The sequence below is a fragment of the Fulvimarina fulva genome (assembly GCF_039652615.1).
Classification (GTDB): domain Bacteria; phylum Pseudomonadota; class Alphaproteobacteria; order Rhizobiales; family Rhizobiaceae; genus Fulvimarina.
The window spans coordinates 1-229414 of sequence record NZ_JBDJAC010000007.1 but is presented as its reverse complement, the minus strand read 5'-3'; the positions used below and the strand labels follow the sequence as shown (position 1 = coordinate 229414).

At 60.9% G+C, this 229414-nt stretch carries 215 protein-coding genes, 6 tRNA genes, 2 pseudogenes, 1 riboswitch and 1 other annotated feature (1 of these 225 cut by a window edge); of the genes and pseudogenes, 92 read left to right on the top strand and 131 right to left on the bottom strand.

Annotated features, from left to right (window positions below; all coding sequences use genetic code 11):
* The 5 genes from ABDX79_RS12045 to ABDX79_RS12025 all read left to right on the top strand — a co-directional run.
* Positions 1–776, top strand: partial view of a TolC family protein gene (locus tag ABDX79_RS12045; protein ID WP_346220531.1) — the 3' portion only. The gene continues 682 nt to the left of window position 1, outside the view; only the last 776 of its 1458 coding nucleotides appear in the window; its start codon lies off the left edge, out of view; the stop codon is at positions 774–776.
* Positions 777–792: 16 nt separating this feature from the next.
* A complete protein-coding gene (locus ABDX79_RS12040) occupies positions 793–2187 on the top strand; it encodes a multicopper oxidase family protein (RefSeq protein WP_346220530.1) in 1395 nt (464 codons plus the stop codon).
* Between the two features lie 49 nt (positions 2188–2236).
* Positions 2237–2716: a cupredoxin domain-containing protein gene (locus ABDX79_RS12035; protein WP_463671161.1), complete on the top strand. Its 480-nt coding sequence runs from the start codon at positions 2237–2239 to the stop codon at positions 2714–2716.
* 24 nt (positions 2717–2740) lie between these two features.
* Complete coding sequence (locus ABDX79_RS12030) at positions 2741–3025, top strand: copper-binding protein (protein WP_346220528.1); 285 nt, start codon at positions 2741–2743, stop codon at positions 3023–3025.
* A gap of 123 nt (positions 3026–3148) precedes the next feature.
* The gene (locus ABDX79_RS12025; RefSeq protein ID WP_346220527.1) at positions 3149–3613 is read left to right on the top strand and encodes a DUF411 domain-containing protein; all 465 of its coding nucleotides are present in this window, start codon (positions 3149–3151) and stop codon (positions 3611–3613) included.
* Between the two features lie 13 nt (positions 3614–3626).
* Here ABDX79_RS12025 and ABDX79_RS12020 read toward each other — a convergent pair whose 3' ends face one another.
* From ABDX79_RS12020 to ABDX79_RS12010, 3 genes are read right to left on the bottom strand one after another with little or no spacing between them, the layout of a single operon-like run.
* The gene (locus ABDX79_RS12020) at positions 3627–3752 is read right to left on the bottom strand and encodes a hypothetical protein (RefSeq protein WP_346220526.1); all 126 of its coding nucleotides are present in this window, start codon (positions 3750–3752) and stop codon (positions 3627–3629) included.
* Positions 3749–4138, bottom strand: coding sequence for a rhodanese-like domain-containing protein (locus ABDX79_RS12015; RefSeq protein ID WP_346220525.1), 390 nt, complete (start codon positions 4136–4138; stop codon positions 3749–3751). Before ABDX79_RS12015 ends, ABDX79_RS12020 begins: the two co-directional genes overlap by 4 nt.
* Positions 4139–4149: 11 nt before the next feature.
* A complete protein-coding gene (locus tag ABDX79_RS12010) occupies positions 4150–5043 on the bottom strand; it encodes an MBL fold metallo-hydrolase (protein WP_346220524.1) in 894 nt (297 codons plus the stop codon).
* 107 nt (positions 5044–5150) lie between these two features.
* On the opposite strand from ABDX79_RS12010, the gene ABDX79_RS12005 reads away from it, so the two are divergent.
* Together ABDX79_RS12005 and ABDX79_RS12000 are read left to right on the top strand one after the other, a co-directional pair.
* Entirely contained in the window at positions 5151–5438 is a 288-nt protein-coding gene (locus ABDX79_RS12005; protein ID WP_463671159.1) for an ArsR/SmtB family transcription factor, read from the top strand.
* The gene (locus ABDX79_RS12000; RefSeq protein WP_346220522.1) at positions 5435–5650 is read left to right on the top strand and encodes a hypothetical protein; all 216 of its coding nucleotides are present in this window, start codon (positions 5435–5437) and stop codon (positions 5648–5650) included. Before ABDX79_RS12005 ends, ABDX79_RS12000 begins: the two co-directional genes overlap by 4 nt.
* On the opposite strand, the gene ABDX79_RS19720 is transcribed toward ABDX79_RS12000, so the two are convergent.
* From ABDX79_RS19720 to ABDX79_RS11945, 11 genes are all read right to left on the bottom strand, one after another.
* A complete protein-coding gene (locus ABDX79_RS19720) occupies positions 5571–5933 on the bottom strand; it encodes a contractile injection system protein, VgrG/Pvc8 family (RefSeq protein ID WP_463671158.1) in 363 nt (120 codons plus the stop codon). The two genes, ABDX79_RS12000 and ABDX79_RS19720, sit on opposite strands and share 80 nt — an antisense overlap.
* Positions 5934–5993: 60 nt before the next feature.
* Complete coding sequence (locus tag ABDX79_RS11990) at positions 5994–6293, bottom strand: PAAR domain-containing protein (protein ID WP_346220520.1); 300 nt, start codon at positions 6291–6293, stop codon at positions 5994–5996.
* 149 nt (positions 6294–6442) lie between these two features.
* Complete coding sequence (locus ABDX79_RS11985; protein WP_346220519.1) at positions 6443–7033, bottom strand: hypothetical protein; 591 nt, start codon at positions 7031–7033, stop codon at positions 6443–6445.
* A gap of 76 nt (positions 7034–7109) precedes the next feature.
* Complete coding sequence (locus ABDX79_RS11980) at positions 7110–8330, bottom strand: hypothetical protein (RefSeq protein ID WP_346220518.1); 1221 nt, start codon at positions 8328–8330, stop codon at positions 7110–7112.
* A gap of 7 nt (positions 8331–8337) precedes the next feature.
* The gene (locus ABDX79_RS11975) at positions 8338–10323 is read right to left on the bottom strand and encodes a type VI secretion system Vgr family protein (protein ID WP_346220555.1); all 1986 of its coding nucleotides are present in this window, start codon (positions 10321–10323) and stop codon (positions 8338–8340) included.
* A gap of 836 nt (positions 10324–11159) precedes the next feature.
* Positions 11160–11768: a thiamine phosphate synthase gene (locus ABDX79_RS11970; protein WP_346220517.1), complete on the bottom strand. Its 609-nt coding sequence runs from the start codon at positions 11766–11768 to the stop codon at positions 11160–11162.
* Positions 11768–12538 carry a thiazole synthase gene (locus ABDX79_RS11965; protein WP_346220516.1) on the bottom strand — a complete coding sequence of 257 codons (771 nt, stop codon included), beginning with the start codon at positions 12536–12538 and terminating at the stop codon, positions 11768–11770. Before ABDX79_RS11965 ends, ABDX79_RS11970 begins: the two co-directional genes overlap by 1 nt.
* Positions 12539–12542: 4 nt before the next feature.
* A complete protein-coding gene (thiS, locus tag ABDX79_RS11960; RefSeq protein ID WP_346220515.1) occupies positions 12543–12740 on the bottom strand; it encodes a sulfur carrier protein ThiS in 198 nt (65 codons plus the stop codon).
* Positions 12737–13717 carry an FAD-dependent oxidoreductase gene (locus ABDX79_RS11955; RefSeq protein WP_346220514.1) on the bottom strand — a complete coding sequence of 327 codons (981 nt, stop codon included), beginning with the start codon at positions 13715–13717 and terminating at the stop codon, positions 12737–12739. Before ABDX79_RS11955 ends, thiS begins: the two co-directional genes overlap by 4 nt.
* A gap of 4 nt (positions 13718–13721) precedes the next feature.
* A complete protein-coding gene (gene thiC / locus ABDX79_RS11950) occupies positions 13722–15545 on the bottom strand; it encodes a phosphomethylpyrimidine synthase ThiC (RefSeq protein ID WP_346220513.1) in 1824 nt (607 codons plus the stop codon).
* Between the two features lie 100 nt (positions 15546–15645).
* Positions 15646–15760: riboswitch (TPP riboswitch) on the bottom strand.
* Positions 15761–15829: 69 nt separating this feature from the next.
* A complete protein-coding gene (locus ABDX79_RS11945; RefSeq protein WP_346220512.1) occupies positions 15830–16285 on the bottom strand; it encodes an Lrp/AsnC family transcriptional regulator in 456 nt (151 codons plus the stop codon).
* Between the two features lie 101 nt (positions 16286–16386).
* Between ABDX79_RS11945 and ABDX79_RS11940 the strand changes: the two genes are divergently transcribed.
* From ABDX79_RS11940 to ABDX79_RS11930, 3 genes are all read left to right on the top strand, one after another.
* Positions 16387–16986, top strand: a complete 600-nt coding sequence (locus ABDX79_RS11940; protein ID WP_346220554.1) for a LysE family translocator — start codon at positions 16387–16389, stop codon at positions 16984–16986.
* Between the two features lie 148 nt (positions 16987–17134).
* Positions 17135–17605 (top strand): MaoC family dehydratase, encoded by a 471-nt coding sequence (locus ABDX79_RS11935; protein WP_346220511.1) that lies wholly within the window; start codon positions 17135–17137, stop codon positions 17603–17605.
* The gene (locus tag ABDX79_RS11930) at positions 17602–18075 is read left to right on the top strand and encodes a MaoC family dehydratase (RefSeq protein ID WP_346220510.1); all 474 of its coding nucleotides are present in this window, start codon (positions 17602–17604) and stop codon (positions 18073–18075) included. Before ABDX79_RS11935 ends, ABDX79_RS11930 begins: the two co-directional genes overlap by 4 nt.
* A 66-nt stretch (positions 18076–18141) precedes the next feature.
* Here the strand turns inward: ABDX79_RS11930 and bluB are convergent, their stop codons facing one another.
* The 10 genes from bluB to ABDX79_RS11880 all read right to left on the bottom strand — a co-directional run bounded on the left by bluB (position 18142) and on the right by ABDX79_RS11880 (position 25112).
* Positions 18142–18783 carry a 5,6-dimethylbenzimidazole synthase gene (gene bluB / locus ABDX79_RS11925; protein ID WP_346220509.1) on the bottom strand — a complete coding sequence of 214 codons (642 nt, stop codon included), beginning with the start codon at positions 18781–18783 and terminating at the stop codon, positions 18142–18144.
* Positions 18784–18791: 8 nt separating this feature from the next.
* Positions 18792–19322 (bottom strand): adenine phosphoribosyltransferase, encoded by a 531-nt coding sequence (locus ABDX79_RS11920; protein ID WP_346220508.1) that lies wholly within the window; start codon positions 19320–19322, stop codon positions 18792–18794.
* A gap of 58 nt (positions 19323–19380) precedes the next feature.
* Complete coding sequence (locus tag ABDX79_RS11915) at positions 19381–19701, bottom strand: antibiotic biosynthesis monooxygenase family protein (RefSeq protein WP_346220507.1); 321 nt, start codon at positions 19699–19701, stop codon at positions 19381–19383.
* Between the two features lie 96 nt (positions 19702–19797).
* Positions 19798–20730 (bottom strand): cytochrome c1, encoded by a 933-nt coding sequence (locus ABDX79_RS11910; RefSeq protein ID WP_346220506.1) that lies wholly within the window; start codon positions 20728–20730, stop codon positions 19798–19800.
* 24 nt (positions 20731–20754) lie between these two features.
* Positions 20755–22059, bottom strand: a complete 1305-nt coding sequence (locus tag ABDX79_RS11905) for a cytochrome b (RefSeq protein ID WP_346220505.1) — start codon at positions 22057–22059, stop codon at positions 20755–20757.
* A gap of 26 nt (positions 22060–22085) precedes the next feature.
* Positions 22086–22646 (bottom strand): ubiquinol-cytochrome c reductase iron-sulfur subunit, encoded by a 561-nt coding sequence (gene petA / locus ABDX79_RS11900; RefSeq protein WP_346220504.1) that lies wholly within the window; start codon positions 22644–22646, stop codon positions 22086–22088.
* Between the two features lie 516 nt (positions 22647–23162).
* The gene (locus ABDX79_RS11895; protein ID WP_346220503.1) at positions 23163–23456 is read right to left on the bottom strand and encodes an AzlD family protein; all 294 of its coding nucleotides are present in this window, start codon (positions 23454–23456) and stop codon (positions 23163–23165) included.
* Positions 23453–24196, bottom strand: a complete 744-nt coding sequence (locus ABDX79_RS11890; RefSeq protein WP_346220502.1) for an AzlC family ABC transporter permease — start codon at positions 24194–24196, stop codon at positions 23453–23455. The genes ABDX79_RS11895 and ABDX79_RS11890 overlap by 4 nt, the downstream gene beginning before the upstream one ends.
* A gap of 33 nt (positions 24197–24229) precedes the next feature.
* Positions 24230–24778, bottom strand: coding sequence for a YbjN domain-containing protein (locus ABDX79_RS11885; protein ID WP_346220501.1), 549 nt, complete (start codon positions 24776–24778; stop codon positions 24230–24232).
* Between the two features lie 258 nt (positions 24779–25036).
* A tRNA-Phe gene (locus ABDX79_RS11880) sits at positions 25037–25112 on the bottom strand.
* 318 nt (positions 25113–25430) lie between these two features.
* Here ABDX79_RS11880 and ABDX79_RS11875 point away from each other — a divergent pair.
* Positions 25431–25985 carry a fasciclin domain-containing protein gene (locus ABDX79_RS11875; protein ID WP_346220500.1) on the top strand — a complete coding sequence of 185 codons (555 nt, stop codon included), beginning with the start codon at positions 25431–25433 and terminating at the stop codon, positions 25983–25985.
* 210 nt (positions 25986–26195) lie between these two features.
* Here ABDX79_RS11875 and gyrB read toward each other — a convergent pair whose 3' ends face one another.
* Positions 26196–28634, bottom strand: a complete 2439-nt coding sequence (gene gyrB, locus ABDX79_RS11870; RefSeq protein WP_346220499.1) for a DNA topoisomerase (ATP-hydrolyzing) subunit B — start codon at positions 28632–28634, stop codon at positions 26196–26198.
* A 452-nt stretch (positions 28635–29086) separates the two neighbouring features.
* Here gyrB and ABDX79_RS11865 point away from each other — a divergent pair, with 452 nt between their 5' ends.
* The 4 genes from ABDX79_RS11865 (at position 29087) to rpsU (ending at position 31778) form a co-directional block, all read left to right on the top strand.
* The gene (locus ABDX79_RS11865; RefSeq protein WP_346220498.1) at positions 29087–30490 is read left to right on the top strand and encodes a cytochrome P450; all 1404 of its coding nucleotides are present in this window, start codon (positions 29087–29089) and stop codon (positions 30488–30490) included.
* Positions 30491–30813: 323 nt separating this feature from the next.
* A complete protein-coding gene (locus ABDX79_RS11860; RefSeq protein ID WP_346220497.1) occupies positions 30814–31026 on the top strand; it encodes a cold-shock protein in 213 nt (70 codons plus the stop codon).
* Between the two features lie 132 nt (positions 31027–31158).
* Complete coding sequence (locus ABDX79_RS11855) at positions 31159–31455, top strand: hypothetical protein (protein ID WP_346220496.1); 297 nt, start codon at positions 31159–31161, stop codon at positions 31453–31455.
* A gap of 95 nt (positions 31456–31550) precedes the next feature.
* The gene (rpsU, locus tag ABDX79_RS11850) at positions 31551–31778 is read left to right on the top strand and encodes a 30S ribosomal protein S21 (RefSeq protein ID WP_346220495.1); all 228 of its coding nucleotides are present in this window, start codon (positions 31551–31553) and stop codon (positions 31776–31778) included.
* A gap of 261 nt (positions 31779–32039) precedes the next feature.
* Here rpsU and glmS read toward each other — a convergent pair whose 3' ends face one another.
* The 3 genes from glmS to ABDX79_RS11835 form a co-directional block, all read right to left on the bottom strand.
* The gene (gene glmS / locus ABDX79_RS11845; protein ID WP_346220494.1) at positions 32040–33866 is read right to left on the bottom strand and encodes a glutamine--fructose-6-phosphate transaminase (isomerizing); all 1827 of its coding nucleotides are present in this window, start codon (positions 33864–33866) and stop codon (positions 32040–32042) included.
* Between the two features lie 160 nt (positions 33867–34026).
* On the bottom strand, positions 34027–35388 hold the full coding sequence (gene glmU / locus ABDX79_RS11840) for a bifunctional UDP-N-acetylglucosamine diphosphorylase/glucosamine-1-phosphate N-acetyltransferase GlmU (RefSeq protein ID WP_346220493.1): 1362 nt from the start codon (positions 35386–35388) through the stop codon (positions 34027–34029).
* A 95-nt stretch (positions 35389–35483) separates the two neighbouring features.
* Complete coding sequence (locus tag ABDX79_RS11835; protein WP_346220553.1) at positions 35484–36224, bottom strand: cytochrome c biogenesis CcdA family protein; 741 nt, start codon at positions 36222–36224, stop codon at positions 35484–35486.
* 258 nt (positions 36225–36482) lie between these two features.
* Here ABDX79_RS11835 and ABDX79_RS11830 point away from each other — a divergent pair.
* From ABDX79_RS11830 to ABDX79_RS11820, 3 genes are all read left to right on the top strand, one after another.
* A tRNA-Lys gene (locus ABDX79_RS11830) sits at positions 36483–36558 on the top strand.
* Positions 36559–37503: 945 nt separating this feature from the next.
* Entirely contained in the window at positions 37504–38559 is a 1056-nt protein-coding gene (locus ABDX79_RS11825; protein ID WP_346220492.1) for a hypothetical protein, read from the top strand.
* A 253-nt stretch (positions 38560–38812) separates the two neighbouring features.
* Positions 38813–39196, top strand: coding sequence for a tyrosine-type recombinase/integrase (locus tag ABDX79_RS11820; RefSeq protein WP_346220491.1), 384 nt, complete (start codon positions 38813–38815; stop codon positions 39194–39196).
* Between the two features lie 152 nt (positions 39197–39348).
* Here the strand turns inward: ABDX79_RS11820 and ABDX79_RS11815 are convergent, their stop codons facing one another.
* The 15 genes from ABDX79_RS11815 to ABDX79_RS11745 all read right to left on the bottom strand — a co-directional run bounded on the left by ABDX79_RS11815 (position 39349) and on the right by ABDX79_RS11745 (position 50074).
* Positions 39349–39696 carry a hypothetical protein gene (locus ABDX79_RS11815; RefSeq protein ID WP_346220490.1) on the bottom strand — a complete coding sequence of 116 codons (348 nt, stop codon included), beginning with the start codon at positions 39694–39696 and terminating at the stop codon, positions 39349–39351.
* Between the two features lie 542 nt (positions 39697–40238).
* A complete protein-coding gene (locus tag ABDX79_RS11810) occupies positions 40239–40910 on the bottom strand; it encodes a hypothetical protein (protein ID WP_346220489.1) in 672 nt (223 codons plus the stop codon).
* Between the two features lie 49 nt (positions 40911–40959).
* The gene (locus ABDX79_RS11805; RefSeq protein WP_346220488.1) at positions 40960–41694 is read right to left on the bottom strand and encodes a hypothetical protein; all 735 of its coding nucleotides are present in this window, start codon (positions 41692–41694) and stop codon (positions 40960–40962) included.
* Positions 41691–42455: a hypothetical protein gene (locus ABDX79_RS11800; protein WP_346220487.1), complete on the bottom strand. Its 765-nt coding sequence runs from the start codon at positions 42453–42455 to the stop codon at positions 41691–41693. Before ABDX79_RS11800 ends, ABDX79_RS11805 begins: the two co-directional genes overlap by 4 nt.
* Before the next feature lie 296 nt (positions 42456–42751).
* The gene (locus ABDX79_RS11795) at positions 42752–43456 is read right to left on the bottom strand and encodes a hypothetical protein (RefSeq protein ID WP_346220486.1); all 705 of its coding nucleotides are present in this window, start codon (positions 43454–43456) and stop codon (positions 42752–42754) included.
* Entirely contained in the window at positions 43456–43743 is a 288-nt protein-coding gene (locus ABDX79_RS11790) for a hypothetical protein (protein ID WP_346220485.1), read from the bottom strand. The genes ABDX79_RS11795 and ABDX79_RS11790 overlap by 1 nt, the downstream gene beginning before the upstream one ends.
* Position 43744: 1 nt before the next feature.
* The gene (locus ABDX79_RS11785; protein ID WP_346220484.1) at positions 43745–45319 is read right to left on the bottom strand and encodes a hypothetical protein; all 1575 of its coding nucleotides are present in this window, start codon (positions 45317–45319) and stop codon (positions 43745–43747) included.
* Entirely contained in the window at positions 45316–45711 is a 396-nt protein-coding gene (locus ABDX79_RS11780; protein ID WP_346220483.1) for a hypothetical protein, read from the bottom strand. Before ABDX79_RS11780 ends, ABDX79_RS11785 begins: the two co-directional genes overlap by 4 nt.
* Before the next feature lie 509 nt (positions 45712–46220).
* Positions 46221–46838 carry a hypothetical protein gene (locus ABDX79_RS11775; protein WP_346220482.1) on the bottom strand — a complete coding sequence of 206 codons (618 nt, stop codon included), beginning with the start codon at positions 46836–46838 and terminating at the stop codon, positions 46221–46223.
* Between the two features lie 302 nt (positions 46839–47140).
* Positions 47141–47323 carry a hypothetical protein gene (locus ABDX79_RS11770; protein WP_346220481.1) on the bottom strand — a complete coding sequence of 61 codons (183 nt, stop codon included), beginning with the start codon at positions 47321–47323 and terminating at the stop codon, positions 47141–47143.
* Positions 47320–47628: a DUF6074 family protein gene (locus tag ABDX79_RS11765; protein ID WP_346220480.1), complete on the bottom strand. Its 309-nt coding sequence runs from the start codon at positions 47626–47628 to the stop codon at positions 47320–47322. Before ABDX79_RS11765 ends, ABDX79_RS11770 begins: the two co-directional genes overlap by 4 nt.
* Positions 47629–48612: 984 nt before the next feature.
* Entirely contained in the window at positions 48613–48816 is a 204-nt protein-coding gene (locus tag ABDX79_RS11760) for a hypothetical protein (RefSeq protein ID WP_346220479.1), read from the bottom strand.
* A 109-nt stretch (positions 48817–48925) separates the two neighbouring features.
* Positions 48926–49192 (bottom strand): hypothetical protein, encoded by a 267-nt coding sequence (locus ABDX79_RS11755; RefSeq protein WP_346220478.1) that lies wholly within the window; start codon positions 49190–49192, stop codon positions 48926–48928.
* Positions 49189–49569 carry a hypothetical protein gene (locus ABDX79_RS11750; protein WP_346220477.1) on the bottom strand — a complete coding sequence of 127 codons (381 nt, stop codon included), beginning with the start codon at positions 49567–49569 and terminating at the stop codon, positions 49189–49191. The genes ABDX79_RS11755 and ABDX79_RS11750 overlap by 4 nt, the downstream gene beginning before the upstream one ends.
* A 253-nt stretch (positions 49570–49822) precedes the next feature.
* On the bottom strand, positions 49823–50074 hold the full coding sequence (locus ABDX79_RS11745; protein WP_346220476.1) for a DNA-binding protein: 252 nt from the start codon (positions 50072–50074) through the stop codon (positions 49823–49825).
* A gap of 39 nt (positions 50075–50113) precedes the next feature.
* Between ABDX79_RS11745 and ABDX79_RS11740 the strand changes: the two genes are divergently transcribed.
* The 3 genes from ABDX79_RS11740 (at position 50114) to ABDX79_RS11730 (ending at position 52363) form a co-directional block, all read left to right on the top strand.
* Positions 50114–50476, top strand: coding sequence for an Arc family DNA-binding protein (locus ABDX79_RS11740; protein WP_346220475.1), 363 nt, complete (start codon positions 50114–50116; stop codon positions 50474–50476).
* Positions 50473–51645, top strand: coding sequence for a tyrosine-type recombinase/integrase (locus ABDX79_RS11735; RefSeq protein WP_346220474.1), 1173 nt, complete (start codon positions 50473–50475; stop codon positions 51643–51645). Before ABDX79_RS11740 ends, ABDX79_RS11735 begins: the two co-directional genes overlap by 4 nt.
* 505 nt (positions 51646–52150) lie before the next feature.
* Positions 52151–52363 carry a hypothetical protein gene (locus ABDX79_RS11730; RefSeq protein ID WP_346220473.1) on the top strand — a complete coding sequence of 71 codons (213 nt, stop codon included), beginning with the start codon at positions 52151–52153 and terminating at the stop codon, positions 52361–52363.
* Between the two features lie 200 nt (positions 52364–52563).
* Here ABDX79_RS11730 and ABDX79_RS11725 read toward each other — a convergent pair whose 3' ends face one another.
* Positions 52564–54153 carry a GMC family oxidoreductase gene (locus ABDX79_RS11725; protein WP_346220472.1) on the bottom strand — a complete coding sequence of 530 codons (1590 nt, stop codon included), beginning with the start codon at positions 54151–54153 and terminating at the stop codon, positions 52564–52566.
* A 150-nt stretch (positions 54154–54303) separates the two neighbouring features.
* Here ABDX79_RS11725 and ABDX79_RS11720 point away from each other — a divergent pair.
* Positions 54304–54380 (top strand) — tRNA-Pro (locus ABDX79_RS11720).
* Positions 54381–54413: 33 nt separating this feature from the next.
* Here ABDX79_RS11720 and ABDX79_RS11715 read toward each other — a convergent pair.
* Both ABDX79_RS11715 and ABDX79_RS11710 read right to left on the bottom strand, forming a co-directional pair.
* The gene (locus tag ABDX79_RS11715; RefSeq protein ID WP_346220471.1) at positions 54414–54830 is read right to left on the bottom strand and encodes a GlcG/HbpS family heme-binding protein; all 417 of its coding nucleotides are present in this window, start codon (positions 54828–54830) and stop codon (positions 54414–54416) included.
* 147 nt (positions 54831–54977) lie between these two features.
* Complete coding sequence (locus ABDX79_RS11710) at positions 54978–55571, bottom strand: hypothetical protein (RefSeq protein ID WP_346220470.1); 594 nt, start codon at positions 55569–55571, stop codon at positions 54978–54980.
* 181 nt (positions 55572–55752) lie between these two features.
* On the opposite strand from ABDX79_RS11710, the gene ABDX79_RS11705 reads away from it, so the two are divergent.
* Genes ABDX79_RS11705 through ABDX79_RS11695 form a run of 3 tightly spaced genes read left to right on the top strand, consistent with a single transcriptional unit; the run spans position 55753 to position 59602 of the window.
* Positions 55753–56697 carry an ABC transporter permease gene (locus ABDX79_RS11705; RefSeq protein WP_346220469.1) on the top strand — a complete coding sequence of 315 codons (945 nt, stop codon included), beginning with the start codon at positions 55753–55755 and terminating at the stop codon, positions 56695–56697.
* Positions 56694–58640: a dipeptide/oligopeptide/nickel ABC transporter permease/ATP-binding protein gene (locus tag ABDX79_RS11700; protein WP_346220468.1), complete on the top strand. Its 1947-nt coding sequence runs from the start codon at positions 56694–56696 to the stop codon at positions 58638–58640. The genes ABDX79_RS11705 and ABDX79_RS11700 overlap by 4 nt, the downstream gene beginning before the upstream one ends.
* Positions 58637–59602 carry an ABC transporter ATP-binding protein gene (locus tag ABDX79_RS11695; protein ID WP_346220467.1) on the top strand — a complete coding sequence of 322 codons (966 nt, stop codon included), beginning with the start codon at positions 58637–58639 and terminating at the stop codon, positions 59600–59602. Before ABDX79_RS11700 ends, ABDX79_RS11695 begins: the two co-directional genes overlap by 4 nt.
* A gap of 274 nt (positions 59603–59876) precedes the next feature.
* Here the strand turns inward: ABDX79_RS11695 and ABDX79_RS11690 are convergent, their stop codons facing one another.
* Positions 59877–61298, bottom strand: coding sequence for a methyl-accepting chemotaxis protein (locus ABDX79_RS11690; RefSeq protein WP_346220466.1), 1422 nt, complete (start codon positions 61296–61298; stop codon positions 59877–59879).
* A gap of 220 nt (positions 61299–61518) precedes the next feature.
* Positions 61519–63303 carry a single-stranded-DNA-specific exonuclease RecJ gene (recJ, locus tag ABDX79_RS11685; protein ID WP_346220465.1) on the bottom strand — a complete coding sequence of 595 codons (1785 nt, stop codon included), beginning with the start codon at positions 63301–63303 and terminating at the stop codon, positions 61519–61521.
* Between the two features lie 172 nt (positions 63304–63475).
* On the opposite strand from recJ, the gene ABDX79_RS11680 reads away from it, so the two are divergent.
* From ABDX79_RS11680 to ABDX79_RS11655, 6 genes are all read left to right on the top strand, one after another.
* A complete protein-coding gene (locus tag ABDX79_RS11680; protein ID WP_346220464.1) occupies positions 63476–63892 on the top strand; it encodes a DUF1761 domain-containing protein in 417 nt (138 codons plus the stop codon).
* Between the two features lie 101 nt (positions 63893–63993).
* The gene (gene purL, locus ABDX79_RS11675; RefSeq protein ID WP_346220463.1) at positions 63994–66216 is read left to right on the top strand and encodes a phosphoribosylformylglycinamidine synthase subunit PurL; all 2223 of its coding nucleotides are present in this window, start codon (positions 63994–63996) and stop codon (positions 66214–66216) included.
* Between the two features lie 85 nt (positions 66217–66301).
* On the top strand, positions 66302–66538 hold the full coding sequence (locus ABDX79_RS11670; protein ID WP_346220462.1) for a BolA family transcriptional regulator: 237 nt from the start codon (positions 66302–66304) through the stop codon (positions 66536–66538).
* Positions 66539–66639: 101 nt separating this feature from the next.
* The gene (grxD, locus tag ABDX79_RS11665) at positions 66640–66987 is read left to right on the top strand and encodes a Grx4 family monothiol glutaredoxin (RefSeq protein WP_346220461.1); all 348 of its coding nucleotides are present in this window, start codon (positions 66640–66642) and stop codon (positions 66985–66987) included.
* A 175-nt stretch (positions 66988–67162) separates the two neighbouring features.
* Positions 67163–68425, top strand: coding sequence for a multidrug effflux MFS transporter (locus ABDX79_RS11660; RefSeq protein WP_346220460.1), 1263 nt, complete (start codon positions 67163–67165; stop codon positions 68423–68425).
* Positions 68426–68679: 254 nt separating this feature from the next.
* Positions 68680–69372, top strand: coding sequence for a L,D-transpeptidase (locus ABDX79_RS11655; RefSeq protein WP_346220459.1), 693 nt, complete (start codon positions 68680–68682; stop codon positions 69370–69372).
* Between the two features lie 83 nt (positions 69373–69455).
* On the opposite strand, the gene msrB is transcribed toward ABDX79_RS11655, so the two are convergent.
* On the bottom strand, positions 69456–69872 hold the full coding sequence (msrB, locus tag ABDX79_RS11650) for a peptide-methionine (R)-S-oxide reductase MsrB (protein WP_346220458.1): 417 nt from the start codon (positions 69870–69872) through the stop codon (positions 69456–69458).
* Between the two features lie 216 nt (positions 69873–70088).
* Here msrB and ABDX79_RS11645 point away from each other — a divergent pair, with 216 nt between their 5' ends.
* Positions 70089–70331, top strand: a complete 243-nt coding sequence (locus ABDX79_RS11645; RefSeq protein WP_346220457.1) for a hypothetical protein — start codon at positions 70089–70091, stop codon at positions 70329–70331.
* A 98-nt stretch (positions 70332–70429) separates the two neighbouring features.
* Here the strand turns inward: ABDX79_RS11645 and pncA are convergent, their stop codons facing one another.
* A complete protein-coding gene (gene pncA / locus ABDX79_RS11640) occupies positions 70430–71083 on the bottom strand; it encodes a bifunctional nicotinamidase/pyrazinamidase (protein ID WP_346220456.1) in 654 nt (217 codons plus the stop codon).
* Positions 71084–71229: 146 nt separating this feature from the next.
* On the opposite strand from pncA, the gene ABDX79_RS11635 reads away from it, so the two are divergent.
* Positions 71230–71763, top strand: coding sequence for a hypothetical protein (locus tag ABDX79_RS11635; RefSeq protein WP_346220455.1), 534 nt, complete (start codon positions 71230–71232; stop codon positions 71761–71763).
* Between the two features lie 303 nt (positions 71764–72066).
* The gene (locus ABDX79_RS11630; RefSeq protein ID WP_346220454.1) at positions 72067–72588 is read left to right on the top strand and encodes a hypothetical protein; all 522 of its coding nucleotides are present in this window, start codon (positions 72067–72069) and stop codon (positions 72586–72588) included.
* Positions 72589–72877: 289 nt separating this feature from the next.
* On the opposite strand, the gene ABDX79_RS11625 is transcribed toward ABDX79_RS11630, so the two are convergent.
* The 7 genes from ABDX79_RS11625 to ABDX79_RS11595 all read right to left on the bottom strand — a co-directional run bounded on the left by ABDX79_RS11625 (position 72878) and on the right by ABDX79_RS11595 (position 79896).
* On the bottom strand, positions 72878–73486 hold the full coding sequence (locus ABDX79_RS11625) for a hypothetical protein (RefSeq protein ID WP_346220453.1): 609 nt from the start codon (positions 73484–73486) through the stop codon (positions 72878–72880).
* A 265-nt stretch (positions 73487–73751) separates the two neighbouring features.
* Positions 73752–75602 carry a succinate dehydrogenase flavoprotein subunit gene (sdhA, locus tag ABDX79_RS11620; RefSeq protein ID WP_346220452.1) on the bottom strand — a complete coding sequence of 617 codons (1851 nt, stop codon included), beginning with the start codon at positions 75600–75602 and terminating at the stop codon, positions 73752–73754.
* Positions 75603–75605: 3 nt separating this feature from the next.
* Positions 75606–75986, bottom strand: a complete 381-nt coding sequence (sdhD, locus tag ABDX79_RS11615; RefSeq protein ID WP_346220451.1) for a succinate dehydrogenase, hydrophobic membrane anchor protein — start codon at positions 75984–75986, stop codon at positions 75606–75608.
* A 16-nt stretch (positions 75987–76002) separates the two neighbouring features.
* Positions 76003–76392 carry a succinate dehydrogenase, cytochrome b556 subunit gene (gene sdhC / locus ABDX79_RS11610; RefSeq protein ID WP_346220450.1) on the bottom strand — a complete coding sequence of 130 codons (390 nt, stop codon included), beginning with the start codon at positions 76390–76392 and terminating at the stop codon, positions 76003–76005.
* A gap of 341 nt (positions 76393–76733) precedes the next feature.
* The gene (locus ABDX79_RS11605) at positions 76734–77228 is read right to left on the bottom strand and encodes a GNAT family N-acetyltransferase (RefSeq protein ID WP_346220449.1); all 495 of its coding nucleotides are present in this window, start codon (positions 77226–77228) and stop codon (positions 76734–76736) included.
* Between the two features lie 456 nt (positions 77229–77684).
* The gene (gene rplS, locus ABDX79_RS11600; RefSeq protein WP_346220448.1) at positions 77685–78146 is read right to left on the bottom strand and encodes a 50S ribosomal protein L19; all 462 of its coding nucleotides are present in this window, start codon (positions 78144–78146) and stop codon (positions 77685–77687) included.
* Between the two features lie 244 nt (positions 78147–78390).
* Positions 78391–79896 (bottom strand): L,D-transpeptidase family protein, encoded by a 1506-nt coding sequence (locus tag ABDX79_RS11595; RefSeq protein ID WP_346220447.1) that lies wholly within the window; start codon positions 79894–79896, stop codon positions 78391–78393.
* 355 nt (positions 79897–80251) lie between these two features.
* Here ABDX79_RS11595 and ABDX79_RS11590 point away from each other — a divergent pair, with 355 nt between their 5' ends.
* Positions 80252–80512: a DUF3297 family protein gene (locus tag ABDX79_RS11590; RefSeq protein WP_346220446.1), complete on the top strand. Its 261-nt coding sequence runs from the start codon at positions 80252–80254 to the stop codon at positions 80510–80512.
* Positions 80513–80837: 325 nt separating this feature from the next.
* On the opposite strand, the gene ABDX79_RS11585 is transcribed toward ABDX79_RS11590, so the two are convergent.
* The 7 genes from ABDX79_RS11585 to ABDX79_RS11555 all read right to left on the bottom strand — a co-directional run bounded on the left by ABDX79_RS11585 (position 80838) and on the right by ABDX79_RS11555 (position 90612).
* The gene (locus ABDX79_RS11585) at positions 80838–81113 is read right to left on the bottom strand and encodes an HU family DNA-binding protein (RefSeq protein WP_346220445.1); all 276 of its coding nucleotides are present in this window, start codon (positions 81111–81113) and stop codon (positions 80838–80840) included.
* 170 nt (positions 81114–81283) lie between these two features.
* Positions 81284–83707, bottom strand: coding sequence for an endopeptidase La (gene lon, locus ABDX79_RS11580; protein WP_346220444.1), 2424 nt, complete (start codon positions 83705–83707; stop codon positions 81284–81286).
* A gap of 543 nt (positions 83708–84250) precedes the next feature.
* A complete protein-coding gene (gene clpX / locus ABDX79_RS11575) occupies positions 84251–85519 on the bottom strand; it encodes an ATP-dependent Clp protease ATP-binding subunit ClpX (RefSeq protein WP_346220443.1) in 1269 nt (422 codons plus the stop codon).
* Positions 85520–85731: 212 nt separating this feature from the next.
* On the bottom strand, positions 85732–86367 hold the full coding sequence (locus ABDX79_RS11570) for an ATP-dependent Clp protease proteolytic subunit (protein WP_346220442.1): 636 nt from the start codon (positions 86365–86367) through the stop codon (positions 85732–85734).
* Between the two features lie 151 nt (positions 86368–86518).
* On the bottom strand, positions 86519–88894 hold the full coding sequence (locus ABDX79_RS11565; RefSeq protein WP_346220441.1) for a mechanosensitive ion channel domain-containing protein: 2376 nt from the start codon (positions 88892–88894) through the stop codon (positions 86519–86521).
* 197 nt (positions 88895–89091) lie between these two features.
* Positions 89092–90456: a trigger factor gene (gene tig / locus ABDX79_RS11560; RefSeq protein WP_346220440.1), complete on the bottom strand. Its 1365-nt coding sequence runs from the start codon at positions 90454–90456 to the stop codon at positions 89092–89094.
* A gap of 71 nt (positions 90457–90527) precedes the next feature.
* Positions 90528–90612, bottom strand: a tRNA-Leu gene (locus tag ABDX79_RS11555).
* Between the two features lie 469 nt (positions 90613–91081).
* On the opposite strand from ABDX79_RS11555, the gene ABDX79_RS11550 reads away from it, so the two are divergent.
* The 3 genes from ABDX79_RS11550 (at position 91082) to trmFO (ending at position 94361) form a co-directional block, all read left to right on the top strand.
* Positions 91082–91225 (top strand): DUF1127 domain-containing protein, encoded by a 144-nt coding sequence (locus ABDX79_RS11550; RefSeq protein ID WP_007066149.1) that lies wholly within the window; start codon positions 91082–91084, stop codon positions 91223–91225.
* A gap of 397 nt (positions 91226–91622) precedes the next feature.
* Entirely contained in the window at positions 91623–92825 is a 1203-nt protein-coding gene (locus ABDX79_RS11545; protein WP_346220439.1) for a YbfB/YjiJ family MFS transporter, read from the top strand.
* Between the two features lie 111 nt (positions 92826–92936).
* A complete protein-coding gene (trmFO, locus tag ABDX79_RS11540) occupies positions 92937–94361 on the top strand; it encodes a methylenetetrahydrofolate--tRNA-(uracil(54)-C(5))-methyltransferase (FADH(2)-oxidizing) TrmFO (protein ID WP_346220438.1) in 1425 nt (474 codons plus the stop codon).
* An 88-nt stretch (positions 94362–94449) separates the two neighbouring features.
* Here trmFO and ABDX79_RS11535 read toward each other — a convergent pair whose 3' ends face one another.
* The 5 genes from ABDX79_RS11535 to yajC all read right to left on the bottom strand — a co-directional run bounded on the left by ABDX79_RS11535 (position 94450) and on the right by yajC (position 100617).
* Positions 94450–96198 carry a DUF4153 domain-containing protein gene (locus ABDX79_RS11535; RefSeq protein WP_346220437.1) on the bottom strand — a complete coding sequence of 583 codons (1749 nt, stop codon included), beginning with the start codon at positions 96196–96198 and terminating at the stop codon, positions 94450–94452.
* Positions 96199–96321: 123 nt separating this feature from the next.
* On the bottom strand, positions 96322–97176 hold the full coding sequence (locus ABDX79_RS11530; RefSeq protein WP_346220436.1) for a phytoene/squalene synthase family protein: 855 nt from the start codon (positions 97174–97176) through the stop codon (positions 96322–96324).
* 9 nt (positions 97177–97185) lie between these two features.
* Positions 97186–97575 (bottom strand): Mth938-like domain-containing protein, encoded by a 390-nt coding sequence (locus tag ABDX79_RS11525; RefSeq protein WP_346220435.1) that lies wholly within the window; start codon positions 97573–97575, stop codon positions 97186–97188.
* Positions 97576–97578: 3 nt separating this feature from the next.
* The gene (gene secD / locus ABDX79_RS11520; protein ID WP_346220434.1) at positions 97579–100149 is read right to left on the bottom strand and encodes a protein translocase subunit SecD; all 2571 of its coding nucleotides are present in this window, start codon (positions 100147–100149) and stop codon (positions 97579–97581) included.
* A gap of 126 nt (positions 100150–100275) precedes the next feature.
* Positions 100276–100617 carry a preprotein translocase subunit YajC gene (yajC, locus tag ABDX79_RS11515; protein ID WP_346220433.1) on the bottom strand — a complete coding sequence of 114 codons (342 nt, stop codon included), beginning with the start codon at positions 100615–100617 and terminating at the stop codon, positions 100276–100278.
* 139 nt (positions 100618–100756) lie between these two features.
* Here yajC and ABDX79_RS11510 point away from each other — a divergent pair, with 139 nt between their 5' ends.
* Positions 100757–101629 (top strand): ATP-binding protein, encoded by an 873-nt coding sequence (locus ABDX79_RS11510; RefSeq protein WP_346220432.1) that lies wholly within the window; start codon positions 100757–100759, stop codon positions 101627–101629.
* 9 nt (positions 101630–101638) lie between these two features.
* Here ABDX79_RS11510 and ABDX79_RS11505 read toward each other — a convergent pair whose 3' ends face one another.
* The 13 genes and pseudogenes from ABDX79_RS11505 to ABDX79_RS11445 form a co-directional block, all read right to left on the bottom strand.
* On the bottom strand, positions 101639–102970 hold the full coding sequence (locus ABDX79_RS11505) for a M23 family metallopeptidase (protein WP_346220431.1): 1332 nt from the start codon (positions 102968–102970) through the stop codon (positions 101639–101641).
* A 78-nt stretch (positions 102971–103048) separates the two neighbouring features.
* Complete coding sequence (locus ABDX79_RS11500) at positions 103049–103693, bottom strand: methyltransferase domain-containing protein (RefSeq protein ID WP_346220430.1); 645 nt, start codon at positions 103691–103693, stop codon at positions 103049–103051.
* On the bottom strand, positions 103690–104451 hold the full coding sequence (surE, locus tag ABDX79_RS11495) for a 5'/3'-nucleotidase SurE (RefSeq protein ID WP_346220429.1): 762 nt from the start codon (positions 104449–104451) through the stop codon (positions 103690–103692). The genes ABDX79_RS11500 and surE overlap by 4 nt, the downstream gene beginning before the upstream one ends.
* Positions 104448–105059, bottom strand: a pseudogene (gene serS / locus ABDX79_RS11490) (serine--tRNA ligase); the annotation flags it as partial. The gene surE and the pseudogene serS, both read right to left, overlap by 4 nt.
* 150 nt (positions 105060–105209) lie before the next feature.
* Positions 105210–105869: pseudogene (locus ABDX79_RS11485) on the bottom strand (serine--tRNA ligase); the annotation flags it as partial.
* Positions 105870–105962: 93 nt separating this feature from the next.
* The gene (tatC, locus tag ABDX79_RS11480; RefSeq protein ID WP_346220428.1) at positions 105963–106766 is read right to left on the bottom strand and encodes a twin-arginine translocase subunit TatC; all 804 of its coding nucleotides are present in this window, start codon (positions 106764–106766) and stop codon (positions 105963–105965) included.
* Entirely contained in the window at positions 106763–107236 is a 474-nt protein-coding gene (gene tatB / locus ABDX79_RS11475) for a Sec-independent protein translocase protein TatB (RefSeq protein WP_346220427.1), read from the bottom strand. The genes tatC and tatB overlap by 4 nt, the downstream gene beginning before the upstream one ends.
* Positions 107237–107306: 70 nt before the next feature.
* Positions 107307–107540: a twin-arginine translocase TatA/TatE family subunit gene (locus ABDX79_RS11470; protein ID WP_346220426.1), complete on the bottom strand. Its 234-nt coding sequence runs from the start codon at positions 107538–107540 to the stop codon at positions 107307–107309.
* Between the two features lie 60 nt (positions 107541–107600).
* The gene (locus ABDX79_RS11465; RefSeq protein ID WP_346220425.1) at positions 107601–108719 is read right to left on the bottom strand and encodes an ABC transporter ATP-binding protein; all 1119 of its coding nucleotides are present in this window, start codon (positions 108717–108719) and stop codon (positions 107601–107603) included.
* 205 nt (positions 108720–108924) lie between these two features.
* Positions 108925–109947 (bottom strand): beta-N-acetylhexosaminidase, encoded by a 1023-nt coding sequence (gene nagZ / locus ABDX79_RS11460; RefSeq protein ID WP_346220424.1) that lies wholly within the window; start codon positions 109945–109947, stop codon positions 108925–108927.
* 113 nt (positions 109948–110060) lie between these two features.
* Positions 110061–112253, bottom strand: coding sequence for an SPOR domain-containing protein (locus ABDX79_RS11455; protein WP_346220423.1), 2193 nt, complete (start codon positions 112251–112253; stop codon positions 110061–110063).
* Positions 112254–112336: 83 nt separating this feature from the next.
* Positions 112337–114085, bottom strand: coding sequence for an arginine--tRNA ligase (gene argS / locus ABDX79_RS11450; RefSeq protein ID WP_346220552.1), 1749 nt, complete (start codon positions 114083–114085; stop codon positions 112337–112339).
* Between the two features lie 80 nt (positions 114086–114165).
* Positions 114166–115344, bottom strand: a complete 1179-nt coding sequence (locus ABDX79_RS11445; RefSeq protein WP_463671157.1) for a deoxyguanosinetriphosphate triphosphohydrolase — start codon at positions 115342–115344, stop codon at positions 114166–114168.
* Positions 115345–115489: 145 nt separating this feature from the next.
* Between ABDX79_RS11445 and erpA the strand changes: the two genes are divergently transcribed.
* Genes erpA through xth form a run of 3 tightly spaced genes read left to right on the top strand, consistent with a single transcriptional unit; the run spans position 115490 to position 117099 of the window.
* Positions 115490–115831 (top strand): iron-sulfur cluster insertion protein ErpA, encoded by a 342-nt coding sequence (gene erpA / locus ABDX79_RS11440; RefSeq protein WP_346220421.1) that lies wholly within the window; start codon positions 115490–115492, stop codon positions 115829–115831.
* A gap of 7 nt (positions 115832–115838) precedes the next feature.
* Positions 115839–116312 carry a hypothetical protein gene (locus tag ABDX79_RS11435; RefSeq protein ID WP_346220420.1) on the top strand — a complete coding sequence of 158 codons (474 nt, stop codon included), beginning with the start codon at positions 115839–115841 and terminating at the stop codon, positions 116310–116312.
* Positions 116313–116316: 4 nt separating this feature from the next.
* Entirely contained in the window at positions 116317–117099 is a 783-nt protein-coding gene (xth, locus tag ABDX79_RS11430) for an exodeoxyribonuclease III (protein WP_346220419.1), read from the top strand.
* A gap of 99 nt (positions 117100–117198) precedes the next feature.
* Here xth and ABDX79_RS11425 read toward each other — a convergent pair whose 3' ends face one another.
* The 7 genes from ABDX79_RS11425 to ABDX79_RS11395 form a co-directional block, all read right to left on the bottom strand.
* Positions 117199–118029: a tetratricopeptide repeat protein gene (locus ABDX79_RS11425; protein WP_346220418.1), complete on the bottom strand. Its 831-nt coding sequence runs from the start codon at positions 118027–118029 to the stop codon at positions 117199–117201.
* Positions 118016–119740 carry a dihydroxy-acid dehydratase gene (gene ilvD / locus ABDX79_RS11420; RefSeq protein WP_346220417.1) on the bottom strand — a complete coding sequence of 575 codons (1725 nt, stop codon included), beginning with the start codon at positions 119738–119740 and terminating at the stop codon, positions 118016–118018. The genes ABDX79_RS11425 and ilvD overlap by 14 nt, the downstream gene beginning before the upstream one ends.
* 244 nt (positions 119741–119984) lie before the next feature.
* Positions 119985–121412 carry a long-chain fatty acid transporter gene (locus ABDX79_RS11415; protein WP_346220416.1) on the bottom strand — a complete coding sequence of 476 codons (1428 nt, stop codon included), beginning with the start codon at positions 121410–121412 and terminating at the stop codon, positions 119985–119987.
* 278 nt (positions 121413–121690) lie between these two features.
* The gene (locus ABDX79_RS11410; protein ID WP_346220415.1) at positions 121691–124588 is read right to left on the bottom strand and encodes a valine--tRNA ligase; all 2898 of its coding nucleotides are present in this window, start codon (positions 124586–124588) and stop codon (positions 121691–121693) included.
* A gap of 138 nt (positions 124589–124726) precedes the next feature.
* On the bottom strand, positions 124727–125992 hold the full coding sequence (locus ABDX79_RS11405; RefSeq protein WP_346220414.1) for a PopZ family protein: 1266 nt from the start codon (positions 125990–125992) through the stop codon (positions 124727–124729).
* 199 nt (positions 125993–126191) lie between these two features.
* Positions 126192–127736 carry a TolC family outer membrane protein gene (locus ABDX79_RS11400; protein ID WP_463671156.1) on the bottom strand — a complete coding sequence of 515 codons (1545 nt, stop codon included), beginning with the start codon at positions 127734–127736 and terminating at the stop codon, positions 126192–126194.
* A 190-nt stretch (positions 127737–127926) separates the two neighbouring features.
* A complete protein-coding gene (locus tag ABDX79_RS11395; protein WP_346220551.1) occupies positions 127927–128580 on the bottom strand; it encodes a protein-L-isoaspartate O-methyltransferase family protein in 654 nt (217 codons plus the stop codon).
* Positions 128581–128802: 222 nt separating this feature from the next.
* Between ABDX79_RS11395 and ABDX79_RS11390 the strand changes: the two genes are divergently transcribed.
* Positions 128803–128876 (top strand) — tRNA-Cys (locus ABDX79_RS11390).
* A gap of 372 nt (positions 128877–129248) precedes the next feature.
* On the opposite strand, the gene ABDX79_RS11385 is transcribed toward ABDX79_RS11390, so the two are convergent.
* The 3 genes from ABDX79_RS11385 to ABDX79_RS11375 all read right to left on the bottom strand — a co-directional run bounded on the left by ABDX79_RS11385 (position 129249) and on the right by ABDX79_RS11375 (position 130682).
* The gene (locus ABDX79_RS11385) at positions 129249–129389 is read right to left on the bottom strand and encodes a hypothetical protein (RefSeq protein ID WP_346220412.1); all 141 of its coding nucleotides are present in this window, start codon (positions 129387–129389) and stop codon (positions 129249–129251) included.
* 274 nt (positions 129390–129663) lie between these two features.
* Positions 129664–130089 carry a hypothetical protein gene (locus ABDX79_RS11380; protein WP_346220411.1) on the bottom strand — a complete coding sequence of 142 codons (426 nt, stop codon included), beginning with the start codon at positions 130087–130089 and terminating at the stop codon, positions 129664–129666.
* On the bottom strand, positions 130086–130682 hold the full coding sequence (locus ABDX79_RS11375; RefSeq protein WP_346220410.1) for a transposase: 597 nt from the start codon (positions 130680–130682) through the stop codon (positions 130086–130088). The genes ABDX79_RS11380 and ABDX79_RS11375 overlap by 4 nt, the downstream gene beginning before the upstream one ends.
* A 704-nt stretch (positions 130683–131386) precedes the next feature.
* Between ABDX79_RS11375 and ABDX79_RS11370 the strand changes: the two genes are divergently transcribed.
* The 3 genes from ABDX79_RS11370 to ABDX79_RS11360 all read left to right on the top strand — a co-directional run bounded on the left by ABDX79_RS11370 (position 131387) and on the right by ABDX79_RS11360 (position 132224).
* Positions 131387–131569, top strand: coding sequence for a hypothetical protein (locus ABDX79_RS11370; protein ID WP_346220409.1), 183 nt, complete (start codon positions 131387–131389; stop codon positions 131567–131569).
* Positions 131570–131736: 167 nt separating this feature from the next.
* A complete protein-coding gene (locus ABDX79_RS11365) occupies positions 131737–131994 on the top strand; it encodes a hypothetical protein (RefSeq protein ID WP_346220408.1) in 258 nt (85 codons plus the stop codon).
* Positions 131995–132035: 41 nt separating this feature from the next.
* The gene (locus ABDX79_RS11360; protein ID WP_346220407.1) at positions 132036–132224 is read left to right on the top strand and encodes a hypothetical protein; all 189 of its coding nucleotides are present in this window, start codon (positions 132036–132038) and stop codon (positions 132222–132224) included.
* Between the two features lie 209 nt (positions 132225–132433).
* On the opposite strand, the gene ABDX79_RS11355 is transcribed toward ABDX79_RS11360, so the two are convergent.
* Both ABDX79_RS11355 and ABDX79_RS11350 read right to left on the bottom strand, forming a co-directional pair.
* Positions 132434–133072, bottom strand: a complete 639-nt coding sequence (locus tag ABDX79_RS11355) for a MarC family protein (RefSeq protein WP_346220406.1) — start codon at positions 133070–133072, stop codon at positions 132434–132436.
* Positions 133073–133320: 248 nt separating this feature from the next.
* Positions 133321–133569 (bottom strand): hypothetical protein, encoded by a 249-nt coding sequence (locus tag ABDX79_RS11350; protein ID WP_346220405.1) that lies wholly within the window; start codon positions 133567–133569, stop codon positions 133321–133323.
* A gap of 291 nt (positions 133570–133860) precedes the next feature.
* Here ABDX79_RS11350 and ABDX79_RS11345 point away from each other — a divergent pair.
* The 3 genes from ABDX79_RS11345 (at position 133861) to ABDX79_RS11335 (ending at position 136183) form a co-directional block, all read left to right on the top strand.
* Positions 133861–133935, top strand: a tRNA-Asn gene (locus ABDX79_RS11345).
* A 256-nt stretch (positions 133936–134191) separates the two neighbouring features.
* Positions 134192–134407: a hypothetical protein gene (locus ABDX79_RS11340; protein ID WP_346220404.1), complete on the top strand. Its 216-nt coding sequence runs from the start codon at positions 134192–134194 to the stop codon at positions 134405–134407.
* A 276-nt stretch (positions 134408–134683) separates the two neighbouring features.
* Positions 134684–136183, top strand: coding sequence for an NCS1 family nucleobase:cation symporter-1 (locus ABDX79_RS11335; RefSeq protein ID WP_346220403.1), 1500 nt, complete (start codon positions 134684–134686; stop codon positions 136181–136183).
* A 188-nt stretch (positions 136184–136371) separates the two neighbouring features.
* Here ABDX79_RS11335 and ABDX79_RS11330 read toward each other — a convergent pair whose 3' ends face one another.
* Positions 136372–137151 carry a D-alanyl-D-alanine carboxypeptidase family protein gene (locus ABDX79_RS11330; RefSeq protein WP_463671155.1) on the bottom strand — a complete coding sequence of 260 codons (780 nt, stop codon included), beginning with the start codon at positions 137149–137151 and terminating at the stop codon, positions 136372–136374.
* 461 nt (positions 137152–137612) lie between these two features.
* On the bottom strand, positions 137613–138479 hold the full coding sequence (locus ABDX79_RS11325; protein WP_346220401.1) for a hypothetical protein: 867 nt from the start codon (positions 138477–138479) through the stop codon (positions 137613–137615).
* 247 nt (positions 138480–138726) lie between these two features.
* Here ABDX79_RS11325 and ABDX79_RS11320 point away from each other — a divergent pair, with 247 nt between their 5' ends.
* The 13 genes from ABDX79_RS11320 (at position 138727) to ABDX79_RS11260 (ending at position 155774) form a co-directional block, all read left to right on the top strand.
* Entirely contained in the window at positions 138727–139461 is a 735-nt protein-coding gene (locus ABDX79_RS11320) for a response regulator transcription factor (RefSeq protein ID WP_346220400.1), read from the top strand.
* Positions 139461–140705, top strand: coding sequence for an ATP-binding protein (locus tag ABDX79_RS11315; RefSeq protein ID WP_346220399.1), 1245 nt, complete (start codon positions 139461–139463; stop codon positions 140703–140705). The genes ABDX79_RS11320 and ABDX79_RS11315 overlap by 1 nt, the downstream gene beginning before the upstream one ends.
* Before the next feature lie 127 nt (positions 140706–140832).
* The gene (locus ABDX79_RS11310; protein WP_346220398.1) at positions 140833–141864 is read left to right on the top strand and encodes a GlxA family transcriptional regulator; all 1032 of its coding nucleotides are present in this window, start codon (positions 140833–140835) and stop codon (positions 141862–141864) included.
* A gap of 204 nt (positions 141865–142068) precedes the next feature.
* Positions 142069–143322: a sarcosine oxidase subunit beta family protein gene (locus ABDX79_RS11305; protein WP_346220397.1), complete on the top strand. Its 1254-nt coding sequence runs from the start codon at positions 142069–142071 to the stop codon at positions 143320–143322.
* A 27-nt stretch (positions 143323–143349) separates the two neighbouring features.
* Positions 143350–143655: a sarcosine oxidase subunit delta gene (locus ABDX79_RS11300; protein WP_346220396.1), complete on the top strand. Its 306-nt coding sequence runs from the start codon at positions 143350–143352 to the stop codon at positions 143653–143655.
* A gap of 14 nt (positions 143656–143669) precedes the next feature.
* On the top strand, positions 143670–146654 hold the full coding sequence (locus ABDX79_RS11295; RefSeq protein ID WP_346220395.1) for a sarcosine oxidase subunit alpha family protein: 2985 nt from the start codon (positions 143670–143672) through the stop codon (positions 146652–146654).
* Complete coding sequence (locus ABDX79_RS11290) at positions 146647–147213, top strand: sarcosine oxidase subunit gamma (RefSeq protein ID WP_346220394.1); 567 nt, start codon at positions 146647–146649, stop codon at positions 147211–147213. The genes ABDX79_RS11295 and ABDX79_RS11290 overlap by 8 nt, the downstream gene beginning before the upstream one ends.
* A 96-nt stretch (positions 147214–147309) precedes the next feature.
* Positions 147310–148569, top strand: a complete 1260-nt coding sequence (locus tag ABDX79_RS11285) for an aromatic ring-hydroxylating oxygenase subunit alpha (protein ID WP_346220393.1) — start codon at positions 147310–147312, stop codon at positions 148567–148569.
* 22 nt (positions 148570–148591) lie between these two features.
* Positions 148592–149704: an FAD-binding oxidoreductase gene (locus ABDX79_RS11280; RefSeq protein WP_346220392.1), complete on the top strand. Its 1113-nt coding sequence runs from the start codon at positions 148592–148594 to the stop codon at positions 149702–149704.
* 127 nt (positions 149705–149831) lie between these two features.
* Positions 149832–151886, top strand: a complete 2055-nt coding sequence (locus tag ABDX79_RS11275; RefSeq protein WP_346220391.1) for an NADH:flavin oxidoreductase — start codon at positions 149832–149834, stop codon at positions 151884–151886.
* A gap of 2 nt (positions 151887–151888) precedes the next feature.
* Positions 151889–153841 carry a DUF3483 domain-containing protein gene (locus ABDX79_RS11270; RefSeq protein WP_346220390.1) on the top strand — a complete coding sequence of 651 codons (1953 nt, stop codon included), beginning with the start codon at positions 151889–151891 and terminating at the stop codon, positions 153839–153841.
* The gene (locus ABDX79_RS11265; RefSeq protein ID WP_346220389.1) at positions 153838–155052 is read left to right on the top strand and encodes an electron transfer flavoprotein subunit alpha/FixB family protein; all 1215 of its coding nucleotides are present in this window, start codon (positions 153838–153840) and stop codon (positions 155050–155052) included. Before ABDX79_RS11270 ends, ABDX79_RS11265 begins: the two co-directional genes overlap by 4 nt.
* On the top strand, positions 155049–155774 hold the full coding sequence (locus ABDX79_RS11260) for an adenine nucleotide alpha hydrolase family protein (RefSeq protein ID WP_346220388.1): 726 nt from the start codon (positions 155049–155051) through the stop codon (positions 155772–155774). The genes ABDX79_RS11265 and ABDX79_RS11260 overlap by 4 nt, the downstream gene beginning before the upstream one ends.
* Positions 155775–155828: 54 nt before the next feature.
* On the opposite strand, the gene murJ is transcribed toward ABDX79_RS11260, so the two are convergent.
* The 7 genes from murJ to ABDX79_RS11225 form a co-directional block, all read right to left on the bottom strand.
* Entirely contained in the window at positions 155829–157436 is a 1608-nt protein-coding gene (murJ, locus tag ABDX79_RS11255; protein ID WP_346220387.1) for a murein biosynthesis integral membrane protein MurJ, read from the bottom strand.
* Complete coding sequence (locus ABDX79_RS11250) at positions 157433–160327, bottom strand: [protein-PII] uridylyltransferase (RefSeq protein ID WP_346220386.1); 2895 nt, start codon at positions 160325–160327, stop codon at positions 157433–157435. Before ABDX79_RS11250 ends, murJ begins: the two co-directional genes overlap by 4 nt.
* Before the next feature lie 119 nt (positions 160328–160446).
* Positions 160447–161148: a GGDEF domain-containing protein gene (locus ABDX79_RS11245; protein WP_346220385.1), complete on the bottom strand. Its 702-nt coding sequence runs from the start codon at positions 161146–161148 to the stop codon at positions 160447–160449.
* A 302-nt stretch (positions 161149–161450) separates the two neighbouring features.
* Positions 161451–161921, bottom strand: a complete 471-nt coding sequence (locus tag ABDX79_RS11240) for a GNAT family N-acetyltransferase (RefSeq protein WP_346220384.1) — start codon at positions 161919–161921, stop codon at positions 161451–161453.
* 363 nt (positions 161922–162284) lie between these two features.
* The gene (locus tag ABDX79_RS11235) at positions 162285–163238 is read right to left on the bottom strand and encodes an outer membrane beta-barrel protein (RefSeq protein WP_346220383.1); all 954 of its coding nucleotides are present in this window, start codon (positions 163236–163238) and stop codon (positions 162285–162287) included.
* 213 nt (positions 163239–163451) lie between these two features.
* The gene (locus ABDX79_RS11230) at positions 163452–164114 is read right to left on the bottom strand and encodes an outer-membrane lipoprotein carrier protein LolA (RefSeq protein WP_463671160.1); all 663 of its coding nucleotides are present in this window, start codon (positions 164112–164114) and stop codon (positions 163452–163454) included.
* A gap of 204 nt (positions 164115–164318) precedes the next feature.
* Entirely contained in the window at positions 164319–164492 is a 174-nt protein-coding gene (locus tag ABDX79_RS11225) for a DUF3309 family protein (RefSeq protein ID WP_346220382.1), read from the bottom strand.
* 159 nt (positions 164493–164651) lie between these two features.
* Between ABDX79_RS11225 and ispG the strand changes: the two genes are divergently transcribed.
* From ispG to ABDX79_RS11210, 3 genes are all read left to right on the top strand, one after another.
* Positions 164652–165920: a flavodoxin-dependent (E)-4-hydroxy-3-methylbut-2-enyl-diphosphate synthase gene (ispG, locus tag ABDX79_RS11220; protein WP_346220381.1), complete on the top strand. Its 1269-nt coding sequence runs from the start codon at positions 164652–164654 to the stop codon at positions 165918–165920.
* A gap of 22 nt (positions 165921–165942) precedes the next feature.
* Positions 165943–166419 carry a hemerythrin domain-containing protein gene (locus ABDX79_RS11215; RefSeq protein ID WP_346220380.1) on the top strand — a complete coding sequence of 159 codons (477 nt, stop codon included), beginning with the start codon at positions 165943–165945 and terminating at the stop codon, positions 166417–166419.
* A gap of 139 nt (positions 166420–166558) precedes the next feature.
* Entirely contained in the window at positions 166559–167587 is a 1029-nt protein-coding gene (locus ABDX79_RS11210) for a lytic transglycosylase domain-containing protein (protein ID WP_346220379.1), read from the top strand.
* A 14-nt stretch (positions 167588–167601) separates the two neighbouring features.
* On the opposite strand, the gene ABDX79_RS11205 is transcribed toward ABDX79_RS11210, so the two are convergent.
* The 3 genes from ABDX79_RS11205 to ABDX79_RS11195 form a co-directional block, all read right to left on the bottom strand.
* On the bottom strand, positions 167602–168510 hold the full coding sequence (locus ABDX79_RS11205; protein ID WP_346220378.1) for a universal stress protein: 909 nt from the start codon (positions 168508–168510) through the stop codon (positions 167602–167604).
* A gap of 115 nt (positions 168511–168625) precedes the next feature.
* A complete protein-coding gene (locus ABDX79_RS11200; RefSeq protein WP_346220549.1) occupies positions 168626–169594 on the bottom strand; it encodes a bile acid:sodium symporter family protein in 969 nt (322 codons plus the stop codon).
* Positions 169595–169699: 105 nt separating this feature from the next.
* A complete protein-coding gene (locus ABDX79_RS11195) occupies positions 169700–170590 on the bottom strand; it encodes a polyprenyl synthetase family protein (RefSeq protein ID WP_346220377.1) in 891 nt (296 codons plus the stop codon).
* Positions 170591–170778: 188 nt separating this feature from the next.
* Between ABDX79_RS11195 and ABDX79_RS11190 the strand changes: the two genes are divergently transcribed.
* The 3 genes from ABDX79_RS11190 to ABDX79_RS11180 all read left to right on the top strand — a co-directional run bounded on the left by ABDX79_RS11190 (position 170779) and on the right by ABDX79_RS11180 (position 173168).
* Positions 170779–171462, top strand: a complete 684-nt coding sequence (locus ABDX79_RS11190) for a biosynthetic peptidoglycan transglycosylase (RefSeq protein WP_346220376.1) — start codon at positions 170779–170781, stop codon at positions 171460–171462.
* Between the two features lie 265 nt (positions 171463–171727).
* Positions 171728–171907, top strand: a complete 180-nt coding sequence (rpmF, locus tag ABDX79_RS11185) for a 50S ribosomal protein L32 (RefSeq protein ID WP_346220375.1) — start codon at positions 171728–171730, stop codon at positions 171905–171907.
* A 187-nt stretch (positions 171908–172094) separates the two neighbouring features.
* Complete coding sequence (locus ABDX79_RS11180) at positions 172095–173168, top strand: NAD(P)H-dependent flavin oxidoreductase (protein ID WP_346220374.1); 1074 nt, start codon at positions 172095–172097, stop codon at positions 173166–173168.
* A 73-nt stretch (positions 173169–173241) separates the two neighbouring features.
* Here the strand turns inward: ABDX79_RS11180 and phaR are convergent, their stop codons facing one another.
* On the bottom strand, positions 173242–173820 hold the full coding sequence (phaR, locus tag ABDX79_RS11175) for a polyhydroxyalkanoate synthesis repressor PhaR (protein ID WP_346220373.1): 579 nt from the start codon (positions 173818–173820) through the stop codon (positions 173242–173244).
* Positions 173821–174122: 302 nt separating this feature from the next.
* Between phaR and ABDX79_RS11170 the strand changes: the two genes are divergently transcribed.
* Positions 174123–175307: an acetyl-CoA C-acetyltransferase gene (locus ABDX79_RS11170; protein WP_346220372.1), complete on the top strand. Its 1185-nt coding sequence runs from the start codon at positions 174123–174125 to the stop codon at positions 175305–175307.
* A 176-nt stretch (positions 175308–175483) separates the two neighbouring features.
* Positions 175484–176383 (top strand): patatin-like phospholipase family protein, encoded by a 900-nt coding sequence (locus tag ABDX79_RS11165; protein WP_346220371.1) that lies wholly within the window; start codon positions 175484–175486, stop codon positions 176381–176383.
* 66 nt (positions 176384–176449) lie between these two features.
* On the opposite strand, the gene pdeM is transcribed toward ABDX79_RS11165, so the two are convergent.
* Positions 176450–177163, bottom strand: a complete 714-nt coding sequence (gene pdeM / locus ABDX79_RS11160; RefSeq protein ID WP_346220370.1) for a ligase-associated DNA damage response endonuclease PdeM — start codon at positions 177161–177163, stop codon at positions 176450–176452.
* A gap of 152 nt (positions 177164–177315) precedes the next feature.
* Positions 177316–177371, top strand: a sequence feature (sul1 is cis-regulatory element that is thought to sense ions involved in sulfur or methionine metabolism; They are found in Alphaproteobacteria).
* 104 nt (positions 177372–177475) lie between these two features.
* Here pdeM and ABDX79_RS11155 point away from each other — a divergent pair.
* The 4 genes from ABDX79_RS11155 to ABDX79_RS11140 all read left to right on the top strand — a co-directional run bounded on the left by ABDX79_RS11155 (position 177476) and on the right by ABDX79_RS11140 (position 181553).
* The gene (locus tag ABDX79_RS11155; RefSeq protein ID WP_346220369.1) at positions 177476–178960 is read left to right on the top strand and encodes a SulP family inorganic anion transporter; all 1485 of its coding nucleotides are present in this window, start codon (positions 177476–177478) and stop codon (positions 178958–178960) included.
* 78 nt (positions 178961–179038) lie between these two features.
* Positions 179039–179890 carry a universal stress protein gene (locus tag ABDX79_RS11150; protein WP_346220368.1) on the top strand — a complete coding sequence of 284 codons (852 nt, stop codon included), beginning with the start codon at positions 179039–179041 and terminating at the stop codon, positions 179888–179890.
* Positions 179891–179998: 108 nt separating this feature from the next.
* Positions 179999–180976, top strand: a complete 978-nt coding sequence (locus ABDX79_RS11145; protein WP_346220367.1) for a glycosyltransferase family 2 protein — start codon at positions 179999–180001, stop codon at positions 180974–180976.
* 112 nt (positions 180977–181088) lie between these two features.
* Positions 181089–181553, top strand: coding sequence for a DUF2948 family protein (locus tag ABDX79_RS11140; protein ID WP_346220366.1), 465 nt, complete (start codon positions 181089–181091; stop codon positions 181551–181553).
* A 173-nt stretch (positions 181554–181726) separates the two neighbouring features.
* Here ABDX79_RS11140 and ABDX79_RS11135 read toward each other — a convergent pair whose 3' ends face one another.
* The 10 genes from ABDX79_RS11135 to mdh all read right to left on the bottom strand — a co-directional run bounded on the left by ABDX79_RS11135 (position 181727) and on the right by mdh (position 194609).
* Positions 181727–182476 (bottom strand): 5'-nucleotidase, lipoprotein e(P4) family, encoded by a 750-nt coding sequence (locus ABDX79_RS11135; RefSeq protein ID WP_346220365.1) that lies wholly within the window; start codon positions 182474–182476, stop codon positions 181727–181729.
* A gap of 172 nt (positions 182477–182648) precedes the next feature.
* Positions 182649–184058, bottom strand: a complete 1410-nt coding sequence (gene lpdA, locus ABDX79_RS11130; protein WP_346220364.1) for a dihydrolipoyl dehydrogenase — start codon at positions 184056–184058, stop codon at positions 182649–182651.
* The gene (locus ABDX79_RS11125) at positions 184055–185167 is read right to left on the bottom strand and encodes a DUF4241 domain-containing protein (protein ID WP_346220363.1); all 1113 of its coding nucleotides are present in this window, start codon (positions 185165–185167) and stop codon (positions 184055–184057) included. The genes lpdA and ABDX79_RS11125 overlap by 4 nt, the downstream gene beginning before the upstream one ends.
* 74 nt (positions 185168–185241) lie before the next feature.
* Entirely contained in the window at positions 185242–185802 is a 561-nt protein-coding gene (locus tag ABDX79_RS11120) for a hypothetical protein (RefSeq protein WP_346220362.1), read from the bottom strand.
* 587 nt (positions 185803–186389) lie between these two features.
* On the bottom strand, positions 186390–187973 hold the full coding sequence (odhB, locus tag ABDX79_RS11115; RefSeq protein ID WP_346220361.1) for a 2-oxoglutarate dehydrogenase complex dihydrolipoyllysine-residue succinyltransferase: 1584 nt from the start codon (positions 187971–187973) through the stop codon (positions 186390–186392).
* A 54-nt stretch (positions 187974–188027) separates the two neighbouring features.
* The gene (locus ABDX79_RS11110; RefSeq protein WP_346220360.1) at positions 188028–191015 is read right to left on the bottom strand and encodes a 2-oxoglutarate dehydrogenase E1 component; all 2988 of its coding nucleotides are present in this window, start codon (positions 191013–191015) and stop codon (positions 188028–188030) included.
* A gap of 237 nt (positions 191016–191252) precedes the next feature.
* A complete protein-coding gene (gene sucD, locus ABDX79_RS11105; protein ID WP_346220359.1) occupies positions 191253–192173 on the bottom strand; it encodes a succinate--CoA ligase subunit alpha in 921 nt (306 codons plus the stop codon).
* A complete protein-coding gene (locus tag ABDX79_RS11100) occupies positions 192173–192370 on the bottom strand; it encodes a hypothetical protein (protein ID WP_346220358.1) in 198 nt (65 codons plus the stop codon). The genes sucD and ABDX79_RS11100 overlap by 1 nt, the downstream gene beginning before the upstream one ends.
* A gap of 5 nt (positions 192371–192375) precedes the next feature.
* Positions 192376–193566 (bottom strand): ADP-forming succinate--CoA ligase subunit beta, encoded by a 1191-nt coding sequence (sucC, locus tag ABDX79_RS11095; protein ID WP_346220357.1) that lies wholly within the window; start codon positions 193564–193566, stop codon positions 192376–192378.
* Positions 193567–193646: 80 nt separating this feature from the next.
* A complete protein-coding gene (mdh, locus tag ABDX79_RS11090; protein ID WP_346220356.1) occupies positions 193647–194609 on the bottom strand; it encodes a malate dehydrogenase in 963 nt (320 codons plus the stop codon).
* Between the two features lie 647 nt (positions 194610–195256).
* Between mdh and ABDX79_RS11085 the strand changes: the two genes are divergently transcribed.
* Positions 195257–195559 carry a hypothetical protein gene (locus ABDX79_RS11085; RefSeq protein WP_346220355.1) on the top strand — a complete coding sequence of 101 codons (303 nt, stop codon included), beginning with the start codon at positions 195257–195259 and terminating at the stop codon, positions 195557–195559.
* A gap of 15 nt (positions 195560–195574) precedes the next feature.
* Positions 195575–196441 (top strand): GGDEF domain-containing protein, encoded by an 867-nt coding sequence (locus ABDX79_RS11080; protein ID WP_346220354.1) that lies wholly within the window; start codon positions 195575–195577, stop codon positions 196439–196441.
* On the opposite strand, the gene zapE is transcribed toward ABDX79_RS11080, so the two are convergent.
* On the bottom strand, positions 196423–197607 hold the full coding sequence (gene zapE / locus ABDX79_RS11075; protein ID WP_463671154.1) for a cell division protein ZapE: 1185 nt from the start codon (positions 197605–197607) through the stop codon (positions 196423–196425). The two genes, ABDX79_RS11080 and zapE, sit on opposite strands and share 19 nt — an antisense overlap.
* 160 nt (positions 197608–197767) lie before the next feature.
* Between zapE and hisB the strand changes: the two genes are divergently transcribed.
* The 4 genes from hisB (at position 197768) to hisA (ending at position 200434) form a co-directional block, all read left to right on the top strand.
* Entirely contained in the window at positions 197768–198376 is a 609-nt protein-coding gene (hisB, locus tag ABDX79_RS11070; protein WP_346220353.1) for an imidazoleglycerol-phosphate dehydratase HisB, read from the top strand.
* A gap of 37 nt (positions 198377–198413) precedes the next feature.
* On the top strand, positions 198414–198872 hold the full coding sequence (locus ABDX79_RS11065) for a DUF2628 domain-containing protein (RefSeq protein WP_346220352.1): 459 nt from the start codon (positions 198414–198416) through the stop codon (positions 198870–198872).
* A 44-nt stretch (positions 198873–198916) separates the two neighbouring features.
* Positions 198917–199570 (top strand): imidazole glycerol phosphate synthase subunit HisH, encoded by a 654-nt coding sequence (hisH, locus tag ABDX79_RS11060; protein ID WP_346220547.1) that lies wholly within the window; start codon positions 198917–198919, stop codon positions 199568–199570.
* A 120-nt stretch (positions 199571–199690) separates the two neighbouring features.
* On the top strand, positions 199691–200434 hold the full coding sequence (gene hisA, locus ABDX79_RS11055; RefSeq protein ID WP_346220351.1) for a 1-(5-phosphoribosyl)-5-[(5-phosphoribosylamino)methylideneamino]imidazole-4-carboxamide isomerase: 744 nt from the start codon (positions 199691–199693) through the stop codon (positions 200432–200434).
* 12 nt (positions 200435–200446) lie between these two features.
* Here hisA and ABDX79_RS11050 read toward each other — a convergent pair whose 3' ends face one another.
* Both ABDX79_RS11050 and ABDX79_RS11045 read right to left on the bottom strand, forming a co-directional pair.
* Positions 200447–201289 (bottom strand): alpha/beta fold hydrolase, encoded by an 843-nt coding sequence (locus tag ABDX79_RS11050; RefSeq protein WP_346220350.1) that lies wholly within the window; start codon positions 201287–201289, stop codon positions 200447–200449.
* 17 nt (positions 201290–201306) lie between these two features.
* Positions 201307–201450 (bottom strand): hypothetical protein, encoded by a 144-nt coding sequence (locus ABDX79_RS11045; protein WP_346220349.1) that lies wholly within the window; start codon positions 201448–201450, stop codon positions 201307–201309.
* 15 nt (positions 201451–201465) lie between these two features.
* Between ABDX79_RS11045 and ABDX79_RS11040 the strand changes: the two genes are divergently transcribed.
* The 6 genes from ABDX79_RS11040 (at position 201466) to sbmA (ending at position 206372) form a co-directional block, all read left to right on the top strand.
* On the top strand, positions 201466–201660 hold the full coding sequence (locus tag ABDX79_RS11040) for a hypothetical protein (RefSeq protein ID WP_346220348.1): 195 nt from the start codon (positions 201466–201468) through the stop codon (positions 201658–201660).
* A gap of 38 nt (positions 201661–201698) precedes the next feature.
* Positions 201699–202502, top strand: coding sequence for an imidazole glycerol phosphate synthase subunit HisF (gene hisF / locus ABDX79_RS11035; RefSeq protein WP_346220347.1), 804 nt, complete (start codon positions 201699–201701; stop codon positions 202500–202502).
* Positions 202503–202529: 27 nt separating this feature from the next.
* Positions 202530–202868 (top strand): phosphoribosyl-ATP diphosphatase, encoded by a 339-nt coding sequence (locus ABDX79_RS11030; RefSeq protein ID WP_346220346.1) that lies wholly within the window; start codon positions 202530–202532, stop codon positions 202866–202868.
* On the top strand, positions 202865–203836 hold the full coding sequence (gene coaA, locus ABDX79_RS11025) for a type I pantothenate kinase (RefSeq protein WP_346220345.1): 972 nt from the start codon (positions 202865–202867) through the stop codon (positions 203834–203836). Before ABDX79_RS11030 ends, coaA begins: the two co-directional genes overlap by 4 nt.
* Before the next feature lie 123 nt (positions 203837–203959).
* The gene (locus ABDX79_RS11020; protein WP_346220344.1) at positions 203960–204997 is read left to right on the top strand and encodes a sensor histidine kinase; all 1038 of its coding nucleotides are present in this window, start codon (positions 203960–203962) and stop codon (positions 204995–204997) included.
* Positions 204998–205118: 121 nt separating this feature from the next.
* Positions 205119–206372: a peptide antibiotic transporter SbmA gene (sbmA, locus tag ABDX79_RS11015; RefSeq protein WP_346220343.1), complete on the top strand. Its 1254-nt coding sequence runs from the start codon at positions 205119–205121 to the stop codon at positions 206370–206372.
* Between the two features lie 49 nt (positions 206373–206421).
* Here the strand turns inward: sbmA and treY are convergent, their stop codons facing one another.
* The 4 genes from treY to ABDX79_RS10995 form a co-directional block, all read right to left on the bottom strand.
* Positions 206422–209124: a malto-oligosyltrehalose synthase gene (treY, locus tag ABDX79_RS11010; protein ID WP_346220342.1), complete on the bottom strand. Its 2703-nt coding sequence runs from the start codon at positions 209122–209124 to the stop codon at positions 206422–206424.
* Entirely contained in the window at positions 209121–210977 is a 1857-nt protein-coding gene (malQ, locus tag ABDX79_RS11005) for a 4-alpha-glucanotransferase (protein ID WP_346220341.1), read from the bottom strand. Before malQ ends, treY begins: the two co-directional genes overlap by 4 nt.
* On the bottom strand, positions 210974–212860 hold the full coding sequence (treZ, locus tag ABDX79_RS11000) for a malto-oligosyltrehalose trehalohydrolase (RefSeq protein ID WP_346220340.1): 1887 nt from the start codon (positions 212858–212860) through the stop codon (positions 210974–210976). Before treZ ends, malQ begins: the two co-directional genes overlap by 4 nt.
* A gap of 397 nt (positions 212861–213257) precedes the next feature.
* A complete protein-coding gene (locus tag ABDX79_RS10995) occupies positions 213258–214355 on the bottom strand; it encodes a zinc-binding metallopeptidase family protein (protein ID WP_346220339.1) in 1098 nt (365 codons plus the stop codon).
* A gap of 209 nt (positions 214356–214564) precedes the next feature.
* Between ABDX79_RS10995 and ABDX79_RS10990 the strand changes: the two genes are divergently transcribed.
* Complete coding sequence (locus ABDX79_RS10990) at positions 214565–217969, top strand: transglutaminase family protein (protein WP_346220338.1); 3405 nt, start codon at positions 214565–214567, stop codon at positions 217967–217969.
* Between the two features lie 83 nt (positions 217970–218052).
* Complete coding sequence (locus ABDX79_RS10985) at positions 218053–218631, top strand: YqaA family protein (RefSeq protein WP_346220337.1); 579 nt, start codon at positions 218053–218055, stop codon at positions 218629–218631.
* Positions 218632–218790: 159 nt separating this feature from the next.
* Here the strand turns inward: ABDX79_RS10985 and ABDX79_RS10980 are convergent, their stop codons facing one another.
* The 3 genes from ABDX79_RS10980 to ABDX79_RS10970 form a co-directional block, all read right to left on the bottom strand.
* Complete coding sequence (locus tag ABDX79_RS10980; protein WP_346220336.1) at positions 218791–218964, bottom strand: hypothetical protein; 174 nt, start codon at positions 218962–218964, stop codon at positions 218791–218793.
* Positions 218965–219072: 108 nt separating this feature from the next.
* Positions 219073–219981 (bottom strand): AEC family transporter, encoded by a 909-nt coding sequence (locus ABDX79_RS10975; RefSeq protein WP_346220335.1) that lies wholly within the window; start codon positions 219979–219981, stop codon positions 219073–219075.
* A gap of 40 nt (positions 219982–220021) precedes the next feature.
* On the bottom strand, positions 220022–220816 hold the full coding sequence (locus tag ABDX79_RS10970) for an ion transporter (RefSeq protein WP_346220334.1): 795 nt from the start codon (positions 220814–220816) through the stop codon (positions 220022–220024).
* Between the two features lie 74 nt (positions 220817–220890).
* Here ABDX79_RS10970 and ABDX79_RS10965 point away from each other — a divergent pair, with 74 nt between their 5' ends.
* Together ABDX79_RS10965 and ABDX79_RS10960 are read left to right on the top strand one after the other, a co-directional pair.
* Positions 220891–223329, top strand: a complete 2439-nt coding sequence (locus ABDX79_RS10965) for a circularly permuted type 2 ATP-grasp protein (protein WP_346220333.1) — start codon at positions 220891–220893, stop codon at positions 223327–223329.
* The gene (locus ABDX79_RS10960; RefSeq protein ID WP_346220332.1) at positions 223326–224243 is read left to right on the top strand and encodes a transglutaminase family protein; all 918 of its coding nucleotides are present in this window, start codon (positions 223326–223328) and stop codon (positions 224241–224243) included. Before ABDX79_RS10965 ends, ABDX79_RS10960 begins: the two co-directional genes overlap by 4 nt.
* Positions 224244–224259: 16 nt before the next feature.
* Here ABDX79_RS10960 and murI read toward each other — a convergent pair whose 3' ends face one another.
* From murI to ABDX79_RS10945, 3 genes are all read right to left on the bottom strand, one after another.
* Complete coding sequence (murI, locus tag ABDX79_RS10955) at positions 224260–225048, bottom strand: glutamate racemase (protein WP_346220331.1); 789 nt, start codon at positions 225046–225048, stop codon at positions 224260–224262.
* Entirely contained in the window at positions 225045–225797 is a 753-nt protein-coding gene (locus ABDX79_RS10950; protein ID WP_346220546.1) for an RNA methyltransferase, read from the bottom strand. The genes murI and ABDX79_RS10950 overlap by 4 nt, the downstream gene beginning before the upstream one ends.
* 123 nt (positions 225798–225920) lie before the next feature.
* Entirely contained in the window at positions 225921–227435 is a 1515-nt protein-coding gene (locus tag ABDX79_RS10945; RefSeq protein WP_346220330.1) for a carboxylesterase/lipase family protein, read from the bottom strand.
* A 147-nt stretch (positions 227436–227582) separates the two neighbouring features.
* On the opposite strand from ABDX79_RS10945, the gene ABDX79_RS10940 reads away from it, so the two are divergent.
* Positions 227583–228800, top strand: a complete 1218-nt coding sequence (locus ABDX79_RS10940) for an NADP-dependent isocitrate dehydrogenase (RefSeq protein WP_346220329.1) — start codon at positions 227583–227585, stop codon at positions 228798–228800.
* A gap of 246 nt (positions 228801–229046) precedes the next feature.
* Positions 229047–229414 (top strand): PRC-barrel domain-containing protein (locus ABDX79_RS10935; RefSeq protein ID WP_346220328.1); only part of this gene is annotated, 368 nt, incomplete at its 3' end.

The window sequence follows — 229414 nt, the reverse complement described above, 5'->3', positions numbered from 1 at the left end:
AGACCGCCGAAGCGCGGCTTGCGGCCAACCTCGCCAAGGAGCGGCTCTACCGTGTGATGGGCGTTTGGGGGAAGGATCTCGATTTCGAAGTCCCGAACGCTCTGCCGAGCCTCCCAGGGAGCTTGAAGAGCTATGGCGCGGTGGAAGCGGAAGCTTTGAAGAACAGGGTCGACTTGCAGGTCGCGCGGCTCGAACTGGAAGCGCTCGCACGCTCCTACGGCCTGACGAAAGCGACCCGCTACGTCTCGGATCTCGATCTTGCCGCAGGTGTCGAAGTGGAGAAGGAAGTCGAGGAGACCGAAGACGGCGGCGAAGAGAGTGAGAACGTCGTCTCCGCCGCGATCGAGGCCGGGATCGAGATCCCCATCTTCGATTCAGGCCAAGCGCGCCTGCGCAAAGCCGAATTCCAGTATCTCAAGGCCGCGAACCTTCTTGCGGCAAAGGCGGTCGACGTCCGGGCGGAGGCGCGGGCCGCCTACAAGGCCTATCGCGGACGCCATGAGATCGCGCGGCACTACCGCTCCAGCGTCGTACCGCTCCGGGTCACGGTCGAGAAGGAGTCCCTTCTCACCTACAACGGCATGATCACCAACACGTTCGATCTTCTCGCCGATACGCGGGCAAAGCTCGGCGCGATCCTGACCGCCGAGCAGGCGAAGCGAGACTTCTACCTTGCCGACGCCGACCTCGTCGCGGCCGTTTACGGCGGTCTCGGAAGCGCTCCAAGCGCCGAAGCCGCAACCGCCGTCGCCGATAGCGGCGGCGCGGAACACTGATTTTGGGAAAACTGCAATGGTTACACGACGCAATCTTCTGGGTGCCGGTGTCGCTCTCGCAGGCGCGGCGGCCTGGTCTCGCACGTCGGCTCAGGGTCTGCCCGAGGCGCCGGTCATGGAAAGCGCTGCGACCCAGCCGCCTTTGCCGCCGGAGACAGGGGCGCCCTACAACCCGGTGGTCACGCTCAACGGTTGGTCGTTGCCCTTCCGGATGAACGGCAACGTCAAGGAGTTCCACCTCGTCGCCGAGCCTGTGGAGCGCGAGATGGCCGAGGGCATGACCGCCTATCTCTGGGGCTATAACGGCCAGTCGCCGGGACCGACGATCGAGTGCGTCGAGGGCGACCGGGTCCGTATCTTCGTCTCCAACAAGTTGCCTGAGCACACGACGATCCACTGGCACGGCATGATCCTGCCCTGCGGCATGGACGGCGTGGGCGGGCTGACGCAGCCCACGATCCCGCCGGGAAAGACCTTCGTCTACGAGTTCGACGCCGTGAAGAGCGGCACCTTCATGTACCATCCGCATGCCGACGAGATGGTTCAGATGGCGATGGGGATGATGGGCTTCTTCGTCATCCACCCGCGCGACCCGAGCTTCATGGCCGTCGACCGGGACTTCGTGTTCCTCCTGTCGTCCTACGACATCGAGCCGGGCTCCTACATCCCGAAGGTCATGGAGATGACCGACTTCAACATGTGGACGATCAACAGCCGCATCTTTCCCGATGTCGCGCCTCTGGTCGCTTCCACGGGGGATCGTGTTCGGGTCAGGGTCGGCAACCTGACGATGACCAACCATCCGATCCACATGCACGGCTACGACTTCGAGGTGACCTGCACCGACGGCGGCTGGGTGAGACCGGAAGCGCGTTGGCCGGAGGTGACGATCGATATTCCGGTTGGCGCCATGCGGGCCTACGAGTTCGACGCCGTCCATCCCGGCGACTGGGCGCTTCACTGCCACAAGTCGCACCATACGATGAACGCCATGGGCCACGACGTGCCGACCTTCATCGGTGCCGACAAGTCGGCGGTCGCGCGCAAGATCAAACTGCTTCAGCCGGACTACATGCCGATGGGAACCGACGGCATGGCGGACATGGCCGAGATGTCGATGCCGCTCCCCGACAACACCGTGCCGATGATGACCGGCTGGGGCCAGTTCGGCTCGCTGGAGATGGGCGGCATGTTCACGGTGATGAAGGTGCGCGACGGTCTGGAAGCGGGCGACTACGAGGATCCCGGCGACTACGAGCATCCGCCCGGCACCGTCGCGTGGGAATGGACCGGCGATACCCCGGACGCGGCAAGTGCGCCGGACGGTTCGCAAGAGGGTTCGTCCCTCCCGAAGGTCAAGCCGGCAAGCGCGCCGATCGACCATTCGTCGATGGATCATTCCGGGCACTGACGCCCGGACGATGCGAGGGACTGCAATGAAGGAGAGAGAAATGCAGACCGTGAAATCACTGATTGGCGCAGCGGCGATCGCGATGTTGCCGTTCGCCGCGGAGGCTGCCGGAAACCATGCCGGCGGCCATCACGACGAGATGGCGATCGGCGCGCCCGGCAAGGCCGCGGAGGCAAGCCGCACCATCGCGGTGTCCATGCGCGAGACCGATGACGGCGCGATGATCTTCGAGCCGTCGCGCATCGAGGTCGGCGCCGGCGAGACAGTCCGGCTCGCGATTACCAATGACGGCGAGACCGAGCACGAATTCGTCATGGATGGCATGGACGAGATCCAGGAGCATAAAGCGCTCATGGAGAAGTTCCCGGAGATGGAACACGACGATCCCAACGCGGTCCGACTTCAGCCGGGCGAAAGCGGCGAGATCGTCTGGACCTTCGGGGAAGCGGGCGATTTCGAATTCGCCTGCCTGATCCCCGGCCACTACGAGAGCGGCATGCACGGCCCGCTCGTCGTCTCAAAGAACTGAAATCGATCAATTGAGGACAAGACAATGACACCGATCATCCGCATCGCGCTCACCACTGCTCTCTCGCTCGGAGCCCTTTCCACGGTTTCCGCGGCCGAGTTCACCAAAGGCGTCGTCCAGAAGGTGGACGCCAAGGGCAAGAAGCTGACCATCAAGCACGAGGAACTGACCAATCTGGACATGCCGGCGATGACGATGGTCTTCTCCGTCGCCGATCCGGCGATGCTCGAGGAGGCCAAGGAAGGCCAGACGATCGAGTTCGTCGCCGAGCGCCTACGCGGCAAGCTGACCGTCACCGAAATGAAGTGACGCCTCGGCTCCGACCCGGTGCGACAAGGCGTCGGGTCTCGCCGACTTGATCTGGCAGCATCCGTTCCCCCACATCAGGAAACGGAACCCATGCCGGAAAACCCATTTGAAGGATACCCGAACATGACAGCCAAGAAGAAGACGACCCTCGGCGCGGTTCTCGGCGCCGGCGCTCTCGCACTGTTCTCGACGACGTTCCTCGCCGAAGCCGGCGAGGCGATGAAAGTCTATTCTTCACCGACCTGCGGCTGCTGCGCGGCCTGGGTCCGGCATGTCGAGGACGCCGGCTACGACGTAACCGTCGAGCATCTCGCCTCGGCCGATCTCTACGCGAAGAAGCAAGAGGCCGGTTTCTCACCGCAGCATGCTTCCTGTCACACTGGCCTCATCGACGGCTATGCCATCGAAGGGCACGTCCCGGCGGCCGAGATCGAACGGCTCCTGACCGAGAGACCGGACGCCATCGGCCTGTCGGTCCCCGGAATGCCGGCGGATGCACCGGGCATGGGGTCAGGCGACACGCCCTACGACGTGTTTTTGGTCAAGGCCGACGGTTCGACCGAGGTGTTTGCGAGCTACCCTCGCTGATGCTCGGAAGCGATCAGCGGCGCAGGACTTTCACCAGCGCCGCGATCGCCAGCACGACGAGAACGATCCATAGGATGCCCCAGAGGCCCATGCCGAGGGGCATCCAGGCACCCATGCCGCTCATCCGTTCGTCCATCATGTCGAACCTGCCCTTCCGCCCTCGACGGGCCGTCCCGCTTCGCGCCAGCCCTTGAGCCCGCCTTCGATCGGCTGTGCGGCATAGCCCATCTCGACGAGCGTCGCGGCCGCGAGGCTCGCCCGTGCGCCGGACGCACAAAGGACGTGGACCGGTCGCCCGCTGGAATGGGCGGCATGGAGCGCCTTCTCGCCGCTTTCATTTGTGAGGTCGGCCTTTGCTTCCAGGAAGCCTCTCGGAACGTAAACGGAATCCGGCACGCGACCGTCCTCGTCGAGTTCGTGAGCCTCGCGAACGTCGAGCACGAGACCGTCTGCCTGGGCAGCTTCGAGCGACCCGCCGGTTTTCTGCCGCGCCTCGGCAACAAATTCCTTCATAGTCTTCGGCATACCTAACTCCTTCAAAAACGGTTGACGGGTATCTTCAGATAGATGTTGCCATCGGCTTCCTTCGGCGGCAGCGTTCCGGCCCTCAGATTGATCTGCATTGCATGCAGCATGCGGTCGGGAAGCGAGAGCGTATCGTCGCGCTCGTTCCGGGTGCGGACGAATTCGTCTTTCGTGATCCCGTCGCGCACATGCTTGTTGTCTCGCTTGTGCTCGGCGACCGTCGCTTCCCAGCAGATTTCATCGCGCTCGTCGGTTCCATAGTCATGGCCGACGAACAGGCGCGTCTCGGGCGGGAGCGACAAGATCGTTTGGATCGAATCCCAGAGCATTCCCGCGTCACCGCCGGGAAAGTCCGCCCGGCTTGAACCCATGTCCGGATACATCGGCGTATCATGGACGAAGGCCGCATCGCCGACGACGTAGGTGATCGACCCGAGCGTGTGTCCGGGTGAGAGGATCACGCGTGCCTGAAGATCGCCGATCTCGAAGCTTGCGCCGTCCACGAAGAGATCGTCGAAGTCGCGGGCCGGGTCGAAGGCACCGGGAAGGTGATAGAGGTCCCGCCATAGATCGGTGATCTCCAGCACCTTCCTGCCGATCGCGTTCGGGACGTTCAGCCTTTCTTTCAGATAAGCCGAGGCCATCAGGTGATCGGCATGGGGATGGGTATCGAGCACGCGCACGATCTCGACCTTCTCCCGTTCGGCGAACTCCAAAATCTCATCGGCGCTCTCGCAACTCGTCCGCGCCTCCGCCGGATCGAAGTTCTGGACGACGTCGATCAGAACCCCCTTTCTCGTTTGCGGGTCGGCCACGAGATACTGGATCGAACCGGTGTCTTCCTCGTAGAAACCCCATATGTCGGGCGAACCCGAGCCGGTCGAGGGACTGTATCGGGTCAGCATGACTGCCTCCGCGGATGCATTGTCAATCAGTCGATATGCGCGATATATGATGTATGTCTAAATTAGCAAGTCCTGATATTGAGAAGCTCGAAAGGCGTTCCGAGCAAGTGGCGGCAATCCTCGCACTAATCGCCAATCCGGCGAGGCTGCGCATTCTCTGCCATCTGGCCAGAGAAGAGATGCAGGTCGGACGTCTCGCCGAAGCGGTCGGCCTCAGCCAGTCGGCCCTGTCGCAGCATCTTGCCAAGCTGCGCGCGGGAGGTGCCGTCGAAACACGGCGCGACCGACAGGCCATCCACTACCGTCTTGCCGACGGCGAGGTTCGCGCCATCATGGACAGCCTCTATGACATCTTCTGCAAGCCAGACGAAGGCGGAGAAACGGATTCACTATGACGTTCGTCGCGCTCGCCACAGAACTGCTCTTCGTTCTCGGTCTCGGCCTCATTCATCATATCGGTGTCCTGAAGATCATCCGGATCACGCCCCACGCGGGAGGTTGCGGGCACGCGGTCGTGCTGGTCACCTTCACCGGCCTCCTGCTTCTGTATTCGCTCGAGATCGTCGCGGCCGCCCTGGCATTGGCGGCGCCTCGGCAGGCAACATGACGAACTCGCCGTCGTAACCGCGCTCTTCGTCGTCGTTCCCGCCCGTCCCATAGGCCTGCGACTTGAAGCGATGAACCGCCTTCTGGCAGATATAGCGCTCTCCGGTGATCTCCGGGATCGGATCGCCGATGAGGTCGACCAGCGTGCCCGCGCCGAGGCCGGCCACATCGCCCCTGGCACGATGGCGGGGGGCCTGACCACGCTCCTGATCGAGCCGTCGCGCGACGACGCCGGAACCCTCTCCGCGGTCGAGATAGTCTCCCGGCCAGTCGAAGCTCTCCATCCGGATGTCGTCCTTGATGGTGGGGCTTGACCGATCGACCTCCTGGGCGGCGTGGGAACTTCACCCGCCTGCGAAAACGTCGCCCGACCCGGAAGCGGCGCTGCCGCCGCAATCGATCGCATCACCAATCCGCCCTATCGGCCTGCCGTTGACGAAAACCGTCGACGAGCCTTCCGCCAAGGCACGGGGATGGGGCGGCTGCGGACAAGGCGCGCAGGCATGCGGCGCGTAGCTATCACCCACTCTCATGACCGCGAGCTTGTTCACGAACACATCTGGACTGCCTCCCGTCGCATTCGACGGCGGGAAGTGGCATGCGTGGCCAGAGCCGGTGTCAGATTTGCGGTGGACTGGGGGCATTTATCCGGTGCCTCTCATATTTAGTATGCGCGCGATCATAGCCTGAAACTCTCTTTGCGTCGGCTGTGTCCACCGCATACTATGAGTGAAGCGGGGGCGCGTCATTACACGTCGAAGCTACGACCTAGGGCTCGCTGGACACCTGTGTATCAATGTCGCTCTTCCATCGTAGCGAACTGCCGCGCGAGAATTTCGGTGTTTGCCTTTCGCCAGTCGTTCACCTCGCGGCCGAGCGCGTCAATCGAGGCTTTTTCGTTCTTTGTAAGTATACCTTGGTATCGTGGCTCAATCAGTGCAGGAAGAGCATCGAAAATAACAACCGTCTTTCCGTCAATGTTTTTTAACCCAATATTCCAATAAGACCATACCGATGGATCTGCTTTTTGCCCTAACTGAGTTCTTAGGAAACCAAGATCAAAAGGACTTGCAGTAGCTTCTGATTTTATCGGCGTCACTGAAACCTTATGGCCAGCTTCCCCATCGGTTATGATGAGTTTCGCAAGATATTCCCGAAAGCGTCCGAAGCTCTCTTCCTTGATCGGATCGTGATAAATCAGAACTCCAGCAAACGCGATTCTAAGATCTGAGTCCGCATCGACAAAAATGAAAAACTTTCCGCATTTTTCATCGCTTTCAATAGAATTAACGCCAGCGTAGCCAGGCTCAATCAGTTCTAGGTTAACGTCATCACACACCTTCGAAATACGGCCTCGTTCGGAAATTTGGATTTGATCGGTCACCCTACCCTCTTCTGCCAAACTAGCCGTGCAAAGACACCAGAACGCTATTAGAATAAATAAAGATCTATTGCTTGCTTCAATCACGGTTGAAATGCCCCGCTTCAATACTACCCCCTCCGGAAAGACCGAGACCTGCCGCAATCTTAGCTTTGCCGGATGCTTTAAAATGACCGTTCTTGCGCTCAAGACCGCCTTCAGCTTTGCCGCCAACGCCAATGTTGCCGCCAGCCGCACCACCTAACACAACTCCATAGTCGTACTCATCAGTTGCAACAACTTCGCATAATTCTTTTGACCAATCCCAACTTCCCAGCCACGTATGATCGCAGGCGGAGTCCACCAACCTCGTCGGAATAACTGTTACTTTACCATTGGTCTCGATTTCCACGAGCGTTACTTCGGCCCCAAGCTCGCCTTTCAATGTCGCTTCGCCTTCCGCGAAATTAACCGTCGCTTCTCCGCCCGCCTTGGCTTCGGCCTTGACGACAGCGACATCAAGGCCTGCCTCTGCGGGAACAATACCGTCACCTTTTAATTTGTTTTTCCATGTCAAGAAGCTTGCATTGGCTGATGCACCCCCCTTCGCACCGTACATTGTCCTGCCATCCTCAGTGAAGCGACCCGCCCCACCAGATATATCAACATCCGCGCCGAAAGCACGGATGTGGTTTTGATAGGCACCTTCTTCATCTTTTTTTTCGGAAAGCTGCCAGCGCTTTTTGAGTGCCGAATAGCTCACCGCAGCTTCGCGCGATCTCTTCCGGGACGTCTCCGTCTGACCAGTAGCCAGATCTGCCTTGTTTGTAGCGGTTTGCTTGTCGCCGGCCTTGAATGAAAAAGCCTCATCCTTTTTGTCACTGCTATCCCCCTCGTCCGGGGGCAGAAGAAGAGCATTTGCCTCAAGGCCGCTCGCGTAATCGATGAGCGCGCGTATCTCTTTGCCCTCATCGCCGGTTGAGACAGGAGGAGAGTCACCCCAGAGTGGTCGCCATTGCTGGCTGGCCTCCTGAGCCCCCGCCGGTTTTTCCCACAGATTTTGCCGCGTGCTTGGAACACCCAGTAGTGCGACGTCGGAGCGATGTAGCGTTTTCAAATACGCCTCTTCGCGCATCGTTCGCATCTCTTCCGGCGGCAATGCTCCTCTGTCGCTCGGTTTCCGTTCTGGCAGGTTTGGAACGCCTATAGATCGAAGAAGGCCGCCGCCTGATGACTTCATCCCCGCGACCGGAGTTTTCGAAATCGGCAGAGAGAGAATGTCGTTCTGGTGACCGGACGATGACGAGTTGACGGAGGACATCAGAGTATCAATTCAAGTTAATCGTACCAGCTTCGAGCTTGATTGCTGTTCCCTTGATCGAGACTGTGCCGTCTTTCTTCATTCGAATTTCAGTCGTTTCGCCGACCTGAATCAACAGCTCTTCTCCAACTCTGATTTTTCGAACCTTTCCGATATCCTCATCGTAGCGGCCCCGAACGATAAGGCTTTTCTGACGTCCAACTGTCGTCTGCTGAACATTGCCGACCACTGTCGATTTAGCGACACCGACAATCTCCGACGAGCCGCCATGAACGATTTCCGACTTATTTTTTTCAATGAAAAGCTGGAAGTTTCCTTTCGCAAAGTTAAATGGATCCGGAATGTGAATCTTTTCCATCAAGCCCCCCATACTTTTAAAAAGATTATTTGTTCTCGATAAAAGATATTCCGATAATTTGTTTCGTCCGACCGCGATGGATAGATTTCCTGCGATGACCTCTTCATGGTCTCCACCAACCTGAATTGTCTTGTTGCGTCCAACAAATTCATGCTGGTCGCTTTCAATCCGACTAGAGCGATCATTCAAGACATGTGTGTTCATATCTTTTTGAGCATGGAAATAAATTTCCTCACTACCGCGCTCGTCTTCCATATAAATTTCGTTATGACCGGCACCTTGGTGCGTATCTGTTTTAAACACAGAGCGAGTTTTGTTTGCAGGCAACTCATACGGCGGCATATTCGCGCCGTTGTAGACGCAGCCGGTGACGATCGGCTTGTCGGGGTCGCCTTCGAGGTGCTCGACGATCACCTCCATGCCGATGCGCGGGATCACCATGCCGCCCCAGCCTTTGGACGCCCAATTCTGGCTGACCCGGCAGCGCATGGAATAGGCGCCTTTCAGGTCCCAGTGATAGCGCACGAGGATGCGGCCATATTCGTCGCAATCGATCTCGCCCTCGCCCACGACCTTGGCCGTCTGCGGGCCCTTGATGAACGGGCGCGGCGTGCGCCGCTCGGGCCGGAACGGCTCCTCGGCAGGTAAGAGTACGAACTCGCCGTCGTAACCGCGCTCTTCGTCGTCGCTCTCGCCCGTCCCATAGGCCTGCGACTTGAAGCGATGAACCGCCTTCAGGCAGATATAGCGCTCTCCGGTGATCTCCGGGATCGGATCGCCGATGAGGTCGACCAGCGTGCCCGCGCCGAGGCCGGCCACATCGCCCTTGGCACGATGGCGCGGGGCCTGACCACGCTCCTGATCAAGCCGTCGCGCGACGACGCCGGAACCCTCTCCGCGATCGAGATAGTCGCCCGGCCAGTAGAAGCTCTCCATCCGAATGTCGTCCTTGATGGTAGGGCTTGACCGATCGACCTCCTGGGCGGCGTGGGGCGTCTTGAAATTATATTCGGTGAGCCGAACCGCGCCGGTGGTGACGCGCGTGCCGCCATGCCATTCGCGAAAATGCTCTTCCTCGCCCACATGCCAGCGCTCCACCCCGAGATAGGGCCGCGCTTCGCCCGCGATCGCCTCGTGCGCATCCGCATGGTCGGTGAGGCGCAGGATATGGACACCGTCCTCATGGATATAGGACCAGCTGATGCCGAAGCGCTCCAACAGCCGCCGGCAGAAATCGGCATCGCTCTCGCCATATTGCACGGTGTATTCGAGAATCGGATAGTCTTCCGTGAGCTTCACTTCGAAATGCGGCGAGCCGACGTGATCGGCATAAGGCTGCAGCACCTCTTCGACGATCTGGACGACCGTCTTGTCGTGGAAGATCCGCTGATTGCGCCGGAGCGTGGCAAGGTGAAGCCACGGCCGCAGCACGAGATCGTAGCGGATGCCGTTCTCCGTGCGGCCAACCTGCGCAGCCTCGCAGACGATGCCGTCGAAATAGCGCGGCAGGAATTGGGTCTGCACTTCGACGGTCGCGTGGGTGCCAAGAAGCTCGTTGAGATCGATGCCGACATCCTGGGATAGGCCCTCGACACGCCATTCGAAATCGCCCGAAAGCTCTTCCTCGCCGTCCATCCGCAATAGCACGATCGCATCAGGGCCGAGCGCCGTGGTCAGCCGGCCTCGTCGTGCGGTCTGCGAAAGAAGTGCGACCATGAAACACCTTCGGATCGTTCGGTTTCGTCGTTCTAACGCAGGATCACATTGATCGCCAGAATGAAATATCGCTTATCGCAGATCGTCGGTCGCATCGAAAAAAAGCGGCTTGGACGTTGCAATCCCGCAAATCTTATCCCCATCCCATTCCACACCTCCATACTCCCGAAACCATTCGCCTAAAGGGCACGGGTGATCGCCGGGATCGCTTTCGGACGGATGGTGCGGGTCTGCGGCGTGGTCTCTTCCGGAGGGCTCGCGGCCCCGTTGGCTCTTCCTCCACTCTGAAACGCATGTGGATTGGCCCGCTTAATCTCTCTATCCGAGATTGCTGAACGCCAATTCTGGCACGAGGTGGGAGACCGCGATGACCAAACAGAGGAGGCAAGCGCAAGCACGAGAAGGCCCGCATTGCTTGGCAGGCCGATATAGCGTTGTTCAGATTGCCAAAGGTGCCCGAGGACACATCAGTATCGCCGAGAGATCGAACGGCGTCGGCATGGCGGACGGTCGCTCCCTGAATGAGGTGAGATCGGTCTTGGTCCGCACTTCCTGACGACGCCAACGCCGACGACCTTATCCCGGTTCGCGGGTTCGTCCGTATCATTTATGAATCTGTGAATGGCCAGGCGAAGTGCAAACTGCACATTAAGTCTCAATCGCGGCATATCATGAGACGTGAGGGGAGAAGGCATCGGCCGCGATTTCGAGCGACAGTCCTAAAAAACCGCTTCTCTACAACCTATGCGGGCGTTTTATAAAGCGCTTGCCCGCGTCGCCTCTATCCATTCGAGGGTCCGTGCTTCGGGGTCCGTGTTTCGCGTGATGTCCGTGACGACCGCCGCGATATCGGCTCCGTTCGCGAAGACCGACGGCAGACGTTCGACCGTCACACCGCCGATGGCAACAAGCGGAATGTCTCCGATCTTTGCACGCCAGATGTTGAGCTTTTCGGGCGTCTGCGGTGCCCACTTCATGGATTTGAGGATCGTCGGCCAGATCGGACCGAGCGCAACATAATCGGGATCGACGGCGAGCGCCGCCGAAAGTTCGGTCTCGTCGTGGGTCGACACGCCGAGCTTGAGACCCGCCTGCCGGATGGCTGCAACATCCGCCTCGGCAAGGTCCTCCTGCCCGAGATGGATGAAGTCGCAGCCTTCCTCGATCGCGAGTTCCCAATAGTCGTTGACGATCAGCTGGCATCCATGCGCCTCGCAGGTCACCCTGGAGCGCCGGATATGATCGCGCAGGACAGCGTCCGACTGGTCCTTCATACGCAGTTGCACCAGTCTGACGCCCAGCGGAACCAGCCGGTCAATCCAGTCTGCGCTGTCGACGATGAGATAGAATGGATCAAGGCGCATCAGGCAAAACTCGCAAGACCGAGAACGGGTGTCGATGGTTCGGCCATATCCCTCGGCTGAAGGGGATCGGCCTCGAAGGCAAGACGTCCCGCCTCGACCGAGAGACGGAACGCGCGAGCCATGGCGACCGGATCGCCCGCCAGCGCGACGGCCGAGGACAGCAGCACGCCGTCATAGCCAAGCTCCATCGCCTGAGCCGCATGGGAGGGGACGCCGATCCCCGCATCGACGAGAAGCGTCACCTCGGGGAACCGCGCCCGCATGGCACGAAGGCCGTAGACGTTATTGAGCCCCCGTGCCGTGCCGATGGGCGAGCCCCAGGGCATCAGCACCCGGCAGCCGGCTTCGACCAGACGATCGGCGGCGACCAGATCCTCCGTCGTATAGGCGAGAACCTGAAAGCCATCTTCGCTCAGGATGCGCGTCGCTTCCACGAGACCGAAGAGATCGGGCTGAAGCGTATCGGCATCGCCGATGACTTCGAGCTTGATCCAGTTCGTGCCAAAGACTTCGCGCGCCATCTGCGCCGTCGTCACCGCTTCGCGCACCGAATGACATCCTGCCGTGTTGGGAAGAACGCGCATTCCGGTTTCCCGAATCAGATCCCAGAACGCCTGCCCTGCCCGCTCGCTCGCAGATTCCCGCCGAAGCGAAACCGTGACGATCTCGGCGCCCGAGGCTATAATCGACCGCTTCAGGATTTCCGGCGAGGGATAGCGCGCCGTGCCGAGCATCAGCCGGCTGGAAAAGGTCTCTCCGTAGATGTCCATGCTGTCAGCCTCCCTTCATGGGAGCGATGATCTCGATGCGATCATCCTCCGAGATCGGGGTTTCGGCGCGCATCGGCGCGGGTACGAATTCGTTGTTGATTGCCGTTGCCACCACCGCATTTTCATAACCAAGCTCTTCGAGTGCCCGGTCGAGCGTTTCGGCATGGATCTCGACCGGTTCGCCGTTGAGAACAATTTTCATGCTGCGTTCTTCTTCCGATCAAAAGCACCGAAGATAATGTCCGCAGCCTTCCCAGCGCAGTCCGGCGCGAGCAGAAAGCCGTGGCGATGAAGGCCGTTGATCGAGACGATGCGGCCAGATCGCGTGACCCGAGGCAGGTTGTCAGGAAATGACGGCCGCAGTCCGGCACCCATCTCCTCGACTTCCGCCTCGGCGAAGGCCGGATGGATCGCATAGGCGGCGTTCATCAGCTCCACCGCCGAGCGCAGCGTCACGCCCCCCGTGGAGCCGCTTTCGATCATCGTGGCGCCGACCATGAAACGGCCAACCCCGCGCGGAACGACATAGACCGGCATGCGCGGGTGAAGCAGGCGAACAGGACGCGAGAGCGTGACTTCGCCCGTGCGCAGGATGAGCATCTCGCCGCGAACCGGGCGAAGTTCTCTGTTCTCGGATGCGATGCCGCGACAGTCGACGACCATATCGCTATCGATATCCGCCGGGTCGGCTTTGGAGCCGAAGCGGATCACCCCGCCAAGGTCTCGCAGACGCTCCAGAAGAGATTGAAGCGCCGCGCGCGGATTAAGAAAGGCCTCTTCCTCATAGTGAAGCCCCTTGCGGAACCGACCCGCAAGAACCGGCTCCAGCACTTCTATCTCTTCAGCAATCACCGATTTTCCATGATCGCCGATCCGGCGCGCGAAGCGGGCCAACTCGCCCGCATCACGAGCGGGCGCAACGACCAGAGTGCCGGTCCGCCGGACATCCGGCACACGCTCGGACCACCAGTCGGTTGCGGCAAGGCCCGGCTCCAAGATGGCGCGGTCGGCACTCTCCGTCTCGCACCAAGGCGCAAGCATGCCGCCCGCAAGCCAGGACGCAGCCTGCGCCCCGAGACCCTCGGCCTGTTCATGGAGGGTCACCGAGGCGCCTCTTTCGGCAAGGGTCACGGCGGCGGTGAGCCCCGCGACGCCGGCTCCGATGACAGAGATCTGCATGAGTCTACTCCGCAGGTTCCGCGTTGGCCGCCACTTCGTCAGCCGGCATATAAAGGTCGCCGCCCGCGCGATATTTCTGCGCCATCTTCTCCATCCCCTCCTTCTGGGCCTCGGAGCGGATGTCGTGGGAAATTCGCATGGAGCAGAATTTAGGGCCGCACATGGAGCAGAAATGCGCCGTCTTGTGCGCTTCCTTCGGCAGCGTCTCGTCGTGATAGAGCCGCGCCGTATCCGGATCGAGCGACAGGTTGAACTGGTCTTCCCAGCGGAACTCGAAACGGGCCCGCGAGAGCGCGTCGTCTCGCACCTGCGCAGCCGGATGGCCTTTCGCAAGATCCGAGGCATGGGCCGCGATCTTGTAGGTGATGACGCCGGTCTTCACGTCATCGCGGTCGGGCAGGCCGAGATGCTCCTTCGGCGTGACGTAGCAGAGCATCGCCGTACCGAACCAGCCGATCATCGCCGCGCCGATGCCCGATGTAATGTGGTCGTAGCCCGGCGCGATATCCGTGACGAGGGGCCCAAGCGTGTAGAACGGCGCATCGCCGCACAGCTTCTGCTGCTTCTCGACGTTCACCTTGATCTTGTGCATCGGCACATGGCCGGGTCCCTCGATCATCACCTGGCATTCTTTTGCTCTCGCGATCTTGGTCAGTTCGCCAAGGGTTTCGAGTTCCGCGAACTGGGCGCGATCGTTGGCGTCCGCAATGGAGCCGGGGCGCAATCCATCCCCGAGCGAGAACGAGACGTCGTAGGCCCGGCAAATATCGCAGATCTCGTCGAAATGTTCGTAGAGGAACGATTCGCGGTGATGATGCAGGCACCACTTCGCCATGATCGAGCCACCGCGCGAGACGATGCCCGTGACGCGGTCGACGGTGAGCGGAATATGGTGCAGCCGCACACCCGCATGGATGGTGAAGTAGTCGACGCCCTGCTCTGCCTGTTCTATCAGCGTGTCGCGATAAACCTCCCAGGTGAGATTTTCGGCAATGCCCTCAACCTTTTCCAGAGCCTGATAGATCGGCACGGTTCCGATCGGGACAGGCGCATTGCGGATGATCCAGTCGCGGATGTTGTGGATGTTCCGGCCCGTCGACAGGTCCATCACGGTGTCGGCGCCCCAGCGGATCGCCCACACCATCTTCTCCACCTCTTCGGCCATCGAGGAGGTGACGGCCGAGTTGCCGATATTGGCATTGATCTTGGTGAGGAAGTTCCGGCCGATCGCCATCGGCTCCAGTTCCGGATGGTTGATGTTCGCCGGAATGATCGCCCGACCGGACGCAACTTCCTCCCTCACCCACTCGGCGGTGATGAAATCCGGGATCTCAGCCTCGAACGGCTCACCATCGCGTTCGAGTGCCTCTTTCATCGAGGCCCGTCCAAGGTTTTCGCGGATCGCAACGAATTCCATCTCAGGCGTCACGATGCCGGCGCGGGCATAGGCGAGCTGGGTGACCGTCTTGCCGTCCTTTGCTCGCAGCGGTTTGTGGGCAATCGGAAAAGCCGGGGTTATCTTGTCTTCGGGCAGATTGCCGTTGTCTTCCGGCTTTAACGCCCTGCCCTCGTATTCCTCCACATCGCCGCGCGCTTTCGCCCAGTTGGTGCGATTGCGCGGCAAGCCCTTGGCGATGTCGATCTCGACATCGGGATCGGTATAGGGGCCGGAGGAATCATAGACCGTGACGGGCGGCTCGCCGGCTGTCGGATGAACGGAAATCTCGCGAAGCGGAACGGCGATCTCGGGATAGGCGGTGCCGGCCAGATAGATCTTTCGCGATGCCTGAAGCGGGCCCGCGGTCACGGTCGGTGTAATGGCATTCATCAATTGGCTCTCCTTCGTCGAAGCGTTGGAGATCCAGTGCTGTCATCGGTGATCGAAAAGCTGCCGGGACGTGCCTCGGTTTTCGAGACATGGATATGGACCCGCGGCTGTCTTCCATCCCTACGCCAGTACGAACTGGATCAGGTTCTACGGGTCGCCGCGCTCATCAATAGCGGCCTCTCAGTTCCTTGATCGGAACTCCCCTTGGACGTTTCGAGAGATATCAGCAGGTTGGCCTGGTTTCAAGCGCGCGAAATCAGGCAGTGAGCAAACCGGCATCACATTCAGGTGGCCCGCTCGTCCTTGGGCGAACCCATGACCACGTAGGAGGTGATGCTGTTCACATTGGCCTGTGTACCCAAGATTTCCGTGTGGAAGCGCTTGTAGCTCGCAAGGTCTGCGCTCTCGACGCGAAGCAGATATTCAAATGCACCGGCAACGTTGTGGCACTCCACGACATCCCGGGCTCCGGCCATGGCCCGTTCGAATCCCTCTTGTGCGGCTTTCGTATGAAGAGACAGCCCGACCGTGACATAGGCAACGAAGCCGCGCCCCATGCGCTCCGGATCGAGAACCGCGCGATAGCCCCGGATCACGCCCTGGCGCTCGAGCTCCTGCACCCGCCGCAGGCATGCCGAGGGTGAGAGGCCGACACGCTGGGCAAGATGCACGTTGCTCAGCCGGCCATCCCGTCCAAGCTCGCGCAATATTCGTTCGCTTGTGGCGTCAAGAGCCGACATTGATTGCACTCTTCGGCAGAGAGCGACCTATTATGGCGCCCAATTGCAGGTTCACGGAGCTAGAATTGCGCATCACCTTGCGAGGAGGCAAGCCGAAGATGATGACCATTTCAGTCCTTTTGGCCCTTCTCGGCTTCACGTTCGTCGCAACGGTCACGCCGGGACCGAACAATCTCATGCTGATGGCTTCAGGCGCGAATTTCGGTTTTCAGCGGACGTTGCCGCATATGATGGGTATCCTCATCGGGTTTTCGGCGATGATCTTTCTTGTCGGAATGGGGCTCATGGCGCTGTTCGATGCTGTGCCTGTCCTCCATACAGTGCTGAAGGTCGCTTCGGTCGCCTATCTTCTGTGGCTCGCCTGGAAGGTCGCCACCGCACCGCCACCGCAGAAGGCGGATGTCGAGGGTCGCCCTTTGACCTTTCTGCAGGCTGCGGCCTTTCAATGGGTCAATCCCAAAGCATGGGCCATGGGTCTGTCTGCCATCACCCTTTATGCGCCGGACCGCTCGCTTCTCTCGGTCGCGATCGTGACGGCGGCCTTCGCCATCGTCTGTTTTCCCGCGATCTCTTTATGGACATGGGTTGGCACGGTGGTCCGGCGGTGGCTGTCCAACGCGCGGCGATTGCGCGTGTTCAACGTGACGATGGCACTCTTTCTCGTCGCATCGCTCTATCCGGTGCTCGGCATCGGCGCGTGACCGGTCAACTGACGAACGCAGTGCTCAGGACGATTGACGGCCTTGCGGTATTCGGGAACTTCGAACGGGGAACCGAGCGGTTGGAGGGTCGCTTTCGCTCAGGCGTTCGCTTACAAGACCGTCGCTGACGGGATGAAACGGAAAGCCGATGTCGAAATACGTTCTGGAAGATTTTACCGATGGCCGGGTCTTCGACCTCGACCCCTATGAGGTGACGAAAGAGGAAATCATCGAATTCGCGAGCGAGTGGGACCCGCAGCCGTTCCATCTCGATGAAGAGGCCGGAAAGGCTTCGATGCTGGGTGGCCTCTCCTCTTCGGGCTGGCACCTTTGCGGAATGATGATGCGCATGATCTGCGACAGCTATCTGCTCGATTCCACCTCTCAGGGCTCCGGCGGTGTGGACTATATCGACTGGAAGACGCCGATCCGTCCGGGTGACACGCTGACCGGCACCTCCACGGTGCTTTCATCACGCCCATCGTCCAAGAAACCGCATCTCGGTCTCGTCACGATCAGGACGGAAGTCTCGAACCAGCGCGGAGAACAGGCCGCAGTCTGCGAACATGTGCTCCTGTGCCTTACGCGCAAGGGCTACGAAGAGGGAGCGGCAGCATGAGCTTCTGGGATACGATCGAAGAAGGTGCCAGCTACGAGCTCGGAAGCCATCACTTCTCGGCCCGCGAAATTCTGGATTTCGCGTCGAAATACGATCCGCAGCGATTTCACCTCGACCCCGACCTTGCGAAGAAAACCTTGTTCGGCGGGCATTGCGCCTCGGGCTGGCATACGACCGCCGCCTACATGAAGCTGAACGTCGCATGGCGCAAAGAAATGCTGACGGCCTGGCTTGCGGATGGCAACCCGATGCCGAATTTCGGCCCTTCGCCCGGCGTCAAGAACATCCGCTGGACGCGTCCCGTCTACGCCGGAGACACGATTGCCTATCTGCACCGGATCACCGAAAAACGCGTATCCAAGTCCAAGCCCGGCTGGGGCATCATCGCCTTCGGTGTCGAGGCGACGAACCAGGATGGCGTCTCCGTCATGACCTTCGATGGGGCAGCTTTCATCGCGACCAGCGAGTGATTCTTAGCGCCTGATCTTCGCTGGCCATCGAATCGGGAACCGCCCGCCGCTTTTCGGTCCGATGGGTCAGCGGCGCAGGAGCAAGCGCTCCTCGCGCCGTGCCTGCCAGCCGGCACGCTGGAGTTCCGGCACGTCGTCTTCCGTTTCCGGATAGCCGATGCACAGATAGGCAATGAGGCGCCAATCGGCCGGGACGTCGAGCGCCTCGGTCACGGCATCCGGCTCCATAATAGAAACCCAGCCGACCCCAATGCCATGCGCTCGCGCGGCGATCGCAAAGAGGGCGACGGCACCGGCCACGGAATAGTCCGGCGTCTCACGCATCGTCTGCCGACCAAGGCCGTGGCCCTGTTCCGGCTCGCGGTCGCAGAACACCGCCAAATGGATCGGCGCTTCCTCAAGCCCCTGGAGCTTCAGCCGCGCATAAAGAGCCACCCTATCCGCTTCGGTCGCGTCAAGAGCCGCCGCATTGCACCGCGCGAAGCTTTCGCGAACGCAAGCGCGCGCCTTCTCGCTCTCTACAAGAACGAGCCGCCAGGGCTGGCTGTTTCCGACCGAAGGCGCGAGATCGAAGGCACGAAGCGCGGCGTCGAAAGCATCCTCGTCCACCCGTTCGCTTCGGAAGCGCCGCACGTCTCGGCGCCAGACGAGGAGCTGTTCGAGCCTTTCGCGGAATGCGTCGTCGAATTCGGGCGGCTGGTCAGGCACCCCTTTGCTCAGTCGCCTTCGAATTCGCAGAGACAGCGCACGTCGACGCCCATCTCACGCAGCTTCTTCGATCCACCAAGATCCGGAAGATCGACGAGGAAGCACGCGCCGACGATTTCTGCACCAAGATCGCGAAGAAGTTTGACGCCGCCGACCGCCGTGCCGCCGGTCGCGATCAGATCGTCCGTCAGGAGAATACGCTCGCCCAGACGAATCGCATCGCGATGGAGTTCCATCTCGTCCTGTCCGTATTCCAGCTCGTAGGTGACCGAGATCGTTTCGCGCGGCAGCTTGCCTTTCTTGCGAATCGGAATGAAACCTGCAGTGAGCTGATGGGCAAGAGCCCCACCCAGAATGAACCCACGTGCCTCGATACCGACGACGTGACGGATCCGGCTGTCGGCATAGGGCGCGACGAGAGCGTCGACGGAGGCCCGAAACGCAGCCGGGTCGCTCAGCAGCGTGGTGATGTCGCGGAACTGGATTCCCGGTTTCGGATAGTCCGGGATCGTTCGGATCGCGGCTTTGAAGTCAATCACGCATCGGCCTCCGTCATGCGTTGTTCGCCAACGCGGTCTGTTTGCAAACGAGCATCGATCAGTCTTGCTGGCCGATGGTCTGTATCACCTCAAAACCCTCAAATTCCGGATGCCCCTGATAAAGCGGCTTGGTCGAGCCCGCACCACCATGGGACTTTCGGAAGGCTTCCGACTTCGTCCAGGCTTCGAAGGAGGAATAGTCCTTCCACACCGTATGAGACGAGTAGAGCTGATGGTCCTCACGCTTCGGCCCGCGAAGCATATGAAACTCAACGAAACCCGGAACGGACTGAAGCTGCGATTCCCGGTTGAGCCAGAGCTCCTCGAAGTCCTTTTCCGCGTTCGGCAGCACCTTGAAGCGATTCATCGCAATATACATCGGCAGGTCTCTCCCATTCTGGCGTGATAGTCTGTTCCAAATAAAAAGGGAGCCGAAGCCCCCTTTTCAAATTGCGTAGGATGATCCGATCATCGATCAGTGCGGCGTGCCTGCCCAGACACGGCGTTTCACGAGGAACATCAATACCGCGAACACGATGAGGAAGATCATCGTGACGAAACCGGTCGCCTTGCGTTCGGCAAGGTGCGGCTCGGCAGCCCACATCAGGAACGCACTCACGTCACGTGAATATTGCTCGACGGTCTGCGGCGCGCCATCGGGGTATTCGACCTGATCTTCATAGATCGGCTGGGGCATTGCCAGTGCCGGCCCCGAGATGAAGTACGGGTTGTAGTAGGTCCCGCTCATGATGTTGAGATCTGCCGGCGGCTCTTGATCGTAGCCGGTCAGAAGCGCGTGGATATAGTCCGGCCCCGCTTCACTGTACTGCGTGAAGATATCGAAAATGAAGGTCGGAAAACCACGTTCGACAGCGCGCGCCTTGGCAATCAACGAAAGATCGGGCGGAGCGGCACCGTTGTTCGCGGCGGCCGCAGCCTGCGGGTTGGGATACGGCGCCGGGAAGTAGTCCGAACCCGTCGCGGGACGTTCGAACATGTCGCCCAGATCGTCCGGTCCGTCCTCCACAGTGAATTCGGCGGCGAGCGTCGAGACCTGCTCCGCGCTATAGCCAAGGGCTTCGAGATTGCGGAACGCCACGAAGTTCATCGAATGGCAGGCCGCGCAGACCTCGCGATACACCTTGTAGCCGCGTTGGAGCTGGCCGAGATCCCAGTTGCCGAACGGACCCGCAAACGACCAGTTCATCTCTTCCGGTCGCTTCAGGGGGTAGTGCGGCGTTTCCGCATGGCCCTCTTCTGCTTCCTCGGCCGGTGCGTCGGCATTTTCAGCCGCCGCCTGCTGTTCCTCGGCAGAGTTCTCGTTCGGCCCCTGGCCGTCCTGCGCAAAGGATGCGAGCGGCGCGAACGTGATGCCGGCTGCGAGAATAACGGATAGCGTCTTTTTCATCAGTCTTTTCTCCGAAGCTTTCCGTCAGCCTTTGGTTTCCGGCGAAGCCGTCGCGCCGGCAGGCGATCCAGCTCCACCCTCGCTCTTTTGTTTGCCGAGCACCGCTTCGGTAATCGAATTCGGCAACTTCTTAGGCGTCTCGATCAAGCCGAGGACCGGCAGGATGATGAGGAAGTGCGCGAAGTAGTAGATGGTCCCGACCAGCGAAAGCCAGGTGTAAGGCGCTTCCGCAGGCTTGGCGCCGAGCCAGCCGAGCAAGAGGGCATTGGCGACGAAGATCCAGAAGAAGATCTTGTAGATCGGACGGAACGCCGTCGACTTCACGCGGCTGGTGTCGAGCCAGGGCAGGAAGAAGAGGACGATGATCGAACCGAACATCACCAGAACGCCGCCGAGCTTGGAGTCGATCGGACCGATATTGAAGGTAATCGCACGCAGCATCGCGTAGAACGGCAGGAAGTACCATTCCGGAACGATATGCGACGGCGTCTTCAGAGGGTTCGCCTCGATATAGTTATCGGGATGTCCGAGGAAATTCGGCAGGTAGAAGACGAAATACGCAAACACCGCGAGAAACACCACCATGGCCAGACCGTCCTTGACGGTCGCATGGGGCGTGAACGGGACTGTGTCCTTCGACGACTTCACTTCGACGCCGGTGGGGTTTGTCTGCCCGGTGACGTGGAGCGCCCAGACGTGGAGAACAACCACGCCGGCAATCATGAACGGCAGCAGGTAGTGCAGCGAGAAGAACCGGTTCAGGGTCGGATTTTCAACCGAGAAGCCGCCAAGAAGAAGCGTCTGGATCGGCTCGCCGATCAATGGGAACGCCGTGAAGAAGCCGGTGATGACGGTCGCACCCCAGAATGACATCTGACCCCAGGGCAGCACGTAGCCCATGAAGGCGGTTGCCATCATCAGAAGGAAGATCACGACACCGAGGATCCACAACACCTCTCGCGGGGCCTTGTAGGAACCGTAGTAAAGACCGCGAGCGATGTGCAGGTAGACCGCGACGAAGAAGAACGACGCGCCGTTGGCGTGCATGTAGCGCAACAGCCAACCCCAGTTGACGTCGCGCATGATCTTCTCGACCGATTCGAAGGCGAGAGACGACGCGGCGGCATAATGCATCGCGAGCACGATCCCGGTCAGGATCTGGATGGCGAGGAAGATCGCGAGGATTCCGCCGAACGTATAGGCGTAATTCAGATTACGCGGGACCGGATATGCCACGAACGAATCGTACATCATCCGAGGAAGCGGCAAACGGGCGTCGAGCCAGCGCATGATGCCGTTCGACGGGACGTAGGATGAATGACCACTCATTTCTTGCGCTTTTCCTTGCGTTCCGATCAGCCGATGGTGATGGTCGTGTCGTCTGAGAAAGAGAATGGCGGAATCGCCATGTTCTGGGGCGCCGGGCCGCTGCGGATACGGCCTGCCGTATCGTAGTGCGAACCGTGGCATGGACAGAAATAGCCGTCATAATTGCCTGACTGCCCAAGCGGAATGCAGCCGAGATGGGTGCACACGCCGACCATCACGAGCCAGGCTTCCTTGTCCAAAGCCGCGCGATTCTCGTCTGTAGCGGGAGCGTCGCCTGGAAGGTTCGCGTTACGCGCTATCGGATCCTTGAGCTCGGAAAGGGCCGTCGCTTTCGCTTCCTCGACTTCCTGAGCCGTGCGCTGACGGATGAAGATGGGCTTTCCGCGCCATTTTGCCGTAATCGACTGGCCTTCGGCGACCTGGCTGACATCGACGTTGATCGAAGCCAGGGCGAGCGTCGCCGCATCTGGATTCATTTGATCGATGAAGGGCCACACGACGGCAGCAGCGCCAACAGCGCCAACAGCGCCCGTTGCAATGTAGAGAAAGTCGCGGCGGTTTGGTTCGGCGCTCTCGTTTACGCTCACGGCGTGGCCTTTCCTGTCACTTTTCTACCCGGATGGAACGGGTTTCTGCGGAATTTTCACGATTGCGGCAAGAGGACGAACTGTCGCCAGCAGTCGCACTTGGCCCGACGAACCGATATCTTTGGAGGGCTTCTAAGCCAATCGAGCCCGGAATGTCCAGTTCGACAAACGGCGCAGAGGCGGTGAAATCCATGACTTCACCGCCGCTTTCCGCAGCGTGGTGATGCAGATTTGTCGCACGGCGAACATCGCAAGTCCGGGAGAATTATTTCCGCAACACTTGAGGGCACCAGCGCGTCCGGCGAACGTGGGTTTTCCTCTTCTCTGCCGGTCCTGCCTGATCTCGAAGCGACGATCGTCACATTTGTACGTTCGAAAGGAGAGACTGCCTTATTGTGAGCACGTCGGCGGCGGCCTTCCTCTGAGCGGCGTCCGGTTCTGAGCGTGGCTTTTCGCACCGAAAGGCAGGTGCGTGTCGTAATGCCGCTCTGCTCCTGATCGTGCCAGACCAGCCCCTTAGAGAAACGCTCTCATCAGGGCGACGAACCCCGCCCCGATCGCAACGACTGCGATCAGCGGAACGCGCAGCGCGAGAACTCCGCACAGGCCAAGCGCAATTCTCTCGGGCCAGTCGCCGCTGATCATGACGGGAGCGAAGATCGTGGTGAGGACAGCGGCAGGCACCGCGTCGAGAGCCGCTTCGAGACGCGGCGGCAGCGTGCCGATCACCTTGATCAGCAGGTGCCCTCCGATTCGGGTCAGATAGGTAAGAAGCCCCGCAAGGAGGATGATTAGCCAGATCTCGCTCACGGCGCTTTCTCCGCGCCCGGCTCACTCTCCTCAGGGGCGGCGTCTGACCGTTTTCTCACGGGCATCAGCGCAGCAAGTCCAACGCCGCTCAGCGCGCCCAGCGTCACATGCCATGGAGGTCCGAGCAGTGCATAGATGACGATCGAGGCCACCGCGCTCGCGCTCGCCACCGCCCAGAAGTTGCTACGATGGCGAAAGGTCATGACCAGAGCGAGAAAGTAGGCCGGCAAGACGAAATCGATTCCATAGACGGCCGGATCTTCGATGAACGAGCCGAAAATCGCACCGAGCCCGGAAGCCATGAGCCAGAAGAGATAGAGCAGCAGCGCGTAGACGAAATAATAGCGTTCGCTCAGTTCCCCGCGTGCAGCTTTCGCCTCGGCGGCGCCAAATGTCGGGTCGACGAGAAGGAAGAAGGCAAGCGCCTTGGCAGGCTTCGAAAAATGCCGGAAATGACGCCCCACGGAGGCCGAATACAGAATATGCCGAAAGTTCAGGGCAAAGACGGTGAGCAGCACCGACCAGACAGGCGCTCCGATCCCAACGAGCTGCAAGGCAGCCAACTGAGAGGCGCCGGCATAGACCGAGGCGGAAAAGCCCAGGGTCTCGAGGAGGGTCAGCCCCTCGCCTGCCGCGACGGTGCCATAGACCATGCCGAACGGCATGACCGCCGCTATAATTGGCAGGACATCTCGAAGAGCCGACGAGGCGGGCAAGTTGCCCTTGGTGACGGAAGCCATGATGGATCTCGATTACCCAAGGCGGCGACGCGCTCAGGGCGCTTCAGCAATCACGTCGCGGGAGAAGGCCGCGAGGGCGATGGTCCACTGGCCAAAAATATAATCAAGCTGCTCGCGCACGAAGCCGCCCTCTGCCGGCAGGTTCATTTCGATGACAGGCAGATTCTCTTCGGTCAGATAGGCCTTGTTGAATGGCGCCGATCGATTCCAGATGTTGAGCGCACCGATCGAGACGGTCGGCACGTCCCAGATCGCATAGAAATTCAGAGCGCCGCAGTTCTTGCCGTCCTGGCATTCGAGGAAAAACAGCTGATACGCCGTTCCGTTGATATTCCCGATGATCGCCGGGTCACCGTTGTCCAAAGCGACGACGCGCGCCTCTCCATAGCCTTCGGCCAGCTCTTGTATCGCATCAACTTCATCGGCTGAGACGACAACGGGCACCGGCGGCTTGTCATCGCCCGTCTCGCCAACTGCCTGCGCCATCGGCGCGCCGAGGCTCAGGAAAAAAGTCGAGAGAACAAGGAATTGGCTGAATGGTGACATAACGCGCCTCTCACAGGTGTTATGGCTATTTGTCAAACGACCGCTGCCACACGCAAGCTGCGAAATGCCGGTTACGGGGATGTGAAGATTGGAGGCCGAACCGCCCCCATGGCTCGGGCTACGCGCGCACGGCCAGAGCCCACCGGACCCGCCACCGGCACGTCTGAGAATCTCTGACCGGACAACGTGGCAAGGCTTCGCAAAGCGCAACGGCCATATGTTGAGCACAAGATCGCCACACATCGAAGAGCGGCTTTCTGTTACCCACGTGTTTGGATCTGACATTGAATAAAGTGGTGCCCGAGGGCGGATTCGAACCACCGACACAGCGATTTTCAGTCGCTTGCTCTACCAACTGAGCTACTCGGGCATCTCGCGAAGAAGGCCTGCAGGTCTCGAAAAACCTGACTGAAAGCCTTGCGAATGCCGGCCTTATAGAGAAGGGAATTTGCCCTGTCCAGCACTTGTCGCAGAGCTTTTTTGCATAATGAGGTTCGCCCTCACGCGACGGGGCGAATGGGGCCAACATACGGTGCGGGAAAGCCTTCAGGCTTCATGTTTCCGACATCTAAAACGTCAAAGAGCGAGCGCGATCCGCACGTCGGTGCATCTTCCAACTGGAGGCTGCCGTAGCTCTTTGCGAAGCGTGGCAAAAACGCCGCGTCACCCGAAACAGGTGAGGACCCCCATGAAAATTTTACTGAAGACCGCTCTGATCGCCACCTCTCTCGCGCTTGCTTCCGCGCCAGCTGCGTTCGCACAGAACCCGACGGTCGGCGGAGCGGCGATGCCCTCGAATCAGAACATCGTCCAGAACGCGTCCAACTCGCCGATCCACAAAACGCTGGTCGCTGCGGTGAAGCAGGCGGGTCTCGTCGACACGCTCGCGTCTCCGGGACCGTTCACGGTCTTCGCCCCGACAGACACCGCGTTCAAGAAGGTGCCGGCAAGCACGGTCTCCATGTTGATGGACCCGGCAAACAAGGCCCAGCTCACCAAGGTCCTGACGGCGCATGTCGTCGCGGGTGACCTGTCAGCGGGCCAGATCCTGGCGCGCGCCAAGGCCAATGGCGGAAAATATGCCATGAAGACCGTCTCCGGCGACACCATCACGGCGATGCCGGAAGGTCAGGGTCTCGCGATTGTGGATGAAAATGGCGGCAAGGCGATCATCACGATCGCGGATGTCGATCAGTCGAACGGCGTGATCCACGTCATCAACAACGTGCTCGTTCCAAAGTGACGGCGAATCTCTTGCGCGCTATCTGAATGATTGGGCCCGGAAGATGTTTGCTTCCGGGCCATTTTATTGGCTCAAAGCCGGCCAAAATTGTTCGCCAGAGCGGGTCCTGCAACGCAATCGCCAAATTCTCGAAATCCTGCCCGTCGATCTGAGGCGTGACCGCGCGGAGAGCCGCTCGGCTCGACCCGCGCGCGCGGTCAAGACATGTCCTCAAATGTCGAGATTCGCCACCGTCAGCGCATTGTCCTGGATGAACTCGCGGCGCGGGGCGACTTCGTCGCCCATGAGCTGAGCGAACAGGTTGTCGGCATCCGTTGCGTCCTGAACCTTCACGCGAACAAGGGTGCGCGCATCGGGATCGAGCGTCGTTTCCCAAAGCTGATCGGAGTTCATCTCGCCAAGGCCTTTGTAGCGTTGGGTCGTGATGCCTTTGCGTCCAACTTCGAAAACGGTGATGAGAAGCTGCAGCGGGCCGGCGATGTCGCGAACCGTATCCTTGCGGGCAAGTGTCGGAACACCGTTGTCGTAGACATCCCTGAGGCGCGGCGCATAGCGCATGAGCGCCAGGGCATCGCCGGACTGGAGCAGGGCCGCGTCGAGGTTCTGCACTTCGGTGACGCCGCGAACGGTGCGCTTGAAGCGATAGCCTCCGTCGATCGCCTCCCCCGTCCAGCCGCGCTCGGTTTCCTCTGCGATGAGATCGAGGCGCTCGGCAATCCGCTGCGCGGTTGCTGGACCATCCTGCGGATGATCGGCGACTTCGGGTGCAAGAGCCCCAAGGATCGCAGCCTGCTCCACCACCGAGCGGTCGTAGCGCGAATGGAGACCGCTCAAAATGCTGCGGATGGCGAGCGCGTCGTCGACTACCACACGCAGGTCGCGCCCCGTTCTCACCTCGCCCGAGGGAAGCGTCAGCGAAGCGTCGTAAAGGCCGCCCTCGATAAGATAATTCTCGAGCGCCTTCTCATCTTTCAGGTACTGGCTCTGTTTACCGCGCGTCACCTTGTAGAGGGGCGGCTGCGCGATGAAGATATGGCCACGCTCGATGAGTTCGGGCATCTGCCTAAAGAAGAATGTCAGCAGCAGCGTACGGATATGGGCGCCGTCGACGTCGGCATCCGTCATGATGATGATCTTGTGGTAGCGCAGCTTGTCGGCGTTGAATTCATCCTTGCCGATCGAGGTGCCCAGCGCCGTGATGAGCGTCCCGATCTGATCGGAGCCCAGCATGCGGTCGAAGCGTGCCCGCTCGACGTTGAGGATCTTGCCGCGCAGGGGCAGGATCGCCTGGTTCTGGCGCGAACGCCCACCCTTCGCCGATCCACCAGCCGAGTCACCCTCGACGATGAAGATTTCGGACTTCGCCGGATCGCGTTCCTGACAGTCGGCGAGCTTGCCCGGCAGGGACGTGATGTCGAGGGCACCCTTGCGGCGGGTCAGCTCGCGGGCGCGCCGCGCCGCATCGCGAGCAGCGGCAGCTTCCGTCACCTTGGAGATGATGATTTTCGCTTCCTGCGGGTTCTCCTCGAACCACTCGGAAAGACCCTGATTGACGAGGTTTTCCACGACGGGCCGGACTTCGGACGAGACCAGCTTGTCCTTGGTCTGGGAGGAAAACTTCGGGTCGGGCACCTTCACCGAGAGGATGCAGGACAAACCTTCGCGGCAATCGTCGCCAGTCAGCGTGACCTTCTCTTTCTTGAGATGGCCGGACGCCTCCGCATAGCCGGTAACCTGCCGTGTCAGCGCACCGCGGAAGCCAGCGAGGTGGGTGCCGCCGTCGCGCTGCGGGATGTTGTTGGTGAAGCAGAGGACGTTCTCGTTATAGGCGTCGTTCCACCACATGGCGACTTCGACGGTGATGCCGTCTTTCTCGCCGTTCAGAACGATCGGTGCAGAGATGACCGGCTTCTTGGCGCGGTCGACATAGCGCACAAAGGCCTCGAGCCCGCCCTCGTAGAAGAGTTCGATCTTTCTTTCGTCCGCAGGTCTCTTGTCAGTCAGGATGATGCGGACACCGGAATTGAGAAAGGCGAGCTCGCGCAGCCTGTGCTCCAGCGTCGCATAGTCGAAGCTGGTGACCCCCCGAAACGTGTCGTGGGAGGGCATGAAGGTAATTTCGGTGCCGGTCGCATCACCTGCATCGCCGACGATGGCGAGCGGGCCGTCCGCGACGCCATGCGTGAAGGCCATCTCGAAGACGCTGCCTTTCTGCTTGATCCGAAGTTTCAGCCAGACCGAAAGAGCGTTGACGACGGAAACACCCACGCCGTGGAGACCGCCGGAAACCTTGTAGGAATTCTGGTCGAACTTACCGCCCGCGTGCAGCTGGGTCATGATGACCTCGGCTGCTGATACCCCCTCGCCCGTGTGAATGCCCGTCGGGATGCCGCGCCCATTGTCAGACACCGAGCAGGAGCCATCGGCGTTCAGGGTCACCGTCACGTAGTCGGCGTGGCCGGCGAGCGCTTCGTCGATCGCGTTGTCGACCACTTCGTAGACCATATGATGCAGGCCAGAGCCGTCGTCGGTATCGCCGATATACATGCCGGGGCGCTTGCGCACGGCATCGAGGCCTTTGAGCACCTTGATGGAGTCAGCACCGTATTCGGCCGAGAGACCGGCGGACAGATCGTTGGCAGCGGACATGGTTTTCCTTGCATGCTTCTGAAGGGCGCGCGTGAAGCGCCACCCGCGACGACGAATCGCCGCGATAGACCTTCAGTATATAAAGATTAAGGGCATGGTATGAAAGCCGCCTGGCCACAGGGCCTCAAGCCTTGCACCACTCCGTGAAATCGATGCCGTGGCTTCCAGAATCCAGGACGTGAAAAACAGCCTTTCCGATCGCCGGTCCGCGTTTCGGTTTGCGGGTCGCGGAGCCGGACAAATCGGCGGGTTCCGATTCGATGAGAATCTCTACGGTGATGTTGGCGCGGCCTGCCACGAAAGGTAGCGCTTTTGAGTCTACGGCCCTATTCAAACAAGTGCTTGCGTCGATTTGAGCCAGCGCCACGCCGCGGCCGAGCGGTCGACGTCCGGTCGCAGGATGCCCATGTTGAGTGCACAATCTGCATTATAACAGATGGGCGAACTTCTCGATGAGTCATTCCACGGCAAGACTGGACGCTGTCAGGCTTTCCACCGGGCAGTCATTGCCCTTTCGTGCGCCAGCGCCGGTTCCCCATTCTGAGCCGCTCGGATTTTTCGGCTTTCTGAAGACCGCCTCTCGCAATCCGATCGAGATCTGGGGCACGCGTGCCTTCAAGGAGCCGTTCATCGAAGGCAAATGGCTCGGCGTCCCCAATATCGTGGTCAACGATCCAAAGGCGGTTCGTCACCTGCTCGTCGAAAATGCCAAGAACTATGTGATGCAGCCGCTGCGCCAGCGCCTCCTGCGCCCGCTTCTGCGCGACGGCCTCCTGACCGCCGAAGGCCAACTCTGGCGGCGAACGCGAAAAGCGATCGCGCCGATCTTCACGCCGCGCCACATCGCGGGCTTCACCGAGCCGATGGCGACCCGGTCTCGGAACGCTCGCGATCGCCTCGCCGGAATGGCCGGACAGACGGTCGACGTTAGCCACGAAACGACTTTGCTGACCTTCGATATTCTCCAGGCGACGCTCTTTTCGGACGATATCGCGTCCGAGCCCGGCGAGTTCGCCCAATCGACCAGTAATTTCCTCGGGTCGATGGGGCGTGTCGATCCGCTCGATCTCCTCGGCGCGCCGGAATTCCTGCCGCGTATCAGGCGACTGCGCGGACGAAAGTCGATGCTCTATTTTCGCCAACTGATCGGCGATACGATCGAGAAGCGCAAAGCTCAACTCGCCCGAGATCCGGATGGCGCGCCTGAGGACCTTTTGACGTTGCTCCTCAAGGCTGAAGGGCTTTCTCGCGACGAGATCGAGGATAACATCATCACCTTCATTGGTGCCGGCCACGAAACGACCGCGCGGTCCCTCGCTTGGACACTTTATCTGCTGAGCCAGGCTCCTGAGGAGCGAAAGAAGGTTGAGGACGAAATCGACAACATCGTCCCGACGCTGGATCATCCGAGCCAATATCTCGATTCGCTTCCCCGCACGCGCGCCGTCTTCGAAGAATCGATGCGCCTTTATCCGCCTGCGCCGTCCTTGAACCGGACGGCACTTCAACCCGACCAGGTTGGCGACCTGAAGATCCCGGCCGGGTCCACCGTGCTTGTCATGCCCTGGCTGATCCATCGACACGAAATGCTCTGGGACCGGCCCGATCACTTCATTCCCGATCGCTTCATGCCGGAAAACCGGGAATCGATCGACCGGTACCAGTATCTGCCGTTCGGCGTGGGACCGCGTGTTTGCATTGGAGCGAGCTTCGCCCTTCAGGAAGCGGTCATCGCCCTTGCAATCCTGATGCAGTCACTGCGCTTCGACTATGCTGGCAGCAAGCAACCTTCCGTCGTCCAGCGGATCACCGTCCAGCCGGAAAATGGCTTGCCTATGCGCGTATCGAGGCGGTGAGCAGACAGACAAGCCGGATCGACCGGTAGCGGTTTGATCCGGATCTCCCAAAGCCACCTTGCCTTTTCGGCGGCGGAGGCCCATATTGCATTCATCGGGATTTATGAGCCCGGGGTCTGGCTGCCGTTCCTTTCGCTCCTTTGAGCGATTCTGCCGTGACATAACAGTCGCAGCCGTTTGAACCATTCCTTTCACCCATTCTTGTGAAAAACCGAGCGAATGATGTCGCGCGTCGCGATATCAAATAACCTATCGCGCATCACCCAATGCGTGTGTGCGAGCCGTATCGACGATTCGGCGAAACTCTTCAGAAAGGGCTCCCTATGAGCCAGACCGGTACGATCAAATTCTTCAACGAAAGCAAGGGCTTCGGCTTCGTGACGCCGGATGGCGGCTCGAAGGATGTCTTCCTGCACATCTCCGCGCTCGAGCGCGCTGGCATCTCCTCGGTACAGGAAGGTGACAAAATCACGTTCGAAACCGAGCCGGATCCGCGTGGCAAGGGCCCGAAGGCGGTCAACATCCAGCTCGCCTAACAGCTGGGACCGCGAGCCGTCCGAACGGACGGTTCGCATTCTTTCGAGAGCGGCGGCTCTTCAGCACGCGTCGCGCGGGACTGCTTTTGCGTTCCGTCAGCCGGAACGATTTTGACATAAGGACCTTTGGCCATGGACAATTCTCGCATAGCACGCGAAAATGCCGAGGTCGCTCAGACGGGCACGTCTGCACCGCATCGCTCTGAAAAAGGAACTGCTGGTATTATTATCGCGGCTGAAAACACCGCGAGGCAGGAAAAAACGGAACGTCTGAAGGCTGCGCGGCTCGCTCGTGTCGAGAGCGAAGTTGCGGAAGCGCCGAAGGCTGCCAGCAAGGCCAAGCGCCGTGCGACTGCCAGCAAAACGGCGAAGGCCAAGACAGTGAAGAAGTCCGCTTCTCCTGTACGGAAGAAAAAAGCTGCCGTTTGAACCTTTTGATGTCGGTAGCCGTTTTGTCGGATCGACGCCGCATTGCGTCTCGCGATTGCGGTGACAAAAGCGAAACTTGAGATGAAGGAGACGTTTTGAAAGTCGACGTTAGAGACAACAATGTAGATCAGGCCCTGCGCGCGCTGAAAAAGAAGCTGCAGCGCGAGGGTGTTTTCCGTGAAATGAAAGCACGCCGTTCTTACGAGAAGCCCTCGGAAGAGCGCGCTCGTCGCAAGCAGGAAGCGATACGCCGTTCCCGCAAGCTCGCTCGTAAGCAGGCTCAGCGCGAGGGACTTCTGCCGAAGACCGGCCGCGCACGCTAAGACCTGCCGGTTCCAAGACCGATCAATTCGTTGCGGGCGGAAAACCGCCCCATTCCGACGGCGCCCTTCGTGGCGCCGTTCTTCGTTTTGGCTCGCTTATTCCGTATCCGGCTGAGAAAGCCGGGGACGAAGCCGAAGCCCCAAGCGGCGAACACACGTTTTCAAATCCGCCCTGCCAGCGATAAGGCGGCCCGGCTCAATCAGGCGAAGGGCCTGCAAGATAGCCGTGGCGTGGCGCGTTCCAAGCCCGCCAGCAAAACGTCATTCCACCGTGACCGACTTTGCCAGATTTCGCGGCTGGTCCACGTCGGTCCCCATCTGCACGGCTGTGTGATAGGCGAGAAGCTGGAGCGGGATCGAGTAGACGATTGGCGTCAGGATCTCAGGCATGTCGGGAAGGACGATTGTTTGAGCGTTATCGACGACCTTCGCCTCCGCCCCTTTCCGGTCGGTTAGAAGGATGATGTCTCCACCGCGCGCAGCCACTTCCTGAACGTTTGAAGCGGTCTTTTCGAAACTCCGATCGTGCGGCGCAATCACGACGACCGGCATCGTCTCGTCGATCAGTGCGATCGGCCCATGTTTTAGTTCACCCGCTGCATAACCTTCTGCGTGGATGTAGCTGATTTCCTTCAGCTTTAAGGCACCCTCAAGGGCCAAAGGATAAGAGAAGCCACGTCCCAGGAACAGAGCGTGCGTATTGCCCGACATCTTGCGCGCCAGCTGGGCGATCTGGTTCTCCAGATGCAGCGCGTCGTTGACGAGACGTGGCGCTTCCTGAAGCGTCTTCGTGAATTCCAGCTCCTGTGCCTCCGAGATCCGGCCCTTCGCAACGCCAGCGCGAATCGCAAGCGCTGCCAGCGCCATCAGCTGGCAGGTGAAGGCTTTTGTCGAGGCGACGCCGATTTCCGGCCCTGCCAGGGTCGGAAGAACGTGATCGGATTCGCGGGCTATGGTCGACTCGTCCACATTCACGATCGAGGCCGTCAAAAGCCCTTCGGCCTTGGCGTGTCGAAGAGAGGCCAGAGTATCGGCGGTCTCGCCGGACTGAGAAATGAAGAGCGCCAGATCGACGTCGTCGAGCGGACTTTCCCGGTATCGGAATTCCGAAGCGACATCGAGATCGCAGGCGATGCGCGCATAACGCTCGAAATAATATCGGCCGACTAGAGCGGCATAGAAGCCCGTGCCGCAGGCCGACAAGGCCATCCGTTTGACAGTCGTGAAATCGATCGAAGCGCTCGCGGGAAGTCTCGTCCTGCCGGTCGTCAGATCCACGAAGGAGCCCAGGGTATGGCCGATGACTTCCGGCTGCTCGTAGATTTCCTTCAGCATGAAATGTCGATAATTGCCCTTATCGACATAGAAGCTCTTCCCGGTGGAGCGCTTGACCGGGCGATCGACGGGATTGCCCAATTCGTCGTAGACCTCGATATGGTCTTTGGTCAGAACGACGAGATCGCCTTCTTCCAGATAGCGGATGCGATCGGTGAAGGGTGACAGCGCGATCGCGTCCGAGCCGAGGAAGCTCTCGCCATCGCCGTCACCAACGACCAGCGGAGAGCCGCGCCTTGCGCCGATCAGCTGGTTCTCGTTGCCGTCGAAGAGGAATGCCAGGGAAAACGCACCTTCGAGGCGCGCCAGTGCATTCTGAACTGCATCCTTCGGCGTAAGGCCGCGCTCTATTTCCCGTGTCACCAGATGCGCGACGGCCTCTGTATCCGTCTGGCTACTGAAAACCGCACCATCGGCTTGCAGTTCTTCGCGAAGCTCGCGGTAATTCTCGATGATACCGTTGTGAACGACCGACAGCAGTTTCGTCTGATGCGGGTGGGCATTCGTCTCGCTTGGCCCGCCATGGGTCGCCCAGCGTGTATGACCGATCCCGATCGTCCCGGACTTCGGGTTTTCGGCAAGTTTGTTCACCAGATTGACGAGCTTTCCCTCGGCCCGCAGCCTCGAGAGTTTGCCGTCCTCGATCGTCGCGATACCGGCCGAGTCATATCCGCGATATTCCAGACGCTTCAGACTGTCGATCAGACGGTCCGCGACGGGTTGATCGCTGATTATCCCGATGATGCCGCACATGAAGACCAACCATGGTTCGTGTTTTCGATCGAAAAATGCACCATCCGGGCGCACTTCGCTTTTTGGCATTCAATAGCGCAAAGCCTGAAATCCGCACGTCACAAAGAATGACCTCGCATTACAGGGTTAAGTTTGGCGTCCCGATAAGGCACATTGGAATTCAGCTCTGGCTTTTCCTCGCCGCTTTCGCCGCCTGATTGCGCTCTGCGATGCGCTTTCCGAGCCCCGGCTTGTTCACCTGCCGGCCGCGAGCAAGGCCCAGCGCATCGTCTTCGACGTTGTCGGTGATGACGCTGCCCGAGCCGATATACGCGCCGGAGCCAATCTTGACCGGTGCGACGAGAGCGGAATTCGAGCCGATGAAGGCGTTGGCACCGATCTCCGTCAGGTGTTTCCGGGCACCGTCGTAATTGCAGGTGATCGTGCCTGCGCCGATATTTGCGTTCGAGCCAACCTTCGCGTCGCCTATATAGCTGAGATGATTGACCTTCGCGCCGGCAGCGATCTCGGCCTGCTTCACCTCGCAGAAATTGCCGACCTTCGAGCTTTCTCCAAGATCCGCGCCGGGCCGCAGTCGGGCAAAAGGCCCGATCGAGGCGCCTCGCCCGATCCGGGCTCCCTCGATATGGGAGAAGCCGTGAATCACCGCGTTTGCTTCTATTCTGACGCCAGGACCGAAGATCACGTTCGGCTCGATCGTCACGTCTTCGCCGATTTCGGTATCAAAGGCGAAGTGAACGCTGTCCGGATCGTAGAGGGTCACGCCGCCAATCATGGCGCGCTCGCGGGCAACGGCCTGCCAGAGCGCTTCGACCTTTGCGAGCTCAGAGCGGTTGTTGACACCGATCGTCTCGGCGACGGGCGCTTCGATTGCCGTCACGCGGTGATCGCGGGACCGGGCGATCTCAACGAGATCAGTCAGGTAATATTCGCCCTTGGCATTCTCATTGCCGATGGCATCGAGCAGGGATAGCGCATCTGCGCCAGCAAAAGCCATGATCCCGGCATTGCAGAAGCCGATTTCCCGCTCCGCTTCGCTGGCATCCTTGTGCTCGCGGATGGCGACGAGTTCGCCATTCTCCTCAATCAAACGGCCGTAACCGGTCGGGTCTGCCGCCCTGAACCCAATCACGCAGACGCCGGCCCCTGCGGCGAGCTCGGCGCGAGCCCGTATCAGCGTTTCGTCGGTCAAAAGCGGCGTATCGCCAAAAAGGACGACGATATCGTCGAAGCCCTCGGCAATGGCGTCACGCGCGGCAAGAACCGCATGGCCGGTTCCGAGACGCTCGACCTGTTCATAGGACTGAGCGCCCGGCGCGTCCTTTCGCACGGAAGCCGCTACAGCGTCTCCATCGCGCCCGATGACAACTGCGAGACGCTCCGAGCCTGCCGCGATCGCTGCTCGGGCAACATGGCGGACGAGCGGCAGGTGTCCGACCTCGTGAAGAACTTTCGAGCGAGCCGAGCGCATACGCGTTCCCTCGCCAGCGGCGAGAATGATCGTGAGACAGGTGCGAGACATGAAGGTTCCGGGCCGAGACGTTTGAGGGCGCCACCACATGGGTACCGCCACAGGCTTCTCTCACGAAGCGGACGGTGTTGTGAAGATGAGCGGCGTCAGCCGATGGCTTGAAGACCGGGAAATGTCTCGAGCAGCCAGAACGACATCCACTGGATGCCGCCGGTCAGGAAAAGAAAACCCGTTACGACCAGTAGTCCCCCCATGGTTCGCTCGACCGCTTTCAGATGGCGACGGAAACCGCCCAGCCAATTGAGAAACGCACCGGAAAACGCAGCAGCTAGAATGAACGGAACCCCGAGACCGGCCGAGTAGACCCCCAGCATCAAAGCGCCTTCGCCGACCGTATCGCGCGCGCCGGCAAGGCCGAGGATCGCGCCAAGAACGGGGCCGATGCAGGGAGTCCAACCGAAGGCGAAGGCGAGGCCCATGAGATAGGCGCCGACGACACCGGCGGGGCTGTCGGGCCCGCGAAACCGCTTTTCGCGTGCGAGAAAGCCCAGACGGAAGACGCCCAGGAAATTGAGCCCCATCACGATGATAACGATGCCGGCAACGATACCGAGCCAGTTCAGATTCTGCCTCAGTAGGCCACCGATCGTACTTGCGCCTGCACCGAGAGCGACGAAGACCGTCGAGAATCCCAGGACGAACACGACGCTTGCAAGAAGGAGACGTCCCTGGTGCGCCGTCTCACCCTTCGAGCCCGCTCTGAGATCGTCCGCCGAAACGCCCGCCATATAGCAAAGATAAGGCGGCACGAGCGGAAGGACGCAGGGGGACAGAAAAGACAGCGCGCCTGCCAGCAAAGCGGTCGGATAGGAGAGTTCGCTCAACACGTCACGCAACCTTTATTCTTCGCATGCTCGCAGTTCGTCGTTCGCGCAGCCCTTTAATGACAAGCCACGAGGAGGCCTGCGGAGCGACGCCGCATCGCCGTTAAGTCACGGACGATCCTTCAGCGCTCGCCGGTCATAGACCATCGCTTTGCGAGGCACCAAACGGTAAAAGCGTCGCGCAGGTCAGATTGCCGGTTGACCTATTCAAGCGGCGTTTTTATGAAGCGCCCCAGAAGGCTGGGTTTTGTCCGGCCCTTCGGGCGCGTAGCTCAGTTGGTAGAGCAACGGACTTTTAATCTGTAGGTCCAGGGTTCGAGTCCCTGCGCGCCCACCAACGATTTCAGGCACTTAGCGGCACTTTCCTTCGAAAACATGTCGCATCCATGTTGCAGCGACTTCCCTTGATTTACAGGAGTTTCCCGGTAGGCTCGGCTACTCCACGCGACATGGGATGCAACATGGCCGATTGGCAAACGACACCGCCACTAACTGATCGAGAAATTGAGTTCGAAGACGAGCGCGGCCAAGTTCATCGTGGCGAGCTCGATATGCCTGTGCCAATGGCGTCAGAGCCGAAAGGCGAGTTTCGGCCGATCTACGTTATGAGAGGGCAAAACGAGACTTTCGAAGTGAAGCGGTGGCGAGAAATCGAATAGCGCCACGTCCTATGGCGCTAAATCAAACAGTGCCAGACGTGAGCCAAAATCCCACGGTTCGTGGATACTATGTAAGGATCGGAAACGGTTGAGCGATCGAGATGACGGAAGTACACGTCCAGTTTGCACGTATCGCTGACACCCTCGAAAGGCTTACACGAGAGACAGAGCGCCTTCGGCGTGACGTTGCGCGTCTCCATGCTCGTATCGAGCCATTTGAGGGCGAAACTCCAATACCGGAGCCCACTATCAAATGGCGCAAAATGCGCAACATGAGAGATGCATTCGACAGCCTGGACGAAGCGAGCCGAAGCATCGTCGGCTGTGAAGGACGCTTAAGTCATATGGAATCAATGCTAAAAGAAATTCGCGACGACGTAATTTCTCGAGCAGAGATGAAGCCTTGGCTGAAAGAACGCTAGGCGGGTCCGTCGAGTTTTCTACTGACCCATCAAGGTATGGTCGTAATGGCCCTACCCTGTCGCCGTAATGGCAATGCCTAGCGCGCCGCTTTATCGGACTCGGCGACGATGCAGTCCTATTCAGGGCTGGACGCTTGCGCGCGACATTTCCAAAGCTAAAGCTGTCTGTTTTAGAACCACGATTTAGTCAGGCAGGTGCAAATGACAGACCACACCATTTCGCCCGGCCTGCAGGAGTTTGCTCAGAATCTCGTTCTAACGGATCCGAATGTATTTGTCTTACGTAAGGGTCTCCAAGAACAGTATCCGAGCCTTACACAAGCTTTGGAAAGCAGCTTTATCGGAAGAAAGATCAGAAAGACGCTATTTTTGCCAAACCTTGCCGCGTACGGCAACGAGGGCGTGGGAATTTTCAGCGACTACGGCGGCGAAAGTACAGGAAAGTTCAATTCCTATTCATTTCTTGTCTGCGCAATGGGTTCTATCAGCTACTTCGAAGAAAGAATGAGGGAAGTTCGTGATGAGTTCGGCCTGGGCGACAAAGAATATTCATATAAGGATTTAAGAGATGATCGGATGCGTCAATCTATTCCAAAGTACCTCCGTGCACTCGATGAGGGAATAAACGGCCTCCTCTGCAGCGTGCTTGTCGAGAAGAAGATACCAACTTTGTTCGGCCGACAAAGAAAAGCTGCACGGCAAGAACTAGTTGCAGAACTAAGCAAGTACGGATTCGGCAAATGGAAACCGAAGCCCGCTGAAAAGCTTGCAAGGGTGGTGCATATTGCTGCCTATCTAACGGGGCTTCTGGCAGCCGAAAAGCAAAATGTGTTTTGGATGTCAGACCACGATGACATTTGCCCTAATCCAGAAAAGCACAAAAACGCTTTAAACTTATTCGGCACTGTTGTGCGTAACTACAAGCGTGAAGGCTTCCAGTTTGGGCAAATTGGTGGGGCCACCCCTTTTAAAGAGCGATCTGTTTTAATGCTGGATTTGCTTAGTGCCGCTGATTTAGCGGCAGGCTCTGTCGAACAATACTTCTCTCTCAAGGAAGAATCAGGAAACGTTAATTTCGGCGTGAAGGGCGGCTCAGATGACGTCTTACGGTGGTTTGCACATGACGGGGTAGGATTGAAGAAAGCGACTATTCTGATACGCCAATCGTCAGAAGGCTTCGTCACAGACGATACGGTCGAGTTTCGCCTTCGCGAACCTCCCAGAGAGGCCCCACTGGTGTTGTCAGTAAGAGTTTGACCTATTCACTGCCTAGCCATCCCCGCTATCTCGCAATCGATTGCGTGCACCTCCACAGCGATAGACGACAGCGCGCCGGACGCTCCACTAAGCCGCTTGTCTGACGCACAGCGCGGCCTCCAGGCGCGCGAAGATCGCCCGCAGCTCGGCCGCGCGAGCGAGTTTTGACCGATGAGGAGCTTCGGAGGTTCTGGCAGGCCTGCGAGCGGCCGCAGGCGGTCAAAGGGCTGAACATCACGAGGACGATGGGCCTTTGCCCCTTCAGCTCGCGGCGGTGACGCTCCAGCGGCGTTCGGAGATCGCTGGCATGCGATGGTCAGAGAATCGACCGGACGCGCTACCTATGGACAATCCCAGCCGCCAGGATGAAAGCAAGCGGATCCATCTCCTGCCGCTCTCTGATCTCGTAATGTCGTTCCTCGATCAATGCGAGGGACAAGGCGAGTTCGTTTTCATGTCACCGAGGAAAGGCGATGACGAGCCGATCTATCTCGATCCCGGCGCGATCTCGCGGGCCATGAACCGGATGCTGGAAGGGCTTGAGATGGAGCGAGAAACGCCGCACGATCTCCGCAGAACCGGGGCGACAAATCTGACGAGCGAGCGCCTTGGATTCCCTCGCTTCATCGTATCCTAGGTGATCGCTCATGCCGGCGATACCGCAGGGGCGGCGGCTGTCATTGGACGGCACTATGATCTAAACGACTACCTTGTCGAAAAGCGGAAGGCCCTTGCTGGATGGGCAATCCTGATCTCTTCGATTGTGCGTGCGCACTAGCTCATGGCGGACTAATTGCTTGGCTTGTTGTTCGCCCCAAGCACATATCCGCTGATGGTTCCCAGAACGCCTAACCCTGTTGAGAAGACGTCTTTCAAACCCTCGCTGGCAATAAACGCGAAAATGATGAGAACCAGCGTGATCAGAAGCGCGAGAAAGCCTGCAACAAGGTGTTTTGGGTCGTGGCCATCCCCAAAAAACCAACCTGAGACACCCCGAGCGCTCTTCTCACGTTGAAGTTTCTGCTTTTCCAGCTCGGCGCGACCTTCCCAGTCTCTCGTATTGATTCTCGTTATGAGACGAGGAACATCGAGCCCTGGAGCGCTTGAACCCTGTTCATTACCTTCAGGGCTTGCCATCTATCAAAGAGAACCCAACCGATCGCTCAGAGCGACAGCTAGCGCCGCAGCAATCGGCTCCGGAAATTCGCTAGATAAAATTCTTCTCGCACGATTTTCGGCGTCTCTGCCGCCAATTAGCAACTCACGAGCGGCATACTCAAGAGCCTGCCCTTGGTCTTTCGTGCCGCCGGATCCAATTACGTCGTATCGAAGCCCCTCGACCACGCGAGACGCTGTTCGACTGCGATTTGTATCCACTCTGTCCAGCACGTCCATAGAGTCATCCCACTGCTCAGCGGCGAAACCCATAAGAACCTACCTTTCATTTCGTTTACACGAGCTTAATCCCAAGGCTGTGTCCACAGCCAAGTTCTCGCTTGAGAGGACGCTCACGCGTCGTCCGATCTGCCATTACCGTTGAAGACGTACTCGGCGGCACTCCGTTCCCGGTATCTTTACCAAATTCTCACTCAGCTTCAAGGCTGGTGGACCGGTATCTCTTGCGCGTAGCTGCAAGGCCTAGCACGTCTTTGCATTTCCAAATCGGTATATTGGGCTTTTCAGGAGGATTTGGAGTGGCAAGGAGATAATATGTCGCCCTGCACCGTGGCTCGTGACGGCAACGCGGACTTGCCCCGCCGTGGGGCGAGCCGCACTTTCCTACGGAGCCGAACGACCGTCACCGAAATCGTGATGGTTGGGTGTGCGCCGTTCGCGGAAACGTCCTCCATTGGAGAAAGTTGGCAAGGATCGCCTATACCGCCGCCCTGGCCTCCAGAGCCGCCGCCAGGCGCACATAGATCATCCCGCGCAGCCGTATGCCGCACCGGCCATGGACGGCAGCGTACAACGGCTTCTCGCAAGCTGACGAGCGGGATTGCATCGAAAGCGTCGAGAAGATCGCCGCCGGCATCGCGCCAGTCCGGCCGCATCGCCAGAACGTCGGAGATCGCAAGGAGGGTTTCGGACCAGAGCTCTTGTCGATTCCCGCCGGTCTCCCGGATGCACCGAACCACTGTGACAAGGTGTCCCTCGCCATGCTCGGCGATGATCGCCTTGAGCGCGCCGCGGGCATGGGTCTGGTTTGAGCCCCGACGGCGATAGGTCGGGATGATCTTGAAGCCCAGACGATCGGCAAGAGCGTCAAGCCGGCCCTTCGGCTTTGGCCTCGACAAAGGAAGCTCGATCGGCAAATCCATTCCAGAAATCCTGATCTTATAGGAATTTTCCATCAATCTATCCCTTGGTGAACCGCCATCCAACAATTGGATTCTGGAAAGCCTACCTGAGAGAAGCCGTTTTCAGCATTGAGTCGGCCCTCGGATCGATCCACTCGCCGATCTTGTCGGGCCATGTCTGGATGATCCGCTGCGAAACGCCTTCGGCCGTCACGACGGTTTCGAGGACATGCCCGCCAACGGCATAGACCCCTTCATATCCGAGCGCGGCGTCTCCCGGCGTCTTCCGCATCGTATCGAACAGAGCGAGCCCGTAGGCGCGGGGATGGACTTCGGAGGCCGATGACGCACCGCCGAGCCGCATTGCCAGCCTGCGGCCCGCCTTGGCCGATATGGCCGGCGCCGAGAACTGTTCGCCGATCTTGAAGAGGATGCCGTCCTCTTCCGGCCAGGTGGTTCTCAGAACGACGAGCGGTGCGACCAGCCGTTCCGACCATCCGATGACGACGAGATCGCTTGCCTGCCTGCGTTGCGGGTCGATCATCGCGCCGGCTTCCTCGAGGCTCGCGATATAGCCCGCGTGTTCGTCGAGAAAGCGGCCGGTGATTGCTTCGCCTTCGGTGGCGAGGGCGTCGATCGTCAGGTCCTCGCTCGCCAGCAACTCCGCAAAGAGGATCGGCAGTGCCGTCCCGCCGCGGCCGGTGACCACAAGCGGCTTGCCGGCGACCGGATGCGCCTTTCGACTGACTTGGACGAGTCGGGTGTCGGCGTCGTAGATCGCGCCGTCCGTCCAGAGGTAGCCCGCATCTGGTCGGCAAAGGGTGGCGTATGCACTCACGCCGCCACCTTTCTGGCCTGACGAGCGAGCGCCCGGCGTTGCTGGCGCGACATGCCCTCAGTCACGGGCAGGGCGAACGGCTCCGGTCGGATCGGACAGCCGACAGTATCAGGCCAGGAATGGACCGTTGCTTGCTCGATCGCAACTTCCGTCACGGTCGTGAGCAAAACGTCGCCGCCGACACAGTGGAATTTCGCCGATCCAGGCAAGGTCGGATTTTTCAGCTTCATGCGCCGCTGGCCTTCGATGAGTGGAATGCCATGCGCGATCGGATCGAAGGTCTCGGCGTCATAGTCCTCGCCCGGCTCCGCGCGAAGCATGCGCAGCCGTGACATCTCGGTGGCGTCCGGCATGGGAGCGACGGCGCCCTCCTCGCTCCGATCATCGAAGGTCCATTCGGTGCCATCGTAGAGAAGGGAGACAGCTACCGGCCCGCCCTTGTGCGCAGACCATCCGACGAAAAGCATCTGAGCCGATGCGTCCACGGCCCCGGCCGCCTGGATCGTCCGTTCGTAGAGCCCGCGCAGACTGTGCGCCTCCTCCTCGATCAGGTCATCGATGCTGTCATAAAGATCGTCGCAGGCTTCAGCGATGGCAGGTGCGAGCCGATAGTCGCCGCGGGTCGCGACCGCCAACCGTGCGCCCTGCGCCACGACGCACTTGCGCCCGAACTCGACGACTTCGCCGGACGGCCGGTAGAACGCGGAGTCCGTCAGAACGAACGCCTTCGTTGTCGCCACGATGATATTGATCGCCGTCATCGGCTTTGACCTTTCGCTTCTTGAAGAGAGAGCCGACCGGGCCGGCGATGCCGCCGACAACGGCCATGCCGACCGGGCCTCCGATCGCGCCGAGGAACGATGCACCGGCTGCGGTGCTTCCGAGCGAACTGGCCACGCCGATGCCGCCGAGCGCACCGTTCACACCTCCAGAGACAGGAGAGCCGCTTTGATAGCCGCCTGCGAAGGCAGCGTATCGATGCCCGCCGTCTTCGTTCGCCGGGTCGTATTTCGGCGTGATCGCGGATTGTAAAGCGAGCGCGTTCATCGTTGAGCTCCTACGCGGACCGCGGAAGGCGAACGGCGGTATCAGTCGAACCCGGACGCTTTCCGAGGACGGTCCCTTCCTGCTCGATAAACCGAATGACGCCATCCAGTGCCCGTTCGCTGTATGTCGCGGCCTTCTTTACGGCCTGGACCTTGGCGAACCGTTCGGGGTGGTCTGCCTCGGAGACGATGTCACGCACCTGAGTGAGCAAGTCATGATCGACTCCTGTGAGGTAGGACGGAGCGGTGAGAACCGCGCGAAGTGCGGTGCGATCACCGGCACGGGCAAGTTCGACGACCTTCATCGTGCGCTGGTTCTCAGGCATGGTCCGAAGCCATGACCGAACCTCTTGCAGCATCGCGATATCCTGCGGTTCCTCCGCAGGGGCCGTGAACGCTGCCGTCATGGACTTGCCGGCGTTCTCGATCGTTTCGGCCGCTGAAGACCGGATCCTCGCGAGCTTCTCACGCAGTGCCGGAAGATGCTTCTCCGCCCAGTCGTGAGCCGCCTGACGCCTGCCGATATCGGTCAGGCCAGGATTATTCGCAGCTTCCGCCGAGGCTTTCTGGAAGGCTTCATATACAGCCTGCGCCTCGCCGGCGGCCGCGTTATACGGCTGGATATAATGCTCGCTCGCATCTGCCTCGACCGGCCATCCGAGCGGGTTGAGCCGGACCTCGAGCGCGCTTCGGGTGATTGGTTCCGTGGTTTCCATCAGATCGCGTCCCCCGCAACGAGGAGGTGCCAGGAGGTGCCGTCAGAGATAGCGAGCTTGGTGACACCAGCATCGGCGAAGCGCGCCAGACGGCCGATAGCTCGCGCCGGATCGGGAAATCCGCTGGCGCCGATCTCCATGATCGAAGCACGGGTTTCACCAGGGGCGAAATGTGTCGTTCGCAGATGCTCGGCGATCCCCGCAGGGGAACCGGCAATGATCGAAGTCGGAACGAAGTCAGACCCGCGACCAACGCTGGTCGGCGGGGAAGTGGTTTCAGCACCCATGTCAGGGCCTCCTAAACGAGATTGAAGGATAGGGAATCTGCGGGACAGCCGGCGCAGGATGATCGTGCGGGCCGATCGTGATGGGCTGAGGCGCCGGACGTCGCTCCCAGGCACGTTGCCGCTTGTCATCGGCGAAATGGACTTGGCCGCCGTAACCGTATGTCGCCATGCGCGTCGTCCCCGGCTTCGCTGTGCTGAAGGTCCGATCGAAGATGAGGACAAGGACGCCCGCAGCCGCGTTCGCGACGTCGTCATGACCGCGTGGCGGATGATCGATGGTGTCACGGCCACCGCGGCTCGTCCGGCGCTCGAGGCTGACGAGCTGCGAGGCGAGACGAGGCATATCGAGGAGTTCGACCTCGCCCGAGTTCACCCGGGGGATGAGATCCCGATAGAGATCGACCTTCGGCTTCGACGTTGCGACGTACTCGATCCCGAGCTTTCGGAACGGCTCGCGTGCCCACTCGCCGGCATACCGATCGCCCTCGATCCTTCGGACACCGTATCGCTTGAAGTCGGCGGAGAAGTCAGCGACGACCGCCTCCGGGCTGAAGGGAGGCTTAACCTCGCGAATGACGTCGAGGATCGCCTTCGATCCTTCCTTGTGCCCGATCGCCATCGTCATCGAGTCCGCCGAGCCGCCGGACGGATCGACAAAGCCGAAATAGGTCACGTCGCCGATGCGCCCGCGCTCGCGAGCACCGGACCGGGTCACCGCCTCGACGGCTTCGATCGTCAGGCACGCCTCAACGTCGGTTCGGAACTGCGCTCCCCATTCGGCCATGGCGGCGGCCGGGTCGCGCTCCATAGCGCGGTCAATGACCTTCTGGGACAGGGACGGGTTAAGGACACGGGACGGGGCCTGCGCAACGAGGATGAGCGGGTCGCCGCTCGCCCCGTAGTGCCGTTTCCACGTCGTGTAGAGCTCGCCCCGCCTCGCGTACGGGCTCGAAATGATGATCAAAGGGCCGCCCGTCGTCGCCAGCGAGGGCCGAAGAGCGTTGAGGATTTCCGTGTCGGGATTGGCGCTGGTATCGTCACGCCAGAACGCTGCCTCGTCGCCGATGACGGCTGCGCTGGTGTCGCCTCGATTGCCTCGCCAGGACGCCGGTTGAATTTCGAGATCCACCCGCGTCGAGAGCGCGATCGTCTCCGCAGTCCGGTTCGTGATCAGCCCTCGCAGCATCGGCGTCGATTCGAGGATGCCGGCCGCATAGCCGAACGCCTTCCGGGCCTGTTTCGTCGTCGTCGCGATAAAGGGCAGGACTGCACGCTCGCCGATCGCCAGCTTGTCGGAATAGTCGACCAAGGCAGCGAGATAGACCGCGACCACCGCCGCCGCCCTCGTCTTGCCGCCGCGCCGGCCAACCACGGCCCATAGCTCCTCGACACACTCGCCCGGCTCATGGTCCCGGCCGGTCAGGGTGCGGAATAGCTCTCGCTCGTCTGCGGTCAATTCCTCGCCCATGGCAGCGATGAGGAGGGCGCGCCATCCGGCCCAGCTATCCCCCGGCATCACGTCACCGAGAAGGGCGGGATCGCTCAATGCTTCCCGCATGGTGACGAGCGCGGTCACGCGGCGTTCCTCGATTTCAGGTAGGCGTTGAGATCGGCGCCCGGCTCTTTCTGCTTCCCGGTCCCCTTCACGCCGAGGTCGCGCATCAAGCGAGCGAGAACGTTGGAGACGCGCACAAGCTGTTCGTGGTCGACGTCCTCGCCCCTGACGATGGCGGCCTGTAGCGCCTCGCTTTCGAGCACTACGGCAGCGGCGTGACGGACCAAGGCGCGTTGCGGTGCTGTGAGGGCATCCTCGCCCCCAAGCTCGCCTGCGAAGTCCCTTGCCAGGTCACGGAACCGGCGGGCCGAAGCGCTCCGGCCATCGATGCCGGTAAGCAGGCGCGAACCGTTCGAAACCGCCGAGCGAGCGACGGGCGAAGATGTACCAATGGGGGAGCGAGTGAGCGACATGATAGGAAAATGCCGCCCGATTGCCCTTCATTCAATAGGTTTTTCCTATCGAGCGAGACATCGAGCCACTTGCCGAATTGCCGCGAGTTCTCTTGGCTTCTCCTCGCTTCCCGCTGCTCTCCTACAGTTCGCCGAGAAAGCCTGTGGATAACTCGAAAGTGAAGATCACCAGGGCGGGAAGGTGCCGAACTCTTCCGCTCGCGATGCTCACAATCGAACCATTCGGAGCAGATATCTGCTCATATGCTCAAAACCGTTCGGTCGACAGATGCGGGCATGTTCGTTTAGTGCGGAGGCGTTTGTGAGCAGGCGGCAGGGCGGATCGACAGTCAGAACAAGCGCCAGCCGGTCGGTCGGATTGCCGGTCGAATTTCAGGGCCGCGAGAGAGCGAGGAGCCAGTCTTGTTGGATTGATGCCTGAACGGAGCTAACGCGCGCTGGACGGACTCTCTGAGGAGCGGCGGGGCAGTCAGAAAATATTGGGGATTTGGTGGGTGCGTGCGAGAGGGTCACTTCAATGGGTTTGTAATCAAATCCAGCAATGGAAATCGGGGTAGGAGGCCATTCGTGTGATCGAAATCCGGACCATGGTAATCCACAGACCCTCGGAAATACGAAATTCCAGATGGTGATTGGCTTTGGAGCCCCATGCCGAACGGCTGGAAATTTTTTTCCTTGAATTCCCCGAACTGAAGGTTGCCGCCGACGTCCGCGATGCTCGGATCGTCGATAACATTCTTCAGAGTTTGAAGGATATCGCGCTGCGTCCTTAACGTTCCTAATTGGGTCCTTGCACTTCGAGCCCCAGAACCCAGAAATTCGATGTCTCCAGTCTGGGTCAGAACCTCGGAGAGCGTCGCAACGTTTTGCTGGTTGGCCTCCATACGAAACGCGCGCAAGCGGTGATTAGTTGTGCAATAGCCGGCGAATATGATTTCGGTGGCGGAAGCCTGAAAGATAGCCTGACCAATATTTCCCGCGATAACCTTGAACGTTCGAAAAACGACGTCCGAGACACCATCCATTCCAGTGTCCATGTAACCGGGAACGCCTTGAAGGTTTCGAACGATCTCGGACAGAGTCTCTTTGACCATCAGGGCTACAGAGGAGGATCCGGCAAATCCCATTCCCAGATCTCCCGTGGCAACAAGTGGATCTGGTTGATCAGGTTCTCCAACTGAGTACACATTGTAGGGTATCCGGCTAACTTTGATGGCCGCATCGCATCGATTGGGCCCGAAAGACAGTCTGGAGTCAGATGCGAAGCAGATGTTGTCCTGCGTGCGCCAAACTATGCAAAGTGTCATGTGAGGGTGTTCTCTTCTGCGGATAGAGGAATTGGTCGTAACGTGTCAGCGACGATCTCCATCGATTTCGTCTAAGGATCAAGATGGGGCTCCGCCCTAAACCCCGCCGTCGCGCTTATCCTTCATTCACCATGCACCCGCTTATTCCAAGACCATTCCGACGTGTCCTCGCTGCGATTGATGGGGTCGCCGTCGTGGCGATCAATCCAGGGCCAGGCGGCCGCCATCGTGATGAAGCCGGTCTCAATCACCTTGTGACCGCTGACGACTGCGAAGGTTCCATCCGGCGAGCGGGTGACGGTCATGCTGCGTCACCCCCTGGCTGATTCCACGCGGCGGGTTCATGAAGCTCGCGAAGTTCTCGTTGGACAGCCAAGGCGAACCGGTCGACCTCATCACGGATCAATGCTTCCGGCACTCCGGCGACCTGAAGCCATGCCGCCATGCGGTTGCATTCTGTTCGCCAGTAGCCTTCCGCCTTCTTTCCTTGCCGATGATCAAGGGCAAGCGCTACCTGCCGAACCTTGCCGGTCATGCGGTCGGTGGGGAAGACGTGGATGGTCGCGGTGGGACGTTCCCAGGACAGGAGATCCATCTGTTCACCTTTCATGCTGCCTCTCCCGAAATCTTGTCGCCAATCCCATGAGGCTCCGCCTCCCGGGCCCTCCGTCGGGGGTGGGACCCCCGAACCCCTTTCCGTTCGGCTTCGCCGTCCGGACTGTCCGTACGGTGAGATCGTGCAGGGGCTTTTGAGGATGGTGAGACAAGTGTGTCGCCACTAGTATTTATATCTACTCGCGACGGACCTGTCTCACGGCGCCGATACCATGTGGCACGCGAGACGCCGGCCTCCTCCCAAGGCTTCGTTCGCTCGGCAGACTGGCCCTCATAGGACTCGCGACTGACTGTGCCGGTCGACCTTCGAAGATCCCGCTTCGCCTCCCGATCGCGAAGGCGCTTTCGATCCTTCGCCATCTTCAGGCGAGCGGCTTTCGGCAAGTCGCACGCGCCTATCGTGTTGAGGTGCAGGCGGGTCCGCTCCTCGTTCGTGACGCGAAGCATTCCGGCGATACCGTCCGCTTTGACCATATGGCGCCGTTTCGACGCGAGCGCTTCGATCTCGACGATCTCGCCAAGACGAACCCAGGGCGCCCAACGTTGGCACCACGATGTCATGTCTTGGCGCGCGAGGGCGAGCGCTGCCGCTCTCACATAGCCAAGGCAGAACTCGCGATCATCTGTGTCCTCTGGGTCCGGTATCGTGATACCGTGGCGATGACGGATGACGTCCTCGATCTCTCGCAGCCGCATTATCGAAAGCGAGAATTTCGCATCGGTACGATCACGCTTCGGTTTCTCCGCAAGGATGCACCGGCCGATCTTCAGGAGAGCTTTTCCCGTCATCACTCGCCCCGCAGTTCTGCCGCGTTGGCGTGCGTGATCGCTTCGGAAGCCTGTTCGCGGGTGAGAGCAAACCGTTCGACTATCTCCGCAACGGCGCTGTTGGGTGAGGTGGGTATGGCATCGCGACGTCGAGCATACCAACGCGCGGCTTCGAAGATCGCTTTCTCGACTGATCCCATACCGAAAACGCTCACAGCGTCCTCCTTCGGATGGCATCAGCCTCGCGCAACGCCTGACAGGCTTCGATCGGGGTGAGGCCGAACCGCTTGCGCAGCGCTGGAACGATTGGATGCGGCGGCGGGGTTTCCCCCGCCAGCCAGTTTGCAGCCTCGTCGATCGAGGCGCTGGTTTCGTGGTCGAGGCCGGTGCTGCCGCCGATGGGGACTTCTGTCATTACGCCCTCCGAAGCTCAGGCGTGACGATCTCGGCGACGTCAACGATCCGGCGGGCGATCCAGATCAGGAACCCGGAGAGCCAATAGCGTGCAATGTTGAGGCCGCGCTTCATGAAGGATCCTCCGTGCGACACTCCGCGTTGTGCGCGGCGGTCCACTGGTCAATGACGATAGTCGCCTGTTCCCGGCATTCGGCCGCGACAAAGCTCATCAGTTCGCCCACCCGTTCGCAGACCCTGTAGTACCGACCGCGGCGGTCCTCGCTGATCTTGCTGATCTCCTCCACGTGCATGTGATCGATCAGCTCGGCGAGACGCTGCATTCGGTAGAGCGGCATCTCGAGATCTTCGAAAGCCTTTTCGTATCTCTCCTTCATGCTGTGGCCCTCCCGCTTACTCGCTGGTGAGCCACGTTCCACCGCTCGCGAACCGCCTTGATGGCGAGATCCGCTTCCGATGCGAGATGCAGGATTGTCTCGGCCTCGTCCTCCGTCAGGCGATAGCCCTTGTTCGTGAGCGTGTGGTCGAGAATGACGTCGAGAGCGAGCGAACAGACCTGTGCATGGTTGATCGTGCCATCAAGCTCGAAGAGCTCACTCTGGGCGAGTCCGTCCGCATCTGGCATCGCAGGCCGCGCGGTGTTATCTACTGCCGTAGTCATTCCGTTTTCCTTGGTAGGGTTCTCGGGTGATTTCGGGTCGGTGGAGGCTGCAACCTCGCCGACCCTTTCGTTTTTCGGGGTGCTGTCCGTCACGCGGCGTCCTCCTCGTAATCCGCTTCCTGGGACGCGTTTTTCATCCGTCCGCTTGTGTAGGGGTGCTTCCCACTCCGAAAGGGCCAGAGCGCACAATTCACGCTCTCACACTGCCGAATTTCGGAATGCTGCCCAACACAGCAATCAAGGCACTTCGCCCGGATCGCCTTCATCGGACTGACAGGCTCATGACCGGCTTGCGCCGCGACATCAGCCGTCGGCGGCCAGACCGCCGAGAGATCGGTTCGGGAGGTCATGCTGCCGTCTCCTTGAAAAAGTTGATGAGGGTGGTGCGATCCGCGACCCATCGCCCACCGATCTTCTTCGCGGGGATCTCACCCTTCTCAAGCAAATTGAACGTCACCCGTTCAGACCTCTTGATGACCTTCGAGATCGAGCCGGCGCCCCATACCGGGTCAAACGCCCCGTCTGTGCTTTCTGCCATTCCGTTTACCTTTCGTTCATTGATGGCTGCTAGCCATAACTGAACATGGCTGACAGCCATTGCTTGTGTCAATTGAAAAATTATGGCTGGTAGCCACTTATGAGTAAAAAGCCCACACAGCCGCAGGATAAGTACGTTCTTCGCCTTCCTGACGGGATGCGGGATCGCATCAAGGCGGCTGCAGACGCGAACAACCGATCGATGAACGCCGAAATTGTCGCGCTACTCGATCAATTCTATCCGGAGCCGCAGCCGGAAATGTCCGCCCCGATGAGGGAGATTGAGGACATCCTGCTTCGGCGTCGGATGGGCCGAAGCTTCCCGGGTGAGTTTGAAGCCTTGCCGAGAACATTACAGGAGCTTGTGCTTCGAGATGAACTCGCCGAACGAATGGGCGGCGCAAGACCGATGAACCATAGCGAATTGCTGAAGGATCTGGGGATCGACGAGGACGACGAGTGAGCGTCCGCCGCCGCACATGGACGACGAACGGCGTCGAGAAGTCCGCATGGGTCTGCGACTATGTCGACGGAAGCGGCAAGCGCCGGCTGAAGAGCTTCGCCCGGAAGAAAGAGGCGGACGCCTTCGCCGCGACGGCCAGCGTTGAGGTCCGGGACGGGACGCATGTCGCGGACAGTGCCAGCGCCACCATCGAAAACGCTGCGAACCTATGGCTGAAGTCGTGCGAGCGCCGTGTCGAGCATGGAACGCTCGTTCAGTATAGGCAGCATGTCCGGCTTCATATCGTCCCGATGATCGGACATACGCTTCTCTCGCGTCTCACGGTGCCATCCGTTCGCCAGTTCGAAGAAGACATGATCGCGGCCGGGCGCTCGTCATCGATGCTGCGCAAGGTCATGGTAACGCTCGGGTCGATCATCTCCGATGCGCAGGAACGCGGCCTGGTTGTGAGGAACGCTGTTCGGGACAAAGGCCGGGCTCGACAAAAGGGGCGCGACAGGCGCGCTGAGAAGCGCCAGAGAGGGCGCCTGAAGGTCGGCGTCGACATTCCGACCCGTGACGAGGTGAAGGCGCTTATCGGCGTTCTGGAAGGCCGCTGGCGCCCTGCGATGTTGACCTTCATCTTCGCCGGCTTGCGAGCCTCCGAACTGCGCGGCCTGCGATGGGAAGACGTCGACCTCGATCGGGGCTTGATCCACGTTCGCCAGCGCGCGGACTTCCTCAACACGATCGGAGCGCCGAAGTCGGAAGCGGGCGAGCGGACGGTCCCGGTCCTGCCTATGGTCGTCAACGCTCTCCGGGAATGGAAGCTCGCTTGCCCGATCGGGGATCTCGGTCTTGCCTTCCCGAACGGTGCCGGGAACGTCGAGAGCCATACGAACATTGTGAAGCGCGGCCTGCATCCGGCATGGATCAACGCGGGTGTGATCGTCGAGGGCGATGATGGGCCGCTGCCGAAATACACCGGCCTCCATTCGCTTCGCCATTTCTTCGCGTCGTGGTGCATCAACCGGAAAGAGGATGGCGGTCTCGGCCTGCCTCCAAAGAGCGTTCAGGAACGGCTTGGACATGCCACGATCGCTCTGACGATGGACACCTATTCGCACCTGTTTCCGTCGAACGATGACGCCGCCGAACTGGCTCTCGCTGAGGCTGCATTCCTTGGTTGATGCGACAAGAACGCGACATGGAGCCCGCAAACCTATGTGGCGCAAGCTCTCAAAAGAGACTTTTAATCTGTAGGTCCAGGGTTCGAGTCCCTGCGCGCCCACCAACGCTCTCAGGCACGTCGCAATGCGCCGACTTCCCTTGATCTAAGGGGCCGTCCTTTACCCTCTGCGACTCCATGCGTCAAAAGATGCAATATGAAACTTGCTTCCGAACAGCTGAAACACTCCTATCGAGAACGATAGCTTCCAGAGTTGAACCGTCAAATCGTGCTCGCGATGCGATTCGAGCACTTGCCTGCGGCATATCGAACGCAGGTCTCCATTTAGCCATTCAGCGACATATTTCGTGCCGAGGCAAAACGGGAAGGGACGCCCACTTTGGATAGACGATTTAGATTCGTTCTATGGAACTGCTTGGCCGTAGGGATCGTGATCGCGTTGTCAGTCGCAGGATGTCAGGCGCTATCTCCATAGAGTTATAAGAGCGAGGGCACGGGGAGCTAAGATGGATCCTGAACAGCAATACCCGGGCCGCAGGAAATCAAACGGCAGTGCGTTCTTCATCGTACTCGTCGCTGCGGCGTTTATCGCTGTGCTCACATTTATTCTCATAGACCTTCGAGGCTCTGATCAATATGGACCATTCCAGATCGGGACCGAAAACGACGACGGGAACGCTCCTGTCCTGGACTCGCCGATTATCAATGAGGCTGAGTGAGTGTCCCGCTTGATCACGGAGTGTTTTCCGATGGTTGCGGGCGACAGTGCGAGCTTTGTCCGTTGGCCATTGTAAGATCTTAGAGTCGCAGCGTGCTCTTTTTTAGGAACGCTCCCACGACGCCTGACCGAGCGGCAGCCGCCACTGGAATTCGGCCGGCCTGAGACGAGTTGCTCTTAAACGGCGGCGAACCTTTTTCGTTACAATCTTTCGGCGATACGGTCAGCGACGCGCAGGGCGTTAGCGATGATGGTGAGGGTGGGGTTCACGGCGCCGATCGATGGGAAAAAGCTCGCATCGGTGACGTAGAGATTTTCGATGCCATGGGCGCGGCAATCGAGGTCGAGAACGCTTTGTTTCGGGTCTTCGCCAAAGCGCAGGGTGCCGGCCTGGTGTGCGGTTCCGCCGATCGGCGTGTTCTTGCCGAGATAGAGCTTCTGATCGAGGAGGTGGGGGTGAATTTCTGCCTTGTCACAGATCTGGCGAAGTGTCTCACGCAAGATCCCATGCGCTTCCATATTGGTGGGCTCAAGATCGAGATGAACCTGACCGTTGCGGTAGTAGATGCGGTTATCCGGGATCGGCAGGTCTTCCGAGGTCAGCCAGAAATCGATGGAATGGCGCGCGATCCAGTCGAAAGGCTGTTTAGGCAGCCAGTGGAGCATCTCCGGCAAGCCCTCGGCCTCGATCTGGATGCCGTCCGACTTGCCGACCATCTGGATATGGCCCAGCGGGAATTCGTGCGGATTGGCCGGCGACTTGTCATGGGCGTGATAGTAGTCGTTGAGTCCGAGCGTCTTCTGGAATTCGGTCGGGTTCGGCGTGCGCGAGATGGCGAGAACCGTCGCGTTGTTGTGGCGTACGTAATTTCGACCGACCTGCCCCGATCGATTGGCAAGACCGTTCGGATGGGCATCATTGGCTGAACGCAGAAAGAGAAGCGCCGAGGACAGCGCCCCGCAGGCGACCACCACGATGTCACCGCGAATGGTATGGCGCTTGCCTTCGATCACGGTCTCGAGCCCCGTGATCTCCCGGCCGGCCGGATCGGTCAGCAGTTTGTCCACATAGACATTCTTGAGCAGCGTCAGGTTCGGATGGGCCTCAAGCGCCGGATCGACGCAGATGATCTGGGAATCCGACTTGCCGTTGGTGAGGCTCGGATAGCCGTCGAAGGGATCGCAGCGCAGGAGCTTGGAGTGGGGCGTCGTGGCTCCGGTCTCGTCCTGATCCATCAGCCCGCCCATGGGAAGGTGAAACGGGTGAAGACCTTCCCTCTTCCAGGATTCGGCAAGCGCCGCAATCCGGGGCTCGTGGGCGATCGGCTTGTGCTTGTATGGCTTGGGCGAGCGAGGCTCTGTCGGATCCTCGCCGCGTTGCCCGCGCACCTCGAACAGCTCTTCGGCCGCCTGATAATAGGGTTCGAAGACATCATATTTGACCGGCCATTCCGGGGAAAGCCCGCCGGAATGGCGTATCTCACCGAAGTCCTCTTCCCGCAGGCGGAATAGGACCGCGCCATAGACCTTGGAATTGCCGCCGACGAAATAATGAAGGCCCGGCTTGAACGTCTCGCCGGACTCCGAGGTCCAGGTCTCGTCCACCTGATAGCGACCATCCACGAACACCGCTTTGGTATCCCAATTCTCGCGTTCGCGCTTCAGATAATCTCCGCGCTCAACGAGAAGGACGCGCTTGCCGGTCTGCGCGAGCTTCCAGGCCATGGTCCCGCCGCCCGGGCCCGAACCCACGATCACCACATCGTAGCGCTCTTCGATTTCAGCAGTCATGGAAGCCTCGTCATTCTATCGGGTGGCCGGATGCGATCAGATAGGATCGCAATCGACCTCGCCCATTCCGTAGATCGATCGACAGGAATAAGGCCGATTGGCCAATCCGTGCTTGCGTCGCGGCGCGTGCCGGATTATCTGTCCCCACGGCGGAGCGTAGCGCAGTCTGGTAGCGCACTTGGATGGGGTCCAAGGGGTCGGAGGTTCGAATCCTCTCGCTCCGACCATTTTCTTGAAAAATCGAGAACGACTCGGCAGCGTCAGAACGCGTCTGCGCCAACTGCTGCAAGCCCTGCCCGGCCGCATTCGAGATCCTGATCGCCCGTTCCCGAGCCCACACCGATGCCACCGACGACCTCGCCGTCGAAGGCGATCGGCAGGCCGCCGGGAAGGCCGGTCACGCTCAGTTGGGTCGCAAGCTCGATATGCGGGCGCATATGGTCGGGCACACTGCCCGAAGGAGTGCGATTGGACGCGGCGGTGCGCGCCTTGGTGAGCGCGCTCTTGCGGCTGAGAAACTTTGCGCCGGTCATCCGCACCTCGGCGATCGTTTCGCCCGAGGCATCGACCACCACGATGCATTGCGGCTGGCCGATCTCGCTTGCCTTGTCGATCGCCGCCGAAATCATGGCAAGCGCGCCCTCATGGGTGAGAACCTTGGTGTCTTTGGTGTTCATCGGTTCATTTCCTCCAACCGGTTGTCTTGGTCTACCGGACAAACCTGTCGCTTCCCGCGGCAAGTCAATATTTCGCTGACCAAAAGCGATGACCTCGACCGGATCTGCGCCCTGATGTTCTCGCGCGAACCAGGTCAAAGCACGAGCCTAGTTGGGGGTTTCGCTTGTCACCGGAATAGTGGTCGTCAGCCCGCGTTCGACCCGACCTTCCAGATCGATGGTCTTGCCGACATAAGGCACGATCCGTCCCTCGATCGTGCAGTCGTTGCCGACGAGTTCGCCGTTCTCGCCAAACGCGCCGGCACAGAAAGCCTGACCCGGCAAGCGCAGCTTTTCGGCGGTCAGGCCGATGAAATTGAGGAGCGTGCCGTTGGACGAAGGCTGGCAGCCGATATTAATGACGGCTTCGAAAGACCCTTCGTTTGCGGCGAAACTCTCCACCGTGTGGGCGTTCTGGTCCCAGCGAAGGGTCGGATCGATCGGCAGGTAGCTCGGGATCGCGACACCGAAAAGACTGGTGATATCATTGATGTTCAGCGTCAAAGGCGTGCAGATCTCGGACGCGTTGAGCCGCTCGGTCAGAATGTCGGGCGTCAGCAATGGTGCTTGTGTCTGCGCCTCTGTCGGCGCGGCCGCGGCGGGTGTGTCGGGTGCCGCATCGGACGGCGTCTGCGCAAGCGCCTGCGCGCTGAGACCAAGGCTGCAGGCAAGAATGCCAGCGATTGTGAGAATCGGTTTCAAAGTCGTAACATCCTTTAAAGATCAGGGATTCGGCCGACTGGGCTCGAGGTGTCGAGCACTGAAATAGGAATTGGCGAGGATATCGAAACCGGCTGAAACCGTGACTTGCACGCATTCCGGGCCAAGTGAATGGAGCGTGACTATCGAGACCGCCGATTAACGAAGATTATGGGACCGCCCCTTGAGTGCCATCATCGCCAAGCGCCTTCTCGCTGCAATCCCTGTGCTGTTTGGCCTGTCGATCATCGTCTTCCTGATGATCGCGCTGATTCCCGGCGATCCGGCGACCGCCATTCTTGGCTCATATGCGACGCCGGAGAATGTACGGGAGCTGAACGCCGATCTCGGGCTCGATAAGTCCCTGCCGCAGCAGTATTTCACCTGGCTTTCGGGTGTCCTCCAGGGCGATTTCGGCCGCTCCTACGCGCTCAACCGCCCGGTTATCGACGAGGTGCTGGAGCGCTTTCAGGCGACGCTGATCCTCGCCGGGGCATCTCTGTTTCTCGCCTCGCTCTTCGGGCTTTTGGCAGGGATCGTTTCGGCGGTTCGCCAGTTCGGGTTTGCCGACAAGGCGATCACGATCGCGGTGCTGATCGGCATTTCGGTGCCATCCTTCTGGCTGGGTCTCATCCTCATCCTGTTTTTCGCGGTGAAGATCAGGCTGTTTCCGGCGAGCGGCATGGAGGCGGTCTATGGCGGCGGCGGGCCGCTCGACATCCTCCACCATCTGGTTCTTCCGTCCGTGACCCTCGCTGTCGTCGCGACCGGCGTAATTGCACGGCTCACCCGCACGGCGATGCTGGAGGTTCTGCGGCAGGATTATATCCGCACGGCCCGGGCAAAGGGGCTTTCCGAGAGGCGGGTGATCTATGTCCACGCGTTCAAGGTGGCGCTTGTCTCGGTCATCCCGGTGATTGGCATCCAGGCCGGCTTCGTGCTCGGCGGCGCGGTTTATATCGAGACCGTGTTCCAGTGGCCCGGCATCGGCGCGATGCTCGTGAATGCGATTTCCCAGCGCGACATCCTGCTCGTTCAAGGCGGCGTTCTGGTGGTCGCCGCCTCCTATGTGCTGTTCAATCTTCTCGCCGACATCCTTCAGGTCGCGCTTGATCCGAGGCTGAAATGAGCGCGGTTGCTGCAAATGATCCCGAAGCGACGGCTGGCTCAGGTCGTCCATCGTCGCTCTCGCTTCTCCTCAACAACAAGCTCGCGACCTTCGGGCTCGCGGTGCTCGTGCTCGTGGTTCTCACGGCGCTCCTCGCGCCGATCCTTCCGCTTGCAGATCCGAACGCCACCGATCCGGCGAACCGCCTGATCCCCCCGTTTTCGGCCGGTCATCTCCTCGGCACGGATGCGCTCGGCCGCGACATGCTCTCCCGGCTGATCTGGGGAACGCGGGTGTCGCTTGCCGTGGGGCTCTCGGCCTCGCTGATCGCGGCCCTCGCAGGCTCTGCCATCGGCCTCGTCGCCGGCTATGCCGGCGGACGGACGGATCAGGCCCTGATGCGCTTCATCGATCTGATGATGGCCTTTCCCTATATCCTGCTCGCACTGGCGATCGTCGCCATACTCGGCCCCGGCCTCATCAACGCGCTCTATGCGATCGCGATCGTCAACGTGCCATTCTTCGCGCGCAATATTCGCGGCATCACCGTTGGGCTTGCGCGGCGAGAATTCGTCGATGCGGCGAGGCTCTCCGGCAAATCGAACCTCATGATCATCGTGACCGAGGTCCTGCCGAACGTCCTGCCGACCATCGTCATCACGCTGTCGACCACGATCGGATGGATGATACTCGAAACGGCTGGTCTCTCCTTTCTTGGTCTCGGTGCGCAGCCACCGCAGGCCGATCTGGGATCGATGCTGGGCGAAGGGCGTAAGGTGCTCTTCACCTCGCCCTTCGTATCGCTGGTCCCCGGCCTGATGATCTTCCTCATCGTCCTGTCGATCAATCTTCTTGGCGATGGCATTCGCGATGTGCTCGATCCGCGCCTTCGCTCCGGCGCACTTGCCCGCCCTTCCGCCCGCACGGCCATTGCTGGCGAAAGAGCGAAAGACGCAAGGCTGGAACAGAGCGACCGCGTTCTCGATGTGCGCGATCTCAAAACTGAATTCCGGATTGGCCGCAGCATTCACAAGGCGGTCGGCGGCGTCGACTTGGCCATTCGGCCGGGCGAATGTCTCGGGCTTCTGGGGGAATCGGGCTCGGGCAAATCGGTCACTGCGATGAGCCTCACAGGGCTCGTGCCCTCCCCGCCCGGGACGATCGCCGGAGGTCAGGTCGGATTTCTGAGTGAAGATCTACTCGATGTATCGGACAAACGCTTGCGCGATCTGCGTGGCGGCGACATCGCCTATGTCTTTCAGGACCCGCTGGCGACGCTTCATCCGCTTTTTACCGCCGGCGAACAGCTGATCGAGGCGATCCAGGCGCATCAGAGCTTCAGCCAGTCGCAGGCGCGCGACAAGGCGCTGACCTTGATGCGGCAGGTCCGTATTCCGAACGCCGAAGCGCGGATGAATGCCTATCCGCACGAGCTATCCGGCGGGCTACGCCAGCGCGTGTCCATCGCCATGGCGCTCGCAAACGATCCGAAACTGATCATCGCCGACGAACCGACGACCGCGCTCGACGTTACGGTGCAGGCACAGGTGCTGAAACTGCTCGACATTCTGCGAAAGGAACGCGGCACGGCCGTATTGTTCATTACCCACGATTTCGGCGTCGTCTCGGAAATCGCCGACCGCGTGGCCGTGATGTATGCCGGCCGTATCGTAGAGACCGGTCCGACAGACGAGGTGATGACAAACCCCGCGCATCCCTATACCCGGATGCTCGTCGATTGCGTGCCGGTGATGGGCGAACCGGACCGAAGGCTTTCCGCGATCAAGGGGCGCCCGCCTGCCGTCGACAGGCTGCCTGAGGGCTGCGCCTTCGCGCCGCGCTGCCCGCGCGCTGCTGCCGATTGCAGGACGGGCACCATTCCGATGGAACGGAAACGCGGCCACATCGAAGCGCGATGCATTCATCCACTTGCGGCCGGTGAAACGCTGGAGGCCAACGCGTGAGCCCCCTTCTGGACGTCACCAACCTGACACGCCGGTTCGGCGGCGGTCGGACGATCTTCGGACGCGCCAAACCCGAGCTGACCGCTGTTCGCGGCGTCGATTTTGCGATCGAACGAGGCGATACGCTCGGCATTGTCGGCGAGTCGGGCTGCGGGAAATCCACCCTCGCGCGCATGCTGGTGGGTCTCGATGCGCCGAGCGAGGGCATCATCCGGCTGAATGGCAAAGACTTGACGGACGGAGGCGCGAAAGCGCTCGCGCAGAAAGTGCAGTATGTGTTTCAGGACCCGGTTTCATCGCTCAATCCGCGCCACCGGATTCGGGCGATCCTCGAAGCGCCGATGAAGCATCTGCGGGGATTAAATGCGCGGGATCGGAAAATCCGACTTGAAGAGCTCTGCGAAGCCGTCAATCTCGATCCGGCGTTTCTCGAACGCTATCCGCATGAATTTTCCGGCGGTCAGGCCCAACGCATCGGTATCGCGCGAGCGCTCGCGGCCGATCCGGAGATCATCGTTCTCGACGAACCCGTTTCGGCGCTCGACGTTTCCGTTCAGGCGCAGGTCCTGAACCTCCTTGGCCGCCTGAAACGCGAGCGTGACCTGACTTATATCTTCATCAGCCACGATCTGGCAGTGGTGGAGAGCGTCGCAACGAGGCTCGCCGTGATGTATTTTGGACGGATCGTGGAAGAGGCACCAGATCACAGTGCCTTCGGTTCACCGCTTCACCCCTACACGGATCTTCTCTTGCGTTCTGCTCCGGTTCCCGGCCAGAAACGCATGTCCGAAGGCGGCGATACCGGCGAACTGCCGAACCCTTACGATCCGCCGAAAGGCTGCGCTTTCGCCGAGCGATGCCCGAAGGCAGAGAGCGATTGCCGAAAGACAGATCCAGCGCTCGAAGCGAAGATGGCAGGCTCGGATCGGCGGGCTGCCTGCCATCATCCGGTCACCGTTTGATACCGCCGGACAAATGAATTGACCGACAGGTCAATTCTGGTCCGACGAGTGGCTCGGGCGCCGCTCGGGCTCCCGAGGGCCGTATGAAACCATTGGTTTCAAAGGCCCGTGGGTATGACAAGCTTCCGGCGCTGACTTGAAGAGTGTGATGCCACGGTCATCGACTGTCGCAGGACGCAAAAATCTCGCGCCCGATCAGGTCGCACGCGAGATGTTTGTCGAGTCTTCACCATACCGGCCGCGATGCGCGTCGGTTGGGCTCCGGAGAAATGCCTCAGGCCGCCGCTTTTCGATGCGAACGCGATCCACCGGATGAAGAGCTGCTCGAATGGCCGGCGGCATCATCGAACTGGAAGCGTCGCGCGATGCTGTCGAGCTTCCGCGCTTCAGCCGCGAGCGACCTTGCGGAGGCTGTCGCCTCTTCGACGACGGCTGCGTTCTGCTGAGTGACCTTGTCCATATTGTCGGCGGCGCCGCTCAGCTCGCGAAGGCCTGTTGCCTGTGAGGTCGCGGCGGTCGCGATCTCGTTGATGACATCCGACATCGTCTTCACTTCGTGGACGATCTCGTCGAGGCTCTTGCCGGACGCTGTCACGAGCTCGACGCCGAGCGATACCTGTTCGGAGGAGGTGGAGATCAACCCCTTGATCTCCTTGGCAGCTTGTGCGGAGCGCTGGGCAAGCGCACGCACTTCCTGCGCCACCACGGCAAATCCGCGACCTGCCTCTCCGGCGCGCGCCGCCTCTACGCCAGCGTTGAGCGCGAGAAGGTTGGTCTGAAAGGCAATTTCATCGATCACGGAGATGATCTGATTGATCCGGTTTGACGACTCTTCGATCTGGGTCATCGCTCCGATCGCTTTGGTGACGACGGCGCCGCCGCTTTCAGCCTTGGAGCGCGCACTCTGCGCGACTTTCTTCGCTTCGCCGGTATTCTTTGCGGTCTCATCGACGGCCCGCGAGATCTCGTTCAGCGCAGCGACTGTCTGTTCGAGCGTTGCAGCTTGGTGCTCGGTCCGCCGGGAGAGATCGTCCGACGTACTCGCGATTTCTTCCGATGTGGATGAGACGGAGCGGACCGATGTCGCGACCTCCGACAAGGCGAGCGAGAGTGCGACGACCGCCGAATCGAAGTCGTTTCCGATCTTGTCGAAACCGTCCGGCATGTCCTTGGAAGCACGAACGCAGAGGTTGCCTGATGCGATCTTCGAAAGACCGTTCGCAAGCACGTCGAAAGCCCGCTTCTGCTTCGCTGTAGCGGCTTCTTCCGCCTTTTTCTGCTCTTCCTGCAAGTTTCTCAAATCGACCATGATGGTCATGTCGACGAGGAAGCAGGAGAGCGCCGGCCGCTCATCGACTTCGGTCGCAACAAACGTGACAAAACCGGGAAACTGCGAGCCATCAAGGCGCTTGATGCGCCACTCGAAACGGGTAATGCCGTCGCGAACCGCGTTTTTCATATGCGCGGTGAGACCGTCGGCGCTTTTACTACCGTCCGGCTGCAATTCGGGCGAAATTTGAACGGGTTTCAGTCCGGTAATCTGCTCTTTCGGGCCTTTCAGAAATATCTCGGTTGCAGCGTTGCAGTCCGAAATGACGCCGTCCTGAATGATGAACAAAGCGTCCGGGGAAGTCCTGAAGAGCGCTTCAGCCACCTGCTCGCCGTAGCTGAGTTTTTGACGTTTTTTCTTGAACAAGTCTAAGTTCCCTCGATCCAGCACCCGTGAATGCCCGTCCCATCATGAAGGAAATTCATCAACGAAACGTTAGAGACCGGCTATTTTAATGAAATCTTCATCGATATACCGGCGGTCCGGCGGTCCCTCGAATACAGTCTGACTGGCGTCACGTCCGACGGAGGTTTCGGCCTGCAGGTGCAGGAGATTTGTAGGCCCAGCGGCTTGCGCAGGTCTTGAATCAGTCTGGCGCGTCCGCGACATCGACGACGCGCAGACGAACTTGCTCCTGCCCTCGAAAACGGTCGAGCGAGAGAGAGCCGGCAATATGGATCGGGCGATCCGACCGGTTCAGCAGCCGCTCGCCGATCGGCGTTTCGGCCTGCTTGAAGGCGATGATATCCGCCCGCCCACCAGACGGCCCGCCGACATTCGCGCGAACATGAGCGTGGCCGACGATGGAGGCGTTGAGGACACGCAGGTTTCCAAGAGCGAAGACCGGCGTCGAATGCCCCTGCCCGAATGGCCCAGCCGCCTCGACGGCACGGTAGAGATCCGGCGAAAGGCCGGATGCGCCGAGAGCCCCGTCGATGCTCAGGCTTTCGCTCGCCCGGGTGCGGTTTACGGCCTCCAGCGCACGCTCCTCGACGAAGGCGCGAAAGTCGGACATGCGCTCTCGCTGGATGGTGATGCCAGCCGCCATTGCGTGGCCGCCGCCCTTATCGAGAATCCCCTCGGCCACCGCATCGCGCACGAGCCGGCCGAGATCGACACCGCTGATCGAACGGCCGGAACCGCTTCCCTTTCCGTTCGCATCGAATGCTACGGCGAAGGCCGGTCTGCGAAAGCGCTCCTTGAGCCTTGCCGCCAAAAGGCCGACGATTCCCGGATGCCAGTCGCTTGAGGAGGTCACGAGAACGGGAGGCCCCTCCCCGGTTCCGATCTCGCGCAGAACCGCCTCTTCGGCATCGCGGAGCATGACCTGCTCCATGGCCTGACGCTCCCGGTTGAAACCGTCGAGCCTTACCGCGAGCGCTTCGGCCTCAGCCGCATCGCTGAGGCAGAGGAGACGGCTTCCGAGCGCCGCATCGCCGATCCGTCCCCCGGCATTGATTCGGGGACCAAGCAGGAAGCCCAAATGATGAGGCTCGATCGGACCGGAAAGCCGCGCGATCCGTGTCAGTGCGGAGAGCCCGACATTTTCCATCGTCCGCATCACCTTTAGGCCCTGAACGACGAAGGCGCGGTTGAGCCCGGTCAGCGGAACCACGTCGCAGACCGTCGCGAGCGCGACAATATCGAGCCAGGCTAGAATATCGGGCAGTTCCGTCGTGCCCCGTTTGCGCAGGGCACGGTTGACGGCGACCAGCGCCATGAAGATAACGCCGGCAGCACAAAGATAGCCGAGACCGGCGACATCATCCTGCCGGTTCGGATTAACGAGGGCCGTGGCCGCCGGAATGTCCGGTCCCGTCTGGTGATGATCGAGAACGACGACATCGGCCCCGGCAGCCTTTGCGGCCTCGATTGGATCGAAGCTGGCGGTGCCGCAATCGACCGTGACGACAAGGCTCGCCTCAGAGGCGAGTTCACCCATGGCGGCAACGCTCGGCCCGTACCCTTCCGTCACGCGGTCGGGGATGTAGATGCGGGCATCGATCCCGAAATGGTTCAGATATCGCCACATAAGCGCGGCCGAGGATGCCCCGTCCACATCGTAGTCACCGAAGATCGCGACACGTTCACGCTTTTCGATGGCCGAGGCGATCCGATCGGCCGCCGCGTCCATATCGGTGAGAGCGGACGGGTCCGGCATTAGGTCACGCAGGCGCGGCGCGAGGAAGACGTGGGCCTCATCGCCCGTCACGCCGCGGGCAGCGAGCACGCGCGCGACGATCTCGTCGATCCCCTGCTTTTGGCTCATCGCGAGCGCCAGCGCTTCGCCGCGCTCGTCGAGCGCCGCGCGCCACTTGCGTCCGCTGAGCGACTGCTCCACTCCCAGAAATGCTTGTCCGTTCCGCGCCATGACGCCCTCATAGACGATGCGGCGGCCGAGCGGGAGGGCAAGCGGACGCAGTGGTCCAAACCTTTCGTCGACAGCCGGCCGGCGCCTGCGGCCCAGATGCCGCAGCGCCTTGATTCACCTCTGCCGAGCGATACCCTTACCTCGACAGAACGATTGAAATGGCGGGCCAGCCTTGATCTATATTTTTCTGAACATCGTTCCCATCCTCGCAGCGACGATCGCCAGCCTTGCGTTCGGAGCCGCCCTTGCGGCGGTCGTGCCGTCCTCAGGTGCCGGCAATCGGCGGTCCATTGGCTTTATCGCGATCGTCTTCCTTGCCGAATTCTGGCTCTGCTCGATCCTTGCCGGCGCGCTGATTCTCGCTCCGCCGGAAGCCGGCGAATGGACGATGGCCCTCGGGAGTGCCGTCGTCATCTGGATCGGCTTCGTCGTCCCCGCGCTCGTGGTATCCCTCGGCTACCGCAACGTATCGGTGGGGCGGACCGCGCTTCATTGTGCCCATTGGTTCGGCGCGATGTTCATCATGGCTCTGGTTCTGAAGACGATCGGTCTCGTTCCGCCGCCAGGTGCGCCGGGTGCTTCCGGCTGACGAACCCAAGAGTTGCGCCAAGCGCGCGCCCTGCCCCTTTGTCGCTGCGATGCGTTGATGCTAAAGCGCCGATAAGACTCTACCTTGTCATGAAAGACGTCATGGACAACGATATCGCCATCACGCCGGACCTCATCGCGGCGCACGGCCTGAAGCCGGACGAATACGAGCGCGCGCGCGGGCTGATCGGCCGCGATCCGACGATCACCGAGCTTGGCATCTTCTCGGCCATGTGGAACGAGCACTGTTCCTACAAATCGTCCAAGAAGTGGCTGCGAACCCTCCCGACGAAGGGCGAGCGCGTGATCCAGGGACCGGGCGAAAATGCCGGTGTCGTTGATATCGGCGATGGGCTCTGCGTGGTCTTCAAGATGGAGAGCCACAACCACCCGTCCTTCATTGAGCCCTATCAGGGTGCGGCGACAGGCGTTGGCGGTATCCTCCGCGATGTCTTCACCATGGGCGCACGACCGATCGCGGCGATGAACGCTCTGCGCTTCGGCGAGCCAAGCCATCCCAAAACACGCCATCTGGTTGCGGGCGTCGTCGCGGGCGTCGGCGGATACGGCAATTCCTTTGGCGTTCCGACCGTCGGCGGCGAGGTGAATTTTCACGCGCGCTACAACGGAAACTGCCTCGTCAATGCCTTTGCCGCCGGTCTCGCGAAAACCGACGCCATCTTCTATTCGAAGGCCGAGGGTGTTGGACTTCCCGTCGTCTATCTCGGCGCAAAGACCGGACGCGACGGGGTTGGCGGCGCGACCATGGCATCGGCAGAATTCGACGAGACCATCGAAGAGAAGCGCCCGACCGTTCAGGTGGGCGACCCCTTTACCGAAAAGTGCCTGCTGGAAGCCTGCCTTGAACTGATGCAGACGGGCGCCGTCATCGCGATCCAAGACATGGGCGCGGCGGGGCTCACCTGCTCGGCGGTCGAGATGGGCGCGAAGGGCGATCTCGGCATCGAGCTCGACCTCAATGCCGTGCCGGTTCGCGAAACATCCATGACGCCCTACGAGATGATGTTGTCGGAGAGCCAGGAGCGCATGCTCATGGTGCTGCGGCCAGACAAGCGCGAGGTCGCAGAAGCGATCTTCAAGAAGTGGGATCTCGACTTCGCCATCGTTGGCAAGACCACCGACGACAAGCGATTCCGCATCATGTTCGACGGCAAAGAGGTTGCCGATCTTCCGATCAAGGAACTGGGCGACGAAGCGCCGGAATATGATCGTCCGTGGGTAGAATCGAAGCCACGTGCGGAGATTGCGGCAGCCGATCTCGCCGAGCCCGCCGATTACGGCGCGGTGCTTCTGAAGCTTCTCGGCTCGCCGGACCTCTGCTCGCGCCGTTGGGTCTATGAACAATACGATACGCTGATCCAGGGCAACACGCTGCAGCGACCGGGCGGCGACGCAGGTGTCGTGCGCGTCGACGAGCATCCGACGAAGGCGCTCGCCTTCTCGTCCGATGTCACGCCTCGCTACTGCGATGCCGATCCCTATCGTGGCGGGGCCCAAGCCGTCGCAGAATGCTGGCGCAACCTGACGGCCGTCGGCGCGACGCCACTGGCAGCGACCGACAACCTCAATTTCGGCAATCCGGAAAAGCCGGAGCTGATGGGCGTGTTCGTCAAGGCCGTCGAAGGCATTGGCGCGGCCTGCGAGGCCCTGTCCTTCCCGATCGTTTCAGGCAATGTCTCGCTATACAACGAGACCTACGGGCAGGCGATCCTGCCGACCCCGACGATCGGCGGTGTCGGCTTGATCGAGGACCGCACGAAGACCGCCACGATCGGCGCGATGGAAGACGGCGATATTCTCTTCCTCGTCGGCGCGGATGGGACCCATCTCGGCGCCTCAATCTATCTGCGCGAGATCGAAGGTCGTGAAGAAGGCAGCCCGCCGCCGGTCGACTTCGATGCCGAGCACCGCCATGGCGATTTCGTTCGCAAGCTGATCACCGGCGGGATCGCCAAGGCCTGCCATGACCTTTCCGACGGCGGCCTTGCGGTCGCACTTGCCGAGATGTGCATCACTTCGGGGCGCGGCATGCGGATCGATGCCGGGCAGGGCTTCGGCCACGCTCTCCTCTTCGGCGAGGATCAGGCTCGTTACGTGATCGCGGTCAAGCCGGAAGAAGCGGAGCGGATTGCGAAGGAAGCCGAAATCGCGGGCGTCCCGGTTCGCCGCTTGGGCGTTGCCGGCGGTACCCGCCTGACAATCGACAATCGTCTGGACCTCGATGTCGGCAACATCACGGTCGCACACGAAGGCTGGTTCCCGGACTTCATGTCTGGCGAGATCGTCGAACCGGCAGCGGCCTGAACGATAACGGGGCGAAGCGATTGCAGGGCGGGCGCTTCGCGCTTACCTTCGCAGAAGAAAGCCGAAACAAGCGAGGAAACCGCCGATGCCGATGAATGCCGGTGATATCGAACGCATGATCAAGGAAGCGATTCCCGACGCGTCCGTCACGATCCGTGATCTTGCAGGCGATGGCGATCACTATGCGGCCGAGATCGTTTCGGAAAGCTTCCGGGGCAAATCGCGCGTTCAGCAGCATCAGGCGGTCAACCGCGCGCTGAAGGGCAAATTGGGTGACGAACTTCATGCACTCGCATTGCAGACAAGCGCCCCGAAGGATTAGTCGGTCGGACACGCAAACTGGAAACGGCCTGCCTTTCTGATTGCCGAACACCAAAATTCCCACCTCGGGCTTTCAACCCGAAGACGACAGGAAGACGAAAAATGAGCAGCATCAACGACTGGATCTCGAACGAAGTGAAGTCGAACGACGTCGTCGTTTTCATGAAGGGCACGCCGTCCTTCCCGCAGTGCGGGTTCTCCGGCCAGGTGGTCCAGATCATGGACTATATGGGCGTCGAGTATAAGGGCGTGAACGTTCTCACATCGGACGAGCTCCGCCAGGGCATCAAGGAATACAGCGACTGGCCGACGATCCCGCAGCTTTATGTAAAGGGCGAGTTCGTGGGCGGTTGCGACATCGTGCGCGAGATGTTCCAGGCCGGAGAGCTCAAGCAGCACTTCGAAGACAACGGCATTGCCACCACAGCTCCCCAGCCGGCTGCGGGCTGACACCTACCGTACAGCGAAATGCAGTCTCGAGGGCCCGCCGACAGGCGGGCTCTTGTCGTTTGTGGATACGCCGCGGCGATCAATGCGATTTGTGAAACGTACTGTTTCGTAGGCTTGCCGATATTTCTGCACCGCACAAATAACAAGCGTTACGAATAATCTGAAAGCATCATTCATGCCCGTCGCGCCGAACTCTGAAACGCGAGGCCTTCCCTATTGGGAACTCGTCACCCTGATTGCGTGTCTGATGGCGCTCAATTCGGCCGCGATCGACATTTTCATTCCCGCTCTTCAGGACATAGGCTCCGCTCTGGGTGTTGGCGCGGAAAATCAGCGGCAGCTGGTCATTACGGCCTATCTTCTCGGCTTCGGCGCGGCGCAGCTGATCTTCGGCCCACTCTCCGACCGCTTCGGGCGACGGCCGGTTCTCCTCGCCGGTCTCGGGATCTATATCGCCGCCTCGCTGGTGGCGATCGCGACCCCGACCTTCGAGGTTCTTCTCGCGCTGCGCGCCGTTCAGGGCATCGGCGCGGCGGCGACCCGCGTCATTGCGATTTCAGTGGTCCGCGACTGCTTCGGCGGCCGCAAGATGGCGAGCGTCATGTCGCTGGTCATGATGGTGTTCATGGCGATCCCGGTCGTCGCGCCGAATATCGGCCAAGGCATCATGCTGTTCGGGTCCTGGCGTGAAATCTTCGTCGCCATCGCTCTCTTCGCCTGCGCCATCGGCATCTGGGCCTTTACCCGTCTGCCGGAAACGCTCGCTCCGGAAAACAGACGGGAGCTGACCGGCAAACGCGTTTTCGAAGCGTTCCGGATCGTCGTCACGAACCGTGTCGCCTTCGGCTACACGATGGCGACATCGCTGATTTTCGGAGTTCTGTTCGGCTTCATCAATCAGGTGGAGCAGATCTTCACGCAAACCTATGAACTCGGCCCCTCCTTCACCCTGATCTTCTCGATCACCGCCGTCTTCATGTCGCTCGCGTCCTTCCTGAACTCAAGGCTCGTCGAGCGGTTCGGCATGCGCCGTCTCTCGCACGGGGCGCTGTTCGGCTTTCTGGGGCTCGCTCTCTTCCATGCCTTCGTCGCCTACGAGTTTGGCGGCGCGACGCCGATCTGGTTCTTCGTTCCTATCATCACCCTGAATTTCTGCCTGTTCGGTTTCATCGGCACGAATTTCAACTCGCTCGCCATGGACCCGCTTGGCCATGTCGCGGGAACGGCGTCCTCCGTGCTCGGCTTCATGCAGACATTCGGCGGCGGCATCTTCGGCGCGATCATCGGCTCCTATTACGACGGCAGCATCGTGCCGTTGCTGGTGGGTTTTTGCGTTCTCGGAACGGGCGCGCTCATCTGTGCGCTCGTGGCCGATGGCGGTCTTTTCAAGCGAAAGAATCGACGTCCGCGCGATCCCGAAGAACAACCGGCCGAGTAAGGCTTGCAATGATCGCACCCGCAGGACACGCGTTCCGCACGGCAAAATGTTGCCGTTCCGTGACATCCGCTAGCCGAACGGTGCACAGCCGGGGCTTGCCCGACGCTTTTGCTTGCCTAGTGCAGATCGCTTTCGCACACTTGGGATGAAGGGCCGTGACGCAGTCACGACGTTGAGCGTGATAACGCTTTGGAAACCATGTTTCCTGCAGACTCGCGCGGAACCCAGCCGAAGATATCCGTGTGGTGAGCCCCATGATCAATACCCGTCGCGGCGTCTTCGCCGCTATCGCCCTGTCGTCGGGGCTTCTTATGTCCGGCTGTTCAAGCATGCCCGGTCCTTCGAGCCGCGTCCTCGGCTACGCCTTCAATGGCGGCCTGTCCGGCATGTACGGTTCTTTTGAGGACGGTGGGCGCGTCGTTCCGGCCATTCCGGCCTCGGTTCTCAAGGATCGTAATGTTCGCCGCGAGGTCGTCTGGACCGGCAAGGAAAAGCCGGGCACGATCGTCGTCGATCCGGAAAACCACTATCTGTTCCTGGTTGAGGAAGGCGGCACGGCAAGGCGCTATGGAATTGGCGTCGGCAAGCAGGGCTTTGCCTTCTCGGGCACGACAACCGTCAAGAGGAAGGCCGACTGGCCGGGCTGGACGCCCACGAACAACATGATCAATCGCGATCCGGACCGCTACAAGCAATATGCCGGCGGCGTTCCGGGCGGCCTCAACAATCCGCTGGGCGCGCGGGCGATGTATCTTTATCGCGGTGGTCGCGACACGCATTTCAGAATTCACGGCACGAACGAGCCCCACACGATCGGCCGGTCGATGTCCTCGGGCTGCATTCGCATGATGAACCAGGATGTGATCGATCTCGAACAGCGGGTTCCGATCGGGACCAAGGTCATCGTTCGCCGGGGCGCCTATCAGGATGGTGCCGCCACCGTCTGATCAGGAACGACGGCAAGAGATGAAGAGCCGGCGCGACGAGGCGATCGCGCCGGCTTTTCTGTTTTCAAGCGAGTTTTTGAGCTTCAGCCGTTCGCAGGCTCGAAGTTCAGCGCCACGCCGTTGATGCAATAGCGCTGGCCACTGGGCGGCGGTCCGTCCGGAAACACATGGCCGAGATGACTGCCGCATTGGCTGCAATGGCATTCCGTCCGCACCATGCCGTGGCTGGTGTCACGGCTTTCCTCGACGGCTCCGTCGACGGGCGTATCGAAACTCGGCCAGCCTGTTCCGCTCTCGAACTTCGTCTTTGAGATGAACAGCGGTTGCCCGCAGCCTGCGCATGTGAAGGTGCCAGGGCGCTTCTCCGCAAGAAGTCCGCAGCTGCCCGGCCTCTCGGTGCCATGCTTGCGCATCACCTGATACTGTTCCGGCGTCAGCAGTTGGCGCCATTCCTCGTCGGTGCGGGTAACGGGAAAATGCTGCTCGCTTTGTGCGTCCATGATGATGGCTCCTCGAAATCTCTTCTCTCCAATGTGGTGAGTTGAGCCCGGCGAGCAAGATGGACCCTACCTCTTGTTCAGATTGTCGCGCCCTCCGGTTTTCGCAATCGCGGCGGAACGGGAGTCCACTCACATGACTTTTAATGCAGGAAGCGACGTCCCGATTTGAGGGCGAAGCGATAAATCAAAGCAGATCCGGTAAGGAGCGTATCAAGAGTGACCAAGGGACCGACGAAATTCGACAATCAACAGAACCAACCGGACGTGCAGGACCGCGATCAGGACCTTGGTTTCCGCAAGCAGGCACCCAAAGCCAGACCGTCACAGGACAACGACTTCGATCGGCCGGGCAGCCCCGATGAGCTCGGCGGCGAGTTGGAAAGACGCCCATCCCGCGCGGTGGAAGTGGATGAAGACACCGACGACCTGAAAAAAGGTCCCCGCGACCTCGAGGAATAGGCTGCGTTCTGACAGATCGATCGGGCCGGCCTATGCAGCCGGCCCCACAACTGGTTCCACGACGGGACCAACGGTCGGGGGTCGCGGGTCGCGCGTCCTCACTCGATATCCGAGGAAGCGACGAACGCGCAGCCCTCCTCTCCCATCGCTTTTCGGGCCGCCTCTTTCGAACCATTCATATCGATCGCCCGGCAGGCATCCTCGATCACGAAAACCTCTAAGCCGGCCCGGCGGCCATCCTGCGCCGTCCAGCTGACGCAGAAATCATAGGCAAGGCCGCACACGAAGATGCGGGTGACGCCTCTTTCCCGCAGATAGCCGGCAAGGCCGGTATCGGTCGTTCGATCGGCTTCCCGAAACGCGGAGTAGCTGTCGACCTTCGGATGAAAGCCCTTGCGGACGATCATCTGCACCTGCGGAACATTGAGCTGCGGATGAAACTGAGCGCCGCCGGACCCCATGATGCAGTGATCGGGCCACAAGACTTGCGTGCCGTAGGACAGCTCAATCGTCTCGAACGATTGCATGCCATGGCTGCTCGCAAAGGACGCGTGGCCCGGCGTGTGCCAGTCCTGGGTCTGGGCAACGATATCGAATCGCTTCACCAGCGCATTGATGATCGGCACGACGGCATCGCCGTCAGGAACCGCGAGCGCACCGCCCATGCAAAAATCATTCTGCACATCGACGATGATCAGGGCGTCCGTCTCGTTCGGCTTGATCGTCACCATATCGCGGCGTCTCCTGTTCATGATCCTTTCTCGCTATCTCGTTCGCGGAAGCGATCCTGCAATATGGTCAAAGACACGTGCTTTTTGACGGCCATCCCTTGGCGAAACGCGACATTGCGCCAACATGGTGCCTCAACTAAGTCTCTTGTCTTGCGAAGGTCTCGTCCATGAACCGTTCCCGGCTCATTCTTGCAGCCTCATTCCTCGCCGTCGGTTTTTCCGCAAATCCTGTGTTTGCACAGACGGCCGAGTCGGGGACGCCGCTTCCCGAACAGACCCTAAGCGATCCAGCGCAGTCGCTGACCGGGCAGGATGATCCCATCATCTCGAATCTGGTCGATGTGTCCCTTGGAGACTGGGACGTTCGCACGGAAATCTCAAAACAGCTGGATATCGCGATCTCGGACGTTCCCCTGACGATCGTGGTGGAACCCGAACTTGCAAGCGAGATCTGTCCGGTTCGCGATTCCGATCTGAAGCAGCAGCAGGACGTAAGCGCCGTGCGCACATGCGCCGCAAAATCCGTGAATGACGACCTTCTCAAAGCCGTCCGCTCGAGCGTCGAGCAGCCCGAGTCCGAAGGGATCGATCTCGGAACGGCCTCCGATGGCCAAACCGGCTCACAGGCAGACAGCGATGCTGGCGGATCTCAATCCCAGAACTCATCTGGTGGCGGCTCTGCTTCGTCCTCTGGCAACTGACGACACAGCTCGTATGCAGAATTGCGGTGGCGCCTGTTCACCGCGCTGACAATCACCAGGTCTCCGTGCTGCGCTCGGGACATGACAAACACGTCAGCTCGACCTTTTCGCAACAGCATCCTTCAAGATGCGCAACCGAAGAAACCTTTCCAAAACCTGTCATAGCTTTGCCGGATTTTGGGACTTTGGCTTCAGGAACGGCACGTGATGCCAGAGCGGCGGCGAGCCGCGATCCGGAGCCTATGGAGGCTACCGAAGACGTGGCTCTGCCCAATTCGAAGATGAGTGGAAAGCGACAAGTCGATGCGTGTATTTGGAACGCTGGTCTCGGTCATGGCGATCGGTTTCCTCTCGGGCTGCGTGAGCGATTCGGGAGAAGCGATCGACAATGTCTTCGACCCGGTCGCCTATCAGGAAGACGCTCACTGCAAGAGCCTTCTCTTGAAGCCGGGCGAACTGGTTTATGCGCAGTGCCGCCTCGCCATGTCGCAGACCTATCTCAAGAACTACAACGCGCGGAAGCGTACGATCGAAGCGGAAATGGGCACGTCGATTTCCCAGCCGTTCGAACAGGCCCTGCGCGCCGATGCATTCTGCAATTACGACGAGGCCATGAAGGTGGCGCCGAACGCCTTCGACGAGAGCGTTGCCGCCAATCTTGCTTATGCCAACTGCGATTCGACCCGCGCCGCCGTCGAGCAGGAGGTTGCTGCTCTCGGCCGCGATCCGGCCACGTTCACCATGGCGGAACAGCCAACCGTCCTGAAGCACAATGTGCAGACGATCCGCGACACGAAGGCGGTCATCAATGGGCCTGGCGCCTGATACCGCCGGACGAAGGAATTGCCCCGTTGGGTCAATTCATTCGTCCGGCAAACGGCTCAAACGCCGCTCGGGCTGCCGACGACCCATGAAACCGATGGTTTCAAAGGTCCGCCGGTATGATACGCCGGCAGCGAGCGACAATCAGCGGACGGCAATTTCCCCGATCGGGCGGATACACAGCTGAACGACGGTGAAGAAATAAGACAAAACAGAAAGGCCGGACACATCATGTCCGGCCTTTCTGATTCTGAGCCTGCGCAATTTGTTGTCGGCTTTTGCCGACAAAGCGTCAGTTCGCTGCGCCGCTGCCGCTCCCGGCACCGTCAGCCGAGGACGAGCCCGGCGTTGCATCGGACCCGGAACTCCCGGCATCGGCAGGAGCTTCGTTTGCCCCGTCCGCGAACTTCGCCTTGCAGGATTGGGATGTGGTCTGAAGGAAGCTGAAGATGTCCTTCTGATCCGCCTCGCTCACGCGGCCATCGCTGATCATGCGATCGGATACGGGCGGGGCGATGACGGACGCGATCAGATAGTCACGCTGCGGGTCGGACAACCCGTCGATCGAGGCCTCGGCAAGACATCCGCAGGCGGGCTTGCTCATGTCCTTCATCTGGATGCCGCAGAGACCTGTGATCAGTTCGATCTGGTTGCCTTCAGAATAGCGCGGCAGCTCGAACTTTTCGCCAACCTGATTGCTCGGCATCTCGCCCTGAATAGCCGGAGAATCAGAGCTGTTGTCGTCGCTTTCCGAAGAGCCGCTCTCCATGGTGGCCGACGGCTCGTCCGCGGCGGACTGGTCTGAAGCGCCATCTTGCGCAAAACCTGCCGTCGAAAGGCCAAGGACCAGAACAGCCGCGATTGCGAAAGCGCTCGATTGTCTCTTGAGGACGTGGTGCATGTTTTCTCCCGATCTTTTCTTGGGCCGCTTCGTAAAACGAATCAGCATTTTTTGGTGCCTATCCAAGGTCGAAGGCCAGACGCCGAGCCGCGTGATTCTGCAGCTGAGTGCGCCGGGACAGATGCGACACCATCCGCCGTCATAACGGCGGAATGGGAGGCAGGACTATTAAATCTTGGAAAGGACTGACACCGATCGACAGAACACAGCGCCCGGTCCCAGGCCGGAACGTCAGGACCGGCACGGGACCAGGCGGTTTCGATGATCAGTAAACGCGCTTCTTCGGCGCCATCTTTTCTTCCGGCATGCCCTCGGCGATGAAGTCGACGTGGACGGGTCGGTAGGAGAGATCGACCTTGCCGCTATCGGAGACTGTCGCCAGCGTGTGGTGACGCCAGTTCTGGTCGTCGCGCTCGGTGAAGTCCTCGCGGGCATGGGCGCCGCGGCTCTCCTTGCGGGCCTCGGCCGAGTAGACCGTGGCGATGGCATTCGCCATGAGGTTCTCGAGCTCGAGCGTTTCAACGAGATCCGAATTCCAGATCATCGACCGGTCGTTGACCCGTAGATCCGAGAGTTCGCCCCAGATCTGCGAGATACGCTGGCAGCCATTTTCGAGGGTTTCCTGCGTACGGAAGACGGCAGCATCTTCCTGCATCGCCTTCTGCATGCGCTCGCGGACGGCAGCCGTCGGATTCGAGCCGCTTGCATGACGGATCTTGTCGAAGCGCGACATGATCTTGTCGCAGGCCGCTTCGTTGATCTGCGGGGTCGGCGCATTGCGATCCACAACCTGACCGGCCTTGATCGCCGCCGCGCGTCCGAAGACGACAAGATCGATCAGCGAGTTCGAACCGAGGCGGTTGGCACCGTGAACCGAGGCGCATCCTGCTTCGCCGACGGCCATCAAGCCGGGCACGATCGCGTCCGGATTGTCGGCGGTCGGGTTAAGCACCTCGCCGTGATAGTTCGTCGGGATGCCGCCCATATTGTAGTGGACGGTCGGCAGGACCGGAATCGGCTCGCGGGTCACATCAACGCCGGCAAAGATCTTCGCGCTTTCGGAAATGCCCGGCAAGCGTTCGTGGAGGATCTTCGGGTCGAGATGGTCGAGGTGAAGGTAGATGTGATCCTTCTCCTTGCCGACGCCCCTGCCCTCGCGGATTTCCATGGTCATGCAGCGCGAGACGACGTCGCGTGAGGCGAGATCCTTCGCGGATGGCGCATAACGCTCCATGAAACGCTCGCCCTCGGAATTGACGAGATAACCGCCCTCGCCGCGCACACCTTCAGTAATGAGGCAGCCGGCACCATAGATACCCGTCGGGTGGAACTGCACGAACTCCATGTCCTGCAGGGGCAGGCCTGCGCGGGCGACCATGCCGCCACCGTCGCCGGTGCAGGTATGGGCGGAGGTCGCCGAGAAATAGGCGCGACCATAGCCGCCCGTCGCCAGCACCACCATCTTGGCCGAGAAGCGATGGATCGTTCCGTCGTCGAGATCCCACGCCACGACGCCAGTGCAGCGGCCATCGTCGGACATGATGAGATCGAGTGCGAAATACTCGATGAAGAACTGCGCGTGGTTCTTGAGCGACTGGCCATAGAGCGTGTGAAGGATCGCATGTCCGGTCCGGTCCGCGGCCGCGCAGGTGCGCTGCACCGGGGGACCCTCGCCGAAGTTCTGCATGTGACCACCGAACGGACGCTGATAGATCAGGCCGTCTTCGGTGCGCGAGAACGGAACGCCGTAGTGCTCAAGCTCATAGACCGCCTTGGGCGCTTCCATGGCCAGATACTGCATGGCATCGACATCGCCGAGCCAGTCCGAACCCTTCAGCGTATCGTAAAGATGCCACTGCCAGGAATCGGGCGTCATGTTCTTCAGCGACGCCGCGATGCCGCCTTGAGCTGCGACCGTATGCGAACGCGTCGGGAAAACCTTCGTTATGCAGGCCGTGCGCAGCCCCTGCTCGGCCATGCCGAGCGTGGCGCGCAGTCCGGACCCGCCGGCGCCGACGACGACCACGTCGAACTCGTGGTCGACATAGGTGTAGGCCTTGCCATTCTGCTTTGCCGATTGGCGATGCGGCTGGCCGTTCGCTTCGTTATCCGCCATGATTTAGACTCCGAAACTCATTTTCACGATCGCATAGAGGCCAAGGGCCGCGATCAAACAGGCGAAGAAGGTGTTGGCGATCGCCAGCGGCCACTTCATCGGCCCATGAACGTAATCCTCCAGGATCGTCTGCATGCCAAGCCGCATATGGACGCAGGCCGATACGATCATCAGCGCCGCGAGGGTGCCGATGATGGGATTGCCGAAGGTCTCACGCACCTCGGTCATATCGTCGCCGATCGACGCCAAAACGACGATCAGGAAGGTCGTGAACAGCACGAGATTGGCGATCGCCGTCAGGCGCTGCTGCCAGAAATGCTCCGTGCCGCCGCTCGAGGCGCCCATTCCGCGAACGCGGTTGAGGGGTGTCCGCATGTCAGCCATCGAAAGGTCCTTCCTCTTAAAAAATCCAGATGCCAAGCCAAAGGATCACGGTCAGGCCCAGCGATCCGATCAGCGTCATCTGCGCGAACTTCGTCGAGGTCTCCTTGGAGAGCCCGTGACCGGTATCCCAGATGAAATGCCGGATACCGCCAAGCGCGTGATGAAAGAGCGCCCAGCTGTAGCCCATCAGGATCAGGATGCCGAAGAACGAGCCGAAGAACCAGGATGCGGTCTCGAAGGCCTCTTCACCGCTGGCCGCCGCGGCAAGCCACCAGACGATGAGGATCGTGCCGAAATAGAGCGCGCCGCCGGTGATGCGATGAACGATCGACATCGCCATGGTTGGGCGAAATTTGTAGATCGTCAGATGGGGCGAAAGTGGTCGGTTCGACTTCACGTCGGACATCTCGGTCCTTTCCGTCTTCCAATGCGAGCAGCCTGGCAGCTCTTGATGCGGCGCACCATAAACCGATGCGCCGGCTTTGTTCTAGATCGTCTCTAAAAGCAGCAACAGCCGTGCGAAAGCAAGGTGCGTGAGGCTTCTGTGAAGTGTTCAATGCGCGATGCTGACATTCAATCGATTGGATCGCCCCGGTGGGAACCTCGCGCGTCCGCATGAGTGAATTCGTCGCTCCTCCACGAATCATACGAAATCCGTTGGCCCGCTTCGCGAAAACGGATTTGGAAACATTCCTGCGTCGCTTGGGGCTTCGATACGGTCCCCGCCTCAACCAGCCGGATACGGTATCAATGGGGCGGAAGACTCCGGTCGGAAAAGCGGATGACGAAGCTTTTCCAGTCCGCAGGCGCGGCAACCCGTTCGTAGAGCTGGCGACCGGCTTCCGGATTGCGCGGCGAGTGAAGCACAAGTTTCGACCAACCGCGCGGGTCCGCCTCCTCCGCCAGAAGGTCGATCATCGCCTTCGCTATGCCTTTGCGCCGATGCCTCTCATCCACATAGATGTGGTCGGCAAGGCCGGACCGCATGCCGGTCCACAGATCGGGAAGGTCGTAGAATACAATGAAACCGACCAGCTTCCCGTCGAGCCGCGCACCCAAAACCTCCGCCGTGCGATCCTGCAGGAGCTTTTCGGCATAGGAGACGTCCGGCTTTCCCGGAGCCTGGGAAAACAGTGAGCGATTATAAGCCGCAAGCAGCGGCGCAAGCTCCGCAGCTTCTCCCAGACGCAGGATGCGAATTTCGATATCTGGCGCGGGAGTTTGTTCTCGGAGGTCGTTCATGGGTGCAAGATTCAGCGGACAGCTCGGAACGTCAAGCGTTTCGCGGGCGAATTCAAAGTGAAGACCATTTGCCGCCGCGAGCGATACGACGCCGGCTCCTTCAAGCGCGCTTCATTTCGGAGACCGCCGATGCATACGAAACCGGTCGAACCCGTGACTATCACGAATTTCACGGAATGCTCACACGCTGAGCAGGCTTTAAATACGGTGTCCGACTGAATCATACCGCCGGACAAATGAATTGCCCCTCAGATCAATTCTCGTCCGACGATTGACTCAGGCGCCGCGCGGGCTCCCGGCGGCCTTATGAAACGTTGGTTTCAAAGGCCCCTAGGTATCAGCCGGACTCCGAATCCGACCGCGCCGATTGTTCCGCGCTTTCGCAGGCCCTTGAACGCAAAAAGGCGGCTCTTTCGAACCGCCTTTCGGTCTTCTGCGAACCTTTCGGCTCGATGATTATTCAGCTGCGCCGGACTTGGCGGCTTCCTTCTCGGCCTTCGCCTTCTCGCGCTGCTCGGCAGCGATCTGGCGTGCGTCGTCGTTCAGCCGGCGAGCGCGGACATTGGTCGCCTCGACGATACGGGCGGACTTACCGCGACGATTGCGCAGGTAGTAAAGCTTGGCGCGGCGAACCTTACCGCGACGCACGACCTCGACCGAGTCGAGCTGGGGCGAGCAAATGGGGAATACGCGCTCGACGCCTTCGCCGTAGGAGATCTTGCGGACCGTGAAGTTTTCCTGCACCCCTTGGCCCGAGCGGGCAATGCAGACGCCTTCATAGGCCTGCACGCGGGTACGGGTACCTTCCGTGACGCGCACGTTGACGCGCACGGTGTCGCCGGCGGAAAATTCCGGGATCTTGCGGATGGCCGAAATACGCTCGGCTTCGCTGGCTTCGAGTTCCTGGATGATATTCATGGCATAGCCTCAATTCGTTGCATTCCGGAGCGGATAAGACCCCGACATGGCCGATCAAACGGCTCTGTTATTCTGAGGAAATCGTGCGCGTCGTTACACCAAGCCCGGCGCTTTGTCACGGGGGCATAGCGACAATTCGGCAAAATCATTCGTTTGCCCAGCAAAGAACAACGAATGAACCGGCCTTAGGGGCCTTGAGCGATGGGAGGGGCGAAGCTGCCTGCTCCGCCCCCTGCACAAAAGCCTAGTCGATGAATTCGACGGTTACCCCGGGCCGAACCATCTTGGCGAGTTCGTATGCATCCCAATTGGTCAGTCGCACGCAGCCGTGGCTATTGGTCTTGCCGATCTTCGAGGGCTCGGGCGTGCCGTGAATTCCGTAGGTCGGCTTCGAAAGCGCGATCCAGATCGAACCGACCGGACCATTCGGCCCGGGAGGAATCGTCAGCACCTTGTCGTTCTCTCCCTGCTTGAAGTTGATCTTCGGATTATAGGTGTAGTTCGGATCGAAGGCGATGCGATTGACCTGAACCGTCCCCGACGGAGACGGCGTCGAGGACGAACCAATTGTGGAGGGATAGGCCGCGATCAGCTCGTCGAGGGCATTATAGACGCGTACCTGCTCCCGGCCCTTGTCGGCGACGATTCGCGCGACCTTGCCGTCGACGTTCTTGCCGACACTCATCACCTTGATGCGTGTGCCCGGACGCGAGAAATCCGCGCCGGGATTGATCTCCTTGAGATAGTCCTCGTCCATATGGAATTTTTCGGCAAGCTTCTCGGTGGGGCGCTCGAAACTCATCTCCGGAAGTTTGGCCTTCTCGGCATAGTCGGTCGGGATCGAAGCCACATACGGACCGCTCACATCCTCAGCCGTCAGCTCATAGGTGACGACGGCCGGGCCGCCCGTCTCATCGAGCATGTCCGCGAGAGCACGGCTGTCCCCAGTCGGAAGCTTGCGTTTGAACTTTTCCTCGTAAGCCGCGACCGCCTTGTTGACGTTCGAGCCCATGCGCCCATCGATCACGCCGGGGCTCATGCCCGCCCGGTCGAGAATCACCTGAAGGGCTGCAACGGCGGCTTTCTTGTCGCTCCCCTGCGGCGTTGCGACCTGCGGAGCCGGATCGGTCTCCTCGATCGTTTGCTCCCGGAACGGCTCATTCAGGGGATTGGCGCTCTCGTTCGGCCCATCGGTCACGATCGGAGCATCTGGAGCCGGGAGATCTGCCCCCGGTGACATGGGCTGGTCGGACCGTGGAAGCTCGGCTGCCTGGGTTTCAGGCTCGAAGCCCGGTTGCGGCTGTCCCGACGGCGCGGGCAGCGGCGAGGCCTCGATCGGAGCGTCGCCGGGCTGTGGGCCTTCGTCGAACGGATCGATCGAGCTCGGACGTTCGCCTTCGAAACCTTGGGGATCCTCGGCGACCCAATTGTCGCCCGGAGCCACGAAAGCCGGCCCCTCGAGCATCACGCCGGGCGGGGGCGGACGGTCAAACACCTGACCGCGCCGCTCCTGAAAGCTCTCCCGACGCTGCTGAAACGGGTCCTGACGCTGGGGTTGGACGACTGCGACGACGCGTCCGTTTATATCGAGAAAGATCTCGCGGCCGTACTGGTCCACGTAGGACTCCACGGCTTCGGGCGGAACGAACCCTTGCGCCTCTGCGCGCGGCGCACTCATGGCAAGGCAGGCCAGCACAGTGCTCATGGCGAGCAGGCCGCGCGATGTCGTTCCACGACCATTCCAATTCATCCGTCATCCCCTCAATTGAACTCGAAACCAACCCTCAGGCACGAGACGCAACCTTCGCTCGGCTTTTCCTGTCCGGTTCGTATCGTTCTATCTGTCCATGATGGTGCATGAACGAGACCTGAAAAAGGCCAACGCAGGCCGTGGCTGGCACAGGGCTTGCCAAAGAACGGCTTGTGCCAACCCTCTTCGTGCGGAATATCGCTGAAATCGGATAGGAAATTCGCTCCATCGCGCTGCGATAGCGGATTTCGAGGTCGCGTCTGAACTGCGCGAGCTTCGATTCGACCCGTTCCCAATCAGCCGGACGGCGCCTGAACCGCCCCGACCGGATGCGAACTTCAAGGAGACCTCAATAATGGCCGATACACCACCAGACCGCCTTTCGATCGATTCCGCCAGCCCGCACTACGATGGCGATGCCCTCGCCCGCGGCGTCGGCATTATCTTCAACGGCTCCCGGAAGACGAATGTCGAGGAATATTGCGTGTCGGAAGGATGGATAAAGGTCCAGGCCGGAAAGGCCCGCGATCGAAAGGGAAATCCGCTTCAGATGAAGCTGAAGGGAACGGTCGAACCCTTTTTCGAAGACGATGCCGGCGAAGCGGCAGCGGACTAAATCCGCGAGTCGATCCGCTGCTCATGGCCTTTGAGACCAGCGGCGACTTGCGCCGTTCGTCGGTTGAGAATGGCCCGGCAGGTCGTCTGATGTGTCCGACACCGAGATCCAATCGGCCCCGATCGCGCCGCGACGGGGCAGCTTCGAGATGTCCGCCCGCATCGAGCGAGGTTGATCCGCGACAGGGCTGAGCCAGCCCGATACCGAATCGCGTGAAAGCCGGCTCGCCCGAATGCCCTCACAAAAAAGGGCATCTCCACACCGAGGCGAAGATGCCCTTCAAACCTTGGGCCGGTCACGCAAGGCGCGTCCGGCCCAGAAGTACTTATTTGTTGACGGAGTCCTTCAGGCCCTTGCCCGGAGTGAACTTCGGAACGTTGCGAGCGGGAATATCGACTTCCGCGCCCGTCGACGGGTTACGCCCCTTGGACGCACTCCGGTGAGAAACGGCAAAAGTGCCGAACCCGACGAGCCGAATATCACCGCCGTCAGCGAGCGTTTCCTCGATCGTGCCGAACACGGCATCCACGGCAGCGGTCGCCTGCTGCTTGGAAAGATCGGCTTTCTCGGAAACCGCACTGACTAGCTCGTTCTTGTTCATGGATTGTTACCCTCCAGGCTTTCGAATCTCTGCGCATCCCAGCGCGATTGGTGACAGAATAGTGGCGCAGAAGAGGCCTGACGGCAACGGCTTAGGGCCCTTCCTTCGCCTGACTCATAACAAAATCACGCGGCGAAGGAAGGAATTTGTTTGAATTTGATACGGTGCGCTTAGTGTGCAACAGCCGTCGCACCCTCATCCTCGATGGATGAACGCGCCTTAAGCGGCTCCTCGCTCTCCGACCATTCAACGGGTTCCGGCTGGCGCAACAGCGCGTGCTCCAGAACTTCACCCATCCGTGAGACGGGTACGATCTCTAGATTGTTCTTCACGTTATCGGGGATGTCAGCCAGATCTTTGGCGTTTTCCTCCGGAATGAGAACCTTCTTGATACCGCCCCGCAGTGCCGCCAGAAGCTTTTCCTTCAAGCCGCCGATGGGCAATACGCGGCCGCGCAAAGTGATCTCGCCGGTCATCGCGATATCCCGGCGAACCGGAATGCCCGTGAGAACCGAAATGATCGCCGTTGCCATGGCCGTGCCGGCGGACGGACCGTCCTTCGGCGTCGCGCCCTCGGGAACGTGGACGTGGATGTCCCGCTTCTCGAAGAGCGGCGGCTTCACGCCGTAGTCTAGAGCTCGCGCGCGGACGTAGGATGCAGCAGCCGAAATCGACTCCTTCATCACGTCCTTGAGGTTGCCGGTGACTGTCATCTTGCCCTTGCCGGGCATCATGATGCCTTCGATCGTCAGGAGTTCGCCGCCGACCTCGGTCCAGGCAAGCCCCGTGACGACACCGACCTGATCCTCACTTTCGGCCTCGCCGAATCGGAACTTCTGCACGCCGAGATAATCGGAGATGTTCTCGGCCGTGACATGCACCGTTTCGGTCTCGCCCTTGAGAATCGACGTGACGGCCTTCCGGGCGAGCGTCATCAGTTCACGCTCGAAGTTGCGGACGCCAGCCTCACGCGTGTATCGACGCGCGATCTCGTAGAGCGCACTGTCGTCGATCGAGAACTCGTTCTCCTTCAGAGCATGGTCACGCATCGCCTTCTGCAGAAGATGGCGCTTGGCGATCTCGACCTTTTCGTCCTCCGTGTAGCCGGCAATACGAATAACCTCCATGCGGTCCATCAAAGGACCCGGGATGTTCAGCGTATTGGCCGTCGTGACGAACATGACGGGAGACAGATCGTATTCGACCTCGAGATAGTGATCCATGAACGTGGAATTCTGTTCGGGATCAAGCACTTCGAGAAGCGCGGACGACGGATCGCCCCTGAAATCCTGGCCCATCTTGTCGATCTCATCCAGCAGGAAGAGCGGATTGGACTTCTTGGCCTTCTTCATCGACTGGATGACCTTGCCGGGCATCGAGCCGATATAGGTCCGCCGGTGACCACGGATCTCCGCCTCGTCACGAACACCCCCGAGAGCCATGCGAACATATTCGCGGCCCGTCGCCTTGGCGATCGACTTGGCAAGCGAGGTCTTGCCAACGCCCGGAGGGCCGACGAGGCACAGGATCGGCCCCTTCAGCTTGTTTTGCCGGCTCTGCACCGCGAGATACTCGACGATACGCTCCTTGACCTTCTCCAGACCGTAATGATCCCCGTCGAGGATGTCCTCGGCTTTCTTAAGATCGATCTTGACGCGCGAGCGCGAGCCCCAGGGCAGACCCAGAAGCCAATCGAGATAGTTGCGGACAACAGTCGATTCGGCAGACATCGGCGACATCTGCTTCAGCTTCTTCATCTCCGCATTGGCCTTTTCGAGGGCCTCCTTGGAGAGCTTGGTCTTCTTGATGCGCTCTTCCAGCTCGGCCATCTCATCACGGCCGTCCTCGCCGTCGCCGAGTTCCTTCTGGATCGCCTTCATCTGCTCGTTGAGATAGTATTCGCGCTGGGTCTTCTCCATCTGGCGCTTGACGCGCGAGCGGATGCGCTTCTCCACCTGAAGCACCGATATCTCGGATTCCATGAAGCCGAGCGCCTTTTCGAGCCGATCCTTGACCGAGACGAGCGTCAGCATTTCCTGCTTCTCAGGCAGCTTGATCGCCAGATGGGAAGCGATCGTGTCCGCGAGCTTGGAATAGTCGTCGATCTGATTGGCAGCGCCAACCACTTCCGGCGAGATCTTCTTGTTCAGCTTGACGTAGTTCTCGAACTCCGAGACCACCGAACGGGCCAGCGCCTCGAGTTCGACCGGATCGTCCTCGGCATCGTCGACGATCGCGGCAGAGGCTTCGTACCATTCGGTGCGATCGGAAAAGCCTTCGATCTCGGCCCGCGCCATGCCTTCGACAAGCACCTTCACCGTGCCGTCGGGCAGCTTGAGAAGCTGCAGGACGTTGGCCACCGTTCCGATGTCATAGATCGCGTCGGCGGTCGGATCTTCGTCGCTCGCATTCTTCTGAGTCGCGAGCAGAATCTGCTTATCCGCTCCCATGACCTCTTCGAGAGCCTTGATCGACTTCTCGCGGCCGACGAAAAGCGGCACGATCATGTGCGGAAAGACGACGATGTCGCGCAGAGGGAGGACCGGGTAGAGCACAGCCTTGTTCCGGTTTCGACTTTCCGGCGAATTGGACATGATGATTCCTTTCTACGGCTAAACGCCGTTTATCGAGCGCTTCGAGCCGACCCTACTAAAGAGCAGTCATGCCGAAGCCTCTCACGACTGGGAATGTGGGGCGCAAAATCCCGTATTGCAAGCTTTTGCAGCGTCACCAGACTGTCGCGCGACAGGCTTGCGAGAAACCGGATTACCTGTCTGCCGGGACCGCCCATGCAGGCGCACTTTCAGATATCGCGGACCTACGCGGCGTCCGCTCGTTCATTTCGCAACGGCGAAATTCATTGACGCTTCCGGGTCGTACAGGCTTCGGTAAGCAGCCCGCGCTGCGCACGGGAGGCTTCGATACCCGACAGGGCCAAGCGAGCAGACGAATTCCATATCCTGCGATTTCAACCAAAACGCCGTGAAATTCGCACACCGATCGCCCGAGAAATGTGCTGTGGAAAAGCACTTGCCCAGTTCAACCGGGCGAAAGGCGTCGCCCCGAAACGCAAGAACCCGCCGGCTCACAAGAGCCAGCGGGTTCTCGATCAGTTTCCAAGCGGGGCCGTCGGCGCGTCAGGCGCTCACGTTTTCCTTCTCCTCGGTCCGCTCCGAATAGATGTAGAGCGGTCGCGCATTGCCCGCGATCACATCGTCGGAAACGACGACTTCCTGAACGCCTTCGAGCGTCGGCAGATCGAACATGGTGTCGAGCAGCATCGCTTCCATGATCGAGCGAAGACCGCGAGCGCCGGTCTTGCGATCGATGGCCTTGCGCGCAATCGCGCCAAGCGCCTCTTCCTGGAAGGTGAGCTGCACGTTCTCCATGTCGAACAGCCGCTGATACTGCTTGACCAGCGCGTTCTTCGGCTCGCGGAGAATCTGGACCAGGGCTGCCTCATCGAGATCCTCGAGCGTTGCCAGAACGGGCAGACGACCGACGAACTCCGGAATCAGTCCAAACTTCAGAAGGTCCTCAGGCTCAACCTGACGGAAGAGCTCACCTGACCTGCGCTCGTCCGGCGCCTCGACATTCGCGGCAAAGCCAATCGAGGTCTTCCGGCCGCGGTCGGAGATGATCCGATCAAGGCCCGCAAATGCGCCGCCACAGATGAAGAGGATGTTCGCCGTATCGACCTGGAGGAATTCCTGCTGGGGATGCTTGCGTCCGCCCTGCGGCGGAACGGAAGCAACTGTCCCTTCCATGATCTTCAGAAGCGCCTGCTGCACGCCCTCACCGGAGACATCCCGCGTGATCGACGGGTTGTCGGACTTGCGGCTGATCTTGTCGATCTCGTCGATGTAGACGATGCCGCGCTGCGCACGCTCGACATTGTAGTCGGCCGACTGGAGCAGCTTGAGAATGATGTTCTCGACATCCTCACCCACATAGCCGGCTTCCGTCAGCGTCGTCGCATCCGCCATGGTGAACGGCACGTCGATGATGCGGGCGAGCGTCTGCGCGAGCAGGGTCTTGCCGCAACCGGTCGGACCGATCAGCAGGATATTCGACTTCGCCAGCTCGACGTCGTTGTTCTTCGACGCATGGGCCAGGCGCTTGTAGTGATTGTGGACCGCGACGGACAGCACCTTCTTGGCGTGGAACTGACCGATCACATAGTCGTCGAGAACACCGATGATCTCCTGGGGAGACGGCACGCCGTCCCGCGACTTCACCATCGAGGATTTATTCTCCTCGCGGATGATGTCCATGCAGAGTTCGACACACTCGTCGCAGATGAAGACCGTCGGCCCGGCGATAAGCTTACGGACTTCGTGCTGGCTCTTTCCGCAGAAAGAGCAATAGAGCGTGTTCTTAGAGTCGCCGCCGCTCGTTTTGCTCATTCGTTCTTCCTTCCGGTTCGGGCTACCCGCGAAGAGAGCCCGGCTCACGTTCAGCCCAACTTAGTCGCTGTTTTGCACCTTAGCAAAGCCGGTGGCGATTTTGCGACGTCATTTGCCCATTTCTCCAATTGGGGACCATGATCCCCTATCGATCTTGAGCAGCGCTTAACGCGAGAGCTTCTTTTGTAGGCGTTCGTTCGGCATCCACGATCTTAAGACGCGTTATCGGTGCCTTCCTGCTCGGCCCGCGACGAATAGACCTTGTCGATCAGGCCGAATTCCTTGGATTCGTCGGCCGTCATGAAATGGTCACGGTCCAGCGTGCGCTCGATCGTCTCATAATCCTGACCGGTATGCTTCACGTAAGTTTCGTTCAGGCGGCGCTTCAGTTTGATGATGTCCTGCGCATGACGTTCGATATCGGAGGCCTGCCCCTGGAAGCCGCCGCTCGGCTGATGGACCATGATACGGGCGTTCGGCGTTGCAAAGCGCATGTCCTTTGCGCCTGCGCACAGAAGCAGGGAACCCATCGAGGCCGCCTGGCCGATGCAAAGGGTCGTCACGGCCGGACGAATGAACTGCATCGTGTCGTAGATCGCCATGCCGCTCGTCACCACGCCGCCCGGCGAATTGATGTAGAGCGCGATTTCCTTCTTCGGATTTTCCGCTTCCAGAAACAGAAGCTGCGCGCAGACGAGCGTCGCCATGGAATCCTCGATCGGGCCGGTGATGAAGATCACACGCTCTTTCAGAAGACGCGAGAAAATATCGTATGCCCGTTCGCCGCGATTGGTCTGCTCAACGACCATGGGCACGAGATTCATGGCGGTTTCAATCGGATGCTTCATTTTAAAGGGGTCTCGCTGGTCGCTTTTCGCCCCGGCCCTTCAGAACCGAAGCGAATCAAATCAGAATTTCAACTCTCGCGTAGATAGGACCGAGCCTAGGGATGATGCAAGGCGGGACCCGAACGGAAACCGCGCCCGATCAGCTCACCCCCTAGCCACGCCCGTCTCCGGCAGCATCGACATCGCTTTCGCCGGGCGGAATTGTTTTTCCGGTCGCATCCGATGTCCCGTAATTTCTCGTGGACGACGCGGCCTGTGCTGCACCGTGATCGTGCTCGACATGCCCGGCTTCGATCTGGCGCGAGGCCTTGGCCGCGTTTTTGTCCGCGACCCTGATCGGCGGCGCGCTGCCCTGACGATCCTCGCCGAACCAGACGGTCATGTGCGGGAACGGAATCTCGATGCCGCGCTCGTCGGCCATCCGCTTGATGATGCCGCGATAGGCCCGTCCGATGCCCCACTGGGTTCCTGGCTTGGTCATCACGCGTCCGCGCATGACAACGGCCGAATCACCAAGCTCCTGAACGCCCCACATTTCCATCTCCCCGATAAGATTCTCGGCGACAGAGGTCGTTTTCAGCTCCTGGAAGGCATCGACCATCATGTCTTCGACGTCGTCCGTATTCTCGCGATAGGCAACGCCGATGTCGGCCACGTAGTAGGCGAAGTCCTTCGAGTAGTTGGCGACTTGATCGACCGACGAGAACGGTATGAGGCACCACGTACCATCGACTGTCCGCAGGCCGACCGAGCGAACGGTGAGCTGTTCGACCGTTCCCGTCACCCCGTTCACCTCGACGATGTCGCCTTCGTTCATGGCGTTCTGTATCTGGATGAAGGCGCCAGTGATGATGTCCTGAACGAACTTCTGCGCGCCGAAACCGATGGCGAGACCGACGACACCGGCACCAGCGAGAAGTGGCGCAATGTCGATGCCGATCTGGCTGAGAACCAGCATCGTCACGATGACCACCATCGCGATGGTGAAAGCGTTGCGGAACAGCGAGAGCAATGTGCGCTCACGGGCGGTCGGGATCGTCCCGTAATTGGGATTCAGCCGGTATTCGATCCAGGACGAGACCGCGATGTAGATCGCGACGCCGATGCACAGAATGATGCCACCGCCGACAAGTCCGCCGACGAATGCCTGCACCGTGCTGGTGGCCAGCCAGTTCGAATAGCTGACGATCGACCAGGCTTCGAGAACGTAGGCGAGAACTGCGACAACCACGAAGACACGGACGACCGTCAGCGCATTCGGGATAAAACTGTTCACACGCCTTTCCAGCAACGGAAGCTTGTCCTTGACCGTTTCCGGGATCGGAATGCCGCTGGCGATCCAGCGACTCAGGACCGAAACGATCAGTCCCCCGACCGCCATGGCGCCGATGGTCTTCAGCGTTCCGAGCGTCAGGAAACGCAGGCCCTCTTCAGGACTTCTGAGCCAGACGATGAAGGCGGCGAGAATGAAGCCGATGGCAACGATCCACCAGATCTGACCGATGAAGGCGTTTATATGGGCACCGACACTGCTGTCGCCATTCTTTTTCGCGCGCTTGAGCCGCTCGCGGACAGTTCCACGGTTCTTGAGAATTAGGAACAAGCCGACGAGGACACAGGCGATGACGACGATGAAGCGCGTCGCATCGGCAGCCTGCACGGTGGATGCGGAGCGGATGACGGGCGCGACAAACAGGAAGGTGTAGCCGAGCACTGAAATGAACCGCGACAACCAGAAATACCAGTAACTGGCCTGTCGGTTCGAAAATGGCGTCAGTCGCAGGGCCGGATAGTTCGGCGAGACGAAAAGTGCCAGAACCACCTTGATCATCTCGATGACGAGAAACGCGTTGAGGAAGAGCTGCTGGTTGAAACCAGGCTGACCGTTGGCAAAGACCGAAGCTGCGACAATGCCGCCGGCCCAGCTCAAAATGATCGAGAGCGCATCAATCAGGCCGGAAAGAATAAGCAGGAGAAGCTTGTTGATGGGGCTTGCATGGGCGCTCGTTTCTGCGAGGCGCCGGAAAATGGGGGCTTTGACGATGCGCCCAAGCCCCAGAACGAGAAAGACGACGATCGCGACAAGCCCTACGGGGAGCACCGCCGTCAGAATTGCCGGTATGTCGAGCGAGCCGGCACCGGACAGGACCGTTCCGGATGAACGCAGGCTTTGTAAAATATCCGACCCGGCGCTGGAGGCGCTGCCGACGAAGGTTCGCACGCCCTCGGCTATACGAGCGGGCAGCGTCTGGTCTGGATTCGGCGCTTTGACGATACCCTCGTCCTCGCTCTCGTTCGCGGGCGCCTGATACGCGGCTGCCTTGAGCGACTCCAGAAGCTTGCCTCGGGTCTTCTCATTTTCGAGAATCGAGATGAGATCGTCGAGACTTGGTTCCTTCGTCGTCTCGGACGAGGCTGCACTTGCCGCGCTCGACGAACTGATTGGCGACTGCGCATGACCGGGTGTGATCTGTGCGAAGAAGATTGCAGCCGCGATCATCAAGACGGCTGTCGAAAAGCGACGCATGCGAAATCCTGCTTCTAATATGTGTTCAGGTCCTGGAATTCGTTCGCAGCGGCTGAACCAGACCAAGTGGCGAAAAAGCACCCCATTCGTCAGCCGACACGGGCGGAGATAGCCAAGAACGTGACGACGGTTTGTCTGCGGACGAAAAAGGCCGGCGCTAGGCCGGCCTTCAGAATCACTAACGCGTGAACTATTCGTCAGGAGGCCATGCTCAGAGCATCGTCTTCTGAGTCTTCCGCAAGAAGCTCGTCCTTGGTCACCACCTTGTCGGTGACGTCCGCTTCCGCGAGGAGCTTGTCGATGACCTTGTCCTCGTAGATCGGGGCGCGAAGGCTTGCGAGGGCATCCGGATTCTTCTGATAGAATTCGTAGACCTGCTGTTCCTGGCCCGGATAACGGCGAAGCTGGTCGAACATCGCGCGCTGCAGTTCTTCGTCGCTGACCTGAATACCAGCCTTCTCGCCGATCTCCGACAGGACAAGGCCCAGACGAACGCGACGCTCTGCGAGCGTGCGATACTCTTCCTTGGCCTTTTCCTCGGTGGTGTTTTCGTCTTCGAAGGTCTTGCCGGAGCGCGAGAGTTCGGCCTGCACCTGATTCCAGATGTTGTTGAACTCGGCCTCGACCAGCTTCTCCGGAAGCTCGAACGAATAGGTATCGTCAAGCGCATCGAGAATCTGGCGCTTCACCTTCTGGCGCGTCGCCTGGCCGTATTGGCTCTCGATCTGCTCGCGAACGACCGTGCGCAAACGCTCCTCGGACTCAAGGCCCAGCTTCTTGGCGAGATCGTCGTTGATCTCGATATCGGCCGGCGCCGCGACGGATTTGACCACCGTGTCGAACGTCGCTTCCTTGCCGGCGAGATCGGGCGCGCCGTAATCGTCCGGGAAGGACACCACGACCTGCTTTTCGTCACCTGCCGAAACGCCGATCAGCTGCTCTTCGAAACCCGGAATGAACTGGTTCGAGCCGAGCACGAGGTTCGAGTCGGTAGCGGAACCGCCCTGGAACGCCTCACCATCGATCTTGCCGACGAAATCGAGCGTCACGCGATCGCCGTTTTCGGCCGCACCGTCCTTCGGCGTATATTCGCGGGCGTTCTCGGCAATCAGCTTGACCTGCTCCTCGACTTCTTCGTCGGGAACTTCGACGATCGGCCGTTCGATCTTCATGCCGTCCGTGCTGGCGAGCTCGAAGGTCGGAAGCTTCTCGTAGGAGACCGTGAACTTGAAGTCGGACTTACCGTCCAGAACCTTCTCGGCTTCCGCCTCGTCCTCGGTCATGTCGATTTCGGGCTGCATGGCCGAACGCTCGTTGCGCTCGGCAATGATGTTGCGCGGCGTATCCTTGAGGATCTCGTTCACGATCTCGGCCATGAACGATTTGCCGTACATCTTGCGCAAATGAGCCACAGGCACCTTGCCGGGCCGGAAGCCCTTGAGCTGCACCCTGCCCTTTGCCTCGTGCAGCCGGGTCTGAAGCCGTGCCTCCAGGTCCGAGGCTGGTACGACCACCTCGATCTCCCGCTTGAGGCCCTCGGCCTTCGTTTCCGTCACCTGCATGCTTTATACCTTCTTTATCCTGACGGCCTCGAGCCATCGTAACAGCCGTCGATCCCGTTCTTATCGTGAACTGGTGCGGGTGGAGGGACTTGAACCCCCATGCCTCTCGGCGCTTGGACCTAAACCAAGTGCGTCTGCCAATTCCGCCACACCCGCGAATGGGCACGCCGGGCTATAAGAAACCAGCGTGAATCGCGGGCCTCTATATCACCGCCATATAGGCGGCGAAAGGGCCGAAACCGCCCCTTTTCGACCTGAAATCCAAGCTTTCGTATCGAAGGCGAACGATTTGATCACGCCCCTTGCCCCGCGCCCGGTTCATTTCGTGGCTGCGTTATGGCTGGACACTCCCCTGTCCGTCAGCGGCAATCTTCGCCTCGCGAACCTCGACAGCTTCCGAAGCGAACGCCGAATATTCGGGAGATGCGTGACAGGGAGACAGAAAGCGCCTCGGCGCAGCAGCATTTGTTGCACTGCACAAAATGCATGGCTCCTATGCGGTAGAGCGACTAGCCGGGCTCGCATCGGCTGACTAGTTTGTGGATCAACGGACGGCGGAAAGCAAAAATGCAACGCCGCACCAAAGAATGTGGCCAAGCACTTGGTCAGGACAGGACAAGTTAAGATGGATATCGTAAGATCGTATAAGAACTGGCGCCGTTACCGTGACACCGTCAAGGAACTGGACCGTCTCTCGCAGCGTGAGCTCAACGATCTTGGCATCTCACGCTACGACATCCCGTCGATTGCGCGGCGCACAGTCGGCTAACAGAATTTGCAGTTTTGCGGCAACCCACCTCCTCCCAAAGGGTTTCCGCGAATGACGGGTTCACCTTCCTCCTCCCTGGGTGAACCTCTGGTAAGTCGTCCGCCGGGTCCTCCCCCCGGCGGACGCCTACACCAAACCAAAGTTTCAGAGTTTCGCTTCGTACTCACCTCCTCCCGAGTTTCGAAGCGGATTAAGGGGCCTACACTCCTCCTCCCAACGTAGGCTCCGTACATACGACACCCGCCGGTCCTCCCCCGGCGGGTGTTGTTGTTTCTGCTCCTGAAAAATTCGCAAAACCCGTCACCGGACCACTCTCGCCATAGCTAGAATCCATCGAATCTTGTCGAAGCACACTCGGCGCTGATATGTCGCGCTGCACAAGGGGAGGTGTTCGCGGATGAAGAACGGGCCTACGACCTCGCGGCGTGAGAGCCTGCCGCCCTGGGTTCAGGTCGTCGGGCTTGCGGCTGCGGCAGCCGTCGGGCTTGGTCTATCTCGCTTCGCCTATGCGCTGATTCTACCGGACATGCGCGCCGATCTCGGCTGGTCCTATTCGACTGCGGGCTGGCTCAACACGACCAACGCGCTCGGCTATCTGGCCGGCGCCCTTCTCGCAGCGCGTGTCAACCGACGCGTCGGCGCCTTCAATGCGATGCAGATCGGATTGTGGATGTGCGTTGCGTCCCTCGCCTTGTGCGTGGTGCTGCGCGATCCGATTTCGCTCAATCTTGCGCGGGTTCTTGCCGGCATCGGCGCAGGGTTGGCGTTTGTCGGCGGAGGCTTTCTGGCCGCTCGTCTCGCCTCGGAAAACGAGGGCAATCCATTTCTGCTGGGTCTCTTTTATGCCGGTCCCGGCTTCGGAATAGCGCTATCCGGCGTGACTGTGCCCATCGCCTTGAGTGAAGGCGGAATGGAAAGCTGGCCGATGGCCTGGGGTCTGCTGGCGATCCTGTCGGCGATCCTCGGCGTCGTGCTTCTGCTCGGACGCCCATCCGGAACTCGGCGGAGCGCGACAGCTGCAAGCTCGGATGTCCGTATCCGCAGGATGTCCGGCATCCTCGTCGGTTACGCCTTTTTCGGTGCCGGCTATATCGGCTATCTGACATTCGTCATCGCGTGGGTGCGGGCCAATGGGGCGAGCGTATCCCTACAGGCCGGTCTCTGGACCGTCATCGGTCTTGCCGCGATGGCCTCGCCCTGGATCTGGGGCCGTTTCCTGAAACGCCGTGTCAACGGATCGGCCTTCGCAATCCTTTCACTGGTACTTGCAGCCGCATCTTCCCTCGTCGCACTCACCGAGTCACCGGTCGTGCTCTTCATGTCGGCCGGAATGGTAGGGGGCACGTTCCTTGCCGTCGTCGCCTCCACGACGGCCTTCGTGCGCCGGAACTATGCCGAAAAACACTGGTCGGCGGGAATATCGGCAATGACGATCGCCTTTGGAATCGGACAAATCCTCGGTCCGGTCGGGATCGGTTTTCTCAGTGACATCACCGACGGGGTCTCGGCGGGCCAGTGGATATCGACGGCGCTGCTCGTCGCCGGCGCGGCGATCGCTGCCCTGCAGCGCGACTTCGGCGAAAACGAAAGACCCGCTTGAAGCGCCGGACGTAAAAAGGGAACGCCTGTTTTTGCTCATCCAGCTCGTCATCAAGCAACATTCAAGGCGCCCCACCTTTCGGAGGGCTGTCAGCGTTGCTAGATTTCGGCCATGACCCAAACACCCATTCATATCGTCGGCGGCGGCCTTGCCGGTTCCGAAGCAGCCTGGCAGATCGCATCGCGCGGCGTGCCGGTCATTCTTCACGAGATGCGGCCCGTTCGCGGAACGGAGGCCCATAAGACCGATGGCCTCGCTGAACTCGTCTGCTCGAACTCATTCCGCTCGGACGATGCGCAGGCCAACGCGGTTGGCGTGATCCATGCCGAGATGCGGCTGGCGGGCTCGCTCATCATGCGGTCGGCCGATGCCAACCAAGTACCTGCCGGCGGGGCTCTGGCCGTCGATCGCGAAGGTTTTTCCGCAGCTGTGACGAAAGCGCTCGAAGACCATCCGCTGATCACGATCGAGCGGGGCGAAATCGAAGGCCTGCCGCCGGAGGACTGGGGCGATACCATCGTCGCGACCGGCCCGTTGACGGCACCGGCGCTTGCGGAAGGCATTCGAAGCGCGACGGGACAGGACGCCCTCGCCTTTTACGACGCCATCGCCCCGATCGTCCACTTCGACACGATCGACATGGACAAGGCGTGGTTCCAGTCCCGCTACGACAAGGTGGGCCCGGGCGGCACGGGCAAGGACTATATCAACTGCCCGCTCGACAAGGAGACCTATGAGCGCTTTGTCGCAGCGCTCGTCGAGGGCGATCGAACCCAGTTCAAGGAGTGGGAGGGAACGCCCTATTTCGACGGCTGCCTGCCGATCGAGGTGATGGCGGAACGGGGTCCGGAAACCCTGCGTCACGGCCCCATGAAGCCAATGGGCCTCACCAACGCGCATAATCCGGAGGTGAAAGCCTATGCCGTCGTGCAGCTCCGCCAGGACAACGCACTCGGCACGCTCTACAACATGGTCGGCTTCCAGACGAAGCTGAAATATGGCGAACAGGCCGCGATCTTCCGGATGATTCCGGGGCTGGAAAATGCCGAGTTCGCCCGGCTCGGTGGGCTTCACCGAAACACCTATCTCGATTCCCCGCGCCTGCTCGACGTCACACTGAAGCTGAAGAAGCTCCCGCGACTTCGGTTCGCCGGTCAGATCACGGGATGCGAAGGCTATGTGGAATCGGCCGCCGTCGGCCTGATGGCGGGCCGCTTCGCGGCCGCGGAACGTCTTGGCGAAACCGTCTCGACGCCGCCCGAGACGACGGCAATGGGTGCTCTCCTGGGGCACATCACCGGCGGGCACCTCGCGCACGAGGAAGAGGGCGGCAAACGCTCGTTCCAGCCCATGAACATCAATTTCGGCCTGTTCCCGCCGCTTGAGCCCGGCACGATCCAGAAACCCGAAGGCGTGAAGCGGTTTAGGGGCAAGGACAAGTCGATCGCAAAGAAGAAAGCGCTGTCCGCGCGCGCTTTGAACGACTTCAGGCGCTGGCTCGACAGCGAGACAATCGTGGCGGCCGCTGCTGAATAGCGGCCACGAACACGTGCGCAGGACGCGACAAGGCGATGCGGTCACTCAAGTGAACAGCGATAAAGCGGGAGGCGCGTGACTGCGGCTCTCAACGCCATTCCCGTGCAGTATACAGAAGATGGCCGCTGATCGAGACGATGGCGCCGTCTGCCTTGCGCATCGCCCGGACCGGGACCAGACCAAGGGTCCGTCCGCCCTCACCCCGTAAGGTCATGGGCGCTGCGGGCTTATTGGAGCTCTGTTTTCGCCAATTATCGAGATTCGTCAGTGTCAGCGCAAAGCGGTCTCTCATCCCGGCAATGTCGACGACAAGATTGTCCCCGTCGAGCCAGATCGACGGCTCGCCGTTACCGGTGGGTGCTTCGCTCTCACCGCGGCCACCCTTGGTTTCAGCCGTCAATGACAGGGCGAACCGGTCATAACCCGCCGTATCGATCAGCGTGTACCGACGCAGGTCTTCTGAGATCAGGGCCTGACTGTCGGCAAATGCCTGCAGGCCAAGAGCCTCTATGACAAGAGAGGCGTCGGTGGCCTCACCATTCGCGACAGCCCGTCCCGCGCTGGCAATCGATGCCAGCCGATCCAGTTGATCGACATTATCGAGCGCGTAGATGCGTGAGCGCGCTTGCCGCCTTTCGGCGTCGCTCAGCTGACCGGTGGTCTCAGGCTTGAGATCGCCCTTGAACAGTGCTTGGAGCCGGTCTGTCTGACTGCGCCCGACCGATTGGGCGACACCTTGCGGTCCAAAGCTGGACATCAGGCACAAGGCGGCCGGAATTGCGACCAGCCAGCGAATATCGAGCCGACGCCCCGAGATGAGGCCGACAAGCGCGATCATCCCCGCTGAGATGCCGCCGAGCGCGAGATAATAGCGCGAGACGGTCAGGCCTTCGGCATCGATCCGAAGCCAAACGGCATAGGCGAGAAGGCCAAGGGGCAGAACTAATGTCCACGGCCAGATTCGGCAGAACAACCGTAAGGCCGCACCGCCGCTCGCCTCGATCGGCTCGGCCGCAATCCGCAGGGAAACAGTGAGCAGCGCAAAGACGGAGACGATCCAGCCGATTTCGCCCTTGGGCACGTCGCCTGTGACGATGATCTTCGCGCCGTATAGATAAAGCACGAGGGCTGCGACGAGGGCGAGCGGCGCGGAAACCCAGCCCGCCAACAAGGCGATGGCGCGAACGGAATGATCCTCGTCCGTGACGACGATCCGATCGTCGAATGCCTTCGGGATCTGGCCCAGCACGAACCACGGTCCGACAAGCGTCAGTGCCGTGATGAAGATATGCGTGTCGATCGACCCCTCGATTTCGAATTCGAAGAGGAAGCCGATCATATAGATGATCGCGAGAACACCGGTGACGAAGATGATCACCGCGGCAAAGGCGAAGGCCCCGCCCACGATCATTTTCGCCGCGAATGTCCAGAACGTCAGACCGTCCCCGCGCCGAAGATAAGGGGCAAGAGGAATGGCAAGGAGAATGCCCCCGATCAGGGCCGGCGCGAAGATGCCCCATCGAAGGCCATACCAGACACCAGCCGCGACCAGGATCGCAGCAAGCGACTGGACGATAAGATCGATCCCACGCCTTGCATGATACGCTTCCGAGGCAAGAGTCGCGGCGATGGCCGCTGCGGCAGCCGAAAAGAGCGCCGACTCGAGCCGAAGCAGCGCGTCTGACGTCATAGGAAGGGCGTCAGCAATCTCCGCATTCGCGGCGAGCGATGCACAGAAGATCGCAAGAACAGCGACGGGAAACCGCGTGGCAGCGGTCTGAGTTCGCGCACGAACCGACCGGGCGATTTGGGTGAAACGGCCTTTGAATCTCCGCATCCGCTGATCCCTCCGAGCCGAAATCAGCCCTTACCTTTTCTCCGATGTGGCGGGCGCTGTTTCGCCGCCGTCAGAGGACGACCGGATTTCAACCCCGTTTTGGCGATTGCGTGCCCGCCGCGTCTAACCGCGCATCGTGCGCCAGTAACGCCAGCTTTTCGTCAGCGGGCTATTTTCCGCAGCACCCGAATGCATGCGATCCGGCGACTTGTCCGCGGCATCGAATGTAAGTCCGCAAAGGGACGCTGGCAGGAGTGCCACACGAGCGGGCTTCGGCACGGTCTTCAACAGACCCCGCCATCGCGTGTCGTGATCACGGCCATAAGCGCAGAATGCCATGATCGCCCGACGTCTCGCCTCCGGCTTGCCGGACAGGAACTCGTCGGTCGTACAGCCAGCAGCCGTAAGGATATCGACGGGAATGCGAACCTGACCCCGGGCCCGGCTGAGCGGGAGTTGCCGCAATACGGCGGCGCAACAGAGCGCGACACCGGCATGTCCGGCCACATCGCTGATCCGCTCCGCGCTCCCCTTGGAAAGCACCATAGCGGCGAGCATGATCAAGGTTGAACGGGTTTCGCCGGCATAGGTCTCGAAGTCTTCCGTCGTCGGAAACGGATCATCGTAGAGATCGAATATGCGGGCTTCGAGAAACCGCTCGAACGCCGAGCGCGGCAACTCGTATCGCTCGATCACTTCCAGAAGCTCGTCGGCGATCGGATGACCTGTCCCGCCTTTCGCCCCCGACGAGATCAGGTCGCGCCACCATTGGAGACGAATCTCTCCGGGCAGCGGCTGACTGACCATGTCGCGAACACGCGCGGTTTCGATATCGAAGGCATAGAGCGCCGAAAGCGCGCCGCGCTTTTCCGGCGGCGCAAACAGCATAGAGAGCCTGCGATCGCGGTCATGCTCCTCGACCAGAGCGAAACTCGTCCCTGCCTCAATCACGGTGCTGTTTTGTCGATCTTCAGCCACGTGGCAAGCCTATTCGACAGCGATGAGAGCGGCCGCGACAGGGCGGTTCTCCGCCAGCATCACATTGTAGGTTCTGACGGCAGCGCCGGTCGACATCGGATCGCAGGACAACCCCAGACGCCGAAACCGCTCCTTGAGCGCCGGCGGCAGGAACTGGATGGTAGGGCCTGTTCCAAAGAGCAGAAACTTGTAGCTCTCCGCCTCCTTGAACATCAGGTCCAGCCGCTCGCCGGAAAACGGCTGTTCAGGGCTGCCGCTCCAGCCGTAAATTCCGGACGGCAGGCACAGGATCGAACCTCGATGGGACATGTCCGCGAAGCGAAAGCCCCCATTGCCGTAAGCCTCGATTGGCGCCCGGCCCGGAAAGTGCGCTTCGCGGATTTCAATTCCCTTCGCCAAGCCTCAAGCCCTGTTCGCGCCGGAGGCGTCGATGCTGGCCTCGTCCGTCTTGTCGGCCTCGAACTCGGACGGGCGCAGGTTGAAGAAGTAGAGAACCGGCGCAGCGACGAAGATCGAGGAGAACGTGCCGATCATGACACCGAAGATCATGGGTGCGACGAAGTTCTGGATCACCTCACCGCCGAAGACGTAGAGCGCAGCAAGCGCCAGAAGCGTCGTCAGTGATGTGGTCAATGTTCGCGACAGCATTTCGTTGTCCGACAGATCGAGAAGATCGCCCAGATTCTTGGACTTGTAGCGTCTCAGATTCTCGCGGACGCGGTCGTAGATGACCACCGTGTCATTCAGCGAGTAGCCGACGATCGTCAGGATTGCTGCCACGGTCGCGAGATTGAACTCGATCTGTGTCAGCACCATGAAGCCCAGTGTCAGGAACACGTCGTTGATGGTCGCGACAATGGCACCGATGGCGAACTGCCATTCGAAACGGATCCAGATATAGACGAGAATGCCGAGCAACGAGGCGAGCACGCCGATGATCGCGGCCCAGGCAAGTTCTCCCGAAACCGTTGGCCCGACGACCTCCGTTCGGCGGATGTCATAGGTATTTTCGAGCGTGGACTGAGCGGTCTCGATCGTCGCCTGCTGAGCTCCGTCGGGAGCGTCTGGCGCGTTGCCGATCCGGATGAGCGCTTCCTGCGGCGATCCGAAGGACTGTACCTGAACGTCCGGAATACCGGCCTGATCGAGGGTCGTGCGGATGCCGCCAATATCGGCCGGCCCTTCCTTCGCGCGGACCTCGATCACGGAACCACCTGTGAAATCGATGCCGAAGTTCAATCCGACCAGCGGCAGCGCAACCACCGAGGCGATAACAAGCGCAATCGACAGGTAGAACGCCTTCAGCCTGAACAGCATGAACTTGATGAAGGTCGATTCCGGCACGAGCCTGATGAATCCGCGCGGAAGCTCCTTCGGCCTCCGGGTCTTGACCCAATAGGCGACCAGCCAGCGGGTCAGCGTGTAGGCGGTGAAGATCGTGGTGAGGATACCGACCGCGAGCGTTACGGCAAAACCGCGCACAGGACCGGTTCCGAGCCAGAACAGAATGCCGGCTGCGATCAAGGTGGTGATGTTGGCATCGAGAATGGTCGCGAGTGCCTTCTGGAAGCCGATATCGATCGACTGGACGATAGACCGATTGTTCTTACTCCGCTCCTCACGGATGCGCTCGTAGATGAGCACGTTCGAATCGACGGCCATGCCGACCGTCAGAACGATACCGGCGATACCCGGCAAGGTCAGCGTCGCGCCGATCACGGTGAGAATCGCGAACAACAGGATCACGTTGATTGCCAGCGCGCCGGTCGCGACGACGCCCAGGAAACCATAGGCCGCGACCATGAAGACAACGACGAGCACGGCGCCGATGACGCCGGCAATCTCGCCAGCGGCGATCGAGTCAGCACCAAGGCCGGGACCGACCGTTCGCTCTTCCAGAATATCGAGATTGGCGGGCAAAGCGCCGGCGCGGAGCAGAACCGCGAGATCGTTCGCCGACTGAACCGTGAAGTTGCCGCTGATTTGCGCCTGTCCTCCAAGGATGGGCTCACGGATATTCGGCGCCGAGAGGACCTTGTTGTCGAGGACCATCGCGAAAGGCTTGCCAACGTTTGCCTGCGTCACGCGCGCGAACTGGGTGGCACCGCGATTATCGAAGCGAATGTTGACGACCGGCTGGTTGGTCTGGGGATCGAAGCCGGGCTGAGCGTCCACGAGGTTTTCGCCGGACACCATCACCTGACGATCGACCAGAATCGGCTCCGACGGCTGGTCGGTTGTATAGAGCAGTTCGGAACCTGCCGGCGCACGGGCCTGGCCATCTGCCACCGCGACCGGATTGGCCGACAGATTGACCATCCGGAAATTCAGCTGCGCCGTCTGGTTCAGAAGGTTCTTCAGCCGTTCCGGATCGCCGAGCCCCGGCACCTGAACGATGATGCGGTTCGTACCCTGACGCTGGATAATCGGCTCGGTGGTGCCAAGTTCGTCGACGCGGCGACGCACGACCTCGATCGACTGCTCGACCGCGCTGGAGGTGCGATATTCGATCCCCTCGGGCGTCAGCGAAAGATCGATCACACCCGCCTGCGGGCTCGAAAGCGCAGCCTCCCTGATCGTGCCACCCGTCAGAAGACCGGAGGAAATCGGGGCCGTCAGCTCGGAAAGCGCTTCACGCGCGGCGTCCGCCTGGCTTGGATCACGCAAGCGGATGGTGACCGTCTGGTCCTTCGTGGTGATGGCCGAATAGCCGATGCGGGCGGAACGCAGAGCCGATCGAGCAGAATCGCTCAAGGACTGAACCCGCTTTGCGATCAGGTCGGCTTCATCAACCTGCAAGAGGATGTATGAACCACCCTGCAGATCGAGACCCAGCGTTATCTGCTTGTTGGGCAGAAAGTCAGGGAAGCTGTCGAGCGTGGAGCGCGGAAGCACATTGGGCAGTGCGTAGACGACACCAAGGGCGACCACGAGCCAAATGAGAATTGACTTCCAGCGCGAAAAATACAGCATTCAATGATCCGGTCGGGTTTCAGACGGCGCGCTTCTCAGCATCAGCCGTTTTCTTGACGTCTCTGCCACCTTAATATCGAAAAAGCGGCGAGCCGATGGGCTGCGCCGCTTAAACTTTGGCAAGACTTATTTTTGATTGGCTGCCGCCGGCTCGCCCTTGACGCGAACATCGCTGATCATGGAACGAAGCAGCCTCACGCGGGTCTGCTCGGAGATCTGAACCTCGAGTTCGCCGTTGTCGAGGACTTTCGTCACCTTGCCCAGAATGCCGCCGCCGGTCACGACCTGATCGCCGCGGCGAATGTTTTCCAGCATCTGATTGCGCTTCTTCATCTGCTGGCGCTGCGGCCGGATGATGAGAAAGTACATGATCGCGAACACCGCGACGAATGGGAGGATGCTGAGAAGCAGCTCGCTTCCCCCGCCCGTGACACCACCTGTTTGGGCGAAGGCTTGCGTGACGAACATAGAGTTGACCTTTCATACGAAAAAGCGCGGGAGTTTTCGCCGCGCCTTGCAATAATTGCGCCGAATATACGATTGGACCTGTCGATTGCAACACAAGCGGGGCAACGGAAAAGCACCCTGCGTTCACGAAAGATCATGTATGCCGGAGTTGGATCTCAGCGAACTCAAAACAACGCTCGAGCGAATTGCAGGGGCGCTCGAAAGACTTGCGCCGGAGCGAGCAAGTTCGACCGACCTGACGGAAGCGGATTGTTTCGTCTTCGATCCGCCGCTGACCCTTCGGCCGGTTCACGCCGTCAATCGCGTCCCGATCGACCTTTTGCAGGGGATAGACCGCTCTCGCGACCTCTTGCTGGACAACACGTTGCGCTTCGCTAGGCGGTTTCCGGCCAACAACGCGCTTCTCTGGGGCGCGCGGGGCATGGGAAAATCCTCGCTGGTGAAAGCCGCCCATGCCAGCGTCAACCGGCAAATCACACCGGATCAAAAGCCCTTGAAGCTCGTGGAGATCGCGCGCGAAGACATCGATCATCTGCCGGAGCTGATGACGCTTCTCAAAGCGCAGCCCTATCAGATCCTGCTCTTCTGCGACGATCTCTCCTTCGACAGCGGCGATTCGAGCTACAAGTCGCTGAAGGCGGTGCTGGAAGGCGGCGTGGAGGGCCGGCCTGCGAACGTTCTGTTCTATGCGACCTCCAACCGTCGCCATCTGCTGCCGCGTGACATGATCGAGAACGAGCGATCCACCGCGATCAATCCGGGCGAATCCGTGGAGGAGAAAGTCTCGCTGTCCGATCGCTTCGGACTTTGGATCGGCTTCCACAATTGCAGCCAGGACGACTATCTCGCCATGGTGCAGGGCTATGCGGAGCGCTACGATCTTGCGATCGAGCCCAAGGCGCTTCGCCGAGAAGCGCTCGAATGGCAGGTGACGCGCGGCAGCCGATCGGGCCGCGTCGCCTTTCAGTTCATTCAGGACCTCGCCGGTCGGCTTGGCCAGCGCCTTGCCTGACGGCAAGGCTTACTGGAGATAGCCCGACGGATCGATCGGCGCGGAGTTCTTTCGGACCTCGAAGTGGAGCTGCGGGACGCTCGCATCTCCGCTCATGCCCGAGCTTGCGATCTGCTCGCCGCGCTTGACCTTGTCGCCACGCTTCACTTTCAGCGAGTCGGCATGACCATAGACCGTGACGAGGCCATCGTCGTGTTTGACGAGAACCGTGTTGCCGAATTCCTTCAGCCCGTCGCCGGCATAGATGACGACGCCATTCTCTGCAGCCTTGACCGGGGTGCCTCGCGGGACTGAAATGTTGAGCCCGTCATTGCGCTTGGACCCGACCTTTTCGCCGAAACGCTGCAGGACCCGGCCCTGCACCGGCCAGCGATAGCGACCGATGCCGCTGGACTGCGGCGCGACTTCGTCACTGGCACGCGCCTGTTCCGAAACCGAAGACTTCGGCTGTGCCGTTGCGACGCGCGTCTCCTTCGGAGCCGTGACGGCCGTTTCAGCCTGCGCCTTTGGTGCCTCCGGCTTGGTCGTGACCGGCTTCGACGCCTGGGTGTCCTCGGGCTTCTCATAGGGCTTGGGCGCGGTCTGAACGGACGCGACCTGTGTCGGCTTGCTGCTGCCGCCTGGACGCGCGGTCGGAACGACGAGCCGCTGGCCGACGCGCACCACGTCGCCGCTCATATTGTTCGCCTCGCGGATCGCAGAGGCAGAAATCCCCGAGCGCCGGGCAATCGCGGAAAGCGTATCGCCGCTTTCCACCGTGACGGTCTGGCTGGCTCCGTTCGATGCGGTCGCACCGTTCGACGAATTGACCGGACGCGAGCTCGGGCTGCCGATGTGCTGGGCCTGCTGGTTCAGGGTCGTCGGCGGTGTACCGCGTGTCTGATCAAGGTCCTGTTGAGGCGCAACCGTGGCGGTTTGCTGGCTTGCACCGGCAGACCCGTTGCCTTGACCGAAGACGGTGCCGGCTTGCGCCTGTCCGTAATTCGGCTGAGGCGGAGGCGGCAACTGACCGCGCTGCACTTCACTGGACGCATATGGCTGGTTGGAAGCATATGGCTGCTGCGGCGGCATGGGCTGTTGAGTGCCCGTAAAGCCGCCGTTGTTCTGCGCCTGGGCCTGGGAAATCGACCCGGTCATCGTCTGGTCGATGTTCTGCGGATAGGCGCCGGACTGGGCGGGCGCCATCTGGGCGTTGGCCGCTTGCGGCACGGCGCCTGTGTAGAAGCCGTCATCGAACCGGACGGCGTCGGCCGAACACCCCGCGCTGAGTGCGGTTGCTAGAAGAAGCGCGGTCGTCAGTGCGCGGCGGGAATGAAGTTGGGCGGAAACTCGGTAACGCATCGCTGTCCCTTAAACGACAGGAAATTTGTCACCATTAGAACGCGTTAATCTTACTTTGCTGTTAAAGCCCGGCTTCGATTATAGGACTTTGGCAAGACCCGAGCCGAGAGGCTGGTAATAGACGGGCCACAGATCCTCGCGTTCGAACCGCGAACCGACCCGTGTGAGACGCACCAGCATCTGCGCCTCGTCCCCGGGCCCGACGGCGCAGATCAGACGCGCCTGCTGCTTCATCTGATCGAGAAAAATACGCGGCGGCGAGGGGAAAGCCGCGTGCACGATGATCCGGTCATAGGGTGCGCCATCGAGATAGCCCTCGGCACCGTCGGCATGAACCAGCGTGACATTGGTAACGTCTGCGCGCTTCAACGCCGCTTCCGCCTTTGAAAGCAGTCGCCGATAGCGATCGAGCGTCGTCACGTGCAGCGCGATGCGCGTCATGAGCGCGGTGATATATCCACTCCCGGTGCCGATCTCCAGAACCATGTTCTCTGGCTGGAGATCCAGCAGGCTGACGAGGCGGACCGCCGTCGTAGCGTCAGGCATCGTCTCCCCGCAATCGATCGGGACCGGGCCGGGCGCAAAGGAACGCGCACCGGAGACGGGAAGAAAGGCTTCTCTCGAAAGTTCGGCAACGGCCTTCAGTAGGGCGGGCGAAATCGGCGGGCGGCCGACCTCGAGATCGGCAAGAAAACGCTCTTTCTCGTTCGCCCGGTCGCTCACGTTCGGAAATGGTCTCCCAAGCGGTCGAGAAGATGCTCGGCCGTCAGATCAAGATGGAGGGGCGTCACCGAGATATAGCCGTCTCGCAACGCGCCGAGATCGGAGTGTTCAACCTCAGGACCGCGCTGGCGGCCGAATTTGAGCCAGTAATAGGGAAAGCCCCGCCCGTCCTCGCGCTCCTCGATCCCGAGGGCATATTCAAGCTTGCCCTGGCGCGTGATCTTCACGCCTTCGACGTCATCCGGCTCTCGAACGGGAAAGTTCACGTTGAAGAGATGTCCGCTCGGCAAATCGCAGGTCATCAGCTTGCCGATGACGTCCGGCCCGTGACGCAAGGCTGTCGCCCAGGGATCGTTCAGCCGCCTGGTTCGATCGAAGGCCTGGCTGACGGCGATCGAACGAACGCCCAGCATCGTGCCCTCCATGGCACCTGCGACGGTTCCGGAATACGTCACGTCGTCGGCGACGTTCTGGCCGACATTGATGCCAGACAGAACCAAATCGGGCGGCGAGTCCATCAGCCTGCGCGCCGCCATGATCACGCAGTCGGTGGGTGTTCCGGTCAGAGCGAAGCGCTTTTCGCCGAGCTTCCGAAGCCGCAAGGGATGCGACAGGGTAAGCGAGTGGGCGAGACCGCTCTGGTCGGTTTCTGGCGCAACCGTCCAGACATCATCGGAGATCTCGGCCGCGATCCGCTCGAGCGCGGTGAGACCCTCCGAGAGGATACCGTCGTCATTGGTGATCAGAATGCGGGTCAAGCCTTGCCACCGACGCGCTCGATTCCGCCCATATACGGCTTCAGAACCTCGGGCACGAGGATCGAGCCATCCTCCTGCTGATAGTTCTCCATGATGGCGATCAGACAACGCCCGACCGCGACGCCCGATCCGTTCAGGGTGTGAACGAAGCGGGGCTGCTTCTCGCCCTCGGCCTTGTAGCGCGCGTTCATGCGCCGGGCCTGGAAATCGCCGCAGACCGAGCAGGAGGAGATTTCGCGATAGGCATCCTGCCCGGGGAGCCAGACCTCGATGTCATAGGTCTTGCGCGACGCGAACCCCATATCGCCGGTACAGAGCGTGATGACCCGATATGGCAGCCCCAAGCGCTTCAGAACCTCTTCCGCACAGGCCGTCATCCGCTCCAGCTCGTCGGTCGAGCTCTGGTCGTCGGTAATCGATACCATCTCGACCTTGTTGAACTGGTGCTGGCGCAGCATGCCCCTCGTATCGCGCCCAGCCGAGCCGGCTTCCGAGCGGAAACAGGGCGTCAGCGCAGTCATTCGAAGCGGCAAATCGCCCCCAGAGAGGGTTTCCTCGCGCACGATGTTGGTGAGCGGAACCTCGGCGGTCGGGATGAGCCAGAACTGTTCTTCGGTCGGCGCGTCCTCGAAGGCGTTCGCCACCAGCTCGCGCACTTCGATCTCACCTTTTTTCAGGCGGTCGAGATCCTGGGCGCGGGTGAACTGTTCCAGCACTTCATCGGTCTGCTGGGCGCGGCCGGTCATGGAGGCGCCGATGAAGAGGTCCTCACCGAATTTCGGCAATTGGGAGGTGCCGTACATGGCGTCGTTGCGCACCAGAACGGGCGGCTGAACTTCCTCGTAGCCGTGCTCATCGATATGAAGGTTCAGCATGAACTGCCCGAGCGCACGCTCCAGGCGCGCAAGCTCGCCGCGCAGAATGTTGAAGCGGGAACCGGAGATCTTGCCGGCAAGTTCGAAATCCATGAGGCCGAGCGCCTCTCCGAGTTCGTAATGCTCCTTCGGCTTGAAGGCGAATTCGGGCTTCTCGCCGACCTTGCGCACTTCGACATTGTCATCTTCGTCCGCGCCGACGGGCACGTCTTCCAGCGGAATGTTCGGCAAACGCGAAAGCGCGTCGCGCAAAGCCGCGTCGATCCGGCGCTCCTCGGCCTCGCCAGCCTGGAGTTCGGCCTTGATCGTGGCGACCTCGTCGATCAGCTCCTGAGCCTTCGCATCGTCGCCCGATCCCTTGGCCTTGCCGATCGCCTTCGAGGCCTCGTTACGGCGGGCCTGCAGCTCCTGAAGCACTTTCAAATGATCGCGGCGCTTCTCGTCGAGCTTGATCAGATCGATGGAAGCAGGCTTCGCCCCGCGCGCCTTGAGGGCTTCATCCAGCTTGTTAGGATTGTCGCGTATCCACCTGATATCGATCATTATCTCTCGTTCCGCTTTAGTGCTGACGAGGACCGATCGCTCAAAGCCGAATGCTCTTTGCGTTTCATCATCGGACGCAGAGAAAAAACGTTTCTAGGCTCCGGCCTCGCCGAGTTCACGCGCCCGCTTTCTCTCGATGTAGCGCGCTGCAAGAATGGAAATCTCGTAGAGAAGGATCGTCGGCACGGCAAGACCGATCTGGGACAGCGGGTCCGGCGGCGTGATGACGGCCGCGACGATAAACGCAATGACGATCGCGTATTTCCGCTTGCCCGCAAGACCATTCGCAGTCGTCAGCCCGGCACGCACAAGCAGCGTCGCAACCACCGGCAACTGGAACACCAGGCCGAAGGCGAAAATGAGCGTCATGATCAGCGAAAGATACTCAGACACGCTCGGCAAGAGCTCGATGATGGCCTGCCCGTCGCCTCCCGTCTGCTGCATGGAGAGGAAGAACCACATCACCATGGGCGTGAAGAAGAAATAGACGAGCGACGCCCCCATGAGAAAAAGGATGGGGGTCGCGACAAGGAACGGCAGAAATGCGCCGCGCTCGTTCTTGTAGAGGCCGGGCGCGACGAACTTGTAGATCTGCGCCGCGATCAGCGGGAAGGCGAGGAAGAAGCCACCGAAGGCCGCGATCTTGACCTGTGTAAAGAAGAATTCCTGTGGCGCGGTGTAAATGAAACGCGCCTGCTCTGTCGGAAGGCCAGACCATTGGAAAGCGGTCTGGTATGGCACCACGAGCAGATTGAAGAGCTCCTTTGCGAAGAAGAAGCACAGAATGAAGGCGAGGAAAAACCCGATGATGGAGCGGATGAGGCGCTGCCGCAGCTCGATCAAATGCTCGATGAGCGGCGCCGAGGAAGCGTCGATGTCGTCGTCGGAGGCGCTCACGATGTCCGCTCCATCGAATTGTCTTTAGAGGCACCGTCGGTCTTGGCGCTCCCATCCGCAGAAGGCGCGGCGTCGTCCGAACCGTGCTCGGTCGTGGCCGATGTCTTTGCGGGGCTTTGAGGCTTCGGCGACCGGTCGGCCGTCTCGACGCGATCGGCAGGCATCTTTGTGGCGGATCGGACCGAGGAGCGGATATCGTCGCCGATATCGTGCATCGGCTTCATCGCCTCACGCATCTGCCGCCGCGGGTCCAGCCCGCGAATATCGTCGACGGATTTTTTGACCTCGTCGAGCTCGGCTTCTTTCAGCGCCTCGTCGAATTGCTTGCGAAAATCGCCGGCCATGGAACGCATCTGTTTCATGGCGCGGCCAAATGAGCGCAGCATGCCCGGCAGATCCTTCGGACCGACAACGACGATCAGAACGACCGCCACGACCAACATTTCGGTCCAGCCGATATCGGGAAACATGGTCAGTCCTCGACGCAATCAGAGCGGCGGATAGGCTCCGCCGCCGCATGCGCCCTAAAAACGGAATGGATCAGACGGTCGTCTTGTCGGTCTTCGTCTCGTGCTGCACGGTCTGACCCGACTGGTCATCAAGCCCACGACGTTCCTGAGTCTGCGTCGACTCGTCGTCGTCGTTCATGCCCTTCTTGAAGTTCTTGATGCCCTTGGCGACATCGCCCATCAGCTCGGGGATCTTGCCGCGCCCGAAGAGCAGAAGCACGACCGCCAGAACGATCAGCCAGTGCCAGATGCTGAAGCTACCCATAAAGAACTCTCCGTACGCCCCGGGCTCTCGTACCCGGTTGCCAAACTCTGTTCGCTCTAACTAACGATGATCGACGTCTTTTTCAAACACGATCACATCCTGCGCATCGACTGATACGACAACATCACGGCAGTTTTCTGAAACCAGACCGGCCCGCATGCGTGAGCGAAGCGGATCGTCTATTCCTTCGACTGCAACCGTGAAGAGATCCACGCCGCCGAGGAAGCGGCGTGAGACAATTCGCCCGAAGACACCCGCTTCGCTTTCACCGAGCCGCAATCCCGTCAACCGCAATGCCACGGTGAGCTTCGTTCCGTCGGGTTTGTCGCTGGTCGCGACGGGGCCTAGCGCGGTCACGACGCGACCACCCCTTGCCTCGGCCTCGATGACGTTGAGCTCGGAAAAGAATCCTGCGGCAAAAAGATCCGCCGGATGGCGATAGAGGTCGCCGCCCGTTCCCGTCTGGACGAGACGACCGCCGCGCAAAAGCGCGATCTTGTCGCCCATCCGCATCGCTTCTTCGGCATCATGGGTGACGACGATCGCGGTTGCGCGCGTTTCGCGGAGGATTTGCAGCGTATCGGTGCGAATCACGTCCTTCAGACGACTATCGAGGCCGGAAAAGGGCTCATCCATCAGGAGGACGGACGGTCGCGGCGCAAGAGCCCGTGCGAGCGCGACCCGCTGCTGCTCGCCGCCCGACAGCATGTGGGGGTATTGGTCGCCGCGACCTGCGAGACCGACGCGCTCGAGCGCGGACCCAGCTGCGCGCTTGGCCGCCGCAGAGGAAAGCCCTGACAAACCGAAAGCGACGTTTTTCAGAAGCGTCATATGCGGAAAGAGCGCGTAGTCCTGAAACATGAGGCCGACGCCTCGGCGCTCCGGCGGGACAAACTGATCCGGGCCCGCCATCTCCCGCCCGTTGATCATCAAGCGCCCTTCGCTCTGGCGCTCGATCCCGGCGGCGATTCTCAGGAGCGTCGTCTTGCCCGAGCCGGAGGGCCCGAGAAGGCAAAGAATGTTGCCGGCCTCGGCCGTCAGGTCGATGCCGCACAGCACTTCCTTCGAGCCGAATGTGTGCTTCACGTTTTCGAAGGTGAGATTGGCCGCGAAACTGACGCCCGCGCTCGTGCGAGCCGCAGGCGAAAGCGGCGCTACTGTCTTGGAGCGAGAAAGCACGATACCGGCACGTCCCGAAGCGATTGATCGCCCAGCCTGTTCGAGTGGCGCGGGCCTTCGCACTGTGGGTAATCATTCGCCCGCGCTTGCGCAAGAAGCATGCGGGACCAAGAAGCCGCGTCATCAGAGCGGCGGACCTCGGACATCAACGGTTTTGTGAACGCGTCAGCAGCACGGGCAGAGCCCGAGCCTCTCGACCGAACGATCAGACGAGGACGGACAAAAGCCGGTCGTACTCATCCGACGTCGCTTCGAGCTGGTCGGTGTCCGTCGGCCGGATCAGGCAGCTTTCCGCGCGCACCGCACGGCGGCGCGCATCGAAATCCAGAACAGGAACGCCACGGGCGAGCGACCGCATCTCATCCATATCGCCGTTGCAGTGAAGAACGACGTCGCAACCGGCACCGAGCGCGTCGCGGGCTCGCTCGTCATAGGGGCCCTTGAGCGCCTTCATCGAGATATCGTCGGTCATCAGCAGGCCGTCGAAGCCAATTTCGCCGCGAATGACGTCACCGATCACCACCGGCGACAGCGTGGCGGGACGTTTCGAATCGATATCGCTGAAAAGGATATGCGCGCTCATGGCGCATGGCATGTCCGCAAGCTCTGCAAAGGGGAGGAAATCGCGCTTGGCGAGATCGTGATGTTTGGCATCGACCACAGGCAGTTCCTTGTGTGAGTCCGCCCGGCCCCGACCGTGACCCGGAATGTGCTTGACGACCGGCAGGACACCACCGGCCATCGCGCCCTGTGCCATTGCACGACCAAGCACGGCGACGTGCGCGGGGTCCTTGCTGAGTGCCCTGTCCCCGATGATGTCGTGCGCACCATCCACCGGAACGTCGAGACAGGGGATGCAATCGGCGTTGATGCCGTAGCGCATGAGGTCGGCGGCAAGCAGGCGCCCATGGAGATAGGCAAGGCGCTCTCCGGCCTCTCTGTCCTCGCGGTAGAGATCGCCGATGACCTGGGCGGCCGGTCTCTTGGGCGCGAGCGGCGGCGTGAGGCGGCGAATGCGACCGCCTTCCTGATCGATAAAGATCGGCGTCGTCTCGCGGCCGCCGAGTTCCTTCAGCATTTCCACGAGTTCCGTCAGTTGCGACGAACTTTCGATATTTCGAGCGAAGAGAATGAATCCCCAGGGTCGTTCACCCTGGAAGAAGGCTCGCTCATCGCGGCTCGGCTCAAGTCCGAGCGGCGCTGCAATCCAGGATTTCGCGTCGCTCATCGCGGACTCCGTCCTCGCTTCGCCTCTTTGATCGGGCGAATTTTCGATTGTCATAGTGGGATTCGAAGCTAGCCTGTAGCCACCGGCTGCAAGACCGCCGACGCCTGATGCGATCAGCGCGAAACGTAGCAGCTTCCGCCGGCTGATTTCATCTGTTCGCAAAGGTTGATGGCTTCCTGCTTGGACGAAGCGGCAAGACGGACGCGATGATACGTGCCCTTACCCGGAATGTCCGCAGTCTGAACCACCAACTGTCGGCCGGAAATGACGTTGCCATATCGCGACGCCACAGTCTTGGCCGAGGCTTGTGCAGCTTCTGCAGTGGGCTGCGACGACATCTGGACATACCAGGCATCCGCGCTCGGGGCGGCGGCGGCCGGAGCTGCCGAAACGGATGGTGCAGCGATGCTTCCGGTCTGCTCATTGGATTGCAGAGATGCAACTTCGCGGGGCCTTTGCGGAGCCGTCGGCTTCATCGATGGGACCGGCACATTCGGTGCGGGCTCACCCGCGATCTCGGCAGCTGTATCGCTTCCGACCACGCCCGCATCGTCGCCATCGGTCATCGCCTCGATCGCGGCAAGGTCGGCAGTACCGGCGAGAGTCGCCTCATCGTTCAAGGCAGAGGCAGAGGTAATGCCGCCCAGCGTCTGGCCTGCATCCAGCGGACGCGATGCCGCATCGATCAGCGCCTTTGTCGGCTCGATCGACTCGGTTTCCTTGTTGGTGACGATGGTCCCGTCCGGAAGAACCGTGACGGTCCGGACCCGTCGCGGCTGAAGCGTCGGCTCGGACGATTCCGGCTTGGCGTCGCTCATTGCGACCGCGAAAGCGGAGGACTGGACGCCCGGAAGATTTTCGTAACTCTCGGGTGCTTCCTGCTGAAGGGCGATCGGCTTCTCGGCTGCGGAGAGCAGAGACTCCTGACGCGCGCCGCCATCGGAGTCGGCGTTCGCGACCTTCTCATAGGTGACACGATGCTGGTTTGCGACCTGCCTGCCACCGGGATTAGGCGGCGCAATCTTGATCGGATCGGTTTCTGCCCTGACGATCAGCGGTTCAGACGAACCGGAGCTCTCGTTGGATCCACCCAGCACGAAAACGCTGGCACCACCCAGAAGAGCGACACCGACGAGACCAGCCGCGATCTTGCGATACGGCGATCCATACGCTCTAGCGCGGCCCTCGGCGGGCGCATCCACGGCCGCCGCATTCCGGGAAAAGGTCGACAAGATACGCGGCAACGGCTCTTCATAGACCGCCTCGTCCTCGACCGCGATTTCGGTTTCCGGCGCAACGGCGTGTGCCTGTGACGGTTCAGCGATCGAAACCGGCTCGGTCTTCTTGTCGAGGTTGAGTGTGGCCATCTCGCTGGCGAGAAGCGAATCGAAGTCGTCGAAGACAGGCTCGACCTTCTCATCTTCCACCTTACGTTCAGGCGCGAAGGCTTCCGTCTTGCGAACCTTGCCCGCGAGAGGGTCCGCCGGTGCGGACAGCCCCTCGAGCGCCAGAGCGAATTCGGCGTCGAAACCGTCATCGGCAGAGCTGGCTTCGGACTTTTTGTCAGCCGCCACGGTCAGTGGTTCAAGCACAGGCTCCTCAGGCGTCTTGGCCTGAGGCTTGGCGGTCTTAGCCGCCTGGCTGAACATGGCGGCCCCGAAATGTGGACGTGCCGCAGGCTTTGCGGGCACAGCCTGGACAGCAGCAGGGGTCGGAGCCGGAGCTTCCGCCTCGATCGTTTCGGCGAAACTTGCCAGTTCCGCGTCGAGTTCGCTGGCAATCAACCCGTCGAGCCCGAAATCGGGCTGATCGGCAGACACGGCCTCTCTGGCCTCGGGCAGTTGTTCGTTCGCAGTCTTCAGTTCGGACGCGATGCCTTGATCGGCACTATGATCGGCCACTGTCTCGTCGCTGGCCTCGACAGGCTCAGCCATTTCCGATGCGATCAGCGCTTCAAGCCCATAGGGATCGTCATACGTCGCCGGGACGCCTTCCGAGGCATCGTCGATGGTTTCCTGAGCAGGTCCTGCTTGAGCAAACGGGTCTTCGACGGACGTTTCCGACTGAGAGATATCCGACTGGGACAAAGTGGTGTCGAGCGCAGGCTCGCCGTCCGCAGCCTGATCGAACGCCGACTGCGACCGAGGCGATTCAACCTTGGGAGCTGGATTGGCTTTGGGCGCCGGCTTTGCGACCGGAGCACCCCAGGGTTCTTCGATCAGTTTGGCGAGTTCGGCGAACGGATCGTCCTCGTGGGTATCCGCAAATTCGGAAAATCCCCGCCCGGCTGCCGATCTATCGTCCATCGATAATCCCCATCTAAACCCGGCACGCCCCTCAACGTGCTTATTGAGGGGCTAGGAGACGAAGTTGGCCAAAGCGTGATCGACTAACGCATTTCCTCAGGAGCTTCGGCACCGATGATGCCGAGACCCGATCGAATGACAGTCGCCACAGCATCGACCAATGCCAGCCGGGCAAGGCTCGATTTTGGCGAATCAGGATTAACAAACCGTAACTGCGGCAGGTCTTTACCGCGATTATACTGCCCGTGAAACGTCGATGCCAGATCGTAGAGATAGAAGGCGATTCGGTGCGGCTCCCTTGCATTGGCCGCCGATTGTACGACCCGAGGAAATTCCGCGAGCTTCTTGATCAGGCCCGTTTCGCCCTCATCGTCGAGCAGAAAAAGGTCGGCTTCGATCGAATCGCCGATGGACACATCAAAACGCGACTCACGCGCCTGACGAAAGATCGAATGGGCCCGTGCATGGGCGTACTGGACGTAGAAGACCGGATTGTCCTTGGACTGCTCCGTCACCTTCTGGAAGTCGAAATCCAGCGGCGCATCGCTCTTGCGATAAAGCATCATGAAGCGGACCGGATCGCGGCCCACCTCCTCCACGACGTCGGCCAGCGTGATGAAGTCGCCAGAGCGCTTCGACATCTTCACCGGCTCGCCGTCCCTATAGAGCTTGACGAGTTGGCAGAGAATGACGGTCGATTTGGCCGCGCCGCCTGAAATTGCCTTGGCGACGGCTTCCAGCCGCTTCACATAGCCTGAGTGATCGGCGCCGAGAACGAAGATCATCTCCGAGAAGCCGCGCTCAAACTTGTCGCGGAAATAGGCGACATCTGCCGCGAAATAGGTATAGAGCCCGTTCGATTTCACCAGCGGCCGATCCTGGTCATCGCCGACGGCGGTCGAGCGCAGCAGGGTCTGCTCGCGGTCTTCCCAATCCTCCTGCGGCTTGCCCTTCGGCGGCGGCAGCGCGCCCCGGTAGACATAGCCCTTTTCCTCAAGATCGGAGATCGCGGACGCGATCTTGCCGCCCTCCGCATCGTGCAGGGTCCGCTCGGAAAAGAAGACCTCGTGCTCGATGCCGAGGGTTTTCAGGTCGTCGCGGATCATGTCCATCATGGCGTCGATCGCGCGGTCCCGGACGATCGGCTCCCACTCGGCCTGGGGTTTGTCCCGAAGGCTCTCGCCGAATTCATCGACCAATAACTGGCCTAGAGGCTTCAGATAATCCCCCGGATAAAGCCCCTCGGGGATCGTGCCGATGTCCTCGCCAAGCGCTTCCCGGTAACGCAGAAAGGCGGATCGGGCGAGAACGCCGATCTGTTCGCCCGCATCGTTGACGTAATATTCCTTTGTGACGTCCTCGCCCGAAAATTCGAGAAGCCGCGCAATCGCATCGCCGACGACGGCGCCCCGGCAATGGCCCACATGCATGGGGCCGGTGGGATTGGCCGACACATATTCGACATTGATCTTGCGACCCGTCTGAGCGCCGCGCCCGTAGTCGAGCCTTGCTCCAAGGAGCGCACCCAGATGGCGCGGCCAGAAGGCCGGCGAGAGCCGCAGGTTGATGAAGCCGGGCCCTGCGATCTCGACAGCCGCGATATCGGCGTCAGTGCGGAGAGCTTCCGCGATCTTCTCGGCGAGATCGCGCGGCTTCATCCCCATCGGCTTGGCGAGCACCATGGCGGCGTTGGTCGCGAGATCGCCGTGAGCCGGATCGCGCGGCGGCTCTGCCGTCACGCGCTCCAGATCCGGCACGGCATGGCCGAGATCGGTGAGGACGGTCGAAACGGCGGTTCTGATCCGCGTTTCGAAATCGGCGAAAATGTTCATCATAAGCTCGGGCGCATAAGAAAGACGGCCGGGTTGTCCGGCGGCCATAGGTTCAAGTCAATGCGGATATGGGGTGGCGGCTAGCCCAAACGCGGGGTGTGGTCAAACAATCGACGATGTTCGACAAGCGCGTAGGTGTCGGTCATACCCGAGAGATAGTCGGCGATCCGCCGCGCACGCCCGCCGGTTTCCATCCGCTGAAAGTCCCGCGACCACTCCGCCGGCAGAAGATTAGGCTCGGCCAGAAACCGCTGGAAAAGCTGCTCCACGACACGTTCAGCGGAGCGCATGACGGTCGCTACGCTGTCGGCGCGATAGACCCGCTGGAACAAGAACCGCCGCGTTTCGTCGACGGCCGCGAGCATGTGCGGTGAGAACGCGATAATCGTCTCCCCCGCCCCTCTTACGGCGTCAGGACTTTGGGGATCGATCCGCTCAAGCGCAGTCACGGACGTATCGATGACGTTCTCGACCATCCGCGTGATGTGGCGGCGCATGATCTCGTTGGCGAGCCGGTCCGATGAGAGATTCGGGTAGCGCGCCTCGATCTCACTCAAGATCGAGCCAGCCAGCGTGAGACCGCGCAGATCCTCAAGGTGGATAAGCCCTGCCCTCAAGCCGTCGTCGAGATCGTGGGTGTTGTAAGCGATATCATCAGCGATCGCGGCGCATTGCGCTTCGAGGCTCGCATGGGTTTCGAGATCGAGCGGAAAGACGGCATCGAAGGCCGCGACAGGCTGAGGAAGCACCTCAGTAGCGAATGGGCCGCGGAGGGGGCCGTTGTGTTTGACGAGACCTTCGAGCGTTTCCCAGGACAGGTTCAGCCCGTCAAACTCGGCGTATCGCTGTTCGAGCTCGGTCACGATCCGAAGCGCCTGAGCGTTGTGATCGAAGCCTCCATAGGGCTCCATGGCGCGGTGCAGCGCCCGCTCGCCGGCATGGCCGAAGGGCGGATGGCCGAAGTCGTGGACGAGTGCGATCGCCTCGGTCAGATCCTCGTCGAGCCTGAGCGCCCGCGCAAAGGCCCGCGCGATCTGGCTGACCTCGATCGTGTGTGTCAGACGGGTGCGATAGTGATCGGCCTCGGTGGCGACGAAAACCTGCGTCTTGTGCTTGAGCCTGCGAAATGCCGTGGAATGAACGATCCGGTCGCGATCGCGCTGATAAGCCGTTCGCGTGGCGCTTTCAGGCTCCGGACAAAGCCGGCCCCTGCTCTGCCGGTGATCGACGGCATAGGGGCTGAGCGGTTCGCGGCCCATGCCGATCGCCCTTTTGGGCGGGCTCGATTCAGATGCCATCATCATTTCGTGCCATGATTGACCAGGGCTGGCGGCGTTATTACCTTCCATCAGACCCATGAACAAGGAGCGCGGCGGGCTTTTAACCCGACCTCGATCGAGCACGATGAGCGAGACTCTTTCTCAACCCGTCACCCTGTCCGACAAAGCGGTCAAGCGGATCGCGACCATTTTGTCGAAATCACCGGAAGCGAAATCTCTTCGCGTATCGGTGGAAGGCGGAGGCTGTTCCGGCTTTTCCTATAAGTACGACCTCACCAGCGAGACCGAGGACGACGATCTCGTGCTGGAGCGCGACGGTGCCCGTGTCGTCATCGACCAAGTCTCGGTGGTTTATCTCGACGGTTCGGTCATAGACTTCGTCGACGACTTGATGGGCCAGAGCTTCCAGATCCGGAATCCGAACGCCGTCGCCAGCTGCGGATGCGGCACCAGCTTCTCGATCTGATCGGCACATGATGGCAGACCATTCGGCGGGCGCGGCATATGCGCCCCGCCCCGTCACCCATTGTGAAAACCGGAAGATCTGTGGCTTCCGGCTGAAGATCTACACGATTATCGGTCCCGGCCGCAGCATTGAGGCTTCCATCATCGAAGCAGCGCTAGAGGCGGTCGCTAGACGTCTGTCCGCGGTGCCGCAGTCCGTAGACGAGTCGGGCCTCGGTTTCGTCATTCTGCATCTCGGCACCGACGCGAACTGGCTGCTGATCGATCGCTGGGTGTTCGGGGACAGCCTGAAGCAGGCGAACCTGCGCTCGCCGCTCGCCGATCCGCATGCTTTCGCACCGGTCGATGATCCCGATCTTCTTGCCTGCGTTTGGGAAGCAGGGATTATCGAGTTCGAGCGCCGGGCTTTTATCGAAACCATGATGACGACAAAGCCGGATGAATCGCGCTATCTCTCGGGCCTTCTCAAAGGCGAGGTCTGAAATCGTGCTGATCGCATCCTGGAACATCAACGGCATCAAGGCACGGATCGACGGGCTCTGCCCATGGCTGACGGAACGCGCTCCCAACATCGCCTGCCTTCAGGAGATCAAGAGCCAGGACGAGGGCTTTCCGCGCCAAGCGATCGAGGACCTCGGCTATCACGTGGAAACCCACGGCCAGAAGGGCTTCAACGGCGTTGCACTCCTGTCCAGGGAGAAACCCGAAAGCGTGATGCGCGGCCTGCCCGGCGACGAAAGCGACGAGCAGGCCCGCTATATCGAGGGCCTTTGGCAGACCGAGGACGGTCCCTTGCGCGTCGCCTCGATCTATCTGCCAAACGGCAACCCGCTCGGGACGGAAAAATTCGATTATAAGCTGGCATGGATGGACCGCCTCGAGCGCCACGCTCGCGCGCTTCTTGCAAACGAGGAGCGGCTCGTTCTCGCTGGCGACTATAACGTCATCCCGCAGCCTGAAGACGTGCACAATCCAAAAGCTTGGGCCGAGGATGCGCTCTTCCAGCCCGAATCGCGCGGCAATCTCCGCCGCCTCATCCACCTCGGCTTCGCCGATGCCCTGCGTCTCACCGACGACAGGGACAAGCTTTATACGTTCTGGGATTATCAGGCCGGCGCTTGGCAGAAGAACAACGGCATCCGCATCGATCACCTGCTCTTGTCGCCCGAAGCGCAGATCGCGCTTCGCTCGGTCGGCATCGACAAGCAAGTGCGGAGTTGGGAGAAACCGTCGGACCATGTGCCGATCCTGGCGGAACTCGGTCGCTGAGAGCGCCCGGTTCTAAAGCCGCAACGCCGTAATTCGAAGCCTTGCCCTCTACGGGCGGCCTATGGTGTGCAGCCCGGCTGACAACAGCCGGGCGCTTTATCAATTCCGCATCAACGGACCATTCGCGGCAGCCATCTGCTGTTCCGCGTAGGATCGCGCCGTGCGGCGGGTCGCCTCGCTGGCGATGCCGAAAGCCCGCTCCTGAAGGCCCTTGATCCAGGCCTGATCGTCCGGCTTTGCCCGCTTCAGCGCCATGGTCAGCATTGCGAGACCACGGACAGGTTCCGGCTTGAGCGAGATCGCCTCGCCATCGAACAGGAGATATCCGAGCAGCGCCTGTGCCCCGATATGGCCCTTAGATGCGGCAAGCTTCAGCCAGCGGGCGGCCTGCTTGGGATTTGTGCGACCGCCCTCGCCTTCCAGCATCATACGGCCCAGCTCGAACTGCGCTTTCGGACTGCCGAAATAGCTCGCGGCATGGAAGTAGAACTGGCGGGCGCGCTGGAGATCCACCTGCACGTGACCCGGGATGCCCCGACGCATATAGTCGCCGAGCGCAACCACGGCGCTTGCCACGTAAGCGGCATTTGCGCTGTTCGCACCGCCGTCCTCCGGCTCTCGGACAATGCTTTCGAAGATCTTGAAGGCCTCGAAATCATCCTCCGGAATGCCGTCGCCATCGGCATACATTTGGGCGAGCTTCCACAGCGCACCGCGATGCCCCTTTTCGGCGGCGTATTTCAGGCTTTGGAAGGCCGTTTTCTTCTCGCCCCGCTTATAGGCCTGAAAGCCATGTGCGAAGAGTTCGATCGGGTTGGCCTCCGGATCGACGACCGCGTTCGTATCGAGCGCGAGCGCGTTTGCCGAAGGAACCGCCGCAAAAAGCATGCCTGCGAAGCAGGCGGTAAAGAAGCGCTTAGATGTCCGCATAGCAGTGCGTCTCGGCTGCGCCGCCGGGATGGGTGACGGCGCCAAGACGGGCCGTTCCAACCTGTTGAGCGTATTTCCAGAGTGCGCCCGACTGATAATCGGTCTCGCGTGGCTGCCAGGTCTTGCGACGCTCGGCGAGTTCCTCATCGCTCAGGTTGACGTCAAGCGTGCCTTCGACAGCGTCGATCGTGATGATGTCGCCGTCCTTCAGGAGCCCGATGGGACCGCCCACGGCCGCTTCCGGCCCCACATGGCCAATGCAGAAACCGCGCGTTGCGCCGGAGAAGCGGCCATCGGTGATGAGCGCGACCTTGTCGCCCATGCCCTGACCATAGATCGCGGCCGTGGTCTGCAACATCTCACGCATGCCGGGGCCGCCCTTCGGCCCCTCGTAGCGGATGACGAGGACCTCACCTTCCTTATATTCGCGCTTGGAGACCGCCTGGAAGCATTCCTCTTCCGAATCGAAGCAACGCGCCGGACCGGAGAATTTGAGGCTCTTCATGCCGGCGACCTTCACGATCGCACCGTCCTCGGCAAGATTGCCCTTCAGGCCAACCACGCCGCCGGTCTTGGTGATCGGATTGTTGGCCGCTCGAACGACGTCCTGCTCCGGGTTCCAGGCAACCTTTTCCATGTTCTCAGCCAACGTGCGGCCGGTCACGGTCATGCAGTCGCCATGAAGATAGCCGTGCTCCAGCATGGTCTTCATCAGAAGCGGGATACCGCCGGCCTCGAACATGTCCTTGGCGACGTATTTTCCGCCCGGCTTCAGATCGGCGATATAGGGCGTCTTCTTGAAGATCTCGGCGACATCGAAGAGATCGAATTCGATACCGCATTCATGGGCGATCGCCGGCAGGTGCAGCGCGCCATTCGTCGAGCCACCGGTCGCTGCGACGACAGCCGCGGCGTTCTCGAGCGACTTGCGGGTGACGATGTCACGCGGACGGATATTGCGACGCAGGAGATCCATCACGATCTCGCCGGACGCATAGCAGAAGCGATCGCGAATCTCATAAGGAGCTGGCGCGCCGCAGGAATAAGGAAGCGCAAGGCCGATCGCCTCGGCGACGGTTGCCATTGTGTTAGCCGTGAACTGGGCCCCGCACGAGCCGGCGGACGGACATGCGACCTGTTCGATGAGATCGAGATCCTCGTCGGACATCTCGCCGACGGAATGCTGTCCGACCGCTTCGAAGATGTCCTGAACCGTGACCTGCCGGCCCTTGAAGGTGCCGGGCAGGATCGAGCCGCCATAGATGAAGACCGACGGCACATTGAGGCGCACCATCGACATCATCATGCCCGGCAGCGACTTGTCGCAGCCCGCAAGCCCGACGAGCGCGTCATAGGAATGGCCGCGCATGGTGAGCTCGACCGAATCAGCGATCAGATCTCGCGAGACCAGCGAGGACTTCATGCCCTGGTGGCCCATTGCGATGCCGTCGGTCACGGTGATCGTGCAGAATTCGCGCGGCGTACCATTGGCGGCGGCAACGCCCTTCTTCACGACCTGGGCCTGGCGCATCAGCGAGATATTGCAGGGCGCGGCCTCGTTCCAGCAGGAGGCGACGCCGACCAGCGGCTGGTGGATCTCCTCCTTCGAAAGACCCATCGCATAAAGATAGGAGCGGTGCGGCGCGCGCGTCGGCCCTTCCGTTACATGACGGCTAGGCAATTTGGTCTTGTCGGTAACGCGTGCGTCCATCTCATCCCCGCTTCAATGCTCTGAATTCAGACTCTCGACTCCCCCACTGGCCGAGACAGCTCAGGAGTGTCGGTGTTTTGTGGCGGCAACGGGGCACATTGCGGCAGCCGGCACACCACTCGATGCAACGCCGCCATAGTGTTGCCGATAAGCATCTTGCCTTAACCCGCAACGCGCAACGCCGCGGCGGGAAGGTCTCCGCCACGGCGTTCCAATTTCAAGTAACCTGTTTGAATTCAGACCCTTACCAGGTGAATTTCAGGCTCGCATTACCCGCGAGAACCACGTCGTCGCCGACCGTACCGTTGAAGTAAGCGCCTTGCGAAGTGCTCTGTTCGCCGTCCGTCCAGTAGCCGACGAGGCCACCAACACGAAGCTCGGCCCATTCCGCACCTTTCAGCGAGACACCGCCGGAGAGTGTGTAAAGGTCGGTATAGGTCGTTTCCGCACCGGTCGAAACGCCGCGATCATAACCAACTGCGAGCGCGCCAGACACCTGATCGGTGAAGGCACGACCGACGCCGAGCGACGCCGTGTAACCGTCACGCCACTGATAGGGCTGGTAGGAAGACGTAGTGCCGAGCGGGCCGGACAACGTGTTCACGACGGCGTTGTTGGTGCTCCAGTCGGTCCAGCGGAAGGATGCGAGAAGCAGCGTATCTTCGGCGATGCCGCTCTGGAACTTGACGTCGACATATTGCGGGCTCGTGACATCCGACAGCGAGCCGGAGAAACCGCCTGCCGCATTGATGCCCTGAATGGCAGTCGTTGCGCGTGAGCCGGCTGCACCGATGCCGAGCAGGGCTGGATTCGGCAGAGGAATCGAGACGGGCACACCGCCGCGCGAGACATAGGCCGTATTCAGAACCGAGACATTGGCCGTGCCGCGAATGTTCTCGTGCTCGACTTCGGAGCGGTAAAGAACCTGCGCCCGCAGAGCGATCTCCGGCAGTTCGTAAGCCGCGCCGATGCGATAGCCCGTATCATAGCCGCTCTTAACGTCGGTATCGATCTGGGTCGGCAGCGTCGCCTGCAGTCCGAAACCACTTAGCTGAGCTGCGAGCCCTGCACCCGCCGGACCGGACGCCGCGATCTGCGGATTGAGATTGGTGAAGCCGAAGGACGATCCCTGGAAGCTGAAGTTTTCGAAATAAACGCCGCCGAGAAGGCTGAAGCGCCCGTAATCGCTCGCATAGCTGGCGCGACAGGTCGAACCGAATTCATCGGAATCGAACTTGATTTTCCGCGTGCGCGACAAGGAAGTTGCACCCGGGTTTTGGCTTGGAATGCGATCCGCATTGTTGGTGCTCTGGGTCGAAGAGACCTGGAACGGAAGGGCACCGCCCGGCGACCCCGTATAGTCGGCTTCAGCCGCGAACGATTCGGTGTAATGCACCGAACAGGCAAAGCTCTCGCCTCCGAAGGAGACAGCCATGGACGGAATGTTGAAGTCCTGAACGTAGTCGCCGAAGTCGCCACGCTGACCGTTGATCGACTCAAAACCGCGCTGCGGATCGACATAGGTGAGGCCCCACCGGAGCGACGTCGTACCCGGTTCGAAGAGGATGTCGGTATCCGGCGTGCCACGCTGGAAGCCGGCTGCCATGGCCGACGACGACAGCAGCGCTGCGGCCAGCGCACCAAAACAAACTGTTTTCGAAATAGAACTCATAATTCCCCCCAAAAAAGACCACAGGCCTCCCACGGCATCGACATCGCCGTTGACGCTAACGTAAAACACGGGGAACTTTTGCGAAACACGCCATAGGCGCGTATCGAGCCGTCTGTGGCGAATTTACGACGGAATTTTGTGACAAATTTACCTCAAGGCACCCGTATCCTCGCTTCATCTGAATTTCGTTTGTTCGCTGCGAGATAGCGGATTCAAAAGACGGGTCTGGACCGCACCCGCTTTGGGGTACGGCCCGGCTGAAGCCACTGGACGCCGTTTCAGCCCAAACGTGAAAGAGCCGCTCTGAGACTCTCGGTCTCCAGAGCGTAAGCCTCGCTCTTTTCTCGCTCCGCGGCGACGATCTCCTCCGGCGCATTGGCCACGAATTTCGCGTTGCCGAGCTTCTTCTCAATCCGGTTGATTTCGCCTTCGTTCTTCTTGATCGCCTTGGAAAGGCGCGCCTTCTCCGCGTCGATGTCGATGACCCCGGCAAGCGGGATCGCGAATGTGACACCGCCGACGATAATCTGAGCCGATTGCTGCGGCACGGCGTCGGACGTCTCGACGCTTTCGAGACGCGACAGCCGTACAAGCTGCGGGCCATGGCGCTGGAGCCTGTCCGATGTCAGGGGATCGGGCGAAATGGCAACCATCGACACCTTGGCGGAGCCCGGAACATTCATTTCCGCGCGAACCGAACGGATCTGACTGACGATCTCGATGAGCCAGTTGATATCGTCTGCCGATTCCGGGGCTTCGAACTCAACACCCTTCCAGCGGGCATGACAAAGAAGCGTCTCGCGCGCGCTGTTTGCCGTCTCCGCCCAGAGTTCCTCGGTAATGAAAGGCATGAAGGGGTGGAGCAAGACGAAGATGCGATCGAGAACGTAGCCGGTCACGACCTGGACCTCGCCAGCTGCGTCGGCATCCTCGCCACCAAGCGTCGGCTTTGACAGCTCCACATACCAGTCGCAGAACAGATTCCAGACGAACCGGTAAAGAGATGCCGCCGCATCGTTGAACCGATAAGCTTCGAGAGCGGCAGTCGCCTCCTTCTCGGCCTTGGAGAGCTCTGTCACGATCCAGCGGTTGATCGGCAATTGTAGCGAAGCGGGCTCGATATCGATGCCGTGCTTCGCCTCGTTCATCTGGGCGAAGCGCGTGGCGTTCCAAAGCTTGGTGCAGAAATTGCGATAGCCGGAGACTCTCGCCGGATCGAGCTTCACATCCCGACCCTGAACAGCAAGCGCGGCAAGCGTGAAGCGAAGCGCATCCGCCCCGACCTCGTCGATGAGATCGAGCGGATCGATGCCATTGCCTTTCGACTTCGACATCTTCTGCCCGAGCTTGTCGCGAACGAGGGGGTGCATGTAGACCGTGTGGAACGGCTCCTTGCCCGTGAAATGCAGGCCCATCATCATCATCCGCGCAACCCAGAAGAAGATGATGTCGAAGGCCGTCGAGAGCACGGAGGTCGGATAGTATTTGTCCATTTCCGGCGTCTCGTGCGGCCAGCCCATGGTCGAGAATGGCCAGAGGGCGGACGAGAACCAGGTATCGAGAACGTCTTCGTCACGGCTCAACTCAGTCGCCGCGCCGTAATGGGCCTCGGCCATCTCCGCCGCCTTCGCCTCGCTCCGGGCGACGAACACCTTGCTATCCGGTCCGTACCAGGCCGGAATCCGGTGTCCCCACCAGAGCTGGCGTGAGATGCACCAGGGCTGGATGTCCTCCATCCAGCGAAAATAGGTGTTTTCCCACTGCTTGGGCACAAATTTCGTGCGCTCTTCCTTCACCGATGCGATGGCCGGCTTTGCGAGCGTTTCGGCATCGACGAACCACTGGTCGGTCAGCATCGGCTCGATGACGACGCCGGAGCGATCGCCAAAGGGCTGCATGATCTTCTTCGCCTCGACGAGGGGCACGAGTGCGCGCGGCTCGCCGCCCTCCTCCGGTGCGACAGGCGCGCCGACGGGCCCGAGGCGCGGATCGGTCTCCGGCACCATGATCGCGAGGCCTTCTGCGGTCACGTCGGCGATAACGCGGGCGCGCGCCTCGAAGCGATCGAGTCCGCGATAGTCGTCCGGCACGAGGTTGATAGTATCCACATGGGCCGTATCCGGTGCCTTGCCGGACTCGCGAACAGCCTTCGCCATTGCGACGGCTTCCGCATAGGGCGCGCCATCGCTTCGCATCGCGGCGTGCTCGTCCATGAGACGGTAGAGCGGGATCCGATTGCGCTTGGCGACACCATAATCGTTGAAATCGTGCGCGCCGGTGATCTTCACCGCACCCGAGCCGAAAGTCGGATCGGGATATTCGTCGGTGATGATCGGGATCAGCCGGCGGTGCTCCTTCGGCCCGACGGGAATTTCACACAGCTTGCCGACGATCTGCGCATAGCGCTCGTCGGACGGATGAACCGCCACGGCACCATCGCCGAGCATCGTCTCGGGCCGGGTCGTTGCGATCGAGATGTAATCGCGCGTCTCCCGGAAAAGGACGGTCCCGTCCTCGTCCTTCTCGACATATTCATAGGTCTCGCCGCCGGCCAGCGGATACTTGAAGTGCCACATATGGCCGTCGACTTCACGGCTCTCGACTTCGAGATCGGAAATCGAGGTCTGGAAATGCGGGTCCCAGTTCACGAGCCGCTTGTCGCGGTAGATCAGGCCTTCCTCGAAAAGGCGCACGAAGACTTCGAGAACGGCCTCGGACAGGCCCTCGTCCATCGTGAAGCGCTCGCGCGACCAGTCCAGCGAGGCGCCGAGCCGTTTCAGCTGCTCGGAAATCTTGCCGCCGCTTTCGGCCTTCCATTGCCAGATGCGCTCGACGAATGCCTCGCGACCCATCTCCCGGCGGGTCTGCGTCTCGCCGCTCGCAGCCATCTGGCGCTCGACCACCATCTGCGTCGCGATGCCAGCATGGTCGGTGCCCGGCTGCCAAAGCACGTCCTTGCCGCGCATGCGCTCGAAGCGCACGAGAATATCCTGCAAGGTATTGTTGAGCGCATGGCCCATATGGAGTGAGCCGGTGACGTTCGGCGGCGGAATGACGATCGAGAACGCCGGCGCACCATCCTTCTTGCCTGCTCCGGCCCTGAAGGCGTCAGCATCGGTCCAGCGGGCGGAAATGCGCGGCTCGATAGCCGCGGCGTCGTAGGTCTTGTCGATCATGAAATGTCCAGTCGCGCGCAGTCTGAGTGCGTTTTGAGCTGGGTTATGACCGAACGCGCGGGACTGTCAACGCGCGAAAGGCGCGCTGCTTTCACAGAACGCGCCTTTCGGGGAACTTTCGATTTGACCGAGAAAAGGTCAGACCCGCTTCGGACCTCGCGCGACGCGCTCGATCTCCTCACGAACGAGACGTTCGACGATGATCGGGAGATTGTCTTCCAGCCAGTCGCTCAGCATCGGCTGCAGCATTTCGCGAACGGTCGCATCCATCCGTTTTGCCTGTTCGTCGCGCAAAGCGGTTGCAAGCTCGGTGAAGGAGGTCTGGATCTTGCCCTGGGCATCGCCCGAGATCATCGAAACGAGCGCACCACGGCTCGCGGCATCGACGGGGGCGTCGGCGACGTCGTTTGCTGCCTGCGCGACCTCTTTTCGTCCGCCGTCGGCCGCCGGGGTGCTTTCAGGCAAATCAGGATAATCGATCGCAGCACCGATGGCGGTTTCGAGCGAGGCCTCGGCCGCGATCTCGCCTTCGGCCGGGCTTTCCGGATAGGCAAGGCGCAGCTTCACTGCTTCGGCCGGCGTCACGGCTTCAGGCTGCGACAATGGTTCATCCATCAGGCCGGCATTGACCAGAAGTTCGGTCGCAAAGGCTGCTTCGTCGAATTCGCTGGAAAAAGCCTGGGCGTCGATATCCGCCTCGTCGCCGGCTTCAGGGTCGGCGTCCTCGACGCCATTCTTGCGGAAACCGCGCACAGCGTCCTCGAGCGATGCCGCTCGCATGCGCGCGACGGAGACCGTGGCCAGTTCTTCCATCTGCGAAGCGACCTGACGCTCGACCTCCGAGGTCTTGGCGCCGGCGAACGGCGTGGTGCCCTCATCGTTGACGGCCTTCAGGCCGACCGATGTATGCGTTGTGTCTTCTGCAGGAGTGAAAGGAGCCTTTGGAGCCGGAGAAGCTGCGTCACGGAACTGACTCGCCTGTCCTTCGACGATCGCCCTCTCAGCTTCACTGCTGCGCGCTTCCACGCGTGGGACTTCCGAACGTGGGGCATCCTGCTGGCTTGGAATTTCGAGACGCGGCGCTTCCTGCCTCAAGGCTTCCTGGTCCGCGGCGTTCGCACGCGGAGTGCTCTCGACACGCAAAGCTTCCTGGTTTCGCACGTCTCGATAGGGAGCTTCTTCCGCGCGGGATGATTCCACGCGTTGGGATTCCTCGCTTCGCAGATCTGCGCGAGGCGCCGCCGCATGTGGGGCCTTTTCGCCTTTCACGTCCATGCGAAGGGCTTCATGCGAAACGGGCTGCGGAACCGATTTCAGAACCCGATCCTGCGGCGCTTCGGCCGGGGTCTCAGCTTCTTCACGGCCCTCGATGATACGACGAATGGATGCAAGGATCTCATCCATCGTTGGCTCCTGAACCGGCAGAGCGTTCCCCATCACTTGGCTCCTCACGTGACAACCGCTTCAAGGGATAGCGGTCGAATCATGCGTGAAACCTACGACCACGTGCAGATAAAGTGAATCCTTCGTCACCGTTTTTGCGGTTTTTCCCGAGGTTTCGTGCTCTCGCGAAACATCGATGACATTCGAGAGGACTGGAACCTTAGCGCCCGTCTGGCGTCCTCAGACCGAACCACTTGTCTTCGACCTCGACATAGTGGTCGATCGGGTCGTATTTTTTACCGGCAAGCGCGAGAGTCGCCGAAGACAGCCGCCCGACTGAAGACAGTAGGGCATAGCCAGCCACGACCTCGTCGCGCTGGGCGCCCACGAGAAGAATCCGCGCCGTGATGACATCCGCCTGGGCGTTGAGCACGTCGAGCGTGGTACGCTGGCCGACATTCCGCTCTTCGATGACGCCGTTCAGCGCCAGCTGAGCGGCGCGAACCTGCGCATTGTAACCGGCGATATTTGCGCGAGCGGCCTGAAGCTCCGCCCAGGAGGTCGCCACTGCAGCGCGAACCTGATCGCGCGTGCCGTCGACCTGAATGCGGCGCTGACCCAACACTTCCTTCTGCTGGCGAACGATCGAAGACGCACGACCACCCTGATAGATCGGGACTGTGAGCTGCGCGCCGATCGTCGCACTCAGCTGATTGCTTTCGTTTCGCGAATGGACGTTCGAGAAGGCCGACTGCGTGTTGACACCCGGAAGGCCCGAGGTGCTGCTCGACGAAAACGAGCTGGAGGACTGGGAGCCATCCCGCGAGGTATACTCGTTCTGAACGGAAGCCTGGAGTTCGACCTGGGGCAGAAGCGCACCTTCAGCGGACTTCACCTGGAAAGCGGCGGCATCGACGGCAGCCAGGGTCGCGCGGATCGCCGGATGCTCACGCTGCGAAATCTCGTAGGCGCTGCTGACAGAGTTCGGGATAGACCGAGGCACGCTGGCGGGTTGCAGATCGGTCGGCGCATCACCGATGACGCTGTAATAATTCGCTTCGCTGGTCGCCACCTGAGCGAGCGCACTGTTCAGAAGGGCCGTCGCCAGTGCCTGCTCCGACTCGGCCTGGCTGACATCGGTGCGCGTCCCCTCGCCGACCTCGAAGCGCGCCCGTGACGCACGAACCTGCTCGCTGAGGAAGCTCAGATTCTGGCGGCGGAGCGCGGCGATCTGCCGATCCCGCAAGACGTTCATATACGCAGACGCGGCATCGAACAGCGTGTTCTGCTCGGTATTGGACAGATTGTGCTGCCCTGCGCGCACCTGCGCTTTAGCGGCCTCCACATTGTTCGGAGTCTGAAAACCGTCGAACAAGGTCTGGTTCAACTGAATGCCGACAGACGCCGAAAGGATGTCAGTATCGCTATCACCAAAGCTTTTCTCGAACTGGCTCGTCTGCCGGGACGAACCTGAAGACGTCGTACTTTGCCGGCTGCGTGTCGTGCTGCTGGTATCCCCGCCAATCCGGCTTGCCGACGCACTTCCAAGACCGGTGATCGTGGGACGCATCCCGGCGCGAGCCTGGGTGACGTTCTCATCGGTCGCGCGGAGCTCCGCGCGGGCGCCATTGAGATCCTGACTGTTCTGGTAAGCCTTTGCCAACGCCCCTTGTAGCGTTTCCGCGTCGACGGAAACGGGAACGGACAGAATGAGGCCGGCGGTCGCCAGCGCTCTCAACCATGAACGTGTGAGCAATTGCTTCACTCCAGTCTGAAACCGCGCAAAAAGAGACAGCCGAAACAAACGAGCTCGTCATCGCCATCGGTTCTGCGTGAGACTTCACATGATCAGCTAAACCGGGGGTTAATCAAGCCTCAGGTCAGCCATAACATACGGTTTTGAATGTAAGCGGCGCAAACATGCAACGCATGACGCAAGGGTCGTTTCGTCCCCGCTAGAAAACGAACTCGGCCTTTCGCGAGAAGCCCGGCAGAGGCTTGATGGCACAGTTGAAGCCGAAGCGATCGGACACGATTCCCTCTTCGTCCTTCACGTAGAGCCGTGCCTGGGCAGCGAGGCCGCGACCAATCACGGCAACGAGCCGCCCACCCTTCTTCAGTTGATCGAGATAGGTCTGCGGAAGCGTATCGATTGAACCTTCGAACACAATCACGTCGAAAGGCGCTTCGTCGGGATAGCCCTCGACCAGCGGTCCGGTCACCACCGTGCATGTCACGAAATCATGCCGATTGAGAATGTCGGTGGCAGTTGCGGCGAGTTCCTCGTCCTCCTCCAGTGCAACCACCGCACTTGCGAGAAGGGACAGGATAGCCGCGCCATAGCCCGTGCCGCAGCCGACATCGAGGACGACATCGTCTTCGCCGATCGATGCAAGCTGCAGGAGCTTCGCAAATGGCGAGGCCTCCATCAGATAGCGACCGTTGCCGATCGGCAGATCCTCGTCGATATAGGCGAGCGGGCGCTTGCCGGCGGGAACGAACTCTTCCCGCGGAGCCGTGAGAAACGCGCGCAGGATCGAGTGAGAAGTGACATCCGTCGTTCTGATCTGGTTATCGACCAGCTTGGTCCGGGCGTCCTTGAAATCCATGAGACCGCGATCCTCTTTTCCCGCCTTGGCCAGAACTCCGGCCACGAACTTTCCTTATTATCAGGTCCCATCGATCGCAAGGCTGTACGAACGCTGTGTGATGGCCTCTTGCGAATCGAAGCGCTGAAACCGCCTGAAAAACGAAAGACATGAAAGTGCGCCGGACCATCACCGGAACCTCTTGCGTTGCCCCGTCCGACTGAGTAGGTAGACCCCGCATGGGGCCTCGTGGCGGAGTGGTTACGCAGAGGACTGCAAATCCTTGTACGGGGGTTCGATTCCCTCCGAGGCCTCCAATGCCTTTCAAGCACATTGCTTTCGTTGCATTTTTTGCGTTTTTTTGATGCACCGAACGCCATCGCCATCATTTCGTTCTCGAATGTTTCCGGATTGACGCCTGATGATCTCGATAATGAAGCGATGGCGGAGCGCCCGCCGAACTGCCAGCGAATCCGCATCGCAATCGGCGACGGTTTTACTTCTGGAACACACTTCGCGCGGAGCATGAATTGAGGCGCGGCGAATCGCTTAAGAGAGTGAAAGCGAAACCGAGCGCCATCACTGGTACTGTGTGAAGGAGACGAGATCGTCCGCCGCGACGATCATGATCCCGTTTCCCCGTCTCGGGCGAGCATTATAACCTTTCCAGACGGACTCTAAGTGATAGGTTAGCCCCAGCGGCGATCCGTCCGCAATGCCGACTCTTCACGAACGAACACAACGTCGACCTGTGCGAGCGTCTTATCCAGCGGGCGCCGGGTCATGCCGCTAATGTCGTAGATGACGAAACCCTGCTCCTCCATAAACAAGACGATGTCTCCTATTTCCGGACCATCCCCGCGGATGGCGATCGTTCATGTTCGCATGGAGGCATTCACGAAAAAGATCGATCTCCCCGGACGAAGAACGGGGTGGTCGCAGCGAGACGACACCAGAAACCAACTGGGCCGGAGGCGATTTCCGGCATTTTCGAATACCTCAGACGCCAAAGGGATACCTGAAAAGTAAATCTTCCAGAATTTTTTCGGGGCGGATTTATAAGTATATCAAATAAACTTCGTGCTAAGCCAACACAATTTGCAATTACATCGAATTAGACCAAAAGTACAATGTTCCCTGTTCGTAGACTGCGCCTTGTGATGATTGCGGATGCGACATACCCTCGGCATAGGTCGCGCTATGAGCAATTGTTTTGCGATTGAACGCTGCCGGCCAAAATTCGGCTGTACATCGCGCTTCGATGGGCTGAACTGCGACCTGAATGCCAATCTCAGGTTCGTCGAACATTTCCTTCAGAAATCTCCTTAACTCATCCTGTGTCAAAGAGACTTTCATGCAGAGTGTAAAATCAATATAACTACTTCGCTCAATCTCAAAATCTCCGTTTTTATAACGTTGCGGAAGGTGCTTCGTTATCGGATCGGGCGAGTCACGCAGAACGAATACTAATGCCACCCCAAATAAAACGAAATAAGCAAAAATAAAAAGAACTTTGGAGGAATGCGTCATATCAGCCCTGTCGCTTGTATTTTCGCACGCGCATCGACGTCCTTCTGACGCGCCTTGAACGGCTCGTCCTTCCAGATCTCTTTCGCGCTCTCGCCCGCCTTGATCCGAGCCTTCTCGTCCTCGGTATTTCTCTGGCGCGGAGCGGCAACGAGCGTCGCGTCGATGATCTGGCCAGACATCGGAAGATAGCCGGCCTCCGTGATCGCCCGATCAAGGCGCGCAAACAGGGCATCGAGCGCATCGGTGGCGATCAGGGCCTCGCGAAAGTCCCACAGCGTGTTGGCGTCCGGGACGCTGTCGCCGGGACCCAGGCCACAGAAGCGCATCCAACTCAGCCGGTCCTTCACGAGAAACTCGGTCTGTTCGAGCGAGAGACCGTTCAGCGCCTGAAGCACAAGCATCCTGAACTTCAGAACCGGATCGAAAGGCGGTCTGCCGCCTTTGCTGCGAACGCCGGGCGGAAAGGCCTTCAAAAGCTCCGAGCGGAACATCTCGAAATCCACCGTCGCCGCAAGCTTCTCAAGCGGATCGCCCTGTTTGGAGAGCTGAGACAGCCTATCCGAAACCTCCCAAAATCCAAGCTGACCCCACATACGATCCTCCCCATCAATACGACGTCAGTGAATCAGATCACCGAAAAACACGCCAGTTTCCGGAGGCGTCCAGCTTATAATAGCGGAGCGAAAAAGGTGTATCACGCCGTTTCGCAAGTGATTGATTTTACTTGAGCCAAATTTCTGCAACACCGCCCGATAAAGCGTCGTTTTTGCTGCCTTAGGGGCGTCCGTCCGAGGCCTCCATCACCTTTCAAGCCCTCGCAGGAACTACGGCGACTGCCGAAGTCGTTGTTCTGATTGCGACTTGCTGGGAATACCGACAGCGAGGCTCGCCCGGTTTTTCTCTTGGATCCGCCACCAATTTGCTCACGCTGCGCAAAGGCGTAACCGGGCGAACCAGGTGCTCCCGCCTGCTGCATGAACATACCTTCGCGGCAAGCAGTCGTTCGTGCTCCGCGATACAGCGGGCGCCCCAGATGCGCTGCGACGGCTTCAGGCTCATCAAGAATCGCGTAGCTCAGAGCGCGGCGAACCGTCCGAAGTTCTTCGACAGGTGTACGGTTTCAAAGACGCGCAGCGACATCCTTGTGCAATCACCCCGCGAACCGATCGCGCTTTACCAAACGTGAAACGGAAATAAGGATTGGTCTGGTCTCAAACGGACATTCCGTCGCACTCTCTTCCGATCACGGGTCTGTTACTTTTACCGATCAGCTTCGTGCGATGGGAGAGAACGCGCGGTGCTGGAGATCGTCGAACGAAAAGCGAGAAAACTGGCAGAAAAGGCGGAAGAACTGGACAATCGCGACATCGCGCACGCCGTTCGAGATCTTCATGCCAGCATCGTTTCGGTGGCACGTATCATGGAGCGCAGATCCCTAACCGCGCCAGAGCAACGCACGTATCGCGCCGCTGCGGAATAACACCGCGCCGGATACGCTGGTCATTCGTAATTATCGCTAGGGGATATCACGACGCTCTGGCAACACGGAAATTTGCTCGTTTTTCGGGTCGGCACTGTCTTGTAGGAAAATCAAAAAGAGGCGCACTTATCCTGCCGTTCAAATCCCTGTTTTTGGAGCCTGTTTCGATGCGCCTGCCTCTCGTTCTCGCTGGTTTCGCGACCCTTTTCAGCGCGACCGCCGCCTTCGCCGATACGACCGGTGGCACGATCGCGGCCTTCGACCGCGTCGACAGCGTTATCGTGCTCACCGACAAATCGATCTGGGACGTATCATCGCTGAAGGACAAGCTTCCGGAAAATCTGAAAGCCGGAGACAAAATCACGATCGTCTACAAATCCGCAGGAGACAGCGGCGTGGGTAAGCTCGTTTCGATCGAGCGATAGACGCACTTCAACAGCCACTCTGATTCTGCGGGAGCCCGGCGATGTACCTTGACGAGAAGAACGAATGGCAGCCGCCGGAACGGCCGGCGCACCCGGCCCGACCGGAGATCACCGAACGGCAGCAGAAAGTGCTCGGCTGGCTCATCTTGGCGAACGTCGCCGTGATACTCGTAGCGCCGATCGGCGGCGCGAGCCTCGTACATGCCGTCACCTATTGGATTGCAGGCTGACGACGACACGCCCCGCCCCAGCGAGGCATGGCCGGGTGCTGCGACGAAAGCCGGAAAGATGTCTCATACCGGTGGACCTTTGAAAGTACCGCTTTCGAAGGTCCGCCGGCAGCCCGAGCGGCGCTTGAGCCACCAGCCGGGTGAGAACTGGCCCGGAAGGTAAGTTCATTCGTCCGGCGGTATCACACCGGTTCGTGGCGTCGAGCCTTCTATCGGGAAGCAAGGCCCGGAAGAAGCACCAAAAGACCGGCAACGATCATCTCCACCGAGATGGCGAGCAGAATCATCCCCATAAGCCGCGTCGTGATGACGCGCATGGTTTCGCTCATGATTCGACCGATCTGCGCCGAGAAGAAAAGGACGATGAAGATGAACAGCAGCATCGCCGCGACGATGATCGCGACGACGGTCAGCTGATAAGCATCGGTGCTGCGGCCCGCATAGAGGATGATGGTCGCGATCGTACCGGGCCCGACGATCATCGGGAATGTGATCGGATAGAAGGCAAGGCTGGGCAGATCAGCCATCGTGGCCCGCTCCTGGGAGCTGCCATGATGGGCCGTCGCCGTCTGGCCATTCAGCATGGAAAAAGCGATCTTGGCCAGCACGGCGCCTCCGGCGACGCGGAACTGGTCGATCGTGATTCCGAAGAAGTGAATGATGCTGCTTCCCGCGATCAGAATCACGGCGCACATGGCGGTCGAATAGATGCCGACCTTGACCGCGACAGCCCGTTGCTCCGCGACCGAGGCCTCGCTGGTCAGAGCAAGAAAGAGAGGCAAGGTCATGAAGGGGTTCATGATGGCGAAGAAGGCGCCGAGCGCCTTCATCAAGTCCGCTTCGCTCATTGCCTGTCCCAGTCGTCCATTCTGTAGCGGCCCGCTTATGGACGTACGGGCATGAGATTTTGTGCAACCTCGTCGCCGGCCGACACCGCGCAGCCTCAAGCCTTCGTCGATTCGATGAAAACCCTATACCACCGGAAAGTGGATTGTGCTCGCTGAACCAATCAGGGTTCGACGCAATTGACGAAGGCCGCATAGCCACCACCGGAGCCCCGTGCGCGCCCGTTGTTCAACAGGAACTGAGGAGCATCTCAAGATCCGCGCGCCGTGCGCTTCGTCCGCCACGCCCGGTATTTTCGCATCAGCCAGACTTCGGTGCGGCGACGCCAACGGCGCACGCCCGGCAGATCAATCGATAAAACGACCAAGCCGACCGGTATCATCCAGAAGCCGAGAATCGGCAGGAAGCCCAAAGCGCCGCCGATGACGAGCAGCGCTCCGAGAGACATCCGAAGCCAGCGATTCTGCGGCAGGCCGATCCGGCGCCCGGCAATACGCATCGTCTGCCGGCGCCTGTGCACAGGCTCCGAGCCAGGGTGCTCGGCCGAACGCGGCTCATGCGCGACACGTTCTTCGTCTATCGGATCACTGTGGTATCCCATGGTCCTCTGCCCGGCCGTCATTTCTAGCTGGATAACTCAGGGCCTTGAAAAGAGTTCGATGCGCCTCCGCCATACCTGTTTCGGCGACCTGAATTTTTTCGTGGTTTGGCGCTTGGCAAGTCGGGCGGCTGTTTGCTATAGGCACCGCAACGCAAGGAAGAGCGGATTGCTCGTTTCGCCTTGACGTGTTCCCCGGTAGCTCAGTGGTAGAGCACTCGACTGTTAATCGATCGGTCGCTGGTTCGAATCCGGCCCGGGGAGCCACTTCACTTTTCCCAACCAGCTCTGATGTCCATCTGGATCCCGATGCCGGATCGCTCGGGCTACACGCAGCATCTCGCTTTCGGCCGGCCAGTCTGATTGAGCCGATCCGCGGGTTTCCCTTCCACGCTCGATCGCCTCACCCCACGCTCTGCCCCTGCGGCAAACTCTGCGGCTTGGACACTAAGAGCGCCTGTCACCCCGGCCGGGTGCGCCTACTTCTTCTTCCACACGTATTAGGACAGGAGGCGCTTCAGCCATGAACCCGAACGACGCCATCAAGGAAGTGCAACGCTGCGCCGATGCCCTGACGAAGGCCTTGAACGCTGCGGCGGACCAGGGCGCGCATGTCGAAATCGAGATCGTTCAGCGCTCACATGGCGGCCAGCAGCCGGCCGGGCGAGAGGTGCAGGTCCGTTACGAACAGGATTCAGGCATCCGTCCCGAAAACCTCAATTCGGCCAACGACTCCTGATTCTTGCCGCACCCCAACTGAAGGACGCACACGGGTCGGGACGGTCCGTCCTTTTCCGACAGCATAGGAAGGCGCTGGTTTGCCCGCCCGGAGGGCTGCCTGACACCTCCGCTAGCCTCGGCAACGATCTCCGTTGCCCAATTATTCGGCAAAACAGAAAGGTGTTTCAAGTTTAAACGCCTTGCATTGCTTAACGCACTTGTGGAGCGTAGCTTCTCGACGAACCAGCGGTTGTCTCTTGGTCGGTGAGGCGGCCGGATCGAAAGGAGCCGCGCCATGTCGGAAGATTTGACGATCCACTCCCGTGACGGATCCTTGTACAATGAGGACCTCGCTCCGCTGCCGAAAAGTCAGCGAAAATGGTCCTGGTTCGAGATCTTCAACGTCTGGTCCAACGATATCCAGAGCCTGTTCGGCTACACGCTCGCGGCCACCCTTTTCATCACCTCCGGCCTCAATGGCTGGTGGGTGTTTCTCGGCATCATCATCGCCGGCCTCATCGTCATGGGCCTCGTGAACCTGACGGGCATACCGAGCGTCAAATACGGCATCCCCTACCCCGTGATGGCGCGCGCCTCGATGGGTGTCCGGGGTGCCAATTTCCCGGCCCTTGTCCGGGGTATCGTGGCGATCTTCTGGTATGGCGTTCAGACCTATTTCGCCTCGACGGCGGTCTCCCTCGCCATCAGCGCCTTTACCGGCGGTGGAGGCGGAGGCGAACCGGTTCTTTTCGGCCTGACGGCGGTCGACTGGGTCGCCTATATCCTCGTCGCGATCTTCCAGGTTGCGCTGTTCATTCGCGGCATCGACTGGATCACGAAATTTCTGAATTTCGCCGGCCCAGTGGTCTACGCGGTCATGATCGCGCTTGCCCTCTACATCTGGTACGCGGCGGGAAACTCCATTTTCGGGCAAATGGGCGAAATCTTCAGCGGCAGCACGGTCGATCCGGGCGCTGTGGAAACGGCAGCGGAGGTCTCGTCCAGCGGTCTCCTAGCCTTCATTGGCGTCGTCGGCACGATGGTCGCCTATTTCGCGGCGGTCATCATCAATTACGGCGATTTCGCCCGCTTCGTCCGGTCGGACGGCCAAATGAAGTTCGGCAATTTCATGGGGCTGCCGGTAAGCCTTGCCCTCTTCTCCTTTCTCGCACTCTTCATCACTGCGGGAACAGCCGTGATCTTCGGCGACATCGTCACCAATCCGACCCAGATCATCGAACTCGTCGATAATCCGTTCCTGACCCTCATCGGTGCGATTACCTTCTTCCTGGCGACCGTCGGCATCAATCTTGTCGCGAATTTCATTCCGCCCGCCTACGATATCGCCAATATGGCGCCATCGAAGATCTCCGCGCGCACCGGCGGCTTCATCACCGCGGGCATTGCCTTCTTCATCGGAGCCCTGTGGGTCTCGGTTATTTCCGCCATCGGCATCGCGGGTTTCGTCGACACCCTCGGCGCCGTCCTTGCGCCGCTCTACGGCATTCTCGTCTGCGACTTCTACCTGATCCGCAAACGGCATCTGGAGATAGAGGAGCTCTATACGGCCGAGCCGAGTGGCATCTACTATTTCGACAATGGCTGGAATCGAAACGCGCTTTACGCCTTCGCGATTGCGGCGGTCTTCTCGGTCGCGTCCGTCTGGGTGCCACAGCTTGAGGCACTCTCAGGATTTGCCTGGATCATTGGAGCCGCGCTCGCAGCCTTGCTGCACTATGCCTTCATGCGCAATCACGCCGTGGTTCGCGACGAAAGCAGCTTGGCGGCCAAATGACCCGGCGCGGATCGCATCCAGCTTCGAATCGCCCATAGAAACAGGAGATCGGATGATCGGAGCGTCCTGCCAGAGGCTTCGGGATTGCCGTGCGCCCGGTAGAATGCACGGAAGGATTGGACCGACGCGATCCGATCCGGCTCAGGCAACCGGACTTTCCAATCGCCTTGCGGCTTACTGGCCGGTGCTCAAGCACCGGCTCCGGCATAGCGCTCGATCAGCTCGGTCACTTCGGCATCGCGCTTGCGGCTTGAATCGCCGCCCATGACGACCACGATCAGTCGGCGGCCATTGCGCCGAACGGTCGCGACCAAATGCGAGCCGGCGTCGTTGATATAGCCGGTCTTCATGCCGTCGACGCCGGCAACCTTGCCGAGGAGCTTGTTCGTCGATTTGTAGGTTCGGCCCTTGTATTCGTAGGAGGGCGTGGAAAAGAGCCGCACGTCCCTCGGGTAGCGCGAGAGGAGGACACGGCTGAGAATGGCCATATCCCGCGCGCTGGAAGCCTGTCGCGGGTCCGGCAGTCCGGAAGCGTTGGCAAACTGGGTGTGGTTCATGCCGAGCGAGCGCGCCTTGCGCGTCATGACCGCGGCGAAGGCCTCTTCGGAGCCCGCCATGTTCTCCGCGACGACCGTTGCGACATCATTGGCCGATTTCACCGCGAGAGCCGTCATCGCGAGGCTGACCGGGATCGTCTCGCCGGGCTTCAGGCCAAGCTTGGAGGGCGGCTTCGACGCCGCGTTCTCGCTCACCGTAAACAACGTATCGCGCGAAAGCTGACCCTGCTCAACGGCCTCGAACAGAAGATAGAGCGTCATCATCTTCGTGAGCGAGGCGGGATAGCGCAGCTCGTCGGCCTGATCTTCGTAAAGGGTCCGTCCGGTCGCATAATCGACGACGAGTGCGGAGTGGCCGCGCCGCTCGATCTGGCTGAAGGCGATCGGCGACACCGGCCGCGATGCGGGCATCAGACCTTCGGCCGTCAGCTGGGAAGACTGACAGCCGGCCAAGAGGCCGAGCGAAAGGATGGCCGCGAATAGCCGCCCGCTCAGTCGCCTGAATGGTGCTCGCGATAGAATGTCGCCCATGGCATCGGCTCTCGATCCAGTTCCGGAAGAATTAACCCTATGGGCGAGGATCTTAAGGAGGGTCAAACGAGACGGAAGCCGGCCAACGAATCACGTCGCCGTTGTGCCGGCATAGCAACATGAGTGCGGCGGGAATGCCGCGCTTTCAGGGTCTTCCGATGTGCACGCAGTACTCGTTTCGCGGGATCACATTGTCATCACTTCGTGCGGAGCGTCGTCTCTGTCGGTCTGATCATGGACCGCAGGAACAGTTTCGGCAGTTCCGACCGGCACGACCAGATGCAGAAAGGCCCCGGACGTGATGTCCGGGGCCAGTTTCGCGGAGATCGGGTTTGAAGCGGTCAATCCGACCCGCGATTTTGGCCGTGATGCCCGCGCTCATCACCGTGACGCTCGCCATGATGCTTTCCGTGATGGCCTCGCATCTCATGTCGACCGCCGCGTTGCGAACGGGCCTCGCGCATCATGGAGCGAACGAGTGCGGTTGCCGTTTCCACCTGCTCCGGGGTCAGGGCTTCCTGAAGCTCTGAGGAAGCGGTCTGCAATCGTTTAGCCTCTTCGCCAGATGTAATCGCACGCTGGGTGATCCGGTCGATGAACTCGAACGGTGAACGCTCACCGCGTTCCCGGCGGGTGTTTGGGGTATCCGATGCACCGTCGTCCTGGCGACCGGCCGTCTGATCGCCCGGCTGCATCGCGTCGCCGCCCTCACTCGCATTCTCTCCGCGTGCGCCGGGTCTCTTGCCACGTGGACCGGGGCCGGGTTGTGCGGCGATGGCGAAAGCGGTCGCAGCCGACGAAAACTGGCGCCAGACGGGCATCTGCTCCGGCGTGATTCCGATGCCGGTTTCAAGCGCAGCCAATGCCGTTGCGACACGGGCCGGCGTCATCATCGCGCCCATTCCTCCGCGGCGGTGGTGCCATCCGTGCTTTTTATGCCAATCGCCACCGCGACGCTCGGCGTGGCGCTTCTCCTGATCCGTCCGGCGCTCCATGCGATCGGCCTGACGTTCGCCCTCACCTGCCCTCTCTGCGCCTTGCGTGGATGCCGGGCTGGCCTCGCCGGAGGTCGCCGGCGGTGCTTGGATGGGCTCGGTGGTTTGCGCCTGCGCTGCGGTCAGCGCGGTCGTGGAAACGAGCACTCCGGCGAGCACCGCCGCGATTCGGCTACGGGTCCTCAAGGGCGTGGCGCTCGATTGGTTCGACATGGGATCATCCTTGTTTTTCCTGCGATAATCCGGGTTTAACCCTCTTCGATGTCCCAGGTTCGGCGGAACGTAACAAAGTGTGTCCCACAGGGGCGCTTTTCATTGCGGAAGGTTGCGGGGACGTGCTTCTGAAAGGTTTTGTCACACGAAGCGACTCGGCAATCGTACGGTTTTGGCGTTTCACAGAAACGGCGAACATCCGGCCCATTCGCCTTTGACCGCCCTCGCCCAACCGGATCATCGAACCATGGCATTGCCGCATATTCTCGTCACCGACGACGATCCCGAGATCGGCCGTCTTCTCGGCAAATATCTCGAAGGCCAAGGCTTCCGCTGCACGCTGGCGATAGACCGCAGATCCTGCGAAGCAAAGCTCGCGGAAGCCAGGATCGATCTTCTCGTCCTCGACGTGATGCTGCCGGACGGATCGGGTCTTGAGATCTGCCGCGACCTCAAGGATCGACGCCCCCAGCTTCCGATCATTCTCCTGACGGCACTCAAGGAGGATGTCGACCGCATCGTCGGGCTCGAACTCGGCGCGGACGACTATCTCGGCAAGCCCTTCAATCCGCGCGAACTCGCGGCACGCATAAAGGCGGTGCTCCGTCGCACCTCGCAGCACGCGGACAGCACGACAAACGAGGAAGCGGGCGCAATTTACGCCTTCGAGGGATTCTCGGCCGATCCAGGACGGCGAAGGGTTACCGATGGCTCTGGCGAAGAAATTGCGCTGACCGGCGCTGAATTCGATCTCCTTATGATCTTCCTCGAGCGGCCCAACCGCGTCCTGTCTCGGGATCTTCTGATGGACCACCTTCACGGGAGAAACGTCGAGCCATACGATAGGGCGATAGACGTTACGATGAGCAGGCTGAGGCGCAAGCTCGATGACGGCGGAAAATTCAAGCTTTTTAAAACCGTGCGAAATGGCGGCTACCAGTTCGCCGCGATGGTGGAAAAGCAGGGCGGCGGACGCTCGTGATGTCCCTGCGTGCCCGCATCGCACTTCTCATCGTCTTCGCCATCGTCGGCGTCGTCGTCGTCGCTGCAATGGTCTCGGTTCAGCTTCTGGACCGGCCCGACCGCGAAAGCTTCTACCAGACCTTTGCCGAAGAGGTTCGGATCGTGACGGCGGTTCTGCAGGACGACCCGCAGGCTGCCGAGCGGCTTCAAATCACCGTCGGGCCGCCCCCAAAGAAAGGTGAAGATTATTCGGTGCGGAAGCGCAAGTTTCTGTCGTCCGTGCGCGACACGTCCGGCGACATCATTCCGGTGCGCATCGTTCACGACAAGACCGGTCGCGCCCGACAGCTCGCCTTTGAATTCGCGGACGGCCAATGGGCCTATCTGCCCTTTCTCGGTCCGCCACCGCGTAACTGGCCGGTCTTTGTCGCCAATATGGCTCTGGTGACACTCGGCGCCATCGTCATCGCACTTCTCGTTGCGGGAAAGGTCGCAAGTCCCTTGCGCCTTTTGGAAAGAGCGATCGCGACGGTCGGACCCGACGGACTTCCAGCCAAACTTCCCGAACGGGGTCCGATGGAAGTGCGCGAAACCGCCCGCGCGCTCAACCTGCTGATCGATCGGGTAAAGACCGGCATCGAAACACGCATGCGGCTCGTCGCGGCGGCTGGTCACGATCTCAGAACCCCCATGACACGCATGCGGCTTCGGGCCGAGTTTCTGCCCGAGGAAGATCGCGGCGTCTGGCTGAAGGATCTGGAGGAACTCGACCGGATCGCGGATTCGGCCATCCGCCTCGTTCGGGAGGACGTCGATCCACAATCCCGCGAAACGGTCGTTCTCCCGCTCCTGCTCTGGGAAATCGCATGCGAGCTTCGCGATATCGGACTGATCGTCGACCCGGCAATCGACAGGGACGCCGATATTTCCGTCTCGGCGCCGCCGCTCGCCCTCAAGCGCGCGCTCAGAAATCTGGTGGAGAACGCCGCCGTCCATGGCGACACAGCGCGGATCGAGCTTCACCAGGCCGGGCGGTCAGCCATTATCACGATCAGCGATAACGGTCCGGGAATTCCACCCGAACTGATCGATCGCGCCTTCGAACCGTTCTTCCGTGTCGACCCCGGACGGCGCAAGCTGAAACCGGGCGCAGGTCTTGGGATGGCGATTGCAAAAGAGATCATCGACAGACTCGGAGGCGAAGTCGAAATCGCCAACAAACCAGAGGGAGGCCTGAGGCAGACGGTGCGGCTTCACGGCTGACGATTGGCAAGTCATCAAATCATCACAGATGCGTCATTCCGTGCTATAAACTTGATATCGTCACCAGCCTTCGCTTTATCCATAGGAAGGCAGATATGGGACTTTGGGAGAAATGTCCGATCGAGGCATGAATCGAGCGTCGAGAAACGGCCGCAAGATCCTTGCGACAGCTGCTCCCGATGCACGCCCTGCTCTCCGCGTCGGATTTCTCCTCGCCCACAATTTCACGCTTTCCGCCCTCTCCCTCTTTATCGACACGCTTCGCCTTGCCGGCGACGATGGCGATCGCTCCCGCCCCATTCGCGCTAGCTGGCACATCATGGCACCAAGGCCAGAGCCGCTTCGCTCCAGCTGCGGTGTCAGCGTCACGCGCACGTCAGGCCTCATCGAGCCTGAAAACTTCGACTACATCGTCGTGGTCGGCGGGCTGCTTGATGGCGGCGAACAGATCGACCGCGCGATTCTGGGCTATCTCGATCGCTGCGATCAGGCTGGCTCGACACTGATCGGCGTTTGTACCGGCTCCTTCGTCCTGTCGCGCGCCGGCTTGATGAAGGGGCGGCGCACCTGCGTATCCTGGTTTCATGCCGAGGATTTCGCGGCCGAATTTCCCGATCAGACGCCGGACACGCAACAGCTTTTCATCGACGACGGCAATCGCATCACCTGCGCCGGTGGTGGCGGGGTGGCCGATCTCGCGGCCTATCTCGTCAGGCGGCACATCAATCTCGACGCCGCCAAGAAAAGCCTTCACGTGCTGCAGCTCCACGATGCGAGGCAAGGCAGCGAAGCGCAGCCTCATGCAGGATCGGCCTCGTCCGATTCTCGCGTTCGCCGGGCGATCCTGTTGATGGAGAGCCATGTGGGCAATCCATTGCCGGTCGATACCATCGCCATTCGTCTGGATTTATCGGGCCGGCAGCTCGAACGCCTGTTCCGAACCACGCTGGGGCAGGCCCCGGCGGCGGTCTATCGCAAGATTCGCCTCGACCATGCGCGGCGGCTTCTGGAAACGACCAGCAAATCGGTGACCGACATCGCCATCGAATCCGGTTTCTGCGACGGTGCACACTTCGCGCAGAGCTTCCGAACAGCCTTCGGACAGTCGCCCAAGCAAGTGCGTTCGCGACGGGAAAATATCGAAACGGCGACCGTTTAGCCGGTCGCTTCCGGTAAGCCGGCTTCAAAGGTCCTGAGTATAAAGAGCTGGTACTAAACGATTTTTTGCACCTGCTGCCACCTTTTTCGGCAGCGCAGCAAATCGAACAAAGGTGTCGCATTCCTCATGATTGGCGACGCTTTTCCGACAGTTTTGTAACGCGTTAAAATTTACACCACACTTGTCTCAACGGGGGCCTGATCCATGCGTCGTTTCTCACTCGCCTCTCTGCTCAAAGAGTCCACCCAAGGCCATACCGGATGGGAACGCCAATGGCGTGCGCCGGAGCCCAAGAAAGAGTACGACGTCGTCATCGTCGGTGGTGGTGGCCACGGCCTTGCAACGGCTTACTATCTCGCGAGCGTTCATGGCGTGACGAATGTCGCCGTGATCGAAAAGGGCTGGATCGGCGGCGGCAATACCGGCCGTAACACGACGATCATCCGCTCGAACTACCTGTTCGACGAGTCGGCTGCCCTCTACAATCACGCGATGAACCTTTGGGAAGGCCTCTCCCAGGAGCTGAACTACAACATCATGTTCTCCCAGCGCGGCGTCCTCATGCTCGCGCACAACCATCATGATGTCGTCACGTTCAAGCGGCACGTCTATTCCAACAAGCTCAACGGCGTCGAGAACGAGTGGCTGACGACCGAGGAGTGCAAGGAATTCTGCCCGCCGCTCGATACTTCGAAGAACATCCGGTATCCTGTGATGGGCGGCGCGCTGCAGCGCAAGGGCGGCACCGCCCGCCACGACGCGGTGGCCTGGGGTTATGCACGCGGCGCCGACGCGCGCGGCGTCGACATCATCCAGAACTGCGAGGTCACGGGCCTTCAGCGCAATCCGGACGGCTCCGTCAAGGCCGTCGAGACGACCCGCGGCACCATCGGCGCCAAGAAGGTCGGTGTCGTCGCGGCCGGTCACACCGGCGTCGTGATGGGCCGTTTCGGCCTGCGCATGCCGGTCGAATCCGTGCCGCTGCAGGCGCTTGTGTCGGAGCCGGTCAAGCCGTGCTTCCCCTGCGTCGTCATGTCGAACGCCGTGCACGCCTACATCTCGCAGTCCGACAAGGGCGAGCTGGTGATCGGTGCCGGTACCGACCAGTACAACTCCTATTCGCAGCAGGGTGGCATCCACGTCACCAACCACACGCTCGATGCGATCTGCGAGCTCTTCCCGCAGTTCACCCGCATGCGCATGCTGCGCTCCTGGGGCGGCATCGTCGACGTCACGCCTGACCGCTCGCCGATCCTGTCGAAGACGCCGATCAAGAACCTCTTCGTCAACTGCGGCTGGGGAACCGGCGGCTTCAAGGCGACGCCGGGGTCGGGCCACGTCTTCGCGCACATGCTGGCCACCGGCGAGCCGCACAAGATCAATGCGCCCTACAGCCTCGACCGGTTCCGCACCGGCCAGCTGATCGACGAAGCGGCCGCTGCCGCGGTCTCCCACTGACGCTCCGTTCCAAGAAGGATCAGGCCCATGCTTCTCATCCGTTGTCCCTATTGCGGAAACCGGCCCGAGACCGAATTTCATGGCGGTGGCGAAGCGCATATCGAGCGCCCCGAAAACCCGTCCGAGATGACTGATCAGGACTGGGCGGAGTTCCTCTACTACCGCACGAACCCCAAGGGCATGCATGCCGAGCGCTGGCAGCATCGCCACGGCTGCGGCCGCTGGTTCAACGCGCTGCGCGATACGGTCACCGACCAGTTCGCCGCGACCTACGAGATGGGCATGCCCCGTCCCGATCTAGCCGCTTCCTCCGATTCCGTCCGCACCGCCTGAAGGTTCGAATCAAGATGAGCCAGCCCTTTCGCAGATCATCCGGCGGCCATATCGACCGCTCCCAGCCGATCACCGTTTCCTTCAATGGCAAGACGCTCAACGGCTATCGCGGCGACACCATCGCCTCGATGCTGCTTGCATCCGGCTCCCATCTCGCCGGTCGGTCCTTCAAGTATCACCGTCCGCGCGGCATTCTGAGCCACGGCTCGGACGAGCCGAACGCGCTGCTCTCGGTCGACTGGCGCCCCGAAATGGGCGAAGGTCGCCGCGACCCCAACAACCGCGCCTCCGTGGTCGAGGCCCGTCCGGGCCTGAAGGTCGCGACCCAGAACCACTGGCCTTCGCTGGAGCGCGATGTCGGGGCGGTCAACGACGTCCTGTCGCCGGTCTTCGTCGCGGGCTTCTACTACAAGACCTTCATGTGGCCCCGGAAGTTCTGGGACAAGGTCTACGAGCCCGTCATCCGCCGCGCCGCAGGCCTCGGCGATGCGCCTGAGGTGTCGGATGCCGACCGTTACGCCAATCGCCACGCCCATGCCGACATCCTCGTCGTCGGCGCAGGTCCTGCAGGCCTTTCGGCCGCCCTCGCTGCATCCGAAGATGGCTCCAAGCGCGTGATCCTCGCCGACGAGGGCTTCAAGCTCGGCGGCTCGCTTCTCAACGACGCCACCTCCGAGATCGACGGCAAGCCCGCCGCCGAATGGGTCGAGGAGATGGTGGCCCAGCTCGACGCCCGCGAGAACGTGATCGTTCTGCCGCGCACGACCGTGTTCGGCTATTACAACCACAACCATATCGCCATGGTGGAGCGTGTTGCGGACCACCGCGACAACGCGCCGGAGAACCTTGCTCGCGAACGCCTCTGGCAGGTTCGTACAGGCAAGGTCATCATCGCCGCCGGCAGCCACGAGCGTCCGCTCGTCTTCGAAAACAACGACCGTCCGGGTATCCTGCTCGCAGAAAGTGCGCGTGCGTTCATCAACCGCTACGCCGTTCTGCCTGGCAAGAAGATGGTCGTCGCCACCTGTGGCGCATCGGCCTATCGCACCGCGCTCGACGCAAAGGCGGCTGGCATCGACGTCACCATCGTCGATATCCGCCTAGGCGAAGATTGCGGGCCTGAACTTGCCGAAGCTCGCTCGGCCGGGATCAATGTCATGACCAGCCACACGGTGGTCAAGGCACTCGGCAAGGCGCGCGTCTCCGGTCTCGTGGTCGCTCCGCTCGACAACAATGGCCAGGTCGGCACGCGTCGCACCCTCGCCTGCGACACGGTTGCGATGTCCGGCGGCTGGACGCCGTCCGTCCATCTGTTCTCACAGTCCCGCGGCAAGCTCGCCTACAACGCCGACCTCGACGCCTTCCTGCCCGGCCAGTCCGCCCAGGAAGAGGTCTCTGCCGGTGCCTGCCACGGCATCTACGACCTCTCCGACATCATCGCCGACGGCTACAAGGCTGGCGGTTCGGACAAGACGGCTTCGGCGACGCCGACCTTTGTCGGTTTCGAGCCGGTTCGCGTCATGCCGACCGATGCGGATCCGAAGAAGGTCAAGGCGTTCATAGACTTCCAGAACGACGTCACCGCCAAGGATATCAAGCTCGCCGTTCGCGAGGGGTTCGAGTCCATCGAACACGTCAAGCGCTACACCACGACCGGTATGGCGACGGACCAGGGCAAGACCTCCAACATGAACGCGCTCGGTCTCGTCGCCGGCGTTCTCGACCGGCCGCTTCCGGCGATCGGTACGACGACCTTCCGTCCGCCCTATACCCCGGTCACCTTTGGCGCTCTCGTCGGCCCTTCGCGTGGAGATCGTTTCGAGCCGGTCCGCACGACCGCGATCGACGCATGGGCCGTCGCTAACGGAGCCGAGTTCGAACCGGTCGGGAACTGGCGCCGTGCGCACTACTTCCCGAAGGCCGGAGAGAGCATGCGCGACGCAGTCTCGCGCGAGTGCAAGGCCGTGCGCACCTCTGTCGGAATCTTCGACGCCTCGACCCTCGGCAAGATCGAGGTCGTCGGCCCGGATGCGGCCGAGTTCATGAACCGCATCTACACCAATGCCTGGACCAAGCTGAAGGTGGGCGGTTGCCGCTACGGCCTGATGCTCGGCGAGAACGGCTTCGTCATGGATGACGGCGTCGTCGCCCGCCTCGCAGAGGACCGTTTCCATGTGACGACGACCACCGGCGGCGCGCCACGGGTGTTCCAGCACATGGAGGACTACCTCCAGACCGAATGGCCGGATCTCGACGTCTTCATCACATCGATCACCGAGCAGTGGGCAGCGATCGCCGTTCAGGGCCCGAACGCCAAGAAGGTCGTCGAACCCTTCGTTTCGGATATCGATCTGTCGGAAAGCGCCTTCCCGCACATGGCCGTCCGCGAGGGCTTCATCTGCGGCGTTCCCACCCGCCTCTTCCGGGTGTCGTTCACCGGCGAAAAGGGCTTCGAGGTCAATGTTCCGGCCGAGTACGCCGAGAGCGTCTGGAAAGCCCTCTACGAAGAAGGCAAGAAGTACGACATCACGCCCTACGGCACGGAAACCATGCACGTCCTGCGCTGCGAGGTGGGCTTCATCATCGTCGGCCAGGAAACCGACGGTACCGCGACGCCGGACGATGTCGGGCTTTCGGGTCTCGTCTCCAAGAAGAAGTCGGACTTCGTCGGCATGCGTTCGCTTCGCCGGCCCGATATGCTTCTGTCCGATCGCAAGCAGCTCGTCGGTATCCTCGCCAAGAATCCGAACGAAGTTCTCGATGAAGGTGCCCAAGTCGTCGAAGATCCAAGCATCCCGGTTCCGATGCCGATGATCGGCCATGTCACCTCCAGCTACTACTCGTCGAACTGCGGCCGATCGATCGCGATGGGCATGATCAAGGGTGGCCGGGACCGTATCGGCCAAAAAGTCTGGGTGACCACGCCGAACGGCTTCACCGAGGCCACCATTTCAACTTCCGTCTTCCACACCGTTCAGGGAGAAAAGGTCGATGCTTGAGGTCAATGTCGCCCGCCGCGTACAGGCCGTCCGTCCAGACGCCCGCGCCACCGCCGGGCCCGTCAAGATCACCGTGCAGCCAGCTGTCGGCCGTCTCTCCTTCCGCGCAAAGCAGAAGGCGCTTTCGGGCAGCACTGAGGTCGCGGGCTTCGCGGTCGACGGCCCGATCAACTCGCGCCGCGAAAATATGGGGCTTGCGAGTCTCCGTCTCGGCCCGGACGAGTGGATGCTCCTCTGCGAAGAGAGCGAAACCGAAGCTGTCATCGAGAACGTCGCGCGGTCCTTCGACAACGTGGCGCATTCGCTGGTCGATGTCTCGCATCGCGACGTGACCTTCGAAGTGACGGGCAAGGATTCGGAGGCTGTCATCAATTCGGGCTGCCCGATTGATCTGTCACTTTCCGCCTTCCCGGTCGGCAGCGCGACGCGTACACTGCTCGGAAAGTCGGAGATTGTACTCGCTCGAATCGACGAGACCACTTGGCGCGTCACCTGCTGGCGCTCTTTCGGAACCTACGTCCAGGGTTTCCTGGCCGAAGCAGCGCTCGATTTCGCTTAAAATCGCACCGCAATAAGGCACCAATTCGCTTCTTTCGTTTCCTACGTGGCCGGACACACTAACCGCCGACCCACAACCGCACAGACAGGCGTCACCATGATCGATCTCGTCTCGCAACTGACCCATCGCAAGAAGGGTTACACACTTGAAGCTCCCTTCTATACCGACCCAGAAATTTTCGCGGCGGACATGGAAGTGATCTTCGGCAAGCACTGGATTTTCGTCGGCGTCGACGTCGACATCCCCGAGCCGGGCGACGTCATGGTCGTGAAGATTCACGAGACCGAAGTCGCCATCGTGCGCGACGACGACGGCGTGATCCGCGCGTTCCACAATGTCTGCCGTCACCGTGGCGCGCGTCTCGTCCACGAAGAGAAGTCGACGGTCGGCAATCTCGTCTGCCGCTATCATTCCTGGGTCTACGACACGACCGGCGCGCTCATCCACGCCGAGCATATGGGCCAGGACTTCGACATGTCCTGCCACGGCCTGAAAAAGGTCCATTGCCGCTCGCTCGAAGGCCTGCTCTTCATCTGCCTCGACGAGAATCCGCCTTCGGATTTCGACGAGATGGAGCGCCAGCTCGCGCCCTATCTGAAGCCGCACAACCTGCGTGACGCGAAGGTTGCCTACGAGCACGACCTCGTCGAGCACGGCAACTGGAAGCTCACGATTGAGAACAATCGCGAGTGTTATCACTGCAGTGCGAACCATCCAGAGCTGACGATCCCCCTGTTCTCCTATGGCTTCGGCTTCGACCCGAAGGAGCTCGAACCATCCGAGCGTGAGCATGCGGAAAATTATGCTTGCATGCTCAATGACAACCACAAGGAATGGGAGTCCCAAGGCCTGCCGTCGAAGGAAATCGACCGCCTCGACGAGATGGTCACCAGCTTCCGCACCGAGCGTCTGCCGCTCGCAGGTGCCGGCGAAAGCCACACGCTCAACACCGAGCGCGCGTGCAAGAAGCTGATGGGTAGCATGACCAACGCCAAGGCCGGCGCCCTGCACCTGTGGACACAGCCGAACTCCTGGCATCATTTCATGGGTGACCACGCGGTCGTCTTCTCGGTTCTGCCGGTGGACGCCGAGCACTCGATCCTGCGCACCAAGTGGCTTGTCCACAAGGATGCGCGCGAAGGCATCGACTACGACCTCCAGAACCTGATCGGCGTCTGGATGGCCACCAATCAGCAGGACGGCGAACTCGTCGGCTACTGCCAGCAAGGCGTGCGTGGCAAGGGCTATGTTCCTGGGCCCTATTCTCCGCACACCGAAATGCTCGTCGAGAAATGTACCAACTGGTATGTCGGCCGCATGATGGCTCACCTAGCCAAGACGCGCGCCGTTGCCTGACGCGCCGAAGGAGGGAAGTTCGATGGACGCGCACACGCCCGAGCCATACAAAGCGCCCGTTCCAACCGGTTACTTCCGCTGGGAGCCCGAGGAAGACGAGTTCCTGATCTGCCGTGCCGTGCGTGACGAAACGCACGACGTGAAGACATTCGTTCTGGCGCCGCGCAACGAGCGCCAGTTCGAGTTCGTCTCCGGTCAGTTCATGACCTTCGAGTTCGAGATCAACGGCGAGACCATCCAGCGCTGCTACACGATCTCTTCTCCGCCCTCCCGACGCGACACCGTGACGATCACGGTCAAGCGTGTACCGGGTGGTCCGGTTTCGAACTGGCTGCACGACGAGTTCAAGCCGGGCATGATGGTCAAGGCGACCATCCCGATGGGTGAATTCACCTGGTCGGGCATGCAGCAATCGAAATATCTGTTCATCTCGGGCGGCTCCGGCATTACCCCGATGATGTCGATGACCCGCTCGGCCTACGATCTGGCCTTGATCTCGGATATTGAGTTCATCCACGCAGCGCGCACTCCCGCCGACATCATCTTCCGCGACGAGCTCGATTTCATGGGCCGGCGCAACCACTGGATCAAGCCGACCTTCATCTGCGAGCAGGACGCGCCCTTCGAGCGCTGGAACGGCTTTAGAGGCCGCTTCGACCGTCAGAAGCTTGAGGTGATCTGCCCGGACTATGCGGAGCGAACGATCTTCGTCTGTGGGCCCGCACCATTCATGAAAGCGGTCAGTGCGACGCTCAAGGATGCCGGCTTCGACATGAGCCGGTTCTATCAGGAAAGCTTCAACTTCGATTCCTTCACGGAGGAAGCTCAGGAGCAGATCGCCGAGGCCACCGAGGCGATCACCACCGACATCAAGGTATTCCAGCTGGAATTTACCAAAACGGGCCGCACGGTCGAGTGCCCTGAAGGCATTACGGTGATGGAAGCGGCGCGCCGCGCCGGTATCCGCGTTCCGTCCTCCTGCTCCAAGGGCCTTTGCGGCACTTGCAAGTCGACGATCGTCTCCGGGACGGTTGACATGAAGCACTCAGGCGGCATTCGCCAGCGCGAAATCGACAAGGGTATGGCGCTTCTGTGCTGCTCGAAGCCGACCAGCGATCTGGTCATCGACCGCTAGACGTTTTCGCGTCTTCCCCGGGCAAAAAGCCCGGGGAAGTGGAGGCCACGCCCTCAGAATTCAGCGATTGTCTGATCGCACGAAATCCGACACATCACAGCAGCCTCGATACAGGAGAGCGCCCCTCATGATCGCCAACGCCGAAGCTCTCCTCAAGCCTTTGACGATCAAGGGCATGACCATCCGCAATCGGGTGATGTCGACAAGCCATGCGCCCTCGTTCGGCAAGGATGGCAAGCCGCAGGAGCGCTACCAACTCTATCACGAGGAAAAGGCAAAGGGCGGAATCGGCCTGACCATGTTCGGCGGCTCCTCATCGGTCTCGCTCGACAGCCCCGCGACGCCCTGGAACCAGATCTCCGTCGCCGACGATTCGATCATTCCGTTCTTCCAGGAATTTGCGAACCGCATTCACCAGCACGGCGCCAAGCTGATGATCCAGCTGACCCATATGGGCCGTCGCACCAAATGGGACACGGAGAACTGGCTGCCGGTCAAATCCGCATCCGTCACCCGAGAGCCGGCTTCGCGTTCGGTCTCGAAGGCGCTGGAGCAGGAAGAGATCGACCGGATTGTCCGTGATTTCGCACAGGCTGCCCGGCGCGCCAGGGAAGGCGGTCTCGACGGCTGCGAGATTTCGGCCGCTCACGGCCATCTGGTCGACCAGTTCTGGTCGCCGCTCACCAATCAGCGCACCGACAAATATGGTGGAAGCCTCGAAAACCGCATGCGCCTCGGCTTCGAGATTCTCTCCGCGATGCGCGAGGCTGCCGGCGACGACTTCGTCATCGGCATGCGCATGTCGGGCGACGAAATGCTGAAGGGTGGCCTCACCGCCGAGGATTGCATCGCGATCGCTTCGGAATATGCCTCGCGCGGCCTCGTCGATTTCCTCAATATCATGGGCGGCGAAGCGCGCGACCACATCGCGCACGCGGTCTCGCTGCCGAACATGTCCTTCCCCGTCGCGCCCTATCTGCCGGTCGCCTCGGCCGTGAAGCGCGAGGTGGACATTCCGATCTTCCACGCCCAGCGCGTGACCGATCTTGCGACAGGTGCCCGCGCCGTTTCCGAAGGTCATGTCGACATGATCGCCATGACCCGCGCCCACATCGCCGATCCCCACCTGATCAAGAAGCTGACCGAGGGACGCGCCGACGATATCCGCCAATGCATCGGTTACGGCTACTGCATCGACCGGATCTATGTGGGCAAGGATGCGCTGTGCATTCAGAACGCTGCCACCGGCCGCGAAGCTACGATGCCGCATGTCATCGAGAAGGCCGAGGTGAAGAAGCGCGCCGTCGTGATCGGCGGCGGCGTCGGCGGTCTGGAAGCGGCGCGCGTCCTCGCCGAACGCGGCCACGAGGTGACCCTTTTCGAGAAGACCGACAAGCTGGGCGGTCAGGTGATGACGGCTGCCAAGGCGACATGGCGCGAGGCTCTCACCGGTATTCCGCGCTGGCTGGTCGGACAGGTTCAGAAGCTTGGCGTCGACATCCGCCTCAACACCGAAGCCGACGACGCGGCGATCTTCGCACTCTCACCCGATATCGTCATCGTTGCGACCGGCGGCCTTCCGCATCTCGGCGAGGCAGCAGGCCACGAGCACGCGATTTCCACCTGGGACGTTCTGGAAGGCAAGGTCGAGCCATCTGGCACCGTGCTTCTTTACGACGAGATGGGCGACCACAACGCCGCCTCGACTGCGGAGCATCTCGCCAAGAAGGGCTGTCTGGTCGAGCTTGCCACCCACGACCGGATGGTCGGCGAGGAGATCGGCGGCACGAACCAGCCCGTTCACCTGCGCGAACTCTACAATCTCGGCGTCATCCAGACCCCGAACATGGAGCTGATCGAGATTTATCCGGAGGGCAACCGCAAGATTGCGGCGCTCCGCAACGTGATGACCCACGAGGAAGAAGAGCGGGTCGTCGACTATGTGGTCGTCGACTACGGAACCCATCCCGTCGACGAGCTTCATTTCAAGCTGAAGGAAAAGTCGAGGAACGCGGGCTTCGTGGACAACGAAGCGATCGTCGCCGGCAAGCCGCAACCCTTCGAAACCAACGGTTCGGGCCAGCAGGACGGTTTCACGCTTTACCGCGTCGGCGATGTTCTTGCCGGTCGCAACATTCACGCCGCCATCTACGACGCACTCCGGCTCTGCAAGGATCTGTAGCCATGGGCGCAGCCGCTTTCCTGCCGTATGTCGTCGTCGCGATGGCGATCGTCGCCGCAGTGCAGATCGGTCGGCGCGTCGTTCTCTGGCGGTCGGGACAGCCCGCCAAGGTGGACTGGGTTGCCGGCGTCAAGGCGATCCCGAAGCGCTATCTCGTCGATGTCCACCATGTGGTCGATCGGGATAAATCCGCCTCGCGCATGCACGTGCCGGTGGCCGGCGGGCTCGTCCTCTCCGGCGGGCTTCTTCTGCTCGGCCTGATCCCCGCGCTTGCTGCCTCCGCGATCTACTGGGCGATCGTCGCGCTTGCCTTCGCGGTGATGGCGGTCGGCGTGGCGCTGGTCGCCCAGCGCCGCTATCCGCGCGCCCTACCCCGTCTTTCCCTTGGTCGCTATCAGCGCACACCGTTCTATCTCGGCGCCTTCGCGGGCGGCGGACTTCTGTGTTCTCTACTCGCGACCTTCGGCGATCCCCTGCCGTTTTTCTCGCTGCTTTTCCTGATCATTGCGGCAGCCGGCGGCCTCGCGCTCGCTGCCCAGGCCGCGACTGGACCGATGCGCCATGCGCTGGCGGGCGCCGCCCATCTTGCGCTTCATCCCCGTCCCGAGCGTTTCGACGCGTCGCTGCCCAAGGGGCGCTCGACGGGCCTGAAGCCGATCGCACTCGATGGCGACAAGCTTGGCCGCGAGGACCCCGCCGATTTCGCCTGGAACAGGCTTCTGTCCTTCGACGCCTGCATTCAATGCGGCCGGTGCGAGGCCGCCTGCCCGGCTTTCGCCGCGGGCCAGCCTCTTTCTCCAAAGCATCTGATTGCCGATCTTGCGGCAGCGGGCGGCGGTGGCTATGGCAGTCCGTATGCCGGAAATCCCTATCCGAACGCACGGTCGACCGGCGGAGAAGCGGGTCTTCATCACGCGGTCATCGGTGAAGGCGGCATCGTCCATCCCGACACGATCTGGTCCTGCACCACCTGCCGGGCCTGCGTCGAGGAGTGCCCGATGATGATCGAGCACGTGGACTCCATCGTCGATCTCAGGCGTTACCAGACGCTGGAACTGGGTGCCGTGCCCGGCAAGGGCGCCGATGTTCTCGATAATACGCGTCTGGCCGACGAGCCGAACGGCCATCGCCTCAGCGAGCGGACAGACTTCGCGAGCGGCCTCGACCTGCGCACCCTCGCCAAGGGCGAAAGCACTGAGGTCCTGCTCTGGCTCGGTCAGGCAGCGTTCGACCTGCGCGGCCAGCGAACGCTGAGAGCCCTGATCCGCCTTCTGAACGAAGCAGGCGTCGACTTCGCGGTGCTTGGCGAGACTGAGCGTGATTGCGGCGACCTCGCTCGCCGTCTCGGCGACGAGGCGAGCTTCCAGCAGCTGGCGAAAGCGAATATCGACACGCTCTCGAAGGTCAGCTTCAAGCGTATCCTCACGGCCGATCCCCATGCGCTCCACACGCTACGCAATGAATACTCGGCTTTCGGAAGCGCTTACGAGGTCGTGCACCACACCGCGTTCCTCAATGAACTCGTCGAGACGGGACGCCTGTCCACTGGTCATATCGCCGGTCATGCGATCACCTATCACGATCCCTGCTATCTCGGCCGCTACAACGGCGAGTTCGATGCGCCCCGCGCGCTTCTGGATGCGCTCGGACTGGAGCGTCGCGAAATGGTCCGCTCCAAGCGCAAGTCGATGTGCTGCGGTGGTGGCGGCGGTGCACCGACGGCGGATATTCCGGGCGATAATCGCATCCCGGACATCAGGATGGGCCAGGTGCGCGAGACCGGCGCAAAGACGGTCGCGGTCGCCTGCCCGCAATGCACCGCGATGCTCGAGGGCGTCACGGGCGACCGGGCTGAGGTGAAGGATGTCGCAGAACTGCTGCTCGATGCGGTCGAGGCCGGCAAGAACGCGAAGTCCCGCAAACAGGGAACACAACGGGAGCTCGAACCCGCATGAGCCGCGCGCGACGCGACCCAAGAGCTGAACGCGAGGCAAAGACGGTCGCCGGCACAGCCCGCCGGCGCATCGATCTTGCAGCATCGGTCTCGCCATCCCGGCGCCCGCGCAGAGACCCGCGCGCGGAACGCGAAGTGATCGAAGTCTTCGGTGCGCCGCGCAAGCGCTACGATCGCACCCAGACGACCGCCCTCGTCTCCCGCATGACGAATCGGACGGACGCGCCCGCGGCCAAGCCGAAGGCGCCGCAGGTCCGCATCCTCGAAACGCCGGCCTTCCACGTCTTCGCCATCCTGCAGACGCCGAAGGGCCGGCTGTCGCGCTTTGACCGCCAGATCCTTGGTGCTGCCCGCATGCTTGCCGATGCCGGCGGCGGCGGTGGTGCCGTCGTCGCTCTCGCGCCAGCTGCAACAGCCGATCTTGGCGCAGCCGGCGCTGATCGCCTCCTCGATCTCGGCGACGATCCGAACATGCCCGCATCCCTCAAGGCTGAAGGCATCAGTGCGGCTGTCGCGCAGCTTCAGCCGAAGCACATCCTTCTTGCCGAGGATGATGAAAGCGCCGATCTCGCGCGCCGTCTCGCCGTATCGCTCGGCGAACCCATCCTGACCGATGCGGTCTATCTGAGTGCCAAGCAGGTGGCGCGGCGCAAAAACGGGATGAGAGCCGAAGAATACGGCGAGCCGCCGCGCATCATCACGCTCGACGAGGATCGTGCCGCGAATTATTCCGGGGCCCCTTGCGAAGCCCGCAAGATCGAGGACGCGCCTCATCTCGATATGAGCGATCCGTCGATCCTGTCAGTCGAGACAATCCCCGGTGATCCGTCTGAGCTTTCGCTTTCCGAGACGGATTTCGTTTTGTCGGCGGGCAATGGCGTGACCGACATCGAGGAATTCAAGGTCCTCGCCAAGGTGATGACCGCGACGCCCGGCGCATCCCGCGTCATCTGCGATGCCGGTCTGATGCCGCGCTCGGCCCAGGTCGGCGCTTCGGGCACGGTGCTGTCTTCGGAATGCTATCTTGCCTTGGGCATCGCTGGCGCGCCGCAGCATCTTCAGGGCATCGCAGGCTGCGATCACGTGATCGCGGTCAACACCGACCTGCATGCCAAGATGGTGGAGCGCTCCGGGCTGGCGATCATTCAGGACGCCCAGCTGGTGATGCCCGCCCTGAGGCAACTCATCGAAGAGCGTCGAGGCAAGGCATGAAGTCCGCCGTCCTCCTTTCCAATTCCCGCCATCCGGTGTCCGGTCGCCCGGCTCTCGCGCGGCTGGAAGCTCAGGCCATCGCGCTTGTAAAGCGGCTCGGCGGTTCGGTGAGCGGTCTCCATGCCGGCGAAGAGACCGATGCGACACGCGAAGCGCTCGGCGTCGGTCTTTCCTTTGTCGAATGTCTGCAGATGTCGGACGACGCCGATCCAGTCCCGGTCTTGATTGACCGCCTGAAAGCAGATCAGTTCGACCTGATTCTCGCGGGGCGTCGCGGTCAGGGCGGCCTCGATACGGGGCTCGTCCCCTATCTGATCGCCAAGGCACTCGACCGCCCGATCATCGCCGATGTGGTCGCGATCGAGGTCGGCAGCGAACCGGGCACGATCCGGGTAGATCAGGCCCTCAAGAAAGGTGCCCGTCGACGGGTGACGGTGCGCCTGCCCGCGATCATGACGGTCCATCCATTGGCGCCAAGCCCCGCCGTCTTCGCCTACGCAGCCGCACGGCGCGGAGAAATCCGGTCTGTCAGCGTTGGCGAAGAGGTGCCAAATACGTCAGCTTTCGCCGAGCGGCCCTATCGCAATCGTCCGCGCCTGATGCGCACTGCCGAAGCGTCCAGCGGCGATGTCAGCGAAAAGCTGCACGTCCAGCCGGCCCCGGAAGAAGCGGCAAGGCTGATCCTCGATTATCTCGAACGAAACGGGATTCGCTCGTTTTAACGCATGTTGGAGCGCCAGAGGTTTGGAAGCGGTGCTTTCAAATTTCTGGCGCACTCAGGGCTTCACACGCTTGCGCTTGAGCAGCCTCATGATCAGACGCCGATCCGCAGCGCCGGTTGCAAGGGCCAGCGCGAAATAGATCGCCATGGCAACCGCCACGAGAATCAGAATGGCAGCGATCTGGGTCGAAACCGGATCGTTCGGCTTCAGCCAGTCGCCGAGCTCCCACATCATCGCAACGAGCGAGAGTCCCATCAGACCGGCGCTGAGAAGAATCAGCGCCGAGCGTTTCAAGAGCTGCCCATCGATCTCCCAAAGCCCCTTGCTATAGAGCCCCCAGAACAGGAGGCCCGCATTCAGCCAGCCCGCGATCGTGGTCGCCAGCGCGATGCCCTGTTCGGCGAGGACCTGGAACAGGGCGAGCGACAGGACGATATTGGCACCGGCCGAGATCATCGTCGCGATCATCGGGCTTTTGGTGTTCTCGCGGGCGAAATAGCCCGGCTGAAACACCTTCATCATCACGAAGGCCGGCAGTCCGAGCGCGTAAAGGCCGAGAACGGAGGCGACAGCAGGCGTCGCAGATGGTTCGAATTCGCCGCGCTCGTAGATAACCCGGATGATCGGCTCCGGAATGATAAAGAGCGCCACGGCCGCGGGCACCGTGAGGAACAGAGCGAATTCGAGCGAGCGGTTCTGCGTGTGCTGCGCCTCGGCGAGCCGTCCTGCCTTCAGGGATCGGGCGAGTTCGGGAAGGAGAACAACGCCGATCGCGACACCCACCATGCCGAGCGGCAGCTGATAGGGCCGATCGGCATATTGGAGGATGGAGACAGCGCCCGGCTTGAAGGAGGCGATCGCCTGACCCACGAAGAGGTTGATCTGGGTGATGCCGCCGATCAGGGCCGCCGGCCCCGCCAGGACGAGAAGACGCTTCAGCCCCTTCGTCCAGCGCGGCATTCTGAGGGCGACGGAAAAACCGCCCAACCGCATGGCGGCAACGACGATCGCAAGCTGGAGGAGACCCGATGCCAGGACACCCCAGCTCATCAGATAGGCCGTCGCCGGCTTGTCGTAATCGGCGACGATCGCATAGCCGATGACGCCGATGAGAACGAAGTTCAGGACGGTCGGCGCGGCTGCAGCGGCGAAAAAGCGCCTGAAGGAGTTCAGGATGCCGGACACCATCGCCATCAGCGACATGCAGGCGAGATAGGGAAACATGATGCGCGACAGGCTGATTGTCAGGTCAAGGCGCTGCGCGCAGGAAAGCGCCTGAGCACCGACTTCCTCATCGACGCAATAGGTAATACCGGGAGCAATGATCGTCTTCACCAGAAACGGCATGAAGATCCAGGCGACGACGGTGAAGAGCGTCAGAACGGCGAAGAGCGTGGAATAGACTTCCGACGCGAAGCGCTTGGCACCCGCCTCGCCTTCCTCTTCCAGGGATCGGGAAAAGAGCGGGATGAAGGCCGCATTGAACGCGCCTTCCGCAAACAGCCGGCGAAAGAGATTCGGAAAGCGGAAAGCAAGATTGAAGGCGTCCGCGACCGGGCCAACGCCCAGAGCCGACGCCATCAGCATTTCCCGCCCGAAACCGAAGACGCGGCTTACCATCGTCGCGCCACCGACGGTCGCAAATTTCGAAATCAGACTCATTTGAATTGAAGACCAAAGGCGCTCTGTGACGACATCGCGCTGCCCGAGGAGACTTCGCCTTCGGCGCTGATGAGAACGTTTTCCAGCCGCCGCTCGATCCGCGCGATCTTTGCTTCGGACGTGACCTTACCACCGATAAGGTCGGTCACGTAAAACGCATCGATGATCTTCTCGCCATAGGTCGAGACATGGGCGGAGCGGATATCGAGGCTGAGGTCCGAGATCGCGCCGGTGATGTCGGCGAGAAGCCCCGTCCGGTCGAGCCCTTCCACCTCTATGACCGTGACACGGTTCGAAAGCCCGTTGTCGACGGTCACCTTCGGCTTCACGTCAAAAAGGTCGGTCCGATGCGCGCCACGCGGCTGAGCGATGAGCTTCGACATGATCGTCTCGCCGCGCAGGAGCTTGCCGATGTTCTCGCAGATCCTGCGCGCCCGGCGCAGTTCGTCCTCTTCGTTCTCGAAAGCGCGCGAGATCGTCATCACGTCGAGGGCACGGCCATCGGTCAGCGTGAAGATCTGAGAATCGGCGATGTTGGCCTGCGCACCGGCACAGGCACCAGCAAGCTGGGACACCAGACGCGGATGATCGGGAGCCAGCACCTTGATGCGCGTCACCTGGCGGAACGCATCGGTCGTCACTTCCGTCGCCAGAGGCTCGCCCCCGCTCGCGCAGCGGATGAATTCGGCATCCGCCACCTGCTCGTCGATCGGGACGGTCAGGAAATAATTCGGATAAGGCAGATCGAGATACGCCTCCCGCTCCTCCTCGCTCCAGTCGGCAAGACGCTCGGAGAGAAGGCGGCGAGCGCCGATCAGGCGTTGTTCGCGGGAGGTTTGCGTGAAGCCGCCCGACAGCGTGGGCTCGGTCTCGAAATAAAGCGTGCGAATAAGCTGGCCCTTCCAGCCGTTCCAGACGCCGGGCCCAACGGCGCGGATGTCGCAGACGGTGACGACCATCAGGAGTTTCAGCCGCTCGAGCGTGCGGACCCGTTCGGCAAAGTCGATGATCGTCTTGCGATCGGCAAGGTCGCGCTGCTGGGCCGTCATCGACATCACCAGATGGTCCTCGACAAGCCAGGCCACCAGCTCCGTTTCGCGCGCGTCGAGGCCGAACCGTGGACACAGCTGGCGAGCGACGCGGGCACCGGCAATCGAGTGATCCTCCGGGCGCCCCTTGGCAATGTCATGAAGGAACAGCGCAACGTAGAGAAGACGCCGATCGCGCAGCTTCGGGACGATCTCGGACGCCACAGGCAGTTCGTCGACGAGTTCGCCGCGCTCGATCAGGGAGAGCTCGGTCAGCGTGCGCAGGAGATGCTCGTCCACCGTGTAGTGATGGTACATATTGAACTGCATCATCGCGACGATCTTGCCGAATTCCGGAACGAAGCGGCCGAGGACACCAGCCTCGTTCATGCGGCCCATGTGCAGGCCCGGATTCTTTCGATCCGTCAGAACGTCGAGAAACAGGGAATTGGCCTGGGGGTTCTCGCGCAGATCCTTGTTGATCAGACGCAATGAGCGGCGAATAATCTTCAAGGCATCCGGATGATATTCGAGATCATGCATCGCCGCGAGGCGAAAGATGCGAATGATGTTGACCGGGTCGCGCTTGAAGACATCGCGCGAGACGACGTTGATGCGATTGTTGTCGATGTGAAAGTCGAGCGTTCCGGGGATCGACTTCGCCCGGTTGCGCAGCGAGCGGACGAAGCCACGCAGACCCGGTGCTTCCTTGGCCTCCTCTTCCTCAAGCGCGGCGCAGAAGATGCGCGTCAGATCGCCCACGTCCTTGGCGATGAGGAAGTAGTGCTTCATGAACCGTTCGACCGCCTGAAGCCCCGGATGGATATTGTATCCCAGACGTTCGGCGATCGTCGGCTGCAGGTCGAACGACAGGCGTTCCTCGGCTTTCCCGGTTTCGAAATGCATGTGGCAGCGCACGGCCCAGAGAAAGTCCTCGGCCTTGGCGAAGAGCGTCTGCTCGCGGCGCGAAAAGACGCCGGCCTTGACCAATGCCTCAGAGGTGTCGACCCGGTAGTGGTATTTGGCGATCCAGAACAGCGTATTGAGATCGCGCAGTCCGCCCTTGCCTTCCTTTACGTTGGGTTCGACAAGGTAGCGCGTGTTACCGGACTTCGAATGGCGCTGGTCGCGTTCGGCGAGCTTTGCTACGATGAATTCGCGACTTGTGCCCTGAACGACCTCCTTGTCGAAACGCCTGTCGAGTTCAGCCGCGATCTTCGCCTCGCCGGCAACCAGCCACCGCTCCAGGATCGACGTCCGGATCGTGAAATCGTCTTTCGAGAGCGCGATACATTCGTCGACTGTCCGCGAGGCATGGCCGACGGTGAAACCGAGATCCCAAAGGAAGTAGAGAAGATATTCGGCGATCTTCTCGCAAATTTCCGAGTGCTTTGACGGCATCAGAAAAAGCAGGTCGATGTCTGAGCCCGGCGCGAGCGTTCCGCGACCATAGCCTCCGACAGCCAGGACAACAAGCCGTTGATCGGCGGGAAGTTCAGAAACGTCGAACACATGTTTCACGGAAAAATCGTGGATGGTTCGGATCAGAGCATCCTGGAGAGCCGCCAGCCGGCGGGCGCAGAGAGTGCCCAGATTGTCCTCGAAGAGCATCGTGCGGATCGCGGCCCGCCCTTCTGACACGACGACCTTCAAACGCTCCAGGACTTTCAGACGCAGATCGCTGCCGTTGCCTGCGTGATACGTTTCGGCGATCGCATCGAGGTCGGCCCGGAGCTTCGCTCGATCGAGAATCCCCTCGAGCGAAACGAATGTCTCGTCGGGAGAAGACGCGGTGGGGCTGATGCCCTCGGTGGTCTCATCGTCTGCCGTCGAAGCGGGCTCGAACAACGCGTTCTGGCTCATGCCAATCCTGCAATTTGGTGCATCTTCAGCGCGGCTTGGCCGCATCTGACGCCTCTATAGAGGAAAGCACCGCTGTTCGCGAATGCCGCTGTAACGATAAACGATTCGGCGTTCGAAGGTCAGGCGCAGACCCGATTTCGGCCCGTATGTTTGGCGTGATAGAGATTGATATCGGCGCGCTTGTAGAACTGTCCGATGTCGTCATCGCGCTGGGATACTGCGACGCCGATCGAAACCGTGACACGCAGATTTGCACTCCCCGTCCTGATCACGAGCTTGCCGATTGCCTCGCGGATACGTTCCGCAAAGGCAGCGCAATCGGATTTCCCCATGTTCGGCGCGACGACGGCGAATTCTTCCCCGCCCAGCCGCGCGACGATGTCGTGATGGCGCGTGAACTCGAAGAGACAGTTGGCGACCGTCTTGAGAACCTGATCGCCGACATCATGCCCGTGGGTATCGTTGATCGATTTGAAATGGTCGAGATCGAGAAGCATGAAACCCAGCGGCCGGCCAATCTTGGCGAACTCTTCGAGATAATGCCGCATCGCCTCGTCGAAGAACCGCCGATTGTGCATGCCGGTCAGCGCATCGGTCAGTGCGGCAGTCTCCAGATCCTGCGATCGCCGCTCCAACACCCCCGTCAGAGACTGGAGCTGCCCCCGTTCCTTGTTCTCGCGCCGCATGGAGGGCAGAATCCAGAACGCGATGATACCGAGCGTCGAGACCATGGCGATCGTGGAGAGAGCCGCAGCCCCCGCTGCGAACAGGCGCTGATTGTCATCGAGATAGACCAGAAGCGGATATCCGAGGACGATCAACGCAACAAGACTTATCGCTGCGAATGAAGCAGTCGTTATGCAGATCCATCCGGAAATGTAGGAACGCGATAGGGTCATATGCGAAATGGCCAGCCGAAGCTTAACTTTCTTTCATTCAATCAGTTAAGCATAAGGTCTTAACGGCAGGTTTCCCGCCGACCCGCAATTGATCACACCTCGTTTATCCGAACAGTCGAAAGACCAATAATAACGAGAACAATTGTTATTATAAGTTCGATTTCGTATTTTCGATTTCAACAGCTTAGATCGAATGCACGAAAAAATGCGTCCATTGCGAAAATTTAGCTAAAGTCAGGGCCCCAATCACGGCGCATCGTCGCCATACCGTTGGATCGTCCCAGCTCCTCGTATCCGGCAGCCTCGTAGACCTTCATCGCCGGCTCGTTGTCTAGCTCCACCTTGAGGGTGATGGAGATGGCGCCGAGCTCCCGCGCGGCATTCTCGGCATAGGCTGCCAGCTCCTTGCCGGCCCCACCGCGCGACTCTTCCTCGATGAAGACATAGACGAGATGACGGACCTCGGGCCCGATCCCGACACGCAGGGCGAAGAAACCCACATCGCGGCCGGTTTCATCCACAAGATAGAACGATGCGTCGTCCGGCTCGTTCAGCCATTTTTCCTGCCACTCGAGCGGATCGAACGGATATTTGGCGTTCGGATTGACCAGTGCGAGATCGGCTTCATTGGAAAGAAGGCGCGCGAGAGGCGTCAGGTCGAAAGGTCGGTTCGGGCGAAGGGTCAGTTGTGTCATGTCCGCTTTCTTCGTCACGAGTGTCGGTAGCGCGGACTGCCATAACCCGGAATTGAGGTTCCGCTCTACGTCCTTGTTTCCGCGTGACTTGATCCGAAAGGCCTGCGGCTTTCGGCGTCATGCGTAAGATCGATGTCGCCCTGCTTCCCACAGGAGGGTTCCGGATTTCAACCGCTGGACCGCGGGAGACTGCCATGGGCCGCACGCGCGGCTGAGACGCATCTTTGACCGCCGTTACCGGGGCGAGATCGAACCCAACTCCCATGGCAGGCAGGGGCTGAAGGCCGGAAGCGAGCGAGGCCCAGGCAAAAAAACCCCGGCCATTTCTGGCCGGGGCGCGGGGGTCAGTGCGTTAGATCAAACTTACTTGTAGACGACATCGTCGTAGATCGGCGCAGGCTCGGAATAGATCGGAGCAGGCTCCGCATACACCGGCTGTGCGATCGCCGGGCCCTTGCCCTTGCCAAAACCGCTTCCACCGAACTCATAGCGCAGGCCGGCCCGGATGGTGTGGATGTCGAAGCCGTTATCGTAACCCTGCGTACCCGTAGCGCCGAGCGCAATGTCATCGGAATCGAAGCCGAACGCATCGCCACCGTTGACGTGGGTCCACTTGTAGCCCGCATCGAATTTCAGGTTGGCGGTGATGTCGTAGCTGGCACCGGCCGTCAGACCGTAAGCGAACCGCCAGCTGTCCTTGCCGGCATGCGTGTAGGTTTCGCCGCAGAAGCTCGCGAGGTGGGGGGCGCAATCGTACCTGTTCTTCATCTCACCGTAGGAGACGTGGGCAAAACCGAGGCCACCACCGACATAGGGCGTGATGCCGCCATAGGTGCCGAGGTCCGCATAGGCATTCGCCATCAGAACCCAAACGTCGGCGTCGGCCTTGTCATCGTAGCGGCATTCATAGGATGCAACCTTGAACGGCGCGCAATTGGACGTGCCCCGAAGATCGTTGCTGAAATAGTCAGCCGTCAGATCGACGCGGGCAAAGTCGTTGAAGCGATAACCGATACCGCCGCCGACAACCACGCTCTCGTCCAGCGTGATCTCGTTGTAATCATACGAGTTGTAGAAAAAGTCGTGCGAAAGCACGCTGCTTTCGTACGTGCTGTAGCGACCACGCGTCGTGTCGCTGAAACGATAGCCGACGTCGCCGCGCAGGTACCATCCGCCCGTCGCGATCGGCTCCGGCTGGTGAACGATCGGTGGCTCGACGTAGATCGGCTCTTCGATCAAGTCTGCTGCATGGGCCGAAAATGCCACCGTCGTCAGGGCACCAAGCGCCGCGACGGTGGCCAAGAGATATTTCTTCATAGCGATTTCCCCGCGTCAACGGCATATCGGCCACCCCGCGTGACCATTAGCCTTAACGAAGACGGTAAATCGAAACGGTTAACGCGAGGTTACTCGGTTAACGACCTCTCAAAAAAGAGGGCGCCGAAGCACCCTACTTTCATGTCCGGATTGACTGCAGGAGTAGGTCCGCGCCTTCGGGGCCTCGGAAAAGACCAAGAACGCGAAAAGGGCCTAGTTTCCGGTCTGCCCTTGCTGGATCGCCGTGTACGGAATCTTGAAAGCAGAGTTCTGGATGTCCCCGCCTTCTTTCACGTTGTAGATCATTACCGTCGTGTCACGGCCCTGCTTGTCGCGGATCGTCCACTGCTTGAGATCACTGGTCTTGGGATCGAACATCATCGTGATGGTCGAATTGCCGAACACCGAACGGTCACCCATGACGATCGTCGTCAGGTCCGGCTCTTCCCGAACGCTGCGGATGTTCGCCGACGACAGGTTGATCCGGCGGTCGAGCAACAGCTTCAGCGGAGTCTGAGACAGCGGATAGGTATCCCACGTGTTCAGCTTCTTGTTGTTGATCGCGACGGTTGTCCCGTCGGCAATCACCCGCAAGGGTTGCGAAGCGTAGTCGAAACGCACCTTGCCGGGCTTTTCGATGTAGAACTTGCCTTCGCTCTGCCGGCCATTCGGATCGAACTGCACGAAGTCCCCGTGCATGGAGGGAATGGCGGAGAAGTGGTCCGCGATCCGCTGGGCCGCTGCACTGCTCTGGGCAAATGCCGGCCCGCTCATCGCGGTGACAGTCGGAGCCGCCACGCCGAGCGCCAACATCAGTGAAAGCGCTGTGCGACCGCCGAACGCTTTTGCTTTTTCTGCAAACTTGGAAGTTTTCATCATGTTCGCCATTACCGTCTGCTTGTCCAAGGTCGTCCGGTCCGTGGCCTTAAAAGGATCAGGGACCTCGCACGAACCTTGTTGTTTCGCGTCCCATATGTTCGCAACATTAGGGCATTGCCATGTCTTCGGACATGACGTTTTCATCATGAAGGGGAGCTGAACACCGGCTTTTGAATACCGAAGACGATCAGCTGGTCGCCATCAGAACGAACCGAACCCGCCGATTGCCACAAAGACGGCGATCATCATGAAGACGATCCCCAGGATGATCGTCGGGCGGTAGCCGAAGGGTCTCGCCCATGGCCAGATCGGAACGGCCATGATCATGACCAGGAACGCTATGACGACGACAATCGGACCGATACCGACTTCCATTTCTCTTGATCCACTTCGCATTGGCGCCGACCGAAAGGTGCGGCTTTATAAGTCGTGTCACATGAGCGCCATCGGGCTAAGGTCAATTGACAAGCTCAGGAAGACAGCCCACGTCCGCTTCAAGATATGAACGAGAAGAGCACTGCAACCATGGATGACATGACGCCTCCACTCGAGGGACCACTGGCCGGCCCGCTCGATCGCCGTAAAACCGTCGGTGTCGACGTGGGCGGCGTCATGGTGGGCGGAAACGCCCCCGTCGTCGTGCAGTCGATGACGAACACGGACACCGCCGATATCGATGCGACGGTCGCCCAGGTCGCGGCACTTCACCGCGCGGGCTCCGAGATCGTGCGTATCACCGTCGATCGCGACGAGGCGGCTGCGGCTGTTCCGAAGGTTCGTGAACGGCTCGACCGGCTCGGCGTCGACGTGCCCCTCGTCGGCGATTTCCACTATATCGGCCACAAGCTGCTCGCCGATCATCCCGCCTGCGCGGAGGCGCTCGGCAAATACCGGATCAATCCCGGCAATGTCGGCTTCAAGACGAAGAAGGACAAGCAGTTCGGCGAGATCATCGAGATGGCGATCCGCTACGACAAGCCGGTGCGGATCGGCGTCAACTGGGGTTCGCTCGATCAGGAACTTCTTACGAAGCTGATGGACGCCAACAACGATCTGCCCGAGCCGAAATCGGCGAGGGCCGTGACCCGCGAAGCCATCATCCAGTCGGCTCTCCTGTCGGCGGAACTCGCCGAGGAGATCGGCCTGCCCCGCGAGCGGATCATCCTTTCGGCGAAGGTCTCCAACGTGCAGGACCTGATCGCGGTCTATCGCGATCTTTCGCGCCGCACCGACCGGTGCCTCCATCTGGGCCTCACCGAGGCCGGCATGGGCTCGAAGGGTATCGTCGCTTCTTCGGCCGCCATGGGCATTCTCCTGCAGGAAGGCATCGGCGACACGATCCGCGTCTCGCTGACGCCCGAGCCGAACGGGGACCGGACCCGCGAAGTTCAGGTGGCACAGGAACTTCTCCAGACCATGGGATTTCGCCAGTTCCTGCCTGTCGTCGCCGCGTGCCCCGGCTGCGGGCGCACGACCTCGACGGTGTTTCAGGAGCTTGCCGAGAAGATCCAGAGCGACATCCGCGAGAACATGCCGATCTGGCGCGAGAAATATCCCGGCGTCGAGCAGCTCAACGTCGCCGTGATGGGCTGCATCGTGAACGGTCCGGGCGAGTCCAAGCATGCCGATATCGGCATCTCCCTGCCCGGCACGGGTGAGCAGCCGGCCGCGCCGATCTTTATCGACGGCAAGAAAGCGGCGACCCTTAGGGGACCAAACATTGCAGCCGATTTCCAGGTGATGGTCACGGACTATATCGAAAAGCGCTTCGGCTCCGGACGGGAGCGCGACGCCGCCGAATAGTCATCCAGGCCAGGAGGATCCGATGCCGGACATTTACGAGCGCATCAAGACCGATCACGACAAGCACCGCGAGCTTCTCGCCACGATCGGCGACACGGAAGGCGCGAGCGATAAGCGCCAGAAGGCGTGGCACGAGTTCTATTACGACGTGAAATCCCATGCAGCGGCCGAAGAGGAAACCTTCTATTCAAAGCTGATGGCGGATCCGGACGGTCAGGACGATGCGCGTCATTCCGTCGCCGAGCACAAGGAGCTCGACGATATGATGGAGGAACTCGACGCTTCGGATATGAGCTCGCCGCAATGGCTGCAGACCTTCAAGAAGCTGCGCCACGACTACGAGCATCACATCAGTGAGGAAGAAGAGGACATCTTTGCCAAGGCTCGCAAGGTGTTCGACGACAAAGAGACGCAGAGCTTCGCGGACGCGTTCGCCAAGCGAAAAAAGGCAGAGCGCGATCTCGTCGACGAGAAGGCCGACGAGAGCCTCGAACATTGACGATCAACCCGCGAACCATGGTTCGCGGACAAATGAACGTCGCGGAGCTGTCGGTTTCGGGCATTGCGCCCCGCCGTAAATTCCGCGACGCCATGCCATAACAGTCTGTTTTGAAATGACGATCAGGGGTCCACGTCTCGTGCGGCTATATACGATCTCAATCGGTCTCGGAGTAGCCCTGAGCCTTGGTCTTACGGCGAATGGTTTCGCCGCGAACGAGGACGATTCGAAAGCCGTCCAATCCTCGGGCGACCGCCCCGCTGTCGAAGCTCAGCCCAATGCAGAGGCGAACAAAAACGACGTCGCGATTGTCGTGAAGCCGGAGGGTCCACCGAAGCCCAAATCCGACAAAGCGCCTTCCGAGCCGAAGCAGACCTCGGAAAAAGCCAAAAGCCCGACGACCCGGCAGATCTGCAGCGTCATCGCGGACAATGCCGACGCGGTGATGATGAACCGGGATTTCTTCGCCCGGCTGATCTGGAAGGAAAGTCGCTTCGATGTGGGCGCGGTCTCGCCCGTCGGGGCGCAGGGTATTGCGCAATTCATGCCCTACACCGCGAAAGAGCGCGGTCTTGCCGATCCCTACGATTTTGAAGCCGCCATACGCCATTCCGCCCACTATCTGCGCGACCTCAAGAACGAATTGGGCAATTGGGGTCTCGCCGCAGCGGCCTATAACGGCGGTATCAATCGCATGAAGGGCTGGATCGCGGGCGGCGCCCAAGGCGCCCTGCCCTATGAGACCGTCGAATATGTCAATGCGATCACCTACCGACCGATCGAATGGTTCCTCGAGACCGGCCGTGATGTGGAGAAGCGACCGCTCGACAAGGAGCTGACCTTCATGGAGTCCTGCGCGAATCTTCCCATCATGAAAACCCGCGCCGTCTTCGCCTCGACGGATACGCCCGCGGTTCGCAGCCAGCCCTGGGGCGTCCAGGTTGCGGGTCATACCAATCGGTCCGTCGCCATGAAGATGTTCGGCCGCGTGCGCTCGCAGTTCGGCTCGGTCGTCGGAAGCAAGGCACCCATGGTCGTGAGATCGCGCGCCGGCGGCGCAGCCCGCATCTATGCGGTGCGGATCGGTGCCGACAGCCGGGACGAAGCCAGCCGCGTCTGCGGCCAGCTTCGCCAGCGTGGCGGGTCATGTATCGTGGTCAAGAACTGACCGTCGATCGACGTTCAGCGCGAGAACAGGACAGGAAGTGGCGTGTTTTCGAGGAATTCACGCGTGACCCCACCGAACACGGCCTCGAAGACACGTGAGTGGCCGTAGGCGCCGAGAATTATCATATCCGCCCCCACCATCTTTGCTTCATTGATCAAGGCATCTGCCGGTTTCTTCCATCCGGCGATGTGACGGATTTCCACCGAGACACCATGCCTTGAAAGATGGCGGGCGGCATCGGCCATGGGTTCGCGGTGCTTTTCCTCGTCGGCATTTGATTCGGCGACATTGACGAGGATCACGGATTTGGCACGCTTGAGGAAGGGGAGCCCGCCACTGATGGCACGCGCGCATTCCGGCGTATCGCGCCAGCCGACGACGACTGTGCCCGGAAACGTGGTGGGATCCGGCGAAGCCTTCGCCTCGTCCGGGGCAATCAGCACCGGTGCGCCCGCTTTAAAGAGAAGTGCTTCGATCACACTCCGTCCGGGCTGGAGAAACGCGTTCCTGCCCGAGACGACGACCACATCGCTGGCACCGGCCATGCGGACCGCCGCAGCAACAAGATCGCCAATCTCACCCTCGGAACGTCGCAACTCGAAGGAGTCGCCCTGCACTTCGAGACGCGTGCGCAGTGCCGCCTCGACAGCATCGCCCGCGGCATGACCGTTTTCGCGGAGCTTCTCCATAAGAAGCGAAGATCCCGGCCCCATCGGAATCGCGCCGAGTTGGACATAGTTCAAATAAAGCGCGGCCAGATGGGCTCCACTCGCGCTCACGACCGTCTCGGCCAAAGAAAGTGCCGCCGCATCGCTGTCCGACCCGTCGGTGATCACCGCGACATCAGCGAGAAATCCTCCTCGATTGGCCGACGGAACCGGGTTCTGTTGAGAGGTCGAAAGATCTTTATGCACGCTGCTCATGACACGATCTCCTTGTTGGAACGGCCCCATTCTAGCGCCGTCGGAGACCCTGCCTCTTGATCCACATCAAGACCTTAAGCAGACTTTACGATGCAGGCAAAAAAACCGGCCGAATTTATCTGCCGGGTGTTCGCGCCCCCCCGCGATCAGACGATTCGCCGTGGTCCCATCCGGCGAAATAATTCGCCGCGATGGCACCCGAGATATTGTGCCAGACGGAAAAGATAGCACTCGGCACGGCCGCAAGCGGTGAAAAATGGGCTGTCGCCAGCGCGGCACCGAGCCCGGAATTCTGCAGCCCGACCTCCAGGGAAATCGTCTTGGCCTTGCGCTCGGGCACAGAGAACGCGCGCGCTGCCATATAGCCCAGCACCAGGCCGATAAGGTTGTGCAGCGCGACCACAGCGAGGATCTCCAGCCCGCTGGTCGCGATCCGTTCCTGGTTCACCGCGACGACGGCTGCGATGATGAGGACGATGCCCGCGACGCTGACGAGCGGCAGAATGGAAACCGCCGCGCGGACAGCCTTGCCGAAGAAGCGCTGGCACAGGATGCCCAGAACGACGGGCACGAGAACGATCTTCAGGATCGACACGAACATCGCACCGGCATCCACCGGCAGATATTGGCTCGCGAAGATATAGACGAGAAATGGCGTCAGGATCGGCGCGAGCAGGGTCGAGACCGATGTGCAGGCGACCGAAAGCGCGACATCGCCTTTTGCGAGATAGGTCATCACATTGGACGAGGTGCCGCCCGGGCAGCAGCCCACGAGGATCACGCCGGCTGCGACTTCTGGAGACATGGGAATCAGCAGCGTCAGCACGAGAGCCGTCAGCGGCATGATCACGAATTGCAGCACCACCGCGAGACAGACATCGAACGGTCGTCTGACCACTTCCTTCAGATCATCGAACGAGATCGTCAGGCCCATGCCGAACATGATGACGCCGAGCAGCGGGACGATCCACGGGACGAAATAGGAAAACACGCCCGGCATGAAGAAGCCGAGAACGGCGAAGAGAATCGTCCAGAGCGCGAAGGTACGTCCAATGAAAGCGGAGAAATTGCCGAGGGCAAGCAGCATGGGAAAGCCGTATCATGATGGAATCGGAGGCAGGTTGCCGTCTTCTTGCGCAGCAAGACTTCGAGGTCAAACCAGCGATCCCATCGCGCGGGACAACCGCGTCTACCGATCGCGATTGGCGATGAAACGGGCCGCTTCCAACAACACGTCCGCCTTCGCGCCGAAGGGCGCGAGTTCGGCCTCGGCCTCGGCGACGAGTTCCGCCAACCGCGCGCGCGTCCAGTCGATGCCGTTCAGCGCCGGAAGCGTCTTCTTGCCGCGCGCACGGTCCTTGCCGGCAGCCTTGCCGAGCTGCGCGGCATCCGCCGTCTCGTCGAGAAGGTCGTCCGCGAGCTGAAAGGCGAGCCCGATCGTCTCGCCGAATCGCCGCAACCGCTTCCGGTCTTCGGCCGAGGCGGACGCCGCTATGGCGCCGCCCTCGCAGGCAAAGGCGATCAGCGCGCCGGTCTTCATCGCCTGCATGCGCGCGATCTCGTCCTCGCTCAACGCGCGTTGCTCGGCAGCAAGGTCGAGCGCCTGACCGCCGGCCATTCCCGCAACGCCCGCATCGGAGGACAGGAGGGCCACGATCTCAATACGCGCCTCCGCCGGAATACCGCCCGCGCCGGCGACCAGTCCGAAGGCCAGCGTCAGCAAACTGTCGCCGGCAAGAATCGCCGTCGCATCGTCGTAAGCCTTATGGACCGTCGGCTGGCCACGGCGCAGATCGTCGTCGTCCATCGCCGGCAGATCGTCGTGGACCAGCGAATAACAATGGATCGCTTCCAGAGCGCACGCGATATCGAGAACGCAATCGCCTTCGGCCCCAAAGAGCCGCGCACTCTCGATGACAAGGAAGGGGCGAAGCCTCTTCCCGCCGCCAAGCGCACCATGGCGCATCGCGGCCAAAAGCCGGTCCGGAGCGCCCGCCGAATGGCCTTTACCGCCGGACAGGATCTCGCTCAGCCGTTCTTCCACCCTGTCAGCGGTTTGTGCCAGGCTCTGCTCGAACATTTGCGGCGTCCCTTCCGGTCATCGTTTTGGTCCCGGGGAGGATCGTGGCTTTCTCGCCATTGAGCGGCCCCGGAAGCAGGTCAGGCTGCAGGAGCAGCGTTGCCGTCTCCCATCCTGCCGTCTAAACCGAAGCTCTGGAAACCGCCACCGCCTTCGTTTCGATCCGCCAGAAAGCCCGTTCGCTCCAGATGCTGCGCAAGATCATCATCGCCGTTTCGGTTGTCGTGCTGTTTCTGGCCGTGCTGCCGATCATCCTCGTGCCGATCTATACGATCCCGGCGATCCATCCGGTGTCCACGCTGATCCTGCACGACCACTTCACCTTTCGTCCCTATCTGCGGGACTGGGTCGACCTCGAAGACATCGCGCCGGTCATGCGCTATTCCGTGATCATGTCGGAGGACGGCCAGTTCTGCCGCCACGACGGCGTCGACTGGGGCGAGATGAAATCGGTCGTCGATGAATTCCTGGATGGGGAAGAAACGCGCGGCGCCTCGACGATCCCCATGCAGACGGTCAAGAATCTGTTTCTCTGGAACGGCCGATCATATGTGAGGAAAGCCATCGAGCTTCCCCTGGCGCTCTATCTCAATCTGGTGGCATCGAAAGAGCGAATCCTCGAACTCTATCTGAACATTGCCGAGTGGGACGTCGGGGTCTACGGCATCGAGGCAGCCAGCCAGCACTATTTCGGACGCTCTGCCGCCGATCTCACGGCACGGCAGGCCGCCCTTCTCACCGTGACATTACCGAACCCCGCCGGACGCAACCCCGCCGATCCCACCCGGCGGATGAATGCACTGGCAGACCGTGTGCAGCGTCTCGCACGCGCGTCAGGAGACTATGTCGGCTGCGTGAAGACCGAGAACTGAGCGGTAAACCGCCTGCCCGCCAGTTTCGCCATGGGCCGGACAAACCCTTTGCAAATGCCGCGAGGTTTGATATGGCGACGTTCGAGATTTCCCGTCATGGTGAAGCTGGTTCGTTCGCATACGAGTTGCGAAGCCTCCTGCTTTTATCATAGGGGATGCCGAAAGGCCCGCTTCGGGCCGACGGCAACAAGTTGAACGACATCCTCGGTCGAGACAAGTGGCGGGCTGCGTCCCGCTGGACGGCCGATACTGAGCGGAGCGAATTATGGCCGTACCGAAAAGAAAAACCTCCCCGGCAAAGCGCGGAATGCGCCGTTCGGCGGATGCGCTGAAGAACCCGACCTACATCGAAGACAAGAATTCGGGAGAGCTTCGCCGTCCTCACCACATCGATCTGAAGACCGGCATGTATCGCGGTCGTCAGATCATGACGGTCAAGGACTAATCAGTCCCGACCCGTCCGCATGAAAGCGCCCGGCACCGGAAACGGTAGCCGGGCTTTTCGCGTTTACAATCTTAGGCTCCGCTAAAAACCCGTCAGCGATTGTTTGACCTCGTCCTTTGTCTCAGTTGGCAAAAGAACCGAGCGCAATACGTTTCGCGTCAACAGACGAGACCGGAACGGGAATGCCATGCGCCGCGAAATCCTGACAAAAACCGATGCCTTCAAGGCGCTGACGGGAGCGAAGACCTGCATCGGCCTCGCCCCGATGGCTGGCGCATGCCCGCCGGCGCTCTCGATCGCCGTCGCCAATGCCGGGGGAATCGGTGCCTGCGGAGCGCTCCTTCTCAGCGCCGAGCAAATCGCGAAATGGGCCGATGATTTCCGGGCCGGTTCCGACGGACCCTACATCATCAATCTTTGGGTTCCGGACCCGAAACCCCAACGTGACGAGCACCACGAGGCCCGTTTATGCGAAGCGCTCTCGGCGTGGGGGCCCAGCGTTCCTGATAATGCCGGCGATGCCGCGATCCAGGATTTCGACGCTCAGTGCGAAGCCATCCTGGCGGCCAGGCCCACAGGATTCTCGACGATCATGGGGATCCCCTCCCAGACGATCGTCAGCACCATGAGAGAGGCGGGCATTCTCTGGTTCGCAACGGTGACAGGCGTCGATGAAGCACGGCAAGCGGAAGACGCAGGGGCAGACGTAATTGTCGCACAAGGGGCGGAAGCGGGCGGTCACCGTGGCAGCTTCGATCCCGCAAGAGCCGAATTTCAGGCCGTTGGCGCGCTCGCCCTTCTGCCGGCGATCGTCGATGCAGTTGCCTGTCCGGTCGTTGCGGCTGGCGGCATTGCGGACGCCAGAACCGCGATCGCGGCGCTGACGCTTGGCACTTCGGCGGTGCAGATCGGGACGGGCTTTCTGCGCACGCCTGAAGCAGGTCTCAACCCCGCATGGGCCGATGCACTCGCGACCACCTCGGCGACGGAGACGGCGCTGACGCGCGGCTTTTCCGGGCGTTTGGGCCGCGCGGTCAAAAATCGCTATGTCGAGGCGATCGAAAGCGGCGCGCTCCCAGAGCCAGCGCCCTACCCCGTGCAACGCGGCCTTACCGCCAGGATGCGCTCGGACGCAGCGGACAAGCAGGATATCGACAGAATGCAGGCCTGGGCCGGGCAATCGGCCCGTCTGGCATCGGCCAGACCCGCAGGCGAGATCCTCACTGAAATCGCGGGCGAGGTCGACGCATTTTTCAGGTGACAGGACAGGTCGGGGATTTGGCCTTCGAGCTCAATGGCTTGCCCTCCCCATGACGTGCCGGGCTTAACAGCCGTCAGCTCTTGTCCTCGGTCAGACGGTCGATCTTTTCCTGCATGGCCGCCAGCTGCGTTCGCATCGATTCGAGTTCATTTTCCGGACGCTCGCCACTCTCGATGGCCGTCAACCCGGTCCCGGCATTGGCCATGAAGGGGTTGAACATCGCCATAGCCTTTCGGAACATCTCCGTGTTCGTCCTGACCTGGGCTTCCATCATCTCCATCGGTGTCTTTCCGACGGCGCTGGTCATGGTCTCGCGAAACCGCTCCTGCTCGCGCGACAGAGCGGACATGGACTGCTCGAGATAACTTGGAACGACCATCTGCATCTGGTCACCGTAAAAGCGGATGAGCTGGCGCAGAAATGTGGTCGGCATCATGGCCTGGCCGGTCTTCGACTCCTGCTCGAAGATGATCTGGGTGAGCACCGAATGCGTAATGTCGTCTCCGGTCTTGGCGTCCTGAACGACGAATTCCTCGTTGAGCTTGATCATCTGCGCCAGATTCTCAAGCGTGACGTACTGGCTCGTTCCGGTGTTATAAAGGCGCCGATTGGCGTATTTTTTGATGATGGTCACATCGGACTTTTTCGCCATGCCTTCGTGCCCCCAAAGACAGATTTTTGATCCGCATATCCAAACCGCGGTCAGGATTTTCGCTGCGCTGCATTAAGGAGTGGCACATTTCGCACCGCTTTCCAAACCATATCGCTCATTATCGATTTGAAACGAAAGTCGAATGCGAGTGGTGCGCCGCACATAGTCGATCGCCGAGAGCGGCGCATCATTTGACTTGCGGCCGTCGGCTATCAAATTACCGGTGAAAAGCACGGTTTGTCGCGAGCGATTCTCAGTCAGACGTGTCGGCGACAGGCTTCAAAATCACTGGGGAGAAGAGCATGAGCAACACCGAATCCATCGTCATCGCCGGCGCGGCCCGGACCGCTGTCGGCGCCTTCAACGGCGGTCTTTCGAGCATTCCGGCTCACGAGCTGGGAGCCGCCGCGATCAAGGAAGCGCTTGCGCGGGCCAAGGTCGACCCCAATGAGGTGGATGAGGTCATCATGGGCCAGATCCTGACCGCCGCACAGGGGCAGAACCCCGCGCGTCAGGCTGCCATGGCTGCCGGCTGCCCGAAGGAGACGACCGCCTGGGGCCTCAACCAGCTCTGCGGATCGGGTCTGCGCACCGTTGCCATCGGCATGCAGCAGATCGCCCTCGGTGACGCCAAGATCATCGTCGCGGGCGGACAGGAGTCCATGTCTCTCGCGCCGCACGCCCAGCACCTGCGCAAAGGCCAGAAGATGGGCGACCTCAAGCTGGTCGACACCATGCTGAAAGATGGCCTGCTGGACGCGTTCAACGGCTATCACATGGGCAACACGGCGGAGAACGTCGCGAACCAGTGGCAGATCACCCGCGAAATGCAGGACGAGTTCGCCGCGAAATCCCAGAACAAGGCGGAAGCCGCTCAAAAAGCCGGCCGCTTCAAGGACGAGATCGTTCCCTTCACGGTCAAGGGCCGGAAGGAAGACACCGTGGTGGCCGACGACGAGTACATCAAATACGGCGTGACCGCTGAAGGCATCGCCAAGCTGAAGCCGGCCTTCGACAAGGAAGGATCGGTGACGGCAGCGAATGCATCCGGCATCAATGACGGCGGCGCGGCCGTCGTTCTCATGACGGAGTCCGAGGCGGAACGGCGCGGCATCACGCCGATGGTGCGCATCGTCTCCTGGGCGACTGCGGGTGTCGATCCGTCCATCATGGGAACCGGCCCAATCCCGGCGAGCCGCAAGGCTCTGGAAAAAGCCGGCTGGAAGCCCGAGGACCTCGATCTCGTTGAGGCGAACGAAGCCTTCGCGGCGCAGGCCTGCGCGGTCAACAAGGATCTCGGCTGGGATCCGGAAATCGTCAACGTCAACGGCGGCGCGATCGCGATCGGTCACCCGGTCGGCGCATCCGGCAACCGCATCTTCAATACGCTCCTCTTCGAAATGCAGCGCCGGAACGCAAAGAAGGGTCTCGCGACCCTTTGCATCGGCGGCGGCATGGGCGTTGCGATGTGCGTCGAGCGGCTCTGATCTGATTGCGTCCGGTTGCAGTTTCTCGGAGGCATGTCGGTCCACGTGCCTATCGCGCCTTTGGTGACCGAACTGCGCACCGGGTTGCAGAATGACTGAAACGAAAGGACCCTCGCCGCATGGCGAGGGTTTTTAATTGTGAAAGTGCGAAAGACAGCCAGAAACGGGAGACCCTGATGTCCGAGCACGCGACATCCATCGTCAACAGCGCCAAAATTGAGCCATTCGAACAGCTCGTCTTTTCCGGCGGCGGGACACGGTGCTTCTGGCATGGCGGCTTTTGTGAGGAAGTGCGCCGTCCGCTGAATCTCGAACCAAAGCGAGTCACCGGCGCGTCCGGCGGCGCAATGTCCGCAGCCTGCTTCATCGCGCGACGCGAATTGAAGCTGCTGGAAACCATGGGCGAGGCATTTCTCGACAGAGACTTCAATATCAGCACCTCAATGGACGAGGCCGATAGCGATGGCCTCACCCCGCATCAGCGGATCTACAGGGAGGTCGTCTCGGCTGTGATCGACGATGACGCCGTCCAGTCGATCATCGACGGCCCTCAATTCGAGGTGCTGATCGCCCATCCGCCGACCGAGACCCTCCCGAAATGGTCGACCTTCCCGATGATGGCCGCCTATCTTCTCGATCTGTCCATTCGTTCGACGCCGCATGTGGAATGGCCGGCAACGCTTGGTGCCGACAGCAGCCTCGTCGATGCTCGCGAGGCGGCAAGACAAGGAAAACTCGTCGATCTGATCTGCGCCGCCGCCGTCATTCCGCCGGTCTTCAAAGTCGAAGGCTGGGAGGGCAAGAAGGTGGTCGATGGCGGCATGACGTCGAAGGCACCGCTGCCGACGAACGACACGGGACGCACGCTCATCCTTCTCACCCGGCGCTTTCGAAACCTGCCGCAAACCGAACGTCGGCTTTACGTGCAGCCGTCGGAGGAAGTCCCGGCTGACAAGATCGATTTCACCGATCGGCAAAAGCTCCACGACACCTGGGAAGCGGGCAGGCATGATGCGCGCAAATTCCTGGCCGGAAACGACGCAGGCCTGTTTTCCGGACCGGAAAACGTCGGTTGATCTGAATGCAGGACGCTGGAGCCCGCCTCGCGGCAGGTTTCTGTTTCTTCCGCTCTCGATAGCTTATCAGCAGAGCGATCCGAACGAGATCGGATAGATCTTCCGCATCCCCGTGACGAAAGCCTTGGCGCGAGCCGGATCGAACATGTCGGAAAAGGCACGATCGAGTACGTTCAGTCCGCCTGTGGTCACACCGAAGCTCGGCAGAATCAGCCGAGAACCATCGCCGACGAAGCATGAGCCGCGCACGGCCCTGCCCGGCCCCTTCACCTTTGCGACGGGATGGAGATGGCCGGCGATCTCGCCATGAGACGGCGCATTTGCCGGTTCATGGCGCAATCTCAGCGCGCCAATCGCCAATTCACCACAGCACGTTCCGCCAAGGTCGGCGGGCGGCTCGGGATCGTGATTGCCGCTGATCCAGACCCAGTCGCGCCCCGTCATAAGCTTCGCGAGCCCGTCGCGGTAGATGTCCGGCAAAAGGGCTGCGCCCTTGCGATCGTGGAAGGAGTCGCCGAGACAGACGACGCGGCGAGGGTCCACGCGTTTCAGGACTTTTTCCAACAAAAGCAGGGTCAGACCGGTGTCGTAGGGCGGCAGCATCATGCCCCGACGGGCAAAGGCCGCACCCTTCTCGATGTGAAGATCGGAGACGATCAGCGTCCGCTCGTCTGGCAGGAACAGCACGCCGGCCGGGTCCAGCTGCACGGCCTCGCCCGCGATTTCGGCGTCCAGCCGCTCACACTCATCCTGCCGCATCCGCCGCGCCAAAGCACTCATGGGTAACCGCCGCCGTTCGGTTATCGCGTTTTCTCGTTCCGTTCTTTTGCGGATTTGGGGGACCAAAGGCAAGCGCACAACGCAGCCATGAAGACGAGTCCGATCGTCGCGGGTTGATTCCGCAGCGACAATAGGTCAAGAGTGCAGCGCAACATGGACCCGCTCTTTTCGCGGGTGGCTATGCCGGGCGCCTATCCCCCGGCCCATCTCATCGTCGCATCCAGCGGACGCACCGCATGGTAAACGAGCGCGAACGCAGGCGAGACGCCAGCGATATAACGCGAGCGACGATCCGATATTCGTCTGGAGCTCATGTTCTCGACCCAAAACCTCAGAGCCGAATGGCTCGGCAACATCCGCGGCGACCTCCTCTCCGGACTTGTCGTCGCCCTCGCCCTTATCCCGGAAGCGATCGCGTTCTCGATCATCGCCGGCGTCGATCCGAAGGTGGGGCTCTATGCCTCGTTCTCGATCGCCTGCCTGACGGCGATATTCGGTGGCCGACCCGGCATGATCTCCGCCGCGACGGCCGCAACGGCCGTGCTGATGATCACGCTCGTCGCCGATCATGGGTTGCAATATCTCTTCGCAGCGACCGTGCTTGCCGGCCTTCTCCAGCTCGTCGCGGGTGCGTTGAAGCTCGGCGATGCCATGCGGTTCGTGTCCCGTTCCGTGATGACCGGCTTCGTGAATGCCTTGGCAATCCTCATTTTCATGGCGCAGATTCCCGAGCTCGTCGGCGTTCCGAGCCTCACCTATGTGATGGTCGCGCTGGGACTGGCGATCATCTATCTCCTGCCGAGATTGACGACGGTCATTCCGTCTCCGCTCGTCGCGATCGTCGTTGTGACGGCCATCGCCCTGTTCTTCGGCCTCGATCTGAGAACCGTCGGCGATATGGGCGAACTGCCTGACTCGCTGCCGATCTTCCTGATCCCCGATATTCCGCTGACGCTGGAGACTCTTCAGATCATCCTGCCCTATTCGCTGGGCATCGCCGTCGTCGGTCTTCTCGAATCGCTGATGACGGCGCAAGTCGTCGACGATCTGACCGACACGCCGTCCGACAAGAACCGCGAATGTATCGGTCAGGGTATCGCAAACACGGTCACCGGCTTTTTCGGCGGCATGGCGGGCTGCGCGATGATCGGCCAGTCGGTTATCAACGTGAAATCTGGCGGTCGTACCCGGCTTTCCTGTTTCTTCGCCGGTGTCTCGCTTCTCTTTCTCATCGTCGTCCTCGGCGATTGGGTCGCGGTGATCCCGATGGCCGCGCTCGTGGCGATCATGATCATGGTCTCGATCGGAACCTTTTCCTGGGAATCGATCCTCAACCTCAAGACCCATCCGCGACGCTCCTCGATCGTCATGCTGGTGACGGTCATCACGGTTGTCTGGACCCATAACCTCGCGATCGGCGTCATCGCAGGCGTTCTTCTCTCCGGCATTTTCTTCGCCTCGAAGGTCGCCCAGCTGTTCTACATCGAGAGCGATCTTTCCGAGGACGGACGGCATCGCACCTACAAGGTGCTCGGCCAGATCTTTTTCGCTTCGACCGGTGACTTCGGCGAGGCCTTCGATTTTCGCGAGGATGTGGACAAGGTGACTATCGATGTTTCGGAGTCTCACATCTGGGATCTGTCGGGCGTCGGCGCTCTGGACCGTGCGGTCCTGAAATTCCGGCGCGAAGGCACGGAGGTCGAACTTGTGGGCATGAACGAAGCGAGCCGAACGCTTGTCGGGCGGCTCGGCATTGCCGACAAGCCCGATGCCCTTGAACGTATGAACGCCCACTGACACACTCGATCCACGGTCCGACCACAGAAGCGGACAGGCAGCCGAACGCGCTGCCGTCAGAAACGAAGGGGAAGCAACGTGGCCAAGATCCTGGCGCTCGTCGACGGCTCTCAGCATTATACCGAGAGCGTTGTGGACAATACCGAGTTCGCGGCGCGGCAATTGTCCGCCGATGTCGAAGTCATCCACGTCATCGGCCGCCGCGATATCGGCTCGGCACCGGCAGATCTGTCCGGCAATCTCGATCTCGGAGAGCGCGACGAGCTCTTGAAGGAGCTCGCTGAGCACGACGAGAAGCGCGCAAAGCTTGCCCGCAAGCGTGGTCGCCTGATCCTTTCGGATGCGGCGGAACGCCTGCGCGGTCAGGGTGTCGAGAAAGTGAAGAACGAGCTGGTTCTCGGCGATCTCCTCGAAGCGATCGAAAAACGCGAGCCGGGCTGCGATCTTGTCGTCATCGGCAAGCGCGGAGACGCGGCCGATTTCGCAAGCCTGCATCTGGGCTCGAATGTGGAGCGGATCATGCGGCGGGCGAAGGTTCCGGTGCTGATCGCCGCCCGCGCCTTTCGCCCCGTCGAAAAGGTGCTCGTCGCCTATGACGGCGGACAGAGCATTCTGAAGGCACTCGATTTCATTCGTTCGTCTCCGCTTCTCAAGGGGACGGATATCGAGGTCGTTAAGGCCACCAGCAATGCGTCCGACCCGGAACTCGATCGCGTCTGCGAGGACCTGAAAGCGGCTGGCCTCACTGCCCGATGCCGCACCCTGAAGGGCGATGTCGAGGACGCGATCGTCGAGGAATGCGACCGAGAGGACATCGACCTCGTCGTGGTGGGCGCATCCGGGCATTCACGGCTGCGCGCCTTCTTCGTCGGATCCGTCGCGAATGAGATCGTACGCAAGTGCAAGCGCCCGGTCCTGCTCTTCCGTTAAGCGTTCGGAAACGGCGCCTGAAGGCAGTTTGGATCAGGCAAGGAATGTTCATCACTCACCGCTAGCTTCGGTTCGATCGATGAACCCGTCCGGCTGGCACTAAGCGTGATGAACCCGAATATCTCCGTCCGACACCTCAATCGGGGCGAACATCCCGTCGATGCTGTCGTCATCCTGCCAACCTTTCGTCGGCCGGAGCACGTCGTTCAAACGCTCGATTCGCTGGCGGCCCAGGCAACCGACAAACGCTTCGCAATCATCGTCATGGAAAACGATGACGAAGGCCTTCAGGGTCTGGCGGCGGCGACCGAATGGTTGAAGGCTCACGGCGAGCAGGCCGGCATTGCGATCATCGCCCATGAGCGCGGCAACTGCTCGGCCTACAACGCCGGCATCGAGACCGCTCTCCACCATTACCAGACCTTCTCGCACCTTCTCATCATCGACGATGATGAGCTCGCTTCGCCACACTGGCTCGATCGGCTGATCACCGCAAGCAACGCGCTTGATGCGGATCTGGTGGGTGCGCCCCAGCTCCCCGTTTTCGAGGACGAAACCGGACGGCGCTGGTCGAAGCATCCGGTCTTCACGCCCCACTACAAGACGACTGGACGGGTGCCGATCCTCTATTCCTCCGGCAATGTCGCGATCCGGCGCCGCGTGCTGGAGGCGATGGGTCCGGAATGGCTCGATACGACCTTCAATTTCATCGGCGGCGGCGATGCAGACTTTTACACGCGCTGCAAGGCCAGAGGCTTCAGCTTCGGCTGGTGTGCCGAAGCCAATGTCATGGAAACCATGCCGGCGCGGCGCACAGAGGCCTCGTGGATCAATGCGCGATCGGTACGAAACGGCGCGATATCGGCGATCATCGAGCGACGGCATGGTCAGGGCGGCAAGAATCGCCTGAAACGCCATGCGCGCAATCTCGCTTTGCTTGCCGTCTCTCCGCTACGCTCAGTGATCCTGGCGTTGAAGACCCGCTCACCGGCCATCGGAATCTATCATGTCCAGGTGGCGGCCGGGCGTTTTCTCGCCGAATTCGGCCAGGTTGCCGAACAATATCGTCAGCCTGAGAAAAACTGAGGCAATCGAGCCGCACTCCGTGGGTTTGAACGCGGCCCAGCCGACCTATATCGGGTATGCCGCGAACACGCGGTCCCCTTTCAATCGGACGACCCGAAACGCCGCGATGCCCATGGACCGCCTCCGCCTGCTTGCCGTCGATAACGACGATCTCGAAATTTTTTCGGCCCACTGTCAGGACGCGATCGTCCGGCTGGGCGATTGCCACTACCGCAAGGCCGAGAAGCAGTTTGCCGTCGAGATGAACCGCTTTGCCTGGGAGACGGCGCAGAAGCGCAAGTTCAGCGTCTTCTCCGCGCCGAAATATGAACGGCGGAGATCGGCTCTCCATTTCGACCGCGTGACGAGTGTCCGCCGCCAGGGTCTCGAAACAGCGAGCGAGGATCAGGTCCTCGTCCTGCTGGCGATCCGCTTCTCGGAAACGGAAGCGCCGTCAGGCCATGTCGATCTGGTTTTCGCGGGTGGCGCGACGATCCGGCTCGAGGTGGAGGTCGTGGAAGCACAGCTCGCCGACGCGGGCGCCGCTTGGGAAACCCAGGCGAAACCGGATCACGACCGGACAGACCAGAACGTCTGATACGGTGCACAGCCGTTCAGCCGGGCTGCGTATCAAAGCCCCATGCGGCGCCTGCGTGATTTCAGGAAATCCGTCATTGCGAAGCGATCAAGCGGATTTCTGATGGCGATCGGCGTGGCAGGTCATATTCAGAAGACCGTGGGGCATAAGCCCCACGGTCTGATCAACGCCGGTCAGTATTCTTCGAGCTTCTGTTCCGCGCCCCAGGCATTGAGTTCCGCCTTGCGCCACGAGCCATAGGCCGCGTTCGGGAAGACGATCCATTTGTCGCCGAATTCGGACGCCTTCTGTTCGACCAGCTGCCGGCGCTCCGCCACCGAGCCTTCACCGAAGCCACCATCGAAATCGGGAAGCGAGTCGCCGAGGAGAAGCACGATCTCGTGGTCCTTGGAGACATTCGCACGGCGTTCCGTCTTGTCCGGCCCGAGCAGTTGAACCGTTTCGGCACTGACCTGCGGCAGACCGAGGCCCTTGAGGGTTTCGAGCGTGAACGCCTTCTGGTCGTCGGTCCGGTCCGAGATATAGGCGATCGTCACGCCCAGCTTGTCCGCATGATCGAGAAAGGCCTTCGCGCCGGGAATGAGCGTCGGTTTTCCCTCGCGCTCCCAGTGCCGCCATGTGTCCCAGTTGTCGTAGCGATGGCAGTTCTTCAGGTCGCGGGCGAGGAGAGCCGTATTGTCGATGACCGTCTCGTCGAGATCGGTCACGACGGCGAGCTTCGCCGGGTCGTCGGCCCCTTCCACCGCAGAGTCGAGCCGCAGGGTCGCAAGACTGTAGGCCTGCAACTGAAGCGCGGCGACCTCTGCGGATTTCTGCTGGAATTTGAGACCGGCGGTGAATTCAGCCACGGAGCAGTCGGCATCCTGCGCGGCGGCACCTGTGGCTGCGAGGCAGAGGGCGGTGAGAGCGGCGAAACGGATCATTGGAATTCCCGGACAGTTGCTGATGTCGCCGAACCTAGGTTTTGGTTGATTGTCTTGTCAATCAACCGAGCAACGCCCTGATCCCGCAACGACAAAGACCGCCGAACGTTCAGGTTCGACGGTCTTCGAAAGGGATCGCATGCCGCATCCGCCTCGGCGGATCAGGTCTCGATCAGATGTGGATGGGCTTGCCGTAGGCCGCCGCCATCGCCGCTTCGCGCATCGCTTCCGAGAGCGAAGGATGGGCGTGGCTGGTAAGCGCCACGTCTTCCGACGCACCGCCATATTCCATGACAAGCGCAGCTTCCGCGATGAGATCACCTGCGGAGGCACCGAGGATGTGACAGCCGAGCAGCTTGTCGGTCTTTGCATCCACCAGCATCTTCACGAAGCCATCGGTCGCGAGCATGGCCCGCGCACGGCCATTGGCGAGGAACGGAAACTTGCCGACCTTGTATTCGATACCCGCTTTCTTCAGCTCTTCCTCAGTCTTGCCGACCGAAGCAACCTCGGGCGACGTGTAGACCACCGACGGGATCGCATCGTAGTTGATATGGGCGGACTGGCCGGCGAGCAGTTCCGCGAGTGCCACGCCCTCGTCCTCGGCCTTATGGGCGAGCATTGCACCGCGAACCACGTCGCCGATCGCATAGATGCCGTCGACATTGGTCTTGAAGTGGTCGTCGATCTCGACCCGGCCGCGATCATCCGACTTCACGCCGGCATTCTCAAGTCCGAGATTTGCAGTGTAGGGCTTGCGGCCGGTGGCCACCAGCACGACGTCGGCGTTCAGCGTCTCGCTCTCTCCACCCTTGGCCGGCTCGAACGTGACGGATGCGCCGCCGCCATCCTGCTTCTGAACGCCGGTCACCTTCGCGCCGAGCTTGAACTCGAAGCCCTGCTTGACGAGCAGCTTCTGGAAGGCGGTCGAGATCTCCGCATCCATGGGACCGAGAACCTTGTCGAGATATTCGACGACGGTCACCTTTGCGCCGAGCCGCGACCACACGGAGCCAAGCTCCAGGCCGATCACGCCACCGCCGACGATGACCATGTGCTCCGGCACCTTTTCGAGCGCGATGGCCCAGTCCGACGAAACGATGGTATCGGTATCGAAGGTGAGATCGACGCCAGGAATGCCGGCGACTTCCGAACCGGTGGCAATGACGATGTTCTTGGCTTCCAGCGTCTCCGAAGAACCATCGTCCTTCTCGACCTTCACCTTGCCCTTTGCCTCGATCGAGCCGGTACCGATGAAGCCATCGACCTTGTTCTTCTTGAAGAGGTAGGCGATCCCGTCGACATTCGCCTTCACCGTCTTATCCTTGTGGCCGAGCATTGCGGAGAGATCGAGCTCCGGCGAGACCTTGATGCCAAGCGAAGCGTAATCATGTCCCGCCTCGTGGAAGCGCTCGGAGGCATGCAGCAACGCCTTGGACGGGATACAGCCGACGTTGAGGCAGGTGCCGCCGTAGGTCTTGCGCTTTTCGACGCAAGCGACCTTCATACCGAGCTGAGCCGCTTTGATGGCGCACACATAGCCGCCGGGGCCCGAGCCGATGACGACGAGATCGTAGGTCATTCTTCATCCTTCGCATTGTCGGAAACTGGCGTCTGCGTATCACCGACGCCTCGTTTTGCAAGCTCTTCCACGAGCCTCATCAGCTCAGGCGAACGGGCAGGGAGTGGCTTTGAATCAGGTGTCGCACGCGCGTCGGTGTTCGACTGCAGTCGCTTCGCGTAGGCCGCATAGCCACCTTCCTCGCCGAGAACGTTGTCAAAAGGCGAGAGTTCGTCGGTCAATCCGCCAGCAAGCATCACCGAAAGGATCTCGGGTTTGTCCAAGCGGATCGCCTCGAAGACGAAACTTCCGCCACTCTCTATGACCTCACTCTTGGGGCCGACCAAACCCTGTTCAAGAATATCGGCAAACGCCTTGCCATCGTCTGCCTTGAGGGCCGCATAGGCCGCGCGGTTGGCGTCCTTTTCCGCCTCACCCATCGAGGCGAGACGCTTTTCCTTTGCCACCTCAGGATCGGAAGAATTGTCGGCGTTCTCGATCACCTGAAAGTCGATATAGGCGAGCATCGGCGTGCCGTTTGCGTCGAGGCCCCAGATCACCGGATAAAAGCCGTCGCCCCAGCCAGACTGGGAAATCGCGGCCGCGCCCGTTCCTTCAGGCAATGGCTTGTGAAGGCCGAATTCCGAACTGGTCGTGCCGGGGAACTGCGCCGCGAGGACGTCGTCGTAATAGTTCGAGTAATCGTCCCCGATGCGGGCGATTTCTTCAGCCTCGCGCTTCTCAATGTCTGCCGCAAAGGCGGTGTTGGCGAAAGCCGCGAGACCGGCGTCGACGGGCACACCGTAATACTCGTCATCCTTCAGCCCCTCCGCCGATCGTCCTTCGGGAACGCCCATTGCGAAGCGATCGGGAACGCCTTCGGCGAAGCGGATCACCAAGAGCGCTGCACTCGAATATTTCGGCGTTCCGACAACGATGCTGACCGGATAGCTGCCCGGCTTCACACGTCGGCTCTGGGGCAAAGCGTCCGGCTGGACCAGCGGGTCCATGGCGACGACCCGACCGTCCGGCAGCATGAGATCGCCGATCGTCTCCGTCGTCAGGCCGCGCTCCTTCAGCGCGTCAGCAGAGAGCGAAAAAATCCTGGTGTTGGAGGAGAGTTTCGTCATGTCGATTGCCTCACTTACGCTCGGCAAGGCCAATCCAGTGAGGACCATGAAACCGGCCAACAGGGACGGCCGCATCATTCACCGCCGCCCGGGCAATCCCCGGATGTCTCGTCGAACTTGGTGTGAGCGGGCCGTAGCTTCGCCCTGGAAATCTGCAGAGGTACGAAGGGCGGTGTCGCCTGATTGGCCGGCTCGACGAAGCGCGTGACGTAGCAGCCGGAAAAGACCCGCACGGATCCGTCGGTGCCAGTCGCCTCGATCACCGTCGGCACTGACGTATAGATCGAGCCCGCCGCACCGTCGCTGATGGTATCGCCGAGCTTCAGCTTCACCCCGCCGGTCGTCTCGTAGCCCTCTTCGAACTTCGTGAAGCCGGGCCTGCCGGACTCCTCGGAGAAATAGCTCCAGGCCCGTAGATATTCTTGCCTGTCGATGGCGTTGTAGAGTGAGGTAATCAGCGAGACAGGCGTCGAGCGGTCGTCGAGATATGGGGCGGGTCCGTCTGCCGCCGCACCGTCGATCGAAATTTCGCTATCCGCGGCCGGCAGGTTCTGACCGTTTGCAACAGCGGGGGAGATCAGGCCCGTCGTCAGGAGCAGTAGGCCGCAGGTGAGCAGAGAGGACCGCGGTGTCATCGCAGAATGGCCCTTGCGCCGATACCGCGAGATCTACCGGTGACGATCATGACGCAGGTCAACACATTACCCTTTGCTTGTCCGTCACGCAGCCCAGGCCAGTTTCAGCCGCGAACGATCGAGTCATCGCGGCGGACTTCCATTTCCTCGTCACCAAGCTATAGCGCGGCGCGATTGAACAGCTCCATCACGTGCGTCCGCCGAGAAAGCGCCGCATAAGCGACTGCAGAACTGACTTATACCGCCGGACGAATGAATTGACCCGCTGGGTCAATCCACGCCCGGCAAACGGCTCAAACGCCGCTCGGACTGCCGACGACCCATGAAACCGATGGTTTCAAAGGTCCGCCGGTATTATACGAAACCCGTTCGATCGCTTCGCGATAGCGGGTTTGAAGACGCCCGCGCGCCGCTTGGGGCTTTGATACCATCCCCCGCTTCATCAGCCGGATACGCTATTATGTCGTCTCCGGTCCAAGCTTCTTCCACCCCGGATAGGCGCCGACGGCTGCGTAAGCCATCGGCACAATTGCATGGGCTACTTCGTAAAGGCCGACGGTCAATCCCGTCGGCCGTATCCCCTTGGATCAAAGATCGAGGATCAGACGCTCTGGATCTTCCAGGCTCTCCTTCACGCGCACGAGGAAGGTGACGGCTTCCTTACCGTCGACGATCCGGTGATCGTAGGAAAGTGCGAGATACATCATCGGACGGATCTTCACCTCGCCGCCGATCGCCATCGGACGCTCCTGGATCTTGTGCATACCCAAGATGCCCGATTGCGGCGCATTGAGAATCGGCGTCGACATGAGCGAGCCGTAGACGCCGCCATTGGTGATCGTGAAGGTGCCGCCCTGCATCTCCGAGACGCCGAGCTTGCCATCACGCGCGGCCTTGGCGAGGCGACCGAGTTCCTTCTCAACCTCGGCAATGGTCATCTGGTCGGCGTCACGAATGACCGGGACGACGAGGCCCTTGTCCGTGCCGACGGCCATGCCGATGTGGCAGAAGTTCTTGTAGACGATGTCATTGCCGTCGATCTCGGCGTTCACCGCCGGGATTTCCTTCAACGCATGGCAAACTGCCTTTGTGAAGAAGCCCATGAAGCCCAGCTTGATGCCGTGCTTCTTCTCGAAGAGATCCTTGTACTTCTTGCGCATCTCCATGGTCGCGGTCATGTCCACCTCGTTAAAGGTGGTCAGCATCGCGGCCGTGTCCTGCGCGCTCTTCAGGCGCTTGGCGATGGTCTGACGCAGACGCGTCATCTTCACGCGCTCCTCGCGCGGCGCATCGTCCTTCGAGGGCTCGGCCCGCTTCGGTGCGGCCGGCTTTTCCTGCGTGCTCGACGGAGCGCCCTTCGAAACGGCTTCAAGAACGTCGCCCTTCAGGATCTGACCGTCGCGGCCCGAACCCTTCACCTGATCGGAAGACACGTTCTTCTCTTCCATCAGCTTGCGGGCAGACGGTGCCGGCGGACGGCTGGACTCTGCTTCGGCCTTGCTCTCGGAAGGCTCCGGAGCGCGGTTTGCAACGGCGTTACCGGACGAGTCGCCACCGGAGGCACCTTCTTCGATCTTCATCAAAAGTGCGCCGACCTTGACCTCGTCGCCTTCGGAAACGGCGAGCTCACGGATGACACCCGCGACGGGCGACGGCACTTCCTGGGCAGCCTTGTCCGTCTCCAGTTCGAGCAGGGCCTCGTCCATCGAAACACTGTCACCGACCTTCTTGAAGATCGTTCCGACCGTTGCCTCGCTCACCGATTCGCCAGCCGAGGGGACGTTGACATCGGTCAAGGAACCACCGCCCGACTGCTGCTGATCGGACTTGCTTTCGCCGCCATAGCCGCCGGCATCGTCGGAAGCCGCTTCCTGCCTTGCTTCCCGGGAGGGCTTCTCGGTAGCATCGTCCGACGAGCCTGCCGCCGATCCCTCGCCTTCGCCGATCATGCCGATCAGCGCACCCACTTCGACCGTATCGCCCTGTTTGGCGACGATCTCCTGCAGCACGCCAGCGGCTGGCGCAGGCACTTCGACCGTAACCTTGTCGGTTTCCAGTTCGGCCAGCGTCTCGTCCTGCTCGACGCGGTCTCCGACCTGCTTGAACCACGTGCCGATGGTGGCTTCCGACACGGACTCGCCAAGGGTCGGAACTTTAATCTCGGTGCTCATGGATGTTTTCTTTCGGCGTCCTGATTCATTCGAAGGATTGAGGAAATGCCGGGCCTAGCCCAGCGCTTCCTCGAGGAAGGCTTCGAGCTGTTTGAGATGGGTCGACATGGTACCGGCCGCCGGCGATGCGGCAGCCGCACGCCCCGCATACCGCACCCGGGTATTTTCCACGCCGATATGATCGAGAACCCATTCGAGATAGGGATCGATGAATGACCAAGCGCCCATGTTCTTGGGCTCTTCCTGGCACCAGACCATCTCGGCCTGTTTGAAACGCGACAACTCCGCGATAAGGGCCTTGGCCGGGAACGGATAGAGCTGTTCGAGGCGCAGCAGGTAAACGTCGTTGATGCCGCGTTTCTCGCGTTCCTCGAAGAGATCGTAATAGACCTTACCCGAGCACATCACGACGCGCCGCATCTGCTCGTCCGATACGAGAGAGCTTTCCCCGCCCCCAAGACGCTCGGCATCGTCCCACAACAGGCGATGGAAGCTCGTCTCGCCAGCCATCTCGTCAAGGCGGGAAACCGCACGCTTGTGGCGCAGAAGCGATTTCGGCGTCATCAAAATAAGCGGCTTGCGGAAGTCACGCTTCAGCTGACGCCGCAGGATGTGGAAGTAATTCGACGGCGTGGTGACATTGGCCACCTGCATGTTGTCTTCAGCGCAGAGCTGCAGGAAGCGTTCGAGACGCGCCGAAGAATGCTCAGGTCCCTGCCCCTCATAGCCATGGGGCAGAAGCAGGACGAGGCCGGACATGCGCAGCCATTTGCGTTCGCCCGACGAGATGAACTGGTCGATCACCACCTGAGCGCCGTTGGCGAAGTCGCCAAACTGGGCTTCCCAGAGCGTCAGCGCGTTGGGCTCCGACAGCGAATAGCCGTATTCGAAACCGAGAACGGCCTCTTCCGAGAGCATCGAATTGATGACCTCGTAGATCGCCTGACCCTCGGAGATATGGCCGAGCGGAATGAAGCGATCTTCGGTTTCCTGATCGTAGAGAACGGAATGACGCTGGGAGAAGGTACCGCGCTCCGAATCCTGTCCGGAAAGCCGTACCGGATGCCCCTCGGCGACGAGCGAGCCGAAGGCCAGCGCTTCGCCAGTCGCCCAGTCGATGTTCTCGCCGCTCTCGATCATCTTCGCGCGATTATCAAGGAAACGACGAATGGTTCGGTGGACGTTAAAATCGTCCGGAACGCTGCAGAGCTTGTTTCCGATGTCCTGCAATGTCTTGAGCGGAACGCCGGTCGCGCCGCGGCGCGGCTCGTCTTCCTCTTCCGCGCGCTTCAGTCCCGACCAGGCGCCATCCAGCCAATCGGCCTTGTTCGGCTTGAAGGACTGGCTTGCCTCGAAGTCTTCGTCCAGCGCGGTGCGGAACTTGGCGATCCGATCGTCGACTTCTTGCTGGGTGACAAGCCCCTCTTTCACCAGCTTCTTGGAATAGATTTCCAGGGTCGTCGGATGATTCCGGATGACCTTGTACATCTTCGGCTGGGTGAACGCAGGCTCGTCGCCCTCGTTATGACCGTACCGCCGGTAGCAGAACATGTCGATGACGACCGGCTTGTGGAACTTCATCCGGAATTCGGTCGCGATCTTCGCCGCATAGACCACCGCTTCGGGATCGTCGCCATTGACGTGGAAGATCGGTGCTTCGACCATCTTCGCAACGTCGGACGGATAAGGCGACGAGCGCGAGAAGCGCGGATTGGTCGTGAAACCGATCTGGTTGTTGATGATGAAATGCAGGGACCCAGCGACGCGATGACCGCGCAGCGCCGATAGGTTGAAGCATTCCGGGACGACGCCCTGACCGGCAAAAGCTGCATCGCCATGGAGAAGCAATGGAAGCACCATGGCGCGCTGCTCCAGCGGCACGATGTCCGTGCGCGTCGAACCAGCGATCTGGTCCTGCTTCGCGCGCGCCTTACCCATCACGACGGGATCGACGATTTCGAGGTGCGACGGGTTCGCGGTCAGCGAAAGATGGACGTTGTTGTCGTCGAAGCTGCGATCGGACGAGGTGCCGAGGTGATACTTGACGTCGCCTGATCCTTCGACGTCCTCCGGCTTGAACGAGCCGCCCTTGAATTCGTGGAAGATCGCCCGGTGGGGCTTGGCCATCACCTGGCTGAGAACGTTGAGGCGGCCGCGATGGGCCATGCCGAGAACGATCTCCTTGAGGCCAAGCTGTCCGCCGCGCTTGATGATCTGTTCGAGCGCCGGGATCAGCGCTTCGCCGCCATCGAGGCCGAAACGCTTGGTGCCCTTGTATTTGACATCGAGAAACTTCTCGAAGCCGTCGGCTTCGATCAGCTTGTTCAGGATCGCGCGCTTGCCCTGCTCGGTGAAGGCAACGCCCTTATCCGGCCCCTCGATACGCTCCTGCAACCAGCTCTTTTCAGCCGGATTGGAGATATGCATGAACTCGACGCCAAGGGTCGAGCAATAGGTGCGCTTCAACACGTCGAGCATTTCGCGGATGGTCGCGAACTTCATGCCGAGTACGTTGTCGATGAAGATCTTGCGATCGTAATCGGCTTCGGTGAAGCCGTAGGTCTTCGGCGAAAGCTCGTTATAGTCGTCGTCCGGCTGGTTCGCGATGCCGAGCGGGTCAAGATCCGCGTGCAGGTGACCACGCACGCGATAAGCGCGGATCAGCATGAGGGCCGAAATCGAATCCTGCCGGGCGCGGTTCGCCGCTTCCTCAGTCAGGCCGACGCCCTGTTTCTGGGCCTCCTTGCGGACCTTCGTATCGATCCGCTTGTCGACATCGCCCCAATCGCCGTCGAGAGCCGCAACCAGTTCGCCATTGGCCGCGATGGGCCAATTCGCGCGGGTCCACGAGGGACCGGACGCATTTTTATGGACGGTTGCTTTCTCGTCCTTCAGGCCGGCGAAGAAATCGGCCCATTCGGCATCGACCGAAGACGGATCGTCCTCGTAAGCCGCGTACAGCTCCTCGATGTAATCCGCGTTGCCGCCGTAAAGAAACGAAGTCTCTGCAAACACTTCGTTGGCGTCATCATTGCGTGCCATGGCGTCCATTTGCGGGGGTTACGGGGCCCCGCCTCCTCGCTGCGTTGAACGACGGACGAGAGTTCGCCCGTCCTGATCTGAACCGCTGGCGGCGGCTTTCTGCGTTCGCCGTGCCAGCTTGTTCCAATTTGAGCCTGCCGTAAAGCGCTTCGTCGAGCCAGATGGGGACCGATCGACGCCTTGGCAATGCGGGTTCGCCAGATGCGAACCCTTTCGTCATTTATCGGAGGCGCCGTGTCAGCCCTTGAGAAGTTCGACGAGCGTCTTGCCGAGCTGGGCCGGCGATGGCGAGACGCGAATGCCCGCAGCTTCCATCGCAGCGATCTTGTCTTCCGCGCCGCCCTTGCCGCCGGAAACCACTGCGCCCGCATGGCCCATGGTGCGGCCCTTCGGCGCCGTACGGCCGGCAATGAAGCCAACGGTCGGCTTGGCGCGGCCCTTCTTGGCCTCGTCTGCCAAAAACTGCGCGGCGTCCTCCTCGGCCGAACCGCCGATCTCGCCGATCATGATGATCGATTCGGTCGCGTCGTCGGCGAGGAACATTTCAAGAACGTCGATGAATTCGGTGCCCTTGACCGGGTCGCCACCGATGCCGACGGCGGTCGTCTGGCCGAGGCCCTCATTGGTCGTCTGGAACACCGCCTCATAGGTGAGCGTGCCGGAACGGGACACGACACCGACGGAGCCCTTCGAGAAGATGTTGCCTGGCATGATGCCGATCTTACACTGCTCGGGCGTCAGCACGCCGGGGCAGTTCGGACCGATGAGCCGCGACTTCGAGTTTTCGAGCTTCGCCTTCACCTTGACCATGTCCGACACCGGAATGCCCTCGGTGATGCAGGTGATGAGATCGATTCCGGCCTCGATGGCTTCCTCGATCGCGGCGGCCGCGCCCGCCGGCGGCACGTAGATCACCGAAGCCGTTGCGCCGGTCCTGTCCTTGGCCTCGGCAACCGAGGTAAAGATCGGCAATTCGGTGCCGGCCGCCGCCTTTGCGCCCTCACCGGCGGTCCAGGTCTCGCCGCCTTTCTTGGGATGGATGCCGGCAACCATCTGCGTGCCGTGATAGGCAAGCGCCTGCTCGGTATGGAACGTGCCTGTCTTGCCGGTGAGGCCCTGCACGATGATCTTGGTGTTCTTGTCGACGAGAATGGACATTACGGGCGATCCTCCAGGATCTTTCGGATTTGGCGCAGTTCGTGAACGGTTTCGCGACTGGCCTCGAGAATGAGTTTGTTGAGTGCCTCGGTATCGGCCACATGGCGGTCCATGGCCCGGCGTGATCGCCGCATGAGCCAGATCGCCACGGCGATCAGCAACAGAAACGGCGACCAGACGGCCAGGATCTCAGCCATGCCCCTTACCCAACGGCGGCGACGATCTTCTTTGCGGCATCGTCGAGATCGTCGGCTGCCGTGATGGCAAGCCCGCTTTCATTGAGGATCGTCTTGCCCTGATCGACATTGGTGCCTTCGAGTCGCACGACCAGCGGAACCTTGAGGCCAACCTCCTTGACCGCCGCGACCACACCGTCCGCGATCACATCGCAGCGCATGATTCCGCCGAAGATGTTGACGAGAATGCCCTTCACGTTCGGATCGGCTGTGATGATCTTGAAGGCCGCCGTGACCTTTTCCTTCGTCGCGCCGCCGCCGACGTCGAGGAAGTTGGCCGGCTCCTTGCCGTACAGCTTGATGATGTCCATCGTCGCCATAGCAAGCCCAGCGCCGTTCACCATGCAGCCGATATCGCCGTCGAGCGCGACATAGGCGAGGTCGTATTTCGAGGCTTCGATTTCCTTGGCGTCTTCCTCGGTCTCGTCGCGCAGCGCCTTGATGTCATCGTGGCGGAAGAGAGCGTTTCCGTCGAAGGAGACCTTGGCGTCGAGCACCCGCAGATGGCCGTCCGTCATGACGATCAGCGGGTTGATCTCCAGAAGGCTCATGTCCTTTTCCATGTAGGCCTTGTAGAGGATCGGGAAGAGCTTCATGCCGTCTTCACGGGCCGCGCCATCGAGCTTCAGGGCGTCGCAGAGCTTGGCCGCATCCGCCTCGGTCACGCCATCGGCGGGCTCGATGGGCAAGTTGAAGATCTTCTCGGGCGTCTCTTCAGCCACGGTCTCGATGTCCATGCCGCCCTCGGTCGAGGCGACGAAGGCGACCTTGCCGACGGAGCGATCGACGAGAAGCGAGAGATAGAGCTCGCGATCGATGTCCGCGCCATCCTCGATATAGAGGCGGTTCACCTGCTTGCCGGCATCGCCCGTCTGCTTGGTGACAAGCGTATTGCCGAGCATTTCCTTCGCATTGGCAACGACGTCCTCGATCGACTTTGCAAGTCGCACGCCGCCCTTGGAATCGGGGCCAAGCTCCTTGAACTTGCCCTTGCCGCGACCGCCCGCATGGATCTGGCTCTTCACCACGTAAAGCGGACCGGGCAGCTGCTTGGCAGCGCTCTCCGCCTCGGATGCGTCGGTAATCGGGACGCCGTTCGCGACCGGTGCGCCGAAACCCTTGAGGACCTGCTTGGCCTGATATTCGTGAATGTTCATCTGATGCCCTTTTCGCCTTTTGGAGGCTCGTCAAAGAAAACGGGGCTGCGGTTACCCGCGCCCCGTCGAATGTCGTGAGATCAGCCGAGGCTCGGCTGGATACCGCGGCAGGCCTCCATCAGGCCCTTCACGCTGTCGACCGACTTGTCGAACTGAGCCTTCTCGTCCGAATCCAGATCGATCTCGATGACGCGCTCGACACCCCCCTCGCCGATGACGCAGGGAACGCCGACATACATGTCCGAAAGGCCGTACTGACCCGAGAGCGCGGCGGCACAGGGAAGAACCCGCTTCTTGTCCTTGATGTAGGATTCGGCCATCGCGATCGCCGAGGCGGCTGGTGCGTAATAGGCCGAGCCGTTCTTGAGGAGACCGACGATTTCCGCACCGCCGTCACGGGTGCGCTGGATGATCTCTTCGAGACGCTCCTGCGTGCACCAGCCAATCTTGACGAGATCCGTCAGCGGGATGCCGCCAACAGTCGAATACCGTGCCAGCGGCACCATCGTATCGCCGTGGCCACCGAGCACGAATGCCGTGACGTCCTCGACCGAAACCTTGAACTCGGTTGCAAGGAAGTGGCGGAAGCGCGACGAATCGAGCACACCGGCCATGCCGACGACCTTGTTGGACGGCAGGCCGGAAAACTTCTGCAGCGCCCAGACCATCGCATCGAGCGGGTTCGTGATGCAGATCACGAAGGCGTTCGGCGCGTATTTCGCGATGCCCGCGCCCACCTGTTCCATGACCTTGAGGTTCGTGCCGAGAAGGTCGTCACGGCTCATGCCGGGCTTGCGCGGCACGCCGGCGGTCACGATACAGACATCCGCACCCTCGATGGCGGCATAATCGTTCGCGCCGGAGAAAGCGCCGTCGAAGCCTTCGACAGGACCGGACTCGGCGATATCCAGGGCCTTGCCCTGGGGCGTGCCTTCCGAAATGTCGAACAGCACGACATCACCGAGGTCCTTGAGGCCTGCCAGGTGAGCGAGCGTGCCGCCGATCATGCCGGAACCGATTAACGCGATTTTGTTGCGGGCCATGCCTTGGGTCCTTCTTGTCTGGCAACGGGAAGCACGAAGCATGTCCCGCGCGAATCTGTTGGCGGCCGGCCGTTCGTCAGAAACGGCCATAGCCCTGGAACGGCCACTTAATGCGCCGTTGGCTTTCTTGCACTGCACCCTGGCCACATTCGCGCGTCTTACGCCACGAATTCCGGCAGTTTGCTTTAAAGCTTGGGGGTGGGATAGCCCGCACGCGAATGTGGCGCAACAGCACCAAACACCCGGCCGAACTATTCAAACGGTTAGATTGTTCGATGTCTTCACGCTTTTTCGAAAAAGCTGTGGCCAACCTCGCAACGCCGACGAGGAGCATCACTCCGAAGCCGCGCGCTGGCGATTTTTTGCAGCGCACACACGACCGTGCCTCCCGAGCTTGGACGCCGCCGTCCGGCAACAGGAGCCTCCAGCCAAAGCTCCTCGCGCGATGTGCGCTTGCCGGGGCGCTTCGCGGACGATCACCCTTTTCGAACGACTGGTCGAGCGATAGCCGTCACGTTGCGCACATTTAAAGTTGTTGCTCAGCGAACAAATATAGAAATAACAGTAAAGCCTTTGCGCCATCGTCGCGTGTATTAAATCGCACTGTTTTTTTTCTAAGCGCGTAAACACTTGCCTCGAGATATCATATGGCCCGCAGTTTCGAGCTTATTCCGGCCCTTTCCCATGGCTTCGGCATTCTTGCGATTCTCGCCATTCTCTCGGTTGCCTATGGTGCCATTCGCTTAAGCTCCTTCGGACCGAAGGGCCAAGCGCTTCTGCTAGGTGGGGCGACAAGCTGCGCAGTGGCACTGGGAACGATCCATCAGACCCATTTCAGCGGTGGATGCGAGCTCGACAGTGGAGCCTTGGTCGTGGGGATCTCTTCTGCGTTCGGCGGCCCGATCACGGCACTTGTCGGCGGCGGTTTCGCGGCAATTCACAGTATCTAGCATGATCAGGAGGGTTTGATCGCAGGCATCGTCTCCCTGTGCATCAGCATTGCGGCAGGTCTCGTCTGGCACGCGATGTTTCACGCACAACGCGAGAAACGTCCTCGCGACCTCCTCATCCTTGGTCTTCTGGTGTCTTTGCACGCAGCTCCCATCCTGATGACCGAAGCAGCGCCATTATCGCAGATCGGCGCGATCCTCGGCCTCGTGAGTTCGAGCGTCATCTTCGCTCTCTTTCTCGGCTCCCTCATGCTTCGAGAAGACCGCATGATGCGTCGGGAGGCAGAGCTATCGCGCGCAGCGCTTCGCGATCCGCTGACCAAGGTCGCCAACCGCCGAGGCTTTGGGCTTACCCTTCGAGCGATCAAGGAACGGCGGGAGCAACGCCCGCTCGCTGTGCTTGTTGTCGACATCGATCATTTCAAACGCGTCAACGACCGATTTGGTCACACGGCGGGCGACCAGATCCTGCAGGTAATTGCCGCAAAGCTGAGGCTTACGGCGGGCCGCGAAGCAACGGTCGCACGCTTCGGCGGCGAAGAGTTCGTCGTTCTGCTGGACGATACGTTGCCGTGCGACGCCCGCTCGATTGCGGAAGATGCGCGCAAGTCGATCTCCGATTGGACATCGGTCGACGAGAAGACGACAATCGACGTGACGGTCTCAATCGGAGTTGCCGGCGCTCTGAATGCCGAGGACACGGACCGCCTGATCCGCGAAGCCGACGACGCTTTGTATCAGGCCAAAGCCGATGGCCGAAATTGCGTGCGCGTTCATCAGGCATCGTCCGCGCCATTGCCGATCTACGGTCCCATTGCGAAAGACTGCCGCAGGTTCAAGGCTTCGAACACCGCTTCCAAGCGCTACCCATTGGCCTCCTGAGGCGCGGCATGGCCTGAAGGCATATAGGTGTCGCTTCGCATCTCGAAGAGGCGGGACACCGTGCGTTCGAACTCGAATCGCTCCGTACCGGATGGAGCGGTGTAGAGTTCCTTTGCCGGCACCTCGGCCGAAATGACCAGCCTGCGGCCGGCATCGTAGAGGGTGTCGACCAGGTTGATCAGGCGCTTCGCCTCGTTGCGCTCTGAAACCGTCAAGGCCGGAACACCCTCGAGAACGACCGTATGGAACCGCCTTGCGAGAGCGATGAAGTCCTGCGCGCCCAGCGGCCTTTGCAGCAATTGCTCGTATTGGAATCGTGCCGCGCCATTGCCCGCGCGCGGAACGGGAATCGTCCGGCCTTTGACCGACAAGGAGGCTGCGTGTTCCTTCTCTCCCGACAGGAGCGAATTCCAGACCTTTTCCACCCGCGCCTCGGCCTGATCGTCCAGCGGCGTGATGTAGAGGTCTTCGGTGCCAATGGCGGCAAGCCGGTAATCTTCGCCGGCATCGAGGGCGAGCACCTCCACATTGTCCTTGAGCTTGTCCACGAATGGCAGGAAGAGCCCGCGATTGAGACCGTCCTTGTAGAGATCGTCCGGCGCGACGTTGGAGGTCGCCACGAGAACGACCCCCTCCTGGAACAGGGCCTCGAACAGCCGGGACAGGATCAGAGCGTCGGCGACGTCGGTGACGGTGAATTCGTCAAAGCACAGAAGCAGGCTTTGCTCTGCAATCTGCCTCGCCACCGGCGGCATCGGATCATCCTGGGACGCGGTGCCTTCCCTCACCTTGTCGCGATGGGCGCCGATCCGGTCGTGAACGTCCCCCATGAAGGCATGGAAGTGGACCCGGCGCTTTTTCGACACGGAGCTCTGCCGGTAGAACATGTCCATCAGCATCGTCTTGCCGCGACCGACGGAGCCGTAGACGTAAAGGCCCTTCACCTTCTCAGGCTTACCCTTCTTGCCGAACAACCAGCCGAGCGCACTCGACTTCGTTGCGACGGAGCGGTTGGAGAGATCGTGATCAAGGCGATCCAATCGATCCGCAAGCAGCTTCTGCGCGGGATCCGGTTCGATCTCGCCGCGCTCGATCAGGCGCTCCAGCTGCGAGCGCACAGGCCCCGCTCTTTTGCGTTCAGGTATGGTCGACGAACTGGCCATCATCGCTCCGGTATCTGGCGGAAACAGTGCCCACCCTTTCCGGCGGATGTGAATAGGCAAGTTTGAAGTGCAGTAAAAGCCCGCTCCTTCAACCCCAGCAATTGGCTCTTGTGCCGATGCGGTGATAGGAGATGCGCGGCGCCCTAAACGAGAGACGAGACGCATGGCAGACACGGCAGGAAGGCGGGACGCGGCCGTCACCCGCGCGACCAAGGAAACCGAGATCGAGGTCCGCGTCGATCTCGATGGGACCGGGACGTCCGATATCACGACCGGCGTCGGATTCTTCGACCACATGCTCGATCAGCTTTCCCGGCATTCCCTGATCGATATCACCGTCCGGGCGAAGGGCGATCTCCACATCGACGATCACCACTGCGTTGAGGATACGGGAATCGCGCTCGGTCAGGCCATTCGTAAGGCGATGGGCGATCGCAAGGGCATCCGCCGTTACGCATCCCTCGATCTTGCCATGGACGAGTGTCTGACCCGCGCGGCGATCGATGTCTCAGGCCGGCCGTTTCTGGTGTTTTCAGCCAAGTTCACGCGCGCGAAGATCGGCACGTTCGACACGGAGCTCGTGCGCGAATTCTTTCAGGCCTTCGCCCAGAACGCCGGACTGACCCTTCATGTCACCAATCTTTACGGCGACAATTCCCATCACATCGCGGAAACCTGCTTCAAGGCGGTCGCGCGCGTACTCGGGGAAGCTCTTTCCATCGATCCGCGACAGGCCGATCTCGTTCCGTCCACGAAGGGAATGCTGGCGTGACGCGCGAACGGGCCGATCGCCGAGGAAGAACGCAGCCATGAGCGGCAAACGCTGGGTCGTGCTGGAGCCGCCGGCAGCGGGTGAGAACGAGACAACAGCCGATGCGCGTTTCGTGAAGGACGCCTTTGCGCCGCTTGCCTTTTTCTTTTTATTCTTCTGGCTGTTCTGGCACCGCCTCTGGCTGGCTGGAATCGTCGTTCTCGCGCTCGACGTCACCTTCATGATGATTGGCTGGTGGCAGGGGCTCGGGCTCCTGTCCTCTGCCGCGCAATTCGGGCTCGCTTTGCTGGTCGGGCTCGAAGGCCGAAATCTCATCGTCAGCAACCGCTTGAAGAAAGGCTGGCGGATGGCATCCGTCGTCCGGGCCGATTCGATGGCCGAAGCCGAGCTTCGCTATTTCAACGCCGACGCCGGCAGGCCGAGATCGGAACCCGAAGCGCACGAGACCGCACCTGACGCAAAGCCGCATCTTCCGTGGACCGCGCGAACCGCGTAAGGCGCTTTCCAAGAAACTCCATGACGCAGGCAGGGCGTGCCTCAATGCAGACCGTCACGATTATCGATTATGGCTCCGGCAATCTGCGCTCGGCGACGAAAGCCTTCGAACGCGCCGCAAGAGGCATCGATCCGGATATCCGAATTCTTCTGACCGACGATCCGGCCGAGGTCCGGGCAGCGGACCGCATCGTGCTTCCAGGCGTCGGCGCCTATGCCGATTGCCGGGCCGGTCTCAACGCGGTGCCCGGCATGGTGGATGTGCTCCGGGAAGCCGTGGAGCGAAACGCGCGGCCCTTCCTCGGCATCTGCGTCGGCATGCAGCTGATGGCGGAGCGCGGTCTGGAAAAAGCCGTGACGGAGGGGCTTGGCTGGGTCAAGGGCGACGTCGTCAAGATTCAGCCGAACGACCCAGGCCTGAAAATTCCGCAGATGGGCTGGAATACGCTCGACATCGAGACGCCGCATCCGCTCATGGATGGCATCGAGACCGGCCCGGATGGACTGCACGCCTATTTCGTTCACTCCTACCATCTGGCCGCCGCGCGTTCCGACGAGCTTGTCGCGACAACCGATTACGGCGGACCGGTGACCGCAATGGTTGCGAGCGGCAATAAGGTGGGGACGCAGTTCCATCCGGAGAAGAGCCAGATGCTCGGGCTCCGTCTGATCGCGAATTTCCTCGAATGGAAGCCTTGAGATGTTTGTCTTTTTCTCAAATCGCCTTGGCTGCCTCGGCTCCATTCTCGTCTCGGTTCTCTTGACGATCGTGCTGCTCGCCGTCTTCCAGATCATCTAAACAATTCGAAAGTCCGTTCCGTGCCCATCCTCTTTCCCGCCATCGATCTCAAGGATGGTGCCTGTGTTCGTCTGAAGCTCGGCCTCATGGATCAGGCGACTGTCTACAACGCCGATCCGGCGGGACAGGCCCGCGAGTTTCGCGATGTCGGCTTCAGCCACCTCCATGTCGTCGACCTGAACGGCGCCTTCAAAGGCGACTCGGTCAATGGTGAGGCGGTGGATGCCATCCTCGCAGCCGTCGGCACCGAGATGAAGGTCCAGCTCGGCGGCGGCATCCGCACCATGGCCGATATCGAGGGCTGGCTCGACAAGGGCCTGTCGCGCGTGATCCTCGGCACCGTCGCGGTTCGGGACCCTGACCTGGTGAAAGAGGCCGCGAAGCGCTTCCCCGGTCAGGTCGCCGTCGGCATCGACGCCAAGGGCGGCAAGGTGGCCGTCGAGGGCTGGGCCGAAACCTCCGAATTGACAGCCGTCGATCTGGCAAGGCGCTTCGAGGATGCCGGCGTCTCGGCCATCATCTATACCGATATCGACCGGGACGGCGTCCTTGCCGGCATAAACTGGCCGGCGACGATCGATCTGGCAGAGGCCGTCTCGATCCCCGTCATCGCCTCGGGCGGCCTTGCCTCCATGGCTGATATCGTCCGCATGACGATGCCGGACGCCCTGGCACTGGAAGGCGCGATCTCCGGGCGGGCCCTCTACGATGGACGCATCGATCCGAAGGAGGCGCTCGAAGTCCTGTCTGCCGAAAACGCCTGACGCTGTACGGATTTAAGCGACAGAATTCAGAAATCGCTTCACGGCACTGTTGAACTCTTCCGGCGCATCGATGTTCGGCACATGGCCGCCGTCGACGACGACGATTTCCGCACGACCGAGACGGCGGGCGATTTCGCCGGCATGGGAAACGACGACGCGGGTCTCATGACGACCGAGGATGACGAGACAGGGCTTGTCCGCGATCTCGATCGCGACCGGGTCGGCCGCAACGATGGCGGCATAGGTTGCGACGATCGCCTCCGGCGCCATCTGGGAGAACCCCTCGACGAAATACTCGCCGGCCTGCCGGCCTACCCATTTCCAGCCTAGCAGCAACCGCGCGAGGGTCAGCCCGAGACGCGCGGTCTTCCTGCGGCCGATAAGGCGAAAGAACGGCCACAGGATCCGTTGAGGACCCATCCATTCGAGGATGCTTCGAACGGGACCGGTGAGGGACAGCGCAAGCGGCGTATCGGCGAGTATCAGTCCGGCGATCCGATGCGGGGCGAGCGAGGCCATCGACAAAGCGACCATGCCGCCCAGCGAGACGCCGCAGATCAGTGCACGCTCGATGGCAAGCGCGTCCAGCAAGGCGATCATATCGCGCGCATGGGCCTCGATTGCCAGATCTTCCGATGGCCCGGTGGTTGCTCCGTGGCCCCGAAGATCCGGCACCACGACGCGCCGTTCGCTGGCAAACGCCTCCGCCTGCCTTGACCAGACCTTTCGGGTCTGGACGGCGCCGTGGAGGAAGATCAGCGGCGGGGCGTCGCATTCCGCCCGATCGAAGTCGTCCAGCGCGAAATGCGTCCCGTCGATGTCGACAATCTTCAATGGCTGTGAGGCTGGCGTCAAAAGATAAGATCGACCCTTCAGGCGATGCGTCCGGCGATTTCCAGCGATGCCCATTGCTGGTAGACTGCAGGGCGATGAACATCCAGTCGCAACCCACCATAACCGCAGACGAATTCCTCCGCTGAAACGAGGGCCGCGAAGGAAAACGTAAATTCGTGCATGGGAAAATTTGCGAGATGATGACCGGCGGAAGCAGGAAGCATGCAGAGCTCATTCTCAATCTCGCGATGGTATTGCGGACTGCGCTGAACACCGACGAGCACGGTGTGTTTCAGCGCCCGGAGATGGTCGAGAGTGCAGCATCCAGGCTGCCGCTTTCCGGATTCGATTTCACTCTCAAGCTTGCCGACCTCTACCACGGCATCGCATAAGCGTTCGAAAAGCAAGTTCGAGAGACCGCAGCTTAACCATGACCCTCAAGGCCCGCATCATACCCTGCCTCGATGTCAAAGACGGCCGTGTCGTCAAAGGCGTCAATTTCGAAGGCCTGCGCGATGCCGGCGATCCGGTGGAGGCCGCCCGCGCCTATGACGCGGCGGGGGCAGACGAACTCTGCTTCCTCGACATCACAGCCTCTTCGGACGAGCGCGAGACGATCGTCGATGTGGTCCGCCGAACGGCGGAACAATGCTTCATGCCGGTGACCGTCGGCGGCGGCGTGCGAACGGTTCAGGACGTACGGACACTTCTGCTCGCAGGCGCGGACAAGGTTTCGATCAACACCGCCGCGGTCAATCGACCGGAATTCGTCGGCGAGGCCGCGGACAAGTTCGGCGACCAGTGTATCGTGGTCGCGATCGATGCGCGCCGTGTGACAGAGAGCGGAGCGGAGCCGCGCTGGGAGATCTTCACCCATGGCGGTCGTCGGGAGACCGGCATCGATGCAATCGAGTTCGCCCGGAAGGTCGTTGCTCTTGGCGCCGGCGAAATCCTGCTGACCTCCATGGACCGCGACGGAACCAAGGCCGGATTCGATCTCGATCTCACCAAAGCTGTCAGTGATGCGGTCGCCGTTCCCGTCATCGCCTCCGGCGGAGTCGGCACCCTCGATCATCTGGTCGAAGGGGTGACGAAGGGCGGCGCTGCGGCGGTGCTGGCCGCATCCATTTTTCACTTCGGCACCTATACGATTGCCGAGGCCAAGGCGCATATGGCTGCAGCCGGGGTTCCCATAAGGCTCGATCCAGCCGATATTTCAGCGCACGCCGCCTGATTCGCCGACCGCGGAAACGACAGATCGATGACAAATTTCAGCCTTTCCGATCTCGAAAAGATCGTCGCCGACCGAGCCAGCGCATCGTCAGCCGAGTCCTATACGGCGAAGCTGAAGGACAAAGGCATCGGCCATGTGGCGAAGAAGCTGGGTGAAGAAGCGACCGAGACCGTGATCGCGCTGGTATCCGAGGATGACGAACGGGTCACCTCCGAGAGCGCCGATCTTGTTTACCATCTCCTTGTGGCCCTCCATCTGCGCGGCATACCGGTCTCCGATATTTTCGCCGAACTCGGGCGCCGGACATCGATGAGCGGACTGGACGAAAAAGCTTCCCGAACGCCTGACGGTTCGCTCGACGGGTGAGAGAGCGGATGGATCAGCTCGAACCGACGCCTTTTTCGCCTTACCGGGTCTTTTCGGCGGAGGAATGGTCTCAATTCCGAGCAGATACGCCCCTGACACTCTCTGCGAGTGAACTTGAGCGCATCCGCTCGATGAACGATCCGGTGGATCTTGACGAGGTCACCCGGATCTATCTGTCCCTGTCGCGCCTTCTTTCGGCCCATGTCGAGGCATCGCAGGTTCTGTTCGAGCAGCGCCAGCAATTTCTTTCGGGCAACGGCACCGGCCACAAGACGCCATTCGTCATCGGCATCGCGGGATCGGTGGCGGTTGGCAAGTCGACCACGGCCCGCTTGCTTCAGCTGCTCCTCGGCCGCTGGCCTCACTCCCCGAAGGTCTCTCTTGTCACGACCGACGGTTTCCTGTTCCCGAACGCGGTTCTCGAATCCAAAGGCCTCATGCACCGCAAGGGATTCCCGGAAAGCTACGATGTCGGTGCGATCCTGCGTTTCCTGTCCGATATCAAGGCGGGCGCACCGCGCGTGACGGCGCCAGTGTATTCGCACTTCTACTACGACGTGACACCCGGCGAGCAGGCGGTCGTCGACCGGCCCGATATCCTGATCTTCGAGGGGCTGAACGTGCTTCAGGTCCAGAAAATGCCGCCCGATGGGCGAGCCGTGCCCTTCGTATCGGACTTCTTCGACTATTCGATCTATATCGACGCCGAGGAACCGGACATCCACGACTGGTATATCGACAGGTTCATGCGCCTGCGCGAGACCGCCTTTCGCGAGGAAGATTCGTTTTTCCACCGATATTCTCAAATCGCGGAATCCGCCGCCCTGCAGAAGGCCGAGGCTCTCTGGGCCGATATCAATGCAGTCAATCTGCACGAAAATATCTTGCCGACGCGCCCTCGGGCCGATCTCATCTTGAAGAAGGGACGCAATCACCTGATAGAACGGGTGGCTCTCCGTAAGCTTTAGAAGCGAAAAACGAAGGGATAAGTACACTTGCTGCGAACTTCGTCATAGTGCGACAATCATTTGTCTTGCGAATGAAATTCAGGATCGACGGCGTGAGCACGACACGGATGATGCGGTTGGGGCATGGGCCTATTTGAACTCTCGGAGCGCATTCGCTCCGCTCCCCTTCTCGCGTGGACGGGCGCGTTCGCCATATGCGTGACCGCCATCATGGCTCGCATCGCACTCAATCCCGTTCTGCCGACGGGCTTTCAATACCTCACGTTCTTTCCTGCGGTCATCCTGACGAGTTTCTTCTGCGGTGTGCGGCCGGGTATCGCCGTCTGTGTCGTTTCCGGCCTGGCCGCCTGGTACTGGTTCATTCAGCCTTATCGATCCTTTGCGTTGACAGGCCCGACCACGATCGCGCTCACTTTCTACTTCATCGTCGCGGCGATCGACATCGTTCTCGTCCATTTCGTTCACATCACGGTCGACCGTCTCGAACGCGAGCGAGCGGACAATCGCGAGTTGTACGATCAGCAAAAGACGATGTTCAAGGAATTGCAGCATCGCGTCGCCAACAACATGCAGTTCGTTTCCAGTCTTCTATCCGTGCAGAAGCGGAACGTCCTGCGCGATCCAACCCTTGCGGCGGACGCTTTCGATGAAGCCCAGGATCGTTTGACCATGATCAGCCGCGTGCACCGGCGGCTTTACGATCCGGATACCGTCCAGCGCTCGGTCGGCCGTTATCTCGATGAACTTGCCAACGACGTCCTGCAGGCGGGCGGAACCATTCCGATCGCGACAAAGGTCAGCGCGCCCGAGATCCGTTTCGATCTCAAGGAACTAACGACCCTGTCGCTTCTGATGGTCGAAGCCCTGACGAATGCCCAGAAGCACGCATTTCGCGGTCGCGACGAGGGAAGCATCTTCATCAGCCTCAAGACCATGGGTCCGGGTCACTACATGCTGATCGTCGCAGACGACGGCGTTGGTTTCGGTGAGAGGTCGGAGCCATCGCCCACCCAGTCACTCGGCCAACGCATCATGCAGAGCCTCGCCGCACAGCTGGGCGGCTCGATCAGCTACGAACAAGATCACGGGACCAGCGTGATGGTGGAATTTTTCGCCGCGGCCCACCGCCCGCTGAGCACCTTCACGCCGCCGGCGAGCTGATCGCGCTCTGAACCTTTCGGGAAATTCAATCGCGCAATGCCGCGCAGCAGGCTAAGAGCGAAGCCCGTATCGATAGCTCGAGCCACATCCGGGGCCGATTTCACGCGAGGCCGTTGCTGCCGTGTTTCTCTCCTTCTTTCCAAGCCCTAAGCCGTTTTTCCTGTCCGCAGTCGCCTGGGCAATCCTCGCGATTGCCCTCTGGTACGGCTTCGCCAACGAGTCCGGTGCGTGGCTCGGGCTTCCCAGCCCGGCGGCTGACGAAGCGCCGATCGTCGGGGTCTCCATCTTCTGGTCCAACGATTTTCTCTGGTTCTACCTGTACTACGCCGTGATGCTCGCCCTTTTCGCGGCTTTCTGGATGTGGAAGGAGCCGCATCCCTGGGCGAACTGGTCGATCCTCGGATCGGGCCTCATCATCTTTGTCACCTATTTTCAGGTGCAGGTCTCGGTCGCTATCAACGCTTGGTACGGGCCGTTCTACGACCTTATCCAGGCCGCGCTGGCCCAGACGCGCGAGGTAACACAGGCGGAATTCTATGGATCGCTTGCCACATTTGCCGGAATTGCGTTCGTCGCGGTCACGGTCGGCGTTCTGACGCGCTTCTTCATCAGCCACTACGTCTTCCGCTGGCGCACGGCGATGAACGACTATTACATGGGTTACTGGCGCAAACTACGGACAATCGAGGGTGCATCCCAGCGTATCCAAGAAGATACGATGCGTTTCGCCTCCATCACCGAGAGTCTCGGCGTCAATCTGATCGAGGCGATCATGACGCTGATCGCTTTTCTGCCGGTGCTGCTCGTCCTGTCGGCCAACATCACTGAACTGCCGCTGATCGGCGAAGTACCCTACCCTCTCGTCATTGCAGCGCTGCTCTGGTCCGCCTTCGGAACAAGCTTTCTCGCGCTCGTCGGCATCAAGCTTCCGGGTCTCGAATTCAGGAACCAGCGAGTCGAGGCCGCCTATCGTAAAGAGCTTGTCTATGGCGAAGACGACGAGGCGCGGGCCCAGCCGCCAGAAATTCGCGATCTCTACGGAAATGTCCGCCGCAACTACTTCCGTCTGTATTTCCACTACATGTATTTCAACGTCGCGCGGATCGGTTACCTGCAGACCGACAACATTTTCCCCTACATCATTCTCGCGCCCACCATCGTCGTCGGCGCGATCACTCTCGGGACGATGAACCAGATCCTCAACGCGTTCAGCCAGGTCCGGGAATCGTTCCAGTATCTCGTCAACTCCTGGACGACGATCGTCGAGCTGCTTTCGATCCACAAACGCCTGAGAGGCTTCGAGGCCGCGATCTACGACGAGCCGCTGCCAAGTGTCGATCAGGAATGGCTGGCCGACCATTCGCCGGCCGAATGACCAGACGGCTCCGGAATATTCCGGAGCCGTCCAGCTGACGTCAAAGCAGTTATGATGGCGTCGCGATCAGCATCGCCACTGGGAGAATACCGAGGGCATCGGCCAACCGGAGTTCGGAGCCCGACCACTCGGCCTTGGTCATGACGTCCCTGAAGGTCTTTTCGGCAAGGTCAGCCGGCAAGAGAACACGGGTTTCCTGCCAGCGCTCAACCGGCACGGACGGATCGAGGCGGCCATCAAGCAGCGACAACGCCATACGCGGCGCGACCGTGACGGCCGCGCTTCCGTCATCCGAGACACGGGCGAATGCTACGACCCAGCCCGCCCCCGGCCCTTCGACCTCCAGCGGCACATAACGTCCCGCAGTGAAGAGGGATGGCGTTTCCTTGCGCATCAGAAGGCCGGCGGCCGTAATCCCTGCCTTCAGATGACCTGACCGCCAATCGGCGAGAAGGGCAGCGGGATCGGTCTCGGCCTCAAGGGCTTCGATGCGGGCTTCGAAATCGACGGGACGGCGATTGTCGGGATCAACCAGGGAGAAATCGTAGAATTCGGTTCCCTGATAGATATCCGGCACGCCGGGCGCGGTCAGCTTGATCACCGTCTGGGAGAAGCTGTTGAGAGCGCCGGCCGCCACAAAGGGCTGGACGCTCGACCAGAACTCGCCGATCAGTTCGCCTTTCGGGTCGACCATCGCTTCCACGAAGGCCTTCAGCGCATTTTCGTATTTCTCGGCCGGCGCAGTCCAGCTCGTATAGCGTTTGGCCTCCCGCACGGCCTTTTCGGCGAAGGCCGTGAGACGCTCGGCAATATCCTCGCATTCCTCGGCATCGGCCGGATCGAAATCCGTCGGAAGCACGCCGAGAAGCGACTGGTACAGCCCCCATTCCGTCGCCGGATCGGGCGAAAAGAGATCCTGATCGATCTCCTTGCGCCATTCCGTCATCACGGCGGCGAAGCTCGAGACAAGAGCACGCCAGCGTCCGGGCGCCTCGGAGAGGGTGTAGATGCGTGCGCGCGCATCCTCGCCGCGTTTGGTATCGTGCGTCGTCGTCGCAACGAGGCCTGAGGGCTGATCTTCGAGGCGTATCTGCATCGCCTCGTGGAAGCTTTCGACATCGGCGCCGTAATGATCCGGCTCGCCGCCGACTTCGTTGAGCGCGATCAGCCGGTTGTAGCGATAGAAAACGGTATCCTCGACCGCCTTCGCCATCACAGCGCCGGTCGTCTGCTGGAACCTTCGGGTAAAGTCGAGGGCACCGGCAATGTCCGCCCCGTCCTCGAAATCGAGCTTCAGCAGCCGGCCGATGAACTGGATCGGCTCGTCCGCCTCCACTTCCCGGCGCGTCATCGCAAGGTCGACCGCTTCGTCGATAATCGCCACGTCCCGGCGCGGCACACCGTCGACGGAGCCATAGGTTCGATAGACGGGAAGCGCTGCCGCGACCTCCACGATGGAACGGGCCAGCGTGTCGCGCCCGAGATCGCGGGTGGAGAGGCCGCGCGATGCAACGTCGAGCGCAAGGCCGGTCAGCACCGACAATTCACCCGCCAGGTTGCGCAGGAAGATCGAGCGCTTTTCCGCAAGGATCATCGCTCTCAGGTCTTCGCGGCGACCGAGGAAGGTGTGGTAGGCCTCGCTCATCCGCTCTTCGCGCGCGGCGTCGACGTAGAGCCCGGAAAGAGCGGTGATGAACTCGTAGCCGGTCGTCCCGTCGATGGCCCAGGATGAGCGGAGACGCTCCTCGCCGGTCAAAATCTTCTCCACGTGGATCGTCGGAGACCGACGGACGGCACGGAAAGCCTGATTGAGATCGTCCAGATAGGTCTTGGGGTCCGCCAGCCCGTCCACATGATCGATCCGGATCCCGTCGATGCGACGTTCACGCGCAAGCCGGATGATCATCTGGTGGCTTTCGCGGAAGACGCGGCGCTGCTCCTGACGCACGCCGATGAGATCGGCGATCTCGAAGAAGCGGCGATAGGTCAGACGCTCGCGGGCGGTCCGCCACCATGCCAGCCGCCAGGCCTGGGCCTCGTGCAGGGCGTGCAGCGCCTGGCGGTCGGCGTTGATCGTCTCGATCGCGGTATCGAGCGCACGGCGAAAGCTTTCATCCTGAAGATGCTCGGCGAACCGCTCACGCAGTTCGTCTGCCTCAGGCGGTGTGGAGACGGAGAAGCGGCGAACCAGACGGTCGCGCTCGTCATGGTTCATCAGGCCGAAGATATGCCCATAGGTCCGCGGATCGATCGGCAGGCCATAACCGGCGGCATCGAAGCGAAACGCGGGGGTGGCCTCGTCGAGAGCGATCGTCAGATCGCCGGCTTCCAGTGCGTCTCCATAGGGCTTGCCGAGCACGGGAACGAGAATGCGCTTGGCTTCCCACGCGATATCGAACGTGTACGCGTAGCGGCTCTCTTCGCCCCAGCGCAGCACATCCTCCCACCAATGGTTCTGCGGCGAGACGCCCATATGGTTGGGCACGAAATCGAGGATCAGCCCAATATCGGCGGAGGAAAGCGCGTTCGACATCTCCATGAAACCGCCGATGCCGCCAAGATCTTCCTCCAACGCGTTGTAGTCCGTCACGTCGTAGCCGTGTGTCGAGCCTTCGGAGGCGGCGAAGATCGGAGAGGCGTAGAGGTGGCTGATGCCGAGACGTTTCCAGTAGCGGGCGAGATCACGCGCGGCGGCGAAATCCGTCCCTTCCCGGAACTGGAGGCGATAGGTGGATACGAGCGAAGCGCTCATGAAGGATTCGGCCTTTCTTCGCGCATCGCCCTCGCCAGACTCCGGAAGCGATCGTGATTGTCGAGATTTTCCAGAGCGACGTCCTGGCGGATGCGCCAATTGGGGTATTGATCGGTGGTGCCGGGCAGGTTCGGCTGGTGGGTTGCGCCCAGCATGTCTTCCAGCTGGACGGTTAGAAGAAGGGATGGCGTGCGCGCGGCGAAGCGATGGATGGCTTCGCTCAGAACCTGGTTCAGCTCCTGTGAAAGCGGCACATCGCCGTTGAGCATCTGCTCATAGTCATTCGGGATGAGGCTCGCCTTGCGCAGCGCGACGAGGAGATCGATCCGTTCCTCGGCCCGGTTCCTCAGATCGCGCTCTGTCGAAGTCGCGTCCTGGGTGCCCGCCTCTTCCCGCAATTTGATGTCCGTGCCCTGCCACCAACCGGCGAGCGGGGCGAGATCATGGGTCGAGACACAGGCGAGCGCGAGCTTCGGATAAGCGCTCGGCGGAAGGAAGGCGTCGTCCCGGCGCTCGAAATAAAGAACGCGATAGGAAAACACGTTGGCCGCCTCCATCGTTTCGCGAAAACCCTCGGGCACGGTGCCGAGATCCTCGCCGATGACGACGCAATTGTTGGCGTTCGATGCCTCGGCAACCGCGTCCACCATCGCGCCCAGCGGATAGCGAACATATCCGCCGCCGGCCGATGTCTGGTCCTGTGGGATCCACCAGAGCCGGGCGAGCCCCATGGCATGGTCGATGCGCACAGCGCCCGCATGGAGCGTGAGCTGTCCGAACGCATTGCGTAAAGGCTTGTAGTCGCGCTCCGCAAGCGCCTTGGGCGAGAGCGGCGCAAGGCCCCAATCCTGACCGGACGAGTTGAACATGTCCGGCGGCGCGCCGACTCTCGCCTCCGCGACGGTCAATGCGGGATCAGCCCATGTCTCGGCACCGTCAGGCGCCACACCGACGGCGAGATCGAGATAAAGCCCGATCGCCATGCCTTCGGATTTTGCCCGGGCCTGTACGCTGGCGATCTGCTCATCGGCCTCGAACTGCAGCCATTTGTGGAAGTTGATGTCGTCGAGATGGTCCTGTTCGAATTCCGCGACATCCGCGCTGGTTCGATCGCGAAGCGCCTCCGGCCAGTGATGCCAGCCGGCATGCCCGCCTGCGGCGACCTGAGCCTCGGAGATTGCCTCGAAGAGCGCAAAGGCGTGCAGCGTCGCTCCGCCGCCCGAAACGAACCGCTCGAAAGCTTGGGACGATGTGACGTCGTCCTTCCGGGCCTCGAAGATCATCCGCAAAAGCCGGCTTTTGAGCCGGGTGACAGCGGGGTAGTCGACGAGAGTCCCGTCGAGGCCTTCGAAAAACTCAGGGGCTTCGGCGCGAAGCGCGTCGATGGCATCGCTGCCGCCTTCGATCTTGTCGATCGCAAGGTAGAGCGGATTGTTGAAACGCCGGGTCGATGGCGAATAGGGTGAAAAGCGGTTTCCATCCGCAATGAAGAGCGCATGAAGCGGATTGACGCCGATGAAAGACGCGCCCTCCTTTGCACCGGTCACCGCAAGCCGGGCGAGATCCTCAAAATCGCCGATCCCGAGATTGCGGCTGGAGCGCAGGCCATAGAGCTGGCAGGACATACCCCAGCGACGGTGATCGGCGACGACCGGCGGAAGCGCACAGCTTTTGTCCGGCGTCTGCCGCGCTTCGGCAAATCCGCCGGTCGAACCGTCCTGAGGATCGACGGAAAGCGCCGCAAGCAGGCGCTCCTTCGCCTCGTCGGTGATTTCTTTCCTCTCACCCATTTCGGATATGTAGACCGTCTGGATACCATGGCTTTCAGCCAGCTGATCGAGAGATGAGGTCAAGCCGTGCCTCCACAGATGAGCATCTGGTGTGAAAGTCTGAAAACGACGGACGTGGGCGGCAATGTCCCTTCCGCGAGCCGACTATCCGCATTCGCGGGATAGGAATGGACGAGATCGCCAGAGGTCAGATCGTCCTTCGTGACCTCCGATGGAAGCGGCCATGGCTCGTCGCTGAGATTGGCGAAGAGGTGCAGCACCTTCCGGTCCTGAAGCGTCCAGGCGACGGCAAAGGCCAAAGTGTCTTCGGAAGTCTGGTAGGAGCCGCATTGCGCCGGGACGTGCTTGAGCAGGGGAACGATCCTCTGCTGGCGGACCTTCAGGAGCCGCTTGACCTGCTCGAGGCGTCGCAGATGGTTCGGCCGCTTGATGACCGACCAGTCGAGCATCGACGAGGCGAACGTCGTTTCAGAATTCGGATCGGGTATCAGCTCACGCGTTTCGGCGGCGTGGAAGGCGGTGAACTTGGCAAATTCCGACCGCCGCCCTTCGCGCACCGCATCCGCGAGGTCGCCTTCGAAGTCGGTGAAGAAGCAGAAGGGATGGGTCTCACCCCACTCCTCACCCATGAACATGAGCGGGATCTGCGGTGACAGAAGCAGGATCGCCTGGGCGCATTCGACCATGCGCCGCGAGGCAAGATCCGTCAGCCTTTCGCCGAAGGCACGATTGCCGATCTGGTCGTGGTTCTGGATGAAGTTGACGAACGCCGTGGGCGGAAGATGATCGGAGGTCGTACCCACCTTCTTGTCGCGCACCGGCGAATAGTTCCCCTGATAGACGAAGCCGGTGGCGAGCGACTTGGCGAGCTGCGAAACGCTGTTGCGCGTATAGTCGGCGTAATAGGCCTCTTCCTCGTGGGTGGCGAGAACATGGATCGTATGGTGCAGATCGTCGTTCCACTCGCCCGAGACGAGCTTCGGCTGGCCGGTTTCGCCGCGCTCGATATGCCAGGTGATGTTGCGGTCGTCCTCGGTGGTAAGATGCACATGACGACCGGGAAAATGCTTGCGAACGGCCGCCGCAAGTTCTTTCACAAGCGGCGTGTCGGTCGTATCCTTGATCGAGTCGATCGCATCGAGCCGCAAGCCGTCGAAGCGAAATTCCTCCAGCCAGTAAAGCGCGTTCTCGATCATGAACTCCCGGACCGGCTCTTCATCGTAAGCGATCGCCGGCCCCCAGGGCGTATGGATTTCCTCGTGGAAAAATTCGGGCGCATAGGCGCCGAGGTAATTCCCATCCGGTCCGAAATGGTTGTAGACGACATCGAGAAAGACGCTGAGGCCACGCGAATGGGCAGCATCGATCAGGCGTTTCAGACCTTCGTCACCGCCGTAGACCTCGTGCGGGCAGTAAAGCAGCACCCCGTCGTAGCCCCAACCGCGCTTGCCCATGAACTGGGCGACGGGCAACAGTTCGATCGTCGTGATACCGACGGATTTGAGAAAATCGAGCTTCTCCTCGATACCCTCGAACGTGCCCTTTTCAGAAAATGTGCCGGTATGGAGCTCGTAGAAGACCGTCTCTTCCCAAGGCCGCCCGTTCCATTCTGGCGTCGTCCAGCGATAGGTCCCGGGATCCGTCAGGACCGACAGGGAATGGACATCGCCGAACTGTCGCCGGGAAGCGGGATCGGGAACGACGAGGCCGCTTTCCAGTCGAAACCCGTATGCGCCGCCGATCGAGATTTTGTCTGTCGTCAGACGCCACCAGCCGGCCTCGTCCTTGTCCATCGGGAGAAACTGAGCCGGTTCGCCCTGTTCGTCCCCGATCGCAAGCTCGATGGAAGGTGCCGACGGCGCCCACAGGCGAAATTCCGCGCCCTGATCGACGAGCCTCGGACCCCAGGAGGTGTCGAACGAGAAGCCATTTTCCGTGGAAGTCATTGAATAAGGTTGCGTCCTTGTCGTCCGGAAAAGCCCCGGAGATTGCCTGAATGCGATGCGGTTACAAACGGAACGTGGCGCTCCAATCTCATTCACATAATTGGCGCACGTGACGCTGGTTCCAGTCCGCCAGCCGACCAAAAATTAATTGCCGCAAACACAGTTGCTGCGCTTGCCCGCTGGCGCCGCGAAACTCGAAAGAATTCCAACGGATATTCAAGCCGTTGATCGGACTTGCATCTCCGCCTTTGCGTCAAGCCATGCACCCGATCTAACATCTCTGATATGGCAACGCCCGGCTCGAAGCGAACCGGGCGTTTGTCTGAAATCGACGAAAGCGACGCCAATCGTGGAGGAGCGAGGGCGCGAGCGATATCGCAAGCCTGCCGCGTGAATCTCAGGCTGCCTGCTGCTGACTTCCGTTGCGCCCCGCCTCACCGCGCACGAGGTCGTGCATGAAGCCGAGCTTCTCGATCACCGCCGGGGACAGAACGAACGGATAGAGATCCTGATGCCCCATGGAACGGTTGAAGGAGTTGAGCGCCCCGGAGAGCGCGAACCAGGCATCCGTGATCTCCTTGATCGTCGTCTCCCGCGCATAGGGGTCGAACGCGATCTTCGTCGTCAACAAGCCTTGGTCGCGAATACGCGGGTCGATGGTCACGCCCCAGGCATGACCTGTTTCCAGCGTATCGACGATGTGAAGATAGTGCGCCCAGGTTTCGGCGAAGTCCTCCCAGGCATGGGCACCGGCATAGGAAGAAACATATTCCTCCTGCCAATTCGGCTTGGGTCCGTTTTCGTAGTGGCGCTGAAGCGCTTCGCCATAGTCCTCGGTATCATCGCCGAAGAGGGCACGGCAGGCTTCAAGAGCGCCAGGATTGCCGTCGCGCACGATACGATCCCAGTACCAGTGACCGACCTCGTGTCTGAAGTGGCCGAGAAGGGTGCGATAAGGCTCGCCCATCGCTTCGCGGCGCTTCACCCGTTCGGCGTCGTCGGCTTCCGCAAGCGCGATGGTGATCAGGCCGCGATCGTGGCCGGTCATGACATTGCCGGGGGTTCCGTTATCCTCTGCGAGAAAGTCGAAGCCGAGACCTTCCTCATGCTCGCTTCGGGTCGACAGCGGCAGGCCGAATCGATTGATGGCATAGAACAGCCGGTGTTTGCCGATCTCCATTCTCTGCCAACGGGACAGGTTTTCCGGGTCTGAGACATCGGGAACCGTCTCGTTGTGGCGGCAGGCGAGGCAGTACTGATCCTCGCTCGTCGCCGGCAAGATCCAGTTGCAGACACCGTATTGATAATTGTCGCAATATTTCAGCGTCGCGGTGTCGGAATTGGAGCCGGCTTCTTTCCAGAAGTCGTCCTCTTTTTCGAGCGCGATCATTTCTCCCCGTCCGGCATCGTAACCGAGTGAGCGGCCGCAGCGTTCGCAGGAGACGTTCTCGAAATACACGACCTGATCACAGGCCGGGCAGGAAAACAGTTTCATTTTCAGGTCCTTGGGGCGATTGGATTCGCTCACGCTTGAGCGATGCGTCTAAATGCAGGCGGATCGCTTTCGTTCCGGCAATTCGTGGCTCGAGAGGCAAATATTGGTCCATGCCGCGAAAAGACCACAGGCACCGCCCCTTGCCGCGATCGAGACGTGGTCTAAAGCTTAGGTGACAAAAGAAGCCGAAGCGGAATCAGAAAGCGCCCATGTCGATCCTCGCAAGCCTTCGCCACCTGACCCATTACAAATACGACCGTCCGGTGATCCTTGGACCCCAGGTTATCCGGCTCAGACCGGCACCCCACTCGCGCACGCGCATCCCGTCCTATTCGCTGAAGGTTTCGCCCTCCGAGAACTTCGTGAACTGGCATCAGGACCCGTTCGGCAATTACCTCGCCCGCTTCGTCTTCCCCGAGCCGGTGCGCGAGTTCAAGATCGAGGTCGATCTCCTCGCCGACATGACGGTCTACAATCCGTTCGATTTCTTCATTGAGGAGGAAGCGGAGAACTTTCCCTTCGCCTATTCCGACGAGGTGAAGAAGGAGCTGGAGTCCTATCTCGACCCCGAGCCGGCCGGAGAAGCCTTCCAGTCCTTCATCGACGAGATCGACCGCTCGGAACAGCGCACGATCGACTTCCTCGTCGGGCTCAACCAGAAGATCGAGAACCGCGTCGATTATCTCGTGCGCATGGAGCCCGGCGTTCAGACGCCGGACGAAACGCTGACCAAGAATTCCGGCTCCTGCCGCGATTCGTCCTGGTTGCTCGTCAATACGCTGCGCCATCTCGGCTTTGCCGCGCGCTTCGTCTCCGGCTATCTCATCCAGCTGAAGCCGGACGTCGTCGCCCTCGACGGCCCCGCCGGAACGAACCACGACTTCACCGATCTCCATGCCTGGGCCGAAGTTTATATTCCAGGCGCTGGCTGGATCGGTCTCGATCCGACATCGGGTCTCCTGACGGGCGAAAGCCATATCCCGCTTGCCGCAACGCCGCATTATCGCTCGGCCGCGCCGATCTCCGGTCTCGTCGGCTTTGCGGAGGTCGACTTCGAATTCGACATGACCGTCGGCCGCATCTCCGAGCGCCCCCGCGTTACCTATCCCTTCTCCGACGACAGCTGGGAGGCGCTAGACGCCCTCGGCAAGAAGGTCGATGCCGAGCTGCAGGAAAACGACGTGCGCCTCACCATGGGCGGCGAGCCGACCTTCGTGTCGATCGATGAATTCGAAGCGCCGGAATGGAATTCCGATGCCACCGGCCCGATGAAACGCGGCCTAGCCGACGATCTCATCCGACGCCTGCGCGATCGCTTCGCCCCTGGCGGCTTCCTCCACTACGGCCAGGGCAAGTGGTATCCGGGCGAGACCCTGCCGCGCTGGACCTTCTCGCTCTACTGGCGCAAGGACGGCGCTCCGATCTGGGAGGATTCCGATCTCGTTGCCCGCGAAAAGACGGGCACACAGGTCGGACCGGAGGAATCGGAAGCCTTCACCCAGGCCGTCGCCAAGGCCCTCGATGTTTCGACGGACAACGTGCTCCCGGCCTTCGAGGACGCCTCCTTCTGGATCGCCCGCGAACAGGGCCTGCCCGACAATGTGGAGCCGACCGACTCCAAGCTCGAGGATCGCGAGGAGCGTGCACGCCTCGCCAAGGTCTTCGATCGTGGCCTGTCCAAACCGACGGGCCACGTGCTTCCCGTTCAGGCCTGGCAGTCGCGATCGAGCAAAGTGCGCTGGATGTCCGAGCGCTGGCGCACGCGCCGCAAGCATCTCTATCTGACGCCGGGCGATTCCGCGCTTGGCTACCGCCTGCCGCTGTCCGCCCTGCCTTATCTCGGCAAGTCGGACTATCCCTACATCCATCCGGCCGATCCGACCCAGCCTTTCCCGCCGCTTCCGCCCCAGAACCGCGAGCAGTGGGGCCGGACGGAACGCCAGACCCACGATCCCAATTCGGACAAGGCCGATACCGTCGCAGGCCGCCGCCAGATGGAGCCTCTCTCCCCACTGCCGACCGAACAGGACGGATCGCGCGCGCCGGCAGGTACGTTCTTCACGGCCGTCGCTTCGGAAGTGGGAGAAATAGAGGGCTTCGTGCGAACCGCGCTGTCGGTCGAGCCGCGTGACGGCAAGCTTTGCATCTTCATGCCGCCACTCGAATTCACCGAGGCCTACCTCGATCTTCTCGGCGCGATCGAGGAAGCGGCCCGCGATCTGGACATGCCGATCCAGATCGAGGGCTATGCGCCGCCGCACGATCCGCGCCTCAACGTGATCCGCGTCGCGCCCGATCCGGGCGTGATCGAGGTGAACGTTCATCCGGCTTCGAATTGGGAGGAAGCCAAGGCGATCACGCAGGGCGTCTACGAGGATGCGCGCCAGTCGCGGCTCGGAACCGACAAGTTCATGGTGGACGGCAAGCATGCCGGCACCGGCGGCGGCAATCACGTCGTCGTCGGCGGCGCGACGCCGCTCGATTCGCCCTTCCTGCGCCGGCCCGACCTCTTGAAGTCACTGGTCCTTTACTGGCAGCGTCACCCGTCGCTCTCCTATCTCTTCTCCGGCCTGTTCATCGGCCCGACGAGCCAGGCGCCGCGTATCGACGAGGGCCGGCACGACCAGCTTTACGAGCTGGAAATCGCCATGGCCCAGGTGACGCAGGACAGTTTTTCCACGCCGCCATGGCTGGTCGATCGACTGTTCCGCAACCTCCTCATCGACGTGACGGGCAACACCCATCGCGCCGAAATCTGCATCGACAAGCTCTATTCACCGGACGGGCCGACCGGACGCCTGGGGCTCGTGGAGTTCCGCGGCTTCGAAATGCCGCCTGAGCCGCGCATGTCGCTCGCCCAGCAGCTCCTGATCCGCGCACTCATCGCCAAGTTCTGGAAGCAGCCTGAAGATGGCAAGTTCGTGCGGTGGGGCACAAATCTGCACGACCGGTTCATGCTGCCGGAATTCGTCTGGCAGGATTTTCTCGACGTTCTCGGCGATCTGACGCGGGCCGGCTATCCGATGCGTCCCGAATGGTTCGAGGCGCAGAGCGAGTTCCGGTTCCCCTTCTGCGGCAAGATCGAGCGGGAAGGCATCGAACTCGAACTGCGGCAGGCGCTGGAGCCCTGGCACGTGATGGGCGAGACCGGCGCGATCGGCGGCACGGTGCGCTTCGTCGATTCGTCCGTCGAACGGCTGCAGGTCAAACTGTCGAACTTCGACAAGGCCCGGCACATCGTCACCTGCAACGGCCGTGAAGTGCCGATGACGGCGACCGGGAACGGCAAGGAAGCCGTCGCCGGCGTGCGGTTCAAGGCATGGCAGCCACCGTCCGGCCTGCACCCGACGATCCCCGTGCATGCGCCCCTCACCTTCGACATCTACGATACCTGGTCAAACCGGTCGCTGGGCGGCTGCACCTATCACGTCGCCCATCCGGGGGGCCGGAACTACGACACCTTTCCGATCAACTCCTACGAAGCGGAATCCCGCCGTCTGGCGCGTTTCGAGCCGATCGGCCATACGCCGGGCACGTATGCGCCGATGCGGGAAATCGCCGATCCAAGCTTCCCGATGACGCTGGATCTGCGCAGGCCGGCCGGTTTGAGGTGATCTGAACGCCGAAAGGTCCGCCGTCCGCGGCGGATCTTCTTTTTCACGACGCATGCCATGCGCCGACCGAAAGTTCGCTTCTCATGAGCTTCACCGAACGTGTCTCGAACGCGCTGGTGCGCGAGAGAGCAGGAAAACTGCGCCTTACGGCCGCGTCTTTCCTGGAAAGCACCGTGGTTCCGATCCCGCTTGAAGTGCTCGTGATACCTTTGATGACCGCTCATCCGAAGCGGGCGGTGTCGATCGCCCATGCGATCCTCGCCGGCTGCCTCGTCGGCGCGTTTCTCTTTTATTGGCTCGGTCGGGTTCTGTTCGATCCGGTCGTCGTGCCGGCTCTGGATGGCCTTGGCCTGATGGAGACATACCGAACCGCTGAAGCCCAGCTTGCCGGAAAGGACCTGTTCTGGGCTATCTTCCTTGTCTCGCTCTCGCCGGTTCCCTTTCAGCTCGCGACCTTGAGCGCCGGCACGCTGGGTGCCAATCCCCTGACCTTTATTCTCGCGGTCGCCGCCAGCCGCGCCATTCGCTATTACGGCCTCGCTCTCCTCGCGGCGATTTTCGGAGATCGCATCCTGGCACTCGCGGGCGGAAAGAGGCAGCTGATGATCGGCTTGGTTCTCCTGCTGCTGACCGGTTGGCTGTTTAACCGGTTCCTTCTTTGAAGATGGCGCCGCAGGCGTCCGTAGCGCGAAACGACAGGGACCTTATGAACGGCTCCCATCGCGCGTCGGAGGGAGGCCTACGTTTTAAATTGAACCATGAAAAAGGGCCGCCCCGAGGAGCGGCCCGTTTCTGTTCCTGATCCCGAACAATAAGCCGGATCAGAGCTTCTTCTTCGCCATTTTCGTCACGCCACGGACAATGTCGGACTGGCCACTGGATCGGCTGGTTCTGCCGACGGTGTTCGTCGTGCGGGTCGGACGGCTGGCGGTGGTGCGACGCTTGGAGCCAGCGAATGCCGAAACGGCTCTTTTGACGATGCGACCGAGGTTCATCTGAGTATCTCCCAATTCGTTCAATTGTTTATCTTCGTCTGGTGTACGAACGGGTTGTCTGGCTTACGGTTCCATCACTGATTTTTTGGGCTGGCTCGCGCCTCGCCTCTAACCGATGCCGAAGACGGCGAGCATCAGCGGGATCGTCAGAACCGAGACCAGGGTCTGCGAGGTGATGACGCCGGCCATGAAGGGGCCATCGCCCCCGAGCTGGCGGGTCAGCACATAGGCTGTCGGCGCGGTTGGAACGGAGGCGAAGATGATGAGAACCGCTGTCTCCGTCGCCCCGAGACCGAACAGATAGGCGACCGCCGCCGCGGCGCAGGGCATGAGAAGAAGCCTGACCACCGCAAGCTGGCCGAACGCCGTCACATCCCTCAGCATCGCATCCGGACGCAGCGCAGCGCCGACACAGAGAAGGCCGAGCGGCAGGCTCGCCTGCGCAAGAAGGTCCAGGAACCTGCCTATGCCGTAGGGAAGCCCCGTGCCGATGAAGGCGAGAATGATGCCGAAGACACAGGCGAGGATCAGCGGATTACGGGCGATCGGCCGGATCAGATCGAGCGGTCCTTTGCGGTCCTTTCCTTCGGTGAGGGCCAGCACCGAGAGAATGTTCACGAGGGGAACCGCAACGGCAAGGATGATTGCGGCGCGTCCCAGCCCGCCGTCTGGCAGAACGCTCGCGACCGTCGCCAGCATCAGATAGACATTGAAGCGCACGACGCCCTGCAAGCGCGGGCCGAAGCGGGCCGCAGGCTCGGGCCGCGCCCACCGCACGAGCATCAGGAGGGATACGGCGGCAAGAATGAGCACCGCGATCGCGCCGCCCAGTTTCAGAAGGCTCGGATCGCGCACCGGCGCATCGGAGAGGTTCGAGGCAAGCAGCGCGGGAAACAGCAGAAAGTAATTCAGTCGTTCCGCCGCCGGCCAGAAGCCGGGATCGGGAAAGTTCGTCTTCGCCAGCACAAAGCCCAGGCAGATGAGGGCGAAGATCGGCCAGATCGTCACAAAGATCACGGGCAGTGCCTTTTTATCGGTTTTCCCGCCGGTTCGCGGCTCAGCCCTCAGAGCGTGCGGCGCGCATTTCCGCAAGTTCGGCGCGCAGCGCTTTCACCTCGCTCAGGATTTCCGCGTTCTCGTCACGACGCTTCTCGTGTTCGGCATCGACCGACGCATCATGCTCGCCCTGCATGGCGGAGACGATGACACCGATGAAGAGATTGAGCACGGCGTAGGTGGTCGAAAGGATGAAAGGCACGAAGAAAAGCCAGGCATAGGGATGAACCTCCATGACCGGCCGCACGATGCCCATGGACCAGCTTTCCAGCGTCATCACCTGGAACAGCGTGTAGATCGACGCGCCCAGATCGCCGAACCATTGGGGGAACGTATCGCCAAACAGCTTCGTCGCCATCACCGCGAAGATGTAGAAGGTGATCGCGAGAAGCGCGACGATCGAGCCCATGCCCGGCAGAGCCGCGATCAGCCCGCCGATCACCCGTCGCAGCGACGGGATCACGGAAATCAGTCGCAGGACACGCAGGATTCTCAGCGCGCGAAGGACGGTCAGCGGGCCCGTCGCAGGCAGGAGCGCGATGCCCACCACGGTAAAATCGAAAATCGACCACGGGTCCCGGAAGAAGGCTTTCCGGAAAGCGTAGATCCGCCCGGTGATCTCGATGACAAAGACCGCAAGGATAGCGCTATCGAAGGCGATCAGCAGCCCGCCGATGCTCTGCATCACGCTGTCGCTGGTCTCCAGACCAAGGAAGATCGCGTTCAAAACGATCAGGCCGACAATGAACTGCTCCCATCGTCTCGAACGAAAGAATGTTTGCAAACGCTCTTGCATGGTGGCGCGTCCCGACAATCCCGAATAAAGCCCCGCGTGATATAAGCCGGTTCGTCAGAAGGACTATTGCGAGAATGTCTTCACCGGACCTTTCCCATTTTGCAAAGACCTACGCGGCGCTGACCGCAGGCGGCCGCGACGAAATGGTCGATCGCGACGGGGCTGTGAAGCCCCACTACGAGAAAGTGATCGCGCAGGCGCTGAAGCTCACACCGGACGAGCGCGACGAGCGGGTGCGCCGTGCCCGCCAGTACCTGTCGGAGGCGGGGGTCTTCCACAGGGTCTACGCCCCAACGGAAGCCAGCGGCGAAACGCGGGAATGGCCGCTCGGCCATCCTGCGCTTCTCATCGAACCCGGCGAATGGCGGACATTGGCGCGCGGCCTCATTCAGCGCGCGGAGTTTCTCGAAAAGCTCCTTGCCGATATCTATGGGCGTCGGCGGCTCGTCACCGAGGGCATCCTGCCAAGCTCGCTGATCGGGCAGAATCCGGAATTCTGCCATGCGCTGTCGGATCAGGCGAAGACGGGCGAGCCGCTGATACGCTTTATCGCGGTCGAGCTCGGCCGCGGGCCGGACGGGCGATGGTGGGTGCTGGGCGACAGGACGCAGGCGCCATCCGGCGCGGGTTTTGCCCTGGAAAACCGGGTCGCCAACACCAAGGCCTTCCCCGATTTCCTGCGTGCGCTCAATATCGAACGCCTCGCGCCCTTCTTTCAGCGTTTCCGGAACACGCTCTACAATCTCAGCGGTCCGGATCGCTCACGCGTCGGTCTGCTTTCGCCGGGACCACACAACGAGACCTATTTCGAGCACACCTATCTCGCCCGCTATCTTGGTCTTCTCCTTCTCGAGGGCGGCGACCTCGTCATCCACAACGACGAAGCGATGGTGCGAACGGTTGGCGGCTTTCAGCCGATCGATGTGCTCTGGCGCCGCCTCGACAGCGATTTCGCCGACCCGCTCGAACTCTTCGGCGGATCGCAGATTGGCACGCCCGGTCTTCTCCAGGCGGTCCGCGCGGGAAACCTGAAGCTCATCAACGCCATCGGATCGAGCATTCTGGAAACGCCGGGCTTTCTCGCCTTCCAGCAGCGCATGGCGCGCGCGCTTCTCGGCACGGATCTCGAATTGCCGACCATCGCAACCTGGTGGTGCGGCCAAAAAGCGGAACGGGCCTATGTCGAGGCCAATCGCGAAAGACTGCAACTTGCACCCGCCTTCCCCTCGGCGACCTCGGCGAGCGGCATGGTTCAGACACCGGCCGATCCGGACGCGGTGCTGCTCGATGAAAACTGCAAGATTGATCTGGAGCGCAAGGGCACCTACTGGATCGGCAGAGAAATCGCGGCGCTGTCGACGACGCCGGTGCTCGTTGAGGGCAAGCTCCAGCCCCGCCCGGTCACCCTGCGCGTCTTCCTGACAAGGGACGACGACGGCTGGCATCTGATGCCTGGCGGCTTCGCACGCGTCGCCGACCAACAGGATGCCCGCGTCATCTCCATGCGCCAGGGCGGCAGCTCGATCGATGTCTGGGTCCCGTCCGAAACAAGGAGCGACAAGCCCGAGCGCCCGCTGACGCTGCTTGCCGGGACAGGCAAACGGTTTCAGCGCAAGCTTCCCGCCGCCCTGCCTGCCCGGGCCGCGGACAATCTTTACTGGCTCGGTCGCTATGTCGAACGATGCGAGACGGCGACACGGCTCCTCAGAGCCTATGGCGCACGGATGGACGAGCTCAACGAGCCCGGCGAATTCGAAACCCAACTCCTGGAGATCGCCGGGTTCCTCGGCATCGACGTGGACCCGGAACGACCGGGACGCGCGCTTCTTTCCTATGCCCGGCAAGCCTTCGACACGGCCTCCCGGATACGCGACCGCTTCTCGCCGGATGCCTGGCGCGACCTGCACGAGACCGTCGATCTGATCCTCGGAAGCTACAACGACACAGAGGAGGACCTCGTCAGCCTGACGAGCTCGGTTCTCACCCATCTGTCAGGCTTCGCCGGCCTCATCCACGAGAACATGTACCAGTTCACCGGCTGGCGGTTCATGCAGATCGGGCGCTCGCTGGAACGTGGTTTCAACACCGCGTCCATGATCGCGGGCGTGATCGAACCCGACGAACTCGCGGTCGGGGCGTTGGAGACCATTCTCGACTTCACCGACAGCCGGGTGACCTATCGACGGCGCTATTCAGTGGACCTTACCCGCGAAACGGTGCTCGATCTGTGCGTGCTCGACCCGCTCAATCCGCGCTCCATCGCCTTCCAGGTCAACCACATTCAGGAATCTCTCTCCAATCTGCCGAATCAGAACACCGCCGAGACCCTTGATACCCTCACCCGGCGCGTCGCGCGCCTCACCGTGCGGCTGCAGACTGCGGATGCGTCCGAAGTCGATCACGCCTTCGTCGTGCGCATCGCCAACGATCTCGGCGAAATTTCCAGCCTTCTGACGGCTCGATATCTGCTCTCGTCGCCGGGAAAGGCGACCGTCAGTAGGACACCCGAATGAAGTACGACATCACGCTCAAGATCGACTATCAGTATGCGGGATCGGTCGCCGATGCCCGTCATGCATTACGGGTTCGCCCGCGCCTTTTGCCAGCCCAGACACCGATTTCCGTCGACGTGAAGATCGAGCCGCGACCGGAGGAGATGCGGATCGAGACCGATTTCTTTGGCAACGCGTGCGAGTCCGTTGCGATCTGGCGACCACACCACAGCTTCGAAGTGGAGATGCGGGCCCGGATTTCCGTTCATCGCGAAACCCTGGAGCCGGAAAGCACAGAACCGCTTGAAGATGTGGCGCAACACGCCAATGCGGAGACGCGCACCAATGGCGCCTCACCGGTCTGGTATCTCGGCCAAAGCCGCCGCATCGAACCATACGAGCCGCTGACCGCCTATATCCGCAAGGTTCTCGGATCGTATGAGCAACCGGGAGCCAAGGCGATTCTCGATGTCACGAAGGCGATCAGGGAGGACTTCACCTACAAGCCCGGCGCGACGGATGTGCGGACCAGCGTTCCGTCCGCCTTCGACGAGCGGATCGGCGTCTGCCAGGATTTCGCCCATGTAATGATCGCGGGGCTGAGGGCGAACGGAATTCCGGCCGGCTATGTCAGCGGCTTCCTGCGCACCGATCCGCCGCCCGGACAACCGCGCCTTGAAGGCGCCGATGCAATGCATGCCTGGGTGACGGCATGGCTCGGACCCGAGTCAGGCTGGGTGGATTTCGACCCGACCAACGGCATTCTTGCCTCGAACGACCACATCGTCGTCGCCATCGGCCGGGATTACGACGACGTCACGCCGATCTCCGGTGTTCTTATGACGACGGGACCGCAGGAGACAGGGCACACGGTGGATGTGGTGCCGGTTGAGGAGAATAGGGCCGCGTCGCCCAAGTCCGATATCGCGGAGTGATTCAGGCGCTTCTCGTTCAAGTGGTTCGCAGCCCGAAACCATGAACGATGCGCCGCGTCGCATAGTCCGGGGTGCCGGACGTGAAGACCGCAGGATCGAAATCGCCGTGCATCGAGCGCATGCCGGCATCGCCGATCACGCGCTCGGCCTGCCGGGCGATCGCCTCCGCCGGGTCCAGCCAGTCGACCGGCCACGGCGCCATCTTGCGCATGCGGTTCACCAGAAACGGATAGTGGGTGCAGGCCAGCACCACGATATCCGTGCGCCTGCCGCCCTCTTCGACGAAGCAGGGCTCGATTTCCGCAAAGACCGCCTGCTCGTCGACGAAGCCCCCGCGCATGTAGCGCTCGGCAAGGCCCGCCAGCGCGACACTGCCGACCAGCTTCACCGAACATCTGGAGGCCCACTGATCGATGAGATCCTGGGTATATTGCCGCCGGACCGTGCCCGGCGTCGCCAGCACCGAGACGAGACCGGATCGTGTGCGTTCGGCCGCGGGCTTGATGGCAGGAACCGTGCCGACGAACTTCATGCCGGGATAAGCCTTGCGCAGCGCGTCTAGGGCGAGCGTCGAAGCGGTGTTGCAGGCAATGACACAGGCCAGCGGTGCGTGGGCTGCGATCAGATCGCCGAAGAGTTCGACCAGCCGGTCGCGCAGCGCGTTCTCTTCCCAGTTTCCATAGGGAAAGCCCGCATCGTCCGCCACATAGACGAAGCGGCGATCTGGCATCAGAACGCGCGCCTCGCGCAGAACCGTCAGACCGCCGACACCGCTGTCGAGAACGAGGATCGGGGCGTCGTTCATGACCGGTCCGCCCTGTCCATATCGCGTCTTGCCGGCCGTTCGAGGGATTTGAGCACGCCGCGCAGGCTCCGCACCTCCTGCTCGGAAAACTGCGCCTTGGTCAGCATGGTGCGAAGGTTCTGGACGAGAGCCTCGCGCTTTTCCGGAGGAAAGAAGTAATTGCGCGCATCGAGCATCGTTTCCAGATGATCGAACAGCCGGTAGAGATCGGCCTTCTCGGCCGGTGGGTTTGGCGGTGCGGAAAAGCGCGGTGCCCTCGACGGGTTCGCGGCGTTGCGCCAGGCATAGCTGACGAGGAGCACCGCCTGCGCGATGTTGAGGGAAGCAAACTTCGGATTGACCGGAAAGGTGACGATCTCGTCGGCAAGGCCGACTTCGTCGTTCTCGAGCCCGTATTTTTCGCGCCCGAAAATCACGCCTGTCCCGCCTGCCGGCGCATGGGCGACCAGCCGTTCCGCCGCCTCTTCCGGCCCGCGCACAGGCTTATAGCTGTCGCGCGCACGCGCCGTCGTCGCATAGACCAGCGAAAGATCGGAGAGCGCGTCTGCCAGGCTATCGAAGACCCGCGCCGCATCGAGCACGTGATCGGCCCGGCTCGCCGTCGCTCGCGCGCGCTCGTTGGGCCAGCCGTCGCGCGGCTTGACGAGGCGCAGATCGGCCAGTTCGAAATTCGCCATGGCCCGGGCGACCATGCCGATATTTTCGCCCATCTGGGGCTCGACAAGAATGATCGCCGGCGGCGCCGGCATGCTGAAAGACGTGGTTTCGGACAAGAATTCGGCTCATGATCGTGACAGACCTTGAGCCTTACCGTCGATTTCCCGACGTTTCCAGCAAGGATTGCCGCAGCTTTCCGCGAAGGTTTTCCAGCCTCACGGAACCGGGCCGCAGACGCCGTCCCATGCAAGGCGAATTTCCCGCTGGGGATCGGCTTCGATGCGGTCCGCGACGTCGAAGATCTTGGTTGCGCGACTGTCGCTTTCGTAAGCCGGCCAATCCGGCAGCGGACGGCCGGTCCGCACGAAGTGGACCCAATGATCTCGCATCCGATCGCTCAAGCCCCGCCGCGCGGCATCGGGCAACCAACCGAGATAAATTCCCCGGAATGGCGACAGGAATCGATCGAAGAGCAGCGGCAGATCCACCGAATGGGTCGCTCCGAGCCGGGAGAACACGCCCTTGGCGGGCCAGTCCAGCCGATACATGTAGGTCGGCGCGGCCTTCGCATTCTGTTCCGCGACGTGGATCGCCGAGGCGCGAAAGAGAATATCGGTTCCCAGCTGAGACACCCCCCGCTTGTCCGGATCGTAAAGCCCATGGATCGCCCTCGCCCGCTCGAGGCTCGTCGTGCGCTCCAGCCATCCGCTCATCTCGTTTGGACCGACCGGAAAGCTCAAGCCGGGCAGTTCGGTGAAGAGGGTAAACTCGTCGCGATTCGTGCCAATCAGGAGCGGCACCGATTTCGCGCGCCGGTAAAGATCGCCGAGTTCGGTCTCCGGCAGTTCGGCACCGTCGAAATACGGCATTGTCGGCAGGCCGGGAAAGCGCGCGGAGAGCTTGCGAAACACGTTGACGAACGCATTTGCGGGTCGGGCGAACAAGTCTTCGCGATCGCCGGAGGGGGCGAGAAGCCTGAAAGCCGTCTCGGCGATCGCTGCCGCCTTCTTTCGCGGCGCGAACAGATTGATTGTACCTGACTGGCAGATCGCCTGATGAAAGAGCTGCTGGGACCGCTCCGCGATCAGATGGTAGCCGACCGATGCCGCGCCTGCCGATTCACCCGCGATGGTGATCCGCTCCGGATCACCGCCGAAAGCCTCGATATTGTCGCGAACCCATTCCAGCGCGAGCCTCTGGTCGAGAAGCCCGGCATTGGCGGCAAAGCGCTTATCATCCGGGAAGAGTTCGGAAAAGCCGTTGAAGCCGATCAGTCCCAGGCGATAATTCAGCGTGACGACGACGATGTCGCCGCGCCGGGCAAGCTCGTCGCCCTGATATTGTGAGCCGGCTCCAATGAAAAAGCCGCCGCCGTGAATGAAGACCAGAACGGGTCGCTTGCCTCTCGTATCCGGCGTGAAGACGTGCAGATTCAGGCAGTCTTCCCCTGTTTCTCCGGACCAGCCGGAGAGACGGGCGAAGGGCTCGGGGAACGCGGTGCGCTGGGGGCTGGCAGGACCGAACTGAACGGCCCTTAAAGTTGAGAAGCCTTTCGACCGCCTGACCGGTGCCGCAAAGCGCCGTTCGCCGACAGGTGGTTCCGCATAGGGAATGCCGAGAAAACGAAGGTGCCTGCCCCGCCATCGCCGTCCTTCGATCAGTCCGCACGGCGCCTCCACGAAGATTGGATCGGCCGGAGCGGGGTATCCTATAATATGCTTTTCGTGCATGCGCCTCAGACGATCCTCGTACTCTTCTTTGCGTCCGCTTAGGTGGGTGCTATAGGGCCGTCAGATGAGTTCGACGCGGAGCACCCGCGTCGTCATGTCCCGGCGGCCGGCGGTCGCTGCATAATTGTTTTTCAAAGGATGGCACCGATGGCGAAAATCAAAGTCGAGAACCCTGTAGTTGAGCTCGACGGCGACGAGATGACCAGAATTATCTGGCACTTCATCAAAGAAAAATTGGTTCATCCCTATCTCGATATCGATCTCGAATATTACGATCTCGGCGTAGAACATCGCGACGCAACCGACGATCAGGTCACGGTCGATGCCGCGAACGCCATCAAGCGTCATGGCGTCGGCGTTAAGTGCGCCACGATCACGCCAGACGAAGGCCGCGTCGAGGAATTCGGCCTCAAGAAGATGTGGCGCTCGCCGAACGGCACGATCCGCAACATCCTCGGCGGCGTTATCTTCCGCGAGCCCATCATCTGCAAGAACGTACCGCGCCTCGTTCCGGGCTGGACCAAGCCGGTCATCGTCGGCCGCCACGCCTTTGGAGACCAGTATCGCGCCACCGACTTCAAGTTTCCCGGCAAGGGGAAGCTGACCATGAAGTTCGTGGGCGAAGACGGCGAGACCATCGAGCACGAAATTTACGACGCGCCGGCCGCAGGCATCGCCGTCGGCATGTACAATCTCGACGAATCAATCAAGGATTTTGCCCGCGCGTCGCTGAACTATGGCCTGCAGCGCGGATATCCGGTTTATCTGTCCACGAAGAACACGATCATGAAGGTCTATGACGGACGCTTCAAGGATATCTTCGAGGAGATCTACAAGAGCGAGTTCGAGGACCAGTTCAAGGCGCAGAAGATCACCTACGAGCATCGTCTGATCGACGACATGGTCGCCTCCAACCTGAAATGGTCGGGTGGTTATGTCTGGGCCTGTAAGAATTACGACGGCGACGTGCAGTCCGATACGGTTGCCCAGGGCTTCGGCTCGCTCGGCCTGATGACCTCGGTTCTCATGACGCCGGATGGCCAGACGGTGGAGGCCGAGGCGGCCCACGGCACGGTCACCCGCCACTACCGCCAGCATCAGAAGGGCGAGCAGACCTCGACCAACTCGATCGCCTCGATCTTCGCCTGGTCGCGCGGTCTGGCCCATCGCGCCAAGCTCGATGACAACGATGATCTGAAGACGTTCGCCGAAACAATGGAAACCGTCTGCGTCAAAACCGTCGAGCGCGGCTTCATGACCAAGGATCTCGCCCTTCTCATCGGTCCCGATCAGCCTTGGCTCTCCACCACCGGCTTCCTCGACAAGATCGACGAGGGGCTCCAGAAGGAAATGGCGAAGGCCTGAGGCGCGCAGAAAGCAAGGACGGAGCGGCCTGATATGTCCGCACCGTGCTTCTGAAAAGTCAATCCGGTACGCCGGGCAAACCGCGAGGATGGATATCCGCTTCCCGGTTCGCCCGGCGTTTTCGTTTGAAGAAAGCGGAAACACACCCCCGCATGACCGGATCGCGAAACGGGAAAAGTTCTTCGAAACCAGGACGCGGGTGTGCGGTTAACGAACCGAATTCGACCAATCAGACGGATACATCACATGCTGAAGAGAACCGGAACCGCCCTCGCCGCAACCCTGCTTCTGGCCGGAACCGCCTATGCGCAAACCTCACTGACGGAGATCGGTGACGACGTCACGGTCTCGCCATTCAACATGACGGCGGACGAGATCGAAGACATGGACGTCTATGACGGGAATGGAACGGAAGTCGGCGAAGTCGACGACGTTCTTGGCTCCGATCCGCAGACACCAACCCATATCGAAGTCAATTTCGATGACGATGCCGCAAGCACCTATCCCGATCGCGACGATGTGGTGGTTCCGATTTCCAACTTCTCGCTCTTGAACAACCGGCTGACGGTCGATCTGTCGCCGGAAGAGGTCCAGAACCTTCCTGTTCGCAACGA

Coding starts and splice junctions, on each gene's coding strand:
- ABDX79_RS12040 (WP_346220530.1), top strand. CDS start 793: ATGGTTACACGACGCAATCTTCTGGGTGCCGGTGTCGCTCTCGCAGGC.
- ABDX79_RS12030 (WP_346220528.1), top strand. CDS start 2,741: ATGACACCGATCATCCGCATCGCGCTCACCACTGCTCTCTCGCTCGGA.
- ABDX79_RS12025 (WP_346220527.1), top strand. CDS start 3,149: ATGACAGCCAAGAAGAAGACGACCCTCGGCGCGGTTCTCGGCGCCGGC.
- ABDX79_RS12020 (WP_346220526.1), bottom strand. CDS start 3,752: ATGATGGACGAACGGATGAGCGGCATGGGTGCCTGGATGCCCCTCGGC.
- ABDX79_RS12015 (WP_346220525.1), bottom strand. CDS start 4,138: ATGCCGAAGACTATGAAGGAATTTGTTGCCGAGGCGCGGCAGAAAACC.
- ABDX79_RS12010 (WP_346220524.1), bottom strand. CDS start 5,043: ATGCTGACCCGATACAGTCCCTCGACCGGCTCGGGTTCGCCCGACATA.
- ABDX79_RS12000 (WP_346220522.1), top strand. CDS start 5,435: ATGACGTTCGTCGCGCTCGCCACAGAACTGCTCTTCGTTCTCGGTCTC.
- ABDX79_RS19720 (WP_463671158.1), bottom strand. CDS start 5,933: ATGGAGAGCTTCGACTGGCCGGGAGACTATCTCGACCGCGGAGAGGGT.
- ABDX79_RS11990 (WP_346220520.1), bottom strand. CDS start 6,293: ATGCCCCCAGTCCACCGCAAATCTGACACCGGCTCTGGCCACGCATGC.
- ABDX79_RS11980 (WP_346220518.1), bottom strand. CDS start 8,330: ATGTCCTCCGTCAACTCGTCATCGTCCGGTCACCAGAACGACATTCTC.
- ABDX79_RS11975 (WP_346220555.1), bottom strand. CDS start 10,323: ATGGACGGCGAGGAAGAGCTTTCGGGCGATTTCGAATGGCGTGTCGAG.
- ABDX79_RS11970 (WP_346220517.1), bottom strand. CDS start 11,768: ATGCGCCTTGATCCATTCTATCTCATCGTCGACAGCGCAGACTGGATT.
- ABDX79_RS11965 (WP_346220516.1), bottom strand. CDS start 12,538: ATGGACATCTACGGAGAGACCTTTTCCAGCCGGCTGATGCTCGGCACG.
- thiS (WP_346220515.1), bottom strand. CDS start 12,740: ATGAAAATTGTTCTCAACGGCGAACCGGTCGAGATCCATGCCGAAACG.
- ABDX79_RS11955 (WP_346220514.1), bottom strand. CDS start 13,717: ATGCAGATCTCTGTCATCGGAGCCGGCGTCGCGGGGCTCACCGCCGCC.
- thiC (WP_346220513.1), bottom strand. CDS start 15,545: ATGAATGCCATTACACCGACCGTGACCGCGGGCCCGCTTCAGGCATCG.
- ABDX79_RS11945 (WP_346220512.1), bottom strand. CDS start 16,285: ATGTCGGCTCTTGACGCCACAAGCGAACGAATATTGCGCGAGCTTGGA.
- ABDX79_RS11940 (WP_346220554.1), top strand. CDS start 16,387: ATGACCATTTCAGTCCTTTTGGCCCTTCTCGGCTTCACGTTCGTCGCA.
- ABDX79_RS11935 (WP_346220511.1), top strand. CDS start 17,135: ATGTCGAAATACGTTCTGGAAGATTTTACCGATGGCCGGGTCTTCGAC.
- ABDX79_RS11930 (WP_346220510.1), top strand. CDS start 17,602: ATGAGCTTCTGGGATACGATCGAAGAAGGTGCCAGCTACGAGCTCGGA.
- ABDX79_RS11915 (WP_346220507.1), bottom strand. CDS start 19,701: ATGTATATTGCGATGAATCGCTTCAAGGTGCTGCCGAACGCGGAAAAG.
- ABDX79_RS11910 (WP_346220506.1), bottom strand. CDS start 20,730: ATGAAAAAGACGCTATCCGTTATTCTCGCAGCCGGCATCACGTTCGCG.
- ABDX79_RS11905 (WP_346220505.1), bottom strand. CDS start 22,059: ATGAGTGGTCATTCATCCTACGTCCCGTCGAACGGCATCATGCGCTGG.
- ABDX79_RS11890 (WP_346220502.1), bottom strand. CDS start 24,196: ATGGCTTCCGTCACCAAGGGCAACTTGCCCGCCTCGTCGGCTCTTCGA.
- ABDX79_RS11875 (WP_346220500.1), top strand. CDS start 25,431: ATGAAAATTTTACTGAAGACCGCTCTGATCGCCACCTCTCTCGCGCTT.
- gyrB (WP_346220499.1), bottom strand. CDS start 28,634: ATGTCCGCTGCCAACGATCTGTCCGCCGGTCTCTCGGCCGAATACGGT.
- ABDX79_RS11865 (WP_346220498.1), top strand. CDS start 29,087: ATGAGTCATTCCACGGCAAGACTGGACGCTGTCAGGCTTTCCACCGGG.
- ABDX79_RS11860 (WP_346220497.1), top strand. CDS start 30,814: ATGAGCCAGACCGGTACGATCAAATTCTTCAACGAAAGCAAGGGCTTC.
- ABDX79_RS11855 (WP_346220496.1), top strand. CDS start 31,159: ATGGACAATTCTCGCATAGCACGCGAAAATGCCGAGGTCGCTCAGACG.
- glmS (WP_346220494.1), bottom strand. CDS start 33,866: ATGTGCGGCATCATCGGGATAATCAGCGATCAACCCGTCGCGGACCGT.
- glmU (WP_346220493.1), bottom strand. CDS start 35,388: ATGTCTCGCACCTGTCTCACGATCATTCTCGCCGCTGGCGAGGGAACG.
- ABDX79_RS11825 (WP_346220492.1), top strand. CDS start 37,504: ATGACAGACCACACCATTTCGCCCGGCCTGCAGGAGTTTGCTCAGAAT.
- ABDX79_RS11815 (WP_346220490.1), bottom strand. CDS start 39,696: ATGGCAAGCCCTGAAGGTAATGAACAGGGTTCAAGCGCTCCAGGGCTC.
- ABDX79_RS11810 (WP_346220489.1), bottom strand. CDS start 40,910: ATGGAAAATTCCTATAAGATCAGGATTTCTGGAATGGATTTGCCGATC.
- ABDX79_RS11800 (WP_346220487.1), bottom strand. CDS start 42,455: ATGACGGCGATCAATATCATCGTGGCGACAACGAAGGCGTTCGTTCTG.
- ABDX79_RS11795 (WP_346220486.1), bottom strand. CDS start 43,456: ATGGAAACCACGGAACCAATCACCCGAAGCGCGCTCGAGGTCCGGCTC.
- ABDX79_RS11790 (WP_346220485.1), bottom strand. CDS start 43,743: ATGGGTGCTGAAACCACTTCCCCGCCGACCAGCGTTGGTCGCGGGTCT.
- ABDX79_RS11780 (WP_346220483.1), bottom strand. CDS start 45,711: ATGTCGCTCACTCGCTCCCCCATTGGTACATCTTCGCCCGTCGCTCGC.
- ABDX79_RS11775 (WP_346220482.1), bottom strand. CDS start 46,838: ATGGGATTTGCCGGATCCTCCTCTGTAGCCCTGATGGTCAAAGAGACT.
- ABDX79_RS11770 (WP_346220481.1), bottom strand. CDS start 47,323: ATGACCGTCACCCGCTCGCCGGATGGAACCTTCGCAGTCGTCAGCGGT.
- ABDX79_RS11765 (WP_346220480.1), bottom strand. CDS start 47,628: ATGAAAGGTGAACAGATGGATCTCCTGTCCTGGGAACGTCCCACCGCG.
- ABDX79_RS11760 (WP_346220479.1), bottom strand. CDS start 48,816: ATGACAGAAGTCCCCATCGGCGGCAGCACCGGCCTCGACCACGAAACC.
- ABDX79_RS11755 (WP_346220478.1), bottom strand. CDS start 49,192: ATGAAGGAGAGATACGAAAAGGCTTTCGAAGATCTCGAGATGCCGCTC.
- ABDX79_RS11745 (WP_346220476.1), bottom strand. CDS start 50,074: ATGGCTGTCAGCCATGTTCAGTTATGGCTAGCAGCCATCAATGAACGA.
- ABDX79_RS11740 (WP_346220475.1), top strand. CDS start 50,114: ATGAGTAAAAAGCCCACACAGCCGCAGGATAAGTACGTTCTTCGCCTT.
- ABDX79_RS11730 (WP_346220473.1), top strand. CDS start 52,151: ATGGATCCTGAACAGCAATACCCGGGCCGCAGGAAATCAAACGGCAGT.
- ABDX79_RS11725 (WP_346220472.1), bottom strand. CDS start 54,153: ATGACTGCTGAAATCGAAGAGCGCTACGATGTGGTGATCGTGGGTTCG.
- ABDX79_RS11715 (WP_346220471.1), bottom strand. CDS start 54,830: ATGAACACCAAAGACACCAAGGTTCTCACCCATGAGGGCGCGCTTGCC.
- ABDX79_RS11700 (WP_346220468.1), top strand. CDS start 56,694: ATGAGCGCGGTTGCTGCAAATGATCCCGAAGCGACGGCTGGCTCAGGT.
- recJ (WP_346220465.1), bottom strand. CDS start 63,303: ATGGCGCGGAACGGACAAGCATTTCTGGGAGTGGAGCAGTCGCTCAGC.
- purL (WP_346220463.1), top strand. CDS start 63,994: ATGGACAACGATATCGCCATCACGCCGGACCTCATCGCGGCGCACGGC.
- ABDX79_RS11670 (WP_346220462.1), top strand. CDS start 66,302: ATGCCGATGAATGCCGGTGATATCGAACGCATGATCAAGGAAGCGATT.
- grxD (WP_346220461.1), top strand. CDS start 66,640: ATGAGCAGCATCAACGACTGGATCTCGAACGAAGTGAAGTCGAACGAC.
- ABDX79_RS11660 (WP_346220460.1), top strand. CDS start 67,163: ATGCCCGTCGCGCCGAACTCTGAAACGCGAGGCCTTCCCTATTGGGAA.
- ABDX79_RS11655 (WP_346220459.1), top strand. CDS start 68,680: ATGATCAATACCCGTCGCGGCGTCTTCGCCGCTATCGCCCTGTCGTCG.
- msrB (WP_346220458.1), bottom strand. CDS start 69,872: ATGGACGCACAAAGCGAGCAGCATTTTCCCGTTACCCGCACCGACGAG.
- pncA (WP_346220456.1), bottom strand. CDS start 71,083: ATGAACAGGAGACGCCGCGATATGGTGACGATCAAGCCGAACGAGACG.
- ABDX79_RS11635 (WP_346220455.1), top strand. CDS start 71,230: ATGAACCGTTCCCGGCTCATTCTTGCAGCCTCATTCCTCGCCGTCGGT.
- ABDX79_RS11630 (WP_346220454.1), top strand. CDS start 72,067: ATGCGTGTATTTGGAACGCTGGTCTCGGTCATGGCGATCGGTTTCCTC.
- ABDX79_RS11625 (WP_346220453.1), bottom strand. CDS start 73,486: ATGCACCACGTCCTCAAGAGACAATCGAGCGCTTTCGCAATCGCGGCT.
- sdhA (WP_346220452.1), bottom strand. CDS start 75,602: ATGGCGGATAACGAAGCGAACGGCCAGCCGCATCGCCAATCGGCAAAG.
- sdhD (WP_346220451.1), bottom strand. CDS start 75,986: ATGGCTGACATGCGGACACCCCTCAACCGCGTTCGCGGAATGGGCGCC.
- sdhC (WP_346220450.1), bottom strand. CDS start 76,392: ATGTCCGACGTGAAGTCGAACCGACCACTTTCGCCCCATCTGACGATC.
- ABDX79_RS11605 (WP_346220449.1), bottom strand. CDS start 77,228: ATGAACGACCTCCGAGAACAAACTCCCGCGCCAGATATCGAAATTCGC.
- rplS (WP_346220448.1), bottom strand. CDS start 78,146: ATGAATATCATCCAGGAACTCGAAGCCAGCGAAGCCGAGCGTATTTCG.
- ABDX79_RS11595 (WP_346220447.1), bottom strand. CDS start 79,896: ATGAATTGGAATGGTCGTGGAACGACATCGCGCGGCCTGCTCGCCATG.
- ABDX79_RS11590 (WP_346220446.1), top strand. CDS start 80,252: ATGGCCGATACACCACCAGACCGCCTTTCGATCGATTCCGCCAGCCCG.
- ABDX79_RS11585 (WP_346220445.1), bottom strand. CDS start 81,113: ATGAACAAGAACGAGCTAGTCAGTGCGGTTTCCGAGAAAGCCGATCTT.
- lon (WP_346220444.1), bottom strand. CDS start 83,707: ATGTCCAATTCGCCGGAAAGTCGAAACCGGAACAAGGCTGTGCTCTAC.
- clpX (WP_346220443.1), bottom strand. CDS start 85,519: ATGAGCAAAACGAGCGGCGGCGACTCTAAGAACACGCTCTATTGCTCT.
- ABDX79_RS11570 (WP_346220442.1), bottom strand. CDS start 86,367: ATGAAGCATCCGATTGAAACCGCCATGAATCTCGTGCCCATGGTCGTT.
- ABDX79_RS11565 (WP_346220441.1), bottom strand. CDS start 88,894: ATGCGTCGCTTTTCGACAGCCGTCTTGATGATCGCGGCTGCAATCTTC.
- tig (WP_346220440.1), bottom strand. CDS start 90,456: ATGCAGGTGACGGAAACGAAGGCCGAGGGCCTCAAGCGGGAGATCGAG.
- ABDX79_RS11550 (WP_007066149.1), top strand. CDS start 91,082: ATGGATATCGTAAGATCGTATAAGAACTGGCGCCGTTACCGTGACACC.
- ABDX79_RS11545 (WP_346220439.1), top strand. CDS start 91,623: ATGAAGAACGGGCCTACGACCTCGCGGCGTGAGAGCCTGCCGCCCTGG.
- trmFO (WP_346220438.1), top strand. CDS start 92,937: ATGACCCAAACACCCATTCATATCGTCGGCGGCGGCCTTGCCGGTTCC.
- ABDX79_RS11535 (WP_346220437.1), bottom strand. CDS start 96,198: ATGCGGAGATTCAAAGGCCGTTTCACCCAAATCGCCCGGTCGGTTCGT.
- secD (WP_346220434.1), bottom strand. CDS start 100,149: ATGCTGTATTTTTCGCGCTGGAAGTCAATTCTCATTTGGCTCGTGGTC.
- yajC (WP_346220433.1), bottom strand. CDS start 100,617: ATGTTCGTCACGCAAGCCTTCGCCCAAACAGGTGGTGTCACGGGCGGG.
- ABDX79_RS11510 (WP_346220432.1), top strand. CDS start 100,757: ATGCCGGAGTTGGATCTCAGCGAACTCAAAACAACGCTCGAGCGAATT.
- ABDX79_RS11505 (WP_346220431.1), bottom strand. CDS start 102,970: ATGCGTTACCGAGTTTCCGCCCAACTTCATTCCCGCCGCGCACTGACG.
- tatB (WP_346220427.1), bottom strand. CDS start 107,236: ATGTTTCCCGATATCGGCTGGACCGAAATGTTGGTCGTGGCGGTCGTT.
- ABDX79_RS11470 (WP_346220426.1), bottom strand. CDS start 107,540: ATGGGTAGCTTCAGCATCTGGCACTGGCTGATCGTTCTGGCGGTCGTG.
- nagZ (WP_346220424.1), bottom strand. CDS start 109,947: ATGAGCGACGCGAAATCCTGGATTGCAGCGCCGCTCGGACTTGAGCCG.
- ABDX79_RS11455 (WP_346220423.1), bottom strand. CDS start 112,253: ATGGACGATAGATCGGCAGCCGGGCGGGGATTTTCCGAATTTGCGGAT.
- argS (WP_346220552.1), bottom strand. CDS start 114,085: ATGAACATTTTCGCCGATTTCGAAACGCGGATCAGAACCGCCGTTTCG.
- ABDX79_RS11445 (WP_463671157.1), bottom strand. CDS start 115,344: ATGGGCCGCGAACCGCTCAGCCCCTATGCCGTCGATCACCGGCAGAGC.
- erpA (WP_346220421.1), top strand. CDS start 115,490: ATGAGCGAGACTCTTTCTCAACCCGTCACCCTGTCCGACAAAGCGGTC.
- ABDX79_RS11435 (WP_346220420.1), top strand. CDS start 115,839: ATGATGGCAGACCATTCGGCGGGCGCGGCATATGCGCCCCGCCCCGTC.
- ABDX79_RS11425 (WP_346220418.1), bottom strand. CDS start 118,029: ATGCGGACATCTAAGCGCTTCTTTACCGCCTGCTTCGCAGGCATGCTT.
- ilvD (WP_346220417.1), bottom strand. CDS start 119,740: ATGGACGCACGCGTTACCGACAAGACCAAATTGCCTAGCCGTCATGTA.
- ABDX79_RS11415 (WP_346220416.1), bottom strand. CDS start 121,412: ATGAGTTCTATTTCGAAAACAGTTTGTTTTGGTGCGCTGGCCGCAGCG.
- ABDX79_RS11410 (WP_346220415.1), bottom strand. CDS start 124,588: ATGATCGACAAGACCTACGACGCCGCGGCTATCGAGCCGCGCATTTCC.
- ABDX79_RS11405 (WP_346220414.1), bottom strand. CDS start 125,992: ATGGATGAGATCCTTGCATCCATTCGTCGTATCATCGAGGGCCGTGAA.
- ABDX79_RS11395 (WP_346220551.1), bottom strand. CDS start 128,580: ATGGATTTCAAGGACGCCCGGACCAAGCTGGTCGATAACCAGATCAGA.
- ABDX79_RS11380 (WP_346220411.1), bottom strand. CDS start 130,089: ATGACGCATTCCTCCAAAGTTCTTTTTATTTTTGCTTATTTCGTTTTA.
- ABDX79_RS11375 (WP_346220410.1), bottom strand. CDS start 130,682: ATGTGGGGTCAGCTTGGATTTTGGGAGGTTTCGGATAGGCTGTCTCAG.
- ABDX79_RS11365 (WP_346220408.1), top strand. CDS start 131,737: ATGCGCCTGCCTCTCGTTCTCGCTGGTTTCGCGACCCTTTTCAGCGCG.
- ABDX79_RS11360 (WP_346220407.1), top strand. CDS start 132,036: ATGTACCTTGACGAGAAGAACGAATGGCAGCCGCCGGAACGGCCGGCG.
- ABDX79_RS11355 (WP_346220406.1), bottom strand. CDS start 133,072: ATGAGCGAAGCGGACTTGATGAAGGCGCTCGGCGCCTTCTTCGCCATC.
- ABDX79_RS11350 (WP_346220405.1), bottom strand. CDS start 133,569: ATGCGTATTGCCGGGCGCCGGATCGGCCTGCCGCAGAATCGCTGGCTT.
- ABDX79_RS11340 (WP_346220404.1), top strand. CDS start 134,192: ATGAACCCGAACGACGCCATCAAGGAAGTGCAACGCTGCGCCGATGCC.
- ABDX79_RS11335 (WP_346220403.1), top strand. CDS start 134,684: ATGTCGGAAGATTTGACGATCCACTCCCGTGACGGATCCTTGTACAAT.
- ABDX79_RS11330 (WP_463671155.1), bottom strand. CDS start 137,151: ATGCCCGCATCGCGGCCGGTGTCGCCGATCGCCTTCAGCCAGATCGAG.
- ABDX79_RS11325 (WP_346220401.1), bottom strand. CDS start 138,479: ATGTCGAACCAATCGAGCGCCACGCCCTTGAGGACCCGTAGCCGAATC.
- ABDX79_RS11320 (WP_346220400.1), top strand. CDS start 138,727: ATGGCATTGCCGCATATTCTCGTCACCGACGACGATCCCGAGATCGGC.
- ABDX79_RS11315 (WP_346220399.1), top strand. CDS start 139,461: ATGTCCCTGCGTGCCCGCATCGCACTTCTCATCGTCTTCGCCATCGTC.
- ABDX79_RS11310 (WP_346220398.1), top strand. CDS start 140,833: ATGAATCGAGCGTCGAGAAACGGCCGCAAGATCCTTGCGACAGCTGCT.
- ABDX79_RS11305 (WP_346220397.1), top strand. CDS start 142,069: ATGCGTCGTTTCTCACTCGCCTCTCTGCTCAAAGAGTCCACCCAAGGC.
- ABDX79_RS11300 (WP_346220396.1), top strand. CDS start 143,350: ATGCTTCTCATCCGTTGTCCCTATTGCGGAAACCGGCCCGAGACCGAA.
- ABDX79_RS11295 (WP_346220395.1), top strand. CDS start 143,670: ATGAGCCAGCCCTTTCGCAGATCATCCGGCGGCCATATCGACCGCTCC.
- ABDX79_RS11290 (WP_346220394.1), top strand. CDS start 146,647: ATGCTTGAGGTCAATGTCGCCCGCCGCGTACAGGCCGTCCGTCCAGAC.
- ABDX79_RS11285 (WP_346220393.1), top strand. CDS start 147,310: ATGATCGATCTCGTCTCGCAACTGACCCATCGCAAGAAGGGTTACACA.
- ABDX79_RS11280 (WP_346220392.1), top strand. CDS start 148,592: ATGGACGCGCACACGCCCGAGCCATACAAAGCGCCCGTTCCAACCGGT.
- ABDX79_RS11275 (WP_346220391.1), top strand. CDS start 149,832: ATGATCGCCAACGCCGAAGCTCTCCTCAAGCCTTTGACGATCAAGGGC.
- ABDX79_RS11270 (WP_346220390.1), top strand. CDS start 151,889: ATGGGCGCAGCCGCTTTCCTGCCGTATGTCGTCGTCGCGATGGCGATC.
- ABDX79_RS11265 (WP_346220389.1), top strand. CDS start 153,838: ATGAGCCGCGCGCGACGCGACCCAAGAGCTGAACGCGAGGCAAAGACG.
- ABDX79_RS11260 (WP_346220388.1), top strand. CDS start 155,049: ATGAAGTCCGCCGTCCTCCTTTCCAATTCCCGCCATCCGGTGTCCGGT.
- murJ (WP_346220387.1), bottom strand. CDS start 157,436: ATGAGTCTGATTTCGAAATTTGCGACCGTCGGTGGCGCGACGATGGTA.
- ABDX79_RS11250 (WP_346220386.1), bottom strand. CDS start 160,327: ATGAGCCAGAACGCGTTGTTCGAGCCCGCTTCGACGGCAGACGATGAG.
- ABDX79_RS11240 (WP_346220384.1), bottom strand. CDS start 161,921: ATGACACAACTGACCCTTCGCCCGAACCGACCTTTCGACCTGACGCCT.
- ABDX79_RS11235 (WP_346220383.1), bottom strand. CDS start 163,238: ATGAAGAAATATCTCTTGGCCACCGTCGCGGCGCTTGGTGCCCTGACG.
- ABDX79_RS11230 (WP_463671160.1), bottom strand. CDS start 164,114: ATGAAAACTTCCAAGTTTGCAGAAAAAGCAAAAGCGTTCGGCGGTCGC.
- ABDX79_RS11225 (WP_346220382.1), bottom strand. CDS start 164,492: ATGGAAGTCGGTATCGGTCCGATTGTCGTCGTCATAGCGTTCCTGGTC.
- ispG (WP_346220381.1), top strand. CDS start 164,652: ATGACGCCTCCACTCGAGGGACCACTGGCCGGCCCGCTCGATCGCCGT.
- ABDX79_RS11215 (WP_346220380.1), top strand. CDS start 165,943: ATGCCGGACATTTACGAGCGCATCAAGACCGATCACGACAAGCACCGC.
- ABDX79_RS11205 (WP_346220378.1), bottom strand. CDS start 168,510: ATGAGCAGCGTGCATAAAGATCTTTCGACCTCTCAACAGAACCCGGTT.
- ABDX79_RS11195 (WP_346220377.1), bottom strand. CDS start 170,590: ATGTTCGAGCAGAGCCTGGCACAAACCGCTGACAGGGTGGAAGAACGG.
- ABDX79_RS11190 (WP_346220376.1), top strand. CDS start 170,779: ATGCTGCGCAAGATCATCATCGCCGTTTCGGTTGTCGTGCTGTTTCTG.
- rpmF (WP_346220375.1), top strand. CDS start 171,728: ATGGCCGTACCGAAAAGAAAAACCTCCCCGGCAAAGCGCGGAATGCGC.
- ABDX79_RS11180 (WP_346220374.1), top strand. CDS start 172,095: ATGCGCCGCGAAATCCTGACAAAAACCGATGCCTTCAAGGCGCTGACG.
- phaR (WP_346220373.1), bottom strand. CDS start 173,820: ATGGCGAAAAAGTCCGATGTGACCATCATCAAAAAATACGCCAATCGG.
- ABDX79_RS11170 (WP_346220372.1), top strand. CDS start 174,123: ATGAGCAACACCGAATCCATCGTCATCGCCGGCGCGGCCCGGACCGCT.
- ABDX79_RS11165 (WP_346220371.1), top strand. CDS start 175,484: ATGTCCGAGCACGCGACATCCATCGTCAACAGCGCCAAAATTGAGCCA.
- pdeM (WP_346220370.1), bottom strand. CDS start 177,163: ATGAGTGCTTTGGCGCGGCGGATGCGGCAGGATGAGTGTGAGCGGCTG.
- ABDX79_RS11155 (WP_346220369.1), top strand. CDS start 177,476: ATGTTCTCGACCCAAAACCTCAGAGCCGAATGGCTCGGCAACATCCGC.
- ABDX79_RS11145 (WP_346220367.1), top strand. CDS start 179,999: ATGAACCCGAATATCTCCGTCCGACACCTCAATCGGGGCGAACATCCC.
- ABDX79_RS11140 (WP_346220366.1), top strand. CDS start 181,089: ATGGACCGCCTCCGCCTGCTTGCCGTCGATAACGACGATCTCGAAATT.
- ABDX79_RS11135 (WP_346220365.1), bottom strand. CDS start 182,476: ATGATCCGTTTCGCCGCTCTCACCGCCCTCTGCCTCGCAGCCACAGGT.
- lpdA (WP_346220364.1), bottom strand. CDS start 184,058: ATGACCTACGATCTCGTCGTCATCGGCTCGGGCCCCGGCGGCTATGTG.
- ABDX79_RS11125 (WP_346220363.1), bottom strand. CDS start 185,167: ATGACGAAACTCTCCTCCAACACCAGGATTTTTTCGCTCTCTGCTGAC.
- ABDX79_RS11120 (WP_346220362.1), bottom strand. CDS start 185,802: ATGACACCGCGGTCCTCTCTGCTCACCTGCGGCCTACTGCTCCTGACG.
- odhB (WP_346220361.1), bottom strand. CDS start 187,973: ATGAGCACCGAGATTAAAGTTCCGACCCTTGGCGAGTCCGTGTCGGAA.
- ABDX79_RS11110 (WP_346220360.1), bottom strand. CDS start 191,015: ATGGCACGCAATGATGACGCCAACGAAGTGTTTGCAGAGACTTCGTTT.
- sucD (WP_346220359.1), bottom strand. CDS start 192,173: ATGTCCATTCTCGTCGACAAGAACACCAAGATCATCGTGCAGGGCCTC.
- ABDX79_RS11100 (WP_346220358.1), bottom strand. CDS start 192,370: ATGGCTGAGATCCTGGCCGTCTGGTCGCCGTTTCTGTTGCTGATCGCC.
- sucC (WP_346220357.1), bottom strand. CDS start 193,566: ATGAACATTCACGAATATCAGGCCAAGCAGGTCCTCAAGGGTTTCGGC.
- mdh (WP_346220356.1), bottom strand. CDS start 194,609: ATGGCCCGCAACAAAATCGCGTTAATCGGTTCCGGCATGATCGGCGGC.
- ABDX79_RS11085 (WP_346220355.1), top strand. CDS start 195,257: ATGGCCCGCAGTTTCGAGCTTATTCCGGCCCTTTCCCATGGCTTCGGC.
- zapE (WP_463671154.1), bottom strand. CDS start 197,607: ATGATGGCCAGTTCGTCGACCATACCTGAACGCAAAAGAGCGGGGCCT.
- hisB (WP_346220353.1), top strand. CDS start 197,768: ATGGCAGACACGGCAGGAAGGCGGGACGCGGCCGTCACCCGCGCGACC.
- ABDX79_RS11065 (WP_346220352.1), top strand. CDS start 198,414: ATGAGCGGCAAACGCTGGGTCGTGCTGGAGCCGCCGGCAGCGGGTGAG.
- hisH (WP_346220547.1), top strand. CDS start 198,917: ATGCAGACCGTCACGATTATCGATTATGGCTCCGGCAATCTGCGCTCG.
- ABDX79_RS11045 (WP_346220349.1), bottom strand. CDS start 201,450: ATGCACGAATTTACGTTTTCCTTCGCGGCCCTCGTTTCAGCGGAGGAA.
- ABDX79_RS11040 (WP_346220348.1), top strand. CDS start 201,466: ATGATGACCGGCGGAAGCAGGAAGCATGCAGAGCTCATTCTCAATCTC.
- hisF (WP_346220347.1), top strand. CDS start 201,699: ATGACCCTCAAGGCCCGCATCATACCCTGCCTCGATGTCAAAGACGGC.
- ABDX79_RS11030 (WP_346220346.1), top strand. CDS start 202,530: ATGACAAATTTCAGCCTTTCCGATCTCGAAAAGATCGTCGCCGACCGA.
- ABDX79_RS11020 (WP_346220344.1), top strand. CDS start 203,960: ATGGGCCTATTTGAACTCTCGGAGCGCATTCGCTCCGCTCCCCTTCTC.
- treY (WP_346220342.1), bottom strand. CDS start 209,124: ATGAGCGCTTCGCTCGTATCCACCTATCGCCTCCAGTTCCGGGAAGGG.
- treZ (WP_346220340.1), bottom strand. CDS start 212,860: ATGACTTCCACGGAAAATGGCTTCTCGTTCGACACCTCCTGGGGTCCG.
- ABDX79_RS10995 (WP_346220339.1), bottom strand. CDS start 214,355: ATGAAACTGTTTTCCTGCCCGGCCTGTGATCAGGTCGTGTATTTCGAG.
- ABDX79_RS10990 (WP_346220338.1), top strand. CDS start 214,565: ATGTCGATCCTCGCAAGCCTTCGCCACCTGACCCATTACAAATACGAC.
- ABDX79_RS10985 (WP_346220337.1), top strand. CDS start 218,053: ATGAGCTTCACCGAACGTGTCTCGAACGCGCTGGTGCGCGAGAGAGCA.
- ABDX79_RS10980 (WP_346220336.1), bottom strand. CDS start 218,964: ATGAACCTCGGTCGCATCGTCAAAAGAGCCGTTTCGGCATTCGCTGGC.
- ABDX79_RS10970 (WP_346220334.1), bottom strand. CDS start 220,816: ATGCAAGAGCGTTTGCAAACATTCTTTCGTTCGAGACGATGGGAGCAG.
- ABDX79_RS10965 (WP_346220333.1), top strand. CDS start 220,891: ATGTCTTCACCGGACCTTTCCCATTTTGCAAAGACCTACGCGGCGCTG.
- ABDX79_RS10960 (WP_346220332.1), top strand. CDS start 223,326: ATGAAGTACGACATCACGCTCAAGATCGACTATCAGTATGCGGGATCG.
- murI (WP_346220331.1), bottom strand. CDS start 225,048: ATGAACGACGCCCCGATCCTCGTTCTCGACAGCGGTGTCGGCGGTCTG.
- ABDX79_RS10950 (WP_346220546.1), bottom strand. CDS start 225,797: ATGCCGGCGCCGCCGGCGATCATTCTTGTCGAGCCCCAGATGGGCGAA.
- ABDX79_RS10945 (WP_346220330.1), bottom strand. CDS start 227,435: ATGCACGAAAAGCATATTATAGGATACCCCGCTCCGGCCGATCCAATC.
- ABDX79_RS10940 (WP_346220329.1), top strand. CDS start 227,583: ATGGCGAAAATCAAAGTCGAGAACCCTGTAGTTGAGCTCGACGGCGAC.